Below are 230686 nucleotides of genomic sequence, written 5' to 3' on the forward strand. Positions count from 1 at the left end.
TTTTTTAATCGCTATACTTCTTCGGTTAACACCCAGTTTAGAAAAGATCCCGCGAACTCTGTTATTGACCGTATTCAACGACATGGATGTTCTGTCTGCTATCTCCTGATTTGAATATCCTTCAGACATGTGGTCCAATACCTCAAGTTCTTCCAGTTTGAGGTCCAGCTGTTTCACTGTCTCGATATTTCTTTTGAATGGAGTACCTTCTTTATTTTTCTGAGTATGCTTGCTATAGCCATTGATCTTCCAGACAATGAAAATAACAACTGCAATAGCGATGAATACAACCGAAGTGATGAAAAGATTTGGCATCAATTTCTTGATTAGGATGAAAAAAATCTTCAGTCAGAAATTAAGAAAGTGCTCAGCTATTTGGTATTAAATTACTCTTATTTAGCTGAGCACCGATCCGGTGTACCTATTTGGATTGTTGCTCTCAGAGCAGGTTTTCAGGGTTCAGGCCTTTCAGATCGTCGGCTACAAATTTTCTTCCCTTGCGAACCAGTTCACCATCCAGGTAGACGTCAGGACCGATACAAACGAGGTCCCAGTGGATGTTACTCGAATTTCCATTCGGAGCGATCTCATAATCCTTGCCCAGCGTGAGGTGATTGGAACCATAGATCTTTTCATCAAACAAAATATCATACATTGGGCTTTCAATAACGGGGTTCAATCCAAAGCTGAATTCACCAAATCTCCGCGCTCCTTCGTCTGTATCAAGGATGTCCTTAAGAGCTTCATTATTGGATGAATCATAATCGACCACGACCCCATCTTTGACTTCCAGCTTTACAAATTCAAAGGGTTTGCCCTGATAGACAGAAGGGGCATAGCTGATCACTCCGTTCACTGAATCTAGAACTGGAGAGGTAAAGAGTTCACCATCCGGAATATTTCTCTTTCCAAAACAGGGAACCCAATTCTGCCCCTTCACTGAGAAACTGATATCTGTACCATCACCTTTCAGTCGGATCTCATCGGTAGCCCTGAGTTTTGCCTCTAATGGCTTCATTGCTTCCTCCAGGGCGGCATAATCGACCAGGCAAGCGTCATAGTAAAACTCGGCAAATTTTCGGGTAGGCATTTTGGCATTCATAGCAAAGGCCGCCGAAGGATACCTCATGATGCACCAATTGGTATTGTTGACCCTTTCATCAAAATGAACCGGCTTCAGGAAGTGCTCTGAGTAGGCTTTGTTGGCTTCCTTACTTGCCAGAGAGTTTTCGTAGATATTCTGAGAGGCACGAATACCAATGAAGGCATCCATTTGTTTCATTAATGGTAACTGATCAACTTTTGCCTGATTTTTCCAGAATCCTTCGTTCCCACTCTCGATCAGAATACGCTGCGTTTCGGCATCCTCGATCTTGATAAAAGGATTGGCATCTTTGTTCCTGATCTGCTCAACCAGAGCTCTCAAAAGGTCTATGCCATTCAGGCCGATCAGCTGAACCATTACATTTTGTCCTTTTTGAACTTCGGTGCTGTGTTCCAGGATGAGCTGAGCCAGTTGCTGATCTTGTTCTGATATCATGAGATAGAATATTTGAAGTTAGATATTTTAAGATTTATTCAAACGAAAGGTACTGATCTGAAAATTGAAGTGATAGACTAATAATTAACAAATAACCCTGATCTGGTTTAAAAATTGATTTCAATCACCTGGTCAGTTTATCTATGATCAGCACCTCATCACAAAGTGAAATTTCATCAGGGTCGTTGGAAGCAAGGATGATCAAAGTACCTTTTTTTACCTCACTTTCAATTATTGAGGATACCAGGGCGTGACCTTCTTCATCAAGATTGGAACCGGGTTCATCCAGCATCAGTATCTCAGGGGTATTTACGAGAGCCGCTGCAAGTTTGGCCCGTTGCTGTTGCCCGGTAGAGAGGCTTCCAAAGAGCTGGTCTTTTAAAGGCATTAACTGGCAATGGTTCAGTAAGCTATCCTGATCCTCTTTAAGGGCGACCTTACCTCGAGCTTCTCTCAGAAATTGAAGGTTCTCAGCCACGGTAAGTTCGGCATAAAGGTTTATGTAAGGCGCGGCGTAACCCAACCGGGATTTGACTTCTTTCTGGGAGAGAAATTTCCCGGAATCGCTCCATTCAATATTTCCTGAATTGGGGCGAAGTAAATATGCCAGGCATTTCAGTAAAGTTGACTTACCGCTGCCATTATCTCCGGCTATTCCAAACACACCGTTTCTATGCTCAAAACCGAGCTCCTGAAAGATGACTTTGTTGTTAAATTTCTTAGTAAGGTCCGTAGCTTTAACAGATATCATGTGCCAAAGGTAGTAAGATTATCATTAAGAAGAATATTCAGCATATTTATAAAGTTTTATAACATAGGTGGATTTACTAAATCCTTAATTGTATTGCGACTTGGTAGGCTTTATTTTCAGTTTTAAGTTATATTTAAAGATATGCACGAATCGGTAGAACATATTATTGATAAACTAATGGGGGCGGTGAAAGCCGATAAACCCTATTACGTGCTTAAGGACCTGCTTGCTGCAGGTTTTCCTTCCTTTATTGTTGAGAGGATCCGAATTGAGATCAATGAAAAGATCAAGAATGAATTCGAACTGAAAGAGTCTGATTGGGTAAGTACAGACGAAGTATTGGTTGAAGATGCCTGGTCTGACTTTCAACATGCCCTTTTTGCCAACTCAAGAATTCCCAAAGATAAATTATACAAGATAACCGGTGAGGTGATCACTGATATTGTAAAGGTCTATCTGGAACCTCGTCATCATATGGCTGATTATATTTATAAAGGCGATGATGAACTTTCATACAGTGATTTGGTCGACAGAACTGAAAAACTTACGATCTATAAACACTTTGGGCGGGCAATTCCGCTTTACATGCAAAAACGTGGACTCAAAACACTTGAGAAAAAACGTTGTAAACTGCTTATTCATAATCTGGATGCCAATCTTGTTGCTTCATATACAGCCAAAGAATGGGCTCAGGTATTAGAATTGCTGTTTACCTTATTTGGTGGAAAGATCGATGCGAAACTCATTCAGCTGTTCTTTGAAGACAAAGGATTGTATCTGACGGCAAAAGCCTTTAATGAACTGGATGAGCAGATCACTAAGGAGCGTTTTGTCGAGATACTCTCTTATCCGGATCTTCTGGATGTAAAACTGCAGGAGAAATTCAGGGAACAGTTTCGTGAAGAATTGATCGCTCAGAAAAATCGCTTTGATGAACCTGATGAAGAAGAAATGGAGCAGATCGATGAAAAAGAACAGCGTTTGCTTGATAGCTTTTTCGGGGATTATACCAGTGACGACCCTCAGTTGACCGATCAGGAATCTTTTAACGAGCTATTCAAGACCGAGCAAACAGACAAGTCAATTTTTGAGGAATTTGAAGAAACACCTGATGCCGAGAAGATCTCAAAATCTATTAAAGACGGTAAACAAACCGATGAGATCCAAAAATTCCGCAAAAATCTGGTAACCGTTCTGGATCAGGCTGCTCACTCTTTTAAAAATCTTTCCAGAGAGGAGATTGAGGAAGAGGGAGATAAAGAGGAAGAAGATCAGGCTCAGATTGAAGATGTAAGCGAGGAAGTCGCAGAAGAACAGGATACAAAGTCTGAGGTCAATGATGAACCGGAAGATGAAATTGATGTACTGAAGGAACTATCGGATCCCGATGATTCTGAAGAGAAAAAGACCGATGAAAGTGATGATGCCGAATCCGGGGATGAACCCATGTGGAGGCAATTTTTGAGACCTGATCAAATGGATGTTCTGATGGGAGGAGGCAAACCCGAGTCAGATGAGGAATTGCTGATCGACGAGGAGGCACTTTTTGAAGAAGATCCTGAAGATGACAATGAACAGACAGTTCCGCAGCTCTCTGATTTCCTGCTAGGCCAGGAAAAGCTATTTATCAACAAAGTGTTTGGGGGCAAAAAGAAAAAATATAAATCGGCCCTTAAGTCGATAGTAGAGTTTGATGAGTGGGATAAAGCAGCAGATTTTCTACAGGAAGAGGTATTTGGAAAGAATGATGTGGACATGCTGTCTGACCCGGCTGTAGACTTTACCGATAAACTTCAATCTTATTTTGACGAATATAAAATCAACAAATAAAAATTTATGGCATCCAACCCAAAAGTAGAACGACTCCAAAAATTAAGAGAAGAAGCATTAAAGGGTGGAGGTGAAGCCCGAATAAAAAAACAGCACGATAAGGGGAAACTCACAGCACGTGAGCGTATCGATCTGCTGGTTGATAAAGGATCATTTGAAGAGATCGACAAATTCGTAACCCACCGAAGTACAGCATTCGGGCTGGATAAACAACAGTTTTTAGGAGATGGGGTGGTTACCGGTATGGGTAAGATCCACGGAAAACCTGTATACGTGTTCAGTCAGGATTTTACGGTATTCGGCGGCTCATTGTCAGAAACTCATGCGGAAAAGATCTGTAAGATCATGGACCTGGCCCTGAAAAATGGAGTCCCTATCATTGGCTTAAATGACTCGGGTGGGGCCCGAATTCAGGAGGGAGTATCATCACTTGGTGGCTACGCTGAAGTATTCTGGAGAAATAGTATGGCTTCAGGGGTCATTCCTCAGATATCTGCCGTTATGGGGCCTTGTGCCGGCGGTGCGGTTTACAGTCCGGCACTGACCGACTTCATCTTTATGGTTGAGAATACAAGCTATATGTTTGTTACCGGCCCGAATGTGGTGAAAACGGTAACACATGAAGAAGTAACATCAGAAGAATTGGGTGGTGCCTCAACGCATAGTACCAAGTCGGGCGTTTCTCATTTCTCCAGTCCCAATGATGCCGTATGTATCAATGACATTCGGGAACTCATGAAATATGTTCCTCAGAACTGTGAGGAGAAAGTGCCGATGATCGAGCCTAAAGACCCGGATTCCGGAAAGGCAAAAGCCCTGGACGAGTTGGTGCCGCTGAACCCCAATAAACCTTATGACATTCACGATGTGATCAACGGTGTAATGGATAAGGATACATTTTATGAGGTTCATAAAGATTATGCGGATAATATAGTGGTCGGGTTTGCCCGTCTCGGAGGGCGAAGCGTTGGAGTTGTTGCCAATCAACCCCTTTCCCTGGCAGGAGTTCTGGATATTGATGCCTCTCTGAAAGGTGCCCGTTTTGTTCGTTTTTGTGATGCCTTTAATATTCCTCTGGTTGTATTTGAAGATGTACCCGGATTCTTGCCCGGAACAGATCAGGAGTGGAATGGCATCATCAAGCATGGTGCAAAGCTATTGTATGCCTTCTGTGAGGCGACCGTACCTAAAATGACTGTTATTACCCGTAAGGCTTACGGAGGAGCTTATGATGTGATGAACTCTAAGCATATCCGTGCAGACTACAATGTGGCATGGCCAACAGCTGAGATCGCTGTAATGGGAACCAAGGGGGCAGTTGAGATCATCTTTCGCCGTGAAATTGCTAAAGCCGATGACCCGGAAGCAAAACAAAAGGAATTGGAAGATGAATACAGTGAAAACTTTGCACATCCATATTTAGCTGCTGGGCGCGGCTTCATTGATGACGTGATCTTACCATCAGAGACACGTGAAAAACTGATCAAACAGTTGGAAGTGTGCGAGAATAAAGTAGATACCGTGCCAAAGAAGAAGCACGACAATCTGCCTTTATAATTCAATATTTCAATAATTATTTATACCATGAGGGTAATTCAATTAATGAATTACCCTTTTTTTTTTACTAAGAACCGGATCTGTTCTAAAAATCCCGGATAAGTCCTTTGACGAGCCTTGCAAAGACGTCCTTTTTCTGATCGGCAGCTTCTTTTACCTCGGCATGATCGAGTTTTTGGTCCACCACTCCCGCAGCGGCATTTGTGATTAGCGATATGGCTGCGGCTTTCACACCGAGTCTGCCTGCCTCTGCAAGCTCAGGAGCCGTACTCATACCAACGGCATCTCCACCCATATATCTGAAAGCTCTGATCTCGGCTTTGGATTCATAGCTTGGGCCTTTGGCAAAAAGGTACGTGCCAACCTGGGTATCAATACCCAGGCCGGATGCGATCTCTTTGACCCTCAAAGCACTGCTCTCAAGGTCATAGCTCCAGTTTTTGGCAGAGGGCTCAGAGATCATGAAAAATTGCTTGATGATACTGTCAATGATCATCAAGTCTCCTACCTTAAAGCGTAGGTTGATGCCACCGGCTGCGTTGGAGATAATGAGTTTGTCTATCTCAAATGCTTTTGATAACTGAACAGGAAGCACAGTTTTTAAAAATGGATGTCCTTCGTAATGATGAAATCGTCCTGAAAAGGCTAATACAGAGTGTCCTTCTACAATTCCAGAGATCAGAGCTCCGGAATGCCCAATCACCGTTGAATCGGGGAAAGAGGGGATGTCAGAATAAGGAATGGATATGTGGTCCTCAATATGATCACCAAAGGATCCCAGACCTGATCCAAGAATCACGGCAGAGTCGATCTTATCAGGTAATCCCTTTTTGATAAGGAAATTCTTTATATCGGTGATATACTCAGGCAGGGACATGTGGTTCGATATTTTCGGTTGAGTATCCGGTTTTATCGTCATAGGATGTTAATTTGTACATAGGATGCTTGTCCTCATGATAGGACATTATCACATAACCTTCATCCAGGGCTAATTTTGTCAATTCTTCCCGTCGTTTTTGGCTTACTTTTGGTTCGAAGTCATACTTTGCAGCATATTTTCTATTCACAGCTCCCTTGGTTCCTATTACATCTCCGGCCTGCAGAAATTTTTGCTCACCATCATTAAACAGCAACACCTGATGGTATTCGGTATGCCCACCGATCTTGCGAACCGTTATCTCAGGATAGGGATGATCTTCTTCATTTAGAAAATGAAGATCAGCTTTGGCGTCCAAAAAAGATATGAATTCGGTTTTTTCCTCATCGTAATATTCATCCTTCTCAGTGACTTTCTTCCAGCCTTTTTCAGACACCCAAATTTTGGCCTCAGGAAAGGTCAGTTCCCAATACCCGTTCTCGCGGTGAGCCAGGCCACCAATATGATCGTAATGAAGGTGACTCAATAATATATCTGTGATATCAAATTCAGTCAAACCATGTTGTTCAAGATTCTCTCTCACAGTTTCAGGACCGGTATCTTCTCCAAATTCACCGATACCACAGTCAAACATGTAATTTCTTTCAGGGGTATGGATCAAAAACGGGTTCAGGGATAACTTCAGAGCACCTTTAGCCGGAGGATCATTTCGGTCAATACGCACAAATTTCTTATCAAGTCCTACTGAAAAAGTGCCTTCATACAGAACAGCAGCATAGGTTTTTTTAGATTGAGTCAATTAATCGGTAGTGTGTTTAGAATTAGTGGTGTTGTTGATAAGTGACAGAGTAACATAGAATTAAGTTACAAAGTTGATATGAAGCTACTCATCATGCGTTCAATATCGCGAGTATCTTCATCCAAATAGTTGAGGTTATAGGATATTTCCAATTCAGTTTGAATTACATAAATAAGTGATCCCATGCTGATATTTAGGAATCTTCTGAATTCTTTTTTTGATCGCCTGCCAAATCTCTAAATCCCGATGAGTTTTGACCATTATACCAGTGCTTTGTCACTTTGTAACCTATAAACTCAGTAATTTTCTGTTACTTCTCTTTGTCCTCAAATTTCTCATAGGCTTTGATAATATCTCTCACGAGTTTGTGACGAACCACATCTTCTTCTCCGAGATATACGAAATCAATTCCCTCGATATCCTGCAGGATCTTTTGAATGGAGATCAACCCGGAATGCTGCCGGCGAGGCAGGTCGGTTTGGGTGATGTCACCTGTTATTATGGCCCGGCTGTTAAAACCAATTCGGGTCAGAAACATTTTCATCTGTGTGTTAGTCGCATTTTGTGCCTCATCCAGGATCACAAAGGCATTGTTCAAAGTTCTGCCCCTCATATAGGCAAGGGGAGCGATCTCGATCACGTTTTTTGTAAGGTTTAGTTCCAGACGGTCTCTGTCGATCATATCTTCAAGGGCATCGTACAGGGGCCTTAAGTAAGGATCTATCTTTTCTTTGAGGTCTCCGGGAAGAAATCCAAGGTTCTCACCGGCTTCAACGGCCGGCCTGGCCAGAATGATCTTTCTAACCTTGCGGTTTTTTAAAGCCTGAACAGCCAAAGCCACGGAGGTGTAGGTCTTGCCCGTGCCTGCCGGACCGATAGCAAAAACAATGTCGTTTTTTGTGGATGATTGCACGATCTGCCGCTGTCCCGGCGTTTTGGCTGTTATAGCTTCACCGTTATGGGTGTGAATGATAGTATCACCTGTTTCGTCAAGGTCCCGGTACTTAGGCCGGCTGGCAGTGCTTTCTCCCGATTTCAAATTGACCAGGGTATTGACATCACCTTCAGCTACCTTACTTTTACGGTCAAGCAGTTCGATCATCCCCTCAATGACGGAAGTGGCTGTTTCTATTTCATCAGCCGGACCGGTTAATTTCAGTCTGTTGCCGCGTGCATTGAACTTGGTTTCCGGGAAGGCCTTGTCCAGGGCAATGAGATTGTGATCATGTAATCCGAAGAGTGCCATAGGATCGGCTCCCTGTAATTCGATAACTTTGTCGATAAGTGTTTTGTCGTCTTTTATAGCTGCAAAATTAAGTTAAATGAGAACGTACAAGATAAGGATTTAAGCAGAGAAATGAGATCAGTGGATGAGATTGTCAATAACCCATTTTTCAGGATCATTGAATCTTCTCGGTCAGTTCCTGAACCCGTGCTGTAATGTCTTCTGCACTGAAAACACTACTGCCGGCCACAAGTACATCAGCTCCTGCCTTGGCAACTTTGGAAATATTTCTTGGGTTCACGCCTCCGTCTACCTGGATCAGAAAACTGAGTTCTTTACTGTCTCTGATGGCCGCAAGTTCAGATAATCTCTCATAGCTTGATTCTATAAAACTTTGTCCGCCAAAACCCGGGTTTACACTCATGATCAGTACAAGATCCACGTCCTGAAGGATCGGTTCAATACAGCTGACAGGTGTTGCCGGATTAATTACCACTCCGGCCATCAATCCATATTTCTTTATATTCTGAATTGATCGGTGCAGGTGAGGGCAGGTTTCGTAGTGAACGGATATCAGGTCGGCTCCGGCTTCCACGAAATTCTCAACATAATCATCCGGATTCTCGATCATTAAATGAACATCTATAAAAGCTTCTGGGGCTGCTTTTTTTGCAGCTTTAACGACCCCCGGACCATAGCTGATATTGGGTACAAAATGCCCATCCATAATATCACAATGGATCCATGAGGTCCCGCCTTTTAATGCATCCTGAATATTTTCTCCCAATTTGGTAAAATCTGCTGCAAGAATGGAAGGTGCAAGAATGGGTAGCTCGAAATTCATTTAACTTTATTTATTAGAGTTAGATCGATTGTTATTTAATGAGTCAGGTGGAGTATTAGATGAAGTTCCGGTAGAATCAATTATGACCGCACCGCCTTCACTTTCTTCTTCAACTTCAAAGCGTTCCGAAATCGTTAGATCAAGTGTTTCACCTTCCCTGAGTTCCTGTTGCTTAGGGGTGAAATCAAGAACAGTGTTTGGCAGTACATCACGCGTTGGGCGGAATTGTACTTCCCCTACATTGAGGCCGGCTTCTCTTAGTTTGACCTGTGCTTCTGAAAGCCTGAGCCCAATAATTTCCGGTACGGTTACCATGCGGTCGCCAAGTCCGTCGCTGATCACAAGGTCCACAACGGCTCCTTTTTCAACTGTGGTACCGGCAGGAATGGACTGTCTTAATACCACATTTTTGAAGCGGTTAGATTCGTAGCTGCGGCTGCCGACTTTTAAGCCGTAATTCTGAAGTTGTATTTCTGCATTTCTAAGTGAGAAATCGACAACTTTTGGAACCTCGACCTGGGGTTTAACTTCAGTATTTACAGTGAGGTAAATTTTTCGATTCGGCTTAACGATGATCGAGGCTTCCGGATTTTGATCGATCACATAATCAGCCGGGTAAGCTGCATTTGCCCTGCGTTCGGCTACTTCAAAACGTAATCCGTAACCTGTCAAAAGTGTTTCTGCTTCTTCCAAAGATACCTTTGTTACATCAGGTACGGTAATACCTTCATTGTAATTTGTGTAGGAGGGAAGGACCCACTTATCTGCGATAAATATGGAGGCAGCTATAAAAACTACAAGACCTCCCAAACTGATATAAAAGTACTTATTCGTGAATAGATATTTGATCATGTCCATAAAATACGGGAACTATTGGCGGGTTAAAAGTGCCAGGTTACTGAAAATTGCTCGAGCTGCATCAAATGAGTTTGTGTTTCGATCCGGCTGTTTTTTAACTGTACAGTAAAAAAAGCATCGAAAGCCGATACAACATGATTTACCACGATCAGTTTCAGTATGTTCCCTGCAACGCGGTAGTTATCATTAAATTCTTCAGCACGGTCCCGGCCCTCATAAAAGAGTGAAAAAGGTTGATCAGTTCCATTCCAGAAATAACGGTACATGGCCTCATTTTGAGTAGGAGAGGTGGTCAACTCATTATACCAGTCGAGCCAACCGGGCTGATATTGGTAGTACTTGCTGATGAGTTCGTAGTATTGCTGGGATCCATAATTTGGTAACAAATGGGAAAAGTTACTTCCAATCCGGTCCTTAAAATAAAAGGGTGTAGATGCTTCTACATCATGAAGAATATTTAGCGGGATTTGATCCCAGTCATTTCTTGTATCACTCCAATCAGGTGAGATTCCGGATAGCTGAGCCTGAAGACTCTGCCAGTTGTTGTCAATGCCATGGATCTGTGAGTAATTGACCAACCACTCAGCATATGCTACTACGCTCCAGTTTTGATGAGTGAACCGTTCGTATGCTCGTTCCTGCTTTCGGGCTTTTGCATTTCTATCAAGGTGATAGATCAACCCCACCACCTCAGCAGTGAAATAGACTCCGGCCCGAACCCATTTTTTGTTTGCTGCCTGCCCTGCTCCGGGAAGAACCGCTGAGGCCAAAAATGCAGCACCGGGATTTTGCCTGGGGAGATCAATAACTGAAGCGGAACTGACAAAGGACCTTTTTGTTATCAAAGATTCTGGTTCGGTTTTAGAATCTGATACTGAATCAATGAAGATCTCATTTGTAAAATCGGTTACATACTGAGCTTGACAGACCGAGGTCAGTATTAAGGATGTCAACAGAATGTAAATTGCATTTATTGATCTCATAACAACTCAAAATCAAAGGTTAAACCAAAATGGAATAATAATTCCTGTCCATATGTTACCCGATTAGAACCTGAATTGGTAATGAAATCGTCTGGCAGGGTGAGGCTGAATTGGTCGAGTCCATAAGACCCACTGATGAAGAATTTTAAAGGAAATAAGTAGAAGCCGTTCATCGCAATCCGGAGTTCAGCCCCTAATCCTGACTTGAGTTTGTTACCGGTGTCAAATGGGCTTTTCCAGCCGTTCCCGGTTTCAAAGAAGAAGCGGGCGAAGATCTTATCTATGGTGAATGGTCCTTTTTGGGTATGAATACCTCTCCAAACGGGGGCGAACCAGGAAAGGGAACTAAAAGCGGTGGTATTGCCACCCAATGCAAAGTATGGGTAACTGCGCATGCCCATGAACCCTCCAATATAATCTGTATAAAATGAATCATCGGGATCATTAAAATAATGAAATCCCCTGACCCTGGCTTGAAATGCCTGATCACCGATCGTTTTAAATCCATAACGGAGATGTAACTCCGTCGAGTGGTTCTTCTGTTCATTAAATACCGGGGAAAGTGAACCGTCCTCTATCTCATATTCCTCCAAGAGCTTTGAGGGTTGATACTGATAACGCAAATACCCCTTTAAGCCAAGAGGTGCAATATCTGCATCATTAGAGTACATATAATAGTCGAAGGTATAGGAGGCTGAAAGTGTAGTACCCTTAAAATACTCCGATGAACTTCCGCTCACTTGTTGACGGAGCTCACGAGAGTAAAAGCTCTCCGTTGAGACCCTGTATGGACTGTAAGAAATTCCCAATTCCAGCATACTTCTGCGGTTAAGTTTACTTCTGAAGAATAGCCCGGCTTCCCATATGTTGTAAGCGATGTCAGTATAGGTGGTATCTGGCAAACAGGATGTACAGGGAAATTCCTCTATAGAAAGACCATCTGATACATTTCGTCGCATGTTATATAATTCAATAGATACCGTAGGAGACCAGCTTTTTTCTATAAAGGGAAGTCCCCGGTGTTCTGCGATCAAAAAGGCATCACGATCCAAGCCAAACAGGCGGTCGGGGCGGAAAAATCCACCAATACTTTCAGCCGGCTGAGAGGCGGGTCCTACCATCAATCCTCCAAAAATACTGAGTCGGTCGATCACGTCTCTGGAAGAAAAATAGGTGCCTACTTTTGCATCCCTCAGCAGGTTTTGCCCCAATTTTCCTACGTATCCATTCTTGATCAAAGAGCCGTTATTGCCATATTCTTTTGAATAATTATCGAATCTAAGCACGGGAAAAAAACTAAAGCCGGTGTAGGTACTCTCATACTCCCTGAATTGCCTATTTTGATGGTTACTAAGATCTGAAAGGCTAAAATCAAATGTACCCGTATCAGCAATAGCTATTTCCCGTTCGTTAAAGGGTTTGATATCAGAGTCATCAAAATCATTGAGGTACTGAATGTATGGGTCAGGCATCTGATGTTGTACAGTTTCACCCGCATATGGAAGGTAATATGTACCAGAATGGTCGTGATTCATTAATGTAGCCCGATCCGCTAACTTGATCCGATATCCGTTGTCAGCGTATTCAGAGAAATAAAGGAAGCCATCTTTGGTAACCGCAGGCATGAAGGCACCACCTATCACAGAAGTTAACCTTTGTACATCACTGCCATCCAAAGTACTTCGGTAGATATTGTGAATTCCTTCATAATTTGCTGAATAGTACAGGTACTCACCCTCCGGGCCAACATGCGGGTCACGAAAATCAATGTATTCATTTTCAAGAACAGGTTTGATCTCACGGCTTTGTACATCTACCACATAAATATTTCGGTTACTGAGGTTTGAAGAAGCAAAGTATATTTTTTTATCATCGGCACTCCAGGCAGGGACTGAAACCGTCTGGCCAGCAGTAAAATTTGTTATTTTCATTATCGAATCCGGTGAATCCGGGTATAAAAAGACCAGGTTTTGAGTGCCGGTTTCGTTTTGAACCGCAGCTATGATCCTGCCGTCGTTACTCCAGTTGGGAAACTGAAGTCGCGCGCTGTTTGTCAACCGGTTTGTGTTCCCGGTCTCCAGGTCGAAGATGAAGAGATCTCTATAAAACTCTCCTACCGCATTTCTTTTATTGGTGGAGTAGACAATTTTATCTCCCGAAGGTGCATAAGAAATAGAGCTAACAAGATAAGTTGGCTTATTATCCAATAAACTCAAATGTGAAGTAAGCGTTTCATTATCCAGTTCACTGACCAGGGCAATCTCTTGAGACTTATGACGCCGGTCTTTTATGTATAGTGTGAGTATTCCACTATCCAAGCCTTTATTTGACAGATAGGCAACCTGGCCTTCACTCGGCGAAACCTGTGGGTAGAAATTGAAGAAGCCGTTCCCTTCAACAACGGACGATGGTGATGCCGAAATATTCTCAATGGCTTGTAGGTAGAATGCCTTTTGTTCACGGATCCAGTCATCATATACCTCTTGCCCGGCAATACCGGTTGCTAATTCAATGGCATTGGATATATCATAAACACCCTTTTCGCTCAAAGCCACTGTTATATCCCGAAGAATGTCTTCACCAAACCGATCAGCCAGATAGATAACAAAGGCATAACCCATATTGTATACGGTCTCCCGCTCGAGACTGTTTTTGGATGAAAAGGTTCCCATTTCGGCAAGTGTGAATTGGGTCCCGCTCAATATCCTTGAGCGCAGAATCATATCACGGTGACTGTCCCAGGTATCATAGAATAATCCATTTGTCTGATATTGTGCTGTACCTTCTGCAAACCATGCCGGTACGTTAACTGTGGCAAAGGGAAAGGTTATCAATCCGTTAGGAAAACCATATAATACATCAGGACGACGGACATCCTCATACGATAACCATTGAAAATAAAATGCAGGGATCTTTCGGGATCGTTTCATTCCTTTCTGGATCTGTACGATATGCACAAACTCATGAGCTATTACATTTCTCATCCAGTTGTGCGTACCACGGAGTGGAGTATCTAAAGCCGGTAACCAGATATCGATCTTGTTGTCAAAGAAATAGGCTGCACCATTTGAATAATCTTCACGGTCTTTGAGCACAATGCTGACCTTCTCAGAAGGTTCATGTCGATATAATGAAGTGATGGGGTCATAGACCTCCTCAGCGATCCGGGACACCACTTTAGCAGAACGGCTGTTCCCTTCCTGAAAGTGGATGAGGAAGTGGTCACTTTCAATAGTAAACCACTTAAGATGATTATGTGGATAATCATATAGCTGAACATCTGTTTGAGCCAGGGCGATCTGATGAGGCAGAACCAGTAACAGAGCAGTGAATAATATGTAGATTCTGATTGATCTCAATGAACGATCCCGATCTTGTAGATCTTTGAGTCTGTTTTACCATCAACCCTGGCCTTGACCCGGGCAATATATCCACCGCTTTGCCAGTTCCCGGTGTCGATCTCAATATCTTCCGGAAAACCTCCGGCAGATTGATAAGTGTTCTTAAAAATGATCTGCCCTCCTGCAGTGATGATAGTGATCTCTACGGTTCCACCCGGTGGGGCTATCTGGAAGCGGAGATGTGTGACGTCATCGGCGGGGTTTGGCCAGTTATAGGTTTCAGATTTATTAAGGACACCATATGAATTTTCATCATCAGGTTCACTTTTCTGAACATTGGCATTATGTTTATTGAATCTGAATTCTCCGTATCGGGAATTCCATTCTGTTGTTTGAATATTTCTAAGCTTCCAGGATCGAAGATTACCATCGTGTGAAACAGCAAATAGTTCATCATTATGAATGATCGGGTGAATCGGTTGCAGATCTTGACCCATGGCACCTCCAACATAAAGCGGGAATCCTTCAAGCAGGTTTCCCTCTGAATCATAGGCATACAGATCCAATGAGTTTTGGTTCTGCCCAACAATATAAAAAGTCTTTCTACCGGTCTCGGTGGATCCGGTAATTAAGGGGGTGCCAATAAATTTGATCTGATCAGGTGCAGGAATTGGAGTGTTAGATTCAATACCACCAGACCTGTTCAGTCCAACAAGCTGATTATGTTGTCTGTCGATAAAGTATGTTCCGGCGTTTTCAGACAGGGCAGGCCATTCCATATCCGGTCCCTCAAAAATAGGTGTGATCAGGTTAAGAGCATCCGTATCAAGGAGCGAATAAGAATCGTCCTGCAAAAGGAAATATAACAGCTGATCACCGAGCTGAATTGATCCTACATACTCCCGGTAATTACCGCTTCCAAGCTGAACATTTATATAAGGATCAGATGATAAAGTAAGTATTGAATTTGTGATCTCCGCATAAACACCGCCAACGATCGAGGACCGCTGAAATGGGTCGGGTTGCAGAATTAAGGTACTTCCATTTGTGAGGTCGATCCCGGTATTCGTGTGATCGGCATGGAGTATTTGATCGGATTGAGAACTCAGAAAACCTCTGTTTGCCGGAACTGTGGAAGTCCATGTAGTATCAAAGCTATTGGATTGGCTGTTCCACACAAGAGCTGCCAAATTGATATCAGTATCGCCCAGATCGGGTTTTTCCGCTAAAATGAGGAGATCACCCACATAAGGTTGTTGAACCGGAACGTCCGAAAGTTGGAACACATCCTGTGTCGGGCCGGAGAGGTTCACTGCCAGAACACCGGAAGAAGAGGGGATGATAAGAAAGGTATCAATTTGAGTTTCATAAATAGTAAGTGAGAGAGGAAATGAAGTGTAATACGGATCATTTGAAGTAAAAAAATCCAGATCCGGATCTAACTGTACATTAAGAGCTGAAGTGTAGTGATTATCATAAGGGTCTGCGCCTCTGATGCTAAAAGATGATACGGGCAGGTTATCCGAAAAGTCATACAATTCAAAAAAAGAGGGTGAGCCCGAATTACTGCTATTATCAGGGGTAGTGTCTGGACCGAATCGATTTTCATAAAGTGAGATCTCTGACCCGGTTTCGAGGATCACCCTATAATCATTGCCAGCCCACCAAAAGTCGAAGGCTGTTCCAAAGGAGGCATTGTTATTAAAAGCTCCCGGAATTTCAAAGCCTATGTCCTGGGCTCCATCTGCCTCCTCAAGATCTATACCGCGGTGATCAGGATCTGCATTTACTGAGCCTGAAGCCAGATTCTGACTGATGACCCTTTCATCAATATGCCATATAAGCATACCTCCGTTTAAATAGCGGTCATCCTGTGGGTTATTTGAATCTTGTCCGGTATCTAAACCACCCGGAAGACTGAAATCAAAGTTTGAGGCATCTATGACCACTCCCGCTTCTAATAGTTTATCAAAATCCTCTTGCTGAAAGACGAAATCTTCGTCTTCATTGGTAAAAGTTTGCTGAATAAGGTTTCCCTGAGGGGTTTGAATGGTCAGTGTCAGGCCGTTTCCCAATGGATCCCGGTGTCTGTTCTCCACAAGAAAGTATTCTGATGGGGATAAGGATACTTTGGCTATGCTGTTCACTGAATTGAGTGAAGCCGCCGGTAGTTCAATGGGGGTATTGGAGCTGGGATCTGCTTCAAATGGAGTTTCCCACCCAAGATACGTCTTTTCCCAGGCAGAGGGCTCAGGGGGAAGCAGACCGTTATAGGCAAAAAACCCGGCACCATCCATGAGTCCAAATCGACCAATACCCGGCTCACCGGTTTCAGTATTAAAGAGGTCTGGCAAACCAAGATGGCTGGCTATAGAAGCCACCAGTAGTCCATTGATAGATAGAGGTAATACAAATTCATTATCCTGTATGTCAAGTCCACGCCGACTTTCTGTACGTGGGATGATCATCGAGTTGGTAATGCGCAAGTTACCGTTGTTTACAGGGAAACCATCAAAATTTTGTTGGTCAAGTAATACCCCAAGGTCATTTTTGCGCAGGTAGATGGAAGGAATATCATAAGGAGTGATGTCTAGATTGGTACCGGTGAGTTCAATATCTCTACCGACTCCGGCGTGAAAGATCACAAATGCAGTATTTTCAGGATCAAGACCGGCTCCATCGAAATCAGGGCCATTTTCAACCTGTTGCCATGCATCCTGTGCAAGTACCGCTAATTTTTCATAGGTGAATGTTTCCCCGGTCGGTGAATAATATGACATACTGTTTGGAAGGCGGTACACATCAGGCAACACCCGATAGTTGATGGTGAGTTGACCGTCAGAGGATCGTTCAAAGTAATTCTTTGCAAATTCTAAATGAGCTTCAAAATATGCGCGATCATGGGGAAGAGGTTCGATCCTTACGTCTTCTGCTCTAGTCAGAAAAGGAAGTCCCTCCATTCCATTGCTGCCAAATATTCCGGTACCGGTGGTCAATCGGTCATCATCGGGTTGAAATTCTACCATAATGGCCACAACATTCAATGTACCCGTGGCATCAAGGGGTTGAAGATCAGATAATGAGGGGGAAGAAGCAGATATCGCATGGTTGCGAGCAGCAGGCATAGTTTGTGCCTGAAGTGGGGTGGCATGTTCATAAAAAACAAAAAGCATGCTAAATACTAACATGCTTTTCATGAGATACCTGAATTTATACATAGATTAAAAATCGATGAGTAAACTAAATCGCAAAGTGTTGGCAAGCGGGTGATCAGTTTCAAGCGTTTTGATATAACTGAAATCAACACCTAAAATATTGTACCGGATACCGGCACCAAAGGTGATATATTCTCTGTCACCATTTTGTGGGTCTTCAAAATAATACCCTCCGCGAAGTGCAAACTGATCAGCATACCAGTATTCAAGTCCGGCTCCGATCATAAATTGTTGCAGTAGTCCAACTTCAACAAGATTATTTCCATCAAGTCTCGTATAACTTCCCCATGAATTGAAGAGTGCTTTAATAGGTCCAGATGCCACACTTGTTGTATCGCCACCACTGGTTTCCAGTTCGGTTCTGGCCATCACTTTTGAAATATCGTTGGCAAATGTGATACGGTTGATACCTTCATCATCGAGGTCAAGATCAAATGCCCAGCCAAATCTCAGAACCGTTGGCAGGGGGTCTTTTTGGGCATTGTCCGTGTATTGGATTCCCGGTCCAATATTGGAAAGATTGGTACCTGCGCTGAACCTGGCTTCTCGGCCACCAACTAAAAAGGGATCGGTCTTATAAAGGAGAGCAAGGTCTAAGGCAACGCTGCTGCCGGGATTAACTTTTTGTGCACTGATCGATGTTCCACTGGCCAAACTCGAGTAGATCAGCCTGAGGCTGGTTCCCAGGGCAAGCTTTTCGTTTAGTTTATAACCATAGGACGCACCAAAAGCGATCTCATAACTGTTGAATCTGGAGATCGGTTCAGGCCCTGTCTCGTCAGTTACAACCTGCTCACCCATATTCAGGTAGGTAAGGTGAGTTCCGATGTTTCCAACACCCGGAATATGAAATTTACCAACTACATTATCGTAAAAAAGATCACTGACATTAAAATTGGCAAGCCAATTAGAGTGAGTGATACTCGCTTGATTATAGTCTTCCTGAAAGGCAAGTCCGGCTGGGTTCCAAAAATATGCAGAAGCATTATCAGCTATAGCCACACCGGTGTTTCCCATACCGGCAGCTCTTGAGTCCGGTTCTATTTGAAGAAAAGGAACCGCGGTTATTGCTACCTGTGCTTTCGAAATAGCTGGAATAGATAAAAATATTCCGGCAACAAAGAAGAATAATATTTTTTTCATGATGCTAAATTTTAAAATAAATATAAGTGTTTTTGAGGTAAAGTTATGGATCATCGAATGATCACAAGTTTTTCTATTTTTTCTGTTTTCTGTCTCCCTTCAGGGGTATCAGCTGTAACTCGAAGTACATAAATATAAGTGCCGTTACCCAAACGATCCCGGTCCCGGTCATGCCCATCCCATGAAATACTGGCATAAGAACTGTTGGTAATAATCTGATTTTGCAAGTGTTGTACGGGTCTTCCACTTAAAGTGTAGATCTGTACTGATACATCTAACGGATTACCCGGCTGATTATGTTCAAATGAAAATCGTGTCACATTATTCATAGGGTTCGGGTAGTTAAATACATTTCGGATCTCAAGTCCATTCTGTGCCGCAACTTCAAAGAAGACTTCCTTTTCTGATGGGTTATTGTGAACGTCCCAGGCCCGAACCTTTAGTGTGTAACTGCCATCGGGAAGATCATCCAATGGATATTCAATACGGCCTTTGGTAAAGTCATCAATATCCCCTTCGTAAAAATCATTTAGAACGAACGTTTGTTCCGGTTGTGTATCGATGGTTGCAATGATCTCATGCCCAACACCGGTTCCGGTCGTGTTAATTCCTGACGGATCCTCAAGGTCGATGATCAAATCCGGCGAATCATTGACTAGGCTACCGTTAACGAAGCGGTCATCATTTAGGTAAATATCCATTTCAGGTCCGCGGCCGTCATTAACAGCGTTCTCATTGATCCCGTTGAACCGTAATTTGGTGAATGACCCACCGGCAGTGAAACGTTCATCATTCGCATAGATAACAATTCTTCCCGTGCTGTCAGAAAATGAGATGTCCTTTGGTACAACAAACGTTGAAGTGAATTGCCCGTTTTGAATGCCTGCCTTCCCCTTAAAAAGAATATCATTTTCAACGGTGTACCGACAGTCATCAAGATAACACCGGTCTTCCTGAACCCAGGTACGATCAGAAGGCAGGGGTACAGTGCGTTCAGCATCATATACTGTAATATTAGCCTGACCTGAAAAGTTGGTAATGAGATCACCCGAAAAATCGGTCATTTGACCACTCAATGTTACCGTATCCAACCCTTTGATGGTAATAACGGTATCCTGTCCCGACTCAGTATAATCGTTGATAGATGTGATATGAGTCTTTTGAACAGGTAGCTGAAATTTTGCAGCAGGATCACCCAAAAATATGAATTTCTTACTATTACGGGATGTAATGATAGGCGAACCATTTAGCAATGTATTTTTGGTGTTCATGAAAATATCACCAAACCGAAGAGCAGAATTATTTTGGTCTCGTTCTACCATTTTTTGAGATAGGACCACATTCAATCCAAAGTTATTTCTGGATGAGATTCCGGCCCCTGTATACACGACTCGGGTAGTAGTGAAAGCACTAATGACGCCCCCATTTTCTGAAAACAGTAATTGTTCAGCTCCTGATTGAGCATCGATATCGTCATACCTTCCGAACTGACACGTTGCAGTTACCAATACTGATAGCTTATCGTTATTTGTAAGATTTGGAATACTTTCAGTAACAAAAAGTTGTTCATCTGAGAGTGTCTGCTCATTTCCATGACCGGAATAGTTCATTACCAATGTACCCTGATTGAAAGCATTTATAAACGCCTGTGAGGCACCCGGAATTCTTCGCCCGACACCGGTGATCTCTTCATTATAAGCGAATTGATAGATCTTATTCAGCCGAACGCCCGGTTCATAAATATCCATAAGATTTGCGGTTTCATCAGCATTCAGGACGTGAAGATCCCTATTCAATTCAATATCAGGGAAGTCGTCATCTGCAGCGAAAGTGAATAGGTTTTGCCAGTTTCCACGTGTCTCAGGACTTTCATATGTTCTTATCTTTTGTACTGCAATAGTTGCCTCAGACTGTGTTTGAGCCGGTATCCTGCCAACGCCGACATCTAGCAGGTAACTGGATGGAGTTACTCCACTTCCGTTAACATCCATTTCGCCTTCTACAGTGTCAAGAAATCCAAAGAAGTCGTCAGTTGCATAAGATTCAGTTCTATGCAGCGACTCTTCACTTTGATAGGTCAATACATAATTGGTATGGCCATCTTCGATAATGCCCTTGTAATCAAAAGTTGTATCACCAAAAAGTAAGACGTATTTAGGTGGGGTTTGACCATCTGAAATTGCCTTTTCATAAAGGAATTTCAGGTAATCCCGAATGGCAGAAGGATCATTAACACCACCCGAAAATTCATTTAGGATCTGATTTTGTGTGACCACAACGGATGTCATCCCGTCAACCTGTTCACGGTAATCAGCCAGATCCCTGGCTTGGGACAGGTAGTTTTCGGCAGTGATGATCACATACTCAGGATAAAAGGCAATTCTTTTAAGGTCCTGATTGGGAATAACCGAACCGGGTTCAGGGGTAAATAAATTTGTTTGTGCAATATATTTTCGATCTATGCCTGAGTAGTGTTTGAATCTATGACTATCATTTTGAGTGGATACATTAAGCAGGGTAGGGGATAACGGGTCAGTAACTTCCAGGACAAAAGGAGTTACATTGAAGCCACTTATCTGATATTCAGTGATCTCATTCGATGTGCCATCTTCAGGTGAATAAAATAACAGACGCCCATTCTCGGCACTCAGTGATCTGGTGGCTGTAATTCTAAGCCAGTCAAAAAAACCTGTAGATCCGGTTGCATTGTGATCGTAGGCTGCTTCGAAGTTCAGAATATCGGTGTTAGTGGGTGCCGCAACAGTGGTACTGAACGAAGCTGAAACACCTGCTCTCCATTCACTGCTGGTGTAGGATCCGGATGCCGGTAGAAATAACGACCGGATAGAGGAACCATTCAGGCGAATGTTGAAGGAAGCTGTAGAAGTTGACCGGTTTACAAATTGCCCTGAAATTTCCAGAGAAGCTGTTGATGACAGTCCCGGTAAGGTATCAGAAAAAATTTCCTGAAAAACACCATCGGATGAGGCTGGAAATTGCATGCCCAGCCAGTTTCTGCCAGACTTGATCTGTTCCTCTGCCTTGAAGATCTCTTCCTCGATCCATATAAAGTCCCTGAATGTATCAACGATCCTGTTTGGAGTACCTGTGATCGAGGTCTCGGTTAATCTGAGCCCCTGTTCGTTTCCAATTCCCAGGAAAACATAGTTGTGGTTGCTATAGGGATGTACCGAATGACTATATACCCCATTTTGTCTCAAAGTGGAATTCGGTGAACTTCCATAGAAAATGATCCGATCCTGTTCATCAAAGTTTCCATCAGAATCACCCTGAACTATAATAGGAACCTGAGTCAATTGGGGCCGGGATTCACTGTTCGATTCTGGAAGTGGGTGTCCTTTAGTGGTCCAGATCTGAATAAGATCCGGATCGATGCTAGAAAGGTTTAAACCGAGTTCTTCCAGGTACTCTGAATTGAGCTCATAAAGGCCGGATTCCTGAACCGGGATCTTATACCAAACGCCCGAAGCAAACAGCCCCTCATTCATCAATACTGTGGAGGCGGATTTACTGCTGAAAGAGGTTGAACGACTCTTATAAACCCTGAGTTTTAGGTATTCTGCTATAAGCAGTTCATTGTCGCTGTACCTGGTAACATTAATGCTGATAGGTCTCACAGTTCTGCCGCGGTGAATGCCTCTTTCCGATTGCTCGATAAGGGGAGAATCAGTTCGTTGCAGATTCAGGACCATTGCTCTTTCTTTCCCGATCGATTCCCGTACAGTAACTATGTTTTGTTCGAGTATTTGATAAGGGGAAGAATTAGCTGATATTGGTATCATTAGACCAATAGAGGGGATCAATTCATGCCCCTTATTTACAAACTCATAGTCTGTAAAGGTACTTGTTTCTGCTACTACTTTAAGTTGCCGACCGTTTACGGTTCCGACAAAAAATAAGCAAAGCAAACCACTGAAAATTAGCAGCTTGTTTAGCATATATGATATTAATTACTGGGTGCGTTTGGTAACGCTTAAAGTTTAGTAGCTATTTTCCTATAGAGCGTAGTGCTTCGGATTAATATTAATTGGAGAGGTGTTGAAGTACTCTGCCTGCTCGAATGATGAACCGTAACTGATTTACAATTTAGTTACGTGTTTTATACCCTTGTATTATATATCGGTGAAGTAATAATGTCAATAAAAAAGAGCCCGTATAAAAAACGGGCTCTGTATCATTATTAAAGCATTTCGATGACCATAGACGAGGCACCGCCACCACCGTTGCATATACCAGCACAACCGTATTTACCTTTGGTTCTTCGTAAAGCGTGGATCAATGTTACCAGGATCCTGGCTCCGGAGCATCCAAGTGGATGGCCAATACTTACTGCACCGCCATGAATATTTACTTTTTCAGGGTCTAGCTCTAAGATCTGATTGTTGGCAAGAGCAACTACAGAAAAAGCCTCATTGATCTCAAAAAGGTCGATATCATTTTTGGTAAGTCCTGCCTTTTTCAATGCAATAGGAATGGCATCAGCAGGTGCTGTAGTGAACCATTCAGGTGCTTTGGCAGCACTTGCACTGCTTAAGATCTTAGCCAAAGGCTTTAATCCAAGCTCTTTTGCCTTATCCGCACTCATGACAAGCAATGCCGCAGCCCCATCATTGATAGAGGAAGCATTAGCTGCCGTTACTGTTCCTTCTTTGTCAAATACAGGGCGCAGTTGTGGGATCTTATCAAATCTTACTTTATCAAGTTCTTCATCCTTTTCAACCTCGGTCACATTGCCCTTACGGTCTTTGACCTTCATTTTGATGATCTCATCCTTAAAATAACCTTTTTCAGTGGCCTCAATGGCTCGCTTGTAGGATGTGATGGCATATTCATCCTGTTCCTCACGACTGATGTTACATTCTCTTCCGCAAAGGTCTCCTGCATTTCCCATCAGGTAGTCATTATATACATCCCAGAGCCCGTCCTTAACAATGCCATCTTCAACTTTTGAATGACCGTATTTAGCCCCAAATCGCTCTTTCGGTAAGTAATAAGGAACGTTGCTCATACTTTCCATACCACCGGCAACAATAATGTCGGCCTCACCGAGTCGGATCTGATCAGCGGCGATCATAACTGACTTCATTCCGGAAGCACATACTTTATTTACTGTTGTTGATGGAGTGCGTTCAGATAAACCGGCTTTTAAAGCTGCCTGCCGTGCCGGAGCCTGTCCAACACCTGCTGAAAGAACGTTACCCATTAATACTTCCTGAACATCATCTGTTTTTATTCCGCCTGATTTTACGGCTTCAAGAATGGCAGATGCCCCTAATTCCGGAGCTGAGAAAGAAGAAAGACTTCCTCCAAATCCACCCAATGGTGTTCGTTTTGCTGATACTATTACTACTTCTCGCATGATCTAATAATTTTGATTGTTTGTTCTGAAAGCGCTTTTCCTGGCAATTACAGTATTATCTGTCTTAAAGAATATTCTTATTTAAAATGCCTGATCCAGGTCAGTGATCAGATCTTCTGCATCCTCAATTCCAACAGATATTCTGATCAGAGAATCCTGAAGTCCGGCCTTTTCTCTGACTTCTTTTGGAATAGAACCATGGGTCATGGATGCCGGGTGACTGATGAGTGATTCAACCCCTCCCAAACTTTCAGCCAGTGTGAAAATCTTGGTATTACTCATAAAATTCACTGCAGCTTCAATGGAGTCATCTTTTAAAGTAAAAGATAGCATTGCTCCAAAGTCATCCATCTGCCTGGCAGCAAGTTCATGCTGGGGATGAGAGGATAAACCGGGATAATTTACAGACCCTACCTTAGAGTGAGATTCCAGGTAATAAGCGATCTGCTTGGCATTTTCTACGGATCGTTGAACTCTTACACTAAGCGTTTTAATGCCTCTAAGTGTAAGATAACAGTCCATAGGTCCGGGTACGGCACCGGATGTTTTGGTTTGAAACCTTAAATTTTCCATGATCTTATCATTGGAACTTGCAACGGCCCCGTGGATCACATCTGAGTGGCCGGCCAGATATTTGGTTGCAGAATGCAAGACCGCATCTGCTCCCATCTCCAATGGTCTTTGAAGGTAGGGGGAAGCAAAGGTGTTATCTACAACAGTAAGAATATCATTTTCTTTCGCAAGGTCAGAAAGTGCTTTAATATCCACAACCCGAAGTAATGGGTTTGTTGGGGTTTCGATCCACATCAATTTTGTTTGATCTGTGACAGCTGCTTTCACTTTCTCAAGATCTGTCATATCAACAAAGGTGAAGTTGATACCATAAGGTTCAAATACCTTTGTGAATAGCCTGTATGAACCGCCATAAAGATCGTTAGTGGTAATCACATGATCGCCGGGACGCAGCATTTTCATAAGGGCGTCCATGGCCGCTACTCCACTCGAGAAACAAGCCGCTTCATCAGCCCCTTCAAGGCCTGCTATCATTTTTTCAAGCGCAGTTCTGGTAGGATTCCCAACTCTTGCATAGTCGTATCCCTTGTGCTTGTTAGGAGCTTCCTGTGCATAGGTAGATGTCTGAAAGATAGGAGGCATTACCGCACCGGATGTTTCTTCTGGTTTCTGACCGGCGTGGATGGTCTTGGTATTAAATTTCATATATAATTTAAAGCCGCAGTTCTTTGATTAGTTATTCTTCAGTTTATTCAACGTTGTAAGCTTGCTATTGTATGTACTGTTATTAGGGTCCATCTCACTTAATCTACCATAATAATCAGTGGCAAAATCGATGAGTCTGTCAGCTCTGTTTCTCAACTCATCCTGATCATCTTCAAAAGCTACTTTTGCTATAGATAGATAATTAGCTGCAAGATTATTGTAAAAAACAGCAAGACTTTCCAGGTATTCAGTATTCGAAGTATCTCTTTTGAATGCTTCAATAAGTTGTGTTTCAGCTTCTTCGCCCATACCTATCGCTTCCATTTTGATCTGCTCGGCCAAAGAGGTATCATTTTCTTCATAGGCTTCTTTGAGATCAGCCATGATCTCAGAGGTGATCTCATAAAGCTGAGTACCATAAACATTTCTCAAATTAGCATTGTCAGGATACTCCTCCACGAGTGTTTCTAACATGGAGGCCGCTGCTTCATGGTTAAAATTGGATATATAGGCGTTTACCAGCCCATAAGCGAGATTAATGTCTTCACTCATATCCGTATTGGCCATTTCGTAGTATTCTGCAGCAGTTGCCGGGTTACCTTTTTCCAGATACAGATATCCCAGGTTTTCATATAATTCAGCAGAAGGTTCATTACTGCTGTCTACAGCATTTTCTAAACTTCTTATAGCTGCATCAAGATTACCCAGGTTAAATTCAGCAACAGCCAGGTTTTTGTATGAACTTACAGCATCAGGGCGAATGATGAGAGCATTTAAGAAATGGCTTTTTGCCGTCTGATAAACATTGTCAGCATTATCAGCTTCAAAAATACGCAACCCGGAGTTATGTTCAGTTTTCCAATATTGTTGTCTCAGACTATCAATGGTTGCCAGCTGGGTTTCATTGGCTCCCATTTCAGCTGAGGCACTAAAATCATCAACAATTCGATTATAGTGATCTTTTCTGAGTTCGGGGTTTACTTCTTGAGCTATTTCAGCCGTGATCTCAGCTCTTTTGATGTAGAGATCCGGTTGGCCGGGGTCTTCTTCAAGCCGGCTATCGATCTCAGACAACGCCTGATCGTAATTATTATCAGCCATCAACTGGTCGATGTTTACTTTTGATGATCCGCAAGAAATAAAAAACCCGGCCACAAGTAGTAAGCCTGCAAGCCGGGTAAAATGTGAAATTTTCATAAGGTTGGTTTTAGGTGTATGCAATTACATACCTGCTTTATCCATGGCTTCCTGAGCCTTTTCTTGCATGTCTAAAGTAATATAGACATTAGACAAGCTTCTCCAGGCAGAGGTATTTTCAGGATTGATTTCTACAGTTTTTTCGTACGCTTCCATGGCTTTGGTAAGTTCTTCTTTAGCTGCAGTGTCAAATTTATCTACTTGGTCCAGATCTTCAGCATAGTTACGCTGACTGAATAAAACAGCGGCTTTGTTCTGGTACAGAATACCAAGGGCATTGAAAGCTGTTGCGTCATTAGGACGTAGTTCAGTGGTTCTGGTAAGTTCAGACTCAGCTAGATCGTTGTACTCAGTAACCATCTCAAGGTTCCGTTCGATCTCATTTTCCAGTTCAGTGATCTGGCCTTCAATTTCTTCAGCTTCGGCTCCGGAAGCATCTCGAAGGTTTCTCTGAAGGTCGTAGATCTCTTCATAGATCTCAGTGATCCTGTCGGTGAACTGCTCAGTTTCCTGTAGCATAACTGTTCCGAGTACCAGGTGGTATTGTGGATTTTCAGGGTCTGTAGAAATGAGGTCTTCAAGTACTTCGATCGCTTGGTCACGTTGGCCAACAGTCATATAATTGTCTGCAAGCTTCTGTGTGAGGCTTACTGTGTCAGGATAGATTTCTAAACCTTCTTCAAGATATTCAATAGCCTGTTCAGGTCGCTCAGACTGTGCAAAAAAGACAGCAACACGGTCATAATCACTTGCAGGTGGAGGATCTTTCATTTCCATTGACTGAGCAAGAGCATCAGCAGCTCCGGCAAAATCATTATTCATGTAATGAATTTGAGAGAGTACGTCATAAGACAATGTACTATCCGGGTTCACAATAATGGCGTTCTCTAAGTGGGCGATAGCTATCTGAAGTGGCTCATCAACTGTAGCCATAACGCTGTCGTTAGTCGCATAATCCAATGATGAATTATGTTCGTAACCCCAGGTTGAGAGAATCAGGTCAGTGACTTCAGCAGCTTCTTCAGGTGCTTCTTCCATACCATCAAACAGTTCTCTCGATGTAACCGCATTTTCGCGGAAATCTCTGTAAACAGGCTTTCGGCTGCTTGGTGGCTGAATGGTTTTTGCCTCTTCAGCATTTGCGAGGGCTTTGTAGTAATAACCTAGGCCGTTATCAGGATTTTGAGCGATGAATCTATCAAGACCCGCATAAGCACTATCGAAATTCTGTGTGTAAATATTTAATTGGGCTTGGTCAATGACAGGGTCGGTAGTTTCACAACCTGTAAGTAATCCCACAAAAAGGAAAACAGGAATAAGGTTACGTAATAGCTTTTTCATTTTATTTATAGATTGGATTTGGTTGTAGTCAGAACAAATTTATATGTTGATGAAAATAACCATATGTGTTGCTTTCTGCAATTTATTAGAACACATGGTTTTGTTCATTATTAAAAACAACTTATAAAAAAGGTTTTCATGAAAAAAATACATTCTACGGATAAAGCACCCGCTGCGATCGGCCCATATAGTCAGGCAACCTCACATAACGGCATTCTGTACTGTTCAGGCCAAATTCCTTTGGATCCGGAAACAATGGAAATTGTGGGTGATAATGCAAGAGATCAGGCCGAACAGGTGATGAAAAATCTCGAAGCTGTTCTAAAAGAAGCCGGAATTGATTTTTCTCACGTGTTAAAGTGTACCATTTTTCTGGCAAATATGGATGATTTTACAACGGTAAATGAAGTATATGGAGCACGATTTGAGACAGATCCACCGGCAAGAGAAACAGTTGCTGTAAAAACACTTCCCAAACATGTTTTAGTTGAAGTAGGCTGTATTGCTTACCTGTAAATTGGAAGTTTATTGGCCGGGTAATGTGATCTTATCAGAAAGTTCGACCACATTCCCGGCCTTATCTTTAACACTTATACTAATGGTGTTTTCATTTTCCGGGGTAAAATTCGGGTGGTAATACCTCAATATCTCTTCTTCGTAATCATATTCAGCAATGCCTCTGATTCCATTTACTTCAAAAATGGCAGTTGAGGAGTCTATACCACTTTGACCATCAATAGCATCAACGACTACAAACCATTTTCCATAATCCGTTTCGACCAACCTGGGACCTGATAACCGGGGTTGTTCCTCATCCGCCATAATTTTAAAGTTTCCAAACTCATTTGGATATCCTACCAGGGTTTTACCTCTGAGCCGTGAGTCTATATAGTTCAGATCCTTATCATCCGGGTCGATACGGTAGAATCCATATTTTTTACCCGCTTCAAAATGATCTCCTAAAAAATATTCCATTATGAAACCTTTTTTTAGAGGTGTATTACCGGGTAAAATGGATAACACGATAGAGGTGTCAACATCTACAAAACTGCTCCTGGCGATTGTAACCGTGTCAAAAAAAGTGTTTGATTTGAACCTAAGACGAAAGTCTCGGTCTCCGGAGTCTGATATGTAGGAAGAGTCAGGTCTTAATCTCAGAAATTCCAATACATTTTTATGTTCGGACTCTGGTTGAATCAATCTATGAATTGGGGAGAGTTTCAGGCCATTCAATTCATCAAAATTGAACGTATTTATATGGTTAGGTGAGAACCAGTTTTCATTCCAATACCATTCTTCAGGCGGTAACCAATCTGAGACCTTTGTATCATTTGAATTATTGAATGGAGTAGTGCCATTGACAATGGTTACCTCTGCTGATGATATGTTGCCAAAGTAATCCTTTGCAATAATAGTGTAGGTGGCAGGCTCAGCAGTGGCTGACAATTTCGCTTCTTCACGATCGATCATATAAAAGGGATTATTGTGGCCATCTTTTCCATAGAGCCTTTGGTGGCCACGTTTTTCTGAACCAAAAGGAGCAATTCGATCAAGGAACATCTCCTCCTCCTGTTCAAATTGAAAGGAATTCAGCACCTCATGGAACAGGGTGTCAGCTTCCTGCATCAGTGTGAGTTGATGAACTGCATAAGCATTATAAACATCATTCGCCTGATCAAATACATTAACAGCTAAGCCAACCGCTCCATTAATTTCGATAGTACCGAAATTGTAGCCGTTTTCAATTTTTTGTGATCTTGTCAAATAAGACACCGCTCTGCCGTTTACTTTACTTCCTTTTGTGAGTGGTTCAACGATCAAAGAGCTGAAAACAGGGGGGATGTCATCCTTAATTGGAAAATCAGCACTAAGAGCGTTGATCGGATCATCAAAAGAATCTCTGATCTCAAAATGCAAGTGAGGGGGGCCAATACCGGATGATCCGGTATAACCTATCACATCACCCTGTTTTACGGATATGGCCTCATGTTCAAAATTTGAATCCATCTCGAAAGTGTGATCTTTCATACGAATGGAATCCGCCAATGCCTGAAATTCAGGGTTAAATCTTTGCAGGTGAGCGTAAGTTGTATAAGTGCTGTCAGGGTGTTTCAGGTAAATGGCATTGCCGTAGCCTCTCTCAGTAACTAAGAGTCGGTACAGTATGCCATCTCTGGCAGCAAATACCCGGTACCCCTCCCGTCCCCAGGTTTTAATATCTAGCCCTGCATGAAAATGAGCGGACCTGGTTTCACCAAAAGTGGCACTTAGATAAGTTCCGGAATCGGTTGGCCAGAGGTATTCCTGGGCATGAGCGGGAAGGAAGGTTCCCCACAAGATCGATAGTAAAACAAAGAATGGGACTCTCAAGACTATGCGATATTTACTTTGAGTGATTGTTCTCCATTATTCAATAGTACTTCAAGTTGATCCCCTGAAGAAACTTTTCCTACTCCCTCGGGTGTACCTGTAAAGATCAGGTCACCCGGATGAAGAGTAAATATTTGTGACAAAAAAGTAACCAGGTTTGGTATAGGAAAGATCATTTCTGAGGAGTTACCGTGTTGTTTTACAAAACCGTTTTGAAACAATTTTATATCAAGTTCAGAGAGGTCATGGCCTGGTTCAAGTTCAGTGAAGGAGCTGATGGGCGCAAATTTATCAAAGCCTTTGGCTATGGTCCAGGGTTGCCCTTGTTTTTTTGAAATAGATTGAATGTCCCGAGCTGTAAAATCGATCCCAACCCCAACGCCGCCAATATGTTCATCTACTTTGGCTGGAGAGATATCTTTACCGGATTTATGGATGGCTAAAACAATTTCAGCTTCAAAATGGATATCATTGGATTGCTTCGGTAATTCTATGGTTGAACCGCTAAAACAAATTGTACCCAGGGGTTTTAAAAAAACCAGAGGGATCTTAGGGACCTTATTTCCAAGTTCTTTTGCGTGAGAGGCATAGTTTCTGCCAATACAGTAAATGTTACGTACCGGTATTTCTAAGCCGGGAATGATCGGTTTTTCCATAAAATAAAGATATAAAAAAACCCCTCACATAAAAGATATGTGAGGGGTTTTAATTTCTTTAAATGCAGAGATCAGTTTACAGGCTCTACATTTACGTGCTTACGGCCACCGGAACGTACAGTGAAATTCACAGTACCGGTTTCAGTAGCGAAAAGAGTGTCATCTCCTCCGCGTTTAACATTTAAACCGGGGTGAAATTTTGTGCCACGCTGACGAACGATTATTCCGCCTGCACGAACAAATTCTCCACCGAATTTCTTCACACCAAGTCTTTTGGAGTTTGAATCGCGACCGTTTCTTGTTGAACCTTGACCTTTCTTATGTGCCATAACAGTAAGGGTTTTGTATTAAAATATTATTTAAGTGCTTCAATGAGTTCAGCTTTTCTCAGGCTGGAATATCCGGTCAGACCTCTTTCTTTTGCTAAATCTTTTAATTCAGCAACAGTCATAGACTCGAGATCTGCGGTTTGCTCCTTCTTAGCTTCTGCTTTAGGGGCTTCAGCTTTCTTAGCCGGAGCTTCTTCTTTTTTGGCAGCTTTCTTAGGAGTGGCACCAGAAGCAGTAATGCTATCGATCTTGATCTGAGACATTACCTGACGGTGACCGTTAAGTTTTTGATATCCTTTTCTGCGCTTTTTCTTAAAGACTAAAACTTTATCTGCTTTGACAGTATCCAGAATAGTGGCAGAAATTTCAGCGCCTTGAACAACAGGTGTGCCGATATTCACATTTCCATTATCATCCTTTATCAGCAACACTTTATCAAATGTAAGCTTTTCACCTTCGGCGTTTTGTTTGTCAACAAACAATACGTCGTTTTCTGCTACTTTATATTGGTGCCCGCCGATTTCAACAATAGCGTACATATCTATTTAATTTCTTATTTGCATTTAATTGAGAGCTTGAAAAGATAAGAGTTAGTTCTCAGAAAACAAAGTAAATCTGTCCTGTTTAATTCAAAAAACTGCGTCGGAACTGTTAGGAACAGCGAGGGACGAAATTTTACAGAAATGAAGTGGATCGATCTTATACTGAATCCATATCATTTGAATGCGATTCCGCAAAGGGCAGGTATCAGGCTACTTTTGGTATAGCTCGCTGAAATCCCTGTCTGTTTACATGACCAATGTATTTTCCAATGACCTTAACCTCCTCAAAAACATCCGGTTCAATAATGATATCATCATATTCCGGATTGGCTGGTTCCAATCTCAGGCCGTTGTCATCCCAGTAAATTTTCTTCAGGCTGGTTTCACCATCGTACAGGACGGCACCTATATCTCCATTCTTTACATCAGTATCCATCAGAAGCACAAAATCACCATCATATATTCCCACATCTTTCATGCTAAAGCCGGTCACCCGAAGTGCAAACAGGTCATCAAGATCAGGAAAAAGGGTCTCCAGGGTGATGCTGCCCAGGTTTGCTTCCACGGCTTCCTGTAACGATCCGGCGGCGATCAAACCACGAATTGGGATACCTTCCTGTTCTTCTGTGTCACCCAAAAGACTCTTTTTTTCTGATGGAAGGTCATATTCTTCATCATTTGTTTTTACTAAATAGCCTTTCTTGAGTAGTGCCTGTATATTTTGGGTGACGCTGTTTGGTGAGGCATACCCAAAGTGATCGGCAATCTCCCGGTAAGTGGGCCACACTTCATTTTCTTTTTTATACTCAACTATAAAAGTGAAAAATTCGTGCTGTTTGCGAGTTAAATGTGCGTTGTCCATGATGATAATTTTTCTATGTAAAATATATGTGTAATAAAAGGAGTTTAAGTATGAAGTTCAATAAGGAATGTGTAAAAGATATGTGTAAAGTAATATGGATGGTTCCATTGCTATTTTTTGTGTCGTGCAAAAAGGAGAGTGCGTACTCAAAATTATTGACCAATGATTATCCTGATCTTTATGAACATATCTATGAGCGGAATGCTGATTCTTTATTGAGTTTTGTGGATCATCCTAACGACTACATTAGGACGCAGGCGTGGCGTGGGTTGATAAACACTCCGGTTAATGATGTTGATGCAATGATCACTAAGGTTCAGTACAGTAATACGAAAGAGGCCTGGATGGCATTGAGTCATCAGGACCTAAATGAGGCCCAACTCTCAAGACTTCACGATCTGTGGCTGGAAAGAGCTTCTCTCAGAAAAGGAATCAGCCTGATATTAGGAAAACAGGGTGATCAGAATTCATTGAATTTACTGGTGCAGAATTTCAATGAGATCATTGGAGAGGCCTCCGATTACGAATATGATGCGGCATTAGCGATAGGTCGGTTGATGATAGATCATGAGATCAACCCTGTTACCAAAAAGAGCCTTTTACGTTATGCAGCTGTGCTGGAGGATGAAGACCTTTATAAAGCTTATTTCTATGGACTTTACCGTGCAAACGGAGTGATACAAGATGAAGAATTGCAGGATAATATCTGGAATGCTTACACCTGGGTTGAAAGCCCTGAGATAAGGCAATACGTAGTTCGAATTTCATTTAACAGTGCTCCGGATAAAACTCTTGAAAGACTTCCAATTGCAGATATTTCTGATATGAATGTTCAACTAGCTGTGGAGCTGGCACAGCAGACATCTAAGGCGAGTTGGAACGATAAACTGGAAGAAGTTTATTCCCGCCTGCTTGAACATGATAATCCGGTAGTTAATATAACAGCATTGGAACAGATCTCAGTGCATCCTGAAAAAGAAGATTCATTTGATGAAGTGATCCGTGAAAAGATCATCAATAATTCCGATAAAGAGGAAACAGTGAGACTTTCAGGAATAGAAGCCATGAAGGTACCTGATGGTCTAAAGTCACAGGCTCAAACATTGTCTGAGGGAGATCCCTATCTGCTGATCAAGAAATTCAGGATCAATCAGAAATTTATGGAGCCTGATCAGTATTTGGAGTTAATGAATTCTCAAGCTGACAGTCAAAACCGTTTAGAAGCTCTATTCGCGGCACAATCATTGCAAAGTTGGTGGAATACCCTGGAGAGTAGTGATAAAACGCCGGTGTTTGTTGAAGAATTGAAAAAATTGTTATTCAATCTTCTGGAACGTCAGGATCGATCTATTACATATACCACCGTTTCGTTCATGGAAAATGCAGGAGTCATGAGTGATTCTGATTTTGACAGGTTAAAGGATCTGCTTAATAATTATCAGATGCCGGAAGATATTGAGGTCTTTCAGGCATTTGGCGGGTTCTTTAAGGAACATTATGAGGAGCAAGCCACTTTGGTGATCAATGAGTGGTTAGCCTGGGGAAGCACCGCGTTGAATAATACACTGAACCAACAGGGCTGGGATGTCGACACTGTTTCTGCTTCCAAACCCGAATTCAGAAAACCAGCCTGGGAGCGAATCGGAGACCTTGGGTTTGAGCCTATCTGGGTGCTGGAAACGAATAAAGGTGTTATCAAGATAAAAATGGATGCACTTTCTGCACCGGTCACGATTGCAGGTATGGATAGTTTGATCACTGCAGGAGCTTACAATGATATTCCGTTTCACAGAGTAGTACCCAATTTTGTGATACAGGGTGGAGATATAGAATCTCAGGATGGCTTTGGCGGGCCGGATTATGTGGTCCCAACAGAAGGATCAGAAAAACATTTCTCCAGGGGAGTCGTTGGAATAGCCAGTGCCGGAACTGATACGGAAGGAAGTCAGTTTTTTATAATGCATCAGTGGAGTCCCCATTTAAATGGAAACTACACAGTGATCGGCGAAGTCCTTGAGGGGATGGAAGTTGTAGACCGCATCACGGTAGGAGACAAAGTGATGGATGCCTACTGGCAACGCACAGAAAACTAATGATGGAAATGCTAATGGGGATCAGGTTCGTTCGACTTTGATCCAAACGGTTAAGCATGATCACAATTTTTACACTTTCAAGAACGAAACTATAGTATCAAACCGTTATCTTGGAAGCGTTTCCAACAAACAAATTTAATAAGATAGTATTACCAAGTATGGACACCGTATTAGAGAAAGATTTATCATTTGAGCTTACGAACGATCAAAAAATGATCCGTGATAGCGTTAAGGAATTCGTGGAAAGAAAAGTAGCGCCAACCGTCATGGACCGTGATAATAGCAAAGAGTTTCCACATGAGATCGTTAAAGAATTAGGAGAACTTGGAATGTTGGGGATCTACCATGATGAACAATATGGTGGTGGTGGATTTGATGTTGTAAGTTTTTGTCTTGTATTGGAGGAGATCGCCAGGTGGGACGCATCACTGGCATTGACTGTAGCCTCTCACACGTCTCTGGGAACCGGTCATATTGCTCTTGCCGGTAATCATGAGCAAAAAATGAAGTATATGCCGGAGCTTACTTCCGGAAAAAAACTGGCAGCCTGGTGCCTGACTGAGCCGGGATCAGGGAGTGATGCTTCCGGAATGAAAACCACAGCCATCAAAGAGGGAGATAAGTATATATTAAATGGTTCCAAGATCTTTATCACTCAAGGCTCAGTTGGCGATACCTATGTGGTACTTGCTAAAACAGACCCTAATAAAGGAACCAAAGGAATATCAGCTTTTATTGTAGAAAGAGAATGGGATGGGGTAAAACCAGGATCAGGTATGCATAAACTCGGTATGAACTCATCTGATACCACTGAAGTGGTGTTTGAAAATGTAGAAGTACCGGCAGAGAACCTCCTTGGTGACGAAGGCATGGGATTTGTTGACACCATGAAAGTATTGGATGGCGGACGTGTTGGTATAGCTGCACTTTCTGTTGGGATTGCCCGTGGTGCGTTGGAAGAATCACTGCAATATTCCATGGAGCGCAAGCAATTCGGAACAGCTATAGGAAACTTCCAGTATCTGGAAGGTAAAATGGTAGATATGGCCACTGAGATTGAAGCGGCAAGATTACTGACTTTAAGGGCTGCATGGTTAAAAGATAATGACAAGTCGTTTACTACAGAGGCATCAATGGCCAAGCTTTTTGCTTCTGAGCTTTCTGTCAGAGCTTCACTCGAAGCAGTACAGATCCATGGTGGATATGGTTACACCAAAGAATACCATGTGGAGCGATTCCTGAGAGATTCCAAGCTGATGACCATTGGGGAAGGAACCTCAGAGGTGCAGCGCCTGATCATTGCCAGAGAGTTGAAAAAGTCCCTGGTTTAAAAGAATAACTGTTGTTGGAGACCCTTAAAAGCCTGCACTCCTTCATGAGGAGCAGGCTTTTATTTTTTGTCCGAATGTACTATTTAAATATAAATCGCAATTAAAGTTCAGGGAAAATGAATACCTTCTTTAACTCTAAAGTGATTTATTTTGTTACACTTACATTCCTATTAATAACTATTTCTTGTGATGATCCGGAACAGAGACATTCATCCAAGCTGATCAATAATCCTGAGTACGGGTCCTGGCAAACCATGAATGAAGCTCCGGTTAATTTTGAGATCCTTCAGACATTTGGAACTGAAGTAGAACCTCAGGAAGCCACGCTTTCTCATATTAGTGACGTTTTTACTGATGATTCACTGAATGTGTATATCCTGGATCATGAATCCAATAAATTAGTCTCATTCTTACCGAATGGAAAACTGCGTTGGTCTTCAGGTGGGGAAGGGCGTGGGCCCGGCGATTTTGAAAATGCCCGAACGATGGCATGGGATGGTGAGAATGGGATCTATGTAGGAAACCTATATGGTATGAGAGTGGATAAATTTGACATGCAGGGTAATTTTGTTGAATCATTGAATGTGCCGGGTGCACTTGAAAAAAGTCTGCATGGGAATCATGTCGTGGGTTTTAACAACGATAAGCTTGTTGTTTTAAGTGGGATCGATGCTAAATTTTCTGCAACATTTTCCTCGATTGAAGTGGGTGATTCCTTACACCTCATCGATTCTCACAACATTGACCTGACGGGTAGTGTCGAAGTACCGGTTGGGATGCATCAGTTTTCTTCACCTACAATGATAGATGAGCATTACATTATACCGGATGTGAAGAATTACAGTATTCATGTATATGACAAAGACTTTGAAAAACTAACATTCGTTAACAGAGATGTGCCATGGATAGTACGACCCGGTTTCATGGATGATGGAGATAATAGAATGATGGGCACTTTCTCGGAAATAAATGATGTTCTGAAATTCAATTCAGGTTATTATTTGAGTTCAGCTTACTGGGTTAAAGGAATAGATGACCCCGATAAATTACTTAGTGACTTTGTTAATGGTAAGATTGAGGGGATGGATTACAAAAATACCATAGACATATTCAGCGAAGACTGGGAATTGCTCTATTCAATTGAGGAAGATCGAAACATTAATTCAGAACTCGGCCAACCGGTCCATGTAGATAACGAAGATAATCTTTATGCCTATTCGTTTGACCCGTATCCCCATCTAAAAAAACTCAAAGTTTCGATCAATGAATAACCTGATAAGATTTAATTCATAAAATGATTATTTATCCCTTGTATCATTTTCCGTACTATCCATCAAAATAACTAAAGCCTAAAGCAGTAAACCCATGCCAAAGAATTTATTCAACATCGACGATGCCTATCTCTTTGAATCAGAACTGAATGAAGAAGATCGTCTGATCATGGAAACGGCTCGAGATTATGCTCAATCAAAACTTGAACCCCGCGCATTAAAAGGAAATACAGAAGAATATTTTGATCAGGATATTGCCAAAGAAATGGGAGAAATGGGATTGTTGGGCGTAACGATCCCGGAGGAGTATGGAGGATCGAATGCCAGCTATACTGCATATGGACTCATAGCGCGTGAAGTAGAGCGGGTTGACTCAGGTTATCGGTCTTTTATGAGTGTTCAGTCTTCATTGGTCATGTATCCGATCTCACAATTTGGTACTGAAGAACAAAAGCAAAAGTACCTGCCAAAATTAGCTTCCGGTGAAATGATCGGCTGTTTTGGGTTGACCGAGCCTGATCATGGTTCCGATCCCGGTTCGATGGTAACCACAGCCGTAAAAACGGATGGAGGCTGGAAATTGAATGGCGCTAAGATGTGGATCACAAATTCCCCTATAGCAGATCTAGCCGTAGTTTGGGCGAAAGCCAAGGAAGATCCAAAAGATGAAGGAGTGATCAGAGGATTCCTGGTTGAGAAGGATATGAAAGGATATTCCGCACCTCACACCAAATATAAAATGAGTTTACGTGCATCCGAAACGGGGGAGCTTGTTTTTGATGATGTTTTTGTTCCCGATGAAAATATGTTTCCGGATATAAAAGGTTTAAAAGGGCCGTTTATGTGTCTCAATTCGGCGCGTTACGGAATTGCATGGGGTACAGTCGGAGCGGCTGAATTCTGTTATCAGCGGGCCCGTCAGTATGTATTGGAAAGAAAACAATTTGGAAAACCACTGGCAGCAAATCAACTGATACAAACAAAGCTGGCAAATATGTTGACGGACATCACATCTATGCAGATGCTGGCCTTTCGTTTGGGTAAGCTCAAAGATGAAGGACGTGATCACCCTTCCATGACATCACTTGCCAAGCGGCATAATTGTGGGAAAGCCCTGGAGATATCAAGAATATCACGGGATATGCATGGTGGAAATGGTATTGTAGGGGATTATAGAGTGATCCACCACGTTATGAACCTTGAGTCTGTAAATACCTATGAAGGTACATACGATATTCATGGACTTATCCTTGGCCGTGAAATAACAGGTATTCAAGCTTTCACTCCTAAAGGTAACGATTAATTACAGAGCCTTTGTGGCCGTAATAGTATATAACTTTTAAATGATGAGCCTTAAAGATAAGCTGAATCAAAATACTGCAGCATTGATGGGGAAGATCGGCGATATCGCTGATGATCAATTTAATGTAAAACCGGATGATATATCCTGGTCACCCGGACAGGTCATTGAGCACCTTTATCGTGCAGAATTCGGCGTCCCAAAATTATTTAGTGGGGAAACAAAAACTGATCCGGATCGTGATTCAAAAACGATCATAGAAAAAATGAGGGTTCAGTTTCTGGAATCGGATAGAAAACTGAAAGCCAGGGGAGTGATCCTGCCCGGAAATGAGAAGAAATCAAAGGAAGTACTCAGTTCAGACTTTAGGAATTTAAGGGAAGAGATCACTTTAATGGCAGATGAATACGACGGTGATCAGGTTTGCATATTGTTTGAGCACCCTGTTTATGGATATTTGACCCGAGAGGAGTGGATCCATTTTAATATCTTTCATACAAAACGGCATATGCGACAGATCGACCATATTTTGGCAAGACTTTAGTTGGCAACAATTAACTATTAAAAAAATAATCAGGCTATTTATCAGAATGAGACATACAGTTAAGTATTTCGCAGTTATTTTAATTGTTGCCATTACTACATCAATTACGAGTGCTCAGGAAATTCAAAGAGAGGAAGTCGTTTTTAGAAGTGGTGAAAATGTCCTCAGCGGAACATTAGTACTTCCGGATAGTGAATCGAATGTTCCAGTCATTGTTTTTATGGGGGGAATGTATGAATGGGGGGATCTTCATCCACAAAGGGCCAGTTTTATCGAAGAGAACCTGGAAGCGGTTTTCCCAAAAATTGGGGTAGGTGTCTTTTATTATGATCCAAGAGGTGTTGGAGATTCAGATGGCCGTTGGGGTAGAACAACACTGAATGATTTTGCAGATGATGCTATAGCAGCCATCAATTTTTTGAGTCAGCGAAAAGAAATCGATCCTTCCAGAATTGGAATTGTGGGGCACGGTGAAGATGCATGGGTTGCTCAAATAGTTGGGGCTATGGCTCCTGACCTGGTAAATTTCACGGCCTCACTGGCAGGTCCAACATTCGATCCTACAAGGCAACTGGTGAACGAATATCACAGTGAATACGTGTGCGAGGGTGAAAATGATGAAATTGCCTATGAAAAGGCAGTTCAAAAAGCACAATCTCATCAAAATTGGGTATCCATGATTGCCATTACAAAAAAATGGCGCCACATGAGAATGAAGATAGGTTTTGAACCTGCTGAATACCTGACACGTATCGAAATTCCTGCATTATTCATGTTCGGTGAAAATGATGGACAGGTATACCCTGAATGGGCCATAGATGAGCTTAATACAATATTTACCGATTCACTCCCGTCAAATTTTACGGTGTACGAAATTCCTAATGCCAATCATTTCTTTCACGTTGTACCTCCATGTTTTTCATATGATGATGAGGTCAATATCAGAAAGAATTACTCGTTCCGATTTAGGGAACTTTTTACAGAATGGGTCCTAAATAACATTTAAACAGTATTGGTATTAACCCTCTATTCGGCTTATTTATCCACTCAATTACAGTATTTAATGTTCACATTAAACTAGCGATGCTTTATCTTGTAATGACATTGAATGAACGAAGTCTATGATCTGGGAAAACGCATTACATCTTTGGTGGTTGTTAGCAATACCAGTGGGTATTGCCATATTGTGGTGGAAGACTGCGCGAATCAGAGAACTGCAGAAAAAGTATTTTAGTGAAGAATTGTTCCATTCACTGCGTGAGGGATTCTGGCCATTGGGAGAGAGACTAAAACAAATATCCATGTTTGCAGGCATCTTCTTTTTAATCATAGCCCTGGCAGGACCTAAAATTGGGACCGAAGTCAGGGAGATCAAAAGGCAGGGGATCGATATGCTGGTAGCTTTGGATCTTTCTGCGAGTATGAATGCGGAAGATGTGCGCCCAAGCCGACTTGAAAAGGCTAAATTTGAGATCAACCGTTTGATTGAAAGACTCAGGGGAGACAGGGTTGGGCTGATCGTTTTCACCGGTGAGTCATATCTTCAAAGCCCAATGACAATGGATTACTCAGCCTTACGGTTATTCCTGGATATCGCAGATACAGAACAGATGCCAAGTTCAGCCACGGCTTTTAAACCGGCGCTTGAGACAGCCTTGGAGGCATTTCAATCACTTGAAGAAAATGGCACGGATGCCTCTAAGGTTCTACTGATCATATCTGATGGAGAAGATCACGGGGAATCGTATCAGGAAGCTTTGAGATCTCTGACTAACGAAAATATTTTGGTTTATACGGTTGGAGTGGGCACAGCAGATGGAACTACCATTCCTTTATATGAAGAGGGAACAGGAGATCTGATTGGTTATAAAAGAGATAATGAAGGGCAGGTGGTAACTACAAAACTGCAAAGTCAGATATTGCGAAATATTGCCCAACAGGGAAATGGAGAATATTATTCAATAGAGCGGGGAAATGACGGGATTGACGCATTTTTGGCAAGAATGGATGAACTCGAAAAGGGTGAATTCGCAAGCCAGGAATATGCAGATTACAAAAATCAGTACCAGTGGATGGGTGCACTATCGTTACTGTTGCTGTTTACTTCCATGTTATTGCCATCCTCCAGATCTCATTAAAAGATCAATACAATACTAATTCACATCTATATCTTGCTAAATAATGTCTGAGAAGAAAGAACGATTTGAGAGTATCCAAAATAAGCTGACAGACCAGGGTTTTAATATCCAGGCTCACGACTTTGACCGTCCCTGGGGTGGTTTTTTTGTGATCGATGAACAACAAGCGAATCTCTTTATTGAAACCTATTTTAATGATGTTGAGATGTCGGAAGCCAATATATCAGGTAAACTCAGTCCAAAGATCCTATTGGTAGAACCCGGTAAGAGGTTATCCTGGCAATATCATCACAGAAGAGCAGAAATGTGGCAGGTAGTTGAAGGACCGGTTGGTGTAATACGTAGCCTTACCGACGAACAAAAGCCGGTGAAAATGTATAAGGAGGGAGACCGCATAGAACTTCAACAGGGAGAACGCCACCGCCTGGTGGGGTTGGATGACTGGGGAGTTGTTGCAGAGATCTGGCAGCATATCTATGCCGACCACCCTTCCAACGAAAAAGATATCGTACGTCTTGAAGATGATTTTGGCCGATAGTTTCAGGCAGATCATATAATTCACTTCATAAATTTCCTGCCATAGAATGATCAAATTATTTATTACAGATCTTGATGGGTGTATGGCTCATCCTTTCATTACTCCTGATTGGAATGCAGTCACCCGTATCAAAGATCTGATCCGGAAAAGCAAAGATGATAAGACCATTCCGTCAATGACCATTTGTTCGGGGCGGCCATTCCCTTATGTGGAGGCTGTAGGACAATGGTTGGGTATTGAAACCCCAATGCTTTTTGAAAGTGGTGCAGGTATTTATGACATAAGGATCAATAAAATAACCTGGAACCCACATTTTAATGATGAGGCAAAACAAGCCGTTGAAGAGATCAAAGATTGGTTGGAGAATGTTTTGATAAAAAATTATGAGGGAACATATCCAGAATTTGCAAAATATACCGATGCCGGGCTGGTAAATCCCGATCCTTCAAAGATCGCGATGATGCATCAGGAAGTATTGAACTATATGGATGGGAAATACCCTATGTTCGAGGTTCATGCTACCGACGTTTCAGTCAATATAATCCTAAAAAAAGCCAATAAAGGCCATGGCATCAAGTTGCTCTGTGATCAGCTTGGTTTGGATCTGGATGAGGTAGCATATATTGGAGATAGCAGTGGAGACCTTCCGGGCCTGACTATTGTAGGTCGCTCTTATGCGCCTGTGAATGCAAGATCATTTGTAAAAGAGAAAGTGGATATGGTCACTAAGGAAACAACGGAAGGAGTACTCGAAGCCTATCAGGATATTATAAAAATTAACAGGGGTGAAGGCTAACGTCCCTGAACTTTACTGTATCTCACGGTTTTGAAGTTCTTTCAGTAATTCAAAATAATTTTGAATGAGTCGTTGGTAATCGGGTGAGAACTTTGTGAAATTTGGGTCATTTAATCGATTTCGGATCTGTTTTTCAAGTTCCTCAATTGTTAATTCAGGTGGAGTTGTTTGTTCAAGCCCTTCAGGAAGTTGTCCCTCTCGCTTATCTTCTTCATCTCTTTCCTGAATAGCCTGCTCGGCTTCAAGCATTCTTGATAAGATATTTTGTTGTCTCTCGATCATTAGAGCATCAGTACTGCCACCCCTTAGGTCATTGATCGTATCCTCCATTTCTTCGATCATTCTTTGAAGCTCACTGCCCAATCGGTCACCATCAAACTCACCACTTTGCTGTAATTCCTGCAATTGTTTACGGATCATATTCTGTTGCTCGGCAAGCTGATTCAATCGCTCCATCTGATCTTGTGACAATCGGTCTCCCTGAATGTCATTAATGATCTCCTGCAGTCTTTGATTGAGTTGCTGTTGCTGCTGACCTGATTGTTGCAACTGTTCCATCATCTGTTGCATGGATCCTCCACTTCCGCCTCCCTGACCATTACCGTCAGAGTTTTGCAGCTGTTCCAGCAGATTGGCCAACATGAATGCGATCTCGTTAATACCTCCCAGTGTTTGCCTGGAGGCTACGGAAGCCTGACTTTGATCCCGTTCAGTAAGCTGGGATAATGAACGGGACAGCTGTTGTTCAATTTCCAGTTTCTTTTGGTTGATCCGGTTCGAGAATTGAGGGATCTGTGAGGAAAGTTGAAAAAGGGAATCAGAAAGGGTTGAGAATATGGTTTCAATATTCTGTTGATCGCGGGCATAGTTGACGTAAGCCTGACTGCGGTTTTCTGTTGTAGCAACCAAGGTTGTAAGGTCTTCCTGTTCTAGTGAAAGATTTAATATTGAGTAGAGCACATACTGTAGCCCTGCGATATTGATCTGTTTTTGTTTCTGATTGATCTTATTGATCAGATCACGGGTACTCTCAGACAATTTTTTATACTGTTCGATGCGTTCTTGCTTCTGTTGTTGCTGCTCAGAATCAGAACTATTTGCCTCATCCTGATCTGATTTGTCTGAATTGGACTCTTCTATCTCTCTTTTAAGTGTTTCTGTTAATTCATTCAGTTGCTGCCGGATACTATTTTGATACTCATTTACCTCATTTCTGTTACTTTCAGACGTGTTATCTGACAGGTCATCTACCTGCTTTTTAATATTCTCATGCTCTTTGATAGTTTCCTGTTTTCGTGCCTGTTCAGATGAGCTGTAACTGATACTCTGTTGAGCTTCTTCTTGTCTTGCCAGATCTTCGAAAGCTTTGGCAACTTTATCTAGATCTGATGTTAGTTTAAGTTTTTTGAAAAGTTCTATTGTTCGTTGTAGTCTTTCCTGATATAATTCTTCATTGAATTCGAGATTTTCCATGGCCTGTCGGAGTTGTTCGGGACTCATATTACCCAATTGCTCCTGCATTTTCTCGAGGGCTTCCCGAAATGCAGGGTCATCGATCTCCTCCATTAGTTTTTGCAGTTCTTCATAGGCTTTTTGAGTTTCTTCAGACAACACATTGTCTCGACTCATTTCATCTTTGAGCTGCTCAAATTTTTCATTGAGTTCGTCGATCTGCCGCTCAACTTCCTCTTGTTGTTTTTGAACCTGCTCAAGCTCACTTCTCTCTTCATAACCTGCATTCTCCGGGTTATCCTTAAGCTTCTCTTTAAAACGTTCGTACTGTTCCCTGGTTTGCTGAAAAGATTCGGTGATCTCTTCCAGGTCAGTGGATATATCATCTTCTTTTTCACCCATATCATCCAAATACTCTACCATTGAGGGAACTTCCAGGGTGACCCGCTGTGAGCTGGAGGTTTTGCGGCCGGCAAAGCCATCATTATCCTGTACGTTTATCCAGAAAGTGAGTACGTCCTGCGGTTTAAGGTTCAATTCACTAAGTGACCAAACAAAGGGGGTTATAGCATCCGATTTTGGAAGCTTCAGGTTCAATGAGCCGGTAATAGGTTGTCTCGTGTAAGCCCGTTTCAGTTCAAATTTGAGTTTTGCTGAAGTTAAACTGAAATCATCCGAGGCACGATACAAGAGATCTATGGATTCAGGATTAACCTGTTTCAGGTTAGACTCAGGCTCAATTAGCTCAATCAAAGGATATTCATCCTCAAGAGGGGCAATGACTAACTGGAATTTATTATCATTGGTTAACCCGGTACTGTCTTGGATCTGAAATCGAAGTGTGTCAGGTTTAGCGATATTGAGATTATGTGAGAACGTACTGTCTTTTAGAACTTGTATAGACGCAGTGTCATTTAGTGAGGCTATGTAAAGTGAATTTATACCCTTATTTAGTTTGCCTGAAAGGGTTAATTCTGATCCTTTATACCCTCTGATCTGAGAAGAAGGATACACAAAATTGCTTTTTCCCAGTTTGGTATAGGTGGGAGGCGTAATCTGTCCGGATAGTTCTACAAATCGTGGCCGTAATTGAACATCAATAGAATATAGGTCACTTTCGTATTCGTCCATACTGATGTAATATTGTAGATCATTGTATACCTCGATAGGCATAGAGGTAAAAGTCTGATCAGTTTTTTCCATTGGCCTGTCCCTATAAGCTTCCTCAATGGAAGTTTTAATTTTCAGGGAGACATTTTCAGGAAGTTGTAAGCCCAAAAATTCTACATTCAATCTCAGAGCTTTACCTTGTTCGAGCGTGACGGTGCCCGGAGTTACAACAAACTGATAGGGATTCGGTTTTTTATATGTTTTCCAGAAGTTGGATATGCGTGAGGTTGCGTTATCCAGGTTGATGGCCGTAGCAGACAAGACAATAAATGTACCTAGGCCGATTATAAATGAGGAACGGAATGTCTTATAAAGCTTTGATTCACTTGTATATTCTCGAAGGGCTGAATCCAATGTGTCAGACTCTACCTTACCTAAACTTTGCAGAATGGCTGCGTTTACCAGTTCTCTGTTACCGGTATTTGAATTTTGAAGGTCTAAGGCATCTTTCAACTCCGGGAGGTCGCTTGACCGGCTGAAGTCTCTATAGAAGGTCTCAAAGTTCATGAACTGCTCATTACGGCCTTTGATAAAAGCAACGTAACCTGCCATTAGCATAGCGGTTATCAGAACGGTGCTTTTTGCAGATACCGACAGATATAAAGATTGCTCAAGCAATACAAGTACAGTAAAAACCGTGAATAAGATGATCAGGGAATGCAAAAATTTCTTTTTCTTAAAGAAAGATAAAGAGCGTAGATAGGCAGAAAAGAGTTTCTCCTTTACCTCATCTACACTGTTATATTTGTCATTCCTTTGCATATGGTACTTTTCTGAATCTGATCAAAAATTGAGTTATTGATCAAATATCATTCAGGGTGAAGTTCTCAGTAACCTTAAACCTTCCATTATCCTCTTGGATCCGGATCATTTCCTGTTCGGCATCATGTTCGAGATAGAGATCCCAGTTTTCAGATGCGGCTTGCATTAAAAACTCTTTTTTCTCATTCAACGTTTGAGCAGGATACATATCATAGCCCATAACCCATGGTAAAGGTACATGAACATGAGTCGGTAACAAGTCAGCAACAAAGACAATTGACTTGCCATCATGTGTGATCTTTGGAAGTTGTTGCCCCTTTGTATGCCCGTTGACAATAATAGAACTTAATCCGGGTTCGTATTCGTGACTTCCTTCTACTAAATTGAGCCTGCCTGATTCTTTGATAGGGTTTATATTTTCAGGGAGGAAACTTGCTTTTTCTCGTGCATTAGGATCAATAGCTGTTTGCCAGTGAGATTTAACAACATGATATGTGGCATTCCTGAATGTGTGCTTTAATTCGTTATTTTCATCGAAATAGCTGGTGCCTCCACAATGATCAAAATGCAGGTGTGTAAAAATAATGTCGGTCACGTCATCAAAAGAAAACCCATGTTCTTTGAAAGATGCCTCTAAATTTTTGTCTGACTGATCTAGCTGATAGATATCAGTCATTTTTTCATTGAACTTTGTTCCGGCACCATTATCAATAAGGTAAACTTTATCGGTGTTTTTTGATTTGATAAGAAGGCACCTCATGGTCATCGGAATGCGGTTTTTATCATCTGCGGGGATGCCTCTTTCCCAAAGTGTTTTTGGTACTACGCCAAACATAGCACCACCATCCAGGCGAAAGTCTCCGGTTTCAATAGTATAGAGTTCAAATGGGCCAAAAGTTGTTTTAGACAAGCTCATAAAATATATAGGATTCTTTTTGAACAGAATATAACAATCAGGGCACAGGAATCAGAATACCAGATAGTTAAATGATGGTAGGCTATAGCCATAAAAAAAGCCTCATTTTGTAAAATGAGGCTTTAAAATCAGGGTAATTCGATCTAGAATGATGGAATCACTTCGATCCGATACATAGTATCAAGTAAAGTAATTGATATCATCAGGATAAAGAATGCTACTGCCATCAGAAGCAACATAGCATTGAATTTGACATCCCAATAAAGGTTCATAAAGAATGCAGCAACCAAAAATGCTTTGACCAAAGCGATGGATATCGCAGTGATCACATCAAAGGGAGGAGGGATGGAAATAAATTTCGCTACCAATACCGTGATAATGGTAAGAATTAACAAAGCTGTACCAACGGCCCAAAGTTGACCTGCTGTTGAAACGTGATGTTCGTGATTATGTTCGCTCATAGTTCTGTTGTGTTAAGTAATTTCTATCATTCAATGAGGTATAAGAGCGGGAACAGGAAGATCCAGATGAGGTCAACCAAGTGCCAGTACAAACCTGTGATCTCAACAGGGGTATAGTACTCACTGCTGAATTCCCCTTTTTTGGCACGCAGATAGATCCAGTAGATCAAACCGATCCCAATAATAACGTGAAGGGCGTGAACTCCGGTAAGCATATAGTAAATACTAAAGAAGATCGCTGCCTGAGGGTGGTCTAAACCTTCGTAGGTATAGAATTCACCGGGGAATATCCCCAACTCAAATTTATGAGCATATTCAAAGCCCTTGATCACCATGAAGACCACAGCCAGTGCAATGGTGATAAGCAGATTGATCTTTAATCCTTTCATCTGATCTTTTTGAGCAGAACGGATTGCCATAGCAACCGTTAAGCTACTACCGATCAGAACAACGGTGTTTACCGCTCCCCAGAAGGTGTTGAGCTCTAAAGCTGCCATTTGAAAGAGTTCCGGGTACCATGCTCTATATACGATATAAGCACAGAACAGACCGCCAAAGAATAGGATTTCGTTAACAAGAAACACCCACATACCCAATTTTGCGGTATCAAACTGTTGATCAGAATCAACAAAATGATGTTGCACATGCGCAGGGTGTGAAGTCGAATGATTCGCCATTACTTCCCGAGTTGTGTTTTAATAGTTAAAATTAGTTGTTGAATTGAGTTTCTTCTTTTCACTTAATGATGATCCGTATCTGATTTTGCAAGACCGAGTTGGAATTCTTCCATTGGTCTGTGGTAGTCATATGGACCGTTGATCACAACGGGTGTATGATCAAAATTATGCAGGTCAGGTGGTGAAGTTGACTGCCACTCCAAACCACGGCTACCCCACGGGTTAGAACCGGCTCTTTCTCCACTAAATAGGGATTTAGCAAGATAAAAGGCGATCAACAAGAAGCCTACACCAAGAATATAAGAACCGATGGTTGATGTTTGGTGAAAGATTGTGAACTGATCGATGTAGTTGTAATAACGTCTTGGCATACCTTGCGATCCCATAATAAACTGAGGGAGGAAGGTCATATTAAAGCCAATGAAGATCAACGCTGCACCTATCTTAGCCTGAAATTCGTTGTACATCTTACCGGTCATTTTTGGCCACCAGTAGTGCAGTCCGGCCAATAATGCTATCAGTGTACCTCCCATCATAACATAGTGGAAGTGAGCAACAACGTAGTAGGTATCATGGAGGTGAATATCTGCAGATAATGCTCCAAGCATAATTCCCGTAAATCCTCCTATAGAGAATAGGAACAGGAATACGAACACATAGATCATAGGGGTTTTCATTTCAATAGATCCCTTGTAAAGTGTTGCAACCCAGTTAAGGATCTTAATACCAGTGGGAATACCTACCAGGAAGGTAAGGAATGAGAAAACTGTGGTTGCTACAGCAGACTGTCCGGAAGTGAACATGTGGTGTCCCCAAACGAGGAAACCAATAAAAGCAATGGCTAATGATGAAAGTGCAATAGCCCAATATCCAAAAATATGTTTCTTTGAAAAGGTAGTGATAACCTCCGAAATGATACCAAAGCCGGGTACGATCATTATGTAAACGGCAGGGTGTGAATAAAACCAGAAGAAATGCTGGAACAGAATAGGATCACCTCCCATGGATGGATCAAAGATACCAATACCCAGAAAACGCTCCATGGTAAGAAGCAACAGGGTAATGGCAAGAACAGGCGTTGCAAGAACCTGAATAATACTTGTGGCATACAATGCCCAGATATTCAGTGGCAGTTTGCCCCAGGTGATACCCGGTGCTCTGAGTTTATGAACGGTTGCAATAAAGTTCGTCCCCGTCAAAATGGAAGAGAAACCAAGTATAAAGACTCCTAAGGTCACCCAAATGACGCTAGATGTGGAATCGGTACTATATGGAGTGTAAAAAGTCCAACCGGTATCCAGTCCATTATTGGCAAGCGCAATGAAAGTAAAGATCGCACCAATTATATAGATATATAAACTGGCCAGATTCAATCGTGGAAAGGCTACATCCTTTGCACCAAGCTGCATAGGTAAGACAAAGTTACCAAGTGCCGCAGGAATTGATGGCACTAACACAAAGAATACCATGATGGCTCCGTGTAGTGTAAAGAACTGATTATAAGTATCAGCTTCAATAAAGGTTTGAGCCGGTGTTAGCAGTTCGGTTCTAAGTAGTAAGGCCAAAATTCCTCCAAGAAGGAAGAAAAATGTTACTGACCCAAGATACATGAGCCCGATCTTTTTATGATCAACGGTGGTCATCCAGGACCAAATACCCCTTTCTTCCGTAAAGAAGGTTTTTTTAGGGTTTTCGCTGGGTATGTAACGTTTTACCTTAAGTGTTTTTTTACCACCAGTAGATGCTGGTTTTACTTCAGCTGTAGCCATATTAATCTAAAGTTTTTATGTATTCAATAATATCAGAAATGTCGTCATCGCTTAAGCGACCTTCGTAACTTACCATCTGGTTTTGGTATCCCTGCACAATTTTTGCACCTGGATCAAGAATAGATTCTCTAATGTAATTTTCATCGACCGTAAGGGTAGTACCATCTGTCATGACTTCTTCACGGCCAAATAAACCCTGGAAGGTAGGTCCGATCTTATCAGAACCATCAACAGAGTGACAGGTAACGCAACCTTGCAGGGTAAGCAGGTTTTCACCTCTTTCTACCGGAGTTCCACCACCCCCGGAACTCTGGGATGCCAGCCAGTTTTCGAAATCGTCTTGCGTGTGTACGATTACTTTTGCAAGCATGTCAGAGTGGGACGTACCACAATATTCTGTACAGAAAACCTGGGATTCTCCGGGTTCTTCAGCCTGGAACCACACATAAGTATACCTGTTTGGCAAAACATCTTGTTTTACCCGGTAATCAGGAACAAAAAAGGAATGAAGTACATCCTGAGATTTCATGACTAATTTAACAGGCCTTCCCGCTGGTACATGAACCTCATTACCAACCTGTGCACCATTTTCATAGCTGAAGGTCCAGCCCCATTTGTAGGCAGATACCTGGATCTCATATGCATTGTCAGGAACAGCTTTCAGGTTCAACCATCCTGAATAACCCCATCCAAAGACAATGAAAACAAGGATCAATGGTATTACCGACCATGTGATCTCCAAAGTGTTATTATGTGTGATCAGTGGTGTTTTGTCATCATCAGATTTGCGTTTGTACTTGATTGCAAAATAGATCATTGCAATAGTTACACCGGCAAGAAGTATAAAACTTACAATATGGATGAAACCCATCAATGCATCTGTACTTGCCCCGGTTAAAGGAGATTTTAATTCCGGGAGCATGAAGTCGAATAAACTGCCCATTAGTTAAATTCAGATTTTGAGGTTGTTTTTTTTGCGTTTTTCGCGAAGCCAGAAGAGGCCCAAGAATATACCGAGAAATATCAGTGTAGCCAAGCCGCCAAGCTTCATAATATTGATCGCCACCGGGACATAACTGCCTGAATCGGGATCATATTGATAACAATACATTACGACCTTATCGATCGTGCTTCCAATTTTTCCGTCTGCAGAGTCAAACAATGCATTACGGACGTCAAACTCGTCATAGGAAATACCATATAAATATCTGGTGATCTTCCCTTTAGGACTCAGTAAAATGATCGCTGCACTATGCGCATATTCTCCGGTCTCTTCAATTTCTCTATACTGAAACCCAACGGCTTCAATCACTTTATCGATCTCCGTTTTATTTCCTGTCAGAAAATGCCAGCCACTTTTAGTGGTTGAATCCATTTGAGCCAGGTAATTTTCTTTTGTCTTCCTGGCGAGTTCTGCATTTTCGTTAGGATCAATACTGATCGATATAACAATAAAATCTTTACCGGGTTTCCAAGCCAGGTCTTCAATTACATTAATGGTTCCATCCAGAACCAAACCACAAAGCATGGGACATTCATAGTAAAGAGGATTCAATAAAATCGGTTTACCATCTACTAAAAGATCACCAATCGTCACGCTATCGCCGTTCGAAGTTGCAAACTTAGCATCTAAGGGGATAATATCACCCAAATGTTCGGTTATGCCTAAATTTTGCAGCGCATCCGGTTCTTCACGATTTAGCTGCGCAAAAGCAGTATGTGAATTCAGAAACACTGCTAACAATACAAAAATTGCCGGCAGTGTGGTACGTCTCATAGGTTTTATTTAGTCTATAGCAATTTTACTGATGGCACTGTCTATAGGAATACGGTAGATGCCTTCTTCAAGGTCAACTACACCAAAACTGTTTAACTCTTGTTCTTGTTCGGCTCTTAATTCGGTAAAATCAGAATAGGTTACTCTCAATGATGCTTCTTTTTGTGCCTCAAACAGGCTGAATTGTGAAAAGAAAACCATTGCAACAACAAAAATGATCACAAGAGAGGTCCCAACAGTAGACCAAAATATCAACTTACCATAATTAAGGGTATCACTCATTACTCCATGAGAGACACCGGTAACCAATTCATCATCTTCTGTTGATATATCAACATCTTCAACCGATCCTTCATCATATTCTGCTGAAGCAAGTTCAACACCTTGATCTGTATATTTAGAGGCCCACAGGATAACTTCATCCTCAGATATATCATATTTAGCTGCAATATTCTGAATCACCTTCTGGCTTTCAGATGTAGCTTCCTGAGCAACTTTTGACTTAAATTCTGAACTGTGCTTGTCTGACATCGTTAAAAATGATTATTGGTGATAGGATTTTGAGAGGCAGTCTTCAAGTTTTGGATCGTTTTTCGGGATCATATCATTTTGTTTGAACTGTCGGAAAAACAGACCAAAGAAAATTCCACCCAGACCTATGAAAGCAGTGATATCCATCCAACTAAAGCTGAAACCATGATCATAGAGAGTTGGCATTGCGATCCAATAGATCTCTGCAAAATGTATGATCAGAACCAATGCTGACATTCCTCCTAAAACCATTCTGTTCTTCTTGGCTTCTCTGTTAAGAAGAACCAAAAATGGAACAGCAAAACGGAAGATCAGTGACCCATAGAGTAAGTACTGCCATCCACCTTCCATTCTGTGGTAATACCATAGGGTCTCCTCAGGAAGGTTAGCATAGTAGATCAATAAAAACTGTGAGAATGCGATATAAGCATAGAACACAGTAAATGCGAAGAACCAGGCACCGAGGTCATATATATGTACCTGGCGAATGGTATTGGTCAGTAATCCCTGTTTGTGCAGGAAAAAGACCAACAGGATCATGATCGGCCAGAAAGCCTGAAAATTGATAGCAAAAAAGTAAACACCGAACATGGTAGAGAACCAGTGAGGGTCAAGAGACATCAACCAGTCAAAACCGGCAAAAGCTACAGAAAATGCAAACAGAAGAATACCCGGGGCACTTACTTTTCTCAAAAGGGTGGTCAGACCCCAGTCGTTGGTTTTATCCATTTCGACAGACACTTTATGGAGTTTATAACCAAGAAAGCCCCAAATTGCGAAGTAAATAACCTGACGAATAATAAAGAAAGTGGAATTCAGAAACGGTGATTTACCCGCTACGATCTTATCGTATTCTGCTGTACCATACTCAAGCAATTCAGGGTGACTCCAATGGTATAGATTATGAATACCAAAGAGTATTGGAACAATGAATATTGCCCAGATCCATATGTTGGCAGTAAAGGATTCAGAAATTCTCCTGAAAACAACGCCCCAGCTTGATTTGGTAATATGATGAAGCATCACCATGATCAAAGCCGATAGGGCAATGCCTGAGAAAAATGTGAAACTAACCAGGTATGAAAAGAAGAATTGGTCAGCATCCAGAAAATATCCGATTGCGGTGGCAATTAGTCCAACAGCACCTACGCCAAATAGTACACCTGGAACTTTGCTGTCGGCTGGAAATTGTAAAGAATCTGTTAAAGTAGGCTTATGACTCATTTTAAAAGTGTGTTAAGCAAAGTTCTTAGTTATTAAGATTTTTGATGTACAGAACAATAGATTCGATCTCATGATCAGCCAGATAGCTGTAAGAGGCCATAACTGCTTGTTCGTAGCCAACGGTTTTTTTGGCTTCAGGGTCTACAATTGATTCGCGGATGTATTCTTCATCTTTTGTAACCGTAATGGTTTCACCATCAGCTGTCACTACCTGTGCTTCGCTACCAAACAGGCCGGCCCATGTTGGACCAATTCCGGCTGAACCGTCTTCACTGTGGCAGGTAGCACAAGCATTAGCTGTGATCACTTCCTGTCCAAGGGATACGGATGCTTCCGGTGCTTCCTGTGGTTGTCTGGCTGCTGCAATAGAATCAAGTCTGGCCTGTTCTTCGTTGGCTTCAGCTTGAAGGGCAGCGATATCTATATCAAACTCTTGTAATTCCTGCTCCGTAACGTTTTGGCTGGCTTGAAGGGCTCTTATATATCCCACAATAGCCCATCTGTCTTCAACCGGGATCTGTGTAGCATAAGAAGGCATGGTCCTTACACCATTATAAATAGCAGAATATAATGCACCATCAGAGAGTTCACGAACTCTTTGCTCGTGATAGGAAGGAGCTGGTACGTAACCGTAACCGCCTTCCATGATCACTCCATTTCCTGCTCCGGTTTGACCGTGGCATGGTGTACAAAAGATCTCATAACGTTCTTTCCCTCGATACAGGAAAGATTTTGTCAGATCTACAGGTATATAATTGATGTACTCACCATTTTCGTCAACACCTTCATACAATGCCCTGTCAGTTTTAGCTAAACCTCTTGCAACCGTTCCTTCTACCGGTTGTCTCATAGATCTGCCGTCAGCAAAGAAATTATTTACTTCCTGAGCTTCTTTCCTTGGCTGTTGATCCATATTCATATTTGGATGAATAGGAGGTTTTTCACTGATCTGTCCCTGGCAGGCTGATAAGGAGATACCCAATGCAAAAACACTGGCTACCTTTAATATTCCTTTTACGTTCATTCCTGAAAATGGTATTTGTGTAGATTTTTTATTCATAAACTTCCTCAATATGAGTAGCACCGGCTTCCTGAAAAAGTGATGTGACCTTTTCTGCCTCAAACATGTCATCTTCTGCTTCAATGCAGGCGAAGAAACCGTCATCAGTTGCTTTTTTGAATCGCTCTGAGTTAAAAAGAGGATTGTGCAGTTTGGGAAGTCCATTTAAAAAGAACATTCCGAATACGGCACCAAAAGCAGATAACAGTACGGTTAATTCAAATGTGATAGGCACCCATGCTGGTGCATTGAAAAAAGGTTTACCACTGATGTTAAGTGGATAGTCGATCACAGACATGAAATACATCATGGATATTGCAATAGTGAACCCAAGTACGCCGTGCCCCAGAACGATCCAACCTAATTTGGATTTTTTCAGGTTCATGGCTTTGTCCATTCCATGGATTGGAAAGGGGCTGAAAGTATCGAACTTGCTGTATCCGGAGCTGGCCATTTTCTTGGCAACATCCGTTAATTCCTTGGGATTTTTAAATTCAGCAAGGATTCCGTGTAATTTTTGTTCTTCTGTAGTACTCATATTCTTAAGCCTTCTCTGATTGTGGTTCAGGGACTTCAACTTTAGGGGCAATAAATTCACTGGTGTCCTCATCATAGTTGTGAGGGTCAGCTAATGGTATCACTGCCTTGATCTCAGCCAGTGCTATCATCGGTAAGAAGCGAAGGAACAGCAGGAACATGGTAAAGAATAATCCAAATGTTCCTACGTAAGTCAATACATCCCAAATCGTTGGGCTGAAATAATCCCAGCTTGATGGCAGATAATCATTTGCTAATGATGTTACAGTGATCACAAATCGCTCAAACCACATACCAATGTTTACAACGATCGAGATGAAGAAGGTGAATCCTACACTTCTTCGTAATTTCTTTGACCAGAAGAACTGTGGTGACAATACATTACAGGTCATCATAGCCCAGTACGCCCATGCATAAGGGCCGGTTGCTCTCAATAAGAAAATAGCTTTTTCATATTCAACACCACTGTACCATGCAATAAAGAACTCCATGATATAGGCAAAACCAACCATAGAACCGGTGACAAGGATCACAATATTCATTTTTTCCATGTGATCATCCGTCATGATATCCTTCATGCCATAGATCTTTCGTGCAACGATCATAAGCGTTAATACCATCGCAAACCCTGAAAAGATGGCTCCGGCAACGAAATAGGGAGGGAAAATAGTTGTGTGCCATCCCGGTATCATAGAAACGGCAAAGTCAAAGGATACAATAGTGTGTACAGAAAGTACCAGAGGCGTTGCAAGGCCGGCAAGGATCATGTAAGCTTTTTCATAATTCCACCAGTGGCGGTTAGAACCGGTCCACCCGAGTGAAAAGATACCATAAGCCACTTTTCTTACTTTATTTGTGGCACGGTCACGAATTGTCGCAAGGTCAGGAACCAAACCGACATACCAGAAAAGCAGTGAAACCGTGAAATAAGTGGATACTGCAAACACATCCCATAGGAGAGGGGAGTTGAAGTTTGGCCACATAGCCATCTGGTTAGGAATAGGGAATACCCAGTAAATAACCCAGATACGACCAACGTGTATCGCCGGAAACACACCGGCACACATTACCGCAAAAATGGTCATAGCCTCAGCAAAACGGTTAATAGCCGTACGCCAGTCCTGTCGAAATAGAAATAAAATAGCAGAAATAAGGGTTCCTGCGTGACCAATACCAACCCACCATACAAAGTTGATAATAGCCCAACCCCATCCAACAGGGTTATTAAGTCCCCAGATTCCGGTTCCTTCCCAAATAAGGTAGCCGATGGCAACAACCATTAGCATTAAAAGGGCGTTGGCTCCCAACATGGCCAGATACCATAATTTAGGAGTGGGACGTAAATTTATATCAGTAACCAGTCGTGTAAGGCTTGAAAAGTCATGATCGCCTTTTACAAGAGCGGGTTCCGGTACGTATTGGTATTTACTCATGTTTTGGATGTATTCCTGATTAATATCTTAAGCCAAAGCTGGGTTTGGATTTGTAAGTTTAGCCATATAAGAGGTTCTTGGACGTGTATTCAGCTCTTCCAGCATCTGGAAGTTTCGTTCGTTGCGTTTCATTTGTGCAACGGTGCTGTTATCGTCTGTGAGGTCGCCAAAGTAGATCGCATCAGCAGGGCAAGCCTGTTGACAGGCGGTCTTTACAGTGCCATCAGCCGGTTTAGGTGAACCGGTTTCGATCTTGGCATCGATCTTAGCACGATTAACACGCTGTACACAATAGGTGCATTTTTCCATAACCCCACGGAAACGAACAGTTACTTCCGGGTTCATAGCCATCTGGATGATGTCCGGATCGTCGCCTGTTGTTAAATACTCTTTAGGATAGTTGAAGAAATTAAAGCGGCGTACTTTGTAAGGACAGTTATTAGCACAATAACGGGTACCAATGCAACGATTATACGTCATTTGGTTCATTCCGTCCTCACTGTGCGTTGTTGCTGCAACCGGGCAAACTTGCTCACATGGAGCCAATTCGCAATGCATACATGGTACCGGTTGATGTACCGCTTGTGGTGAATCAGCATCATCACCGACATAATAGCGGTCGTTACGGATCCAATGCATTTCACGACCGCGTTTCACTTCTTTTTTTCCAATGACCGGTATGTTATTCTCACTTTGACAAGCGATCACACACACTCCGCAACCAAAACAAGAGTTCAGGTCAATAGCCATTCCCCATTGTGGTTCGTAGTCAGGATACGTTTGTTCGTCAAATAGTGAGATCGGTCCATCCGTATCGCCATTTTCTTTTGCTTCAGCCATGCCCGGTACAGGGTAAGTATGAACCGATTCAAAAGAGGCAAAGTCCGGATTTTCTTTATATTCTGAAATTGAGGCCTGTCGGTACATATCACGACTTTCTAGGCTGTGATGATCCTGAACACAGGCAATTTCATAGGTATTTCCGGTATTTGTTACGTTAGCTGAGGCATAGAACATTGTTTCTGTGCCTCTGATCGGATATACGTCAACTCCGCCGGCTGTATAATCCATGTAAGAGTTGGCTACGCGGCCAATTCCTTCCCGGCCATAACCGGTTGTAAGTGTAATGGAGTTATCAGCATGACCCGGTTGTATCCAGGCTGCTATCTTAACAGATTTTCCATTTACAGTAATTTCAACAACGTCAGTAATGTCTTTTCCGGCACTTTGTTCACTTACACCTAATTGTTCAGCTGTTGCCGGGCTCATTAGGGCAACGTTATCCCAGGTGATCTTGGTCATTGGATCAGGAAGTTCCTGAAGCCATCCCAGGTTCGCAAAACGCCCATCATATAAGGTAGCATCGGGTCGGATCACGATCTCCATTCCGGATGTAACAGATACATTGGAAGTAGCCTGATCCATTGCAGAAGCAAAACCGGAGTTAATCCTTACATTTGCAGTATTGTAATTATCAGTAGTATCAATACCGTCATGCAAAATGTTGGTCCAGCGGTTGTTAAACCCTGACCTGTAATACCCTTTGAAGGTATTTTGAACCAGATCATAACCTGAAGTCAGTTCACCATTTACTATAGTGTTAAGGAACTCGACTTCGCTGAGACCATTATGTAATGGCTGGATCTGAGGTTGAATAACGGAACGCGCACCACCATAAGAATAGCCATCTCCCCATGCTTCAAGGAAGTGAGCACGATTGACGTGCCATGTGGTCTTTTTGGCAGTTTCGTCAACGTAATCAGATAGATTAACAACTGTTTCTACATTAGATAGAGCGTTTTCAAATTCAAGATCAGAAGGAGCTGTGTGAACGGGGTTCACACCAACCATGACAACTGTATCAACGTTGCCGGCTTTCATTTCAGCTACAACATCAGCAAAAGCTTGGGTATTGTTCTGATCGTCAAAATGTGGAACTTCAAGATAATTTACAGTATTTCCTGCATTTCCAAGAGCCTGATTGATGGCTGCCACAGCAGCTTGTACTTCAGGCTTGTATTGGGAACCTATAGAAAGAGCCGATGAACCTGCATTTGAGGCTAATTCATCCGCAAGTACGGTGATCCACTTGTGATCAGAAAACTGATTAGAATATCCATTGAATGCATTCAGCCCATTAATTCGTGTAGAAAGAGCAGATGCAAGAGCATAAGTAAATGCTTCGATCTCGCTGGCTTTAAGTCTAAGCCTGTGGTCTGCATAAGAACCGGTAAGGGTAAAGGCATCCTCAACCGCATAAATTCGGTTCATTTCGCCATTAGTATCTGTGACCTTACGTCGGGCAGACACCTGTTTGGCGTATTCCACACTGTTTGGATGTGTGGAAGCCATAAAGTCATCATTCAATGAAACAACAACATCAGCATTAGCGTAATTATAATGTGTTCTTAAACGGTTACCGAAAGCAATTCGGTTACCTTCAATGATGTTATCCTCACCAAAAGGCTCATAAGTAACCCAGGTAGAATTACGGAACTTAGATTTAGCCTGTTCCTTTAAACTGTTATAAGTAGGAGAGGAGTTGGCTTCCGAAATAAATGCCACTCTTTGGCCGGTATTGGCGAAATGAGAAGCTGCAAATTCAGCAAAATCTTCTTTTGTTGCCTTACTCCCATTATTTAAAGGAGAATGAGAACGGTCAGGATCATAAAGCCCAAGAATGGCCGCCTGATTAAAAATACTGGTTCCGCCTTTACTTGCAGGGTGAAGGTCATTTCCTTCTAATTTGGTAGGTCTTCCTTCATGGTTTTCAGCAATCAACCCAACAAGGTTGCCTTGCACCGGCATCGCAGTTGCATAATATAAAGGTACTCCCGGTACTACGTCCTCAGGTTGTTTCGAATATGGAAGGATCTTCTGGACCGGACGTCGACAAGCCGCTAAGCCGGCAAGTGCAACTGAAGCTCCCATTACTCTGAGGAATCCGCGACGAGAAACGCCATCAGTTAACTCAGTGGCGTTTTCAGGGAATTCACGCTCAGCAAACTTCTGATATTCCTTATTGTTTGCTAACTCTTTTAAGCTTTTCCAGTAGGTGGTTTGTTTTACTTCTTCGCTCATCTGTTGATCTGTAATTTCTGAATCCTTCACATTATTAATAATGGCAACCCTGGCAGTAGGTCGGAGCATGAATATTCTTTTTGTCTACCAGTTCTTTTCCAATTTCAAGCTGATTTTCAACCTGATAACCCATAGTAGTAACTTCGTCGACAGGGCGGATGTATTTTTCCGGTTCACGGTGACAATCTAAACACCAGCCCATGCTAAGCGGCTCTGATTGATACACAATCTCCATTTTATCAATTCTTCCGTGGCAGCTTTCACAGCCAACCCCCACATTAACGTGCGCTGAGTGATTGAAATAAGCATAATCGGCCAGATTATGAACTCTGACCCATTCAATGGCTTTGCCGGATTGCCAGCTCTCACGAACTAATTCAAGCTTATCGCTATCCGTTTTGATCTGATTGTGACAGTTCATGCAAGTTTGAGTTGCAGGAATGTTTGCCTGCTTTGATTCAAATACACTGGTGTGACAATATTGGCAATCAAGTCCAAGCTGATCCACATGAAGTTTGTGACTGTAGGGAACCGGTTGTTCCGGAGCATATCCTACATCGGTATATTCGGGTGAGAAGAAATACCAAACGCCAAAAATAATTGCGTTGAGTAAGACTATTAAACCAATTAAAATTTTTCGGGGAACTTGATTTGTCCACTTGGGGAAAATCTGCGCCATAAAGATTGCTTATTTTATGTTTAGGTATAGAGCAGTAATGCTCCCATTAAGAAGCCGCGCAAATCTATCAATTTTTTCGTTCTAAATTGAACAAAAAGAGGAAACAGCCTATTATTTAAAACTATTCTAAATAGATTATGCCAAGACTTATATATCACATCCAAAATGTGAGGCTGAAAAGATAGTATACATTTGACAAAAATGCCTCAAAAGGAATTGAAAAACTCTGTATTTAGTTTTGTTTGCCTTAACTTTGCCCTACAACCGAATAGACGTTTATTAGCATGAGTGAAAATGTAAAACTTCCCGAGTCATCTAAAATTTTAGAACAGGTTAGTGCGAAAAAAGCCCTTTTCTTCATTATAGGCTTGAGTATAATAGCGATCCTGTTCTTGTTTTGGCTGATATATTTTAATGAAGGGGCAGAGGCTCCGGTTAGCTGGATCGGTAATTTGTCTGCGGTCAATGCTGCTCTCAATTCTTTAAGTACTGTATTTCTTCTGCTGGCTTTCAGGGAGATAAAGAGACGGGATTTTCAAAAGCATATGAAGTTTAATTTGGCAGCCTTTGTAACCTCTGCATTATTTCTGGTGAGCTATGTGGTTTATCATCATTATGTGGGCGATACAAAATTTCTGGGAGAGGGAATTGTAAGGCCTATCTATTTCTTTATTCTGATAAGCCACATCATACTCTCTGTATTTGTTGTCCCCTTAGTGTTGGCAAGTTTTTATTTTGCTTTCAGTGGTAAATTTAAAACCCACCGCAAAGTATCAAGGTGGACATTCCCGATCTGGTTATATGTATCAGTTACAGGTGTTATTGTTTTCTTTATGTTGAAATTATGGGGATAGGTACAACAACAGGGTCCAACATAGAATATTGAAGGGGACATTTATACTTGATTCTCAATAATCACTTACCCTCCACCCGGAGTAGCTCCACCTGCAATCAGGTAAATCCCCAAAGCGATAAGCACCAACGCAAGTGAAACCTGTAATTTACTGGCTTTGATACGTTGTGCGATAAACCATCCGGAAACCGTTCCTATTAATAAGGGTACCGTCAGGAACAGGGCCAAATACCAATCCACAGCGTTATGCACCATATAGCCAACCGTTGCGAATCCTGAAATAAATATGGATTGAACTTGAGCCAGGGCTACTGATAGCAACATTGGAACCCCAAGCACCACCATCAGTGGTACCGCAAGAACGGGGCCGCCTACTCCCAACAACCCACCGGGTAATCCAACAGCAATTCCTACACCGGCAAGCCACAATAATCCTTTAGAAGACTCGATCTGTAATTTATTATCGGGTTTGAGTTGTTTCTTCTGGCGATAAAGGATCAAAATCCCCGTAAATAAAACAAACAGTCCCAGGAGTATGGCAAATAGGGATTTATCCAACAGAGTGTTTATCTGTGCACCGGTAAAGGCTCCAATAACAGATGCAAGGCTCAATACCCCCGCTGCCTTTCCGGCTACCTTTCCTTTTAATTCACCCGACTTGAGGTAACCAAGACTCCCGACGATCCCGGTTGCAATAAAGGTTGCACTTGCAGTACCCGCCACTGTACTGGGGTCGAGGGGAAGGAGGGCAAATAGTGCGATGGTAACAAAAATACCGCCCGGGCCAATAGTAGTGATGCAAATTCCCCCTACTAATGCAATAAAGAGCAACAAGATAATGATCTCAGTACTCATGGTTGTCATAGCAGAAAACAGCAGGCTTATATATAAGGTCATGTTTTATGTTTTCTAGATTAGTTTACACCAAACTAAATGCTTTGGATCACGAATGTACTAAACATGATCTTTAGCATTAAGTAAGGTTGTTGTATTAACCAATAACCAGAACGATGCTTAAAGAAACATCCCTCCAAAAATTGCTGACATTACACCTTTAGCAGAATTTAAGGCAATGTAAGCTGAGAATAATACCAACGTGAAATTAGCGACATTCAATTTCCATGAATTGGTATTGGCCCCCATTAGTTTTTTGTCGTTCATAGCCCAGAATAAGAGTGCGGCAGTGATAGGTAAACCAAATACCCCATTATAGGCAGGGAACAGGGTGATCATTTCCACAACGCTTAATCCGGTTACTTTTGCTACAAGTGGAGAGAACATTCCAATAAGAATTCCGCCGGCAAAGATCATTTTGAATTGCTTGCTGCTTCCTTCCTTGTGGTCAATGTCGAGAGCTTCAAGTATCATATAAGGCACGGTCCACATAATGGGAACGATGCTGTTGAAGGCAGCGGCTATCACTCCGATCAGGAAGACGATCATCGCCCATCGCCCCAATACGATCTCAAGGGCTTCACCGGGCGCCACAAAGGTGGATAATTCAGTATATCCTGCAGGCCGTAGTACGGCAGCAGATACAATTATAATTGCAACAGTGATCAAACCTCCAACGGTATAGCCCATTGTAAGATCAGTGCGCATGCTTTTAACATGTTTGTCACTATTCCAGCCTTTCCGTTTGACCAGAATTGACTCAAGGAAGAAATTTGGCCACAATGCAGTAGTACCAAGGATGGCTGCACCCAGCAACATCGCTCCCGTGTCAGGTATTGAGGGGATAAAGCCCTTTGCAACTTCAACCATATCCGGACCACTTGCGCCTGCAACAACCAGATATAGGATGAGCAGAAGAAACATCATACCGGTCATGACCTTTTCAACATATCCATAGTGGAGGGTTCCAACAATGATAGCTACAATTCCTGTAACAACGGCCAGAGGTTGCCATGCAATAGCTCCGCCAGTTAATACTTCAAAACTCATTCCAACTGCGGCTGTCAGTGCAAGGGTCCAGGCAATACAGCCCAGAGACAGAAATAAGGCAAGGATCAGTGCACCATTCTTACCTAGTTTTTTTCGGATGAAGGTCATAAGTGTATCCCCATAAATACCAAGTCGTGCACTCATGTCCTGTGCCATAAAACCAAGCATAACAGCTCCTATAACAGCCCATATCAGAATGTAGCCATATTCAACTCCTGCCTGACTGGCAATGAAGATGGAACCGCTGCCGAAATAGCTGGCAACCATAATGAATGACAATCCATATTTATCAAAGAAATTTGCAAAAAACTCTTTCATATAGTCGGTCTAATTGTTTGATGTATTTGTAGGTATTATTAAATGGCTTTTATAAGATGGCAGGCGTTAATAGACTGTGATGCGATCGCACTAACTGAATAGACTAAATCAATAATATTATGAAGATTGGGCAGAAGTTCTTCTAATGCCAATACTAAGCCGCGTCAATGGTAAGCAATTCACTTGTAAGTTCGAAATAAGAATCCTTGATCAGCTCTATCGGAAATGATTTTTAACAAAATAGATGCGTTCCAGGAGATTCACTAAATCTTTATAAAGGAAGGATAAGTTTGGCAGCAAAACTATGAGGAAAGATGAATATTGAACTGATACGAAAATATAACGTACCGGGGCCGAGGTATACCTCTTATCCAACGGTTCCGTACTGGGATGAAAAGAGCTTTACCCCTAAAGAGTGGGAATCTACACTTCTACGATCATTTGACAAATGGAAACACGAGGGGATCTCGCTTTATATTCACCTGCCTTTCTGTGAAAGTCTATGCACATTCTGTGGTTGTCATAAAAAGATCACAAAACGACATGAGGTAGAAGACCCATACATCAAGACCGTTCTTAAGGAGTGGCAATTATATCAGGATCTGTTGCAGGAAAAACCTGTTATAAAAGAGATCCATTTAGGAGGGGGTACACCTACCTTTTTTAGTGAAGGGAATCTTAAACGGTTGATACATGGCTTGCTTGATGGTGCAGATCTGAAAAGTGACCATGAATTCAGTTTTGAAGGCCATCCAAATAACACAACTAAAGAACATTTGCAGACACTGTATGATCTTGGCTTCAGGCGTGTCTCATACGGTGTACAAGACTACGACACAAAGGTTCAGCTGGCCATTAATCGAATTCAGCCATTTGAGAATGTAGAAAGAGTGCATAATTGGTCTAAGGAGATCGGATTTACGTCAGTTAATCATGATCTCGTATTTGGGTTGCCACATCAGTCCTTGAAGGGTATTGAAGAAACTATAAATAAGACTAATGAACTTAGGCCGGATAGGATCGCATTTTACAGCTATGCTCATGTACCGTGGATAAAAGGAAATGGGCAGCGGGGATTCAATGAAAATGACCTGCCAAAAGATGATGAAAAAAGGGCATTGTATGAATTGGGTAAACAAATGTTCTATGAAAATGGGTATGTAGAGATCGGAATGGATCATTTCGCTCTAAAAACTGACAACCTATATAAAGCCATGCAGGATGGTACGCTTCATAGGAATTTCATGGGTTATACAGCCGGAGCCACGAAGGTAATGATCGGTTTGGGAATGTCTGCTATCAGTGACAGTTGGTACAGTTTTGCTCAAAATGAAAAAAAGTTGAGTGAATATGAAAAGAGAGTGGAGATGGGAGAGATCCCGGTGTTTCGGGGTCACATCCTGAATGAGGAAGATCTTCAGATCCGTGAACAGATCCTGAATGTAATGTGTGACTTTGAAACCGAATTCAAAGGTGAACATGATCAGTTTGAAGTAATTAAAACCAGACTGGGAGAATTGGAAGAAGATGGTTTAGTGACCATTGACGAAAACCATGTATTTGTAACTGAAAAAGGAATTCCGTTTGTTAGAAATATTTGCATGGCTTTTGACCTGAAAATGGATCTCGAGCAACCAAAAGAACGAATGTTCTCTAAAACAGTTTAATATTGTAAATTTTATGGCTACGAAAGTATTGTCATGGTATTTTAAATAAATATGTGTAATTTCAGACAAAGATGTCTTAAATAGGATTATGTTATTATCAAAGTCTTGCGTTTACGGTCTAAGAGCTTCATTGTATTTAGCTTCAAAAAAAAATAACGAGTTTCACTCACTCAAAGAGATCAGTGAAGAGTTGGAAATCTCCTTTCATTTTTTGACGAAGATCTTGCAACAGCTAACCGCTGAGGGATATATAGAATCCTATAAAGGCCCAAATGGAGGAGTCAGGTTGTCAGGGAATGGTCAAATGGCAACCTTGTACGATCTTGTTATAGCGATCGATGGTCCGGGATTGTTTTCTCAATGTGCTTTGGGTTTACCCGGGTGTGGATTACAGGAACCTTGTCCCTTACACGATAGCTGGGTTGGAGCCAGAGGTAAGATCGAAGAGATGCTACAGAGGATGACATTGAAAGAGATCGCTGAAGAAGGAAAGGAAAAGCACTTTAGATTGACAGCTGAGGGAGAGTTTTCCTGGCAGTAAAAATTTTATAGGCATCATATTCAAAAAAATTTAACTTTAATTAAGACAAAATACTCTTAAAACATAATATCATGAAAAGTTTATCACAAAAACCGGTTGGTGAAATTGTAGCCGAAGATTATAGAACAGCGCAGGTACTCAGGTCTTTTGGACTTGATTTTTGTTGCGGTGGCGGAAAAACGTTAGAGAAGGCGTGTACTTCCAAAAAGATCGAGATCAACAAAGTTGTAAATGAATTGGAATCACTTAAGACAACAGGAGGATCAGAGCATAACTATAATGAGTGGTCCCTCGACTTTCTGGCCGACTATATCGTAAATAATCACCACAGCTTTGTACGTAAAATGTTACCTGAACTCGCTTTTTATGCAGAAAAAGTATCCCGCGTTCATGGCGACAGAGATCCGGAATTAAATGAGATCCGGGAGTTGGTCTATGTATTAAGGCAAGAAATGTTAGCACATCTGCAAAAAGAGGAAGAAGAACTATTTCCGCAGATCAAAGAATTGGTTCGCGAAAACAAAACAGGATCAGTAAAAGAAGTTATTGTAGAAGCTCTTGAAGATGAACACGACAGTGCCGGTGAGATCATGGCAAAGATCGAAGCGTTGACCAATGGATTCAACCCTCCTTCAAATGCCTGTTCGTCTTACAGGGTACTTTTCCAAAACCTTCAAGGTTTCCAGGATGATCTCCACAAGCATGTTCATTTAGAGAATAATATCCTGTTCCCAAAAGCTCTGGATCTTGAAAAAAGACTGAATTAAGCCTACGATCGAGACCGGTCACTATAGCTTGGTTTTGGAGTAAGTGACCGGCTTTTATAACCCGATCTACTTCATCATGCCTTCATATTTAAAGGATATCATAAATTGGGTTATGGCGTATCATGATCCGCAAATATACCTATGATTATATGCAAAATTCACTTCATACATTTTCAATTCCCGTAATGGGAACCGGACATTCCATTGACTCACCAATACGAGTTGCCCCATATGGTATCAACTCCGTTATTTCAATAGTTGATGACCTGCTTGTTGAGCGTATCCGAAAACATTACTCAAAATTATTTAACCTCCCATATACAAATATTCCGCGCAATGCTGAGGATGGAAGAGCCAAACGTATCACGGCTTATCTCGATATGGTACAGGACCTGGTTCAGCAGAAATTTGAGGAAATTAAAGCTCAGCCCTTTTTTGAGGAAAACGAAAAGGCAAAGTATTTCGAAATGCTTCCTACATCCTCAGAACTTAGAAACATGTATCTGAACCTGATCGGTTCGCCAAATACAGAAAACGCGGATGACCTTTCTCTTAGGTTAACTGAAAGCATGAAAGCCGGCTCAATTGATGTAAATATTATGGCTAAGGTGGATGGATTCAGTTATACGAACAATGGACAGCCCATGACATCCGAATACAGTGATGGGAGTGCTGCGCTTAGAGGATTTGCGAACAGCAAGGTTTCATCAAGCCTGATACTATCAGCTGGATTTAACCCAAGGTTATATAATTATCTGGCTGAATTTGAAGACTTTTACAGGGATATAAAGGGAAACATCAAGAAAAAGATCATACTCAAGGTCAGTGACTTTCGGTCAGCTTTGATCCAGGGTAAGTATCTTGCAAAAAAAGGACTTGAAGTATTTGAGTACAGGATCGAATCAGGTTTGAATTGCGGTGGGCATGCCTTTGCATCCGACGGCTATTTGCTTCCGGCGTTGTTGAAAGAATTCAAGGATAAAAGAGACATGCTCAGTTCGGCTATTCAGCCACTGATCAAAAACTTTTATGAAGAAAATCGAGAAGGAGGCTTTGATCCTTCCTGGGATCTGAATGAGCCGCGCCTGACGGTTCAAGGAGGGATAGGCACCAATGGCGAGGCAAATCGCCTGCTGCAAGATTTCGAGATGGATGCTACGGGATGGGGAAGTCCCTTTCTGATGGTTCCGGAAGCTACCACAGTAGATGAGTCCACCATGAAGTTGCTTATGGATGCCAAAGAAGAAGATCTATACCTCAGTGGGGTGTCTCCATTGGGTGTACCGTTCAATAATGTTCGAAATACCGGCTCAGAAAAGTGGCATAAAGAGCGCATTGAAAAGGGAAAACCGGGATCGCCATGTCCAAAAGGATTTCTGGAATCGAATACTGAGTTTACTGAGAATCCGATCTGTACGGCATCCACGCATTATCAGCTATTGAAGATCAATCAGATCAATGAAAGTGAGGTTTCAGAAGAGCAGAAAGAAAAAGCCAGAAATAAAGTGCTAGATAAAGCCTGTTTGTGTGATCATCTGGGAAATGGAGCGTTAATTAGCCTGGGCATTTTGAAAGAACACCGGGCTCCACAAGCTATCTGTCCCGGACCAAATATTGCCTGGTTCGATCGTCAGTATTCTTTGAGAGAAATGACAGACCATATCTATGGGAGAACCAACATAGTTCCTGCAGAAAGACCCCATATGTTTGCAAAAGAAATGATCATGTATGTGGATTATCTGGAGGAACTTATTGAACAGTGCGAAGATCCGGCTGCGGACATGAAAAGCCTGACCCGGTTTAAGAACAACCTTGAAAAGGGGATGGAATATTGTGAGGAAATTGGCAGTTCTGGATCATATGAAGGAGAAAACCTGAACTCAATTCTTACAACTGTTGAAGGACAAAAAGCCCGGCTCTTTGCCATCTTTGAAAAATTTGAGGAAAAAGTAATGGTTGCGGAGTGAATCTTCATCCATCCTTAATGTAATTAGGGTAGGTTTTTTGAGGAATTACAACCATACAAATAATCAAAATGAATTCGCTGGCGAAAGATTCAAAGATCTGGCAATGGGCAATATTCAGTTTTATTCTTGCCGGCTTAACAGGGTTTTTATATAGACTCGGGTTTGTTACCACTTTGCCATTTGATCTAAATCTGGAAAATATCAGGCATGCCCATTCACACCTGATGTTCTTTGGATGGGCTTCCTTGTTACCACTGTATCTTATCAAGATACGGATGGTGCCCGGATATCATGCTGCAATTGGTGTTAAACTGATGAAAAGTGCACTTTGGAGTGTACTGATCTTCGGTGTGTTATCTTATCCATTCTTTATGATCTGGGGGTATCGTTCTGTGCCTGTAAATGGAATATTTTTACCATTTTCAACCATTCTTTCAGGTTTGGTTATGGTTGGCTGGTATGTTTTCATAGCCGGTTATCTGATGACCCGATTTCGAAAGAGTGATCATACCCCTAATGTATGGTTTGAAGGGGCTTTAGTGATGCTTTTTATTAGTTCATTGGGGGCATGGGGTGTGGGTGCTGTGGAAATGTTCAACTTTGGCGGACCGTTACTGGGTAAAGCGCTAACCCATTTCTTTTTGGCCACATTTGTTGAAGGATGGGTGGTTCTGGTACTGCTTGGGTTGATATCAGAATCGTTAGGCATGCAGGATAACGATTATGTGATTTCTCCGACTATTCTGGTAGGGCTGATTGCATGTGGGGCGCCACTGACCTTCCCGTACGGAATTTCAGAATCAATGATGGATCTGAATTTGTCAGTTACCGCACGAATTGGTGGAGTACTTATTGCAGAAGGAGTTCTGCTTTACCTTTATTCGGTTCTACAAAGAAAGGATAGCATCAGTAAGATCTGGATATGGCCGCTTGCCTTACTCGCATTGAAGTCTTTAATGCAGATCATAGCCGCTGTTATGCCTGCAGATCTATGGTTATCAGAACATGGTATTCGAATCCTTTACCTTCATGTACTACTATTAGGAGGCTTTTCATTAGGCATAACAGCCTATATGGCCCAGGAAGTGGGGCTCAAGCCAATGTACTTTTATGGGATCCTGGTCTCAGTATTTATACTATTGTTTAGTCTGCTTTGGATGACGAGTCTTTGGCCTCTCTTTTTAAGTGGTGTGTGGATCTACACAGCTATGACGGTTGTTGCAATATTACCTGTAATTGCTATGTTATGGTATTGGTTTGGCCTTAGAAAGGCTGTCCAGGAATTATAGTGTGCACAAAAGTTATTTTCGTATATGCCTTTGACCACCCGCTTATTTATCAAGTCAGGTTTAATTTATTTCCTGATCTCATTGGGTTTGGGAGTTTTGATCCAAATTGATTCATTTCAATATTCCGGTATGAGCCCAATGTTCTGGCATGCCCTTATGGTCGGATGGATCACGCAGATCATTATTGGGGTATCAACCTGGATGTTTCCCGGTCGGATCAAGGAAGAAAGTTTCCGAAATCAAAAATGGGAATGGATCGCTTTTATTGGATTGAATACCGGTTTGCCGATTAGATTTTTAGCAGAACCAATGAGCTCAGCCTTTGATGTTTCTTTTTGGAGCTATCTACTCATTATATCATCCATTTTACAATTTATTGGGATCCTAAGTTATGTGATAGGTATCTGGCCAAGGGTGCAATCTAAACAACAGCGTCGGCAGAAGCGCGCAAAAGCCTCAGCATGAGATGCCTCTAGTAAGCCGAATACTTATAAAAGCCTCTTTTATTTACCTGACGGTTGGCCTGCTAATAGGAGTGTTGATGCTTATCAACAAGGCGATCTTTATCTCTCCTGTGTTTTGGTTTCTGATTCCGGCGCATATCGAGATCATGATCTTCGGTTGGATCATACAGTTTACACTCGGCGTGGCCTATTGGATACTCCCTCGATATCTCGAGGATAAAGGCAGAGGGTCAAAACGATTAGCCTACATGATCCCGATCCTTTTGAATATAGGGATCGTGATCATGGTCTCATCAGATCTGTTAAACTGGAACGGGATGAAGATAACGGGAAGATCATTTGAGCTAATAGCGGTTCTGACCTTCGTTATTCTGCATTGGAAAAGGGTGGTTACTTACAATAAGTAAGTACAACTGAGTTAAGAATCATTGGGTGTTATCCAAATCAACACGAAGGTTGACATTAAAAATAATTCATAATGTGTGCCAAATTCAGATACAAAAAAATCCCGTTTGATATTTTATCCGTGTGGATTACAAAATGACAAACAGGATTGTAAAACCGTCATAGATCGAAAGTGATAGTCTTTATAGTCGGTCTATGGCTTTTTTAAGCATATCCCGAACGTTAGTAGCCACTTCACCCAGTTCGTCATTTTCGATGGCTTGCATAGATGCCACCGGATCAACAGCAGAAACTTCCACCTTACCGTCTTCATGTTCCTGAACGATCACATTACACGGTAACATGAGTCCTATATGACCTTCTGCCTGAAGGGCCTTGTAGGCGTTAGGTGGATTACAGGCTCCCAAAATCCGGTATTTTCGGAAATCTACATCCAGCTTTTTCTTGAGAGTTTCTTTGATATCGATCTCTGTCAACACGCCAAAACCCTCTTCTTTGAGTGCAGCTGTTGTTTTTTCAATAGCCTCATCAAAGCCAAGATCTACAGTTTTACTAAAATGGTACGACATAATTTATCCTCATTTAAATGAATTCAATATTCTTACAAATTACAATCAGTGAGATATGATCACACTTTGTGGGCGTATGAAGAGTACATCCAAACAAGTTTCTCCTGCTCAGTGATATAATCACTCATCATAGCATTTGTGCCTTCATCTTCGGCCTCATCGGACAGATCAAGGATCTCACGCTGTAAGGAAATTAACGCTTTAAAAGAATCAAGAATTTCATCTACGGCTTTTTCTCCCTTAATGACTTTGTCGCTTTCTTTGATCAATGATTTTGAAACATACTCAGAATACCGGTGTTCCGGTGTGAAGCCCAGGGTCAGTATTCTTTCAGCAACGTCATCAATTTTAACGAAAAGATCGTTGTACAGCTCTTCAAATTTTAAATGGAGCTCAAAGAAGCTCTTACCTTTGATGTTCCAGTGATAGCCTCTTGTGTTCTGATAAAAAACGGTATAACTGGCTAAAAGTACACCAAGTTTTTCTGCCAGTTTTTTTGATTTGTCTTTATCAAGCCCAATGTTGTTTAAGTTACTCATAATGTTCTCTCTATATTTAATTTAATGCCGCTACGGCAATAGTTGGTTCAAGTTTAACCTCAGTTTTAATTGAACGCGTAATGAGGCAGGCTTCTTCCGCCTTTTGTAATATTCTTAATGCTTTGTCCTTTTGGTTTTCATCTTGTATTACCAATTTTGGACTCAAAACGATCTCTGTGATGGCAAACTTCCCTGTTTCATTACTCATGAGTCCTGTAGCCGGAACAGTGAGTTCTTCGAATTTTAGTTTTGAATATTCTGCAATGGCTGTAAAGGTGGTCATGAAGCAACTACTTACAGAGGCTACGAATAAATGCTCCGGACTCCATATACCCTCTACACCACCCGGAAATTCTGGAGGTGTTGCAACCTCGATCCTATCATCAAGCTTGTCGGAACTCAATATTCCTATGCGACCTTCTTTCCATTTCAGGTCAACATCATAATTATGTTTTTCGAGTTTACTCATACCTGCTCCAGTTTCTGTTCAATGATCCGTTGTAATTGTGGCATCTGAACCACGCCGGCTTGTTGCCATAGCAACTCTCCTTTTTTGAAAAGGATCAAATTAGGAATTCCCCGCACCTGATATTTGATTGCAACATCAGGATTTCGCTCTGTATCAATTTTTATAATGTTCAGTTTATCACCCATTGCACTTTTTAATTGCTGCAGGATTGGGGTCATCATTTTGCAGGGGGCACACCAATCGGCATAAAAATCTACCAACACTGGTGTTTCGTCATTTATAATTTCGCTGAATGATTTTGGTTTTGCTTCAGTGCTTGCCATGGTCTTTATTTAACCTCAGTAAATTTAATTTCTTTATCATGTTCAGATCCGTTTTCAGAGATATCGGTTTGTGGAACTCCACACGACTGTGACACCATACAACCTGTATTGGTCACAGCCTGAAAGATGAAAAAACCGCTGAATAAACCTGTTACGGCATCCTGATACCATATAGCCATAATGCCTAAAAATATCCCGATGGATAGGGCAACCCACCGCATAGTATGCCAATTAGAAAACATGGTTTCTTTGTTTATCGAACTCATAGTTATAGATAGTCTTTTATTATGAAGGTTATATTAACCCTTATGAGATACAAACTCAGTGACATTTATCACACTTGAACACCCAACACTCTGGATCGAATAGCCAACGATTAACTGAGTGGGTTATGATGGGTTGGTGAGGGTGATTCGGTTTCTTCCAAGTTCCACGAGCCCCTCACTTTCCATTTGTTTGAGCAGGCGTGAAATGACTTCCCTGGCCGTACCAAGCTCCTGACTTAATTGTTCATGTGTGATCTTAATGTCTCTGCTGCCTGACACCTGGGCTTTTTTTTCAAGAAACTGCAGTAACCTCTCATCCATCTTCTTGAAAGCGATGGCATTGACGACCTCAAGTAATTCCTCGAATCGTTTGTGATAGATCTGGAAGATGTAATTAAGCCATTTGGGATCTTTGCTCATCAATTCCCGAACTTTACCGATCTGAATGAAGACCACCTCGGTATCTTCTTCGGCTACAGCTTTAACTTTGCTGGTATCATTATACAAGGCCGCCAAAAAAGACATCACGCAGGTTTCACCTGGCTGCAAATAATACATGACCATTTCACGGAAATCATCATCTGATTGCATCACTTTTAAACTCCCATTCAATACAATTGGAATAGAATGAATGTGAGTATCTTCACTAACTATTACCTCGCCGGCTTTGAATTTTTTGGTGATCCCATAATTTTTTAGGGATGAACGATCTGGTAGAATTTGAGTCATGGTTTTGTCTGATTTTTAAATAAACCTACACAAAGTTTGGTTATCAATCCTGCCTAAAATATGGAAATGACTCTTAATTAAATCAGTTCTAAATACCTGGTGATTAGGTGTTTATTTGAAAAATTCACAAATACTTCACATAAAAAGGACAATTTTGTCTTATTAATAAAAGATAAAAATGTCTTTTAATTTTAAATCAGGTCAAATCATCATGAAGTTATCTAAAATAATGATCGCACTAAGTTTGTCACTCGCATTTATGCTAAGCGGTTGCGGAGGCAGCGGAGATGGGGGCGGTCAACAGCAAACACAAGCTGAAAAACAACAGAACGAAAGCGGGTTATCTGATTTCGAGATGGAACATGGAATTGGTCCGGTTACTGAGACGATCTCTTTAGGGGATGAAGTAGATATGGAGCTGGCACAAAAAGGGAAAGAGCTTTTTGAACTTAAGTGTTCAGCCTGCCATAGGGTAAACGAAAGGTATATCGGTCCTGCCATGAATGATGTATTGGAACGTCGTTCACCCACCTATGTCATGAATATGATCCTGAATCCGGATGGCATGACAAAGAATCACCCGGAAGCCAAGAAACTGCTTCAGGAATACATGAGCCCAATGCCGAATCAGGGATTATCACAGGAAGAGGCAAGAGCTATTGTAGAGTTTTTTGCATCTGATCTTGAGTAAAGAATTTTAAAAACCAACCCACCAATAAAAAAACAGGAATACTATGAAAGAACGAACGCACAGTCATCGTTTTTGGATGCTACCTGCTGTAGTACTGTTAAGCGTTACGCTTTTCGGTTGTAATGGCAGTAACGGTAATTTCAGCTCCAACTCTGATGCTGCACAAAAAGTATATGTAGCTCCGGGCGAGCTCGATGAATTCTACGGATTTATGTCCGGAGGATATAACGGCCAGCTTGGAGTCTATGGACTACCATCAGGGCGCCACATTTTTACCGTGCCGGTCTTTTCACAGGCAGCCGTCAACGGATACGGTTACAGTGAAGAATCCAAGGCAATGCTTAACACTTCCCATGGATTTGTACCCTGGGGAGATGCTCACCACCCTGAATTATCTCAGACTAACGGTGAGACTGATGGGCGCTGGATCTTTATCAACGAGAATAATACTCCACGTGTAGCTCGTATCGGTCTGGATGAATTCAAGACCCAGGAGATCATTGAGATCCCTAACTCAGCCGGTAACCATGCATCTGCATTTGTAACTCCTAACACTGAATATGTGTCAGCTGCTACACGTTTCAGTATCCCAATGGATGAAAACATGCAGGGAATGGATGTATCAATTGATTCTTACAAGGATACCTTCAAAGGAACGCTCTCTTTCATTAAAGTTTCTGAAGAAGGAAAAATGAATATCGATTTCCAGATCCTGATGCCGGGATTTGATTATGATCTGTCACACGCCGGAAAAGGTCCATCTGACGGTTGGGCTTTCTTTACCAGCTATAACAGCGAGCAGGCTCATACCTTGCTGGAGATCAATGCTTCAAAAAACGATAAGGATTTTATAGCCGCTATAAACTGGAGAAAAGCAGCTGAGTATGTGAAAGAGGGTAAAGGTAAAATGATGCCCGGGAAGCATGTACGTAATTACATTGATCATGAAGAAGGGGGTATCGCCAAATCTGAGACTATCGATGAAGTACGCGTTTTAGATCCACGTGAACTGGAAGGCATTGTGTACTTCCTGCCAACTCCTAAATCTCCACACGGAGTGGATGTTGACCCAACAGGTCAGTACATCATTGCCGGTGGAAAACTTTCAACCGTTATTCCGGTTCACTCTTTTGACAAGATGATCAACGCTATTGAAAGCGAAGATTATGAGGGTGAGGTAATGGGTATTCCGGTACTGAAGTATGATTCAATTCTTCATGGTGAAGTTCAAGATCCTGGCCTGGGACCTCTGCATACCGAGTTTGACGGTAAGGGGTATGCTTATACCACCGCGTTCATTTCTTCCGAAGTTGTGAAGTGGGATATCGAAAATACACAGGTAGTGGATCGTATTGACACCTACTATTCACCGGGTCACCTTATGATCCCTGGTGGGGACAGTCAAAAGCCGGATGGTAAATATTTGGTTGCTCTTAACAAGATCACCAAAGACCGTTATCTGCCAACAGGTCCAGAGATGTTCCACTCAGCTCAGCTGATCGATATTTCCGGAGATAAGATGCAGCTACTGCTTGACTTCCCAACGGAAGGTGAGCCTCACTATGCTCAGGGTATTGCAGCTGAGAAAGTGATGGAACGTCAGAAACGCTTCTACAAGCTTGAAGACAACACTCACCCATATCGTGCAACCAGTGAAGCCCAAACCAAGATCGAGCGCAACGGAAATGAAGTTCATGTTTACATGACCACGATCCGTAGTCACTTTGCACCTGATAACATTGAGGGTATCAAAGTGGGCGATAAAGTGTACTTCCATGTCACTAACCTTGAGCAGGATTGGGATGTACCGCACGGTTTTGCGATCAAAGGGGCAAACAATGCTGAATTGTTGATCATGCCGGGTGAAACATTGACACTAACCTGGGAGCCCAAAGAAGTAGGTGTATTCCCATTCTATTGCACAGATTTCTGTTCAGCCCTTCACCAGGAAATGCAGGGTTATGTGAGAGTATCTCCTGAAAACTCTGATATAGATTTTAAATACGGAACTGGTCAATGATGATTTGACCTCCATCATGGTTGGGGAGCTGATACCTCCCCAGCCTTTTCAAAAATATTATTTTATAAACGAGGTAACCATGAAGACATCACACAAAATTTGGATGGCGGTAGCTGCACTCTTATTGATCGGAGTATACCTCGTTCCCATTTGGAGCATAGGTATGGAAGCTCCTCAATACCCGGAAGGGATCGGGATGAATATCATGGTCGACAACATTGAAGGTAAGCAACCCAATGACCTGAAGAACATTAATGGGTTGAACCACTACATAGGCATGAAACCTATTGAACCCGCTTCGATCCCTGAATTAATGGTCATGCCCTACATCTTTGGGTTTTTGATCATAACAGGTTTGATCATAGCAGCCACCGGTAAACGTAAACTAATCTTATTCTGGCTGGGCATCTTCATTCTATTGGCCATAGCAGGTATGGTTGATTTTTATTTGTGGGGATATGATTACGGACATAATCTAAATCCGGATGCCCCTATAAAAGTCCCGGGCATGACCTATCAACCACCGTTGCTGGGTAGTAAGCAATTGCTGAATATCAATGCAACCTCACTGCCACATATCGGTTTTTATTTTGCATTACTTTCAATGAGTATAGCAGGATTGGTTTGGTGGAAAAGTGGTGAGAAATGAACCAGATCCAGAAGAATTTATATTAAATAAATGGAGGTCGGTTATGAGGTTAAATAAACATATCAGGTACGCATTCTACGCAGTGGGATTGCTGTTATTTGTGTCAGCCTGTAGTCAGGAACCGGCTGAAATTCATTATGCAAGTGATGAATGCGCTCACTGTAAGATGATGATCACTGATGATCAATTTGCCTCTCAACTGGTGACAGACAAAGGTAAAGCCCTGAAATTTGATGCTATTGAATGTATGGCCGTCTACCACCGTGAAAACGAAGAGGAATTGAAAGGTGCCAGACTTTGGGTCAGTAACTATAATGATCCGGGCACCTGGCTGGATGCTATTGAAGCTCAATACGTAAAGAGCGAAGTGATCAAAAGTCCTATGGGTGAATCATTGTTAGCCCTGCCGACTAAAGAGGTCGCTGAAGAACATATAAGTGAAAGACCGGGGCGATTACTGCTCTGGAGTGAGGTTTCCCAAACCAAGATGAAAATGGGCATGGGAATGCGAAAGTAGCATTCCGATACAACAGTAAATGGAGGTCAAAAATTGAAAGGTTTAAAACAAATAACCCTGGCAGGAGTATTTCTGCTCATCGGGTCTGTGGTTTCTGCACAAACGGTTACGGTTTCTCCCGGTGGCAAAGTTAAGACCATTGCTGAGGGTCTGGAGTTAGTACAGCCGAACGACACCCTTATCATAGATCAGGGAATCTACCGGGAACACAACCTGATGGTGGATAAACCGGTAACTATCATTGGTGAAGGTCGCCCGGTACTGGATGGCGAAAAGAAAGGGTTTATCCTGGTCATAACCGCAGATGATGTAACTGTGAAAGGCCTGGAAGTTCGGAATACGAGTACCAGTTTTATGGAAGATTATGCCGGCATTCTCATAGAAAAAACCCGGAATACGGTGATTGAAGACAACCGACTCATCGATAATTTCTTTGGGATCTATCTGGCTGAAACCGATAAAGCAGTGATACGGAATAACTATCTTTCAGCTTCGGGAGAACGGGAGACCTCTTCAGGAAATGGCATTCACCTGTGGTACAGTAAAGACACAAAAATTGAAGACAACTACGTCCGGGGTCACCGTGACGGGCTGTATTTTGAATTTGTTGATGGGGCAAACATTTCCAATAATCTAAGTGAAGAAAATATCCGGTATGGCATTCACTTCATGTATTCTGACAACTGCAGTTATGTGGAAAATACCTTCAGGGATAATGGAGGAGGGGTAGCGGTGATGTATACCTCGAATGTTGAGATCATCGGTAATCGGTTTGAGGATAACTGGGGTTCTTCTGCTTATGGTATGCTATTGAAAGAGATCAACCGCAGCAGGATCGAAGACAATCATTTTGAAAATAACTCAGTAGGGCTTTATATAGAGGCCACCAGCCGAAATGAAGTTAAAGGAAACACCTTTCGTCAAAATGGCTGGGCGGTTAAACTGATGGCAAATTCCACTGACAATATTTTCAGTGAGAATAACTTCATTGCCAATTCCTTTGAAGTATCTACCAACAGCCGCCGGAATTTTAATGAGTTTACAGGGAATTACTGGAGTCAATATGAAGGCTACGACCTGGACCGGGATGGAGTTGGCGATGTGCCGCATCACCCGGTGCGATTGTTTACCATTTTGGTTGAAAAACAGCCGCAGTCCTTACTGCTACTCAGAAGTCTGCTGATCGATATCCTCGATGCCGCAGAAAAAGTAATGCCGGCTCTTACTCCGGAAACCCTCATTGACATCAAGCCACAAATGGATCAGCTACCATGATTGAATTAAAAGGATTAAAAAAGAACTTTGGTCGGTTAACCGTTCTGGATGACCTTGATCTGGAAATTCCTTCAGGTCAAGCCACCGGCATTGTGGGCCCTAACGGTTCAGGAAAAACAACCACTATCAAGAGCATACTGGGGCTGGTCAAACCTACAGAAGGTGAGATAAGGATCAACGGCGAGCTGGTAAATAACCGGTGGGAATACCGGGATAAGATCGGTTATATGCCACAAGTGGCCCGGTATCCTGAAAACATGACTGTAGAAGAGTTATTCAGGTTCATTAAAAATATCAGGGGTGGCCAAACTTCTTCTGAAGAAGAATTGATCAGACACTTTGGTTTGGAATCGGAACTCAAAAAACGCATGCGAACACTTTCCGGGGGTAACCGACAGAAAGTTGGGGCCGTGTTATCCATGATGTTCGATCCGGATATCCTCATCTTTGATGAGCCCACAGCAGGACTGGATCCGCGCTCAAGCGTACAGTTCAAGAAAAAAGTGAGAGAACTCAAGGATCAGGGTAAGACCATCATGCTGACCACGCACATTATGAGTGAGATCGAGGAGCTGGCTGATCACCTGATCTTTATTGTGGAGGGCAAGATCAAATACCACGGACCGATGGATGAACTACTGAATGAACATAAAGAACAGCGCTTAGAAGGAGCTGTTGCCAAAATGATGGAGGAGGAAGCCGCATGAAAGCTCTAACTATTTTAAACTACCAGTGGAAAGACCTGATCCGTGGAAAATGGATCTTTGGATATGCACTGATCTACTTACTGATCACGGATGCACTCATTCGATTTGGCGGAGCCGGTCCAAAAGCCTTACTCAGTATTTCTAATGTGATGCTGCTTTTGATCCCACTCGTTGGAATGATCTATGGTGCGTTATACCTATATCAATCCCGTGAATTTACTGAACTGCTGTTGGCTCAACCTTTGGACCGAAAAATCCTTTTTTGGGGATTGTATGGTGGTTTAGCGGTACCTCTATCGGCTGCATTTATTCTGGGCACCTTATTGCCGATGCTTTATAACGGCATGTTCTTTGGTGAACAGATCGCTTCCATTCTACTGTTACTGGGCTTAGGATTGATCCTGACACTCTTATTTACCGGGATCGGATTTTGGCTGGGACTTGTCTTCTTTGAAGACCGCATCAAGGGTCTTGGTTTTGCCCTGGTTGGCTGGTTATTTCTGGCCGTTCTGTATGACGGACTGGTACTTCTGACCATTTTTGTACTGGGCGATTATCCCATCGAAAAACCGATGCTGGCCTTGACCATGCTGAACCCGATCGATCTGGCACGAATTACCGTGTTATTAGAGTTTGATATCTCTGCTTTGATGGGTTACACCGGTGCTGTGTTCAACCGTTTTTTCGGTACTTTCTATGGGATGATCACAGCTGTTGCAAGTATGCTTATCTGGCTTGTCCTTCCGCTTTATGGGGCAACCAAAAGATTCCGTAAAATGGATTTTTGATAGCCATTTAGTTAGATCGTTACAGGAGATCCGCCTTATGGATAAGCCTGTTCAGGTTAGTGAACAATTTGGATTTATGGCATGGAGAGATGCAACCAAACTGTAATTAACTAATTTTTTAACCGCAGAGGACACAGAGGACTTGCTGAGTCCGCAAGGTTTAATAGTTTGTTGGCAAAAATGGAGCGACATTGCAGCATCCTTAGGGTGTGCGTGCATTGTGACTCGAACGCTGCGAGGTCTTGGGGACGCTCGCAGGTTCTTATATTAGTTCTTTATCTTACATTCAAAATGGTTGGACCTCTAAAGCTCCAATCCCAAAAAATAAAACCCCTCTCCGCTTTTACACGAAGAGAGGTTTCCTCTTAACCAACCAACCATCGATCAATTCGTTAGAATTGATAACTTAGGGATATCATTAAATTTCGTCCGGCTTCGGGAATGTTTCCTATGCTGGTGTGGGTGTGATAGTAGTGATCCAGTATGTTATTCAGGCTTACTATGCTTGTCAGGTCACCGTCCATCCATCTGCGTTCAAATGTGAGATTGAATATTCCGTAGGCACCGGTTTGGTCCTCAATAGAAGAGATCTCTGCAATTCTGTTTTGTTCCGCAGCCCATTCAAGATCAGCCATGAACATGTTTCTACCCCGGTGAAAGTGTAATGTGGTATTTCCCTTCAGGGGTGGTATGAGGGGTAACGGCTCATCAAGTGTTTGATTGTGGGCATAGAGATAGGAGAGTCTGTTTTCCAGGGTGATCATCATCCCCAGATCGTTAAAGCTTCGGAATTCTCCCCCTGTAATGACGGCATCTCCCACATTGGCATATTGCTTGAAGCGGAAATCATTACTGCCGGAATCGGTTCCTAACACACCATCTATATAATTGAAATACTGTTTGTGAAACAGGGTGAATGAAAGGGAATGTCCGGTTGTCTCCCAGGTAGCGTTTAGGTCCGTATTGATGCTGCGCTCGGTTTTCAGCCAGGGGTTACCATCATAGAAAAACCCATCGGTGTAGTTATAGATGTAATGACCGAATAATTCCATGTGGTTCCCCATGCGCTCGGAGTAAACCAGGCTTCCGGAAAGACTCCAGTTATTGTTGAGCATCCAGAGCAGACTGCCTGATCCAGAGAGCAAGAATTTGGAACGTGTACCGGGCGCTTCTCCATAAAGTCCCTGAAAGAAGGAGGCATGAGATTCACTGTCCGTTCTGAGTGTCTTATATCGGATGCTCTCCTCGATCTTCATCAATACATTGTCCGACAGTTGAATACGGTGTCTGAAACCCAGGCTTGCGTTGTTGGTCTTAACTTCATCAAGGTTGTAAATGAGCATATCCTGAATGGATGGATCAAGGCTTTCCATAAGCATGTCACCGAAAGCATCAGACATGTAAGCGTCCATAAACCAATCGAATTGATGGTCGAAAAAGGTGGCTGCTCCATTCAATTTGGCACCATAGGTAGTAGTGGTGCCATACATGGGCATGTACATGCCTCTCATGACCTGTCGGTTTGCCACATCCCGGCCATAATCATCCATCCAGTGCCGGACACCGTTGGCGTACACCTGCGCAGTGTTGAATTGAAAATCATTACTGGTTGGAGCAAAATTGAAGCGGATCTGCCCGATGTCTGCCAAAGCTTTTGTGGCATCCATAAGCAGGGCAGGGTAGCCGATCTCATAGGCTTTATCCATGATATAACCGGCCTCCAGAGAATGCTGGGAAGGGAATGTATGGCGGTAGTTGACGTTCAGGTTTAATTTTTCGTACTGCGTGTTTTGTATGGTTTGATCGTTTCCGGCACGGAAATCATCGGCTTTTTTATAACTGCCTGAAAAACGCACGGCATTACGTCCTGAGGCATCTGAAGTGTTACCACTTAAGCTGACAGTTCTGTACTGATCGGGGGCACGGTATGAGGTGCTTAAATTAAAAGAGGTGGGGGCACTTTCTGCCTTTTGTGTGACCAGATTTACCGTGCTGACACCCGTTCCGTTTTGAGCCACACCACTTCCACTTTTATCGATCTGAAGCTTTGAGAGGTTATTGGTCTCCACATAGGATGTGATGGGGTCCATTTTATCGACACAGGCTTTGAATACCTGCATCCCGTCAATTACCAGGTTCATACGCTGATCACTTTGTCCCCGTACGGCCGGCTCCCATCCAAAAGCACCACGCTTGTTGGTGGAAACGCCATCAATATTATCGAGGAATTGATCCATGCCCTGATCCGCTGTCCGGTTATGGTAGGCGTGTACATTTTGTTCGCCTTCTTCATTGGCCAGAACCAGTAACTCGGTTTGATCCCTGAATACTTCAGGTTTTAGGTAGATCACCTCCATTCCCCACTGCAGATGGATACTTTTTGGGGCAAACCCAACGGCCGTGATCGTGAGGTGTGAGTATTTACCAAGATCGACAGTGAACATACCGTTGATATCCGTGACTGTGATCACGGAATTAGGACCGTCTTTTATGTGAGCTTGAACAATGGGTTCTTTGGTTGTCATATCCTCCACTTTCACGGATATCTGTTGAGCCATAAGTGTTTCCACTCCGGTGAACAACAGGCCAAGCATTAGGATTAAATGTTTCATGACCTCAGGATTTATAATGAAAATGAATAGCTGCCGGTCTTTTTTTTCCGGCAGCCTATCAATTAAACAGATGTTATTTGGCTATAACTGAATACTCGAATACCATTTCCGGCAGAGTATCATTTTCTACAACAAGCTCAACCGTGGTTGTCCACAGGCCGCTCATGCTGTAGTTGATGTCGCCCTCATAAAAACCATTACCAGTAGCCACAGGTGGTGTAAATGGTGTTGAATGTCCGGTTCCACCACCCATGTCCATGTATGGGTAAACGATCAGTTCCGCATCAGATACAGCCGGAAAGTTCATCATGGTTTCGCGAGTGTGTACCAAAAAGGTCAGGTCGTTATTACCACTCATTGGGCGTTGTGGCTCGAACCAGGTGACGAAGTATTTTTTTCCGTTGCCATCCTCTGTATTCATGATCTTCCATGAGGAGTTTACATCAACAGGCATTTCTCCTGAAATGTCTGAACCGGATTGGGTGGTGAATTGAAAATTGATGGTCCAGCTCCCCATATCTCCACTTGGCATGATGAACACCGCGAGGTTACTAAGGTAAGAGTCATCGATCGCGTCTATTTCGGGTTGATCGAAAGGCGTGGAGTGAGACATGGTTGCCATGTCCATGATCGGGGAAATGGTAAAACTTTGAGGCGTGATGGTATCATCACCCTGCTTGATCTTCCAGAAGAGCTGATTGGCTCCGATCTCAAGTTCATTTGTAGCCTCGAGAAATACCGTGTAGCCATCCACTGTGACTGAGTTTATGGGGATCAGATCCAGTTCGGGATCGTTGTTCTCGGAAGAATCACAGGAAACAGTAAAGACCAATAGTGCTGCTACGGCCATTAATCGGCCTAACATAGTTTGAATATTCATGATATAGAATGTTTAGTTTAATTGGGTAATTAAAAGAATAGGGTGAGTTGCTCTGATAGGGATCAGGACAACAGTTCACCTATGTAAATAAGAGGGGGGAATTAAACTAAACGCGGGGAGGCCGAAGCAGGTCTTTATACACCCCATTCAATGCTTGTTCAGCATGCAGGATGTATTCGATCTCTAGTTCACGGGGGTAAGCTTGAACGAAATCGGTTGTACAGGTGGCATTCACTTTGGATGAAAAGATCAGTGCCTGAGTGGTATCTGTACTATTATTGTGAGGAAGATCATAGAAACAAAATTCACCGTGAGTGTCTTCACCATGATGATCTTCGGTTGTAGCAGAGGTATTGTGGTGACAGGTACAAATGGTTTCACCTTCATCGATCTCACAACTGCAGAAAGTGATCTCACAATAGGTACCAGGCTCTTGTGAATGATTATGATCTAAGATGAGCCCGAAGCCTAACCACCCCACAATATTCCAAAGCAGCACCAAGAGGGTGGCGTAGCCGGTAATTTTGTGGTATGTACTATTCAGACTCATAACTCTTTAAATTACTCCATCAATATGAAGAAATGTTGAACCTAAAGATAATTGAATTTTACTAAATCCTGATGCCTTGTTACAACAATTAATTAATTTGGGTTGGGGTTGTAGCGGTATGAACTGGAAACCAAATCAGTTTGCAGACGCACGGGCCTGTATGATCTCATTTCTAAAACTGGCATGGCAGCTGACACATCCCTGCTGTATGATCTGATATTTATCCAATACGCTTTCCATATTACGTTCGGCAGCGGCTTCTTTTAGTGAATCAGCGGTATCATGAACCAACTTATCGTACTGTCCAAATGCCGGCATACGTTCTCCCAGGGTTTTCTTGACCAATGCTCTGGTTTCATCGGATAATGGGGGATGTTCGTTGATGGCCGCCGCTCCCTGTTCAATCAGCTTAAAATTCTCGGTATAGATACCTTCGTTGATGATCTGCATGTCAGCATAAATAAGCCGCATGATGGTTTGAAGATCCAGTGAATCATCTTGTGTCGGTTCATCAAAGGTCAAACCAGTGAGTATTGATCCTGAAATTAAAAGCAATAAAAGTACAGTGATTCGATTCTTCATAATTTTAGGTTTAGTGAAAAGTTTATTTATTTGGTTTTTTTACGGTCATTTTCAGACTCATGAATATCAATAGCCAGACTAAGGTTCTGAAAGTCATGGTACCAAGACTATCCGTGGCAACACCTGAACCTATCAGGTAACCAACGGATATTGTGATCAGCACGGTCAGGTTTATCAGGAAAACAGTAAGTGCTGCCATTTCACCCTTTTGACTGTTTCTCCAAATAAAATATCCTGCTATCAAATAACAAATTCCCATGATATGGTTGAAGATCAGGAGCGGCATAAAAACCACATACCCGGGATCCGCTCCCAGGTACAGGATGCGGGAACTGGCAATCAGAGTAAGAACTCCAAAGATCGCTGCAATGACTGAGGCTGTTTTTTGAATCATGACATCATTTTAGATTTATTTATCAAAGATCAATTTACCGCTAAGATAAAGCAGGGTGGTTTCGGTAAGTTTGATCTTATATTGAGTTTCAGAGATCTTTAATCGGGCATTGTGCAGAGATAACTGTGCACTCCTTAATTCCACACCGGTTATCAAACCCCTTTGGAATGAATCCTTGGCCCGTTCGTAATTTCTTTCATAGGTCCTGAGATTATCCATTTCAACAGACAGTTGTTGTTTATGAAATTGATATTGCTCCCAGGTATTGTCGAAGGTAGCCTGAAGCTGCAGTTTCGTCTGATCTGATAGGATCTGAGCCTGTCTGACATCCGCTTTTGCATTCTGAACTGCCGTTTTGGTTCGTCCTCCGCTAAAAATGGGAATGCTTAAGGTTAAGCCACCGGTAACCCCAAGTTGTTCCTGCGTTTCGAACTGTCCATCCGTGGCCGTTTGGTAAGCATAACCATACTGGGCGCTTGCTTTAAGTGTCGGATACAGATTGCCTTTTATAAGACTCTCTTCAAGTTCAGCCTGTTTTATTCTCTCCTCTCGCACACTTAAAAGGGTATTGTTCTGTTCAAGTGAGCGGGATAGTTTTTCGTAGTTGGTTTCAAACGTAATGGACAGGTCTTCTTCCAAAGGTTTTTGAGAGGATTCATTCCACCCTATCTCTGTATGAAGATCCCTGTATGCCGTACGGAAGTTCAGCTGCAATTCCCGGAATTCAGTACTGTCTGTTTTCAGATCTGCCAAAGCCTGCAGGTATTGCTGCTCATTGACCTGTCCAAATTCTTTTCTGTTCTCTACGATCTTGAACCGATCAGAACTTTGCTCTAAGGCTTCTGATTTCAATTTGATAGCTTTTTGGAGTGATGCAACATGAATATATTTCTGAGTCACATTCAAAACGGTTTGCTCCATTTTAGCCTTATGATCAAGACCTGACACCACCTGACCGGTTTTTAGCATTTTGTAGCGATAATGACCTTTCATGCCGTCAAATATGACGAATTCTGTACCAATCCCTGCTTGCAGCTGAGTGGAGTATACACCATCGTATTCAATGGAAGACGGTGGCTGGGAACCTGACTGCGGGTTGAGTAAATTCTGAAAAAAGGAGCCGGGTGTCAGTTCAACATCATTATAGGCCCAGTTCATGCTGCTGATGATACCTAATGTGGGTAGCTGTCCGGCATTCCCACGAGTCGCAGAGTTGGCGGCCTTTTTAGCTTCGATCTCACTTATCAAAATATTGTGATTATGCAATAAGGCTGCATCAAGGGCTTCGCTTAAAGTGAAGACTTCCTGTGCGTGTGTAACCTGCGTAAGCAGAGAGATCAGGATAAGAATTAAGACACGTTTCATAATTTACTGCGTTTTTGGTGTTCCATAAGCTGAACAGCGGGTTCAATGTTTTCCTGGGTTGCTTCATTATCGCCTGTCAATTTCAGGAGTTTGAGTTTGAGCTCATTCCAGATCACCAGAAAGGCAGGGGCAAGGGTCAGAGAAATGAATAACCCGAAGATCAAACCATAAGCAATCGAAATGGCCGGCGGTCGTAAGAAAGCCGAAGCTAATCCCCCAACAAAGATCATGGGAACCAAACCGGCAACTGTACTTAAACTGGTCAACAGAATGGGTCTGAAACGGGATTTAACAGCATCTTTCAGGGCGTCTTCAAAACTCATTTCAGCTTTGAGATTATCATTGAAAGCCGTAATGAGTACAAGCAGGTTGTTGATCAGAATACCTATCAAAGCGATCATTCCGATCAGAGAAAAGATGTTCATGGTTGCTCCGTGGATCAGGTGTCCAATAACCACCCCAATAAAGGCAAATGGCAGTGATAGAAGCACTAAGAAGGTCTGACTAAACGACTGAAAGTTGATAACGATCAGCGCCAGCATGAACACTAAAATAAAGGGAGCCACGGTTTTCATGGCTTCTGTTACCCGGGCTGATTCTCGGTTCTGTCCTTCGATCGAAAATGTGATATCAGGAAATTCTTCGCTTAAATCTGAAATGATGTTTGTCTCAATATCAGATAAAATGTTTGGTGCAGAGAGGGAGGGATCAGCCAGATCCGCATCTACTCTGATAGTACGATTACCGTTGATGCGACTGATCTGCATCAGCTCATCGGTAGGATAAATGGTAGCCACTTCGTTCAAGGGAAAGGCACCGGCAGGAGTGCGGATCTTCATGGTTTTAAGGGCCTCAAAATTTGATCGTTCTTCATCGGGGAACCGAAGCCAGACCCTGACATCATCACTGCCACGCTGCAGGTTTTGAACCTCCATACCGAAAAAGGCCGTTCTGACCTGCATCATCAGATCTTGTAAGGTCAGCCCAAGTTGCTCTCCTGCTTTGGTCAGTTCCAGATGTAGTTCAGGGTTCCCACGCTGATCGGTATCGGCCACATCAAGCAGGTCATCACGCTGCTCAAGCATCGATTTTAGTTTGGTTGATGCTTCCTGAATGTGAGCCAGACTTCGCCCGGATACGGAAATATCGACCGGCAACCCACCAAAGCGGTGTTCAGCGGTAGATCCCATATAACGAATGTATTTGGCTTCAGGGATCACTCCCACTTCGTCACGGAACATATTGTTGATCTGATAAGCAGGAATTCCGCGTTCTTCTCCGCCAAGCATCACTACCCGAAGCATGCCTTGATGTGAGTTTGGTCCCAACACCAGTTCTACATTTCGTATAACATCTTTACCGTCTGTGCGGTCAGAACTGAGGCGTTCACCTACAGTTAATATGCTTTGTTCGATCTGTTCTAGCTTATCTTTGACAGCACCTTCGGGGGTTCCGGGTTCAAGTTCCATAGTAACAAGCTGAATGTCATCATCCAGATAAGGAAAAAAGGTTACAGGGAGCACACCGGTTCTCAACAAAAGAATAGATCCGAACATCAGCAGAATAAAAGCCCCCACATTCAACCATTTGTATCGGTGGGAAATGAGATCTGTAAAAGGCATGAACCATTTATCCCTGAAAGTAATAAGGCTCTGTGTGAAAAGGATCTCAAACCGGGTCTGGGTATTGTCTTTAGTTAATACTTTAGAGCGGGTCATTTTTGCGGGCAGAAATAAAAAAGTGATGATCAACGCTGCCAACAGAGCACTGGTTACCACAAATGAAACTTCTGAGAAAAAGGCTCCGGGTTTTCCGGGTAAGAAGAAGAATATGCTGAAGGCAACTGCGGTGGTTAACAGTGAGATCGTCATGGGAGCGGCTACTTCTGCAGCACCGTCTCTGGCGGCTGCAATAGGGTGTTTGTGGAATTCCGAATAGTGCCGATACACATTTTCAGCTACTACCACTCCGGTATCAACAAGCATCCCAAGAACCAATATAAACCCAAAGATCGACACCACGTTTATAGTGAGGTCGTAACCAAGCAGGGCGAAAATGAAGGAACCCAGCAGGGATAGCGGAATGGTTAGTGAAACCCAGAACGCGATGCGTTTATCCAGAAAGAGGGTGAGGATCACTAACACGAGGATAAGTCCGGCCATGCCGTTTTCCCAGAGTGCGGCGGCTCGTTCGTTCACGAATTCCGATATATCTTCGATGATGACCAGCTCAACCCCATCGTGCGTTTGGTTGAAGGTTTGCATGTAGGCTTTTGCCTGTTCAGCAACATCAATAAGATTTTCGTCATTGGTTGTAACCACCTGAATGACGACCGCCTGCTTTCCATTCAGGTACCGTTCATAGGCCCGGTCGTTGAATTGTTCTTTAACGGTGGCAACGTCTTTTAGAAGCACACGTTGCCCGGCTATACCGGATCGAATAGGAATCTCCCCAATTTCGAGTGCAGTACTTGTTTTGTTCCTGGTTCTGATTTGCCAGTTCGCTTCATCAAGCTGCAGTTCACCTCCCGTCAAATCAATGTTGTGTGCTTTTACGGATGTCGCTATTTGCTGAAAGGTGAGTCCAAAACGATCCATTTGCTGATCATCCAGCTCGATAACGATCTCCTCTTCTGAAAAGCCGAATAAGTTAACGTTTGAAAACCCTTTGTTGATCATGAATTCATCCCTGATCCGTTCGGCATAATCCTTTTTCAACTGAAGTGGAATATCACCGGTCAAGGCAAAAGTAATGGTCGGGTTCAGCATTTCCTGTTTAAAAATAACCGGCCGATCCATCTCTGCGGGGAAATCACTTATCTGATTGACAGCATTTTCCACGTCTGTCATAACCTCGTCAATATCCGCCCATTCGAAGATCTCAACGGTGATCCTCCCACTATTCTCTTTGGAAAGCGATGTGAAACGATCCGTTCCTGAAATTCCCCTAAGGTTTTCTTCGATCCTTGAAATGGCCCGCTCTTCAATTTCCTGTGGAGAGGCTCCGCGATAAATGATATCTATATAGATCTCCTTGGGAGTTTCAGCAGGGTTTAGGGTATACCTAACCTGACTAAAACTAATGAAACCGACCAGTAATGTGAGCAGCAGGCCAAGATTGACCATGGCCGGATATCGAACAAAAAAGTTAATGAGTTTCTTCATGTTGTGGCCTTATTGTAAGATGAGTCCGGCATAGGCAATTTCAGCATCAGCCACTATTTGGTCACCGTTCTCCAGGCCTGTGACCCTGATGTAATCTTTTTCAACATCCAGCACCTGTATCGGTTTTAAACTGATATTGTCTCCGTTTGCAATGTAAACCTGACCGGTTCTGATCAGTGCTGATTTTGGTATCCTTGCTGCCTGAATTTCCTCATCTGATTCGAATGCTCCCTCGAGATAAAGACCTTCTCTCAGGTTCTCTCCACTTACCTTTAGGTACACGGATATCATTTGTGAAGTAGGATCCAAAGTTGGATTCACTCGGTCAACCCGCGCGTTCCATGAGTTCCTTTGGTCCTGATCCCGAACTGTGATCTCAGAACCAATATTAGCCAGTGCGATCTGGTCCCTTTCCATTGAAACCTGAAGGATGTAGGAAGTGGGGTCCACTAATGTACCCAGCTGGAATTGAGGTCCAACGGTTTGACCGGGTTCCGCATTTGCTGCTGAAAGAATACCACTGAAAGGTGCGGAGATGGTAAATTTCTGTAAACGAGATTCGGCACTTTTGACCTGATAATATGCATCATAAATACCCCGCGAGCTCAGGAATTGTTGAAGCTGAGGATCATCCGTTTCAGGCATTTCAGGAAAGGGCTGGTCCGGATGAATATCTGTATACCAGGTATTGATCTGCTCAAACGATTCGGGGAAATCCATTTTTATGTCCGGAAGCGTTCGCGACAGTAATGTCCTAAAATTGCTTTTTGATGACCGAAGCTGAAACTGAATGTCTTCACTGTCAAGTTGCAACATCGTCTCACCTTTTTTGAATGAGACTCCCTCCTTAAAGGGTTTGTCGTGAGGCAGGATCTTGCCCTGAACTTCCGGAAAGATCATTAGTCTGTTTTCCGCTCTTAGTCGACCGCTAACGGTTACAGTATTTGAGTGAGTTTCTAATTCAATGGTCATGAATTCAATATTCTCAAGATCGGTTGACCGGTTTCCAGGATTTTGTAATGTCGTGGCAGTTTTATTCTCATCAGTATTACAAGCTGTTAAAGCGATCAATATCAGGGTAAAGGCGTACGAAAGTTTCATATAGTGAGATTTATGGGGAATTCGCTAAACACAGTTTAAGGGTATTGATCACATGATTCAACCAAATGGTTGATATAAAAATATGACTGTTAAGTTTTTTGCAAACTCAATTAAAACAAATGGTAAGATTGAGGATGCAGTCTTTCGAAAGAAGGTCGAAAGGAAAGGTTAAATAAATAATTCAACCAAATGGTTAAATTTTGTGCGGGACTTTTGTATGTTTAGCCATCGAAATAAAAATTTTAGAAATTGAGTTGATGGAAGACAAACCGACAGATCAATCATCCACAGAACTAAAAATATTTGAAGCAGCAAGAGAGGTCTTTCAGGCAAAGGGACTGGAAGGGGCTCGAATGCAAGAGATAGCGGATAAAGCCGAGATCAATAAATCCATGCTTCATTATTATTACCGTTCTAAAGCCAAGTTATTTGAAAAGGTGTATCATCTATCCATCATAAAGGTCATTCCAAAGATCGCTGAACTCTTAAATGAAGATCTGCCCCTGGAACAAAAGCTTAGAAGCTTTGTCGATAAATACCTCGAGATTGTTAAGGCGAACCCGGATATCCCACTGTTTGTATTGCATGAGATGAATAAGGATCCAAACCGACTTAGGAATTTTATGATCAATCAGATCGGGGAAAAGGTTCATCCATTTTTGCAACAGATCAGGGAAGAACGGAAAAAAGGCAATACGGTAGATCTGCCTGCTGATCAGATCATGGTGAATATTATGTCATTGATGATCTTTCCTTTCATAGGCCGGCCGGTATTCAAGGCCATATTGGATAAAGATGATGAAGAATATGAGGCGTTTATTGATGAAAGGCATCGTTTACTGCCAGATTATGTAGTGAATATTGTAATGAAAAAACCATCCTGAATGTCAGAGTTCACAACATATTCATATTGATATGGTATTTAAAAATGTATTATCAATTAAAGTGGAGGAAGAGTCATGGGAGCATTAGATGGTAAAGTTGCAATTATTACGGGTGCAGCGAAAGGTATAGGAGAATCAACTGCACTTTTGTTCGCTGAAGAGGGAGCAAAAGTGACCGTTTCCGATGTTGATGTGGAGAATGGCAAAAAGGTAGTTGAGGCGATCAAAGAGAATGGAGGAGAAGCTATCTTTGTGAGATCGGATGCCTCAAAGGCAGAAGATCATGAAGCTCTGGTCAAGAAAACAGTGGAAGCTTTTGGAAAGCTGGATATTGCCGTTAACAATGCCGGTATTGGAGGGCCCCTTGCTAAAACTGCTGAATATCCGCTGGATGGGTGGGAAAAAGTTATAAGCCTTAACCTGAGTGGCGTTTTTTACGGTACCAGGTATCAGATTGCAGAGATGCTTAAGAATGGGAGTGGCAGTATTGTAAATATTGCCTCTATTTTAGGGCAGGTAGGCACTTCTAACTCTCCGGCCTATGTAGCTGCTAAACATGGAGTGGTAGGACTAACTAAAACCGCGGCTCTTGAGTATGCAACGGATGGTATTAGAGTCAATTCGGTTGGACCCGGTTACATCAAGACACCTTTGTTAAGTGTATTGGATGAGGAAACTCTGGAATATGTAAAGAGTTTGCATCCTATGGGTCGACTTGGAGAAGCTAATGAAGTGGCTGAATTAATACTTTGGTTGGCATCCGACAGATCTTCATTCGTAACCGGTAATTATTATGCTGTGGATGGTGGTTATCTGGCTAGATAATGAATGAATCGTATATTGACTTAGTAAAAGCTCTTCATTTAAATGAGGAGCCTTTTTTATCAGCTTGTCACCGGGTAATAATCACGGTACTTCATTTTGTGCCAAAGGGCCAGTAAAATTCCCCAGAATATCACGGCAATGGCCTGATGCAGAACACCAAGGGAGATAGGCACACTATAGATCACAGTGAATATCCCAATCAAATATTGGAATACGATCAGTGCAAAGAGTGACGTACCCAACGTCATCAGGTCAGTTGTATCTTTGGTCTTGTACATTTTCCACCAAAATGCCGCTACTGCACCTAGTAGAATAGTGCCATTAAGCCGATGTATCCATTGTACGGTACCTGGGTTTTCGACCAGATTCCTTAGGAAGGGATCGAACATGGAAAAAGTGGGAGGGAGCCATTCACCTCCCATTTTTGGGAAACTGTTGTACATATAGCCTGCATCGAGTCCTGCAGTAAATGCTCCATAAATGATCTGTATCCATAGGAGAACCCCAATAGAGTACATCCATTTTTTGAAGGGGATAGTTTCTGCTTCTCCTTTTTTAAGGCTACTGTGGTATTTAACATCCAGGGCAAGCCAAAGGCAATAGGCAAACAGTATGAGTGCAAGTGAAAAATGAATAGCCAGCCTATAGTGACTTACATATGGAACATCCACTAAACCGCTTTTAACCATGATCCAACCCATGGCACCCTGTGAGGCTCCGAGTAGCAGCAGTACCCAAAGGCGTTTCAGCAGCCGCTTGTCAAAATATCCTTTCACCCAGAACCAGATAAAGGGCACGATGAACACGATCCCAAGTACACGGCCTATCAATCGATGAAAATATTCCCAAAAGAAGATGGTCTTGAATTCGTCGAGCGACATGCCCGCATTGATCTTCTGATACTGAGGAAATTCCTTGTATCGTTCAAAGGCATTATCCCATTCCACTTCATTCATCGGGGGAATGGATCCCATAATGAGGTTCCAGTCACTCATGGAAAGGCCGGAATCGGTCAACCGTGTGATACCGCCGATCACTACCATCAGGGTGATCAGGGTCACGCCCGACCACAGCCAGATATACACAGGGCGCTTATATTCGTTTGTCATGTCGTTTTGTTGTTTAAATAATTTATTCGTCTTCTCCATAGATGAGATCCAGAAACTCCTGCCGTTCAATATTTCCAAAGTAATCCTTCACATCGATCTTTTTGATGGATGCAGCGATGTCTTCAGGTTCATACCGAACATCCTGCAGCATATCCTCGATCTCATGAACTGATTCCTTGCCAAAGAAATCTCCGTAGATCTTCATATTCTTGATATGGCCTTTTTGAACATCCAGCCGAAGGTCGATCTCCCCAACAGGGAATCTTTTGGATCGTTGAATATTGAATTTTGGGGATTTTCCATAGTTCCAGTCCCAATTGCCGTATTTTTCTTCTTTCAATTCATGAACCGATTTCCATTCTTTTTCGGTCAGTTTATAGGTTTCAAAATTTTCCCGGTCCTGATAGAGTCCATCAAGTATGTGCTGTCTGAAATCAGCGAGACTCATTTCCTTTTCATCAATAAATTCGATGATGTTGGAAACCCGGCTACGCACTGATTTATGTCCCTTGGATTGTATCTTACTCATCTTAACGTTTAAGGCATTAGCTACCTCGCCAAGGTCGCTGTTGAAAAGAAGTGTTCCGTGGGAAAACATACGCTTACCGGTAGAGAACTGTGCGTTTCCGGAGATCTTTTTATCCTCAGCCAATATGTCATTTCGTCCGCTCATCTTAGCGGGCACACCCATTTCTTTCAGGATCCGGATCACCGGTTCGTTAAATTTCAGGAAGTTATTCAGGTTCTCTTGCTTATACTTAGTGATAAAGCTGAAGTTCAGGTTACCCAGATCATGGTAAACGGCTCCACCGCCACTCATTCTGCGTACAACATGTATATCGTTATTTCTTACATATTCATCGTTGATCTCCTCAAGGGTATTTTGATTTCGACCAATGATGATGGAGGGTTCATTTACATAAAAGAGCAGATAATCATCTGATTCACCAAAGTTTCTTAATGCATATTCTTCCAGTGCCAGGTTGATCTGAGGTTTGGTGATACCCTCGTTATCAATAAATATCATTATCTGTAGAAATTTTTGAATTTTTGGTTTTGAAGGTCATCTCCTTGAAGTAGGAGATCATGAAGTATCAAATGAATAATTGTCCGGATTATCTGGATCCCCACCTTTGCGAAATTGACCATTTACTGGTGTATTAACATCTTTAAAAAATCATCCATTCAAACCATCAACACCTGCAACCTTCAGTGTGTGGGTAAGTATAACTCCATAAATTACATGCATTAAAAGGCCGGCAAATATAAATTTTCCGGGGACCCAGGTGTTAGAATAAAAGATCCCAAACGATTCGCCGGCTGCAGCAGAGACGAATGGAGAGACAACCAATCCTGCAAAAATAGAGATCATTATTCCAAATATGAGGCCCTGTATAAGCCAATTTCCGGGAATCCTCTTTTGCAGATACACTACCCAAACAAGAGCCATCAACACACCGCCAATATTAAAGGCAAGATTCCCAAAAACAATGTGATAGGCATCGGTTCCATGTATTTCGTTAAAACTTGCAGTAAGTATGTGGCCTACATCAATAACCGGAAGCCCGATCCCGCTCTGCAGAAATGCAACCATAGCCATTGCAAATGTTGCGATGAATCCACAAATGACGGTACGGAAAAAGGTAGAAGCACTCATATCAGAATCCCTGTTTATGTTGGAATTTTTAATGGCTTCAAAGTTACGAATTTTAGCGGTCACACTCTTTACAATTTAGGGTGGAACCAACCTTGCTTTTTCGGCCTTGTTCAGTGGTAACCCATGGCCTGAGTTGCCAGGGGGGATTATGCCGTACATGTTGTGTGTGTCCACATTTAAGATCAGCAACCCAATCCCCTTGCTCATCTTTGTGAAAACCAACGATCGGTTGTTTCATTTTTGCCTTTGGCTAAATGGTCATGGAACAGGATGAAGTGGATTCTGCGGATAGTTGCAGATACAATTTAAATCCAAGATCATCCGCCTTATCTGTGTCATCCGCGTTAAATTCCTTTATTATCTATAAGCTGTTCAATATCCAGCGATTGAATGGCACTGATGGCTGCTTCCATGGCTCCTTCAGCGCACAAACCACTCATGGAAGCATGCATAAATCCATCCTTGGCAGCTTCTAAACAAGCCTGCCTGATCTTTTCAGCTATTTTAAGTTCAGTATTCATATTCAGTGGCGATATTTCAAATTTCTGATCATTTGATCAAGTATAAGGTCATCCAGACAAAGGAAAATGTAAAGGCACAATTTTAATTTTTTGCAGATACTGCTTTTACCAGAGAATGTTAGGGTTTGAAAAAATCTTTCAGAGAAATTCTACCGATGCTGAGTTAAAAAGCTTAACTTTGGATGTTTACTAAGCGCGCAACCATTTTTTGTGTAACTAAAACTCACTCAGTCATCAAAAAATTTAATCCTGGTCCGGTTACTGCTGTTGCCCATTCAAACATTGCACTGGTCAAATATTGGGGCAAAAGGTCGGTGGAGTTTAATCTTCCGGCGGTGGGTTCTATTTCATTGACTCTGGATGCCCTTTACACCAAAACCACACTGCAGTTCGGGGATATGTTAAAAGAAGATCAGTTGATTTTAAATGATCAGGAAGCAACTGAATCCGCCCTGAAACGGGTATCAGAATTTCTGGATGTTGCTGCAGGTACTCATGACCGGCCAAAAGCGAAAGTTATTAGCAAAAATAACTTTCCGACCGGTGCCGGATTAGCCTCATCAGCCTCAGGTTTTGCAGCACTTGCTTTAGCTGCCAGTCAAGGACTTGGGCAATCACATTCTGATGAAGCCTTATCAAGACTGGCACGAATGGGGTCAGGTTCGGCCGCCCGCTCGATCTATGGCGGGTTCAGTGAAATGAAGCTCGGTACAAAAGATGATGGTAGTGAAGATTTTGCTATTTCCCTGCATAGTGAAAGGTATTGGGATGTTCGGCTACTTATTGCCGTTACTTCTGATGAAAAGAAAGAGCTTGGTTCAACGGAAGGCATGATGCGTACGGCTGATACGGCACCGTATTATGATAGTTGGGTATCTTCTCATCCCAAAGACCTGGTTGATATTAAAAAGGCTATTGCTGAGAAGGATTTTGAGAAAACGGGAGAACTGACCGAGCATAGCTGCTTTAAAATGCATGGTTTAGCTATGGCTGCAAAACCTCCTATACTTTATTGGAATGCTGCGACCACAGAAACGATTCATAGAGTGTGGATTTTACGAAAAAATGGTATTCCGGCTTATGTAACCATAGACGCCGGACCTCAGGTGAAGATTTTGTGTTTGCCTGGATCTGTTGAGGCTGTGAAAGATGCCCTATCAGATATTGACGGCGTAAGATCTGTAATTGAAGCTAAACCGGGGCCTGGTGCGTACATCATGGAAACGGTGAATGAAACGATCATATGATGGACCAAACCACTATTACCGTAAAATCTCCTGGAAAGCTGATCCTCTTGGGTGAGTATGCCGTATTGGAAAAAGCTCCTGCGCTTGTTGCTGCAGTCAACAGGCATTGTAAGGTTCGCATTGAATCACTTTATAACAGTACGTTTCAGGTTCGTACCCCAAATCTGAATATTCCTGAGATACAGTTTATTCTGGATCAGGATGGGGATGCCCATTTCAGAACCAATGTTGATTCCAAAACTCAGGAACAGCTTCATTTCGTACTCGCGATCCTAAAGTATGTTAGTCAGAGATCAGGGAAAATTCCCGGAGCTTCTATCAGCATTGATACGACTTCATTTTACCATAGAGTCACTGGAAATAAATTTGGGCTGGGGTCCAGTGCAGCTTTAACGGTTTCACTGTTATCCGGATTAATGGAATACATTGGTAAAAATATCTCGGATGAGGATCTGTATCGTGAAGCTTTTCTTGCCCATCGCTTTGCTCAGGGTAAAATGGGAAGTGGGGTAGATATTGCCGCAAGTGCAACGGGTGGCATCATCAGCTATACCATGCCTGAAAATGCAAATAAGCTCAATGGAAATATTCAAAGGATAGGTCGCCCGGACAACCTATATATGGAATGCATATGGGCCGGATACGCGGTTTCCACGCGGAATTTTGTTCGGAATGTTCATACCTATAAAAATGAACATCCAAAGGATTATGATAAACTGCTTGGCACCATGGGTATGCTTTCAAAGGAAGGGGTAAAAGCTTTTGCAGGGAATGATACCGATGCATTTCTGAATATTATATCTGATTTCTTTGAGTGTGAGCGCGAATTGGGCTTGAGAAGTGGTACTGAGATCGTTTCTGATGTCCATGAGGAGATCAACTCCATTGTGAAAGCCCAGGGGGGAACTTATAAACCATCAGGAGCCGGCGGGGGCGATATAGGAATTGCCTTCTGTAACGATCCCGATTGCATTGAAAAGATCAGGCTTGCGATTAAAGACAGTATGTTTGATCTGATGAATCTTGAAGTTCAACCCAGAGGGGTTCAGATCTCAGCCCGAAAGGAAATTGGGTGATAGATCCTTCCCTGTATGGATCTGAGATCATGATATTATAACCCAATGCTTTATATAAGAACCGTATCTGTAAATAGTCTTTTTTGATGAGTAATAACGATAAATCCCGCATCCCTAAGTTTTATAAATACAGTGTGGAGAACCGGCTGGATATTCTCCGTGAAAAAGAAATATTGAGTCAGGAAGACTACATTGCTCTTCGTGAACAAATGCATCTGCTTTCACAGGATGATGCCGACAAGATGATCGAGAACGTGATCGGTGTGTTTGGCCTTCCAATGGGATTGGGGCTTAACTTCCTGATCAATGAAAAGCCCTATATCGTGCCAATGGTTGTTGAGGAACCATCAATATTAGCGGCGGTAAGTTCGGCTGCCAAGGTAGTGCGTAATGCCGGTGGATTCGAAGTTGAATCGGATGACCCGATCCTGATAGGCCAGATACAGCTGGTGGATGTTCGGCACCCTATGAAAGTGCGGCATACCATTCTGCAGGAAAAGCAAGAGATCTTGAACCTGGCAAACAGTCTCCATCCCAATATGGTGAAACGTGGAGGGGGAGCTATCGATCTCGAGGTGATGATCCATCAGCAGGACCGGCATCCCGGAAGTATGGTGGTTGTGCATTTATTAGTGGATACACGAGATGCAATGGGTGCAAACCTGGTGAACAGTATGTGTGAAGGGGTGGCACCACTCATTGAGAAACTGTCGGGTTCGAAGGTGTACCTGAGAATTCTGTCTAACCTGACCGACCGTGCTATGGTTCGGGCGAAATGTGTGATCCCGACGAAATATCTCGACTTCAATGATTCTTCAGGTAAGGAAGTACGGGATGGGATCATAAGGGCGGCTGAATTTGCGGCTATTGATCCATATCGGGCTTCAACCCATAATAAGGGGATCATGAATGGTATTGATCCGCTTGCCATAGCCACCGGTAACGACTGGCGGGCCATAGAGGCTGCAGCACATGCCTATGCCTCAAGAAGCGGACGATATACCTCATTGACAAACTGGTTCAAGAATGAACAGGGTGATCTGGTGGGTACCATCGATATCCCTTTGAAGGTTGGAACCGTTGGCGGATCACTCAAATCAAATAAAGCGGTTGGCATTGCTCATCGGATCCTTGGGATCGAGTCGGCTACCGAGCTGGCAGAAGTAATGGGAGCGGTTGGGTTGGCTCAAAACTTTTCGGCACTTCGTTCACTTGGAACAGAAGGAATTCAGCGTGGACACATGACCCTACATGCACGCAGTGTGGCAAGTACAGCCGGTGCTCCGGCTGAGCTATTTGAGGAAGTTCTTGAACGATTAGTGGAAAGTGGCGAGATCAAAGTCTGGAAAGCCAAAGAGATCATTGAAGATCTCCAAAAAGAGAAAAAGATCGGAAGCGTATCAGTTCCTGTACTGGATGAAGATGAAGAGATGTCGTTTGGTTACGGTAAGATCATCCTGACAGGCGAGCACTCCGTGGTCCATGGCACTCATGCAGTTGCTGCCCCCATCACCCTGAAGATGAAAGCCAAGGTCTGGGATCATGACAAAGGAGTCAGGCTTCTGATCCCAAGATGGGGTGTGGAGCAGACCATTGAATTCGGAGCCGACCACAAGTACTCCATTTTTAAGTCACTTGAAATGATCCTCGATCACCTCGATCTAAGGGATAAAGGCATGAATATTGAGGTATTTCCCGAAGTACCTAGAGCGATGGGCATGGGAGGGTCTGCAGCTTTGGCTGTTGCGATCATACGTGCCCTGAATAAGCACTTTGAACTGGGTTTGGGTGATGATGATGTAAGAAGATTGTCCTTTGAATCAGAAGACATCGTACACGGCGGAGCTTCCGGAATCGATAATACCGTATCGACCTACGGTAACCTGATCGCTTTTCAGAAAGGTACTCCACCCGATATGCAGACGATCACTCTAAACGAATCCATTCCAATTGTTATCGGATTGAGCGGGGTTGAAAGCATGACCTCAAAGATGGTGAAGCAGGTGCGTGAGCAGGCTGAAAAATATCCTAAATGGTACAAGCAGATATTCAATCAAATGGATGAGCTGGCCATTGCATCTAAAGCAGCCATTGAGTCCCGTGACCTTGATGAACTTGGGATGATCATGAATATGAATCACGGTTTCCTGAATATTTTAGGGGTTTCCTGTCCTGAGGTAGAAGAACTGGTTGAGATAGCCCGACAGAATGGAGCACTGGGTGCGAAACTAACCGGCGGTGGTGGAGGTGGAGCTATGATCGCCCTTTGTGATTCCGAAAAAAGTCAGAAGAAGATTCAAAAGGAAATGCATCAGGCCGGATATGATGCACTGGTCACAGAAATAAAAAGTAACAACTAAGTCTGATTATAATTTTACTGAATCAGGATATGACCATGCTTCATTAACGCTGCCTGATCCAAATAGCTTCATATTAAGTACACATAAGAACGGCAAATTCGATTATATGGAAAGGTATATTCTTCCGCGAATGAATCAAGAATTTGCACAAACCTATGAGTACATCAATAAAACACACATATTCGGAAACAACGGCTTTAAAAAATAAAACAGAGATCATGGCTCCGGCCGGTGATTGGGCTTCATTCAGAGCAGCCATTCAGGGTGGAGCCGGTTCGGTTTATTTTGGGATCGAACAGCTTAATATGAGGGCTCGTGCCAGTAATAATTTCACGATGGATGACCTTCCAGAGATCGCTCAACTGGCGATTAAAGAAGGTATTCGTACCTATCTAACACTTAATACTGTTCTGTACGATCACGACCTGCCATTGATGAAGCGCATTATTGATGCTGTGAAAGAACATGGAATTACTGCAATCATTGCTGCTGATCAGGCTGCTATTTCTTATGCGGCAAAACAGGGAGTGGAAGTGCATATATCGACTCAAGCCAATATTTCAAATATTGAGATGGTGGAATTTTACAGCCACTTTGCAGATGTCATGGTTCTTGCGAGGGAGCTCAGTCTGGGACAAATGAAGAGGATCGTGGAAGGCGTTAAGGAGAGAAATATTACGGGGCCTTCCGGAGATCCAGTTCAGATCGAGGTGTTTGCACATGGTGCCCTATGTATGGCGGTTTCGGGAAAATGCTATCTGAGCCTGCATACCTATAATTCATCAGCAAACAGGGGAGCTTGTAAACAAAATTGTCGGCACGCCTACCGGGTTACCAATGATGAAGGGGAAGAACTGGTGGTTGAAAATGAATATATCATGTCGCCCAAAGATCTGTGCACGATCGATTTTATGGATCAGTTATTGGATACCGGCGTGGAAGTCCTGAAAATTGAAGGACGCGGCCGTTCGCCCGAGTATGTCAAAACCGTGACCCGTTGCTACAGGGAAGCCGCCGAAGCCGTAGCAAATGGTACTTTCTCAAAAGAAAAAGTAGACGGCTGGAAAAAAGACCTGGAAAAGGTATACAACCGGGGTTTCTGGGACGGATATTATCTGGGAAGGAGACTTGGAGAGTGGAGTGAGGTCCACGGTTCAGCAGCAACCAAGGAAAAACGATTTATCGGGAAAGTGCTCCATTACTATCCGAAAGCTGAGGTGGCGCATGTGCGCATCAAGACCGGAAGACTGAATAAAGATGATAAGCTGCTTATCATAGGCAATAAGACCGGAGTGGCTGAGCCGAGTATCCATTCTATCTGGATGGAAGATATCCCTGTCGAAGTAGTTGAAAAAGGCAACGATTGCACCATCAAAATAGATTGCGTTGTTGAAGACGGAGATAAGATCTATGTGTGGGAGGACAAGCAATAATGCGGATCACATTATACAGAGATCGATGTATAGGATGTAACTATTGCGTGGAGGCCTGGCCCGAACGGTGGCAAATGTCAAAGCGGGATGGGAAGTGTGTACTCATCGGAGGGAAGCAAAAGGGAAAAGTCTTTTCAGTTGATGTTGGTGAATTTGAACGGGAACTGAATGAGCGGGCGGAAAAAGTCTGCCCGGTGGATGCTATTAGGGTTAGTAAATAGTTACTCTTTTCAGACTAAATTTGAATTTCGCTCATACGATTAGCCTCATACCCAACTTACTATTTGGGTGTGCCTGTGCGGACCTCCGGATCCAAATGTAGGCGAAAGCATAAGAAGTCCAAATGGTTATTTAGCTCTTTATTAAAATTGACCTTACTTCCTTACGATAGGTCTTTCCAATGGGGAGGTTTAAATTTCCGACTTTGACCCGATGAGATTCAAATTCCTGTAAATAATCTATGTTGATGCTATAAGATCGGTGAATACGAAGGAAATTTGAGGATACATATTGCTCCATCAATTCACTCAGAGTATGATCAACCAAAATAGTTTCTCCCTCAAGTGTTAATTCTGCATAGTTTCCTGATGCTTCAATATATCGAATATGAGAAGGATCAATCCTGATCAGCTTGGTTCCGCTTTTCAATAGAAGAAAAGATGATGAATCACCCTTTTTGGGGAGAGTTGATGAAGGCTGTAGTTTCTGTTCCATCGCCCGCATCACCGCTTTATAGAATTTAGGAAATTCGATGGGTTTCAGCAGGTAACCGGCCGCCTCGTGATCGTAGCTTTCCACTGCATATTCGTCATAAGCGGTCGTGAAAATGACAGTTGGAGGATCTTTCAGTGTTTTCAACAACGACATTCCATCCATATCTGGCATGTTGATATCCAGGAAAAGAATGTCGATCTGATTTTCCCTTAGAAAAGAAGCGGCTTTGAGGGGAGAGGTAAACGTTTCAACCAACTCGAGTTGTTCGATCTTGGCAGCATTATGCTCGATCACGTGATGCGCCCGCGGTTCATCGTCTATGGAAATGGCTTTCAGGATCATCGGATGGGTAGTTTTAGAATAATAGTGTGTTCTTCTGAAGCAGTTCGGATATCCAGGTCAAATTCATCCTCATAATAGAGTTTCAGTAGTTTTTTGGTTTGGGCTGTCCCGATGCCCGAGGTCCCGGTATCTTGATTTGAAGGATGGTTGCTGTTACGAACTTCCAGAATCACAAACTCATCGGTCACTTCCAGCTTGATGCTCACAAACGAGGCCTTTTCATAGCTGATGCCATGCTTGAAGGCATTTTCCACAAAATTGATGAGGATCATCGGGGCCACCTGAGCATAATTTAATCGCCCTTTAACCTCCATGCTGATCTCTACAGAGTCTTGGTTGATCCTTAGTTTCTGCAGCTCCACATATTTTTCAATGTACTCCCATTCTTCTTTTAAGGGTACCAGTTCTTTAGTACTGTGCTGCAGTGAGTAACGCATCATCCCCGTCAAGTTTTGGATGCCCTCAGCCAGAGGTTCATTTTTGGTTTCCAGAGCCATAGAGTAAAGGTTATTCAGCGTGTTGAAAAAGAAATGAGGCCTAAGCTGTGACCTGATTAAAGCTAACTCTGATTGCATGTGATCGGCTTGTTCTAACTCCTGATATCTATAAAGGAATTGAACGGTAGTTTGCGCAAGAAATGCCATGATCACGATCAGAAAATAAAAGGCAAAGGGGGAGTCCGATATTGAGCTAAATGTTCCAAACCTGAAAACACTCGCTATGGGTTGATCGCCCGAATCAGAATTAAGGAAGACAGTAGCAAATACCACGATTGCCATATGAAGGATAGAAAAGGCCAACCAGCCGGAACCAAGTGCAAGTAATTTCTTTTTTAATGATTGGTGATATCTTTTGAAAAACAGATAATAGGCTATAAACCATCCCAAAATATAGAGTCCATAGACGATAATATGTCTAATCATCTGACTGGTTGAAGCAGACTCAGCTATGTTTCTTTTTACATCAATCAATTTCCCATTTGAAGAGGTAGAATCTTCAGGAGAAGGTTCATCTTGTTTTTCAATGTGGTCAGTATATGTTTCATTTATCCACTTTTCTGTCAATGGTGGGAAATTTAAGGTATTTGAGAAGCCCCGCAGTGTTATAGTTTCAGAAGCAGTTGAGTCTGGGGGAGAAATGGAGGAAATGGTGTACCCTTCAACTATCATAAAATTGATCAGTTCATAACTTCTTACGCCAATAACAACGATCACAGTGACAGCTACTATATGAACGAATAACTCAACAGCCCTTGGTATCTTTGAGTTCATAAAAGGATTTTGTTAGCCATCATGGATTCTGAGTACTAATTTGATTCAGCAGGTTACTTAATATTTCGTCCTCATCATCCCGAAGGTAGTCATTTATGAGGATATCCGGCATCACACCACGCAGTTCTTCACTGCCGTTGACGCGCACTATATATCCTTTGGAGATAGTAACGGTTATACCTGTGTTTGGCAATGTATATGGAAATATGGAGGCGTACAGCGTTGGGTATTCTCCGGTTTCTTCCCCTACAATCGTTCCAAAGCCATAATCCTGTATTTGAGCTGCCGCCACGGCTGATTGCGAGTGTGATTGGCGGTTAACCAAAACATATACTTTTCCATTGAATTGTTTGTCTTTGGCTTGAGGCTCATAGAGGTCAAATTCATAGTCATAAATCGTACCATTTTTGTGGCCCAGTACGGTTCTCCAATAATCGTTTGTGATATCACTATTTGCCTTGGCATACTCTTTAAGGATGCGGCTTGTCTTGAGAGTAAAACTGGAAACCCATTTGAAAGGTTTATCAGCAAAGTATGAGACCAGATAATCACTGAAAGAGTCGTTGCCACCTTTATTATTTCGAAGGTCTATGATCAGATTATCAAGTTCAGTTGCATTGATCTCTACAAAGGCAGAATCAATGAATCGCTGATACCTGGCTTCATCACCACTGAAACTTCCCGGATTCAGGTAGGCAGCCTCATCATAAAAAAGAAGCTCCATGCGGGCATTCAATACTTCATCCCGTTTCATTTCAAAATCCTCGATCAGATTGATGGCATCAAGTGTGGCAGTTTTGGTTATTCCGTCAATACTAACCACTACCTCAAACTGATCCTCTTGCCCGAATACCTGCCAGTAATAACGAGGGAAGGAGTAGATCTCAATTTTTGCTCGTTTAAAGTAGGGGCGTTCAGCAGATATCTGTGGATAAATTCTTTGAAGAATTTGATCTATCGGCTTACCGTTAATGCTAATGAGTTCTGATCCGATTGGTATGTTTTTATTACCTGACCAATTTTTACGAACCAATGGCTTTTCATCCTGAAAGGCGATCTCCAGGGGTAATAAGGTGCCGCCAGATAGTGCATACTCCATATAAGGTCCAATTGGGAAATCGATGTTGGTATGGCCAATATCTAATGATGAGACCAGCCGTTGATACATATTGATCGTTTCGAGTCGACTCAAACTATCAGCAGTGAGGGATGATGTTATTTCATCATAGGTGGCGTTGAATTCCTGTTCAGAAGTATAGGCAAACATATTGTATTGACCGTCTTCTATTGCTCTCCTTAAAGTTTCAAGATCTTCAAGCACCTCTTTCTGAGAAAAGGCAGGACCCAGCTGAGCGAAAGAGTAAAGCGGAAGCAATAATATAGTGAGGGTCAGGAAAAAGGATCTCATGATGTTTGAATAGGTATAATTAATAGATCAGATCAAATATAGTAACGTATGACATCTCGAACCCACTTAGTGTGTGAACGGTGGTTTTGGTCATGTGAAAGGACGAGAATTACGTCTAAAGGTTGCAAACGGTTGTTCAAATGCTCTGGCAGTCCATTTAAAGGATTAATTTTTTGAGGTTGTGAAAGCAGGCTATCATTGCCCCATTCAATTACGAAAGTGTAACGACAATCATATAATCAACGTTAATGAAAACCCAACAAATCATTGTGCTTCTTTGCATCCTTTCAGGTTGTTCCCTTTCACAAATGGTGCCGAATTATAATCTGGTAACCTACTCCGGTGACTTACAAGTAGAACAATTTGATTCCACTGTAACCGACGAGAACAGGTTCAATCATAACAATAAGATCTTTACGGTTGGGGCTTCCTTCACATATTCATACCAGTATTACGATAAGGATGGTCAGTCAAGGAACTTCCGGTATCTGGAAGAGGGATGGGAGTTTACCGAACCCAAAGAAAGTGACAGGAATGAAGTCACTCTTGGAGTAATGTCGGGACTAAAGCCTATGATCGATTGGATACCTGATTACAACCAAACCCTGATTAGTTATCAGCCATCCAATAAAGATAATTTTGAGATGACCGGACTCATTGAAAATGAGGCCAACATCTGGATGCATCCACCTCGGGACGGGCTGTTCCGCATTCTACAACTAAGTCCCTATCCGTCGGTGATGTACCCAATGGAGACAGGCAAAGAGTGGGAGTGGTCTTTTCAGGTCGGCAGTCACTATGGGGACGAGCGCTGGGCCACCTGGAATGGCAACATAACGATCAACACAAGCTATGAAATCACCGGTAAACAAGTGATGGAGACCCAATGGGGTGAGCTGGAGACCTGGACTATCAATGCCGAAGCGGTTAGTGAGCTGGGGTCAACTTCTATGGAGGCTGTATTCAACGATAGTCTGGGTTTTCTGAAAATGAACTTCATCAACATCGATGGCTCAGAAATGACATTCAAACTAGAGGAAGTGGACTAATGAAGAAGTACAAATCACTATTTATTATCACATGTATTCTTGTCACTAACTACACTGCAAATGGGCAAGATCTGCTAAGGTTGGCACAAGAAGAAATCGATAAGTATGAACGAGTGAGTTACAAGCAGACGGCCTTTTATCCGAATCCGGTTGGAAGAATTGATACGGTAAACGTAACGGCGAATTTCCAAAAAAGTAAAAGCAGTCTGGTGGAATACGATTTCATCATTCAGAAGCATTTTTTTAACAGTGATGTCATTCATATTGACGGTAGATTCCGCTCGGTAAGACACAAAGATGAAACCGTGGTGCTTTACCCGGAGAACGAACCGGCAGAATTGAAACACATGATCGAGATCCTTCCTGATTTTGAATATTCTCCCATTACCTTATTAAGTCGGTCAGATTGGGAGTTTGTCAGGGATACGCTAATAGGTGGGCAAGAGCTCAAAGAATATCTTCGAGTAGTAACGGATGAGATCAGAAATGGCAACACGATCTACACCGAAGAGCATATCTTTTTAAACCCCGATTCAAAACTTCTGGAAAAATGGGAGCGGCATAATTTCTATAATGGGAACCTGCAAAAAGTAGTGTACATCTATTCAGATTATAACCTGACTTCATCAGGCGATCCGCTCGGCTATGAATTTCCTTCAGAATACCGTTCCGATTTATACGGAAAGACCAATCGTAGCAAGATAGTTGAAGTAGGTCAGCAAGCCCCGGTCTTTTCCGCACGCAATCTTCAGGGCAGTTCAATTGATCTGGAAGACTATCGTGGTAAAAAGGTGCTTTTAAACTTTTCCAGTATTGGATGCCCACATAGTCAGGATGCCTTGCGATATATGGATGAGGAAGGTTTTCAGCTTGCCGGAAATATTACGCCATTATTTCTATCTGTTTGGGATCGGAAGGAAGATGTAGTCGAATATTTTAAACAGATAAATGCCCCGCTCTCGGTTATTCTGGATGCGGAAAAGATCAGTGAGATGTATGGCGTTTCAGGTACCCCAACTTTTTTCCTTATCGATGAAAAAGGGAATATTGAAAAGGTGACCGTTGGTTTCGATAAGGAGTTTTTGAATAGCTTGAAAGCCGGTTCATAATCAGAATATGTAATAAATGAAGTTTTTAAACTGGATCAAAGGATTAGGTATTGCGGCTTTAGTAGTTTTAGTTGGCTTCGAAAATGCCATGGCTCAGGACAAGCTATCTAAGGAAGAACTGGTTGAGATCATTGCAGCAAGTGTCAATCAACAAAATATCGATGAGTTAAAACCCCACTTATCTGATGGTTTCCAAATTTCGGGAAGGGTTCCGCCGATTTCATTCAAAATACTGGAGCAGTTGGTGAGCCAGCTGAATGAACAGGTTGAGGAATATTCCTGGAATAACACAGCGTCAAATTCAGATGGTACGCAAACTCATTTGTATCATTTCAGCTATAGCGGTTTGGGGGAGCGTGAAGTTACTTTCAGCATGAATAAAGACGGCAAGATCACTAAGCTTGAATTGGTTAAGATGAGTGTCAAGACGATGGAAGGGCCTTCAAAAGTGAGTCAGCCGATAGATAAGATCATTGAGGTCCCCTTTAAGGTGAAAGAAAACCTGATGCTTGTTGAGGCCATTATTAATGGTGAAAGCAAAAATTTTATCTTTGATTCCGGTTCACCCCGCCTCATACTTAATCAGGTACACTATGGAGAGGAGGTATCATCAGAAGAAACAAAATACAGCTCTTTGGAAGGCGTGCATGGTAACATTAACAGCCTGGATATTCTAACCATCTCAGATTTTGATTTCAATGGCATTCAGATGAACGACCAAAAGGTACTGGCGGCAGATCTGTCCCATTTAGAAGCCATTTTGGAAATACCGATCGCAGGGTTGATCGGCTATGAGGTCTTTGAAGGCTACGATCTTTTGTTCAATTATTCTACCCAAACGCTGCGACTCATTCAGCCGGGCCAAACCCAAACATTTATTATGGCTATGAGTGCGCAACTGTCAATGTCGTCCATTCCCTTTGAGCTCAGGCAGCATATACCACTTTTTGAAGCTTCGGTATCGGGGCAAACAATGTCCTTTGGGTTAGACAGTGGGGCCTCCACGAACCTGCTTTCTGAAGACCGGTATGAAGAGTTGAGTGGTTCATTATCAAGTATCAGAGAAACGGACCTGACCGGTGCGGATGGGAGGAAAGAAATAGTAATGAAAGGAACATTGGATAAACTAACAATCGCGGAGGTTGACTTCGATACAACGCCAACGGCCTTCAAAGATATCTCAAACCTCAAGCAAGCTTATGGCAAAGAGCTGGATGGACTGGCGGGATATGAAATTTTAAGCCGACAGGTAACCATGGTCTCATATTCACAGCATAAGATATATCTCTTTCGATGACGTGTGAAGTGAATGTGAGTCCGCTATTATAATCTAAACATTTATGAAAATCTGCCGTAACAGCCCACTTGAAACTAAAATGAACAACTACATGAATACTTCAAGAATATTACTGCTCGCCTTTACGGCACTTATTACCGGATGCTCTCAGGTCCAGTCACCGGATGACTTCTTAAATTCTGCCAGAGACCTGTTATCAGCATCAGCAGGGTTTGATTACACTGCTTTGGCCATTACACCGAATCCTATGGGAGGAGTGGACACGATGATCTTTAATAAGTCATTTAAACCATCAGAAAAAAGCCTGCTCGGATATGATTACGTGATTGAGTGGAGGAGTGATTTTGCGAACAAGGACCAGGTTTATATAAACAACATTTACAGAGATGTGGATCATCAGAATAAACTCGTTAAATTTTATCCTGCTGAAGATTCCTTAAATGAGAAGGGGAATATCCTGAATTCGTTGCCTGTACGGTTTTCTCAAGTAAGTTTCTTAAGTCAGACGGACTGGGTATTTATAAAAGATACTCTCATTAATGACCGCCCACTTAAAAATTACCTGAGAATTGAGAATGACAGGGTTAATAAAAACGGGGACACCGTTTTAACGGAACAGCATATTTTTATAAATGCTTCCACAAAGTTAATTGAACGATTCGAGCGAAGGAATCACTTAAATGGCCAACTTCGGCAACGGTTAGTCTACGAATATAAAGACTTCGTGCAACGAAATGACTCCCCGGAGTTGACATACGAGTACCCGTCAGAGTATCAATCAGCACCTCTGGGTGTTTCTCCCTACAAAGATCTGTTACCGATTGGGCAAAAAGCTCCTGAATTTGTTACACGAGATGAGCAGAACAACCTGCTCAGGCTTTCCGATTATCGTGGTAAAAAAGTGCTGTTAAATTTCTCCATTATAAACTGCGGATACTGCATGCAATCCCTTGAGCATTTCAATAGGGAGGATTATCAAATCTCAGATGCCGTGGTTCCGATCTACATTAACCCGCTAGACTCCCAAAGTGATATAACTTCATTTGATAAGGAACTCAACATTCCGTTTCCGGTTGCTTATTCTAACCCGGCAGAAATTGCCGAACTTTACGGCGTGCTATCCTATCCCTTATTCTATCTGATTGATGAAGAGGGTATTATAGAAAAAGTAATTACTGGATATGATTCCGCTTTTCAGGAGAGCATAAAAAGTTAGATATATGAAATACAGCCTACTCATTATAAGCGTCCTTTTACTGTGCTCGTGTAAAATAAAAAGCCAAAAGACACCGATTACTTTTGAGGATCTGAAATCCCTTGAAACCCCTTCCTTCTTTGCGGTCTCTCCGGATGGAGATAAAATGGCGTATGCCATTGGAGATTCATTGTACGTAAAAATACTCAGTGATCCTTCCAGGATCAGAACGATCTCCGGTGGAATGACTGAAGAAGCGACCTATGCCAATACCTTCCTGGCCTGGTCAAACGATAGTCACCGCTTTGTGTACAGAAGGAATGCGGATGAGATCGTAGTCAGTACATTTGACGGGTCAGAACAGTTCTCCATTGCCGGCGCAGAGGGACAGACAAAGTTAGTAACCCTGCAAAACTTCTATATGGAGGGCCCAAAATGGTCGCCGGATGACCGCTTCATTACCTTTCCGGCTCAGCCTCATGCCATTCAAAGTACAGCTCAGCTTTGGTTTTACGATACGGAGCGGGAAACCCTGAACCCCAAAACTGTTGAGAACCATATGATCGTGAGCCACGACTGGATCGATGAGGATCACCTGGTCTATGGAATGGGGGGTTTTTCGGGAGATAACGGTGCCATCAAGCTGATGGAAATCTCAACCGGTATTATCACGGTCATCGCTTATGCGGATGAAAGTATATTCAATGAAGTCCGATACACACCTGAGACCGGAATGTTATTTGCCAACTCATCAAGCTTTACGCCTTACCTCTTCAAAAGGGATCAGTCAGGCACATTCAGGGATTATGAAAACGAATTACCAAGGGCCTATTACACCGCCTGGTCGACGGATGGCACCTGGCTGTTTGGGCAGCATAAAGTGGGAATGGATTACCTTCCGTTTAAGGCTCACATTGATTCCTCCTCTTATAAAAAAATCAATTCTGAGATGGGCACGATATTGCCAAAGCAAGTTCTAAGTCATGCCGGTAAGGACTATGTGTACTACACCCGAGAATCAGGAACTTTGCCTAAAAGTATTTTCCGGGCTGAGATCAGTGAAAATGGGGATAGCCTGATGAAAGAAGAGTTTTTGCATAACAGCACTGAGGCCTTTGCAGGCAAACTTCTACCTGAGGCTGAGATCGTAAGCTGGGATCAGTATTCTGTTTCATTGAATGCTCAGTTATTTCTTCCGGCTCAGATAAGTGGGAAAACTCCACTGATTCTCATTCCCTATGCCAATGCGTATCTGAACCGATTTCCAAATATGGACTACTTTCTTGAAGAAGGCATCTTACTATTGACCTCTCAGGGTTATGCAGTAGCATTGCCTAACAACAGCGGGGGGACCAACCAAAGGCGTCATGATAAGGAGTATGGACCTCGGGAGCTGAGAGATGCCCTTGGTTTTCTGGATGCGGTGGGAAATCACCCTCGGGTAGATACTTCAAATGTTGCCTTAATCGGGCATAGCCATGGAGCCACAATGGTGAGCTATTTTATATCACATTCCGATCGGTTTGATGTAGCCGTTGGGATCAACGGGGCCTATGACTGGATCAGGCAAGCCAATGAATTCCCGGGAAGGATTTACGGATTCCCATATGGCATGGGGGGAATGCCGGATGAACTGCCAGAAAAATATGACTCGTATTCACCAATGGAGAATATTGATCAGATCTTTACTCCTATGCTGTTAGTGGCCGGTGAAAATGACGGACAAATACCGCCTGTTCATGCTGAGGAATTCCACAAAAAGTTAGAAGATGCAGGTAAAAAATCAGAACTTCTTTATTTCGAGGATGAAGGGCATTTGATCGAGAAGGAAGAAAATAAACAGGTGTTTTGGGATAAAGTAATCGAATTTATAGGGACTCACCCCTGAACTAATGCGAATATACATACATGAATTCAATATCTTTGGACTTTGAGATGAGTATAAATCAATTTTATCTTCTCATTTTTTTATTACTAAATCCATCGATGTGCTTTGGTCAGGTTGATCCATTAGAGAAGGGTTTCAAATCTTATTCGATTGAGACAGAAGACGATACGATTCAGTTTTATATTTACAACCCGTATGATATAGATAAACAACACCTATTTATTCATGTGGAGGGCTCTTATCCCGCCCCATTATGGATAGAAACAAATCCCTGTTGTGTAACTCTGGATCCATTCACGTATGATTTGATGCCTGAAGAGTATGCCTACATAGTTATCTCAAAGCATGGATTTCCTTTTAGTGACACGGAAGACTTTGAAGTACCGGATGATTACTGGAAGAAGAATACGTTAGATTTCAGAGTAGAACGGGTCAATAGGGTTATAAAATACATCCAGAAAGAACTTTTTACGCCTGAGAGAATCGTGTTGGTAGGTACCTCTCAGGGAACGGATGTGGCTGCAAAACTGGCGACCATCAATCAGGATGTAACCCATCTTGGGTTTTGGGTAGGAGGTGGGCTTCCTCAACTGATGGAGTTCATTATGTTTGAAAGAAAAAAAGCTATTGCAGGTGAAATTACAGAAATGGAAGCCTCCAGAAGAATAGATTCTTTGTTGACTCAATTTGAAATAATGTTTGATGATCCTTCACCTGATCAGAAATGGGATGGAAACAGTTATCTTAGTTATGTGAGCTTTTCTGAGCCTCCCATTCAAAATTTATTAAAACTTGATATCCCAATATATGTTGCGGTAGGTACCATGGATGAAAATGTAGCTGTTGAAAACTCTTATATCATCCCGGTAGAATTTATCAGGCATCGAAAGAAAAACCTCACTTTTCGTCAATTACCCAATTATGACCATAATTTTTTCGAGATTACAGAAAGTGGTTCAAAAATTGACAGGTTCGATGAGGTTACTAAAGATTTTATAAAATGGCTGGTAGAAGACTGATGAACGCTTTCATTAGAACTTGTCATAATACGTACTCGCATCAATGAATTTTTCAAATAGATAAAAGATCATGTTAAATAAATCACTTTTTATAATAATTATATTGCTACTGCCACAGATACTTTTAGCTCAAGAAGATCGGGTAGTTCAGCAGTTTGAATCAATTATCGAAGCATACCATGAGGTCTATGGATTTTCCGGAACCGTGAAGGTGGTACTGGATGATAATGAGATCTGGCAGGATAGTTACGGGCTGGCCAACCGAAGTTTCGAGATCCCAAATACGCCAGCCACCCGGAACTCTATAAATTCCATATCTAAGACGTTCACGGCAGCATTGATCCTGAAGATGGCTGAAAAAGCTCAGCTAAAATTGGATGTTCCGATATCGACCTGGCTTCCCACATTGAGTGCTGATTGGGCTGATTCAGTTACCATTCATCACCTGTTGACTCACTCATCAGGTTTGCCGCGAGAGGCAGGCATGATGGCATCGGATGAGCTTAATTTTTATCAGCAATCCCAGTTGGTCGATGAGTTAGACCTTATGTTTAGTCCGGGGGAGAGGTATCAGTACTCCAATGCCGGTGTGATTTTACTGGGAGCTATCATCGAGGAAGTAAGCGGCAAGGAATATGCAATATTGATGAATGAGGAAATAATAAAGCCTCTGGGTTTGAGTGATACGGGAGTGTATGAGGGCAATGCGGTGGTGAAAAAACAGGCGGTGCCTTATAAGATCGGTCCCTTAGGTGTTGAGGAAGCTCAGCGCACAAAGATCATTGGTGAAAGTGCAGGTGGAGGCCTGTATTCAACATTGAATGATCTCTATCAATTTACGGTCGCTTTAGAGAATGAAGAGATCCTTTCAGCCGAATCCCAGGACCTGCTTTTTGAAAAACATATGGTGCTTTCAGAGGGTGAAGCTGAAGGTTATGCCTGGTCACTGAAACAGTTTGGCCCCGATCAGATCAGGATGGCAGCCGGCAGTGGGTATGGGACTAAAAGTGTGATCATCCGTGAACCGAAAACGGGACTCTTTATTGGGATCCTGTCGAATTGGGGAAATACACCAATACTGGATATTCTTAGAGATATATATCTGACAGTAAAAGGACAAACCATCGAACCTCCAACAGCAGAAAACCTGGCTGATCCCTTAAACTACTCCTCTCATTTAGGTACCTACGTTTTTGATCCTGAAAAAATGAGCACTTATCTCCAAAAAGAGAACAACAAGATCGTTGTGAGGGAGATCGATGGCAAATTATTCATGGATGATGAGCTTCTTGCCAATAAAGAAAACGGAGAACTTGGTCTGACTTACACCGACGAGGTGCGGATATATTTTGAGGATGGTCTGATGATCCTCGAAATAAATAACAATCGGCTGACAGGAAAGTTAAAAAGAAATTAGTTGATACTATCGGGAAAAGGTGAGCGTAAAACCCGACAAGCTGTTCTTATAATCCAATACATTTTGCTTCATACCTAAATTTAAACCGACCTTAAATAAAGGGTTTTTCAGGTTTATTTAAGGGTACCACCCTGAAGGACCTTACTTCTTTTCAGCCCAAAAACGAGCTTCGCTCATTCGCCTCAAAAGTTATGTGACCAATGTCACAGAGTCATAAACCCCGGCTAATTCAAACATATTTGTAAGTGTAATAAATACAATGAATAAGAAGGGTTATAAATACACAATATAACATTCAATAAAATTATTGAATGAAGTTTGCAGAGTGTGTATTCTTTATCTCATTAAAATTTGATAATCAATGAAAACACGCGAGTTCAAAAAGAAATTATATAAGCAATTGGCGGTGGTCACCAAGGCACTGTCTAACCCTACACGATTGGAGATACTGGATCTGATCGCGCAAGGACCGGTACCCGTAGAGTACATTGCCGAACATATTGATCAACCGGTAGCCAATGCTTCACAACACCTTCAGGTTTTGAAGAAGTCAGGCTTGGTTGAAACCGAAAGAAAGGGAAAATATAACTACTACCGGATGGCCGGAAAGCAAGTGTACGATGTATGGAATTCTCTAAGGGCTATTGGATTCTCAAGAAATTCGGAGATCGAAGATCTGTTGAATGATTACCGAAGTAAGAAGAAAGGTCTGAAAACTATTTCGAGAGATGAACTTCTCAAAAAAATGGAAGATGATGAAGTATTTCTCATTGATGTACGTCCGGCTGAAGAATTTAAGCTTGGGCATATCAGGGATGCCGTTTCCCTTCCGAAAGTTGAATTAGGGGAGCGTTTGCAGGAGTTGCCTGATGACAAGGAGATCGTTGCTTATTGCAGGGGACCGTTGTGCCTGATGGCTGACGAAGCCGTTCGCATATTGAAGGAAAAAGGATTTAATGCTGTAAGGCTGGATGAGGGATTCCCTGAATGGAAAGCGATCGATCTGCCTGTTGATTGAACGAAATAGAAATTATTAAACAAAAAGAGCTAAATATGGATAAAGCAAAATGTTTGGTGAGGTTATACCTGGGGTTTCGGTAATACACTTCCTTCAGATCATAAACCCGGCTGATACTTTACATAAAAAAGCCGACTTATAATATTTCATAAACAACTAAAAAATAATCACTAAGATGAATTACAAAAATTCATATGTACCAAAGGTATATCTGATCACAGCTATGCTTCTGATGCCCTTTCAATTATTTTCACAGGACAGAGAGCATGATGGTCAGGTCTTGTCACTTTCATTGCAGGAAGCGATGGAATTAGCCGTTGATCAAAACTTTAGCCTTGAACAGGCAGGCTACGATGTGGACAAAACCAAAGCTCAATTCCGGCAAACCAACGCCGTGTTTCTGCCACAGGTTTCGTTCGAGTACAACGCTATTTCAACCGATGACCCATTAAATGTATTTGGGTTTAAATTAAAACAGGAAGTGGTCTCTCAGCAGGACTTCAATCCTGTACTCTTGAATGATCCGGATGCCTATGAAAACTATAGTGCCAAATTTGAAGTTCGTCAGCCACTGATCAACCCTGACATGTTCCTTCAGAGAAGTGCGATGAAAAGTCAGCTTAACTCAATGAATGAGCAGCTGGAAGGCACAAAGAATTATGTACGGTATCAGGTTCGTCAGCAATACTACAATCTGATATTACATCTCGAACAGATCGAGGTACTTGAAGCGGCCCTTAAAACAGCCGTTGAGCACCGAAGACAGGCACAAAACTATTTTGAGGAAGGCCTGATCAGCAAGGAAGATTATCTGGCTGCCAAAGTTTATGAGCTGGATATGGAGAGCCGCATGCTTCAAACTAAAAATGCACTTGATAAGGTACAGGAAGAAATGGCTTTGCTGATTGGCCTAGAAGGGAATATAACAGTTCAACCAACCGACGAACTGAATTATGATTTACAGGCAGAAGCCGCTGTTGGAACTAGCGATTTTAAAGTGAATAATGCTCAAACGCGAGCTATTGAATACAAAGTTCAGGCCGCTAAAAAGATGGTCAAAGCATCGGAATTCAGCTTCATCCCAAAGATCAATCTGTTTGGAAGCTATGAATTCAATGATAACGAATTTGCGGGATTCGACGCATCCTCATATATGATCGGAGCAAATTTAAGATGGGATATTTTCTCCGGCTTCAGCAAAGTAGGCAAAGTAATGGAAGCCAAAGCAGATTACCGAAAAGCCCAAAGCATGCAGGAAAGTCACAGGTTGGATCAGGAAAACAAGGTTCGTCAGGCTATGCGATCGATCGATCACGCCACCAAGCAGATCTCATTAACTGAACAAGCCATACAGCAATCCACAGAAGATGTGAAGATCCGAACCAACCGATATGTGGAAGGTATGGAAAGAACCACCGATCTGCTGGAAGCAGAAACTAAATTAGCAGAAGCCAAACTGAAAAATGTGATGGCCCTGTATCAGTACAACATGAGCATTGCTGCCCTTGAAATGCTGCTCGAAAATGATCTTAAAAATTAACCGACTAACACGAACTACAATGAATTATTTATTAAAAGACCGTATGAAAACTCTTTCGGCTCTGCTGGTACTTACACTTCTGATAACAGCAGCCACCGGATGCAGTTCAGAAACTGAAACTATTGAAAATACTCGATCTGAAAATGTAAAGGTTGAAACAGCCACCAACACCTTGTCTGTTTCCACACAATCATTCCCCGGAATGGTGGAAAGTGACAATCAGGCCAACCTAAGTACGATCGTAATGGGAACGGTAACGGAAGTCCCGGTTGAGGTGGGTGAACGCGTGAAGAAAGGTGATGTGCTGATCCGGATCAAAGACGATCAGATCCTGGCACAGAAATCACAGCTTGAAGCCAACATGGTTCAGGCCAAAGCCAATCTGGATAACACCGAAAAGAACTATAACAGGATCAAAAATCTGTATGCTGAGGAAAGTGCCACATCCAAAGAATTGGATGATATCTCAACCATGTATGAGATCGCCAAAGCCAATATGGATGCACTGAATGCACGCATGAATGAAGTGAACGAAATGCTGGCATACACCACTATCCGCGCTCCATTTGACGGCATTGTGGCCCGTAAGTTTGTGGCAGAAGGTGACATGGCCGCACCGGGACATCCATTAGTGGCCGTTGCAGATCCGGGTCAGATCAAGATCACCGCAAACGTACCTGAGCAGTGGATCGGTAAGATCTCTGAGGGTGATGCCGTGAATGTAAGTATTGAATCAGCCGGAATTTATAATGCTTCAGCAACTCTGATCGCCGTAAGTGAAGCCGGTGATCCAATGAGTCGACAATATGCCGTGGAAGCAAAACTTAAGGATGCTGAGCTGTCATCAAAATTGAAAACTGGCATGTTTGCACAAATAGGCATGAATTTAGGTTCAAACGAGGCACTTTTCATTCCTAAAACGGCACTTGTAACAAGAGGGCAGCTGACCGGGGTTTATACCTTGACAGACGATAATAAAGCTGTGCTCAGATGGGTACGCCTGGGACAAAGTTCAGGAGATAGAGTTGAGGTTCTATCCGGTTTAACGGCGGGTGAGCAATATGTAACTGAAACGAATGAAAATCTTCGACAGGGTTTGACACTGAACGTTCAGTAGATCGATCTGCACATCACACGATCAAGAATTTTAAGAATATAGAATAAAATGAATACCGGATTAGCAGGTAAAATTGCACAGGGTTTTATTGATTCGAAGCTGACGCTGCTTCTGATGATCGCCTTTTTAGCAATTGGAGTATATGGAGTTTGGCTGACACCAAGCGAAGAAGAACCGCAAATTGATGTACCCATGGCCGATATCTATGTTGGTTACCCGGGGGCATCGCCGCAGGAAGTTGAAAATAAGATCGCCATTCCTTTAGAGAAGGTGTTATCCAATATTTCCGGAGTTGAATATGTGTATTCAACCTCCATGCCGGAAATGGCCATGGTATCCGCCCGGTTTTTTGTAGGGCAGGATGTGGAAGAAAGTCTGGTAAGGCTTTACAACGAGATCATGAAGTTCATGGACAAGAAACCGGAAGCAGTGACCATGCCCATGATCAAAACCAGGTCCATTAATGATGTACCGATCGTAACCCTGACACTTTGGAGCGAAACCCAGGATGACTATCAGCTTCGAAGAGTAGCTCAGGTGCTGGATAATGAGATCAAATCCATTACGGATGTTGCCGAGACCAAGATACATGGAGGCCGTTCACGAACTATTGAAGTGGTATTGGATAAAGAAAAAATGGCCGCTTTGTCTGTTGACCCTCTGAGAATTGCACAAACCGTTCAGGTGGCGAACCGGGAATTCAGATCCGGTTCCTTTACAGCGGGTGACGAAGAATTTTTGGTACAAACCGGAAGTTTCCTGGAAACCGCTGAAGATGTGGCTAATCTTGTGATCGATGTACAGGCCGGTGATCCCATTTTACTCAGGGATGTAGCCGAGGTCAAAGACGGACCGGGTGAACCCGCAAGTTATGTGTCGTACTCTCCGGGACCGGTTGCCGCTGAAGAAAAAGGAATTTCAGCCGGCGGAGCTTTTCCTGCCGTGACCATCTCTGTAGCCAAACGACAGGGAGCAGATGCCATGACCATTGCCACTGACATCGACCGCATGGTTGAGGAACTTCAGGGTACGGTGGTTACCTCTGATATTCATGTGGAGAGCACCCGTAACTACGGAAAAACAGCCACGGAGAAAGTAAACACGCTGATGATCCACTTATTGGTGGCGGTATTATCCGTTTCTTTTGTGGTTTTTCTTGCGATGGGTTGGAGAGGAGCATTGGTGGTATTTATCTCAGTACCTATCACCTTTGCCCTTACGTTATTTTTCTACTACATGTACGACTATACCCTGAATCGGATCACCTTATTTGCCTTGGTATTCGTGACGGGTATAGTGGTGGATAATTCCATTATTGTGGCCGAGAACATGCACAGGCACTTTAAGATGAGAAATCTGCCATTCAAGCAAGCAGCCATTTATGCCATCAATGAGGTGGGTAATCCAACGATATTGGCTACCTTCACTGTAATAGCGGCTGTGATCCCCATGGCTTTTGTTTCAGGATTAATGGGGCCTTACATGAGTCCGATCGCTATTGGTGCCACCGTGGCTATGATCCTGTCACTGATCATTTCATTGATAGTAACTCCATGGCTGGGTTATCGTCTATTGAAGGCATCCAGGGTGCAGGCGATCGACAGTTCTGGAAAACGCTACAAACTGGAAGATACGGTCATCTACAAAGTGTATGACAAGACCATGCGTCCACTCATGGAAAGCTCAGCCAAACGCTGGGGATTCCTGATCGGAACCACGATCGTATTGTTCGGAACATTGGTATTGTTCTACACCCGTTCGGTGGAAGTTAAGATGCTACCGTTTGATAATAAGAATGAGATACAGCTGATCATTGATATGCCGGAAGGGGCAACTCTGGAGCGAACTGAAGCTGTGGCTCAGGAAGTCGGCCTGGCGCTGCTGGATGTACCAGAGGTGTATGACTATCAAGTGTATTCAGGAACCAATGCCCCCATTAACTTTAACGGATTGGTAAGAAGTTACGACCTACGCCAAAATGCCAACGTAGCTGATATTCAGGTCAACCTGGTGGATAAGAGTCTTCGGTCAGACCAGAGCCATGATATTGCCAAAAGAATGCGCCCAATGGTGCAAAATGTTGGAAAGAAATATGGCGCCAATGTAAAGGTGGTAGAAGTTCCGCCTGGTCCTCCCGTAATGTCTACTCTGGTGGCTGAGGTGTACGGGCCGGATCTGGAAATGCAGCGTGAGATCGGAGAAGATATCAAAGCCATATTTTCTGAAACTCCCGGTATTGTGGATGCCGACTGGATGGTGGAAGCCGATCAAACCAAGTATTATTTCAATGTAGATCGTCAAAAAGCGGGCATGAGTGGCGTAATGCCAAATCAGGTTACTGAAGCTTTGGGTATGATCCTTGGTCAGCATCCGGTAAGCACCTTGTACGATGAAAATGAATCAACACCTGTGCCGATCACCCTGAAACTGGATGAAAGTGACCGGTCAGGTATTCAGAAACTCGGTGGACTGAATGTTCAGTCTCAAACCGGAGCCATGATCCCGATCACTGATCTGGTGGTGGAAGAAGAAAGAACGCTCGAAAAGAGTATTCACCGTAAGAATCAGCGCCGTGTGGTGTACGTGACGGCAGAAGTAGCCGGTGAGATCGAAAGTCCCGTTTATGCCATCCTAGATGCCGGCGATGAGATCGATGGATTGAATGTACCGGAAGGTTATACCCTTGCACAACAATTCTCAGGTCAGCCTTTTAACAGTGAGAACCTGACGGTTAAGTGGGACGGAGAATGGCAGATCACGCTTGAAGTATTCCGTGATCTGGGTATCGCCTTCGGAGTGGTGTTGCTCATTATCTATATCCTGATCGTAGGCTGGTTCCAGGATTTTGGAGTCCCGATCATTATGATGATCGCGATACCATTGTCTCTGATCGGAATACTGCTTGGCCATTGGTTCACGGGAGCCTTCTTTACGGCCACATCGATGATCGGACTGATCGCCCTCGCGGGTATCATGGTAAGGAACTCAGTACTGCTGATCGACTTTATTCAGATCAGTTTGAGACAGGGTAATAGCCTGCAGGATGCGGTTGTGGAAGCCGGTGCAGTGCGAACCATGCCTATTTTGTTAACAGCCGGAACTGTAGTGATCGGTGCGATCGTGATCTTGTTTGATCCGATCTTTCAGGGATTAGCCATTTCATTGATGGGTGGAGCCATTGCGTCTACAGCACTGACATTGGTTACCGTTCCCCTCATCTACTTTATGGTAAAAAGCAGACTGAGCCGTGAAGAGATCATCAGGTAACATCAGGGCCTGAAGTACAGGTTGTGGAATAAGGAGTCATGTGGTAATTGACTCCTTCACCCAAACCTGATCATTAAACATTACTTTAAAAAGAACTGTCATGAAATTACTAATCATACTTAGCATCGCAGAATACGCGAATGAAGTCAGAGAATTGATGGTACGCAATAACGTACCGGTTTACAGTGAAACCGAGATGTATGGCTTCAGAACGGAACGACATCAACCCGATATCAGAAGCTGGTTCTCACAGGGAGATCAGGGGATCTACTCAACTCTTTTCTTTTCCTTTCAGGATGAGAAAACCGTAAAAACCATTCTCAAGGAGGTCGAAAAATACAACAAAGATCACGATCACAATGGTGATAACCCCCTGCATGCCTATCAGGTAGCCGTAGAAGATTTCGCCTGATCGGTAAGATCTAAATACCAATCAACAATCTCCGAAGGCTAAGCCTTCCGGAGATAAGTAAAAGGAGGCTTATCCTCCGCTTGTGTGCCAATAATTAGAACACTGCATTGCCTTTAAAGTTGTGCATCGGAACTGCTATCTTTACTGTCAATTAAAACAGTCACGCCAACTACAAAGTAGCTTATATGCCCGATTTTGATGTAGCCGTTTTTGGAGCCGGAATCGCCGGAACAGCCATCGTCAATGAAATGAGGAAACGGGGTCAGTCTGTGCTCATGATCGACCCCAATGTCTCAGAAGACGCTCCCGGACCACCCGGCGCTTTGGTCAATCCGGCAACCGGAAGAAGGGCCAAACTGACCTGGCAGGCTGAAAAATGCTATGATGCCTTAAAAGAACAGATCGAGGATATTTGTGCAGTGACCGGCAGGAAAGACCTGATCGCAGAAACCGGGGTGATACGTCCGGCTATCAGTGAAAAGCTGGCCGAAAACTTCAGGGATGCTCTAACAAAATACGAATGGCCGGAAGGATGGATCGAATGGCTGGAAGAGGACATAATCCGTGAGATGAATCCGCATGTGGCTAAGAATCATGGTGGCATTCATGTGAAAAGTGGGTACACGGTTTTTGTCGATAATTATCAGAATGCCTACCGTACCTATCTCAGATTGAAAGGGGTTGAGTGCAGATATGAAGCTGCGCAATACAAACGTGATCCGGAAAAAGATCAGTTCATCTTACAATTTGAATCTGGTGAGCAGGTAACAGCCGGTAAGGTGGTCATGGCGATTGGATATAAGATCCGGGAAAATGCCGACTGGTCTTTTTTACCGCTGAATTTTGTAAAAGGACAGATCGTACATTTTGAGGCAGAAGAACCGCTGGATTGGGATCATGCGATATCGGCGAGGGGATACAGCATCCGAAGAGGGGAACGAGAGCTTACCGTCGGTTCCACCTATGAACATAATTTTGAGAACCTGGATATCAGTGATAAAAGTTATGATCAAATACTCAAAAAGCTTGATCTGATGCTACCCAAACTGACCGGTAAGGTCAGGAAGGTTGCGCAGATGGCCGGAGTTCGGGTTACCACTCAAAACCGCTTGCCTGTGATAGGGGAACATCCGGAAATAGCAAATCTGTTTGTGTACACCGGTATGAATTCTAAGGGATTCCTGTTTTCTCATTACGTGGGTGAACTGCTGGCGGATCTCATCTTGAATGGAAATGAGGTGCCTGATGAATTAAGTGTACAAAGGTTCATTGAGTAGAATCTCAGAGGTTCATTTCTTAAGAATGCTGCTATCCAATACATCACGCTCATCAAATACAAAATAGTTGCTTAAGCGGATGCCAAGATAAACGGATAGAACGGTTCCCGAGAAAATAGCTAGCATGATCATGATCTGATATTTGATGGCAATGAGGGGAGAGCTGCCACTCAGGATCTGACCGGTCATCATACCCGGAAGGGAGACTAAGCCAATGGTTGCCATAGAAGCGAGAGTAGGGTTGGCTGATTTTTTGAGGGCATCCCTGAAAAAGGGAAATACTGCTTCACTCCGTGTAGCTCCGCAGCACAGATAAAAGCGATAGCGTTCTTTATGCTCATTAAGACTGTGATAAAAAGCATTGATCCCGATCACATTACTTCTGAGACAATTTCCCAATACCATACCGGTGATCGGTATCGTGTATTGGGCAGATAAAAATGTAGGCAACTGGATCACGGCCTCCAGGAAGAACATATCGATGACAATAATGCCGAAAAAGGTTGCCAGGAAAATGGGGATCACCAATGACCGTTTACGATTCAGTTCACTTCGGTCGATGGTGGCAAAATCAGCTACCAAAACCATAACCATGATCCAGGCTGCGTTCAGCCAGGCATTATCCAGTTCGAACAAATATTCCAGGTAGTAACCAACAAACAATAATTGCAGGGTCATGCGAACCGTCGCAATGCCGAGCTTTTTGTTCAATCCCGTCTTATATCGCCAAAGGATCCACGCAGGAATGATAAGAATGAAAAAGCCAATACCAAGTTGCCACCAGCTAAGCTCTATGATATCCATGTTTCGGAAATTAAGTCAGATTTTTTAATTCGAAGACCCGTTCGCATTTATCTACCCACCAGGGATCATGTGAGGTGGATATGACCGTTCGTTCATTATTCAAAAGTAACTTAGCTACTTTCCGTTTTGATTCCAGATCAAGGGCTGAAGTCGGTTCATCCAAAAGGATCACCTTTCGGTTCAAAAGCAGGCAACAGGCCAGTCCTACCCGCTGCCGTTGACCCGTTGAGAGTTCACTGAAAATGCTGTCAAGAATGCCGGCTTCCAACCCTAGTGCTTCCAGGGTGTCTATGATCTTAGGCTTCGCTGGTTTGTTTCGACTGTTCGATTGAAATTCAAAGATGAAATCCATGAGCTCAGCGGTTTTACCCGTACCAAGATTCAGGTCCTGCGGCAACCAAACTACCTCCTTTCTCATTGAACGGACAATATCCTCAGTATACTCAGATCCTTTGTAGGAAATGCTTCCGCTGTCCGGTGTTTCAAATCCAAGGAGTAACCTGAAAAGTGTGGTTTTACCTGAACCGGATTCCCCCTTAATGACCACCTTTTCGCCCTGACCGATGAGGAGGCTAAGCCCATCAAAAAGATGTTCGGTTTCATAGCTGAAACTGATTTCTGAAAGTTTGAACAGAGTACCTGAATTCATAACTGACTGTGGTTGAGGAAAGGTAGAGTATAAGAATTTTACTGAATGATTAAAGTGATCGTCCTAATTGAACATTTCGATCGGCCCTAGCCAACAAATAATCAGAATATTGATTAGTTTAACATTAAACAAATAAAGCAAGCATCATTATGGAATTAGGTATTTACACCTTTGTCGAAAACACACCGATAGAAGGAACAGAGAAACGGATCACCCCTTCAGAACGCCTTAAAAACCTGCTTGAGGAAATTGAACTGGCGGATGAACTGGGCCTTGATGTGTATGCGATCGGGGAGCATCACAGGGAGGAGTATGTTTCTTCCTCTCCCTCTACTTTGTTGGCAGCTGCAGCAGCTCGAACCAAAAAGATCAAATTAAGCTCAGCCGTAACGGTATTGGGTTCCGAAGATCCTGTAAGAGTGTATCAACAGTTCTCGACCATCGATCAGCTATCCAGGGGGCGTGCTGAGATCATGGTTGGAAGAGGTTCATTTGTGGAATCCTTTCCACTGTTTGGTTACGACCTGAAAGATTATGAGGAACTGTTCCTGGAAAAGCTTCAATTATTAATGAAGCTGAGAGAAAACGAGGTGATCAGTTGGGAAGGTAAGCACCGTCCTTCGATCAACAAACGTGGCGTATATCCGCAGCCTTATCAGGATAAACTGCCGGTGTGGAGAGCTGTGGGAGGAACCCCAAAATCAGCCTATGAAGCCGGTGCTATGGGGATGCCAATGGCAATCGCGATCATCGGTGGGATGCCAAAACAATTCAGGCAAATGGTGGATATACATAAACAAGGGGCAGCCGATCACGATCAGCCTGAACAGCGGGTGAGTATCAACTCTCATGGTTTTATCGCAGAGACTACTCAGGAAGCTGCCGATACAGCATTCCCTGCCTTCAAGACCACTATGGATAAGATCGGAAAGGAGAGAGGCTGGCCTCCAATGTCACGCCAGCAGTTTGATGCATCGATCTCACTGGAGGGAGCCAATGTAGTTGGAAGTCCACAGGATATCATTGATAAGATCATATATCAGCATGAGATCTTTGGTCACGACCGCTTTTTACTTCAGATGAGTGTGGGAAGCGTTCCTCATGAAAAACTTCTGAAGTCCATTGAGTTATTGGCAACAAAAGTTGCACCCGTTATCAGAGAGAAACTGAAGAATTCAGGGAAATAAATTAATTCCCTGAAATTAATCTAATATTCACAATCAACGTGTATCATGCACTCAAAGATGATTTAAGCAGGCTTATTTAAGACAAAATACTCTTAAATCTTTAAAACAAACCAAAACATTGATCCTATGAAAAGCGCAATCACAAAATTCTCGATACTGACAGCACTGCTGATGTTTGGCATGACTTCTTTCTTGTCTGCACAAACAGAGGAGTACAAAATTGATGGTATGACCTTCGGAATGCCGGAAGCAAAAGTTTATACTGAAGATTATAACGGTTCACCGGTTGTAGGTGAATATATAACCCAAGCCCCAAACCTGGCCCCGCTTGATTATGAAGGCAACAAACATCACAAAGTACGATTGGATATAATCGTGCAAGAAGTGGAAGTAGCCAGTGGAGTAAGGTATCAAGCCTGGACATTCGGAGGCAGCGTTCCGGGTCCGGTTATTCACGTTCGTGAAGGAGACCGTATCACTTTTACCATGAAAAACCGATCAGACGAAATGGTGGAAATAAATGAACCCATGAGTCAGCTTAGAGTGAATGGCCAGCGTTCGATCGGGCCTTCTGATCTTTCTGCAGTTAGTAATGATGGAGACTGGACAAGTACTTCACCATTTATGAAGCAAATGAAAGAGAATAATTACCAGAAAAATAAAGCGGGTATCATGCCAATGCCTCACTCCATGGATTTTCATGCAGGTACCGTTGCTAAGGATGATAAATGGAGGTCAGTTGGACCAGGAGAAACTATTACTTTTGACTGGGTAGCAAATTACCCGGGCACATACATCTACCACTGTGGTACGCCAAGTGTACTTATGCACACTGCCATGGGGCAGCACGGTGTGGTGGTTGTATCACCTAAGGACGGATATACGGACGATTATGAAGTGGACCGAGAGTATGTGATCGTACAAAGTGAGTACTATCTGACCAAAGGAGATGGAGACCTGTATCAATTTGATTTTGATGCGGCTTACAACAATAATCCATCTCACGTTGTCTTTAATGGTCACCAAACCATTCTTCACGATCAACCACTGAAAGCCAATGCAGGTGAACGTGTTCGATTTCACGTTAGCAACAATGGACCGAGCGGAACTTCCAGCTTCCACGTGATCGGTGGTATATTTGACAGAGTATGGTTAGAGGGCCACCCCACCAATGAAATGCGCGGTATGCAAACGGTATTGCTTGGTGCCTCAGGTTCAGCCACCATGGATATGATCGTACCTGAAGAAGGAAAATATATCCTGATAGACCATGAGTTTGTGGATGCTGAAAAAGGTGCTACCGGTACCCTGAAAGCCGGTCCCCGCAAGAAGTAACGAACTGAATATGGATATCGCAGATAAGGCAGATATCCACTGATCTGAAAGTCTGAATAAAAATTAAACTTTAGGGGCGAATCGAATTCGCCCCGAAGGTTTAAATAGAAACTGAAGTAATGATGAGATCCCAAACGAACATACTGACCTTTGTCATTTTCACGATCGTTGTGATAATGCACTTTATGTCTGAGATTGCGTATTCACAAACGGCAAGAGTATTTGTTCCGGCAGGATCCTTTCATTCTGTATTACCTGAAGTGGAAGGTGAACCAATTGAAGTTGATTCCTTTTACTTGGATGAGACGGCTGTGACCAATGAGCAATATGTTGAATTTCTGAGGGCAAATCCCGAATGGAGACGATCCGAGATCCCACCAATTTTTGCTTATGACAGCTATTTGAGAAACTGGATCTCTGATCTTGATCCTGACTATGAAGTTCTTGGTGAAAATCGTCCGGTCACACGGGTTTCCTGGTATGCAGCAAATGCGTACTGCTCAGAGCAGGGGGGAAGACTTCCGATGTTGAATGAGTGGGAGTATTCAGCACAGCTTTTAGGAATTGAAAACGAAGCCGAGTTGAATCGGTTCAGCAGTAAACTGATCAGCTGGTATTCCGGTATTGATGCCAATAATCTACCGGAGGTTGGTTCCACAGGTATAGAAACTATCACAGGTGTTAAGGATCAATTTGGTCTGGTGATGGAGTGGGTGGCAGATTTTAAACCCATCATAGCAGACGAGATCTCTCTGGATTGTGGTACGGTAGGTCGAATGCAAACCCTTAATAGCATATATAGCTACGCGGCTTCTATAAGATACATCACAAGAATGAGTTTTAATCCAAAGATCACAACGGGCATGGTTGGTTTCAGATGCGCTTATGATGAACCGGACCGTTCTGAAAAAACCAAAGATGAGGTAACATCATTATGAGGGCGGTATTAATCTATCTGTTCATGTTTGCAATACTTGGAATTGTGGAAGTTAAAGCACAGGACATGAATCACCAACACGAGCATAAACAAGAAACAATAAAGGCGGGCGAGGTCCAATCCGGACATTCACTGTATCACCTGGATAATGAATTCATCACCCATAGGAATGAAAAGGTACAACTCTCTGATTTTGCGGGTGAACCTGTGATCGTGGTCATGTTCTATGGCAACTGTACCCAGGTTTGCCCGATATTGATCCAGGATAGCTGGAGGCTTTATAGTTCGCTGAGTGAGTCATCCAGAGCAACCGTAAATGTATTGGCTGTTTCATTTGATACAGAGAATGATTCTCCGGAGGTTTTAGCTGATTATGCTAAGGATGAACAGCTGGATATCTCAGGATGGCATTTTGTGACCGGCAAGGAAACGGATATCAGAATGCTGGCCATGATGTTGGGAGTGAAATATCAAAAAGACAGAAGTGGTAATTTTGCCCATTCGAACCTGATAACTGTGCTTGATGCTGAAGGAAATGTAGCAAAAAGAGTGGAAGGTTTGAACCAACCCATGGATGAAGTAGCCTTGTTGATCGAGTCTGTATCGAAGAAATCTGATGAAACTAAATAATGATCATAAATACACCGTAGGGGCAATTCATGAATTGCCCCTACGGTGAAATTCTAACTGGTCTGAAAAAGTATAGGAAATGAAATCTTGTATCATTACAGTTATTTTCATTGTATTTGGGATGCCCCTGTCATTACATGCGCTTCCATCAGATACCCTGACTGTTCGAGTATTGGGAACCGCAGAGGATGCCCGGTTTGAACCAATGGTAATTCGATCTCAACCAGGAGATGTCATAAGGTTTGAGGTAGTGGAAGGTCTACATACTGTTACGGCCTATCATCCCAAAAACCGGCGGCCACAAAGGATTCCCAAAAATGCCGAAACATTTGATTCAGGAGTGTTAACTGCAGGGGATGTTTGGTTCTTAAATCCGGAGGTTGAGGGAGTCTATGATTATTTTTGTCTTCCGCATGAACGAATGGGACACGCCGGTAGGATTATAATAGGAGATATAAATGAGATTCCAAATTATCCCGCTGGAAGAATGCCCGGATCTGTAATTAAAAAGCTGAATAGTGAAACCGAAGAGTTATTACCGTAGCATATATTTATAAATTTAGCATACGGTAAAATGTAAATCATCCCTCAAGTAAATCCTCCAAAAATTTTTTCAGTATAACTGTACTGTTATACTCTTGATCTTTGGAAGCAAAGATCATTGTAACGGTATCATGTTCTTTGATGATATCAAGCATTTCATTAACCGCTTCCGAACCAAATAATTCCCTTCGATAGCGCTCCTTGAACTCTTCCCATTTATCGGGATCATGGTCAAACCATTTACGCAAGTCATGGCTGGGAGCGATTGATTTCATCCACTGGTCTAATGCAGCCTGTTCTTTGGAAACACCGCGTGGCCAGAGCTTTCGGTGAGAATTCGGTAGCCATCATTTTCAGATGGGTCATTGTAAACACGTTTAGTCTTGAGCATCTGTTTCAGCAAGCAACTGTTGGTATTCGGAGGTTTTGTCCGGATTATCCCAATTTTCATATAATGTGATGAGATTTTTAGTGGCAAGTTTTGTTCTTTCATGGGATTCGCCAAGATTCTCAACTAGAATTTTATGTCCTTCAATTAACCAAGGTTCAGCTTTTTTAAATACTTTCATGTCTGTTAGGCATCGGCCAAGCCTGCTTTTTATTAAACCAACCATCCAGTGATCTTCCCCAACAGCGGATTTTTGAATCTCTAAAGATTTACGAAGTAACGGTTCGGCTTTTTCAGGTTTGCTTGTATTGAGGTAAACATGAGCAATACCCAAAAGCGGATAGGTGAGCAGGGGATGGTTATCGTCAAAGTTATGCAGCATGATATCCCTTGATTTTTCGAGATGCTCCATGGCTTCTTCAAACCTTTTCTGCCTTATATATACGAGGCCTAAATTGTTCAATTGAATTCCAACCTCTGAGTGATTTTCTCCAAGTCTTGCTTTTTGTATTGTCAGTGCTTCCTGGTAGAATTGTTCAGATGCCTCAAAATTTCCTTTACGCTGCATTAGAATACCCAGTGTGTTCAAAGTTTTGGAGACATTGGGATGAAATGAATCTAGAGAATTCCGTTGTATTGCTAAAGCCTCTTCTAACTGTTGTTCTGCTACACTATAATCTTCCCGATCCAAATTTATATTTCCCATATTGTACAAACTTTTAGCAATGTCAGGATGATCGTTATCATATAAAGACCGCTTTATATTAAGCGCTTTTTGATGATGGAATAATGAAATCTCGAGTTTACCTAAGAGCCCTGAAATTCTACCAAGGTTCGTTAAACTTCCCGCTACTTTAGGATGATTATTCCCGAATACATCCATATACATTTCCAGAGATTCCCGGTAGTAATTTTCAGCTTCTCTATACTCACCCTGACTTTCCAGAAAGTTGCCTAGATTATTTAAACTTTGAGCAACAGCTTCATGTGTATCCCCAAAAATATTTCGGTTCATTTCAAGTGCATCCAGGTATAAAAGTTCTGCTTCCTCGAATTTTCGCAATTCTTTTAAAACAATAGCCAGTGAAACCATGGTATTGGCTACTGATTCATGCTCCTGTTGCTGTTCATGAATTACTTGCAGCATCTCCAGCGCATCCCGCAGGTATTTTTCCGCTTCATTATAACGGCCTTTTTCCCATAACAGGACTCCTATATTGTGAAGACTTTCACTTATTTCAGGGTGTGGTGGCTCGAATTGCACGCGGCGAATTTCATATGCTTGTTTAAGTAATGATTGCGCTTGCTCATATTGCCCAAGATTCATATAAACCAAGCCGGAAACATCAAGCATTTGGGCTTGTAACTCAGGTTGGTTTTTAAGCTCATTAGCTTGTTTAATCCCTCGCTCTAAAAGTAAACGAGCAGTTACGGTATCACCAAGTGATTCTGCCGGATTACTAGCTTCAAACAAACTCAACAAGAAATCGGTAACCTGTTTTGCTTTTTTAGTTTCCTGCTCAGCTGTTATCAAGGCTGCCTGTGTACGCTGTGAGTGCCATGTAATAGTTGTTGTATAACCTATGAGCAACAGTATAATAATGGATGATGCAGCTACTCCTATACTGTGGCGACGAACAAATTTACCTGTCCGGTACCAAATAGAGTCTGGATGGGAATTGACTGGTTGTCCCTTTAGATAATTTCTAATATCAATTGCCAATTGTTCAGCCGACTCGTATCGACGTTCCGGTTCTTTGCGGAGAGCTTTTAAAACAATGGTATCGAGGTCGCCTTTTAAGGTTTTATGAAGGTTATCAGCTTTTGTATTTCTGGCCTGACTTACCTTTTTAAGAATGCCAGCGGTCTGCTTTGGTGAAGTCAGGATTTTGGTAATAGCAGTACTGGGACGGGTTGGTTTTTGTTCACAAATGATCTGTTCAATCTCACTGGGGGACTTGCCAGAGACTGTATATGGCCGGCAACCTGACAAAAGTTCAAACAAAACCATACCTAACTGGTAAATATCAGATGCAGTTGTAATTGGGTTATTGAGAATTTGTTCAGGGCTCGCATAAGCCGGTGTTAGTGGAAGTAAACCTGTTCGAGTATGAGGTGGACTTGTGGTCAGTATGTCGTCCTGATTAAGTGCTTTTGCAATTCCAAAATCAAGCAGTTTTACGGTTCCGCTTTCGGTTACTAAGATATTGGAAGGCTTGAGATCTCGGTGTACTATCAATTTTTGGTGAGCCGATTGTACCGCGTCACATACATCGAGAAATAGTTTCAAACGCTGATCAATCGTAAGTTTTTGGGTATCGCAGTATCTGTCAATGGGCTGTCCTTCAATATATTCCATAGCAAACCATGGCTGACCGTCTTCCATCACACCACCGTCCAGCAGCTTTGCAATGTTTTTATGATTCAGAGTCGCCAAAATTTGCCTTTCTGCCAAGAAGCGATGTTTTTGGTTTCCTGTGGTAAAACCGGTTCGTAGTAATTTCAGTGCTACTATTTGTTCAAACTGACCGTCTGTTCGTTTCGCAAGATATACATTGCCCATTCCACCATAACCAATGGATTCGATAACTTGAAACGGGCCGATTTGCTCTCTGCTTTTATCAAAGATGAATTGTTCAAAAAATACTTCATTCAGCAATTTTCCCGGTGGTTGGTCAAGTTTCCCAGCTGCTTTATGTTCATTAAGCAAGGATAAGACTTCCTGTCTTAATTGTTGGTCATCCCCGCAAGCTTCTTGTAAGTATTTTTGGCGTTTAGCACCTTCAAGTTTAAGTGCTTCATTAAAAATACTTTTTAGATCTTGCCAGCGGTTGGTGTCCATAAGTAGTATTTCTTATTAATTATTCAATAAATGTCGGAAAATGAAAGGTTGGAAGAAGGATTTACGTCACCCGTATTATTCAAAGTTTATATTTTCCTTTCCTTAAGGTTAACTCCCGGGTTAACCAGGCTTTTGCCATGTTCCAATCGCGGCTTACAGTAGCTGTGGAGATATTGAGGGCTTTTGCAGTTTCATCAAGTGTCAAACCGCCGAAAAATCTGCATTCCACCACTTGAACCTGCCTTTCATCTATTTTAGCGAGTTGTTCCAATGCTTGATGAATGGAAAGTACATCCTCAAGATTTACTTCCTTAGCGAGCTCTTTAGTACCAAGCGTAACACGGTGCCAGTCACCACCACGTTTGTCAGCTTTCTTTTTGACCGCATAATCAACCAGAATATTTCTCATAACTTTTGAAGCCATTCCATAAAAATGCCCTTTGTTTTTCCACTCAACACGATTGAAATTAACAAGCTTTAAATAGGCTTCGTGTACCAGATCTGTGGTGTTTAGGGTATGCCCTGCTTGTTCTCCAAGCAGACGGTTGTGGGCCATTTCACGCATTTTATCATACACAAATGGCATTAGTTCATCTAGGACATTCCCATCCCCGCATGAATGAGCTTTTAGTAAATCGGTAATTTTAACATTATCCATATTCCGACCTCTCTATAGACCCAGTATTTATAGATATAAATCAGTCTACCTAATATTAAACCAGTGACTTAGAAAAAATTTTTAATTTTTTGATAGAGTCGACCGCTTTTTTCGGCTTTATAGAATGAGTAGGTACCTCATTTGTGCTAATACGTATATAAAAAAATAAAAGTAATGCACATATGCCACTGAATGTGCTGAGTGGCTTTCTAAATAATTAACGTGAAATGGAGAATAAGTATGAATTCAAAGATCATTCTCGCATGTATACTTTTGACTATAACAGGGTTAATAGTGACAGGAAGTGTTATGGATTCCGTAGTGAATCCCACCCCCACTTTTGCTGTTGATAATAGCAAAGAAGTATCGGCTGGGGTTGATATATCGGATAGGTTAGTAGAAGGACAGTTATCTGGGTTTGACTGTGCCGTGGTAGGTGAATACTGCCCAACAACACATCGGGGAGCCGATTATACTGTTGGAGTTTTTAATAAAGAAGAGGGGGGCTTCTACTTTATTGTCAATATCCCTCAAAATTTTTTACAGCAATATTTTCGCAATACAGTTGAAGTGAATGGCAATTCTTACAACCCATATGATCACGCTGTAGAACCCGAGACAATTCAAGTGATTGAAAGTGGTGAGCGAAGGTTAGTCTATGAATCAGGATATTTCATTGATGAAAATGGTAACAGGGCTACCTTTCAGGATGGGGTTTTTAAAAATGGAAAGTGGATAGTGACCGAATAAATTGGGTGAGGGTGTTTTAAACAAACAACAATTCAAGATAAATTTAAGAGGTACAAATCATGCTAGGACGTATTGTCTCATTCATTTACGGAATTATAGCCTATATCATATTTCTTGGGTCATTTCTGTATGCAATTGGATTTATTGGTGAAATAATGGTTCCAAAAGGAATAAACTCGGGTTCTCAGTCCCAAAACCTCATCAGTGCACTTTTGATAAATTTGGGTTTACTTTCTCTGTTTGCGATTCAGCATTCAGTAATGGCGCGGAAGGGATTCAAAAAATGGTGGACAAAAATTATCCCCGTTCAAGTTGAACGGAGCACCTATGTGTTAATAAGCAGCCTGATACTGATCTTACTGTTCTGGCAATGGCGTCCTATGCCGGAGGTTATTTGGAATGTGGAGGATGGCATCTGGAAAATGTTCATAATGGGACTATTCTGGGTGGGGTGGGGAATTGTATTGCTTTCTACTTTCCTGATTAACCATTTCAATCTTTTCGGATTGAGACAAGTATATCTGTACCTGAAAGATGAGGAAATTACGCCGGTCAAGTTTCAGGAGCCCTGGCTTTATAAATATCTGCGCCATCCGCTTATGCTTGGATTCATCATAGCTTTTTGGGCGACTCCTTATATGACCCTTGGCCATCTTGTATTTGCAATTGCTACAACGGGTTATATTTTTATAGGCATATGGTTTGAGGAGCGGGACTTGATTCGAAGTCACGGGGAGAAGTATAAAGCCTACCGCGAGCGGGTCAGGATGCTCTTGCCATTTCCCAGGAAGAGTTAGACTATAAAAAGAGATTACCATGGAAGACCTTAAGCTGATTGCAAAACAACTCCGTAAACCGGATGGAGAACTTGCCGGTCAAGTTGCTGATATGATGAGTTTGGGGAATCGCCCGCTGTACGATCTCGCCCTCCAAGCTATGGAGATCGAAGAGAATGATGTGATTCTCGAAATTGGTTTCGGAGGCGGTGAGCATTTTAAAGATTTTCTTAACAGAGTTGAAAATGTTCAAATTCGCGGTATCGATTATTCAGAGGATATGGTTAAAAGAGCGAGTACTAATAATGGCAATTTTATTGAATCCGGTCAGCTTAAATTATTCCTGGGAAATAGCAATAACCTTCCTTTCAAGGATGAAGTATTTGATAAGGTTTTTTGCAACATGGTGGTCTATTTTTGGGAAGATCCAGCAGACCACCTGAAAGAGATCAGTCGAGTACTGAAATCGGGAGGTAAATTCTATACAGGAATGAGATCCAGGGATAGTATGCTTAAGCTTCCTTTTACGAAATATGGATTTAATCTTTATACGGAGACTGCATGGAGATCGATACTGGAAGAAAATGGACTTTCAGTACAGGACTCAACGCATAAAACCGACCCTGCTCTTGAAGAAAAAGATGCAGTAATACAATTGGAATCGATATTCATTAAATCAGAGAAATCAAGCGAATAAAATAGGTCAGAGTATTAAAATGTCAGATCCAAAGACCATCAAAAAAGCATTTGAGAGGAACCGGAAAGCAGTAGAGTTAAGACCGGAATTAGGACGGAAAACTGTAACTACCAAGGTTCGACTGGTGGAAGGAACTACTTGTGAAGTGGTGCATCCGGAATGGACTTTTAAAGCAGATATTGGAAAAACAGAGGGTGGAAATGATAAAGGGCCCGGTCCGGGAATTCTTCAGCGTGGAGCTTTGGGAGCCTGTCTTGCCATTGGCTATGTACAGCAAGCAGCGGTTATGGAGATTCCGATTGAGCATATTGAGGTGACGGTGGAGGCGGATAATGATTACAGCGGAAGATTTGGAATTGAAGACCGGCCACCGGGAAGCCAGCAATTAAAATACAACGTCTTTATTGAAAGTCCGGCCGGGGAAGATGAGATCAAAAAAGTAATTGAAGAGGCTAACCGGCTCAGTCCGGTATTGGACGATTTCAAAAGGGCAATTCCTGTTACGAAAGAGATAACTATTGTGACTGACAAAACCGCAGACTGAATTTGAATACAAAACAAATAGCCAAAGTAATATGGAACCGAGATTACAGCGACGTGTGCAACGTTACGGATGGGATAAAGCTGCAGAATTTTATGAAGACTCCTGGAAGGATCAATTAAAACCGGCGCAAGACAAGCTTATGGAAATGGCTAATTTACAGCCGGGTGAGAGGGTACTAGAAACGGCCTGCGGCACCGGACTGGTGTCGTTCCGTATTGGGGAAGTTGTGAAACCGGATGGAGAGTTGATAGCTACTGATATTTCCGAGGGAATGATAGAGATAGCAGAATCCGAAGCAGATAAAAAAGACATCCGGAATATAAATTTTCGCAGAATGGATGCCGAAGAACTTGAACTGGAAGATGATTCTTATGACGCAGCGATTTGTTCTTTGGGATTGATGTATGTACCTGATCCTGTGAAGTCACTGAAGGAAATGAATAGAGTTCTTAAACCCAGGGAAAGAGCAGTGGTTGCTATTTGGGGAGAACGTAAAAAATGCGGATGGGCGGATATTTTTCCGATCATAGATAAAAGGGTGGCTTCTGATGTTTGTCCTTTGTTTTTTCAGCAGGGAACAGGTAATATATTGGAGCATTCTTTTAATAAAGCCGGTTTTGAGGATATACGGACAGTACGTTTTTCCGCTACCCTTCATTTTCCTGATCCCGAGGTAGCTATTATGGCTGCTTTTGCCGGCGGACCTGTTGCACTGGCTTACAAAAAGTTTGATGAACAAACCCGGGAAGAAGCGCATCAGGAATATCTTGATTCAATTGCTGCTTACCGTAATGGAATGGGATATCAAATTCCCGGAGAGTTTGTGGTAGCTAAAGGAATTAAGCCTAATTAGTTTACAAACGGGGTTCGACTTTTTAAACCTCAAGTTTTTTTCTTCTCAGCTTAAGATCCTGAGAAGCCTTGGCATACCCACCATTAGAACCGTCCACAAAGTGAATGTGATTACTCTGATAATTCCTCACGTAACAGGTCACCATAGCTGCAAATGAAGGATGCACACCATAGGCCAATTGTCCTTTTTGAAACATATCTTCCAGGAATTCGGTCATTTGCATTCGCTGGGCCACAGTGCCGGAAGCCACAAAACGGAGTCCGTCTCCAAATTTCTTATAATCTGCCTGCCGAACGAGATCGGGTTTGTAATCTCCCCAATTGGTTTGGGAGGTCTTTTTTTTGAACCGCATCAAGTAAACCCCGGTAATGAGTTCGAATACCATTTTTAGGAAGTAAAGGGTTTTTCTGAGAAGAGTGGGGGGCTGGGTCCGGAGTTTCCACTCCACACCAAGCAAAGTAGGATTTGTGGTCATGGTCAATGCTTCTTCTCGAACAGGGTGATATTCCTCTTCCATTCCATAGATCTCTTCTATCTTGCCAAAACAGGCTTCATAGATCCTGACCTGTTCATTATCTGTCCCAATAGCCTGTATCAGATATGCGGCCACTTCATCCTTATCACTGGCAACTTGATTCCATCGACATTCCAGTCCCGACAGATCAGCTTCAACAGGTCTAACCCCCTCAAGCCGATCCATTTCTTTGACGAGATCCTCAGCATAGGTAACTCCACTGCCCCAGAATATGGTTTGATCTATGAATTCGGATAATTTGAGTCGTGCCAAACCGACATCGTGTCCGTGATCCCTGAGCTCTTTCATGGATACAATACCAACTGACATCTCGAGATCATAAGCAGTTCTAACGGCTTCTTTACAGAATGCCAGTATGCCTTTTACTTCTTCAATTCTATGATCTGGCAAAACCAGCATAGAACCGTCTCCACCAAAAAGATAGGGTAAGAGGTCATTATCGGAATAGAAGTTATTCAGAGCCGCAATGATGGATGCTCCGGCCATGTTGACTTCCTTATACTTTCCCAGTCGTATGGCATCAGTTGACCCCCGAACATCAGCAATTGCAAGGTACCATTCATCTGGCAGCGGGGTATATAACTCCGGTCTGGCCACATCTTTGAAGGAAGTGACCACATTTAGTGAGTCATAAAACTCTCGGCTTTGCATACTTTCAACATTTGGTCTTTTTACCGGTGGTGCCGAAAATAGATAATTTTATCAAACCTATGGTGAATATTGGAAAGGAATAATGAACAAATAAAAAAGCCCGTCAGGGTAACTGACGGGCTTAAGTAAGTATTATCTGTTGGGAAACTTAGTTGCCGGTAGCATTTAATTGAATGGCTTCTTCGAAGGTGAATTGTTCACCATCTTCTAATTCTATGCCTTCAACAAGCGAATCTGCATAAGCTTCTGAAGTTGGTTCAAACAATACATTATACATTCCTTCGCTCAGACCTACTAAACGGAAAGATCCTTCATCATCAGGTTGTGTGCCAACAGTGTCCTCACCCATGATTGCGTATACAAAAGGTTCAGCTTCAAGGGGAAGAACGGTTCCTGAGATACTTGCTTGTTCCTGCAGGTTAACGGTTCTGAGAACAGGTTTTAAAATGTAGCCGCCGTTTCCGGTTTTCACAATAGATTGTGAGGCATCGAAATCGATAACGAGATCATAAACCTGACCCGCTTCAACATCTGCCTGAACGTTTAATTTATATCCTGATTGCTGAGCACTGGGCGTTTTCAGAGGAATAGTTTCCCCATCTACTACCACATTGTTATCATCACCAAGCAGCAGACGGACCTGATTGTATCTTCCGGTCTCAAGTTCAGCCTCTCCAAGTTCAAGAACGGCACCATTTTGATAATCTAACAGATTGACAACCATCGAATCACTCATAATGGCTTCCCAACCAGAATCTGTGGAATCGTCGGCATTTCCGTCTTTGTTGACCAGAACTTGAAGAACTTCTATGTTGACCTGCTCGTAATTCGCAGGGGCGTCAGTCAACGATACCTTTAATGTACCTGTACCGTCATCTTGTTGATTTGTACTGCAGGCAGCAAATACAAATACAGACAACAGAAGTGTAAGTGCTGGTAAAATTTTTGATCTCTTGAATAAACTACTCATTTCTATATCATTTGTTTGCGGTTCATCTACTTAAACAAAGGAATGAACCGGATGTTCCAATCAAAGTTGAATTATAATTTGATGGTTAAAGGATCATCCTGCACCACCTGAGGCCCCTCCACCGGCTGAGCCTGCTGTAGCCCCTCCACTAAAACTACCTCCTGTAGCTGAGGCTGATGCCGTTGCTGCAAGATTTGAAAATGAGCCGGCTATTTCAGCAGGCGATGATGTGGTGCCGGGCAGGATCACGATCCAATACAACGAGGTTGCCGCACCCGGATGTTGCTCAAATATCGGTTCGATCTGTTGCTTGCCCAAACCTAAAGCGATGGAAAAAATGAAATGCCGGCCCAGGTGTTCTTCACTGATCGTATGTTCTTTAGCATTTTTCAGAGCATTTTGATAGGCTTTCCAACGTTTATAAGTCTCTTCTCCCTTAGGGGTTCTTCGTATGATAACCAGCGAAAGGACCATCATGATAAAGGTGCCGGCAAGAGCAATCGCCATCAGGGGATGAATGAAGAAGATCCCGGCCATTGCAACCCCTTCGATCACAAATTGAACGCCCAGATTCCAGTACATGCCCTTGTAACTTTCCTTATCGATCCACTCTTTGGATTCACAATATTCCTTTAATTTTTTCTTCCAGGCATAGAACCATTTAGAAGCTTCAGATTTCTGAAAATTAAAGATCTCATCAAATTTATTTCCCTCTGAGGAGATCCTTGTATTCACAAAATTCAGCAGACTTAACTCAAATTCTGAGAGTTCATTTTCTCTCGGTTTTGAATCTTTGGTGTGAACCGTATAGTAGTTCTCTTTTGATGAAAAGAACCCTTCTTCTTCCGGTTCATTTTCCTTGAGTTCAAAATAGCCCATTCTTGCAAGGTCGAGCAGGGTTGTGATCACATGTCCGGTGGTCACGGTTCGATTCATCAGTAACCAACCAATGGCGGCCGGTTTTTCACGTCCGGGAAGCATGATACTCTCCGAAACGGAAATGTGCATTTTATGGCGCAACCCATATTTACGGTAGATGAGAATAAAGGCGATCAAACTGAGACCCGCCAGAATAATGGAGTATTCAATTGCAGCATTTTTCCGGCGCTGTTCATCTTCAGCTGCGAGACGTAATTCCTCACGATAGGCTGTTTCTTCGTTTTCTGCCTGTTCAAGGGTGAATGTGGGATCTGAGATCTGGATCAGATTTTCATCAAATACTGAAGTGGGAAATATAGTGCGAACGACCACAGCCTGATCCCGACCTATGTTTTGTCCCGAAAATTGAAATCCGTTATCAAACGGGGTGCCATCCATACTCCATGCCGGTTCACGCACCCAATAGTGCAGATCAGAAAGAGAGACCAATTCGGGTAACTGAACCAAAATTTCCATTTGGTCTGTGGATTTCTCCCGTCCGGCAGCAGCATAGGTCCAATAGAATTCACTCCAATCGGGGCCTATTATCACGGCATCTACAAGGGTGTAGGTAATGCTGTAGGTGCGGGTTACATCATCTGCACGATAATGCCATACGATATTGTATGCCTCGTCCGATTCTTCCACCAAAAAGGTTCCGGGTTCCTCGGTATTCAGATTAATATATGGCTCCCCTTTTTCCGACACGGAAATATCACGAATAGCGGAGTATCCTGATTTTGGCAGTCGATAATTTGCCCAGGTATAGCTGCCATCATAAACATAGGTTCGATGTTCAGTGATGGTTATGGTACCATCCGCATTGACCTGAACATCTACGTGAATTTCAGGGATGGAATATTCTTTTGCTGAAATATCAGATAGAGGAAGAAAAACGCCCATCAGTAAAAACAGACAGGCGTAGTGGCTGAATGATCTCATAGTTATTTCTGAATTAATTTTATGCCCTAATGCACATAACTACGGAAATTTTATGAGATTTGTTACGAAATAAGTAGGGATGGATGGGTTAACCGAAATTCCAGGTAACACCACGTCCGATCTCAGGATCCGGGAAATTCCAGTCCACGGCTCCCTGATCACAGGCATACATACAGGTGCCACATTCGATACAATCCTCAACCTGAAAATGCACCTGATCGTTATCATCCATGGTATAACAATTAGCCGGGCATACCCAGGTAGTACATTTGTGAGGGCAGGTTGAATTACATATATCTGTATCAACCACAATATGCGGCTTGATCTCAGATTTTGACTGATTACGGTAGCTTACAAGTCCGAGTCGTTCGGTTAATTTAAGATTTTTCATAACGTTGCTCTTTATGAAATGTGAAAAGGCAAAAGTGAAAGGTTTTTGCCTTTTCAGAATTCGAAATTTTTGGTATTTATTTGTGAATTAAAAATCCAAGGGGGTACTATGATTAAACTGAATCACAAAAATTTAAATGTTTATAAAAAAAGTATTGAGTTAGTAAGTGAGGTCTATCGGTTAATTGAAGGTTTTCCAAAGACTGAAACTTTTGGTTTATCAAGTCAAATGAGACGAGCCACTGTTTCGATTCCTTCTAACCTATCAGAAGGTGCCTCTAGAAAATCTGAAAAAGAACGAAAACGATTCTATCGAATTTCCAGATCTTCACTGGTAGAATTAGATACTCAACTCGAAATTTCAATTAATTTAGAATATCTAAATAACAATAAATCAAAGAAAGTGGAAAAATTGGCAAATGAAGTCTTCGCTATGCTATCAAATATGCTGTAAATTTTTCACATTTCACTGTTGCCTTTTCACTTACAATGATTTTCCGGCTTTAAAACCTAATTTTGCAAGTTCCCAAAATGAAGCATGCCGTTTAACAGCGCCCTTCAGCATATCTTTAGATTTCGGTGTCGGTTCATTTTTGATGGTAAAGAACTGTCGGCCGAAATCGCACAGAAGGTTTGGCACTTTCTGCTGCATGGTTTCAGTATGAAGGAGGTGAACGGCGTCCTGGAATCCGTTAATGTCTTTCATGACATAACTCTGATCCATTGCTGAACGATATTCTTTCAGCGTGGTAGAGCTGAAATCCCCTTTCTCTTTGGCTTTAACGATCGTTTCAGCTGCCAGAATTCCGGATCTCATGGCATAATCCATTCCCTGAATGGCTTTGCCGGCATTCATGAGTAGGTTCGCTGATTCACCGGCCAGCAGTATGCCATCTTTGTATAATTCCTTTGGCATAACGCGGCTGTCTCCGGATGACACCACGTGAGCCGAGTACTCCACAACTTCTCCATCCTTGATAATATCAGCAATGGCAGGGTGTGTTTTGAAATGGTTGAGCACATCATGCGGACTTTTTTTCTTTTCCCGCATATCCTTGATCCCCAGAACCAGACCAAGTGAAATGGTGTCACGGTTAGTGTATAGAAAACCACCACCTTCAATTCCATCAGTGGCTGCTCCTACAAATTCATTGCTCATGCCACTGAGCCCATTCAACTGAAATTTCTGTTCCAGTACTTCCTGATCAAAACGGATGATCTCTTTGATACCGGTAAGCATGTGGTCGGCAGGTACATATTTGTCCTGAAGACCCACCTGACGGGTAAGGAGGTTATTCACTCCCTCAGCTATGATCACAGAATCAGCGTGAAATTCGTCCTCGCCGGTTCGAATGCCTACGGCCTTGTCATTTTCCATGATCACTTCGTCTACCTTGATGTTGGTGGCGATGAAGGAATCCATAGCATAATCGGAGGCATCGATGGCTTCCTGAACCTTGCCCGAAAGCCAGTTGTCGAATTTGGATCTAAGCACTACTACTCCGGTATATGGAGTTTCGTTGAAGTGAGAAGACTTAAAATCTATGGTAAAAGCTGATTGTTCGTCCATGAGTGTCAATCGCCGATGATTGATGAAACGCTCCCATCCGCCATCTTCTTCTTCCCAGTAGTTTGGGACGAGTTTTGCAAGGTCGCTACCCCATAAAACGCCACCGGATACATTTTTGGAACCGGCGAATTCTCCCCGTTCAATGAGCAGGAATTTCATGTTATTTCGGGCGAGGGTCATAGCTGCTGCTAATCCCGCTACACCACCACCAATTACGATACAATCAAACTTTTCGTCCATAGGGAAATTTATAAATGTTGAATTTTAAATGTTAATTGAAGTTCTACCCATTTAACATCTAGTACTTAACATTAAACTTTAGTTTTTGATTTTTCTAAGCTCTTCGATGAATGGAGGGAGTACTTTATACAAGTCTCCGACAATTCCATAGTCCGCGATCTCAAAGATCGGGGCATCAGGGTCTTTGTTGATAGCAACGATAACCTTAGAGTTGGTCATACCGGCTACGTGCTGAATAGCACCTGAGATCCCAACAGCAATATAAAGCTGAGGAGAAACCACTTTCCCGGTCTGTCCGATCTGAAGACTCGGATCGTATACACCTGCTTCGGTCAATGCTCTTGAAGCACCGATCCCGGCATTAAGTAACTCTGCCAGTTCTGAGATCAGTTTTTGTCCTTCCTCATCTTTGACACCGCGGCCTGCTGCCACAATGGCTTCTGCTTCGTTCAGGTCGATGGTGTCACCGGAAGCGGAAATGATCTCCTTAAGGGTGGATATCAGTTCTCCATCGTTCATACTGAAATCAACCGTCACGGTTTCAGCAGTGGTTTCATTTTCAACCAGGTCGTAGGAACCGGAACGAACCGATACCAATACAGTGTCTCCCCTGGCTTCAGTGCTTGCAATGATCTTGGCGGCCATCACAGGTCGTTTGGCCTTTATACCTCCGTCTATCAGTTCAAAAGAAGATACATCCGGAAGTACAGCTGCATTTTGATTGGCTGCCAGGGCCCCTAGAATATCTTTGGTTCCTTCAGTGGAGGCAAAGGCAAACACAGCAGGATTTGCAGCTTCCATAACTTTTGCAAGTGCTTTAAGAAGAGGGGTGTTCATGTGATTTTTGAAGATCGGATCCTCAACTACATACACTTTAGACGCTCCGTACTTCTGAATTCCCTCAACAAATGATGATGCATTGGCATCCACAACAACTGCTTCAACTGAATGACCTGCCTGATCAGCAAGTTGTTTGCAGTGTGAAAGTACCTCTAGTGATGAACGTTTGATCTTGCCATCTGCAATGGCGATGTGGGTAAGTATAGTGCTCATTCGTTTTCTCGTGTATTTAAAAGTTTTTGGGCTAATTCTAAATGTTAAGTGCTAAATGTTAAATGGGACCCATATAACATTAAAAAAAAAGCATTTAACATTATATCATATCACGTTTGCTTCGGTATCAAGTAGTTGTGCAACTTCGCGAGCGATCTCTTCAGGTTCGCCTTCATATTTTTTACCGGCTTCCCGTTCAGGTTTTTCTTCATAACCAAGAACTTTGGTATTCGCTGATAATTCGTCTTCACTCAGTCCGAGAGATGACAATTCCACCTGTTCCATTGGCTTACGCTTAGAGGCCATAATACCTTTTAGGTTTGGAATACGCGGTTCATTCATATCATTAGAGCAGGTAACCGCACATGGTGTTGGCAGTTCGATCATTTCCTGACCGGTATCTCCCTGACGTTTCACGATCAGTTTACCGTCTTCGGCTTCCAGTCCAACAGCGTTCGTTGTATAGGGGAGATTCAACAATTCGGCAAGCATGCTGCCGGTTAATCCTGCGTCCGTATCCTGAGATTGTTTTCCAAGTGAAAGAACATCGTACTCTTTGTCTTCAAAGAATTTTGCTAGCACCCGTGCGTAAGATCCGGAATCATAAGCTTCATCACCGGATGTCACTATATGGGTAGCTTTATCGGCTCCCATAGCCAGTGCCTTTCTGATGGTTTCAGACGCTTTGGATGCACCAATGCAAACAACTTCTACTTCACCGCCATGTTTTTCCTTTAAAACGAGGGCTTCTTCAACGGCAGAAGCATCATAGGCATTCAATACCATCCGGTCTGCATCCTGTATTAGTTGTCCGTCTTTGATCTGTAACGGTGCGTACACGTCGGGCACCATTTTTATACATACGTAAAATTTCATTCTATTCTGATTTCAGCTTGAAAATTTCAGTTATGGAACCGCTTTTTTGGGCGCCCAATATACAAAACCAAGATACAAATATCTTAGTTCTGAAGGCTTTCATATTCACTTAAGTGACCCTGATCGGTTTGTCGTAAAATGTTGTAGGCTTCCAATCGAACATCACGAGGTGCGGATTGAAAGATACCGGCAATTTCCCGGGCCTTTGCATCAAAAAAGATATCATATAGCCAGTTACTTGTGGATCGCCGTTTGGCAGTCTGAATATTCCTTAGGGTTGTTAAAATTTGTTGTCTTGCCTGATCCGGTGTGTCTATAAAACGATCTAACCCAAGTCGGTGATAACTGTAATAAGCCCTTCTCAGATCATTATAGCTACCGGAAGTCAGATCACTGACCAGGGTGTTTCTGTTTCGCTGATTATTAGAGTTGCGACTCCAGCCGGCTGCATTAGTGGTTTGGGCCAGGTTCAAAATATTCTGGGCTTGTACGAAATACTCAGATCCACCCAATTCTGAAAATGTATCGAAGTCATAACCAAGAATTATATAGCTGTAAAAATCCAGAAAACCGGTTAGGTCATCAAATTGCAGCTCATCGTGGATCATAGTTCGGCCTTCGGGATAGCTGAATTGCCAACCGTTATCACTAAGAAGTAAAGTGGATGTCTTGTTAGTAGTGTTATAAATAGGGCGTTGAACCTGAATGACTGTTTCGGCACTGAAGAGGTAGTTTGAGGTGCCGCTAACGATCACGATCTGCATCAGGCATTCAATGCGTTCGTGTTCCTGAAAATCTGTATCGGTCCAACTGTACTCGTTTAAATAGTTTTCAATATCCGCTTTGAGTCTGTTTAGATATTGAAATGAAGAGCCTTCCAACCGGTCTGTGTTGATCTCTACAGTACAATTCAGCTCCTGGGATCTTGCTTCAAATGTTAGAAAGTTGAAAAATATTCCACAAAAAAGGACCGTCTTTATTACATTATTCAAAAAGAGAGAGGTATTCATAACAAAGTATTTATTGGTACTCAATGATACGAATACAACATATACTATATAAAATAACTTTCGGGATAATTTTTGTACTGTTTTCGGGTCCTTTACATGCTCAACTCATCATGGGAGCAAAAGGATTGGGAATGGGCCAGGCCGCTATGGCCATTGACCAATACGAATGGGCGATCTTTGCTAATCCCGCTATGATGAACCATGAGAATAAAACCATAGGGTTTTATGGATTGAGAAACTACGGGTTTTCAGAACTCACTGATATGGCTGCCGTAACAACTCTTCCCACAAAACTGGGTGTAGTTGGTTTTGGGTTCCATAGATATGGAGACAACATATTCAATGAAATGAGAGTCCGTATAGGATATAAAAATGAGTGGCAAATGCTCCACTTTTCTGTTGTAGGAAATTATAATCACATATCCTTTGGCGGTACATATGGATCGGGAAGTGCCATAGGCGTGGATGTTGGTATTGCAGCAGAATTAACGAAGTCCCTTTGGATCGGGGCTCGCTCAACAAATGTAAACAAACCTAAGTACCAGGGTATTTCCGAGGAACTTCCAAGAGACATTATCATTGGAATTACCTACAGTTTCAATGAAATAGCATTGTTTGCCTTTGATGTCGCTAAAGATGTACGGTTTCCGGTTTCATACCGGGGTGGGCTTGAGGTGAATATATTTGAGGGGTTATATGGCAGAGTCGGGGTTACTACTGAGCCCATCAGTTATTCCGGAGGGTTTGGATATGGTCAGGAAATCTGGGAGATAAACTTTGCCGTACAAAAACATGAATTATTGGGTTTCAGTCCCGGGCTCGATCTAGCTCTCAAATTTTAAAAATGAAATATCGGTTAGTGATCATATCTGCCACTTTGGTGGTATTTATCGGGTTACTCCCGTTATCCGCTTATGGGCAAGATTCTACCAGTGTAGAGCAACACCTGGAGAAAGCCTTTGAAGAGCTGGATCCCGAGGAAACCGGACTCACCGGAGAGCAACTGACTCAGTTCCTTGAAGATCTGTCTGCGGATCCTGTTAATATCAATAGGGGAAAGCTGGATGACCTGCTTCAAATACCCGGAATAAACTTAAAGATAGCTCGTGCAATTTTAGATTACAGGGCTTTAAAGCCATTTGAGAGCAAAGATGAATTGCTTGAGGTATCCGGTATTGGCCCGGCTACTTATAGTAGAATTCAACCTTATGTCTCGATAGGACGTTCAGGTGAACGGTTTCGGGATATGTACATGAGACCTGAATATTGGTTGGCAAATAGTAAGGCAGAAGTTTTTTCAAGGTATCAGCTAGATCTGCAGGAAAGTGAGGGATATATCAGATCCGATAGTTTAGGTGGGTATACCGGTTCCCCAATGAAATATTATCAGCGTATCCGAATGAGTACAAACCACTTATCTATGAATCTGACCCAGGAGAAAGATGCCGGGGAGCCATTGAATGGAATCACCGGTTTTGACTTTATCTCCGGTCACGTTGCTCTTATGGATAATGGCAAACTAAATGCATTGGTTGTGGGTGATTACAGTCTCAGTTTTGGCCAGGGATTAGTGCTTTGGAGTGGGGGTGCTTTTGGAAAAGGGAGAGAAGTAGTTGGGACGGTCTCAAAGAATGAAAGAGGGATCAAACCATATTCATCAGCCCAGGAAACAGATTTTTTCAGGGGTGTGGCAGCATCTTATGGTGATAGAATTGCCTTGACTGGTTTTTATTCTGAACGACCCAGAACGGCTTCAGTGACAGGTGTAGATACCACACGGTTTCCATCATCCTCAGGATTTCACAGGACCAATAATGAGATAAGCCGAAAAAATAATATCTATCAAATGACAACAGGTGGCAGGATCAGGGTAGATTCTCCTATAGGGTTGGTAGGGATCACCGGCTATTATAATCGGTTCAGCAGTTACATAACTAAGGGTACACTATTAAGCAGTGCCTATGACTTCGAAGGCAGAGAACATTCCGTGGTTGGTATCGATTACAGGGCGCTGATCCGTAATAGTTTTATATTTGGTGAAGTAGCCCGAAGTGAAAATGGAGGATTTGGAGGTATTGCCGGATTGGAAACACCTGTAGGTAAAAATACGGATCTGGCTCTCGCATACAGGCATTATCAGAAAGATTTTCAGTCGTTTTTGGCAAGTAGATTTGGGGAACAGTCATCCGGGCCTAAAAATGAAGAGGGCTTTTATGTCGGACTCAGACATATTCTAAACCATAAAGTTATTTTGAGTGGATATTTTGATCAGTATCAATTTATGGCGCCAAGGTTTGGGACCACGCAGCCAACCGGTGGGTTCGATGTCTTGTTGCTTAGTGAAATCAATTTCAACTCAAGCATGAATGTGTACTTTTTGATACGGTCTGAAACCAGAGATGATGATTACGTGATCTTGAATGAGATGGGGAATGAGCAGATCCAATTGGGTGAAGAGACACGGTCCAGTATCAGAACAAATTTTGAGTATCAGGTAAGTCCGGAAGTACGTCTAAGGTCCAGAGTGGAACTGGTTCGAAATAAAGAAGCTGGCGGAGAATGGGAAACAGGATTTCTGATCTATCAGGACCTGAGAATCCTTCCGGTCTCCAAAGTGCGTATTGATGGAAGAGTGACTTTGTTTGATACTGACAGCTTCAGTACCCGGGTTTATCAGTTCGAAAGTGACCTCCTGTATGTGATGTCTAATACGGTGCTGTATGATCAGGGGCAAAGGGCCTATGTTACTTTAAAGTACGAGGCCACTTCATTTCTGGATATCTGGTTCAAATATGGGGTCACAATTTTTGAGGATCGCCATTTAATCAGCAGTGGATTGAATGAGATAGAGGGGAATATACGGAACTCAATCGGAGTTCAAGTTCGGCTACAATTCTGAAAAATTAATCCAAATCGGGTTTCTTCTTCCGAAAATTTATTGCATAAAGCATCAATAAAGCGAAAATAATGACGTTTTGAAATAGCAAAAAAGGAGGGCTTACTTCAAGGTAACCGATTTGGCAATTTAGATCGGATCCCAGAATGGTATTGATGAGTGATAGAATCAAAATGGGTGTTATTAGTACAAAGCCTAAAATAACTCCAAGATTTGCCCGACTGCCAGTTAAAATAGAAACCGCAATAAGTATCTCCGTTAGAATCAAAATCCATTTAATCAGTAAATAGGAGTTTGATTCTGCTAGAATAAATGTAAAATCCTCTTCTGAGATCAATCTATTGATGGATGAAATGAGGAAGTAAAAGGCTAAAACGATCTTTACATATTTCATAGTGTAAGCTCATACTTAATAATTTGATAAAAGCCATCTACATACGATAGAGCGTAAAGATATTTGCCATATACATCAATTTTTTTTGCCATTTCAGGAAGCTCAATACTCTTGATGTAATTCCCCGTTTTTTTGTCAAATATTTGTAATTCCGTCGTATTGTCTGACTTTTCAAACTCATCAGCAATTTTACCTGTAATGGTTTTTACAGCCATCATAAACGGTTTGATCTCAAACTTTTTCCCTGAAAATAAAACATAGACATAGTAATCGTCTGTAGCGATGCTTAGAGTTCCTTCAGGGGAGATTGTATGATCAGGTGCTGAATACCCGTTATCGTATTCGACTGTAGGTAATATGAAGGATCTGGGTGTTTTTAGAGTATCGACCTTGCCGTTGGAAGAAATTGAAAGTACAAGGGTGGAATAATTAAATCCAATATAGGCGTTGTCGGTCCCGGAGAACATAGGGCCCTGATCAACCATTGGATTTCGTGAGATCGGTAACAGACTACCATAATAATCTGTATCAATTTTCAACAAAATATCATCAGTGATTTCATATTTTTTGAAATGGCGAATTTCAGTCAGTGTTTGCATATCATAGAATTTTCTGACTATAGCTAGTGAATCATTAAGGATAATGGCAGAGCTGATTGAGCGATCGTTATATCTGATATCCGTTATATAAGTCAGGTTGTGGTCATATACTATTCCTTTTCGTTGGCTTTTATCCCACAATAAAATTAAATCATTATTGATTCTTGAGAAACGTTTTGCTCCAGTCTGCGATAGTTCGCCGGGGCCTCTGCCGGCAGGGTGTGAAGCGATCATGCTCTTACTCTTTAAGTCATGCATGTTTAATACCGCCTCCTTGTTGCTTAACTCAACGGTAAGAATGGTGTCTTCATTTAGTACAAAAATGACAGAAGGACTGTAAATATTATCTTGATAAACCAGTGTTTTCTTAAGTTCCTGTCCCTTAGCTGTATGTATAAACAAACATAGTAATAGCAGTAAAAGTGATCTTATAGCACGCAATTTTATAAAAAGCTTTCGGGTTTTATTTACTTTTGGTTTTACTATGTAGTTAATGGCTCTTTGAATATCATATGGACATTGATGCTTTTTCAATGCCTGTAGGTAGGCATCCAATATTATTTTAGACCCCATGTGTTTCTTCATGATATTGTACCCAATTTGTAACCCTTGTTTTTAGCTGCATAGTAAAGTCTGTTTACTATGTGTATCTCTCTTCTATTTAAGAGGGGAAAAAGAGCATTTTGTTACAATTTTAAAAAATAGCTTCAATAAAATGGTAAACAGACTTTGTTCGACTTTATCGACTAGAATTCTGAAACAAGTTTTTTGCTGTCAATTTTGAAGAAATATTATTCATAGGAATAATATGGGTGTTAGAGGGGAATGTTAATAATTCCATTGGCTTACAAATCAGGCTATCATTTTAACCCAATAATAAAAGGAAACACGAGCTAACGCATTTCCTTTTTAAAAGTCACTTAAAGTGGGATCTGATCACATGGAAGCTTGCTCATTATCTTCCGGGATCCAATCTTCAACCACATCCTCATTATCATTTAACCAGTTTCTGGCAACCGTCTCAACGTTCTCTTCTGAAGTTTCAATGGCTACCATAAGGTCGGCAAGTTCAGCATCAGTCAAGTACATGTTAGACAGGAACTGAGCCAGTTCAGGTTTGTCTTCTTCGAGGTTTTGGCGACCCATAATGTGAATTTGTCCGGTGCCCCAGAGTTCCTTATCAGGATCCTGTTTAAGAAATTTGAGATCAAATCGTCCAAATTTCCAATGGGGTTTCCATCCGGTTACAACGATCCATTCTTCATCATTATAGGCGCTTTGAAGGGCTGAGGTCATAGCCGGACCGCTGGATTGTACCAGTTCCAGGTCAAGGTTGTATTCCTCGATCACGTTTTTGGTAGTGCTCATGATACCGGCTCCGGCATCAATACCTGTGATCTCACCATTGAAGCGATCCGCAACTCCATTCAATTGAGAGATACTATCGATCTCAACATAAGTTGGTACAACAAGGCCACTTTGGGTACTCTCGTAAACGGTTCCTAGATCTGTTATCTGGTCCTTGAACTGTTCGTAATAATCGGCATGAAGAACAGGTAACCACGTTTCCATGAAGGCGTCAGAATCTCCCTGAGCGACGGCAGTGTAGGCAGGTCCCACACCGGCAGACGTGATCTCTACCTCGTAGCCCATTTTGTCCTCCAGAATAGCCTTGGCAAGATTTGTGTAAGCTATACCTTCAGCCCAATTGACATATACCAGGTCGGCTGTTTTTTGATTGTCTTGATCTTGTGTGCATCCGCTTAAAAAACTGATGGCCAGAATAAAGACACCAAGCTTTGAAAGCAGATTCAAAAATTTATTGTTAGCTTTCATAATTATCTTGTTTTGTTTGATTTATGATTTAAAATTGGTCGATTAAAAAAACTGTTTTGTTTCAATTTGTTGATGTTCCCAATGACTGTGTCACACGGTCAAGGAATACAGCAAGTATTACAATGGCAAGGCCTCCCTCAAAGCCTAAGCCGATGTCGAGGCGTTGCAGGCCTTCAACAACAGGCTGTCCCAATCCACCGGCCCCGATCAATGCCGCGATGACCACCATTGACAATGCCAGCATGATGGTTTGATTTACGCCGGCCAGAATAGTGGGCATGGCAACCGGAAGTTCAACTTTAAAAAGCATTTGTTTGTTATCAGACCCAAAGGCCAATGCTGCCTCCCGGATCTCTTCCGGTACTTGTCGAATACCAAGGTTTGTCAGCCTTACTGCAGGAGGCATGGCAAATATCAGAGTTGCAATAATACCGGGGACTTCTCCCAGTCCAAAAAACAAGACGGCGGGAATCAGGTAAACAAATGCCGGCATGGTCTGCATGAAATCCAGAATTGGCCTGATAACATTTTCAACCGTTTTACTTTTTGAGGCCCAGATTCCTAAGGGTACACCGATCATCAAGGCGATGAAAACGGCTGTGATGATAAGTGCCAGGGTTTCCATGGTGCCATCCCACATATTCATGCTCTCCACCAATACCAGGCCTAAAACGGTGAAGATACCAACACCTTTACCGGAAACGTACCATGCAAGTGCTGCCAGCAGAATGATCATTATTGCGGGGTGGGGGAACAACAGGATGTTCTCAATACCAGTTAAAAAGGTCTTGACGGTGACAGTGATCACATCAAAGAACCCACCCAGATTATCAGTGAGCCAGTTAATTAGGAATTCAAAAAACTCTCCTACGGGAATATCGATCATAACTAAGTATTGGAAATTTTGAATTTCTCGTTATCTGTTTCTGATTCGCCAGAATCATTTTCATTAAGTTCGGCCAGAATAGTTGCCCGGTCAACGATACCGAGTAGCTTGCTGTCTTCATCAACCACAGCAATGGGGTATTTGGATTGAAGAGATTTGGTCAGAAGTGCATTTATCGGGGTATCGGGACCTGCAACCTCAATATCTTTATTAAGGATCTCATTAAGGTCCCGACTTTCTCTTTCTTTTAAATCTATGGCGTCATCAATAGAGACCAACCCTTTGAGATGTCGGTTTTCATTGACCACATAAGTTGTGGATACCCCAACTTTTTCCATATTACGTATTGCCACCGAGGGGCCGTCTTTTGGTATTTGCACGGTAGGGGCTTTCCTCATGATGGCCTGTGCGGTGATCACCTTGGTGCGGTCCACATTTTGGACAAATGCTTTCACATAGTCATTGGCAGGATTTGTCAGAATTTCTTCCGGGGTTCCAACCTGAACCACATAGCCGTCTTTCATAATGGCGATACGGTCACCGATCTTAAGGGCTTCGTCCAGATCGTGAGTGATAAACACCACTGTTTTATGGACTTCAGCTTGTAATTCAAGGAGTTCATCTTGCATATCGGCTCGTATAAGTGGATCCAGGGCACTGAAAGCCTCATCCATGAGAAGTATCTCAGGATCATTTGCAAGGGCACGGGCTAAACCGACACGTTGTTGCATTCCCCCGCTAAGCTCATCCGGTTTCTGTTCTTCATATCCTTTAAGCCCAACGATATCAAGTGCCTCATAGGCTTTTTCTTTTCTTTCATCCTTATCCATTCCACTAATTTCTAGTCCATACTCAACATTGTCAGCTACAGTACGGTGTGGAAAAAGCCCAAAATTTTGAAAGACCATGGACATCTGTTTGCGTCTAAGCTCGAGCAAACGCTCCTTATCCATTTTTGTGATGTCCTCATCACCGATCATTATGGTGCCACGAGTAGGTTCTATAAGACGATTGAGACAGCGTAATACGGTTGATTTTCCACTTCCCGAAAGTCCCATAATAACGAACATTTCTTTTTCTTGGACTTCGAAACTGGCATCGTTGATCCCTACAGTATTACCTGTTTGATCCAATATCTCATCTTTTGATTTACCATTTTCGATAAGTGGAAGTGCTTTTTCAGGATTCTTCCCAAAAATTTTAAATAAGTTTTTAACTGTAATTGCGGCCATATCAGATGTTGTGTTGAAATTTCATTTGCAACTTCTTTTGGCGTTTTAAGACTATCATTTATATCGAGAAAGTCTTTAAAAGAAGGGTCCGTTTTGTCACGGACCCTGAATGTATTTAGAAGTAGTACCCAATATTTATATTGAAGCGGGTATTCCAGCGGGCATCATTTAAACCCTGACCAAGTCCCTGGCCAAAGCTTTCTGTTAACCAGGGGTGGTTGCTACCTCGGGCAATATCAAAATAAGTATATACATTTCCGGCAGACAGGAGAAAACCGATCACATTTTGATGAGCATCATTGAAGCCGTCAATATGTTTTTGAAAGTAGGTGTAATCGTTATAAAAATTTAAATTGGTGATGGGCCCCCAATCTACATCATAACTGTAACTCAGTCCCGCAGAATACATGCTCATTTCTGTAGCAACAGGATATGGTGAGCCATAGGCACCCATTTGCACGGCATCAATTGACTGCCCGGTATCATTCTGAGCATCCATACCAAAATTGGTGTACTGTCCCTTGAAATTCCAGTTACCATAATTAATATCAGTATGGGCAGCGACAGCGTAACGACTACTGTTTTCGTTCAGTGCTTGATTCCAGATCTGTCCAACTTCACCGCTAAAACCAAGTTGCACATTACCATTGGTGATCTCAAATGTTCTGGTAGTTCGTATATTCAGCTGATTTCTTTCATAATTAGACTGATTACCGGTAGGTACAATGTCATAGGAGTAGCGACCGGAACCTCCGAATCCAAATGATCCTGATCCTCCTGCAGGGCCAGCGGGCTCAGGCTGAAAAAAGTAGGCAGCCATGATATCCCATTTTTCAGCTGTGTGAGTAAATTTGATACCCATGTCGTGATCATCCTCAAGGCCTACGTAATAAGGTCCCTGAAACCACCAGTTATGTGAATTGTACTGAAGATTCCCAAAGGGTACCTGAGTGACACCGATCTGAATATTATTCTTTTCATCAAAATCGTATCCTAACCAACCCTGTTTTACAAAATGAGTGTTGAAGGTAGGGTAGAACCGGTATTCAAAATTCAGTTTAACCCCATTTTTCTCAGCATTTACGTTGATCCTCCAGGTATCCCAGGTAAACTGGCCGTCATTATTATCTATGGTGTCGTCTTCATAATCGGTCAAAATAACGTTATAGCGAAGGGCTCCGCCAATGCTTAATGAAGTTTCATCATCCTGTGCAAATATATAGGCAGGGATCAGTAAGAATAGTGAGGTAATGAAGAGTGTAAGTTTTTTCATTTTTTCTGTGACTTTGAATGTTACAGTTAATGTTAATTAAACCTGAAAACTCTCCTTGATAGCTAATGGAGGAGAACACCGTGAAATGCAGCGTTTATTTCACTTTGAATTATGTGTTTTTAAATATTCTCGTACATTCTACTTGCTTCGAAATATAATGAAGTAGAGTAGGCTTATAAAATTTGTCTCTATCTTAACTAATTAGAAAAATATACTTATGCAGATGTTTAAGTATAACAGAAACATGTTAAATCGTTCTATGAATTACTTATTCAGCTATCTAATAAAAATTACACCCATTAAGTTCAGAATGATCATGGTTATTCTATTGACATTACCAATACTGGGGTTAGGTGAAGTCTATGGGCAGGAATTATTTACCCGACAGGATACGCTTAGGGGCAGTGTTACAGAAGAAAGAGCGTGGTGGGACTTGAACTATTATCACCTTGAGGTGCAGGTTAATATTTCAGATAGTACCATTACAGGAAAGAACTTGATCCGGTATACTGTTCTTGATCAGGGGAAAACCATGCAGATCGATCTGCAGGCGCCACTTGAAATAACGGGTATAGAGCAAGATGGGAATAGGTTGGATTTCACCAGGAAGGGGAGTGCTTTTTTTGTGAAATTGAATACTGTGCAAAAAGCAGGGGAGGTAAAAGAGGTATTGGTAAAGTATGCAGGTAAACCTATAGTAGCGGATAACCCGCCCTGGGATGGTGGTTTTACGTGGACTAAGGACAGTAATGGGAAGCCATTTGTTGCTACCTCCAATCAGGGCATTGGGTCGAGTGTGTGGTGGCCAAATAAGGACCACCCATATGATGAACCGGATAGCATGAGGATCAGTATCACGACTCCTGGCGACCTCATGGATGTATCAAATGGCAGGTTGGAAAGTGTCGATGAACATAGAAACGGAACTAAAACCTGGAATTGGTTTGTGAGTAACCCGATCAACAACTACGGGGTTAATATCAACATCGGGGATTACGTGCACTTTGGTGAAATCTATGACGGTGAAAAGGGCAAACTCACTCTGGATTACTACGTACTGCGAGAGAATGAAGAAAAGGCCCGGGAACAGTTCAAACAGGTTAAACCCATGATGGAGGCTTTCGAATATTGGTTTGGACCCTATCCCTTTTATGAAGATGGATATAAACTGGTGGAAGCACCGTATCTGGGAATGGAACACCAGAGTTCAGTAACCTATGGCAATGGATATGAGAATGGGTACCGGGGAAGAGATCTGAGTGGTTCAGGATGGGGATTGAAATTTGATTTCATCATTATTCACGAAACCGGTCACGAGTGGTTCGCTAATAATATTACCTATGCAGATGTAGCTGATATGTGGATTCATGAAGGCTTCACCAATTATTCCGAGAGCCTGTATCTGGATTATCATTTCGGAACTCAGGCTGCCAATGAATATGTACAGGGCTTGAGATTAGGTATCCTGAATGACCGACCGCTGATGGGGACACATGGGGTTTATCATCGTGGTTCAGGAGATATGTACAATAAAGGCGGAAATCTATTGCATACTCTTCGCCAGGTTGCTGATGACGATTCCCTTTGGAGAGCAACACTGCGAGGGTTGAATCGGGAGTTTTACCATCAAACTGTACATTCCAAACAAGTTGAAAGATTCATCAGTGAGAGTTTTGGAAGGGACCTTACGAGAGTTTTTGATCAATACCTGCGTGACACTCGAATACCAACTTTGGAGTATGCGTTTCGTGATGGAAGACTGACATTCCGATGGGGAAATACGGTAGAAGGCTTTGACCTGCCGATTGATGTCGAAATAAACGGATTGGAAACCCGGATCTTCCCGACTACTTCATGGAAGTGGGTTGATGTTGAATCTGCTGATAGAAACAGTCTAACAGTTGATCCCAACTATTATGTTGGCAGCTTTAATTTGTTAGGTAAATAGAGAAATGTGACGTCCGTCTAATTCCAGTTTACTGAAACCGAATGTTTCTTTTATCCACCTGAATGTTTCCGGATGATAGAAGAATACATGAGTTTCATCACTTTTATAGTACCAGGCATGAAAATCAGTGTCTTCTGTATAAAGATCCGTTTTTAGGAATAAAGCACCACCGTCATTCAGCATATTCCTAAGCCGTTCGAATTCCATGTGCGGATCGTGGAAATGCTCGATCACCTCACAACTTACGATATAGTCGAATTTTTGATCAAAAACGGATCTGTTATCATCAAAAAACGGATCATAAGTAATAATATCATAACCTTCATCGGTCAGCATTTTTGTGATCACCGGACCGGTACCTGCTCCGAAATCGAGTCCTTTGTGGTGAGGGCTAAAAGATTCCAGCACTTTATCTACCAAAGGAGATACAAACTCCTGATAGCGTGGGTCTTCCACATCATTATCATGACTTTCATATCTGTGTACTTCTTCTTTTGGGGTGGGAAAGTTCTTTTCATCCATCAAAACCGCTTCACAATTCGGACAGTGATGATAAGATCGGTCTTCCTTCTCGTAATAGTAGAACGATCTCAGTTTTGCAGAACAAAGCGTGCACTTCATACCTGATTTTTTATTTTAAAGGTATGATTTAAAACTAAGAGTTGTGAATCATTACTGTTCGGGGTACCAGTTTTTGAGACGAACATCTATATCTTTTCCTTCCCAATCCACCACTTCTTTGAAGCGTTCGATATCCTGTCCTCTATGATGGTAGGGGTAAATTACCCTGGGTTCAAAATCCAGAACTCCACTTGCAGCCTGGTAGATGTCCATGGTATAAGGGAGATTCATGCAGACGAAGGCTATGTCAATATTTTCAAGCTGGCGCATTTCAGGGATATCTTCTGTATCACCGGAAATATATATTCTTTTTTCACCCATGGTAACTACATAGCCATTTCCCCAACCTTTAGTGTGGCGGGCACCATCATTTGGCAGATTATACATTGGAACTGCCATAACCTCGATCCCATTTTCAGTATGGGACTCACCGTTGGCAAGTACAATGATTTGCCCTGAATATTCTTCAGGCATTTGATCGGCCACAACTTGAGGAACTATGAACGTTGTACTTTTAGTATCCAGAGAAGCAAGGGTTTCTGGACTCAGATGGTCACCATGTGGGTGAGTGATCAGGATCCATTCAGGAGCCGGCTTTCCTTCATATAGATCTGCGGAACCCCATGGGTCTATGTACACATTCATATCATTCCATTCAAAGATCACGCTACCGTGAAGTATTGGATGAACCTTCAAGTCTCCATTGGTTGTGGTAAAAGTGTCAGGCTCATTATTGAGCTGAGCAAAAGCTGATGAAGAGGTAAGCAGTAAGAAAAAGGTTAGAATTACAGCAACAGATCTAAGCATTGTAGGATATTTTATTGGGTTTGATTAAGTAACCGAATCGTAATTTGAAACATTCATTTTCTGAAGCTATAAAATATACTCAGATCCTCATTGGATTAATAAGAATGCCTGACTTTACATTCTCTGTGTTTCCACTATATTAGAGATATAATTAGTTGTTTTATCACCACAAAGGAGAAATTATGAGACATCATACAGGGAGATATTTTCCGGCATGTATAGCTTTGGTCATGGTAATTATGACTGCTTGTGGAAATGTGACAGAAAAGCAAGATAAGAAGGAGATCAGGATGGTATATGCTGATTGGTCGGAGGGGGTAGCTATGACTCATCTGGCAGCTGAATTACTGGAATCAGAGTTAGGGTATGTAGTTGAAACCAAGATGACTGATATCGAGTCTGTTTTTCGTGAGATCGAAAGTGGTCAATATGATCTCTTTGTGGATGCCTGGTTACCTGAAACTCACGGAACGTATATGGAAACTTATGGGGCTGAGCTTGAAAAGATTGGTGTAAATGTTGAGACTGTAAGAACGGGATTAATGGTACCGGAATACGTCGAGGCCCGGTCTGTAAGTGAGCTGGATGAAGAAGTGGATCAGATCATCGGTATTGGAAGTGGTGCAGGTATCATGGAGGCTGCAAGGAATGCTTTAGACAGTTACGAACTTTCAGCCGAATTGATAGAGGGAAGCGAACAGGCCATGACAGATACATTAGGTCAGGCAATAAAAAGAAGATTACCAATTGTAGTTACAGGTTGGACACCTCATTGGATCGCAAATCGGTATGAACTTAGGTTTCTTGAAGATCCTGAAAATATATTCGGTGAAGCTGAACAGATACATACCCTTGGCAGGAACGGTTTCTCAAAAGAATATCCAAGAGCCGCTACATTCTTTGATCGATTTAAGCTTACAAATCAACAGCTGGAGACCCTGATGGATGAGTTACAAACTTTTCCTAATAATGAACGAAGGGCGGTGCAAAACTGGATACGAGACAATGAATTTGTCGTAAACCAATGGGTCAAAGAATTACAACCGGTTCGTGAAAAGGTCATGTAAGAGCAAAAATTAGATGAAATTCTACCTGTGTGATTATTTGTGAAACAGTTAGGTTCTTTAGCTTATTCTGAAGTAACAGGATCAGTAATGCGAAGCCAATCAAAGGTTTTGTTGAATGCCTCTTCACGAACCTTCGGCTGAGATAAGTAAATGTCATGTATGGCATCGTCAATAGCTAACAGGGAAACATCCGGGCCTAGTTTTACGCCGTATTTACGAATATGCTTAACATCCAATACCATATCAGAACGTTTTAGTATATCTCTCCACTTATCAGGCCTTGAGGATCTTTCGGCATGAAGTATGAGGATGGGAACATCAATACTTGAGTGTTTCCGGATCTTTTTCTGTGCTCGATTTACAGCATATATCCATTTAAAATAGGCCGGGAATCCACTCATGGGTTTCCATTCTTTGTTGTAATCCCATTCTCCATACTTTGATCTTGATATACTTGCGCCGTATAAATGAGAAAAAGGTTTTTTTCGTGCAGCAAAAGGAAAAATGGCAGAAACCGGTCCTGCAAGTGGAAGAAGGAACAGCCGCTGAAAAAGATTGACGTTGAAATCCAGAAAGGGAGAGTTTAGAATGAGCCGGTCAAAATTTTGCCGATATTTTCCAATGTTTAGATAGACTGAGGCAATAAGACCACCCGTAGAATGGCCTAATAATATGATCTTGTGTTCAATTTGTTTCTGAATGAACTCAACTGATCGATTGATTTCCTCAAAATATTCTGTGATAGATCTGCAGTAGTTCGGGTGCTGATGTGATAGCAATGATCTGCCGTATTTTCTGAGATCCAGGGCGTAGAAATTATACCCGTTCTGATTGAATTGTTCGGCAACATGAGTTTGAAAAAAATAATCGTTGAAGCCGTGAAGATATAATACCGGTTTGTTTCCCGGTGTATTATTCGGTGACTCGATAAGTGTGGCAATAACGCGTCCTTCATAATCATCCTCGAGTTCAAGGGTAGTGGTATTGAAATCAGTAATAGTCATAAGATCTCTTTAACACGTCCTATTTGTCCATCTTCCAGTCTGACCTTGATGCCGTGTGGATGAGTGGTACTGTTGGTCAAAATATCCCGGACAATGCCATAAGTGATCTTACCTGAACGCTGATCCTTTTTTAATACAATGCCTACCCTTAATCCCTGTTTGACCTGTATTCTCTCAGTTCCCTGTGCCATTATTGATTGTATTTTTTATTCATATAGTTAACGGAAGACCGAATAAGCTCTTCCAATATATCGATATCAATATCACTTAGTCGTTTAATATATAAACATGATTTTCCGGTTTTATGTTTACCAAGCTGTTCCATCAATGTGTCATACTGCTTAAATCCGGCCATGATTTACAGAGAGATCTGTTGTTTTCGGTTCGAATACCCGGTAATGAACCAATCGCCTTCTCGACCGCTTTCATATTTATAGTGATAGCTTCCAAAGCCAACGATGCTGTCGCCCCACATAAAACCATTATTTCCGGTAATATCTGCCATCAGATCATGGATCCTGGTGCAGTCCTCTTTACGCTGAGGGTCTTCAATGGCGTTTAGATACGCAGTAACACTTTGATCACTCTTTTTGGTTTTCAGTTCAGCCATCACATCTTTTTAAAATTATTACGTTGTCCAGGTTTGGGATTTTAGTTGTTACATACTATATACTCAAGCATGAATAATCCACTAAAAAAATACTTTGGTCCAAGTACCTTAGTTGCTGCTGCATTTATTGGCCCCGGAACCGTAACCGTATGTACCCTGGCTGGAGTGAGGTCGGGTTATATGTTACTGTGGGCCCTTGTTTTTTCGATCATTGCGACCATAACCCTTCAGGAAATGACAGGTCGTCTTGGTATTGTTACCCGCAAAGGTTTCGGTGAAGCGATTCGGGAACAGCTCGGTCATCCAATATTAAGGGTCATGGGGATCCTGTTGGTGATGAGTGCTATTGTTATTGGTAATATTGCCTATGAAGGAGGGAATATTTCAGGTGCAGTTTTAGGATGGGAAGAATTTTTTATAGGATTGGATCTTACGATCAATGGTTTGCAACTCAGGCTGACTTCTTTATTGATCGGAGCGGTAGCATTCATTCTGTTGTTCTCTGGAAATTTTAAACGCATAGTGAATGTGATGACCATACTGGTTGGCATCATGAGTATCGTTTTTGTGACCACGGCTATCGTCATTAGTCCGGATATCTCGGCAATTCTAAAAGGTATGTTCATCCCCCAGGCTTCTGCTGACGAATTCCTGACGGTCATTGCGTTGATTGGCACTACAGTTGTTCCATATAATTTATTTTTGCATGCTTCAACAGTTCAGGAACGTTATTCAGGTTATACTGAGCTTTCAGACATGCGCAAAGAAAATGCGGTTGGAATAATCTTAGGAGGTTTGATCTCCATTTGTGTTGTGATAACAAGTGCAGCAGCAGCAAATGGCAGTTTAGAGGAAGTTAACAGTGCGGCTGACATGGCCCGGCAACTTGAACCATTACTGGGCAGTTGGGCTAAAACCTTTATGGGAATTGGATTGTTTGCAGCAGGGATCACGTCTGCCGTCACAGCACCGCTTGCAGCAGCTTATGCCACTAAAGGACTTTTAGGTTGGAAGGGTGATTTAAAGGATACCAAATTTCGATTTATCTGGATACTGGTACTTTTTACCGGTGTTGTATTTTCAGCTATCAGCTACGATCCTGTGAAATTGATCGAATTTGCACAGGTGGCAAATGGGATAACCCTGCCGGTTATTGCAATATTTTTATTGTATATCATGAATAAACCGCTGCTTTTGGGAAGCAGCCGTAATAGCCTGCGACAGAATGTACTGGGAGTAGTTGTAATTCTGGTTACTTTACTTGTAGGTTTCAGAAGCTTGAATTCTGTTCTTAATATTTTGTGATCATGATTACGAAGTTAGATCTTAATTGCGACCTCGGTGAATTCTATGGTATGTATGATGAGAAGCGTGACTCCGCCATTATGCCATACATCACAAGTTGTAATATTGCCTGTGGTTTTCATTCCGGTGACCCGGTTGCGATATCAAAAACCATCCGACTTGCGAAAAAGAACCATGTGGCAATAGGAGCCCATCCATCCTATCCTGACCTTCAGGGATTTGGCCGCAGAGTGATGAACCTGACAATGGATGAATTGGAAGCCTGTGTTCTTTATCAGATATCTGCGTTAAAGGGTATGGTGGAGGCTTTGGGATCAGAGTTACATCATGTAAAACCGCATGGAGCTCTCTATAATTTCGCTTCCACGGATGAGGAAACAGCTGTTGGTGTTGTAAAGGCAGTGGTTCAGGTAAAAAAAGATATGATATTATATGCGCCGGAAGGTTCAGTTCTTAAAGAAGTAGCTGAAAACGCGGGGTTGAAGGTTAAGAACGAGGTCTTTGCAGATCGAAGTTATGAGGATGATCTTTCCCTAAGGTCAAGAAAATTGGAAGGGGCCGTTTTGACTGATTCTGATCTGGTCTTAAAGCAACTTAAAGGTTTTCTTGAGGGCAATGTGACTACCTATGATGGCCTGGAGTTGCCAATATCAGCCGATACACTTTGTTTACATAGTGATACGGATGGTGCTACAGAACTGGCTAAGGACATTCACGATTTTTTGAAAGACCATGGGATCGAGATCACTGCAGATTGATAACACCAACTGGAAAATCAGTACCCTGGGGGAAAGTGCGCTTGTCTTTGAACCTGTATCAAATGATCCAGAGCTTTCCATAATCCATAGAGTTTGCAGCCTTTTAGAAAGATCAGGTCTGGATGGACTTACAGATGTTTTTCCCACCTATAAATGTGTTGCATTACTATTTGAAGAACCGGTTTATAATACGGATGTAATTATAGCTCAGCTTAAAGACCTCTTCGATAATGCCGGTAATTACGAACCGAGACATAAGACCATTCACGTACCGGTTTGTTATGAGCTTGGGCTGGATTGGGAGGAAGTTGAATCATATACCGGATTACAACAGGAGGAGATCATTCGTTTACATACCGAACAAAGTTATACGGTAGCCATGATGGGTTTTATTCCGGGATTTCTTTACCTGGAGGGTTTGAATCAAAAAATCAGGTGTCCCAGAAAGAGCGAGCCGAGGACCAAAGTACCCGAGGGGGCTGTTGGAATAGGCGGTGATCAAACAGGGATCTATTCGCTCGAAAGTCCCGGTGGCTGGCAGATCCTTGGCAGAACACCATTGACATTCTTTAATCGCAAAAAAGATCCGCCTGTGACGGTTGATCTGGGAGATAAGGTCATATTTGATCCAATAAGTAAAGAGGAGTTCAAAAGTATGGTAAAGGGTACAGACTCATGATCACTACTCTCAAAGTAATTGATCCGGGTTTATTAACTACTATACAGGATGTTCCCGGAAGAAAAGGATTGCGAAAGTTCGGGATTCCGGTCTGTGGTGCTATGGACACTCACTGTGCTGAGTTGGCTAACTGGCTGGTTGACAACAGAACTGAAAGTCCATTATTTGAAATAATGTTTGGGAACTGTGAATTCGAGTTTTTACAAGAAACAGTAATAGGTATAACCGGCGGTGAGACTAAAGTATCGATCGGTGACCGTTCAGTTCAGCAAAATCAAAGGGTTAAAGTACGCAAGGGGGAACGCCTCAAAATTGGAAGGGTAACCAAAGGGGTACGTATTTATCTTGCAATTTCAGGAACATGGAAGTTGGATAAAAGTTTCGGCAGTTTTTCGACGTATCGCACAGCAGGATTGGGTGAACCTGAAGGAAGGGAACTTAAAAGAGGTGACAGAATAGAAGTGAATGTTTCCGGAGTAAATAATTCGCAAAAAGCGGTGCCTGAAAAACTGATACCGCACTTCAGTCAGCATCAGAAGATCAGGGTAATGGCCGGACCTGAATGGAACCTGATCAGCAAAGAAGAGCAAAGGTTTATACTCAAAAACAGGTTTGGGATCTCAAGCTCAAGTAATCGTATGGGCATCCGGTTACAAAACAAAAAAACTCTGAAAATTAAAGACTCAAATTTTAGCTCGGCTCCGGTGGTTCCGGGAATAATTCAGTTACCACCCGGAGGACAGCCGATCATATTAATGAATGATGCACAATCTGTAGGGGGTTATCCCAGACTTTTAAAGGTTGCGGATGCCGATCTATGGAGGTTAGGACAAGTGTGGCAGGGAAACGAAATAAGTTTTAGTTTAATTGAAAGGAGAGATGCCCTTGAGTTGTTTGATTATTATAGAGAATTAAGAGCATCCCATCTTACATAAACTTATTTAATCATCGGATCCCGTGAGCGATACAACGTGCTGCCGGTGAACCAACAGACTATTTATTATGAAAAGACAGATACTATCATTTTGTACAGTAATGGGATATTTGCTCATTGCATCACTATCTGCGGCTGCGCAATCAAATAACTCTGAACCAGCTCCACTTCATCGCTTGGCACCCGAACAGGATCAGATCTGTACCTTTGAGCCGACTTTCAGAGATGTGTTTTTCTATCGAGGTGTGGAAGATTTTCGTAAAAAGGGAGACTCTCGTGCAAAGACAGCCTCAATTCAGGTTGATTATGTCGGAAGCTGGCCTCAGCAAGCCCGAACTGCGTTTGAATATGCTATGACGATCTGGGAATCTCACATAGATTCTGAAATACCGATTAAAATTGAGGCAAACTGGACAGCTTTAGAGGGTAATACCCTTGGCAGTGCAGGTCCAACACTTATATATCCTATCAATGATGTTTGGTACCCTATTGCACAGGCAAGTGCAATTGAGGGTGAGGACCTCTTATCTGGGAATCAGTTTGGGGTAGAGTATGATATAGTAGTCAATATGAACTCATCGTTCGGCTCCTGGTATTATGAAACGGATGCGAATCCACCCGGCGGATCGATCGATTTTGTGACCGTGGTGATACATGAGATCGGACATGGTCTTGGATTTACAGGCTCTATGAGTGGTGATCCTGATACACAAGTTGCACAGTGGGGGCTGGGTGATCCGGTACTTCCATTTGTGTATGATACTTTTATTGAAGATGGATTCAGTCAGTCTGTGATCGATGAAAATGTATATCCTAATCCATCCAATGCTTTGTATAATGCTGTCACCGGAAACAATGGCGGTTTGTTTTTTATTGGTGAACAGGCTAACGAAGCTTATGAAAACCTACCGGTGCCAATATATGCTCCACAGACCTGGCAGGGTGGTTCCAGTTACTCTCACCTTGACCTTGATACTTTTACAAATACTGAGAATGCCCTGATGCGCCCTCAGATCGATAACGCCTTTGCCATTCACTCACCTGGTCCCATTATGTGTGGGATCTTTGCGGATGCCGGTTGGCCACTTGGTGGGGGTTGTTTTGCACTTCTGGGAGCAACCTCGATTGTTGAAGTAGATGATTCTGAGATAGACTTTGGGGTTACCAATGTGAATGAGCGGCTTGATACCACCATTGTGATCACTAATAATATCAATTCAGAAAATGCGCTGGTGGGCCGGGTTGAGTTATCATCAGGTACCGGATCCTACTCGCTGAACAGCAGTACGATCTTTTTGAATATTGAACCGGGTCAGAGTCAGGAGATCCTGGTGAGATATCGCCCACGGTTTGCTCAGAACAATTCGGGTGAGATCCGCATTTCCCATAATGGTGTAAACATTCCCAGTCCAATTCTTATCCCACTTAATGGCGATGCCCTGGAAGAGAACAGGCCCGTGGAACTGGAGCAGAATTATCCCAACCCATTTAATGCTTCCACTAATATACCCTATAAACTGCCTCAGAACTCCTATGTTAAACTTGAAGTCTTTGATATGCTTGGCAAATTAGTTGAAACCATTGTTGATGAGAATCAAAGTCGGGGACGTTACATACAGCGTGTACAGGCCGATGATTGGGCGAGTGGTGTATACATTTACCGCATAATTGTTGAAGGCAGAGTGGAAACAGGTAAATTAATGTTGGTAAAATAGTTAACAGAATGCTATTGTTGGGCATCATTAAATGCCGGTTATTCCTTGAATATTTCAGATCTGAAATACAGACTACTTCTTGCAATATTGGTTGGCGCATTGTTCAGCACCGGGGTTATACTGTTATGGTATGCGAACGATAAGGAGCAGCGTAGATCAAGAGCGAATGCGGTAAATGATACCGGTCAGCTTATCACCCAACAATTCCAGAACCGGGTGCTAGAGTCCATTGAGACCTTGCAAAATCTTAAAAGCCGGATAGAGGTTACGGATGGAGGTTACTTCGATCATTGGGAGTTTGATGCTTCTATGACCATAGAACAGGATCCTGCTTTTCTCCTGGTAGAGTGGATCGACAGGGATATGATCATCCAGCGGATCGAGCCGGAAAAAGGAAATGAAAATGCGGTCGGCCTGGATATTTCCGAGTTGGATTACCGGCGCTCAGACTGGCAATCTGCAAGGGATGACTCGTTGATCAATCTCACGCATTGGCTGGAGCTGGTTCAGGGGCCAAATGCTTTCCTGGTGGATGCACCGGTCTACTATCAGGGGGAATTCAGGGGGACAATTACAGCAGCTCTCAATTTCAAAGAGCGCTTTGATGCTATCATGCAGAGTCTTGACCAATACCATGTACAGCTTCAGGATGAATTCGGCAAGACATTCTATCAGTTTGGTGATGAAAACTATGTTGAGAATGGATCCTATAAGGAGGTCATCAATTTTGCTCCCGAGCAGATCAATTCCGGTAGTTGGAAGATTACGGTCACGTCCAGTTATTCTTCATTATCTGACAACGCCCAAAATGGATTGATTCTTAATTTAATTCTTGGATTGATCCTCAGCCTTATCACTGGTTTTCTGGTATTTTATGTATTAACGGCTAATTCTGCGCGTATCAATGCCAAATCGGCCAACCAAAAGATCAGGGCGCTGATCGAAAATTCACCAATGGCCATATACTCCATCAATCGTGAAGGGGTCATTACTGATTTTTGGAATGATGCAGCTGAAAAGTTACTGGGGTGGAAAAGGGAGGAGGTTATCGGCCGTTTCTTGCCGCATGTTTCTAAAGATACCAAAGCTGAGTTCGATAAATTAATGGCACAACGTGAAAAAGAAGGCAATCTGGTTAATAAGGAAGTAGTTCGAAGCCGAAAAGATGGAAGTGATGTACATCTGAGTCTCAATATTGGACAAATGGTTTCTGACTCCCATTCAGATAAACAAATGCTGGTAATTTTAGAGGATAGAACACAGGTAAGAGAATATCAGAAAAAGCTTGAGAGTTCTATTGCTGAGAAGGAAGTTCTCTTATCAGAAGTTCATCACAGGGTAAAGAACAATCTTGCGATCATAACGGGTCTAATAGAATTACAAAAAGCGGGTATAGAGGATGAGGGCCTGAATATTATTCTAAAAGAAACACAAAACAGGATCTATTCGATTGCTTCTGTTCACGAATTGTTATACAACACTGACAGCTTCATTGAGGTATCATTTGAAGAGTACGGCGAGAAACTTATCGAACGCATTAGGGAAATGTTCACGTCATCAAGTCAAAAGGTTGAGATCATTCACGAGTTTGAGACCAAAGATATAAATATCAATCAGGCCATTCCTCTGGGACTCTTATTAAATGAACTTATTACTAATTCTTTTAAACATGCTTTTGGCGGAAGAGATAAAGGAACTATTTATATTGGTGTACATGAAAAAAACGGTATCATTGACTTAGAGTACCGGGACAATGGGGTCGGATTTGATATTAAAAAATTTGAGGAGTCAAACACACTTGGTGTAACACTCATCAAAACTTTGATCACACAGCTGGATGCTGAACTTGAAATTGATGCTACTGATAAATTTCAACTAAAGCTGCGTTTCAGGAAAAATGAAAAGGGTGCTCACTCAAGTTTGTAGACTGCCGCAGATCAATAGCTACAACTGAGTGCAAATGGATCCGGCTGTGTGGGGTATTTCATTACAAAGAAAGAAATACCTGACCTATAGAGCTAAATCTATTATTTGGTTAAGCTATAGAAGCAACGTTAACTAGTATATAATACGTTTTATAGAAAACCCAAGAAGTGTAACAAGAGAACCGTTTGTCCAAGCTACCCATTACTGTTGAAAAATGGATCCGTTACTTTGGGTTTTCTTTTAAAACAGGTTAGCCCTCGTCCATAGATAAAAAAAAGCTCCATAAGAAAATCTTACAGAGCTTAGTACCCGAGAGAGAAATATCATATTGTTATGAGCTTATCTAAAAAGATTGAAAATACGTGTATATAACACCAATAGAGTAAAGAAAAGCAGCTACAAAATAGCGTCAAATTACATTATTTGTTTTATCCTTGTTTCACCAATGTTCTGCCTCAAAGAATAGGAAAACATAGTGCTGAGAATTTGTAGGAAGTCTTTAATATATTTAAGTCACATAATAACAAAAACGTAAGGGGATAATATGAAAGTTGGCTTATATGTATTAATTGGGGTTATTGTATTTTCGGGCTGTCAAGAAACTGAAACTGAATATGAAGTTGAGACAAGAAATGAGCTATCCTCAATCATTAGAGTAATAGATAATACTCACAAGAATATTTATGAGAGTAGAGACCAAGTTGGCCGATTATCCCTAATGAGCTCTAATGAATTTTACAACCAGCAATCTCTTAGGTTTCAAAATCTAAGTGAAGATTTAGCGGCAGCACCTAATGCAGAAAAATTTGACACTTTAAGGCAGTATTTAGATGATATAATTAGTCTTTCAAATGAATATGTGTATTCTAAAAAAGGTTTATTCCAGAATACACTTGATTTAAATAACTCATATAAAAGTTATCAAGATAATCTTTCTGATTTAACAGAAAATACGATCGAACTTGATGATGATTTAACGAATTCATACATCAGGAATAGGTTAAATCAAAACTACCTTGCTATGATTGAAGATTCTTCAAACTTCTACTCTGATAAGGAATCAGTTAAAGATGAAATAGAGCAGTATCAATCTACAGAAAACAAACTGACATCTACTGCGAGTGAATTAAACGATGTTCTAAGAGGATTTTCATTTAGAGATACACTCAGCTTTCATAAGAATCATGTGTTTAAAGACTCGTTAATTAGTGAGATTTGGACCCGATTATCTAATACTGATCTTCAACCCAATCAAGATATGAAAACCACATTTAATACGATTTTGGTTGATTAGGTTAACCTAAATAAACTGTCAGATTTCATCGTGACTACTTCAATATTAACCGCACTAAAAGGGAGATTAGTTAGTATCTACTTTAGTTACTACCGTACCAATTTTCCGAAATTTGTAGATTGCTTTTGCTTTCGCACAAAATCTACTGTCAGCACTAATTAGCTGGTTGCAGTAGGCACCATAACCAATATGGCTACCGTCGCTCAGAATACCGTGAATGGCTCTTTCTTTATTTTGTCCCTTGTCTGGTCTAAACCCTAATCTATTTAAAAGATTGTGGCAGGCGACGATGCCCAAATATTCTGAAATGGTTTCCCCATCTTTTGATTCAAAACCAAAATATTGTTCTGGTGTTGTTTCTACATTAGTATCTTTTATCAGCTCCCAAATTTCCTCGATTGAATTATCAGAATCTTCAAATTGGGTAATGTGAGTGGTACCGAGTGCTTCTCTTTGAGTTGCTAAATCATCTACATCCCCTAAAAACTCAGTAAAGGAATCATTTAGAAGTGGTTTTAGAGCTGATAATATTTCTTTCAATTCTGATTTTAAATGGCTGTCTTTTGGGATCAAATCAAAAATTTGCTTCTCCAATCTTTCAGGCCAATTCTCAATAGATTCGAAATTGTCTGCCCCAGCTGTATTAATGATTAAATCAGTCCAGAGTGATTTATCAATCGAAGTGTTACTGTTATTTTCTAAGTAGTCCTCATACCTTTCTTTTGGTGACGAATAATCCTCAAAAAACACTTTACCAGTTTGTTGAAAGTTTACATCATGCTCTATTCGAATTAGCTTTGCTTCTAATTCTTCTAAAACCTCTAAGAATTCTGATTTGTTGCCTCTCTTGATTTCATTAAAATGTTCGTGTGAGTAGATCCATTCGTAATTACTTATATCGTTCTCAATAGAGATAACTCCGTCATATAAGTCACTTATGATATTTTGGTCTAAATAAACTTTCATCAGGTGAAATCGCTGTGTTTGTTTTACCGATGTTTTATCTAGAGTAAAAAAAGAAAAAGCTAAGTAATTGCAAAACAAATGTTTAATGCAATACTTAGCTTTTTTGTACCCGAGAGAGGACTTGAACCTCCACGCCCGTAAGGGCATACGCACCTGAAGCGCACGCGTCTACCAATTCCGCCACTCGGGCATCAGAATGCAGAAACCAAAGTTAAGAAGATTTTAGGGCTAAATCATCATATAAATTAAGCTGTATCAAAGATTTTTTAGCAGTGATACAAGTTGCTCCCATGAAGCATTTCGGGCCATTACATTAGGGTCGTCTGTTGAGGCTTCAGGATCATCGCCACGGCGCATGAAAGCATGTCCGGCTCCTTCATAGATCTCGTATTCATAGGTCTTTCCAAATTGATCCATAGCTTGTTCAGAACCTTCTATGGTTGAGTTTACCCGTTCGTCATTTCCACCATAAAAACCATAGACAGGAACCTCAATGCTTTGGTAGGATTCAGCTTCTGAAGGTCCGGTTCCGTAAAATACGAATGCAGCATCTATCATATCACCGGCATTAGTAGCAAACCGGAAGGATTGAGATCCGCCCCAACAGAAACCTGCCACAGCTATCTGTCCATTTCCGGCCGAAATGGATTTAGCGTATTCAAGAACATTCATGAGATCGGCAGTGACATGATCGGGATTCAAGTCATAGATAGCCTGTCGGGCAGCATCAGAGTTTTTGAAGTCGTTCGTTTTTTCGATACCCTCAACGGTATTTGATATAAGATCCGGAGCAATGGCAATAAAACCTTTTTCTGCCAGCTGGTCAGTAAAGCTTCTTGCCCAATCGTTAAGCCCACGATTTTCATGGATCACTATCACAACAGGAGCCGATTCAGATGACTCAGGATAGGCCACAAAATTGTGAAGGGTTCTGTCATTGGACTCAATAGTCACCCATTCGTGATGACGTGACGAGTTTTCCAGCTGATCGACTGCATAGCTTTGAGAAAAGGCTGATGAGGCAGTTAATGCTATGAAAAGAAAGGAAACTAGGTATCTCATTGGATTGAATTTGATTGATGTGTTAAATAATAAACCCCAAAATACATTGATTCATTTCCACTTCAGTTGTTACAAGTAAGAACAAAATTGTTGATCCAAACCCAATGAGCCATTTAAACGGATTAATTAACCTAAGAAACATTCCAAACTGTCACGCAACTTTAATATCTTCCATGCTCAGTAAATCTTGACCGAAACAGATCTGAATGAGCACGATTGATCACGAGAAATACGAGGCTGTGATCGGCCTTGAAGTTCATGCACAGTTACTTACCGAAAGTAAGGCCTTTGCACCGGTTAAACCGGAATATGGCGCAGCGCCAAATACGCAGGTTACCCCTTTGTGCCTTGGGCACCCGGGTACACTCCCGGTGGTAAATGAAAACCTGGTGCGCTATATCATAAAGATGGGGCTTGCCACCAACTGTGATGTAGCTGAAAAGTCCATCTTTGCCAGGAAAAATTATTTCTACCCCGATCTTCCCAAGGGATATCAGATTTCCCAGTTTGATACACCGATCTGCTTTGGTGGTTTTGTTGATATCCAGTTAGAAGAATATGACAAACGTATTGGTATTACCCGTATCCATATGGAAGAGGATGCCGGGAAATCAATTCATGATCAGGATCCATATAATACCCTGGTTGACCTGAACCGTGCCGGCACACCACTGATCGAGATCGTTTCAGAACCGGATCTGCGTACTCCGCAGGAAGCCTATGCATATTTGTCCAAGATCAAACAGATCGTCCAGTATCTGGAGATCTGTGATGGAAATATGGAAGAGGGTAGCCTTCGTTGCGACGCTAATGTGTCTGTGCGTCCCAGGGGACAAAAAGAGTTTGGGACACGAACTGAACTCAAGAATATGAACTCGTTCCGTAATGTGGAGCGTGCCATCCAATATGAGATCTACCGACAGATCGAGCTGATAGAGGATGGAGGAGAAGTGGTTCAGCAGACACGGCTTTGGGATACCTCAAAAATGCAGAGTCGTCCCATGCGTTCCAAAGAAGAGGCACATGATTATCGTTATTTTCCTGAACCGGACCTTCCTCCCATACGAGTCACAGAACAAATGCTCGATGAGATTAGAGAGGATCTGCCGGAACTTGCGGATGTTCGTCGTAAGCGGTTTATTGAAGACTACGAAATGAGCATGGATGATGCTGTTACTATTACTGACAGCAGGTATCTGGCTGATTATTATGAAGACGTTGTGGAATTTTTGGGTAATCCAAAATCAGCATCAAATATTGTTCTCAGTGAAGTACTTAGGGTATTGAACGAAAGAAGTATTGATATCAGGGAATTTCCCATCTCAGCAGAAAGGATATCAAAACTGGTGATGCTTAAAGAAGACGATAAGATAAACTCATCAGCTATGCAGGATATCTTCAATGAAATGTTAAGCAAAGACATTGATCCGGAAGTGCTTGCAAAAGAGATGAACCTCATACAGGTTTCTGATTCAGGATTTCTTGAGCCTATCGTAGATGAGATCATTGAAAACAACCCGGATGAAGTACAGCGCTTTAAGGAAGGAAAAAAACAACTTATCGGATTTTTTATTGGTCAGGCTATGAAAGCCTCTCAGGGTAAAGCAAATCCGAAACTGGTTAAAGATCTAATCAATAAAAAGCTAAACGACTGATAACCCAGTCTCTCTACTCTTATGAAAAAAATTACGCTATTAGCTGCATCTACTGTATTGCTACTCACTGTTGCGTGTTCTAACACATCTGAAAATCAAAAAACTGTGGTAACAGGGTCTATCACGGTTGCAGATACTATTGACAGCAGCGGAGATTTCTCAGGCATCGGTGTGACCATCGTAAAGAGGGATTCATCCAATGCCCCCATCGATACTTTGTTTCGTGCTATCACAGATGGATCCGGTAAGTTTGAAGGAGTAGCTACTTTTCCGGGTAAAAACTATTATCCACTTATTATCAGCCGAAATGATGCCGATATTGCTTCTTTTAACGTGATCCTTGCGGAAAATGATTCGCTCAGGATCAATGCTCAGCTTCCTGATATCCGGGAAACGTTAACTCTGGATTCAAGAGAGCATGAAGCTATGAATACACTGAACCGGGTAGACCGGAATTTTCAGCGAGTGAGTGCCTTTATACTCGGTGGGGCTGTTCCTGATTCTCAGATCGTTGATGAGACCAGGAAGTGGTCAGAATTATACTGGCAGGTTTTTGAGGGTCATGAAAATACAATGGCGTCTTATCTGGCTGCCGAACAATCTGCTGAATTATTGAGCAATTGGGATCCTGAAGCAATGCTGGCTCGGATCGATGAGGCTTTACCCGCTGATTATATGTTTTCTGTTGCCCTGAAACTGGGGAAACCATATATCGCACAAAATGAGGGATTTGATGCTGCATCCGGTTATCTGGATTCACTTATTCAGATCTCAGAGAATGAAGAAGTGACTGAATTCATAAAGAGAGATAAAATTCAGATGTACTTTGACAGTTCGCGGATCGGAGAAGCAAAAGATCTGTTGGATGGTTACGAACAGGATTACTCCAACAGCCCATCTTCAAAGAAATGGATCCGGCGCATCAGATATGACCTTAATTATCTTGCTCCTGGCGTAACGGCTCCAGATTTTTCCTTTATTACCATGGAAGGTGATACAGTAAACAATCAGCGACTGAAAGGAAGTACCTATATTATTGAGATCTCGCCACTTGCAAATTTTGAATATCAGAATGACTATGACCGGACGATGGTCATCAGTGAGATCTACAAGAATTACGGACTGCAAATATATACCATACCCCTGGATCAAAGTGAAGTGACGGTCAATGCTTTTTTTGAAGAACGACGTAAAGCTTGGCCGGTCGCAAAACTTGGGTCTTTTGATGTTCAGAATGTTATTCAGAAATTTAATGTGGTTCAGGTTCCAACCCGAATTCTAATTGATGAGAATGGGGTAGTGATCCGGAAATATGAGAGAAACGAATTTTCTGATGTCATACAGGGCTTGAATCGTGCATTCAGTGAATCTAACTCACCTAGTTAATTTTTAAAACACTCACATCATGCGAAGACTACTTATTGCCGGTAACTGGAAGATGAATTGCGGACCATACGATGCCGCTGAATTGTTGGAAGGTCTGAAAGAAAAGAAATCAGAGATCGATGAAAATGTGGATGTGTTGGTTTGTCCTCCCTTCGTTTCCATTGGAATGGCAGTGAAGTACTTATACGATACTGATATTCAGGTGGGAGCGCAGAACCTGCACTTTGAGGAAAACGGAGCTTACACCGGAGAGATCAGTGGCAGTATGCTGGCCGAAAGTGGATGCAATTATGTGATCATTGGTCATTCTGAGCGACGCCAATATTTCGGAGAAACAGATGCCACGGTCAATAAACGAGTTCACAAAGCCATTGAGCACAAATTAGCTCCCATTGTTTGTGTAGGTGAAAGCCTGGATCAGCGAAAATCTGACGAGCACTTTGGACTTGTTAAGAATCAGGTGGTTGCAGCTCTACACAATGTATCAGAAAAGGATGTACTGGATGTTGTGATCGCTTATGAACCTATCTGGGCCATTGGAACCGGTGAGACTGCCACTCCGGAACAGGCACAGGAAATGCACGAGCATATACGTACGGTCCTCGCAGAACTTTATGATAAAGATACAGCAGAGCAGATCAACATTCTTTACGGTGGAAGTATGAAACCCGGTAATGCCAATGAGTTGTTAAGCCTGCAGGATGTTGATGGAGGACTTATCGGTGGTGCTTCCCTGGATGCCGACAGTTTCTCTGAGATCATAACCATAGCTGAAGACCTGGCCTGAGCCATGAAATATAACGTACTTCTGATCGGCAGCGGTGGGCGCGAACATGCGCTGGCCTATGCCATTTCTGAATCTCCCCAATTAAATAAATTATTCATTGCTCCCGGGAATCCGGGTACTGCTCAAACCGGTGAAAATGTGACCCTTGATGTATCCGATCAGGCTGCAGTATGGACATTCATTCAGAATAATGAGATCGATATTACGGTCGTTGGTCCAGAGCAACCCCTGGTGGATGGAATGGCTAATTTTCTGGAAGCTAAAGGTCATGCGGTTTTTGGTCCCAAACTTCAGGCTGCTATGCTTGAGGGAAGTAAGGAATTTGCCAAGGAATTCATGGAGCGGCACAATATCCCGACGGCCGGTTATCGTGTATTCGATCAGGAAAATTTTGACAAGGCTGCTGAATACATCAAAGAACAGGGAAAATATCCTGTGGTTCTAAAAGCAGACGGTCTTGCAGGTGGGAAAGGTGTTTTTATTCCTGAAACGGAAGAAGAAGCCCTTGAGGTACTGGAAGAACTCAAAAGCAGTGATTCACTCAAAAAGGCAGCCAGTCGGTTGGTGATCGAGGAATTCATGGTGGGTGAGGAGGCTTCCGTATTCGCCATTTCTGACGGCACATCATGGAAGGTGATTGGAAATGCCCAGGATCATAAGCGAATTGGTGAAGGTGATACCGGCCTGAATACAGGTGGCATGGGAGCCTATTCTCCGGCACCTGTGGTTACCGAAGAGATTCTGAAACGCGTTGAGAATGAGATCATCGAGCCTACCATAGCCGGAATGAAAGAGGAAGGTAATCCTTATTCAGGTATTCTTTATTGTGGTTTGATGATCACGCAGGAAGGGCCAAAAGTAGTGGAATACAATTGCCGTTTTGGGGATCCTGAATGCCAGGTTATTCTTCCCAGAATGCGATCTGACTTGCTGGATATTATCATAGCAACTACCCAAGAAAAGCTGGGTGAAACAGATATTCAATTTGATGATGAGGTGAGATGTTGTGTGGTGCTTGCCTCAGGGGGATATCCTGAATCCTATGAAAAAGGCAAAGAAATTACCGGATTGGATGAGGTGGAAAATGCCATCGTCTTTCATGCCGGAACCAAAGAAGAGGGTGGCAAGCTCTACACCAACGGGGGACGAGTATTGAACATCGTTGGTTCGGGTGCTGATCTCGAAACAGCTATTAAAAATACTTACGAAGAGGTCAAAAAAGTGCACTTTGATAAAGCGTACTATCGCTCCGATATAGGTGCCAAAGGGTTGAAGTACTGAATATTGAATACTGAATATCGAATAACGAACACTGAAGCTACACTTTTTAAAAAGGTATTCGATAGATATTCAGATGTTATAAAACCATTTCGAAATTCAGTATTCCCTGTTCGATATTCGATATTCATTTTAGCATTATTACTGAGCACAAATTATGCCTTCGCTCAGTCATTCCAAATGATCTATTCTGATCTGGATAATGCTGCCTCCCTATCCGTAACCCAAAATGCTATCTACATCGTTGAGCAAGGCAAAGATCGATTGTTGAAATTGGATCATACAGGTAAAGTACTGGATACGATTGGTGGAAGGGGAAGCGGAGACTATGAATTCAGTAAACCTGTGGATGTGGATGCCACCAACGGACTCAAGATCTTCATCACAGATCAAAATAACCGCAGGATCCAGGTGTTTGACCGGCGCGGACAATTTCTCAGCAGTATTAGTGAACATGCTACATTTGTGAATTCGCGGAGGTATCAGCCTGATCAGATATCAGTGAGCAGTTTAGGTGAAATTTATTTCTGGGACAAAGAATCCAGGTTGATCCGCCGTTATGATATGGATTACAATTATGAAGATGAACTTCGCATCAGTTCTGATATCAGAACGGTGGATGATCTTCAGGTTACATCAACAGAGATCCTTATTTTGGAGAGGGCATCTGATACTGTTCACAGGCTTTCGCCCAACGGTGGTTATTCCGGATTCTATCCGATCAAGGGTATTGAAGCATTTTATGTTAATGAAAAAGGCTTGTGGCAGGCATTTGAAGATCGAGTTTTATTAGAACATGAAAACGCTGAATTACAAGAATTCGATTTTGGAAAAATAGTGCGACCAATAGATATGCATGTTCAATCCGGCTCAATTTTTATTTTGACGAGGAGCGACTTATATAAGATCGAAAGTGGATCAAGATGATCACCCCTGATCACATATTTGATGAACAATCAAGCTTTGAACAAAAAGCCTTACGGGTTTTTAAATATCAGAGAACAAATAACCCGGTTTATAAACGCTTCTTTAATGCTTTGGGTATCAAAGAACCTGCTTTTGCAAGTGACATCCCATTGCTACCGATACAAGCCTTCAAGGATGCGGATGTCGTCACTGCTTTAGATCATTCAAAATTTAAAATTCAAAATTTAAAATTTTTCCAAAGTAGTGGAACGACGGGAATGGTAAGAAGCCGGCATTACATTCAGGATCCGGAGCTGTATCAGCGATCCATCATTCAAGGAATGCAGCAATTCTATGATCTGGAGGAGTATGTGATCTGGGCATACACACCGGGGTATAACTCTAACCCCAATTCCTCTTTGATCTGGATGCTAAATACTTTGATCAATAGGGATGAATCCGGTTTGAGTAAGTTTCTGGAATTGGGAGAACCACTGAATGAATCAGAACTCCGGGAGGTCCAAAGATCCGGAAAGAAATTGATGCTCTTCGGAGCCGCTTTCGGTCTGCTGGATATGCTTGAGAAATACCTCATTCAGTTACCGGAGGATAGTGTGATCCTTGAGACGGGCGGGATGAAAACCCACCGGCGGGAGATCACCAAGGAGCAATTACACAAGCAATTAGCTGAGGGGTTTGGACTTTCTGAATCTCAGATCCATTCCGAGTATGGCATGACAGAGTTACTCTCACAGGCTTATGCTCAAGGCAGTCTATGGTTTAAAAGTGTGCCATGGATGAAGGTTAGTATCCGCGATCCTAAAGCTCTTTTGAAGGAAGTACCATTGGGTGAAGAGGGACTGATCGGAGTGATCGATTTGGCGAATCTGTATTCCTGCTCCTTTATTTTGACCGGGGATAAAGGCATTCAAAAGGAAGACGGAGCATTTCAGGTGTTGGGACGGTGGAACCCACAGAATTTACGAGGTTGTAACTTTTTGATCGAAAAGGATTGAGTTGGATAAAAAAACATATCGACCATATGATAGGGGCCACAAAAAAATGGCTCGATCCTGAAAACTTAGATCTGCAGGATGTGGTCAGTAAAACCGTTTCTGAAGATTTATTCAGTATACAGGATATAAGACACCAGCTGGCCGTACTGCAAGGAAATATAGAAAACGGAGATATTCAGGAATGGGTAAAAAGAGCCGGTTTAAGTGATCAGCAGAATGCAAAAGGTAAAAAGGTACTCAGCCTGCATGCCGGTAATTTACCCCTCGTAGGATTTCAAACAGCGTTGGGAGTGATCCTCTCAGGAGCTGATTATTATGGAAAAATATCCCGCAAAGATCCTTATTTGCTATCGTCTTTTTTGGAGGAAATTCAACGTTCTGATCCTGATCAGAAGATCAGCTATTCAACGGATCTGAATAGTTTTGAGGACCTGAGAGCAGACAAGGTCATATTTGCTGGTTCTGAAGAATCGGTTTCGGATGTAAAGGCTGAGATCCAAAGACTTAAAGCCGCAAAACCTGATTCAAATTATATCATCCGGACGGCCAAGTTCTCAATGGCTTATCTGAGTGAATGGAATGTGGACGTCAGGCAAGACCTGACTGAGGCCATGCTAAGGTATGGAGGAAAAGGATGTCGCTCGGTGGCGGTGATCGTAGCTCCCTTTGGTTTGAATGAGGTAAGAGAGGAACTGAAGCAGGCGATAAGATCCTTTTGGAATCAAAATCCACAACTCCAAAAACCTGCAGGCGATCTCAAGTATCAGTTTGCCTATAACGAGGGCATACAGCGAGATCAGCTTTGGCTGAATGATTTCCTGATACAGGAAACGGAAGAACTTCCGGACACAGACTTTACGGTCAATTGGGTGAATGGGGGTAAGGATACAGTTAGAGACCTGAGAATCTCGTTTGGTCAAATGGTACAGACGGTATACACATGTGGGGAAGATATTCAGGGATTGGATACGGAGCCATTAGGGATGGCTCAAAGCCCACCACTATATTGGAAACCGGATGGGGTGGATGTGATTCTTAAATTAATGATGATAAATAAATAACAGATTTTACTAATCTACCAAGACCGAATTTTTTGAGATGGTAAGGTTAATTCAGTTTCTACACCATCAACTACTGCAGTTAACCATAACCGAAAATCATCCTTATGGTTGTATTCAAACACTATTTCTCCTGAATTTTTACTGGTACTGTGAATTTTTTGCATTGGGAGAAATGGTTCACGTTCAGGAATGAAAGATGAATAAGAAAGTTCGGCAGGATCCCAATAGACATTTAGTGTGCTATACCAACAATTACCAGTCCAATCAATAGTGACCTCTTTTGCATTTCTATCAAATTTAAAGGTGAGCCCATCTGGAACAAAGAACTTTTTATTGTTGATAGTTTGTATACACCCATTTTTTGAAAAATCAATAGGGACGTATTCACTTTTTCCAACTTTTGGAGTTGATTCGTTATACAGCTTAAAGTGAAGTTTATTTATATCGTTAGTATCAAGATTTGATAATAGAATGGAGTTAGTTCTATCATGTTCTTCATGTAATGATAAATGATTGCCGCCTATATATTCATATTCATTATCATTTAATTTTTTTGCAATTTCTACATAATCACTTCTCATGTAATTATTTTTCCAACTAAGATTATATTCATCACCAGATATATGCTCTAAATTAAAATCAAAAAGCAATTGATTTATACTCACAGAATCAGGTTGTGAGAAAAGAGTATCTCCATCTAGAATATGATACATTTGAACTTTAAATTCAGTATTTAAATATGGCAAGTAGTCAATATGAAGTGAGAAAACTCCCCAATTTTCCATTTGTGATCTTGAAACATCTTTATATCTTTGAAATTGTTTTTCAGTGCCCATTTCTATTATTGCTCCATCAAAAGGATAACCGAGGTCAGGTTGCCAAAAAAGTTTTGACATTTCTTGAATCAGTATACCTTATTATTTGGAATGATTTAACAGGACGTACTCGATAATCAGGGCTGTTAGGATCATTTCCTCCTGGACTAAAAGTGGGGAGCTCTTTGCAACTAATTGCACAGATAATAACTATTATTATTTTTAGAATATGTTTTAAGTGCATTAAAAGTCTATTCTGTATGTTAAATGTAATGTTGGGTGATCATTAATTAACAAAGAGCTTAAATTTAATTTTGGAAAATTTCTTGAATCACCTGGATATCCGTCTTTTGGTTTTAAAAAACTATGAACTGTAGAAATTATATATATACTAGCAATTCCTAAGGAATAGGCTGTAATTTTTTTATTTAATCTATCCATATCATCTAAAGTGGACAAAGCCTCTTGTTTATAATTCAAAGCTTCAGAGAGTGAACTTGCTGCAAGGTATTTCGAATTAAATTCATCAAATAAGTCCTGTTTGTTGTTATAATTTTTATTTGATAGAAGAAGTGCAGAAGTAGCACCAATCAGTGTGGTATAGGTCAGAGATGCATGAATGTATTGACCATTTAAAAGGTAGCCCACACCAGGAATAAGGCGTTGGAAATGTTTATTTTTATGAGGGTTTTCGTTATAACGATTTATCTGAGTAACATTAAAGCTATTCACTGTTATCTTTTTATTCAAAGAGCCATATTCAGGATGCTCTATGCGTAACTGATGAGTTCCGGGTATCAGTAATGCACTGGTAGTGTGTTGCCCAACACGTCTTCCATCAATGTATATAATGGATTTCTCATCAGTTGAAATAAACAAGTTAGTTTGATTGACAATGGTTTGGTAGGAACTCTTTGGTTGCTTTGGAAATGCATTGAAGATTCGCCTTACCGTTGTTTCGCCAACTTTAGCATTGAATGTAAAATTTTGATCATTTATTGTTTCCCAAACTACAGATACATGATGCATTCCTGAATCTACTTGTATACTATCACCTCTATTTATTAGATGAGGATTTTTAAAATCTTTATCCAGAACCACATAATACTGTTCAAGATCTGCGATTACTTTTAACCAGGAACTAGATGAGTCTTGCTCTTGTGCAATGACGTTTTCTGCCATAAAGATTTGGAAAATAAGTAATGGTAAGAATGTGAGAAGATATACCCGAAATGAAAAAATCATTCTTAAAAAATAGATGCTTATGTTTCGAGTAGAATAGTAAATTCAAGCCAAACTATAAACTGAAAATTTAATAGCATCAGGTTAAAGGTATAATCTTAAATCAAAATTAATAACCTAAAACTAGATGATATCAAATAATATATCGTAAAAAAATAGGTATAAATAGTATGATGCAAGGATGCAATGAAACCCGTTAAATGAGCCTTTTTAGATACTGTTCCCACGGATAAATCCGTGGGTTATGGTTTAATGTTATTCGTTTTAGTCACTCTGATTTCACAATGTTGTCAGATAGGTTAAAGTATTTTTTAAAATGCCAAAATGTTTCAGTCAGGACTATTGTAATTAAATCATCCGGAAAAACCATTTCAATGGTTTCAATAATGGCTTATCTTTGGGGTTCGCAATAGAAGAAACTTTCAAATATTCATCAATGCATTCCTACAAGCCGGAAAAGATCGAGTCCAAATGGCAAAAGTACTGGCTCGAGAAAAAGACCTTCAAAACCCCAACTGATACTACCAAGCCAAAGTATTATGTATTAGATATGTTTCCGTATCCCAGTGGGGCAGGATTGCATGTTGGGCACCCGGAAGGTTACACAGCAACGGATATCATCTCTCGCTACAAGCGGATGAATGGGTTCAACGTATTGCACCCGATCGGATGGGATGCCTTTGGGTTGCCGGCCGAACAGTATGCGGTTAAAACCGGTACCCATCCCCGGATCACCACTGAAAAGAATATCAATAAATTCCGCGAGCAGCTTCAGGCGATCGGCTTCAGTTATGACTGGGATCGTGAGGTGAATACCACTGATCCGGATTACTACAAATGGACGCAATGGATCTTTCTTCAGCTTTACAAAAAGGGGCTGGCTTATGAAGATGAGGTAGCTGTGAACTGGTGTCCCGAGCTGGGAACCGTTTTGGCGAATGAGGAAGTCATTGATGGAAAAAGTGAGGTCGGCGGTCACCCCGTAGTTCGAAAGCCAATGCGACAATGGGTGCTGAAGATCACTAAGTATGCCGAAGAACTTCTGGAAGGGTTGGAAGACCTGGACTGGTCGGAATCCCTGAAAGACATGCAGCGTAACTGGATCGGGAAATCCATAGGTGCAGAGGTAGATTTTGAAGTGGATGGATATAACGAAGAACTCCGTGTCTTCACAACCCGCCCGGATACCATCTTCGGAGCCACTTATATGGTATTGGCCCCGGAACACCATCTGGTAGATAAGATCACCACGGAAGAGCAGAAAGAAGCGATCGAGAATTATAAGGAAGAAGCTGCCAAGAAGTCTGATCTGGAGCGACAGGAATTAAATAAGGATAAGACCGGAGCCTTTACAGGAGCCTATGCGGTCAATCCGGCCAATGGGAAAAAGATCCCGATCTGGATAGCGGATTATGTGTTAGCCAGTTATGGAACCGGAGCCATCATGGCGGTACCGGGTCAGGATGAGCGTGATTGGGAATTTGCTGAGAAATTTGATCTGGAGATCGTTCGTACGGTTGAGACCCCTAAAGATTTTGAAGGAAAAGCTTATACCGGTGAAGGCCCGGCTATCAATAGTGATTTTCTTAATGGACTGGAGATAGAAGCCGCCAAGAAGAAGATCATCGCCTGGCTGGAAGAGAAGGGAGCGGGTAAGAAATCCGTGAATTATAAACTGCGAGACTGGCTGTTCTCACGTCAGCGTTATTGGGGTGAGCCGTTTCCGATCATTCATGTGGATGGAGATCATAAGGCATTGCCGGAATCAGAGCTGCCCGTCACCCTTCCCGAAGTGGATAAATATCAGCCGACCGGTGATGGGGAGCCACCATTGGCAAATGCCAAAGACTGGGTCAACACTACTGATCCCGAAACCGGAAAGCCGGCTAAGCGCGAAACCAATACCATGCCACAGTGGGCGGGATCCTGCTGGTATTACCTGCGCTACATCAGCCCGGAATTTGATGGGGGGCCTGTGGATCCTGACTATGAAAAATATTGGATGCCGGTCGACCTATACGTTGGTGGAGCCGAGCATGCGGTGCTTCACCTATTGTACGCCCGATTCTGGCATAAGGTGTTGTATGATATTGGTGTGGTCTCAACCAAGGAACCCTTTCAAAAACTGGTGAATCAGGGGATGATTCTGGGTGAAATGGAATTCACCGGTCCGGATGGTGAAAAGCTTTCAGATGATCAGGTCGAGAAAAAAGGAGAAGGCTTTGTCCTGAAAGGCACTGACACTAAGGTGGAAGCACGGGCTCATAAGATGTCCAAGAGTCGTGGAAACGTCATCAATCCCGATCATATCATAGAACAGTATGGAGCCGACTCATTGCGTCTCTACGAGATGTTTATGGGACCACTGGAGCAGGTGAAGCCATGGAGCACCAAGGGTGTGGAAGGGGTGAACCGATTCCTGAACCGGGTGTGGAGATTACTGGTAGATGAAGAAACCGGTGAGATCTCAGATAAGGTAAAAGAAATGGAAGCGACCAAAGAGCACCTGAAACCACTTCATGAAGCCATCAAAAAAGTAAGCGAGGATATAGAAAACTTGCGGCTAAATACAGCCATTTCGGCCTTGATGATCTTTGTAAATGAAGCCAATAACTGGAAGGAAATTCCGGAATCCGTAGCCAAAGAATTCATACAGATCCTGAATCCGTTTGCACCTCATATAACCGAAGAACTTTGGACCATGTTGGGGGAGGAGGAAACCATTGCTTATTCAGAATGGCCGGAATTCAATGAAGAATACCTTAAGGATGATACCGTAACCTATCCGGTACAGGTGAATGGGAAGGTCCGGGCAGATATTGAGGTAGATGCCGATAAAGCAAAAGATAAAGATTACGTACTTGGACTTGCCAAAGATGAGGAGAATGTAGCCAAATACCTTGAAGATGGGAACCTGGTGAAGGAGATCTTTGTACCGGGACGTATCGTGAATCTGGTGGTCAAATAATAACTCACAAAGGTGGGATGATGAGATTCAAAACACAGAGTCTGGTCTTACTGGCTCTTTTTTTCCTGAGCTGTGAAAGTGTAAGTGATCCACAGAGTGCTATAAACGAACTGGATACCACTTCTTACTATGCGGTTCAGGAAACGGAACTCATCTTTGATGTGCTTTCATATTATCCAAATGAAACACAGTTTTCTTTGGCTATCATCGATAGTTCAGGCACCCATTATTATGGTGCAAAGAGATCAAGTGATAGTCTCATTACGATAGAAAATAAAGGAAGTATTTTTGAGATCGGTTCAATTACTAAAGTTTTTACATCATCAGTTCTCGCCCATGAAGTCGTGTTAAATGGTTTGGATCCGGATGGATCTGTAAGTTCGGTTCTTGATTTTGAACTGAAGGATGACATCAATTTCACTTATAAGCAGTTAGCAAATCACACGTCTGGTTTGCCCAGAGTTCCGGGCGGATTTATCTGGAATGCTATTTTCAGTGCAGATAATCCCTACAAGAATTTTGATGAAGATAAGCTTAAGACCTATCTGTCTAAGGAAGTTGAGCTGGAGTACACATCCGGATCAGACCATTCTTACTCGAACCTGGGGGCAGGTTTTTTAGGTTATGTGTTGGAACGGGCTACGGGCCAAACTTACGAGGAACTACTCAGTGAACATATATTTATGCCACTGAATATGTCTAATTCCACCACCGAAAGGCAAAATATTTCTAACAATTTAGTAAAAGGGGTTGATCGCAGGGGTGATGAGGCTACAAATTGGGACCTGGGGTCACTCGTTGCAGCAGGTGGTATCTATTCATCGACTGAAGACCTTGTCAAGTACGCAAAGGCTCAAATCGATTCAACGAGTGAAGTCTATAATTATCAGAAGGAACCGACCTATACCATTAGTGAAGATCAGAAAATTGCACTCGGATGGTTTGTTATCAGAAGGGAAGATGGCAGTGATATTTTCTGGCATAATGGTGGAACCGGAGGATATCGTTCTTCAATGGCTTTAAATCCAGTTAATGGAACAGCAGTAATAGTTCTGTCCAATATTTCAGCAGGACATTCCAAAGCTTCCCTGATCGATAGGTTGAGTTTTGATCTACTTAGATTGGCTGATGGTCTCTCACCTATGGAACGGGATAGCAATTCAGACTCATAATCCTCAGTTCCTTTTTAAATAAAATTTTGTCAAAGGGAGCCGGAGGTTCAGGTATGCATTACAAACCATCAGTTTTAAACGAGTTTTAGTAAAAGAGTTATACTTTTTTTGCTATGTAGAATCCGTAGCTGATGTAATTTTTGTATTTCTTGTACATTTCGATCTCTGCTTTTTCAAGTTCAACAAGACCCCTGGCTGATTCAGAATGGCTATGTCTTTCCAGAAATGAATCAAATCTTGATTCCATTGGATCATAGTAGTTGTCAAGCCAGCATGACTCCGGCAATGCGAAATATCCAACAGGAGAGTAGCCGTTTTCTTCAAGCAAATTGATCTTAGAGGAAGCTGTGTCAATCTCAGGATATTCGTTACTCCAGTGCTTTTCAATTTCTTCAGGTCGGATGTCAGTGATCCAGGTAATTTCGCTTACCGCCAGATAACCACCGGGTTTCAGAAATTTTTTCCACTGTTTTATGCCATTCTCAAATCCCATTAAATAAATAGAACCCTCTGCCCATATCACATCAAATTCTCCTTCCTGAAAGGGCAGTTTCTTCATGTCAGCTTTAAGGGTTTTAATTTTATGATCTACCCCAAGTTCTTTTGAATGGCTTTCCAGTTTTTCAAGGAAATCAGGAAACAGATCTACCGCAATTAAATTTCCATTCAGGTTTTGAGCCAGAGTAAGAGTTTGAGCTCCTGTACCACAACCGATATCAGCTATTTGGAGTGTATTATCATTCATTAAGGGTATAAAGCTTAGAGCTTTCATGGTCTCATTGGAACTTCCCGGCCCTTGCCGTTCAGCGCCTTTATGGAAGTCTATCAGTAGTTCAAGCTCTTCTTCGGTCATACAATTAGGCGTGATTCAGGTTATGGTGATATATAATAAAAAAGCCTGTCCGAAAATTTCGAACAGGCTTTAAAATTTAGAGTATTTGTCAATATTTCCTATCGATCCTCAACGGGTACCCAATCAAGGTGTTTTTCACCAACATAGAGGGCACGTGGACGGATGAGGCGGTTATTGGCAGCCTGTTCCATAAAGTGACCGGTCCAACCTGAAACCCGACTCATGGTAAATATACAAGTATAAAGATCAGGCTGAATTCCTATGGAGTAGTATACCGTTGCCGAAAAGAAATCCACATTAGGATCAATATTTTTTTCGCTTTTCATAGTGTTCAGCATATCCATCGACCACTCATATAATTCCTCATGACCGGTCTCTTCAGACAGATCCTTTGACATTGTTTGAAGTAATCTGGCGCGTGGATCAAAGGTCTTATATACACGGTGCCCAAATCCTGAGATCTTCTCTTTATTAGCTAGTTTCTTTTTAGTGAACTCAACAGCATCGGCAGTATCCGGATCTTTATCGAGCTCAAGTAGTGTGTTCATTACGGCTGTATTGGCTCCTCCATGAAGGGGACCTTTGAGCGCTCCGATCGCTCCGGTTACTGCGGAATACATGTCAGATTGTGTGGCGCAGATAGTTCGGCAGGTGAAAGTTGAAGCATTCATACCATGCTCGGCGTGCAGGATCAGGCAGAGATCCATGGTTTTTTCAGCTTGCTCACCCGGTTTCTCTCCATTAAGCATGTACAGAAAGTTAAAGGCTGTACTTCCCTCATTAAGTGGGGCAACCACTTCTTTTCCGTGGCGAACACGGTCGAAGGCCGCTATGATGCTTGGGATCTTGGCTGTAATGGCAATGGCCTGACCTTCAAAAAGAGTAGGATCGTATTTTCCTTTGGTATCGTCGAAGTCAGCCAGCATAGATACAGCTGTTCTGAGAACGGCCATAGGTTCAGCATCCTTATCAGTGGTATTTATATAATCCAGTATTGGTTGCGGAAGCTCACGGTTCTCTATCAATAATTTCTTGAGGCTCTCGAGTTCTTTAGCATTCGGAAGGCGATCATTCCATAGAAGGAAGCAGACTTCCTCAAAGGTTGCATTTTCAGCCAGTGTATCAATAAGATACCCGGAATAGATCAATTCACCTTTTTGTCCATCGATGAAGCTTTTAGTCGTAGAAAATGCTACGATACCATCTAGTCCTCTGTTAATATGCGGATATTCTTGCTCGTCAAAGCCTGTATGAATGCCTTCTGACATTGTTACTCCAAATTTTATTGTTAAAGATGTAGTACTCGATAAGAGCCAACTTAACGCTGTTAACGAATTTCACTTCCACAACGTTTTAAGCCGGTACGAATTTTTCCTGTTCTCTTTTTGAGAAGGGCATCGAATATAGTAAAACCGACGCACAATTTTAAGTCAAAAAGTTTTAAACTATTGTAATGATACAGGTTTATTTGAAGAATATATGAAGTGCCGCCTGATATCAGATTAAAGCGCTACTTCCGTTTCGCTTCATTCCAATAGAGATCCATTTCTTCAAGGGTGGCATCTTTTAAAGCTTTGTCATCCTGCTTCAATTTTTCTTCTATATACCTAAACCGATGCTCAAACTTGTTATTGGTTTTTCGAAGACTATCTTCTGCATTCAAATCAAAGTATCTGCTTACATTCACCAATGAAAATAGTACGTCACCAAATTCATTAGAAAGCTCATCCTGATCACCAGCTTCCAAAGCCTGACGAAATTCCTGAAGTTCTTCATCCAGTTTTTCCCAGGCCAGTTTCCATTCCGGCCAATCAAACCCAACATTTGCAGCTTTCTCCTGCATTCTTTGGGCTCTTATAAGAGCAGGTAGGTGAGCGGGTAAACCATCTAAGGTAGATTTCTTACCTTCTTTCAGCTTGATGTTTTCCCAGTTCTCTGATACTTGTTCCTCACCGTCAACTTTGGTATCTCCAAAAACATGAGGATGGCGGCGGATGAGCTTTTCCATCAGGGTGTGGATCACATCTCCAATGTCAAAAGTATCAGTCTCGCTGGCCATTTTGGAGTGGAACACTACGTGAAGCAAGAGATCCCCGATCTCTTTTTTAAACTCATCGAAGTCATTGTCATCAAGTGCTTCTATGGCCTCATAGGCTTCCTCAATAAGATTATCCTTAATAGATTCATGGGTTTGTTTGCGATCCCATGGACATTCTTTTCTGAGAATAGAAACAAGTTCAACTAGGTCTTCAAACTTCCGGCTGGGCTGCATAGTAATTAAAAATTCAAGATGAAAAATTCAAAATGGAAGGTACTAATCTTTCATTTTGAATTTTGAATCTTTAATTTTTTTTAGGTTTTTTTCTTCTTTTTCTGAGCTGCCGGGAAGAGGATATTATTAAGGATCAAACGGTAACCGGGGCTGTTTGGATGTAAAGCAAGATCTGTGGGAGGGTCGTTTACGCGATGCGTATAGTCTTCAGGATCGTGACCGGCATAGAAAGTGAAGGTGCCGTTACCGTAATTTCCATGCAGGTACTTGACTTGTTCACGCCCGGGGGCTTCCCCAAGAATCACAACGGATGATTTCACCTTGTCTTTTTGAAAGGCAGTGGTTTGGCCGTAAAATCCTCTTACACTGCTCACATGATTTTGTGTTAGCATGGTCGGAACGGGATCCCATTTAGCTGAAAACTCAAAGAGTGTAAAAAAATCGAGAGACTGATCGACTCTGTTTATTGAGACAGGAACATCGATATCCGCGTGTTCGTATTCGGATGGATTCGTTTTTAGCTGGAAATTTTCGAAGGCAAGGGATTTACTGAAATCCAGTTTTTGCTGAGCTTCCGGATCCACCGGGTCTCCATCAAATTGTTCAGGAGCAATATCGATTCCTTCTGCTGCAAGAGCAATATCAAAGGTATCCGTTCCTGAACACATGGCAAATAGAAATCCTCCATTTCCCACATAGCGCTTGATAGTTCGTGCAACTTCTTTTTTTTGTTCACTGACCGATGAGAACCCAAGCTTTGAGGCCATAGCTTCCATTTCCTTTACTTGCGCTATATACCATGGCATGCTTTTATAGGTTGCCCAGAATTTTCCATACTGTCCGGTAAAATCTTCGTGGTGCAGGTGTAACCAATCATATTCATCCAGTTTTCCTTCCAAAACCTCTACGTCCCAGATCTTGTCATATTCAACTTCAGCATAGGTCAACGCAAGGGTAACGGCATCATCCCAGGGCAGGGCCTGATCGGGAGTATATACTGCGATCTTCGGTGCCTTTTCCAAAGGGACCACAGCTGTGTTGCTGCTGTTACTTTCTACTTCAGTTATGAGGCGATTAACTTCAGCCGGGCTCAACGTTTCAAATGAAACATTACGAAGGCGACTTTTACGAATGATGTCATTTTCAGCCGGTACCAAAAAACTTCCACCGCGATAATTCAGCAACCATTGTGCATTGTACCCATCAACTATGTGATTGAAAACCACTCCGTAAGCTTTGAGGTGGTTGCTCTGTGATGCGTCCATTGTAATTAGTACCTGTTGCTGAGCCTGAACGGTCATGAAAGGGACAACGCAAAAAAGTAATATTGAGAGTAACTTGATCTTCATGGTTGTTCAGGAATTTTTTTTATTGGAAATTTTGGTGAGCCGATCACGGGCATAGGGTGCATAAAAACCATTGGGGTAGGTCAGGATCAGCTCCTCATATATTTCATCAGCATTTTGAGTGACATTATCAGAACTTGCTCTTATTTGTTCAGCCAGGACAGCTTTTTCCCATAACAGTTTTTCCTTTATGGGAGAGTCATTGCCAGTGGATAAAAATTTATAAAGGGTCTCATATTTTTCCACTGCTTTAACATGTTCTGATTGTACATAGAAGAGGATAGCGTCATCTTTTAAAGTCAGGAATCCCGGATCATTGATGATCTGAGAAAATACTTCTGCACCTTTTTTGGTCTGTCCGTTGTTTTTTAAAAATACGGCCTCAGAAAAAGCACTTAGATTCGAGCCTGTGCTATCTATAGAAAGTCCATCTTGCAGCCACAGGCGTAACTCAATGGCATCATTGGCATAATACGATGTGTTATTTCTACCCAATGATTTCAATTGTATGGTGGCAAACTCAAAATCACCTGCATAAAAGTCAGTTAATGCCAGAAAGTAGCGCGTTTTTTCAGCTATCTCTCCGATCTCAGCCATTTTATTAGATCGTGTGAGTTGTATCCTGGCTTGTGGAAATTCCCGTTTACTGATGTGAATTCTACCTTTCAGATAGGGAATTTCAGGTCTTTGAGTGTTACCTGAGGTTGATATGAGCTTTTCCAGTGAATTTTCAGCCGTATTCAGGTTAAAGACATGATCTAAAGCGAGTTCAGCCTTCCTTAGATGAACATAACTCATTCTGCTGTAACTGTTTGTTTCTGATTCAATGGAGTCCAACATGTCCATAGATAGGTTATATAGACTATCGCTGTTCATTTGCAGGTCAAGGCTGAAATCATCCAGGTATTTTGCCCATTTGGAATAAGTTACAGACAACTCTTCAAGGCTTCGCCATCTCAATTCACCAAAGGAGTTTTCTGTATAAAACTTAAAGGCATCGATGGCGAGCTCAAACTCATTATTGTCAACAAGCTGGCGCCCCAGGTTGAATACTGAATAGTTATAGGTATTTGATCGATTTTCATATTCTTTTGCAGCAGCTAATGCTCTTCTATAGAGGTTGTTTTCCTGAAGCAACCAGATCTGAAGTTCATAATAGGTTTTATATATAGGGTTTGTCACAGATATATCTGAGAGTCGGTCATTCAGTTCTACAATGGTAATATCATAGAGTATTGGGTCATTATACCTCAACAGACTGCGCTGAATAAAGGTTATCTGATTTGGAGAATCCTCCAAAAGAGCCAGCCATTCATTTATGGCAAGTTCATATTCACCGGCCTGCATGTATGCATTGGCTATATCACCGAAAAATAAGCGATCGTTCTGAAATTGTATTCTGGCACTTTTATAGACGTCCACAGCCTCTAGGTATTCCCTGCGGTCGACCATTTTTCTTGCAGTATTGATATATAACTGAAACTGATTCTGGTTATTTGAGATGTTTGACGTCCAGATCTCAAGAGCTTTTTCCTCGTTTCCCATATAATGATTGAGCTCACCGATCTTTACTTTCACTTGTGAATCAAAATTAGGCTTTCCTACAAATTTCTGAGCGATCAATAAGCCCCGTTCATATTCTTTGACCTGAATCAGGCAGTCTATCAGGTGTTCTGCATATACGTAGATCTCAGGATCAGAGGTGTGAAGTTCTTCAAGGATCGGCAGGGCTTCAGAATACTGCTGCTGTTGGATAAGCCGCACAGCCAGTTGGTAATCGCTACGATTCTGAGCCTGTAAGTTCAATGAAAACAGTATGAATATCAGGGAAAATATATAGTAACGGTAAAGTTTCATCTACTGATCGTAAAGTTTATGGTCAGGTAAAAATTGCTTCATTTCTCTGTAAAAACGGTTCAGAGGAAATCCTACAACATTATAGTAGTCACCTTCGATCTTTTCTACAAAAAGGGCTCCAAGATCATCCTGAATTCCATATGCTCCGGCTTTATCCATAGGACTACCCCCTTTAACATACGCTATAATGTCGGACTCATCCAACGAGCTGAACGTCACTTTGGTCTTCTCATGAAATGTAAAACGGTTTGTGATCCTGCCACCTTCATCAGTTTTTACGAATCCCACTCCTGTATAGACAACATGAGTCGTTCCGCTAAGGTTCTTTAACATCTGTATTGCATCCTGCGAGTCCAGAGGTTTACCAAGGATGTTGTGATTGTGAACTACGATGGTGTCTGAGCCAATTACAAACGAATTTTTTTGGTTTTTAGCCACATCCAAGGCTTTTTTTTGAGCGAGCTCTTCTACAAGAAGAATAGGATCCGTTAGATCGGTTTCTTCAGAAACATCACTTGGTTTCACCTGAAACTTTAGACCGATCATTTCCAATAGTATTTTCCTTCTGGGACTTTGAGAGGCAAGAATGACCTGCATTTGCTGGTTTTGTGCTTTTGGGTTTATCAGATTATTAAATAACTTGGTCGGGCATTTACTCAAGTAATTTGAATTAATTTAAGCAAAAGAACATGGCAAAACGAAAAGCTAAAAAAACAGACGATCAACCGATGTTTTTTTCTGCCTACAACTACAAATTGATAGGTTTTGCAATACTGTTAATAGTAGGCGGGTTTACGGCTATGTACTTAGAGAATGAGGTTAATGGCTTTATTTCCTTGTTCATTTCCCCGATCGTGATCATGGCAGGTTTTATTTTAGTTATCTTCGCGATCATGAAACATGACAGAGACGAAAATTCGGCTTCAAGCAGCAGTTGATCTTGTGTTAGACCGATGGGTAAATATCTTTTTTTCCCTCTCAATAATCGTTGTATTCATTGTTTTTAGTGGGGCAGCCACTCATAAACTGATATTGATAGGGCTATCTCTTTCTTTTCTACTCACATTTACGGCTTTTCTGATCAACTGGCTCACGATAGATGGAGCTGTGTCAGCGACCATATTTGGAACAATTGCCTATGGGCTCGGTGGATCTTTGGGGGCCGGATTAGTACTCGCATTTTTTATATCAGGTTCTATACTCTCTAAAGATCAGGTCTCGGAGGAGGGGTTTTTGGAGAAGAAATTTCGAAGAGATGGTAAACAGGTTTGGGCCAATGGTTTTTGGTTTTGTTTGAGTTTGGTGATCTGGTTTTTAACAGATCAGTCAGAATACTTGGTGGCGGCTTCCGCTTCCTTAGCAGCAACAACATCTGATACATGGGCTACTGAGATCGGTTACCGTAGATTTCGGTCCAAAACACGCCTCATAACAACTTGGAAAAAAGTTGAACCGGGAACCGATGGAGGTATCAGCTTTTACGGTACTTTTGGCGGTCTGATAGGAGCAATATTCATAGGGGCTATGTATTGGATGCTTAGTGACGAAGGAAAATTGGCTGAGGTAGCAATTATATCTTCTCTCGGATTTTTAGGTTGTCTTGTGGATTCTTACATTGGCGCCCGCTATCAATATCAACAAATTGAACTTTTTGGATTCCGGTTATTTGGGATCGAAAAGTTTTATATAAGCAATAACATTGTAAACTGGATCTCAGCCGGGATCGCAGCGATCATAAGTTTCTTTATAATCTTAATTACTGGCATATGAAATGGTATAAAAAGTTACACTGGCAAATCATTATCGGTTTGGTTCTTGGATTGATCTGGGGACTGGTGGCAAATCTTGTCGGATTGAATGAATTCACACAAGAGTTTATAAAACCAATTGGCACCATATTTATAAAATTACTGGTATTGATTGCTGTACCGTTGGTGTTGGTATCATTGGTAACCGGTATCACTAGCCTGAATGACACAGCCAAATTATCTCGGATGGGACTTAAGACCGTGTTAATTTATGCTATTACAACAGTCTTTGCGATCAGCATCGGACTAGCCACAGTAAATATAATGAAGCCGGGAAAATCACTGCCGGTAGAAACCCGTGAGCAGTTACAAAGTACTTACAGCGAGTCGCTGGAAGGTAAAGATGAGGTTGCCATGGAGGTCATGGAACGTGGTCCGCTTGATTTCTTTGTGGATATTGTACCGGAGAACTTTTTTAGTGCTGCATCAGACAACTCCAATATGCTGCAGGTTGTATTTGTAGCGATTTTATTGGGTATTGGTATTATTCAGATAGGTGGCAAAAAAGCTGAAACACTTACCAGCTTTTTTGATGCCTTCAATGATGTGATCATCAGGATTGTGGAACTCATTATGCTTACAGCACCATACGGTGTATTCGCGCTTATGGCTTCATTGTTAATTGACCTTGCAGGAGATGATCTCGGTAAGGCATTAGAATTACTGTATGCCCTGGGTTGGTATTGCCTTGCTGTTATAATTGGTTTGACCATTCATGTGTTCGTTGTATATGCCAGTCTTTTCAAGGCAACGAGTAATATGAAATTGAGTACCTTCTTCAGAGCAATTCAACCTGCAATGTTGTTAGGATTTAGTACCAGCTCAAGTGCAGCTACTCTTCCTGTAACCATGGAGCGTGTAGAAAAGAACCTTGGAGTGGAAGATGAGGTAGCGAGTTTTGTTCTTCCGATAGGCGCCACGGTGAATATGGATGGAACCAGCCTGTATCAGGCAGTAGCAGCTGTATTCATTGCACAGGCACTTGGTATGGATCTTACACTTGTACAACAGCTAACAATTGTATTGACAGCCACAGCAGCTTCTATTGGTGCTGCTGGTGTACCGGGTGCCGGAATAATTATGTTGGTGATCGTACTCGAATCGGTTCAGGTTCCGACCGCCGGAATCGCTCTGATCTTAGGGGTAGACAGGATACTGGATATGTTCAGGACCATGGTCAACATTACCGGAGATGCAGCAGTATCGGTTGCTGTGGCCTCAACAGAGGGGCTTTTAGGTGAGGCTCACCTTGATGATTAGAATCTGAAAATTCAGCAAATTTTACATGAGTTTATGCCTGAAAATATGTTAATTACATAGACATTTTATAAAGTAACCACAGTGCCTATGGCCGCAAAGTTACTATCTGAACACTTAATAAAAACCTTACATATCGCCCTTTTTATACTGTTCTCCCTTCTGGGGGGGCAGGTTGAAGCCCAGTCTGTTCTTTTGCCGGGCGATGTGGCTGTGGTATCTGTGAATGCATCCAATAACTCAGTAGACCTGATCCCACTCATAGATATCGAGGAAGGTACTGTGATCAATCTCTCAGCCGGGAAATGGGATCCCTCTGAAGGTTTACTGACAGGAACCGAAGCAACTCTCTATTTCAAAAGGTCTGTTCAGGCCGGCTCAAATATCCATGTTGATGGGAAGAACAGTGAAATTTTTGATTTCAGCGGCCGATTGCCTTTCGTACGTTCTCAAAATCAATTTTACGTGTTTCAGAAAGAAGATAATATCTATCGTTTCATTTATGGGGTAAGATTTGGGGCCAATAATATGGATTTGGCAACACTGGCTACTGAAATACCACCTGTACTCAGTGAAACTGAAAATACATTTGTACAATTGGGAGAGAGTCAGAATCATCAGTATTACATCAGAAATGGTGCAAGCGGTACGCAAAACATGCTTTTAGGATTTCTGGGTGATTCAATGAACTGGAATAGCAGTGATTCCCCATTTTCACCCTTTGGTACTTCATTTAATGTGCTTACACCACCTGTAGTAATGTTCGAGACTACTTCCTCATCATTCAGTGAAGGAGACACTTTGGCTGCACTCCAGGTAACCATTTATGAACACGATGGCTCACGTGTTGCTGTTGATGTAGAATTTGAAGCTTCACAAAGCTCCGCTGATTCTCTGGATTTTTCTGAATTAAACACAAAGACTCTCAATTTCACTGGTTTAGTTGGTACATACACTACAGAGATACCCCTGATGATTTCTGAGGATGAAAGTTTTGAAGGACGTGAAGGAGCGATCTTTTATTTAAAGAATCTGACCGGTGGTACTTTGGGAGATTTTATTTCTCATAGCGTCGCGATTGAGGATGGTAAGGTTCCAAACCTGGTGATAACTGATGTTGCAAATGGTGGGGATCAAGGTAGTTTTATAGAGATCAGTAATCTTGAGGACTCAGATGTTTCTCTAAAAAACTGGGTGCTCTCAACTGATAATTCAGATCTGAGTATCGACAGTTCTGTTGTACTTGGACCCTACAAAAAGATCAGGTTATTTGACGGAGAACACGAGAAGGATAATAATGCCATTGTTCAAACCTTTAATTTGAAGGGTTTAAACAAACAATTACTGAATGGTGATGGGGGATTGTTGAGCCTGAAGAATTATAAAGATAGGATCGTACACCAGGTTGGTTATAGAAGTTCCAGACCACAGCAAAACAACGCTTTAGCAGTAGAAAGATCAAAAAGTAGATCTGAAAATGAGAATGCAGTGATTGCTCCCGGAAACGATAATATAAGTTCGGTTCAAAATGCCAGCAAGGGATGGACGATTACTGAGTTCAGTTCTGAAGCAGCTTCAGTATTCTCAAACCAAAAAAAACTCTATACCTGGGACGAACAAACGAAAACTTTCAGACCCATAAAAAGTTTTGATGGCAAAAATACTGATCTGACTGTTCTTGGTTTTTTTGAAGCAGAGGAACTGGATAGTTTGAAGGAGAACAGTATGACAACAAAGCTCAGAGCCAGTGAAAATGATAAAAACCTGAAAGTTCTGAGTTTAAGTGCGACTGATCTTAATAAGAATGGTTCAATTGAAGGAAAAGAGGGATTAAACCTGGTTAAAAACTCATTCGATACGGATCTTGTAGCAGGCGCACTGATAAATTTGGTACGTGAAAAACTTGATTCCAATAACTCACCTGAAGTTTTTCGAATGAACAGAGATTCTGAAGGCTCACTCATTTTTGAAGCCTTGATAGAATCTGATATTCTGACCTCAGGTTCATTTTTCTGGATCAGGTTGGAAGATGAGATGGAATCAGCCACAATCGAACTCGATGCTGATGAACTTTTAACAGCTAGCAGGGATTTAGGAAAAGAAAATTCACAACTTATTTCTGATGATACAGGTGTGGTTGAAATAATTTTAAAATCCGGCTCCAGGCAACAACAAGTCGAACTTTACATAGATCCGGACAATAAGATCAGTAATCAGACCGACCTCAATGCCTATACTGATTTTTTACCTGAGGAGCATTTACCCTTAATATTTTCTGCTAAACAGAATGACAAATTCTTTAAGACTGTCTCAATACCTCAGAATACTGAGCAGATAGTGTCATTACCGTTGAATTTTGGTAGCTCCGTTAATGATTCTTATACTTTGTCTATAGATAAATGGGATAATATTCCTTCAGATTGGAATTTAAAATTGGTTGATACATATACCGACAAAGAATATAGCCTACGAGTTGATTTTTCTATTAGCTTCGATCAGTCATTCAATAACAATGATGAAAAACAAAACTCAGAACGGTTTGAGATCCGAATAGTACCGGAAGCAGCTAAACAGCAGGCAAAAGAAGTATATTCAGATGTCCCTAAGGAAATAGAACTGAATCAGAATTATCCTAATCCTTTTAATCCGGTTACGACTATCTCATTCTATCTGCCTGAATCCCAAGACGTAAAACTTTCTATCTTTAATATTGTAGGGCAGCCGGTTTCGGTTTTATTTGAAGGTAGGTTATCATCCGGCCGGCAGCAATTTGAGTGGGATGCCACGGATAGACCAAGTGGCATGTATATTTACCAGTTAGAAGTAGGTGATAAAGTTATGACTCGAAAAATGACATTAGTAAAATAATGAACATATTTGGAGTTATAACAGTTACTTTGAATAACTATAACAATCAATAAACAATAGAGGTTACTACTTAATATATATCATGCATTTTAAAACAATTCAAGGTGTGGAAGTACCGGAGATCGGATTAGGAACACATCGATTAATTGGCAGAGAGGGTGAGAATACGATCAAGTTGGCTCTCAATCTTGGCTATAGGCACATTGATACAGCTCAAAGCTATAAAAATGAAAGAGAAGTTGGTGAAGCGATCAAGAGATCGCATGTTGATCGGGATGAGATCTTTCTCACAACCAAGATCTGGCATACGCATCTTGATAAAAAAGATGTACTGAAAGTAGCCGAAAATTCTTTGAAAGAATTGGATACGCCCTATGTTGACCTGTTATTGGTTCATTGGCCAAATCCGGAAGTGGATATTGAAAAAACGATGGAAGCCTTTCTTTCGCTACGAGATCAGGGTAAGGCTTTAAATATAGGTGTGGCTAATTATCCTCTACCTAAACTCAAAGAATTAAATGAAGAACTGGCAGCACCGATCTTCTGTAATCAGGTGGAATATCATCCATTCCTGGGTCAGTTAGACCTACTTGACTATGCTGCTGAAGAAGACCTGCTTTTTACAGCCTACTCACCGTTGGCACAAGGCAAAGTTATGGAAGAACCGCTTCTTAAGGAATTAGGTGAAAAGTACGGAAAGTCACCAGCTCAGATCGCATTGAGATGGCTTATAGAACAAGAACAAGTGGTAGCTATTCCTAAGGCCTCTTCAGAAGAGCATCTTAAGGAAAATATCGATATATACGATTTTGCTCTCGAGGATGATGACTTTTATGCGATCGATGATCTGGAAAAAACTACCAGGTTGGTTGATCCTGATTTTGCTCCCGAGTGGGATAAATAATCATTCAACTGCAAGTGGCTAATGCCAGGATTTGTCCATCCTGGTTTTTCAGTTGGTGCCGGTAATTCTGATGCTCTTCAATTTTACGTTCTGAAGTGATCATATCTCCGGCACGGCTTTCATGCAAAAACATAATATCTATGTTTTTGATGAGGTAGGCCTTATCATCATTATAGGTTTCCATAAGCCACTCTACGAATCTGGCGTTGTTCACATGGTCGTTCATATCCAGATCTGACTTTCGAACCACAAACTTTTTTATAACATCACTTTCTTCGAATGCTTTGATACGGTTTGATTTCACAGGCATTACGTGGTCTATATCCGATAACCTGAGATCTAGTACATCTTTTGGCATTCTGGTTGGTTTACGGGTCTTTAGGTTGATCATCATCCAATAACTAAGGCAGACCCCGATCTCATTACCCTCTTCATCGAGTATACGGTAATTCCTGTATGCCCTTAAGGCGTCACCGGCAGCCGGCCAGGTTTCGATCTTGACCTTTTCCCGCCAGTTGGGATAGCGGTCGATCTGAATATCCATTCGGTGCAGTACCCAGGTAAGGTTTTGTTCATGAAGCTGAGTGATATCAAAATTCAGTTTTAGAGCATGATTCCCGGCTACTTCCTGAAATAATGAACAAAGGGAGGGAAGGGTGATTTGTCCTCCGGAACCAACTTCACTTGCCCTGACAATGAATGTTTCGCTATGCTTGGTAGTATCGTTAGTCATGAGTGTGTAAGTGAATTTTATAATCACCCAAAACATAAACGAAAAATAGCATACATGTGTCGGTGATTAAGTAGCAGCATATAAAATCCGGTTTGACCAGATCTTAATATCATCCAAAATCACATATATAGATGGAAGAACTAACAAAGTCACTATTGTTGAGAAGGTTAATCCACCAACAATAGCTCTTGCCATTGGAAAATAGGGCGGTCCTTCCCCACCTATTTGGGTGGTTCCAAAGCAAAGGGGAACCAGACCCAGTACGGTGGTTGCTGCAGTCATTAGAATAGGCCGCATGCGGTCTCGCCCTCCCTGAATGACGGCTTCCTTTCTAGATAATCCTTCACTGCGCAAGTGATTTATGTGATCGATGAGAACGATCCCGTTATTGACAACAATTCCCATAAGGATCAGTATTCCAATAAAGGCCATGAGATCAAAAGTGGTTCCGGTAATAAAGAAAAACCAAAAGATCCCGATTACCCCATAAAAGATGCATGATATGACACTGGTAGGATAAATAAGGGATTCAAAAAGTGATGCCATGATCAGGTAAATCAGGAAAAAGGCAATGCCAATATTAAATAACATAGTGTTCATGGCGTCGATATCATTTCCAAAGCTTCTTCCATAGCTCCATCCGTATCCTGCAGGGTAGACAATCTGATCCATTACCTGAGATATTTTTTCACGAGCTTCGTCTGAAGTAATATCTTCTAGGTTTATGGCAATACCCAGTGAGGTGCGGCGGTTTTCACGAAAAATACGTCCGGCTCCGGCACTCTCTTCAAAATCTGCAAGGGAAGCAAGTTTAACGGATTGATTTTCACCAATACTTATAGGTAGATTTTTGAGGTCATCGATGGTTTGCCGGTTTACATCCTGAAAAGCCAGAACCACATCGATCTCGCTTTCCTCACCACGAATACGCTGTATTGTTTGTCCGCGCATAGCTCCGGAAACCATATTGGCAACAGCAGATGAAGTGAGCCCAAAATTCCGTGCACGACCATGATTAACGGTGAGGCGGATCTCATCACTTCCGGCTTCCGCTTCAGATCTTACATCTGCAAAGCCTTCGATCTGACCAAGCCGCCATTCAACCTGTTCGGCCAAGTCTTCAAGAACCTCCATCGATTCTCCCTGAACAAAAACCCTAACTTGTTCGGCATTATTACGGCTGATGTATTCAAAGGCAGGCTGACCGATAGCAATTTTAGGCAGCTCTTTTTGGATCTCTTCTTTTATCTGTGTAACTGATTTCCCTGCTTCTTCGTCAGCAACCAGGTTGATGGTAGATTGAGCATACTCCGGTTGGTAGTATGTATAAACTGACTCTATCTCAAAGTTGTCCTGGTTCTCATAGAGGTAGTCTTCTATACGATCTACCGATTCTTTTACACGCTGTAGGGTATAACTGGCGTTGAGGTTGTACTGAAGGTTGAGCTGCCTTTCTTCAACCCGTGGAAACATATCCACATTCATAAATGCCATCGGAATACCGCCGCTCAAAAACAACAAAACTATGAAGAGAACAGAGATCTTACGCCGTTCCAATAACCATCCAAGTAAGGCGGAGTATCTTACGGAAAGCTTATCAATGATAGTTTTCTTTTTTGATTTTTCTGGTGGATGAATTTTTGAGGCGAGAAGGGGAATTACCGTCAGGGAAATAATTAAAGAAGCAACTAATGCGATGATAATAGCCATTCCGATGTAATACATGTGTTGTGATATAAAACTTTCATTCACCACATTCGGAAGAAAAACAATTATGGAAGTTAGCGTACCGGCTGTAACAGCTATTGAAACCTCCTTGGCTCCAAAAATAGCTGATTTTCGGGCATTATTTCCTTTACGCTGATATCGGTGTATGTTCTCCGTTACTACTACGGCGTTATCCACCAGCATACCTATGGCGAGCATCAATCCCATCATAGACAGGATATTCAGTGATATATCGAGAAAGTAGAAAAACCCAAGCGTTACGATAAGTGAAAAAGGTACTGCCGTTGCAACAATAAGAGTAGTACTTATTTGCCTGAGGAAAATGTAGAGCACGAATACTGAGAGGAACGCACCGATCATGCCGGAATTAAATAGCTCCCTAAGAGAACTCAGGATTCCATCCGCCTGATTAAACATCTCGTAAATCTCTATTCCTTGCATTTCAGGAAGTTCATTCACCTTGTCAATTTCAGCTAAAACCTCATCAACCACCTCTACGGTATTGGCTGTAGATTCCTTGGTGATATCAAGTCCGATTGCATATTTTCGATCCAGATGCCGGGCATAATTTCGATCCGGTGATGTATACTTGACCGTAGCAATATCTTTCACCCGGATGTTATTATCAGCAATGATCAGGTTTTCGATATCCTCTACGCCGTTAAGATTACCAACCGGACGGACCATATACCGAAGTCCTGAATCAGTGATTTTACCTGCTGAGATCGAAAAATTTGCCTGACTTAGAGTACTGCTCAGTCTATTTAGGTTGATGTTGTATTGGGTAAGTCTGTCCGGGTCAAGTTCGATACGGATTTCCTTTTTTTCTACCCCATACAGCGTAACCTGACCAACCCCTGGAATACGCTCGATACGCTGTTTCAGGTTACGATTCAGTAACTCATAGGCATTAGAAAGATCCCTATTACTGGAAATTCGTAACTGAAGGGTTGGCGCATCTCCGTCCTGAAATTTGTTTATTTGATAGTATTCGAAATCGTCGGGAAGTTGATTTCTTATGCTTTCAATTTTTTCTTTGATCTCGATAGCTTTAAGGTCAATGTCGTTACCCTGTTTAAAGGTGACAATAACACCGGCATTATCTTCTCCTGAATTAGAATTAATTTGCTCGACCCCGCTAATAGTTGCTAACACTTCTTCAATAGGCCGGGCGATATTTTCATTAACTTCTGCTGGTGTAGAATTAGGGTAGGGAAGTTGAACAAAAGCCCCGGGAAAGGTGATGTTTGGCATGAATTCAAGAGGCACCAGTCGGGTGGCGATCAAACCAACAACCAAAAGACTCACAAAAACCATGAGTGTGGTTACCGGGCGTCGTAAGGATAGATCGGTAATATGCATGGCAGTTTGTTAGGCCGTTTCGGTTTCAGGTTGAGGAGTATAATCCTTACGATCAAGGATATCGTACATTACCGGAATAACCACAAGGGTGAGCAAAGTAGAAAACAACAGACCGCCTATTACAGTGATCCCCATTGGGGCTCGCAGCTCAGCACCGTCACCAAAGCCAATTGCCAGGGGAAGCAAGCCTAGGGTGGTGGTCATAGTTGTCATCAGAATAGGACGTAAACGAGATTTACCTCCTTCTTTGATGGCTTCCAATTTCTCAACACCTTTCATGCGCATCTGGTTGATAAGGTCGATAAGTACTATCGCGTTATTCACTACAATACCGGCTAGTAGTATCAGCCCAATAAATACAACTACACTTATGGTGGTGCCAGTAACATACAGCCCCAATATAGCGCCAACCAATGCCAGCGGTATGGTAAATAGAATGATGAAAGGGTGAAGTAGCGACTCAAATTGAGAAGCCATAACCAGGTACACAAGGAATATGGCCAATGAAAGTGCAAAAATAAGCGACTGAAAGGAATCAGCCATTTCTTCATTCTGTCCGCCTATTTCGGCAAGGATTCCGGCCGGTAAAGTGGTTTCAGAAAGAGCCTGTTCCACTTCTTCGGCTGCTTCACCTAGATCCCCATAATTCAGGTTTGCAGATACAATAGCTACACGTTGCTGAGAAACTCGACGGATTTCACCGGGTCCATTGGTGATCTGTATATTGGCAATCGCACTAAGGGGGATAGGTCGATCGCTTTCCGGATTAACAATGAGTCTCTGAATTTCATCGATGGATGTGCGGTCGGCCTCGCGAGCACGAACTAGTACATCAATTTTGCGATCTCTCCAGGAATAGCGGGTAGCTACATCGCCCCGGACGTTACTTACAATACGGTCAGCTACTTCGTGCACCTGAAGACCAAGGGCAGCAGCCTTGTCTCGATCAAATAATATCTGGATTTCAGGACTTCCGGTTTCCATTGTGCTTTTCACATCAGCAAACCTGTCGTTTGACGAAAGATTACGGGCAATGGCATCACCTGCCAGTTTAAGCTTATCCAGGTCAAATCCGGAAATTTCGATCTCAATTGGAGTTTTAAAAGAGAAAAGGGAAGGCCGGGAAAATTTATACTGTAAACCGGGAATTTGTTGAAGTGAGGAGCGCATCTGATCCATAGCCATTTCTTCATCCATTGATGACGAACCGGAAGCAAGGGTAACACTGAGTTCACCCCAGTTTTCACCACCTTGTTCAGGGTTAGCATCCATTTGGTTACCGGTTCCAGCTACAGCAAAGGTGGTTCTTACATTATCCAGATTCTTGGAACTGTTTTGAACCGAACGCAGTGCTTTATCTGTTTCTTCAATAGGAGTTCCGGGAGGCAATTTGAATTCCACAGCAAATTCACCTTGTGAAAGCTGAGGAATAAGTTCAATACCGATCTGTGGAACCAGAGCGAGTGACCCGATAAAAGACAAAAAAGCAACAAAAAGCACTATAAATTTATGATCTAAAGACCAGCGCAGGAAGCTAGCATATACTTTCTCCGTAGCCTGATAGGATTTATCAAATATCCACACAAAAGGTGAAAACAGAGCCTTTGTGATTTCACTGATCCAGCGAAAAATGAATTTTATACCCCTGATGAAAGCGGTAGGTGCCGTATAGAACAAAAACATTCGTATAGTTCGAAGTCCACGCCCAGCCTTGGTTTTAGGTTCTTTTAGATCCAAAGTCTGAGTTTCGGTTCTCTTTCCTCCGATAGATGAAAGCATAGGGATCAACGTTATGGCAACAATCAGTGAAGCCAATAGCGAGAATGTCACTGTCAATGCCTGATCACGGAAAAGTTGTCCGGCAATGCCCTGAACAAATACTAGTGGAAAGAATACGGCGATTGTAGTGAGGGTGGAGGCAATTACGGCCATTCCTACTTCACTGGCACCTTCGCGAGCTGATTCCACGATCCCTTTCCCCATCTCCCGGTGCCGTGCAATATTCTCCAATACCACGATGGAGTTATCTACAAGCATTCCGATACCAAGAGCTATGCCACCTAACGACATTATATTAAGGGAAATATCATTTCCATACATTAGGTTGAATGTGGCAATAATAGACACCGGAATAGAAACAGAGATAATGACGGTGGTCCAGAAATTTCTCAGGAATAAATAAAGCACAAGAACTGCCAGGATTCCGCCAATGATCCCGGCATTTTTCACTTCATTTACTGCAGATGAAATGAACACAGATTGATCATAAACTTTTTCAAGTTTCATATTTGAAGGTAGAGCATCCCGGATGCTCGACAAGCGGCTGCTGACGGCCTCGGCCACAGCAACGGTATTGGCATCACCTTCTTTGTAAATAGCAATTTCTACTGCTTCAGCTCCATTCAATCGGGTGATCGCCTCTCGCTCTTTGTATGCCTGTGTGACATCAGCCACATCTTTGAGGTAAATGGTATTATCCTGATTACGGGCAACAACCACATTGCGAATTTGCTCAACAGATTTAAATTCATTCAGCGTACGGACCAGATACTGTTGGGTTCCTTCTTCAAGACGTCCCCCGGAAAGGTTCACATTCTCCGCACTCAGAATCTGTGTTACGTTTTCAATTGGGATGTTCAAATAGGCGAGTCGCTGCTGATCAATGTTTACCTGTATCTCTTCTTCAAGCCCACCGCTAATTTTTACAGAAGCCACTCCGAGTGATGATTCTAAATTTTTCTTCAGCTGTTCATCCGCTAATACGCGCAGACCTTTAAGCGGGGATATAGCATCCGGACTTTCCAGGTCCTGATAGGTGGCATAATCCACATTTGCTTCATCATCTGAAGCTTGATCATTAATTTCTTCATTGTAATAGAGGGCGTAACGCATGATAGGATCCAAGGTGGGATCAAAGCGTAGTGTAACCGGTTTTTCAGCATCTAATGGAAGCTGAACTGCATCCAGTTTAGCCATAACGTCCAGGTTCGCAATGTTCATATCGGTTCCCCATGCAAATTCCAGTACTACATCGGATTGCCCGGCGCGGGAAATTGAACGCACTTGTTGTACGCCTTTAACCACTCCAACCGCTTCTTCAACAGGTTTGGTGATCAGGTTCTCAACTTCAACAGGAGCTGCCCCTTCAAATTCGGTTCGGATGGTTAGCGTTGGATAGCTGAGCTCGGGGAGCAGGTTTACATTTAGCCGTGAAAGGGAAACCATTCCGAACAAAAGAATCCCAACTGTAAACATGGAAATGGTAACTTTCCGGCGTATAGAAAGGTCAATTATTTTCATAGGATTGCCTGTTTACAGGTTGGAGATAACGTTTACTTTGGTGCTATCCTGAAGACTGCCTTGTCCAATAGTGACCACAATTTCGCCGTCTTCCAAACCTTCGACCACTTCTATATTAACCCCGTTTGTGTACCCGGTTTTAATGGCTTTTTTAAAGGCCAGTGAATCTTTGATTACATAGACACTCTGCGCAAGATCTTCAGAGATAACGGCTGATTTAGGAATCATTCGAGTATTTTCGCGGGTATCATAAACGATTTTGACACGGCCAAACATACCTGGGCGAAGCATACTTTTGGTTTCTTTTACATACACGGTCACCTTAAAAGTTCCGGTTTCGGAATCTACAACTGGGCTGATCCGTTCTACATGCCCGGTAAAGGTCTGATTGGGAAGCGCATCTACTTTAAGTTCAGCGCGCTGATCTTTTTTGATCTTGGCCATCTCATGCTCGGGAATATGTAAGACTGCCTGCAGTGGACTAAAATCGGTAACGCGATACACCTGCTGATCAGTGCCGATCATATTTCCAACTTTCACATATCTCTCAGAGATAACACCGCCAATCGGAGATTTAATGGATGTATGTTCAAGGTTTAGTCGAGCAAGTTCATAAGCTGCTTTTTGAGACTCATATTCGAATTGCGAGTTTTGATAGGCTTCTGCAGCAATCAGGTTCTTTTCGTATAGTTCTTTATTTCGGTCAAAGTCATTTTTAAGCCGGTCTAAGGTTGCTTTGGCCCGGGCCACTTCGATACGATACTGATCGTCCTCAATTTTAGCGATGACCTGTCCCGCTTTAACCTCATCACCTTCCTCAACATATATTTCCTGAATAATTCCACGAACTTTGGCTACCACCGTAGCTTCTTGTTCAGCTTCAAGGGTGGCAGTATTGGCGTAGTAAGCTGATATGTTACCTCTACTCACATTACTGACTTTTACCGGTATTACAAGTTTTTCTTCATTGTCATTTTGATCACTTTCGCTTCCACTATCACAAGCTATTGTTAATACGAGCGTTATGATTAATAGGAATAGCAGGGAAAGGTTGCTTGGTTTTTTCATCTGAGTACTTTGAATCGTTTTGAAATTATGTCCGATGTAGCTCGTTACGGTAGATTGGTCTGTTTGTTACGATGACAAAGATGCTACATGTGAAATACTCAGTGTTGGTTCACCAAGATTAGGATCTTGAGTGAAATAAAAAAGCCACAGGTAGAATCCCTGTGGCTTATGCAGTTTAGTAGTATTTGGAAGTTAGTCTAAAAAATTGGCTCCTATCTCTGGAATAAGTACTTCCGTATCTGTAATGCCCTCAAGGATCTCCTTAAACTGATCAGGATCACTATCGATCGGTGGCCATGTGCCATAATGCATTGGAACGGCAATTTCACATCCTATGAGCTCCACAGCGTAAGCGGCTTCTTCAGGACCCATCGTAAAATGATCTCCGGTCGGAGCAAGCACAACATGTGGCCTGTATAATTCACCATAAAGTTCAAGATCGGAAAATATATTAGTATCCCCCATATGATAAACACAGATATCATTTTCAAATGAGATCACTAATCCACCAGGGTCACCGGCATATTTCCCTTTATAAGAAGAACTGTGATTGGCTGAAACAAGAGTTACTGAAAAGTCATCGAAATGAACTGTTCCACCTTTATTGAATCCCACAGCCTGGTCTTCAGATAATCCCTCTTCCTGTAGAATTCCCATGAGTTCAACAATTCCAACTACTTTAGCCCCGGTATTTTTTGCGATCTCCACGGTATCACCAACATGATCCTCGTGCCCATGAGTCAGCAAAATATAATCTGCTTTATCAACCTTCTTAAACTCTTCAGGTGTGGATGGGTTATCTTTGAGAAATGGATCGATATATATGATCTTACCACTTTGGCTTTCCAGTTTAAATGCTGAGTGACCAAACCAGTGAGCTTTAATCTGAGTATTCATAAACTCCTTATTTTTAATTTGTTTGTTGACTTCATTCATATAATTAAATGAAAATCATGCTAAAATGATTCGTAAAGTTGAAAATAAAAAATGAAGTTAGTTTGATATCCAATCAGTACTACATGGAAAAAATAAAAGGGACAATTCAAGGATGAGTATCATTGACAACATAAAAAGGATCTTCAGCCATAACATGGATGATGCCGGGTACCTGAAATGGGGGGATGTAAAAGAATCTTCAAAATTACATGACCTTGATGAGGCATCACACAACAAAATTCAACTGATATATAAACACAGTACCCGTTGCGCCACCAGCTATTTTGCATTAAAAAATCTACAGAGTATGCCTAAAGAAAGTCTGGAATTTATTGACATATATATAGTGGATGTTATAAGCCAAAGGGCAATTTCCAGACACATTTCGCAGCACTATAAAGTTAAACATGAATCACCTCAGGTCATTTTAGTTAAAGATGGTCAAGTGTTGTGGAACGGGGCTCATGGTGAGGTTAGAACAGAGGTTATATTTAAAGTTATCGATCAGGCATAAATAAATTCTTATAAATAAAAATCATAAGAAACTTCAATAAATATGTGTTTGACCTTTGAGAATTGTATATTTTTATTTTGTTAAGACAAGAGCATAATAAATGCTTATGTATGATGTAGTTAACGCTTATTAATTTGGAGTGCCGATGGAGGGTAATGATCAAAATGGGGTAACCGCCAGTAATGTTTATCAACCGCTTACCATGGATTATATCCTGGGAGAACAGGGGATAACCAGCTTAAAGTTTCTGGGGTTATTGGGATTATGGATCGCATTGATCGCTGTCAGTATCTCTTCAGTATTTGTTGTTGAAAATTATTTTGGCTTTTCAGATATCCTGAATCAGGATAAGATTGGACAGGTTTTTTTGATCCAAATACCTATGCTAATTGGCATGTTGTTAATGTTTTGGGTTGGATTTGAATGGGGTTTCATTCCTGTATTTGTATCCACCTTTGTTCTTGCTTTTACTGCTTCCATGACTTGGTATTGGTCTCTTTTGTATTCATTTTCCTTTACGCTCGGTCTTTCCATTTTTGCACTTTCATACTACTGCGTATCCTTCGATCTAAGCCTCAGGGATCTAAAGAGTTTTACTTTTTACATCGTAGTTTCATTATTTGCGGCCCTTGCTTGTTCATTAGGAGCTTTTGTTTGGAGCCGGTTTTACAATCTTCCACTGTTTGAAACCCTTATTATTTGGAAAAGCTGGTGGGTAAGCCTCTTCCTGCAATCGGTTGTTATAGGTGCGCCTCTACTTTATCTGTTTACACCGGCTGTATACCGATTCAGGCAAAAGAAATTTAATGTTCCAGATAAGTCAGAAGTGTCTCTGACCTGGATCTATTCTACAATTACTACGATCGTTCTGGTGCTGGCAATGTTTATCATTTCCGCGAAACTGCTTGGATCTCAATCGATAGAGAATGAAATAGCTAACTCAGGAATCCCTGTCAGCTCTGATATCTATTCAAGTGTTATCAGCGTTAACGAATCATTTGAGATCGTTACGTGGATATCGATCTCACTTGTGTTTTTTATCGGGATCGGAAGTATATATCTGGTGGGCAGCTGGAATAAGAATTTACAGTCGGAAGTTGATGCTCAAACTCAGGAACTCCGTGAGAATGAAGTGAAACTTAATGCCGCTCTCGATGAAAGGGATCAACTGTTAAATGAAATTCATAACCGGGTCAGGACCAACCTGACCATGGTTTTGGCGGTGCTGGAACTTCAGCTTAAGAGTGATACCTACAAAACTAACGAGCAGATCCTCAAAGATTCACATTCTCTTATACGGTCTCTGACTATTGTTCATGAGTCGATGTCTCAAACCAAGAGTGCCAGTCAGGTAGACCTTAAGAACTACGCGATCAAATTGAGTAATCGAATTGAACAGTCATTGAGGAAAGACAAAAAGGATATTCAGTTCACAGTCAATGCTCAGGAGGGTATAACACTTGATATGGATCGTGCGATACCATTCTCACTGATCACAAATGAATTGGTGATGAATGCCTGTAATCATGGTTTTAAATCCGGTGAAAAGGGCAGTGTTGTAATAGAGATCAGCAGTGATAAGGAAGAGATCACACTCAAAGTATCCAATAATGGAGCCGGTTTGCCTTCAAACTTTGAAAATAAAGCATCCAGTGGTATTGGTATGAGAATTATCCGTGCGTTCAGTAAACAATTGAATGCTGAACTGGATTACTTTTCAACCAATATTACTACCTTTATTTTAAAGATCCCGATTGAAAATTAGTTATATGAAAAGCTTACTGATCTGGCTTTTATCTACACTCATCGGAGCAGCAATAGGATACGGAATTAGCTGGTTGACCGGGATCAATCTTTATCTTTGTACTGGGGTAGGTATCATTATTGGGAATTCAGCCGGAGTAACTGCAAATATTCACCGGGGTAAGGAAACGATTGCTTTTGATTCAGATTTAAACATAAAAGCAAAGGATTCAGATTTAGTGCCAACTGAAAATGAGATCAAAAGTTAGACAGATATAACTAGTCGAAAAACGCCTTGATATTTTTTTCAAAATCAGGTTCTATTATACCCTGCTCCGTTATAAAACCGGTTATATATTTATTGGGAGTAATATCAAAAGCCGGATTATAGGCATTCGTTTTTTTGGGTGTTATGGGAGTGTTTCCAAATTGGGTGACTTCTTCCTCTTCCCGTTCTTCAATTTGGATCTCATCACCGGATGCTGTATCAAGGTCAAAAGTTGATAGCGGTAAGGCAACATAAAAGGGTATGTTGTTTTCTTTTGCTAATACAGCCAGGGAGTAGGTCCCTATTTTATTTGCTGTGTCTCCATTGGTCGCAACTCTGTCTGCACCGACCATAACCATATCAACCTGTCCCGTATTCATTAAAGCTCCCGCAGCTGAGTCCGTGATCAGCTTGAAGGGGATCTCGGTTTTTTTAAGCTCCCAGGAAGTTAGCCTTGCACCTTGTAACAGTGGGCGGGTTTCATCAACCCAAACCTGAATCTCTTTATCAGCCTCATGTGCATGTAATATTACGGAAAAGGCGGTCCCATAAGCTCCTGTAGCTAATGCTCCCGTATTGCAGTGTGTTAAGATACGGGTTCCTTTTTTCACTAGATTTGCCCCATTTTCACCAATTTTTTTACAGGTTCGTTTATCCTCAGCGTGAATGGTTTTGGCCGTCTCCAGAATGATTTCTTTTATCCTATCAAGATCCTCATCCTTATTTGCAAAGATAGTTTGTTTGATCCGGTCCATTGCCCAGGTCAGATTAACAGCTGTTGGACGGGAGGATTCCAGATATTCGATCCATCGGTCCAGTTCAACACTGAAACTATTGAAATTTCTGGAATCAAGATCTCTAACTCCTAAATACAAACCATATGCTGCTGCGATCCCGATGGCAGGCGCTCCGCGGATCTTTAACTTTTTTATGGCTTCCCAAACCTGACCTATAGTATTCACATCTGAATAGATCTCACGTAATGGAAGCTGAGTTTGATCCAGTATTACAAGATGATCTTCTTGCCAGGAAATAGATTCGTATGCAGGTTTCATGAAATAGTGTTGGGTATTTTTTTGTTAAACTCCTGTTAAGAAAGCCAACTTCAGCACCCTTAACAAGTTTAATTTCATGTTGATACAGGTTTAGTAGCCTGCTGCATATCCGTCACCACGTGGATCTACCCCGCTGGAAAATGAACCATCCGGTTCAACGAAGATATTATGCGCACGACCAATTCCGGGCATTGGGAATATGGAGTGCCCTTTTTTCTCGAGCAATTTTTGGGTATCCGGGCTTAAACCATAATCATCAATAAAGAGCATGTCAGGTAGCCATTGATGGTGAAATCGTGGGAATGTCGTTGCCTGTTGGGCTCTCATTCCAAAAAGTGCCCGGTTCAGGAAACTCTGTAATGTAGCAGTGATAATTCGGGGACCACCGGCAGCACCGATCACCATGTCAACGTTACCATTTTTGCTGATAATAGCAGGTGACATGCTACTAAGCATTCGCTTTCCTGGTTCAATGGCATTAGCTTCAGCACCTATCAAACCATAGGCATTAGGTTCACCGGGCTGAGCTGAAAAATCATCCATCTCGTTGTTAAGAAGGAATCCGGCTCCACTAACCGATACATGACTTCCGAAGGAACCATTCAGGGTGGTGGTAACGGCAACGGCATTGCCTTCACTGTCAATAACAGAAAAATGAGTTGTCTCGTCAGATTCGTCATAACCTACTATCTTTCCATGGGAAAGTGAGGAAGACGATGTGACGGTATCCTGAGTGAAACCAGTCATCCTCCTGGTGTTGTATTCTTCACTCATAAGCCATTCCATTGGTATCTCTACAAAATCAGGATCACCTAGGTAGTAAGAACGATCCGCAAACGCTCTGCGCATAGCCTCACTTATCAGATGTACATAATCTGCCGAATTATGCCCCATTTCCTCAAGTGGATAATCATTGATCATTTCCAGGATCTGTGCGATCGCAATACTTCCACTGCTTGGCGGGGGCATGATATGCAGTGTATAGTCCCTGAATTCAACTTCAACAGGCTCTCTCCACTTGCTTTCATAATTATAGAGGTCGCTATAGGTAATTAAACCTTTATAGCGTTCCATCTCATTGACTATAGCATCGGCTACCGGTCCTGCGTAGAATCCTTCACGTCCAAATCTGGCCACTCTTTCAAGTGTATTTGCGAGGTCTTCCTGAACGAAAAGATCGCCTTCTTTAAATAATGTAGAATCTCCTGTGGTAAAGTATTTAGCTGATGCCTGATATTTTCTAAAGGTATCCCGCCGGTTGTTAAGAGCTTCTGCATGAGAAAAGGAAAGAGGATACCCTTCCCGGGCTAACTTGATCGCAGGTTGAAGAACCATGTCGAGTGGCATTTTGCCGTACCTTTCCAATGCTTTTATCATTCCGTCAACGGTTCCGGGGACTCCAACGGCTAAAATACCTTCCCAGCTAAGGGCCGACTTGAATTCACCATTTCTGACGTACATATTGCGGGTAGCTTGTTCCGGGGCTTTTTCCCTGAAATCCAGTGAAGCCGTCTCACCGTTAGCCAAATGGATCACCATAAAACCGCCACCGCCAATGTTGCCTGCCCTGGGTAAAGTTACCGCCAGGGCAAATTGAACCGCTACTGTCGCATCAACTGCATTTCCTCCTTGCTCAAGTATCTCATTTCCTATCTCGGAGGCATATTTATCGGCCGAAACGACCATGCCATTATTATAGGTCTTTGATTCAAATACCTGACCCGAAACGGAAGAGGTTAATAGGATGAGTGCAAATAAAAAGGAGGTAAAGCGTCTGATGTTCATATATAGATGATTTTTTTTATTTGAGGCTAAAATAGCAGATGTATACACCTTTTTCAGAACGAAAGTGTACACATTTTATTAAAAATAAATCAGGCTCGTGGATGAAATTCTTTATGAACCTGGTGAAGAAATGAACGATCTACGTGAGTGTAGATCTCAGTAGTAAGAATTGATGAATGACCTAGCATTTCCTGAACCGCTCTTAGATCAGCTCCACCTTCCAACAAATGAGTGGCAAAAGAATGCCGAAAAATATGAGGATACACATTCTTTTGGATCTCGGCCTTTTCGGCTGCTTTTTGAACGATGTTCCAGATACTCATTCTGGATAGGGCACTACCCCTTACACTAAGGAAAACCTTATTTTTGGCCTTATGAGCCTTTTCAGGATTAAAGAATTGGGGGCGTACATGTTCAGTGTAATGTGAGATGGCATCCTGAGCTATTTCGCCAACTGGTACCAGCCGTTCTTTATTTCCTTTTCCGATCACTCTGATGAACCCGATCTCAAATATCAGCCGATCCTGTTCAAGGCCTGTAAGTTCGCTGACCCGCATACCGGTACCATAAAGTGTTTCCAGGATCGCTTTATCGCGAATACCGGTAGGTTTGGTCAGGTCGGGACTTTGAAGTATGGCATCTATTTCATCACGATCAAGAACTTCAGGTAATTTGGAAGCTTTCTTAGGCAATTCAACCAATTCAGCCGGATTAGCCTTCGTAATGCCTTCAACAACAGCAAATTCATGAAATCCTCTGATACTGGAAATATTACGGGCTAATGAACTTGCAGAAAGTAATTCTTCATCAACCAAAAAATTGAGGAAGTCTTCAATATGACCAAGTGTCACACCGGAGAGATCGTTGATCTTTTTTTCGGTGGTCAGATAAAGAAAATAGCGTTCCAGGTCATTTTTATAGGAAACCACAGAATTCTGGCTCAAACCCTTTTCAAGTTTGACGAACTGCAAATACAGATCGAGTTCCTGATCAAAAGCCAAAACTATTCTTCTTTGGGTTCTTCATTCTGAACCGATTCAGTCGGAGTATCCAAAGAGGCCTTACTTTTTATATCACCTTGTTGTTTATTACTGTCTTCGGGGTATTCTACCCGGCTGTGATAAACGCCTACCAGGATATTCAGGAATGTTTCTTTGATAACCTGTAAATGCCTGAATGTTAAGGGGCAGTGGCTTAACTGACCTTCAGATACCCTGTCATCAACCATACGATTAACAAGGTTCTCCAGCTTACTGTAAGTTGGATTTTTCATGGCTCGGGAGGCAGCCTCAATGCCATCAGCGAGTAGCAGTATTCCGGTTTCCTTGGTTGATGGAAGGGGACCTTCATAACGGAACTGGTCTTCCTGAAGCATACTCTTAAGGCTTTCATCTTCTTTGGCCTTTTCATAAAAATATCTGATCACAGAAGTACCGTGATGTGTTTTTATAAAGTCTATGATGTTGCCAGGAAGGTCATGTTCCTCAGCCATTTTTACACCTTCACTCACATGTGCCTTAATAACCATGGCACTCATCTGTGGTTTTAGCTTGTCATGCTCATTAGAGCCTTTAGTTTGATTTTCGACAAAGTAATCGGGCTTCACCATTTTACCTATATCATGATAAAGAGAACCTACACGACAGAGAAGGGAATTGGCACCGATCGCAGATGCAGCAGCTTCAGCTAAATTGGCAACCTGCAAACTATGATGAAAAGTGCCCGGTGCTTTATTCATGAGATCTTTCAGTAATGGCTGATTTGTATCACCTAACTCAATAAGAGTGAAATCAGTTGTCACCCCAAATATCTTTTCAAAGATGAGAATGATGGGGTAGGTAAACAAAATGAAAACAGAACTGATGGCGATATACATCAGATCTGACAGGAACATGTCCCATCCGCTTAATGCAGCAATATTGAATGATCCAATAACGATAACGTATGTAACGAAAACGATACCCGGTGTTGTAAAGAAAAACTGAGATCGATCCTTTATATCACGAACGGAAAATACACCTAAGCTACAGGCTGTAAAAGTTGCAACGATATATTCAAAGCTGTTGCCATTTATCAGTCCTAATAAACTCGCCAGCATGATAGAGGAAACTAATCCAACTCTGGAGTCAAAGATGATCGTAAGCACAATGGGTGCAATGGCTACAGGTATGATATATGGGTCGGCTATATCCAGATAGTTAATTAGGCCGGCTGCAAATGATACGAGACCAAGAGTCAGGAATACCAAAAAGAACAGAGCGTTATTTGAGGTAATGTTCCGGCGGTATAGATAGATGTACATAAAAAAGACGAGTGTCACTGCAATAATAATGACCAACTGGCCTGCAAAGCGAACCCACTTTTCAATATTAGTGGCATTCTCAGATCTGGCTTCAGCGAGGCTTCTCAGGATATTGGCTCGTTCCGTATTTACAAGATCGCCACGACGAATTATAACCTGCCCCTGGGTAACGGCACCTTTGGTTTCTGATATTTCTGACAGGGCTTCTTGTAGTCGTGCCTGAGTATCTTCCTGACTAAATTTAAGGTTAGGGCGGATCACTTTATTATATATCTCCATAGCCAGCCGTGCCTGATCTTCACTGAACATACGGTTTAACCTGAACTGAACGAATTCATTGGCTTCTCTCAGGTCTCTTATCCGTGCAAGGTCTATGGATTGTTCCGTACTTTCGATAGGGTCTCTTATGGTGATCTTACCGGTGTTGAGAGTACTTTTATTGCGGTCAATGATACCCTGGTCGATCAATTGATCGATCAATAACTCAAGTTGTTGTTTTACGGATACGCCAATAAACTGTGACGGGGGCAGATCAGAAGACTGAATTTCATGATAACTTTCCAATAAGACCTGCCATGAATCACCGGTGAGGTCAAGGTTTGATTCTGCAAGGGTCTCTGAAAAATCAGAGCTATCAGCATCAGCCGCAGTAGGTGTAGATTCTTTTGATACCTGCCATTCGTGATAAGCATCCAGAACTGGTTGCATTTGGCGGTAAACGGAATCCAGTCTGCTTTGAATTGATATCGGTGTGTTTGAGTCGACCCGGAAAATGGGTGCTGTACTTTCTCTGATCTCAGCCCGTTCTTGCTCAAGCTCTGATTCCGTCTTTTGAATTGAAAAGGTAAAGGGAGCTGTCAGGTCTGCATTTCTCCAGGGCTGATTCACCGTGTAGTTAAGCCCGGAGTTAACGGGATTTTTTGGTAGCGAAAAGGCACTCAAAATAATAAAAAACAGGACGATGAGTGCCCTTAAATAAGGGTTTCTCTTCAGGGAGTACTTTTCCTGTTCTTTCTTCTTCTTCTCACCAATAAGAGGAGCCAGTTCCTTTCGTTTCTGGCTTAAACCAAGTTTTTCAAGTAAGCTCATTAAGCAGCTTGTTTTATAATTCAATCAAAGGTTAACAACCAAAGTCTAATTTACAAATCTTTTTGCAGTAAACAGTTATCAGTGTTAGGTAATCAGTATCGGTACTATTTATAAATAGCATTTGATAGTTGAGTAAAATACCGGCATGTTTGCTAACTGCTAACTGCTAACTGCTAACTGCTAACTGCTAACTGCTAACTGAATTCATAAAACATGTCGTTTAGGACAAAAAAAAGTCTGGGCCAACACTTCCTCACTGACAATAATGTCATATTCAAGATCTTAAAATCGGTGGATGCTGAGGATGGTGATCGGGTCATTGAGATCGGCCCCGGAACGGGGGCACTTACCAAGTGGATGGCAAAAAGCATTTCAGATCTGCATGTCATTGAACTTGATAAAAGGGCGGTTGAGGTACTTCAGAAAGAAATTGATGACATAACGATTCATCAGCAGGATGTGCTAAAAGTGAACTGGAACGAGATCGTAGATGCGAATAAGAAAAACGTAGTAGTAGGTAATTTACCTTATTATATAACTTCCCCAATATTATTTGATCTGCTTGAGAACAGAAAACATTTTTCTGAGGCTGTACTGATGATGCAAAAAGAGGTGGCTGAACGCCTGGTTGCAGAACCATCATCAAAAGAATATGGGATCATGAGTGTTCAGACTCAGTTATTCTGTACGCCTGAGATATTATTCGATGTAGCCCCGGAATCTTTCAGCCCGCCCCCCAGGGTCAACAGTTCTGTGATCAAATTGAAATTTGATAAACCGGACCTCCCATTTTCTGATGATACATTGAAATCTGTTGTAAGAACAGCATTCAATCAGCGAAGAAAAAAACTCAGCAATTCACTGAAACCTATTTTGGGAGATAACCTGCCGGATGGTTTTAATTATGACGACCGGGCAGATCATTGGTCACCTGAAACCTATGCAAAGTTGTCAGAGCATTTGGAACAGACTGACAGGCTTTCCTGACTCCTTTCACTTTATACTTCGAAAAAAGTCAATTCAGCCTCATTAGGCATCTATTCAGTTCATCGATTTGGTTTGGTACGGAAGTTGCAATAAGTATTGCGAAACAAACAAAGGGCGTAGCCCAAAAAATTTAAACCAAAACCAAAACTAACAGGAGTCATAAAAATGGCTAAGATTCAACCTTTAGGCGACCGCGTGTTGGTACAGGCTGAGCCTGCTGAAGAAAAAACCAGCTCCGGAATTATCATTCCAGATACGGCTAAAGAAAAACCGCAACAAGGTACAGTGATAGCGGTTGGTGCCGGTAAAGTAGAAAACGGCAATAAGATCGAGATGAGCGTGAAAAAAGGAGATAAAGTTCTCTATGGAAAATATGCAGGTACTGAAGTTACTCTCGATGGAGAGGAATACCTGATCATGCGCGAATCTGACATCATGGGTATTGTATCATAAACCCAGCTTTTCTAAGAAATTAAATCATAAACAAAAAAATATAGATAATTATGTCTGCTAAGTTAGTTCATTATGACGTCGAAGCGCGCGATGCCCTCAAGAAAGGGGTCGATAAGCTGGCCAATGCGGTAAAAGTTACCTTAGGCCCACGTGGACGCAATGTTGTTATTGAAAAATCATTCGGTTCACCTACTGTAACTAAAGATGGTGTAACGGTAGCAAAAGAAATTGAACTGTCTGATAAGCTCCAGAATATGGGTGCCCAGATGGTGAAAGAAGTTGCTTCCAAAACAAGCGATAACGCCGGTGATGGTACTACCACTGCTACTGTACTTGCACAGGCCATTCTAAGCGAAGGGCTTAAGAATGTGACTGCGGGTGCCAATCCAATGGACCTGAAATCAGGTATTGAAAAGGCTGTCAATGCGATCATTGATGAGTTGAAATCAATGAGCCGAGATATAGACGATCGTAAAGAGATCGCACAGATCGGTACCATTTCAGCAAATAATGATGAAACCATTGGTAACCTGATCGCGGATGCGATGGAAAAAGTTGGAAAAGACGGTGTGATCACTGTTGAAGAAGCTAAAGGAACTGAGACTTACCTTGAAACTGTGGAAGGTATGCAGTTCGACCGTGGTTACCTTTCTCCTTACTTCGTAACCGATTCTGAGAAGATGGTTACAGAAATGGAAGATCCTTATATCCTGATCTTCGATAAAAAGATCTCAAATATGAAGGACCTGCTTCCAATTCTTGAGAAAGTGGTTCAAAGCGGAAACCCTCTACTGATCATCGCTGAAGATATTGAAGGCGAAGCGCTTGCTACATTGGTTGTTAACAAACTACGTGGTTCACTGAAGATCGCTGCCGTTAAAGCTCCTGGCTTTGGCGACAGAAGAAAAGCCATGTTGGAAGACATCGGAATTTTGACCGGTGGTACTGTGATCTCTGAAGAGCGTGGATACAAGCTTGAAAATGCTACTCTTGATTTCTTGGGTCGTGCTTCCCGCGTAACTATCGACAAAGACAACACAACTATTGTTGATGGTAACGGTGAAGACAAAGATATCCAAGCTCGGGTAAATCAGATCAAATCTCAGATCGAGAATACTACTTCTGATTACGATCGTGAGAAGCTTCAGGAACGCCTTGCCAAATTAAGTGGCGGTGTAGCAGTTCTTTACATTGGTGCTGCTTCTGAAGTTGAAATGAAAGAAAAGAAAGCCCGCGTTGAAGATGCACTGCATGCAACACGTGCTGCCGTTGAAGAAGGTATTGTTCCCGGTGGTGGAGTTGCCCTGCTTCGTTCATCAGCAGCCCTTGACAAGGTCAAAGGTTTAAATGATGATGAGAATGTAGGTGTCCAGATCATACGCAAAGCAATTCAGGCTCCACTTCGCACTATTGCTAACAACGCAGGTGTTGAAGGAGCCATTGTGGTACAGAAAGTACTTGAAGGTAAAGGTGCTTTTGGATACAACGCACGTACTGAAGTGTATGAAGACCTAATTAAAGCCGGTGTTATCGATCCTACCAAAGTAACCAGAACAGCCCTGCAAAACGCTGCTTCTGTTTCCGGATTGATGTTAACCACTGAAGCTGTCATCTCTGACAAGCCAAGCAAAGGCGGAGACGATGATGACAACGGTGGCGGAATGCCAGGCGGAATGGGCGGCGGAATGCCAGGAATGGGAGGCATGGGCGGAATGATGTAATTCATCCCTCATAAATCTCAGACAAGATTTAAACCCCGCACATTAAATTGTGTGGGGTTTTTGTTTTTATGAGATAGGTGCGAACCCCTCCCGCTTGGGACAATATGTTTGTAAAAGAGGACTTGGCCTTGGGGTTATCGCTCCATCGGAGCGTTATGTTTTGGGATTCGACTTCATAGCTTGAAATAGAAATATACAGCACCTTATGCTAGGGGACTTTTGTGGGATTAGATATCTTATAAAGATATTGCTCCTACGGGCAGATCTGGTTCTGAAATAATACCTTTTAAACTACACCTGAATTTTACTATAATTCACAGACCCTCAAACAATTTCACACTCTATTTTTATGAGACCATTTGCACGAAATATAATTGCACTTATAACCGGTCTTGTTTTTGGTGGTTTAGTGAATATGGGAATCATTATGATAAGCGGTTCCATCATTCCGCCACCTGAAGGTGTGGATAATACCACAATGGAAGGATTGAAAGAATCAATGCACCTTTTTCAGCCAAGGCACTTTATCATGCCATTTTTAGCACACGCATTGGGAACCCTGGTGGGGGCTCTGCTTACAGCCCTTATCGTAACTAAAGATAAAATGAAGTGGGCACTTCCGGTAGGAGTGTTCTTTTTGTTAGGAGGCGTTGCAAATGTTGTGATGTTACCTTCACCGGCCTGGTTCAATGTGCTGGACCTTATAGTCGCATATTTGCCAATGGCTTATCTTGGTGCCACTTTAGCCGTTAAATTTCAAAATAAAAGTGTATGAAGATCAAAGGAGAATTCGAGGTTAAATTGAATCCTATTGAAGGTTATGCGAAAGGAGCTGGTGGCATTAACATGCAAAGAATGTCGCTCGATAAAACATTTCACGGGACTCTGGATGCCAGCAGCAAAGGAGAGATGCTAAGTGCCCGCACACCGGTAGATGGTTCTGCCGGCTATGTAGCCATTGAACAGGTAACAGGAGAACTGGCCGGGAAAAAGGGGAGTTTTGTGTTGCAGCACTTTGGTATAATGGATAAGGGTAAAGACCGACTGATATTGGAAGTGATCCCTGATTCGGGAACGGATGAACTGGAAGGATTAAGTGGTCAGATGAAGATCGATATCAGGGATGGGAAGCACTTTTATGAATTTGATTTTGAACTGAATTAGTTCATCTCAAAATATAATACTTATTATTAGTTTTACGATCTTAGAGGCGCTCCGGTCTGATCAGTATTGCTTCAGGGAATGTGGCACCCCAGCCTCTCACAGTCTTCTTTCCGGTGATAACAAAATCAGTTTTGATTTCAACTGAGTTACTGTCATCTGTGAATAACCCAGAGAAGTTTGATCTATCTCCCGGTATTCCATAGGTTGTATCTTCAGTTTCAAATAATAGGCCAACACCATCCACAGCAGGTTGCCCGCCCCAAATGAAGGTACCGGTGTAATCCTCATATACATCAAGGTTCGCATCGCCGGGGCTCGTACATGCACCTGTAAAGAAGATGATCGACAGTGTCAGTATCAGCTTAGCTTTGCTTTTCATGATGTTGGCTTATTGATTTTTAAACGGTTAAGGCATCCTCAACCAATCTGTTTTGTTCGGCTTCATGTATTTTCTTTTGTCCGGCAGCAGGAGAAGCAGAAGCCTGACGTCCTACATAACGCATTTTTTGACCATCCTGCAACAGCTCCATGAATCGTGGGGCAACAAAGGTCCAGGCTCCCATATTCTTAGGTTCTTCCTGGCACCAAACAATATCCTTGATAGATGTGAAGTCTTTTAGCTGTTCCTCGATCTCATCATCAGCAAACGGATAAAATTGTTCAAGCCTTGCTATGGCAACGTTATTGATTTCATTTTCTTGTCTGTATTTCAATAGGTCATAATAAACCTTGCCGGAACAGATCACCAACCGTTTGAGATCCTTTGGATCCGTAAAGTCTTTATCAATGATGAACGGTTGAAATTTGCCATCAGCGAGTTCATCCCGGCTTGAGGTAGCCATAGGATGTCTAAGCAAACTTTTTGGCGTCATCAAAATGGCCGGGCGTTTAACTTCAGACAGGGCCTGCCGGCGCAACATATGATAATACTGTGCCGGAGTGGTCAGGTTCATTACCTGCATATTATCTTCCGCACAAAGTTGTAAATATCTTTCCAGTCTGGCTGAAGAGTGCTCAGGTCCCTGTCCTTCATAACCGTGTGGAAGATTCATAACCAGGTTAGATCGTTGGCCCCATTTCGCTTCACTGGAGCTTACAAACTGATCGATGATCACTTGGGCGCCGTTAGCAAAATCACCGAACTGTGCTTCCCAGATCACCAATGCATCCAGTTTTTCAGCACTGTAACCGAATTCATACCCCAAAGCGGCGAACTCGCTAAGTAAACTGTTGTAGACATGGAACTTTGCCTGATCTTCGGAAAGGTTATTAAGTGGTACAAATTTCTGACTTGTTTCAGTGCCATGTAACACAGAGTGCCTATGAGAGAAAGTGCCTCGTTCCACATCCTGACCGGTCAAGCGAATAGTGGTACCAGTCTTAAGCAGTGATCCAAATGCCAGTAACTCAGCAAAACCCCAATCAATTTTCTTTTCATTATTGTTTACGATCTCAGCACGTTTTGCCAGCTGCTTAAGCAGTTTAGGGTTGGCATCGAAATCTTTTGGTACGGTATTTAGTTTAACTGCAATTTCCTTGAGCTCGTCTGCCGAATAGGTAGTGTCAGGATATGCCTTCCACTTATCCTGTGGGGTTTCTGTACGATCGATCAGATTGTCTGTTACTTCAAGGTTTGGAGCTTTTTTAGCGTCTTCAAATGCTTCCTGAAGCAACTGATCGAATTCATCAAAGATCTGCTGGGTTTCTTCTTTGGTCAATTCGCCATTTTTAACTAAATGCTCGGTATATACATCACGCACAGGAGAATGGTCGTTGATCTCTTTGTACATACCCGGCTGTGTAAATGCAGGTTCATCGCCTTCGTTGTGACCGTGTTTACGGTAACCGATCAGGTCAATGACGACATCTTTTCCGAATTTTTGACGGTAATCAAGTGCCATTTGAATAGCGTGAACAGCAGCTTCCGGTGTATCCCCGTTTACATGGAAGATAGGTGCAAGAACTGTTTTGGCGATATCCGAAGCATATTCTGTGGAGCGACCATCCTTAGGCAGGGTGGTAAAACCGATCTGATTATTTATAATAATATGAACAGTTCCACCTGTTTTATAGCCTTCCAACTGCGACATATTCAGGGTTTCTGTAACCACACCCTGCCCTGCAAAAGCAGCATCACCATGCATGAGTACAGGTACAACACGCTTTTGTGGGTCCTCTTTGTCATGATGGTCCTGCATGGCACGAACAGCACCTTCAACAACCGGATTAACGGCTTCAAGGTGTGATGGGTTTGGCATCAGCTGAAGTTCGATCTCTGAACCATTGGCCGTTTTGTGAATACCTTTGGCACCCAGGTGGTATTTAACATCACCGGACCCCTGAATTGAATCTGGGTCAATGTTGCCTTCAAACTCAGCAAATACTTTGTGGTATGGCTTGTTCATGATATTTACCAGCATGTTCAAGCGCCCTCGGTGAGCCATGCCCATGAAGAATTTCTCAATTCCGTGTTCACCAGCTTTTTCAAGCAAAAAGTGTATCATCGGAATAAAAGTATCAGCTCCTTCTAGTGAAAAACGCTTGTGACCGATATATTTCTTATGCAGAAACTCCTCAAAGGCCATAGCCTGATTGAGTTTATGTAATATCTCTCGCTTATCATCTTTTGTAAGCTGTGCGTTGTTACCGGTAGACTCCATGGCCTCACGCAACCACTTTCGCTCTTCCAGGTCAAGAATATGCATGTATTCGACACCAATATTTCCACAATAGGTATCGCGGAGCAGATTCAGTATCTCACGAAGGGTAGCACGTTCTTTTCCTCCCAGACCGCCACAGTAGAATTCACGGTCGAGATCCCAAAGGGATAAACCGTAGTACTCTAGGTCAAGTTCAGGATTCTTACCGGGCTCTTTACCAAGTGGATCCAGATCTGCAAGCACGTGCCCACGCATACGATACATATTGATAAGGCGGTATACACCAACCACGCGTTGATCATGCTCAAGTGTATTCTGCCCTTGAGCAAATGGGCCGCTGTAGTTGTCTTCACCATATGGAAGAGGCTCGTAAGGGATATCCAGGTCAGAAAAGATCTGATCGTAAAAGTCTTCCTGCCCACTTAACAGATCGTCGATCTTCTTCAGGAACATACCTGATTCAGCTCCCTGTATGATGCGGTGATCGTAAGTGGAAGTAACGGTCATCACTTTACTGACACCCAGCTGATTCAGGATCTCCTTAGACATCGCCCGATATTCAGCTGGATAATCAATAGCTCCGGTGGCAATGATGGCTCCCTGAGTTTTCATCAATCGTGGTACGGATGAAACAGTGCCAATAGTTCCCGGGTTGGTAATACTGATGGTCGTTCCCTGGAAATCCTCGATCTGAAGATTACCATTTCGGGCTTTTTCAATTAGCTCAGCATAAGCATGCAGAAACTCCTTGAAATTCATCTTATCCACACCCTTGATGTTAGGTACTACAAGGTTACGGGAACCGTCTTTGCTTTTAAGGTCAACCGCCACACCAAGATTCACAGAATCAGGGATAACCCGATAGTGATTATCATCCATGAACAAGTATGAGCTATTCAGATTCGGGAATTCTTTAAGTGCGCGTATGATGGCCCATGCAATAAAGTGAGTAAATGAGGCTTTCGGTTCATTACGCTGTAATAAATGCCTGTTGATGATCGCACGATCTTCAACCATCATCTTTACCGGAAGAGTGCGAAGTGAAGTAGCTGTGGGTACCTCAAGTGACTCATCCATATTCTCAACGATCTTGGTTGCAACACCTTTGATCTTTTCAAGTTGAGCGTTTTTTGGGGCCTTGGTTTCTTTCTTTTGATCCTGCTTTTGAGAAGGTTCTTTTTTTTGCTGGACCGGTGAGGGCTGAGCCTGAGCAGGAGTTGGCTGAAGATCTTCCGGTTCAGTCTCATCAACCGGTTTGCCTTCCAACTCATCAAAATAACGTTTCCAGTGTGCAGGAACCGAGGATGGGTCGTTTTGGTATTGGTCGTATAATTCTTCTACAAGTGCGGAATTAGGGCCGAAGACGGCTTCAAGTGATTTCAATGGTCTATTTAACCTCGTGCGGTATTTTGACAGCGATTTGTTGTGCTAATGAAAATTCCTTTAAAATGGTTCAAAAACAACCGTTTTTGTGATGAATTCAATAGCCTCAAAATTAAGGATTACAATTTTAAAAAACGATAATTTCTGTAATACTCTTAATTGATTTTAAAGAATTATTTGAAAGAAATATTTTTCGGGCAAGTAGCTTTAATGAAACGCTTTAGCTAAATTTTTTAAAGAAAAAGTCAGATCACTCTTAGCCTATAGAGAAACTGATTTATCATAGTGAAATAATTTGGGTGAGTTAGAAAAACGCTATTAGTATTTGGATATATCGGGATTGAAGCTATTTACTGGCTGAAACTGAAATATTGATTTAGCGTAAAAGAGCGTTCCGTTATTTAATATTAACATTTAAACTCATGAGTAAAATAAAAATAAGTGCGCTGCTTATCTTAGCGCTGTTGATGGTTTCGCAATTGGGGTTAGCGCAAACCAAAACATTAAAAGTAAAGCATCCCATGCTTTCAGATCAAAATGACAATGTATGGGGTAAATTGAACAGAGTAACTTTTAAACCAAAACTCCAGAAAACCAATCAACCAGCTATATTAAATGAAACTGAGATATACAGTTGGTCAGGAGAAGGCTGGATGTCTAGTGGGAAAGTAAATTATCAGTATCAAGACGATTTACTCATAAGAGTACTGGGTTCAGTATATGATGGGCAGAACTATACTTTAAGTGAGCGTACATCTTACAGTTACTTAGATGGTTATTTGTCTCAAGAGATCTACGAAGAATTCAGTATGGTGACGAATCAATTGGAAAATGTTGAGCGTATCGGTTATGGTTACGAAGAAATGACAGCAGGAAAAGCCCTTACCGGAATTCTATATGCTGAATGGATAAACGGTTGGGTGGTATATGGCAAGGATGAATTCACCTATACAAATGATGTGATATCCGGTGGGACATACTTTATTACAGATAATTTCAATTTCATTGAGGATGAAAAATTTACTGTAACCCATCTAAATGATACAACTATGATCACTTATTCCCAGAAAGTTGGTGATGAATGGGAGTTTACGACTCGAGAAATTTATCCAGGTTATTCACCTCAGGAATTATTCAATTTCTATTTAAATCTGGATCTTTCTTTCAACGACCTGATCTTTTCATATACCTTATTAAGCCTGCAACTACCGGATGTTACTATTCAGGAATATTTTGAAGGAAGCTGGGAAAATACTGAAAGGATAATTAGTGAGAAATTTTATGATTTAGGAAATGATTTTCTGACCAAGCTTTACAAGAATTTTGATTTATGGACCGGTGTGGAATGGATGACTGAGCAAAGGATTGAAGGTCACTTTGGAACCGATGCAGTTATTGATTCTTCATTTGTTAAATATAATTTTGAACCGCCCACTCTTCAGACCTTTATGAGAGAAACCTTTCTTTATGACAGCTTCGGATACTTAGTAGTTATTATCAGTGAGGTTGATAGCGGAGCAGGGCTGGAAGAATATATGAAAACCGAGTTCAGGTGGATAGAAGGTGTTCCAACCAGTAATGAGGATGTTCACGGAATATCAAAGTATTTTAAATTAGCACCGGCTTATCCAAATCCTTTTAACCCAGGTACAAATATTCAGTATACCCTGGAAAGATCCGGAGAAGTTTCAATCCGTGTATATGATATGTTAGGAAAAGAAGTCGCTACACTAATGGATGGCCCTCAATTAGCAGGGTCTCATACTCTTAGGTTTGAAGCACGAAACTTATCAAGTGGAATTTACTTCGTAAGGATGGTTTCGGGTGAGTTTATTGAGACCAGAAGTATGACTTTGGTTAAATGAAATAGAGTTTTGTGAACCTTTAAAAAAAGCCTCTGATAGAGGCTTTTTTTGTGTTTAGACTTTGAGTTAATCTTTGAATGTCTATAAAAACCCTACATAATTACACGTCTTGTTGTAACCTGTATTCATCTAGTTGAATATCGTTTTATAACGTTGGAAACCGCATCCTAAATCCTTACAATTCAATGTACTTGTGATCACTGTATAACAGGATAGAAGGGAGAATTTTAGGGTGATGAATTTTGATCATCAGTTAAATGAATTATTCAAATTAAAAGGAGAAATGTCATGAGAAAACAAAAAGGAAACCTTAGGGTAATAGGGTTGATACTGATCATTGGTTTGATTGCTTTTCCGGTGGTAGGTCAGCAAAACGGGCTTAAAAGCACAGACTATGAGAAGTCTCAACATTATATTGAAATGCGTGATGGTGTGAGGCTATTTACTACGGTTTATGCCCCCAAAGATAAAACTCATGAGTACCCAATTTTAATGACCCGCACCCCCTACAGTTGTGCTCCTTATGCGGAAGATGCCATTCCTGATAACATCATACGAAATCCTGATCTGCAGGCGGCTGGATTTATTATTGTTTGCCAGGATGTGAGGGGAAGGTGGATGTCAGAAGGACAGTACACCACTATGACACCGAATAGGACTGATGAAGATCTGGTGGATGAAAGTTCAGATACCTACGATACTATAGATTGGCTCATCAATAACATACCGAATAATAACGGAAAGGTAGGACAATGGGGAATTTCTTATCCCGGATTTTATACAACGGCTGCTTTACCTGATGCTCATCCCGCTTTATCAGCTTCATCACCCCAGGCACCGATAGCTGATTTCTTCTTTGATGATTTTCACCATCACGGTGCATATACATTAGGCTACTGGTATGTTACAAATTTGTTTGGCATACAGCATGAGGGGCCAACAGATACCGCTTGGTATGATTTTCCCCAAGTTTTTACGAACGATATGTATCTATTGTATTCGGATCTGACCCCTTTAAGCAGATCAGTAAAATACTATGATGAAAATAATTTTTTCTGGAAGGAATTATCTGAGCATCCAAATTACGATGAATTCTGGCAAAGCCGTAACATCCTTCCTCATCTTACAGATATTGATCATCCCGTCATGACCGTAGGTGGCTGGTTTGATGCTGAAGACCTTTATGGTCCATTGAATACCTACAGGTCAATAGAGGAGAAGAATCCGGATACCAAAAATATTCTGGTTATGGGGCCCTGGAGTCATGGGCAGTGGTCCAGTCCCAATCCCCATCAAAGCGTTGGTGAGATCTATTTTGGTGAGGGAATCTCTGAATTCTACCGGAAGGAGATCGAGTATCCGTTCTTTATGAAATACCTGAAGGATTCAGATCATACAGAATTGCCAGAGGCCTATATGTATGATACAGGAAAAGGTGAGTGGGCTGTATTCGCAGAATGGCCTCCTAAAAATGCACAGAAAACTACCTGGTATTTCAATGGGGATGGCTCATTGGGAAACAAAACGGTCTCTACGTCTGAATCATATACTGAGTATGTGAGTGATCCTGAGCATCCTGTTCCATACACAGAAAAAGATGAATTGGTGTTCATTCCTCGAGCTTATATGACGTCAGATCAGCGATTTGCGGCAAGAAGGCCGGATGTGATAACATTTGAGACGGGTGTGCTTAAAGAGGATGTAACTCTTGCCGGTGATATGCTGGCAAACCTGTATGTATCAACCACCGGAACGGCATCTGATTTCTTTGTGAAACTGATCGATATCTACCCGCCATCTGTAGAAGAAGGTGAGCATACACCGGATGGGGTTGAACTTGATAATTATCATCAACTTGTACGAAGTGAGGCAATTCGCGGCCGTTTCAGGAACAGTTATGAGAAACCGGAGCCATTTGAACCAAACAAGGTGACTTATGTTGACCTTCCGCTACAGGATGTCTTTCACACCTTTAAAAAAGGACATAAGATCCAGGTTCAGATCCAGAGTTCCTGGTTTCCTCTATTTGACCTAAACCCTCAGAATTATGTGCCAAATATCTTTGAGGCATCAGAAAGTGACTTTATCAAGGCAACGCAAAGGATCTATCATGCCACTGAATACCCTAGCAGTATCGAGGTCAAGATTCTTGAATAATCGATCGATTATAATATTTTAGAGAATGCATTATGTAAACATTTAAAATCTTCAGAAATCGGACCTTACCGTAAATATTACCTTATTGCTACCTTGAGTGTATTGTTATTTGCAGGTTGTGCAACCAGTATGCCGGTTTCTGAAGTGCTTGTATTTTCTGAAGAACAGCCTAATGAATCAGCCTCATTTAGCGATAAGATCGAGAGTACATTAGGTACCAGTGTATCCTATATCCTGCCATCGAATAACTTAAAAAATGACTCACTTGATACGATCAAGAATGAATATCTATACGCCACTCCTATGCCTTCATTTTCAGTGTCTTATTCTGATAAGATCTCACTTGGAAGCACGGTGCCTCTGTTTGCATTTTGGCAGGTAGATGGAACCGTTAAGTTGTTCGATGATTACTTTGTAACTATTAGTAAGAAAATTTATTTAAGGAATACAGAAATAATTCTACAGAAAAAAATAAAAGATCAGGAAAGTGGTGGAATTAGCCTGGGAGTTTTTTTCAGAAATGATGCCATTCAGTTAACAGAAAGCGAGGATATTATATTTGGCCAAACATTCTATGTTCCCTGGTATGGAGTCAGGTCTGTTTTCCAAACACCTGTAGTGATTGGTAATGAGTTATTTTTGCGTGGTTTTATTAATGCCGGGTACAGCGGTGAGTACAATAGTGCGATAGCCTCATTTGGTTTTTCAATTGGGATTAATTCAGGTGCTTATAAAAAAAGAAAAATGCCACCTTCCATACAGTTCCGGTAAATATCGAAAAAGATCTAATAGTTAATTCATTAAATACATCAGATCATCGATTAATTAGCTTTAATTCACAGTGTTCAAGCCCTATATTCACTCTTTCCAAAATCATCTCCAAAACTAACTGATTCACAGAATGAGCGAGACCACTGAGAACAACAAGACCGGCGCCGAAAATGTAAACTGGGATCTCTCTGATCTTTATACTTCTAATGACGACCCAAGGCTGACTGAGGATAAAGAATCTATACTGAAAGAAGCTGATGAATTTTCAAATAAATATCGGGGCAGGATCGCTGAACTTTCGGCTGATGAGTTCAGAAACATGTTGGATACCTATGAGAATATTCTGGATACTTCCGGAAAGATAGGCTCATTCGCA

200 protein-coding genes, 1 tRNA gene and 1 pseudogene (2 of these 202 cut by a window edge) are annotated in these 230686 nt (G+C 42.1%); 95 read left to right on the plus strand and 107 right to left on the minus strand.

All coding sequences use genetic code 11. The annotated features are described in order from the left end of the window. From AC13FX_RS09565 to AC13FX_RS09575, 3 genes are all read right to left on the minus strand, one after another. Positions 1-315, minus strand: partial view of a response regulator transcription factor gene (locus AC13FX_RS09565; RefSeq protein ID WP_482880327.1) — the 5' portion only. 27 nt of this gene lie to the left of the window's left edge; 315 of the gene's 342 nt are visible here — the first part of the coding sequence; it begins with the start codon at positions 313-315; the stop codon falls past the left edge of the window. A gap of 124 nt (positions 316-439) precedes the next feature. Then, entirely contained in the window at positions 440-1540 is a 1101-nt protein-coding gene (locus tag AC13FX_RS09570) for an aminopeptidase (protein WP_482880328.1), read from the minus strand. A 124-nt stretch (positions 1541-1664) separates the two neighbouring features. Continuing rightward, entirely contained in the window at positions 1665-2291 is a 627-nt protein-coding gene (locus AC13FX_RS09575; protein ID WP_482880329.1) for an ABC transporter ATP-binding protein, read from the minus strand. 141 nt (positions 2292-2432) lie between these two features. Here AC13FX_RS09575 and AC13FX_RS09580 point away from each other — a divergent pair, with 141 nt between their 5' ends. Together AC13FX_RS09580 and AC13FX_RS09585 are read left to right on the plus strand one after the other, a co-directional pair. Continuing rightward, positions 2433-4121: a hypothetical protein gene (locus tag AC13FX_RS09580; protein ID WP_482880330.1), complete on the plus strand. Its 1689-nt coding sequence runs from the start codon at positions 2433-2435 to the stop codon at positions 4119-4121. A gap of 6 nt (positions 4122-4127) precedes the next feature. Next, positions 4128-5678, plus strand: a complete 1551-nt coding sequence (locus AC13FX_RS09585; RefSeq protein WP_482880331.1) for an acyl-CoA carboxylase subunit beta — start codon at positions 4128-4130, stop codon at positions 5676-5678. Positions 5679-5763: 85 nt separating this feature from the next. Here AC13FX_RS09585 and AC13FX_RS09590 read toward each other — a convergent pair whose 3' ends face one another. From AC13FX_RS09590 to AC13FX_RS09660, 15 genes and pseudogenes are all read right to left on the minus strand, one after another. Further along, a complete protein-coding gene (locus tag AC13FX_RS09590) occupies positions 5764-6555 on the minus strand; it encodes a purine-nucleoside phosphorylase (protein WP_482880332.1) in 792 nt (263 codons plus the stop codon). Beyond that, on the minus strand, positions 6542-7354 hold the full coding sequence (locus AC13FX_RS09595) for an MBL fold metallo-hydrolase (protein ID WP_482880333.1): 813 nt from the start codon (positions 7352-7354) through the stop codon (positions 6542-6544). The genes AC13FX_RS09590 and AC13FX_RS09595 overlap by 14 nt, the downstream gene beginning before the upstream one ends. A 65-nt stretch (positions 7355-7419) precedes the next feature. Further along, positions 7420-7575: pseudogene (locus AC13FX_RS09600) on the minus strand (four helix bundle protein); the annotation flags it as partial. An 89-nt stretch (positions 7576-7664) separates the two neighbouring features. After that, positions 7665-8600 carry a PhoH family protein gene (locus tag AC13FX_RS09605; protein WP_482880334.1) on the minus strand — a complete coding sequence of 312 codons (936 nt, stop codon included), beginning with the start codon at positions 8598-8600 and terminating at the stop codon, positions 7665-7667. 154 nt (positions 8601-8754) lie between these two features. Further along, the gene (rpe, locus tag AC13FX_RS09610) at positions 8755-9423 is read right to left on the minus strand and encodes a ribulose-phosphate 3-epimerase (protein WP_482880335.1); all 669 of its coding nucleotides are present in this window, start codon (positions 9421-9423) and stop codon (positions 8755-8757) included. Positions 9424-9429: 6 nt separating this feature from the next. Further along, entirely contained in the window at positions 9430-10275 is an 846-nt protein-coding gene (locus AC13FX_RS09615) for a PASTA domain-containing protein (protein ID WP_482880336.1), read from the minus strand. 29 nt (positions 10276-10304) lie between these two features. Further along, a complete protein-coding gene (locus tag AC13FX_RS09620) occupies positions 10305-11264 on the minus strand; it encodes a DUF5683 domain-containing protein (protein ID WP_482880337.1) in 960 nt (319 codons plus the stop codon). After that, complete coding sequence (locus AC13FX_RS09625) at positions 11261-14623, minus strand: TolB family protein (RefSeq protein WP_482880338.1); 3363 nt, start codon at positions 14621-14623, stop codon at positions 11261-11263. The genes AC13FX_RS09620 and AC13FX_RS09625 overlap by 4 nt, the downstream gene beginning before the upstream one ends. Beyond that, positions 14620-17823 carry a T9SS-dependent M6-like inactivated metalloprotease gene (locus tag AC13FX_RS09630; protein ID WP_482880339.1) on the minus strand — a complete coding sequence of 1068 codons (3204 nt, stop codon included), beginning with the start codon at positions 17821-17823 and terminating at the stop codon, positions 14620-14622. The genes AC13FX_RS09625 and AC13FX_RS09630 overlap by 4 nt, the downstream gene beginning before the upstream one ends. A 3-nt stretch (positions 17824-17826) precedes the next feature. Further along, positions 17827-18963 carry a type IX secretion system outer membrane channel protein PorV gene (gene porV, locus AC13FX_RS09635; protein ID WP_482880340.1) on the minus strand — a complete coding sequence of 379 codons (1137 nt, stop codon included), beginning with the start codon at positions 18961-18963 and terminating at the stop codon, positions 17827-17829. Positions 18964-19013: 50 nt separating this feature from the next. Beyond that, positions 19014-22922, minus strand: a complete 3909-nt coding sequence (gene porU / locus AC13FX_RS09640) for a type IX secretion system sortase PorU (protein ID WP_482880341.1) — start codon at positions 22920-22922, stop codon at positions 19014-19016. A 242-nt stretch (positions 22923-23164) separates the two neighbouring features. After that, complete coding sequence (locus tag AC13FX_RS09645; RefSeq protein ID WP_482880342.1) at positions 23165-24343, minus strand: acetyl-CoA C-acyltransferase; 1179 nt, start codon at positions 24341-24343, stop codon at positions 23165-23167. 81 nt (positions 24344-24424) lie between these two features. Continuing rightward, positions 24425-25561 carry a cystathionine gamma-synthase gene (locus AC13FX_RS09650; protein ID WP_482880343.1) on the minus strand — a complete coding sequence of 379 codons (1137 nt, stop codon included), beginning with the start codon at positions 25559-25561 and terminating at the stop codon, positions 24425-24427. A 27-nt stretch (positions 25562-25588) separates the two neighbouring features. Next, entirely contained in the window at positions 25589-26758 is a 1170-nt protein-coding gene (locus AC13FX_RS09655; RefSeq protein ID WP_482880344.1) for a tetratricopeptide repeat protein, read from the minus strand. Positions 26759-26782: 24 nt separating this feature from the next. Further along, positions 26783-28099, minus strand: coding sequence for a tetratricopeptide repeat protein (locus tag AC13FX_RS09660; RefSeq protein ID WP_482880345.1), 1317 nt, complete (start codon positions 28097-28099; stop codon positions 26783-26785). Positions 28100-28237: 138 nt separating this feature from the next. Between AC13FX_RS09660 and AC13FX_RS09665 the strand changes: the two genes are divergently transcribed. After that, positions 28238-28615 carry a RidA family protein gene (locus AC13FX_RS09665; protein ID WP_482880346.1) on the plus strand — a complete coding sequence of 126 codons (378 nt, stop codon included), beginning with the start codon at positions 28238-28240 and terminating at the stop codon, positions 28613-28615. 9 nt (positions 28616-28624) lie between these two features. Here the strand turns inward: AC13FX_RS09665 and AC13FX_RS09670 are convergent, their stop codons facing one another. The 5 genes from AC13FX_RS09670 to lexA form a co-directional block, all read right to left on the minus strand. Beyond that, positions 28625-30469, minus strand: a complete 1845-nt coding sequence (locus AC13FX_RS09670) for a M23 family metallopeptidase (RefSeq protein ID WP_482880347.1) — start codon at positions 30467-30469, stop codon at positions 28625-28627. A 2-nt stretch (positions 30470-30471) separates the two neighbouring features. Beyond that, positions 30472-31125: a fumarylacetoacetate hydrolase family protein gene (locus AC13FX_RS09675; RefSeq protein WP_482880348.1), complete on the minus strand. Its 654-nt coding sequence runs from the start codon at positions 31123-31125 to the stop codon at positions 30472-30474. Between the two features lie 71 nt (positions 31126-31196). Continuing rightward, entirely contained in the window at positions 31197-31454 is a 258-nt protein-coding gene (gene rpmA / locus AC13FX_RS09680) for a 50S ribosomal protein L27 (protein WP_482880349.1), read from the minus strand. 26 nt (positions 31455-31480) lie between these two features. Continuing rightward, positions 31481-31993, minus strand: coding sequence for a 50S ribosomal protein L21 (gene rplU, locus AC13FX_RS09685; RefSeq protein WP_482880350.1), 513 nt, complete (start codon positions 31991-31993; stop codon positions 31481-31483). Between the two features lie 208 nt (positions 31994-32201). Next, a complete protein-coding gene (gene lexA / locus AC13FX_RS09690) occupies positions 32202-32858 on the minus strand; it encodes a transcriptional repressor LexA (RefSeq protein WP_482880351.1) in 657 nt (218 codons plus the stop codon). Between the two features lie 50 nt (positions 32859-32908). On the opposite strand from lexA, the gene AC13FX_RS09695 reads away from it, so the two are divergent. The 9 genes from AC13FX_RS09695 to AC13FX_RS09735 all read left to right on the plus strand — a co-directional run bounded on the left by AC13FX_RS09695 (position 32909) and on the right by AC13FX_RS09735 (position 42869). Further along, on the plus strand, positions 32909-34951 hold the full coding sequence (locus tag AC13FX_RS09695; RefSeq protein ID WP_482880353.1) for a peptidylprolyl isomerase: 2043 nt from the start codon (positions 32909-32911) through the stop codon (positions 34949-34951). 158 nt (positions 34952-35109) lie between these two features. Then, on the plus strand, positions 35110-36282 hold the full coding sequence (locus tag AC13FX_RS09700; RefSeq protein ID WP_482880354.1) for an acyl-CoA dehydrogenase family protein: 1173 nt from the start codon (positions 35110-35112) through the stop codon (positions 36280-36282). A gap of 116 nt (positions 36283-36398) precedes the next feature. Beyond that, the gene (locus tag AC13FX_RS09705) at positions 36399-37553 is read left to right on the plus strand and encodes a hypothetical protein (protein WP_482880355.1); all 1155 of its coding nucleotides are present in this window, start codon (positions 36399-36401) and stop codon (positions 37551-37553) included. 94 nt (positions 37554-37647) lie between these two features. After that, the gene (locus tag AC13FX_RS09710) at positions 37648-38856 is read left to right on the plus strand and encodes an acyl-CoA dehydrogenase (protein ID WP_482880356.1); all 1209 of its coding nucleotides are present in this window, start codon (positions 37648-37650) and stop codon (positions 38854-38856) included. Positions 38857-38896: 40 nt separating this feature from the next. Beyond that, entirely contained in the window at positions 38897-39397 is a 501-nt protein-coding gene (locus AC13FX_RS09715; protein ID WP_482880357.1) for a DinB family protein, read from the plus strand. A gap of 46 nt (positions 39398-39443) precedes the next feature. Beyond that, the gene (locus tag AC13FX_RS09720; protein ID WP_482880358.1) at positions 39444-40403 is read left to right on the plus strand and encodes an alpha/beta hydrolase family protein; all 960 of its coding nucleotides are present in this window, start codon (positions 39444-39446) and stop codon (positions 40401-40403) included. A gap of 115 nt (positions 40404-40518) precedes the next feature. After that, the gene (locus AC13FX_RS09725; RefSeq protein ID WP_482880359.1) at positions 40519-41535 is read left to right on the plus strand and encodes a vWA domain-containing protein; all 1017 of its coding nucleotides are present in this window, start codon (positions 40519-40521) and stop codon (positions 41533-41535) included. 40 nt (positions 41536-41575) lie between these two features. Further along, a complete protein-coding gene (locus tag AC13FX_RS09730; protein ID WP_482881664.1) occupies positions 41576-42073 on the plus strand; it encodes a cupin domain-containing protein in 498 nt (165 codons plus the stop codon). A gap of 46 nt (positions 42074-42119) precedes the next feature. Then, positions 42120-42869, plus strand: a complete 750-nt coding sequence (locus AC13FX_RS09735) for an HAD family hydrolase (protein WP_482880360.1) — start codon at positions 42120-42122, stop codon at positions 42867-42869. A 12-nt stretch (positions 42870-42881) separates the two neighbouring features. Here the strand turns inward: AC13FX_RS09735 and AC13FX_RS09740 are convergent, their stop codons facing one another. The 14 genes from AC13FX_RS09740 to AC13FX_RS09805 all read right to left on the minus strand — a co-directional run bounded on the left by AC13FX_RS09740 (position 42882) and on the right by AC13FX_RS09805 (position 60398). Continuing rightward, on the minus strand, positions 42882-46253 hold the full coding sequence (locus tag AC13FX_RS09740) for a coiled-coil domain-containing protein (protein WP_482880361.1): 3372 nt from the start codon (positions 46251-46253) through the stop codon (positions 42882-42884). Positions 46254-46293: 40 nt separating this feature from the next. Continuing rightward, positions 46294-47169 (minus strand): MBL fold metallo-hydrolase, encoded by an 876-nt coding sequence (locus tag AC13FX_RS09745; RefSeq protein ID WP_482880363.1) that lies wholly within the window; start codon positions 47167-47169, stop codon positions 46294-46296. A 143-nt stretch (positions 47170-47312) separates the two neighbouring features. Further along, positions 47313-47630, minus strand: a complete 318-nt coding sequence (locus AC13FX_RS09750; protein WP_482880364.1) for a cytochrome C oxidase subunit IV family protein — start codon at positions 47628-47630, stop codon at positions 47313-47315. 26 nt (positions 47631-47656) lie between these two features. Continuing rightward, complete coding sequence (locus tag AC13FX_RS09755) at positions 47657-48307, minus strand: cytochrome c oxidase subunit 3 family protein (RefSeq protein ID WP_482880365.1); 651 nt, start codon at positions 48305-48307, stop codon at positions 47657-47659. 62 nt (positions 48308-48369) lie between these two features. Then, positions 48370-50076 (minus strand): cytochrome c oxidase subunit I, encoded by a 1707-nt coding sequence (gene ctaD, locus AC13FX_RS09760; RefSeq protein WP_482880366.1) that lies wholly within the window; start codon positions 50074-50076, stop codon positions 48370-48372. 1 nt (position 50077) lies between these two features. Further along, positions 50078-51019 carry a cytochrome c oxidase subunit II gene (gene coxB / locus AC13FX_RS09765; RefSeq protein WP_482880367.1) on the minus strand — a complete coding sequence of 314 codons (942 nt, stop codon included), beginning with the start codon at positions 51017-51019 and terminating at the stop codon, positions 50078-50080. 9 nt (positions 51020-51028) lie between these two features. After that, positions 51029-51853, minus strand: a complete 825-nt coding sequence (locus AC13FX_RS09770) for an SCO family protein (RefSeq protein ID WP_482880368.1) — start codon at positions 51851-51853, stop codon at positions 51029-51031. Positions 51854-51862: 9 nt separating this feature from the next. Next, positions 51863-52384 (minus strand): hypothetical protein, encoded by a 522-nt coding sequence (locus AC13FX_RS09775; RefSeq protein ID WP_482880369.1) that lies wholly within the window; start codon positions 52382-52384, stop codon positions 51863-51865. 12 nt (positions 52385-52396) lie between these two features. Continuing rightward, on the minus strand, positions 52397-53608 hold the full coding sequence (locus AC13FX_RS09780; RefSeq protein WP_482880370.1) for a hypothetical protein: 1212 nt from the start codon (positions 53606-53608) through the stop codon (positions 52397-52399). A gap of 25 nt (positions 53609-53633) precedes the next feature. Next, a complete protein-coding gene (locus tag AC13FX_RS09785) occupies positions 53634-54668 on the minus strand; it encodes a c-type cytochrome (RefSeq protein WP_482880371.1) in 1035 nt (344 codons plus the stop codon). Beyond that, positions 54661-55206: a DUF3341 domain-containing protein gene (locus AC13FX_RS09790; RefSeq protein WP_482880372.1), complete on the minus strand. Its 546-nt coding sequence runs from the start codon at positions 55204-55206 to the stop codon at positions 54661-54663. The genes AC13FX_RS09785 and AC13FX_RS09790 overlap by 8 nt, the downstream gene beginning before the upstream one ends. 4 nt (positions 55207-55210) lie before the next feature. Continuing rightward, complete coding sequence (gene nrfD / locus AC13FX_RS09795; RefSeq protein ID WP_482880373.1) at positions 55211-56638, minus strand: NrfD/PsrC family molybdoenzyme membrane anchor subunit; 1428 nt, start codon at positions 56636-56638, stop codon at positions 55211-55213. Positions 56639-56665: 27 nt separating this feature from the next. Continuing rightward, the gene (locus tag AC13FX_RS09800) at positions 56666-59788 is read right to left on the minus strand and encodes a TAT-variant-translocated molybdopterin oxidoreductase (protein WP_482880374.1); all 3123 of its coding nucleotides are present in this window, start codon (positions 59786-59788) and stop codon (positions 56666-56668) included. Beyond that, positions 59754-60398, minus strand: coding sequence for a cytochrome c3 family protein (locus AC13FX_RS09805; RefSeq protein WP_482880375.1), 645 nt, complete (start codon positions 60396-60398; stop codon positions 59754-59756). Before AC13FX_RS09805 ends, AC13FX_RS09800 begins: the two co-directional genes overlap by 35 nt. A gap of 284 nt (positions 60399-60682) precedes the next feature. On the opposite strand from AC13FX_RS09805, the gene AC13FX_RS09810 reads away from it, so the two are divergent. Beyond that, positions 60683-61252, plus strand: coding sequence for a DUF420 domain-containing protein (locus tag AC13FX_RS09810; protein ID WP_482880376.1), 570 nt, complete (start codon positions 60683-60685; stop codon positions 61250-61252). A gap of 65 nt (positions 61253-61317) precedes the next feature. Here AC13FX_RS09810 and AC13FX_RS09815 read toward each other — a convergent pair whose 3' ends face one another. Both AC13FX_RS09815 and AC13FX_RS09820 read right to left on the minus strand, forming a co-directional pair. Next, positions 61318-62148: a sulfite exporter TauE/SafE family protein gene (locus tag AC13FX_RS09815; RefSeq protein ID WP_482880377.1), complete on the minus strand. Its 831-nt coding sequence runs from the start codon at positions 62146-62148 to the stop codon at positions 61318-61320. Positions 62149-62265: 117 nt separating this feature from the next. After that, positions 62266-63513 carry an Nramp family divalent metal transporter gene (locus tag AC13FX_RS09820; RefSeq protein WP_482880378.1) on the minus strand — a complete coding sequence of 416 codons (1248 nt, stop codon included), beginning with the start codon at positions 63511-63513 and terminating at the stop codon, positions 62266-62268. 314 nt (positions 63514-63827) lie between these two features. Here AC13FX_RS09820 and hemN point away from each other — a divergent pair, with 314 nt between their 5' ends. From hemN to AC13FX_RS09855, 7 genes are all read left to right on the plus strand, one after another. Further along, a complete protein-coding gene (gene hemN / locus AC13FX_RS09825) occupies positions 63828-65180 on the plus strand; it encodes an oxygen-independent coproporphyrinogen III oxidase (protein WP_482880379.1) in 1353 nt (450 codons plus the stop codon). A gap of 88 nt (positions 65181-65268) precedes the next feature. Continuing rightward, positions 65269-65721 (plus strand): RrF2 family transcriptional regulator, encoded by a 453-nt coding sequence (locus tag AC13FX_RS09830; protein ID WP_482880380.1) that lies wholly within the window; start codon positions 65269-65271, stop codon positions 65719-65721. Positions 65722-65792: 71 nt separating this feature from the next. Then, positions 65793-66488, plus strand: coding sequence for an iron-sulfur cluster repair di-iron protein (ric, locus tag AC13FX_RS09835; RefSeq protein ID WP_482880381.1), 696 nt, complete (start codon positions 65793-65795; stop codon positions 66486-66488). Between the two features lie 122 nt (positions 66489-66610). Then, positions 66611-68455 carry a hypothetical protein gene (locus tag AC13FX_RS09840; protein ID WP_482880382.1) on the plus strand — a complete coding sequence of 615 codons (1845 nt, stop codon included), beginning with the start codon at positions 66611-66613 and terminating at the stop codon, positions 68453-68455. 68 nt (positions 68456-68523) lie between these two features. Further along, the gene (locus AC13FX_RS09845) at positions 68524-69744 is read left to right on the plus strand and encodes a hypothetical protein (protein ID WP_482880383.1); all 1221 of its coding nucleotides are present in this window, start codon (positions 68524-68526) and stop codon (positions 69742-69744) included. A gap of 30 nt (positions 69745-69774) precedes the next feature. Then, the gene (locus tag AC13FX_RS09850) at positions 69775-70209 is read left to right on the plus strand and encodes a hypothetical protein (RefSeq protein ID WP_482880384.1); all 435 of its coding nucleotides are present in this window, start codon (positions 69775-69777) and stop codon (positions 70207-70209) included. A gap of 1 nt (position 70210) precedes the next feature. Beyond that, positions 70211-70615: a cbb3-type cytochrome c oxidase subunit I gene (locus tag AC13FX_RS09855; RefSeq protein ID WP_482880385.1), complete on the plus strand. Its 405-nt coding sequence runs from the start codon at positions 70211-70213 to the stop codon at positions 70613-70615. A gap of 180 nt (positions 70616-70795) precedes the next feature. Here AC13FX_RS09855 and AC13FX_RS09860 read toward each other — a convergent pair whose 3' ends face one another. The 6 genes from AC13FX_RS09860 to AC13FX_RS09885 all read right to left on the minus strand — a co-directional run bounded on the left by AC13FX_RS09860 (position 70796) and on the right by AC13FX_RS09885 (position 73508). Beyond that, positions 70796-71182, minus strand: a complete 387-nt coding sequence (locus AC13FX_RS09860; protein ID WP_482880386.1) for a DUF302 domain-containing protein — start codon at positions 71180-71182, stop codon at positions 70796-70798. Positions 71183-71241: 59 nt separating this feature from the next. After that, complete coding sequence (locus AC13FX_RS09865; protein WP_482880387.1) at positions 71242-71721, minus strand: Dps family protein; 480 nt, start codon at positions 71719-71721, stop codon at positions 71242-71244. A gap of 16 nt (positions 71722-71737) precedes the next feature. Further along, the gene (locus AC13FX_RS09870; RefSeq protein ID WP_482880388.1) at positions 71738-72190 is read right to left on the minus strand and encodes an OsmC family protein; all 453 of its coding nucleotides are present in this window, start codon (positions 72188-72190) and stop codon (positions 71738-71740) included. Then, positions 72187-72513: a thioredoxin gene (gene trxA / locus AC13FX_RS09875; protein ID WP_482880389.1), complete on the minus strand. Its 327-nt coding sequence runs from the start codon at positions 72511-72513 to the stop codon at positions 72187-72189. Before trxA ends, AC13FX_RS09870 begins: the two co-directional genes overlap by 4 nt. 5 nt (positions 72514-72518) lie before the next feature. Further along, complete coding sequence (locus AC13FX_RS09880; RefSeq protein WP_482880390.1) at positions 72519-72779, minus strand: hypothetical protein; 261 nt, start codon at positions 72777-72779, stop codon at positions 72519-72521. Between the two features lie 123 nt (positions 72780-72902). Further along, positions 72903-73508 carry a Crp/Fnr family transcriptional regulator gene (locus tag AC13FX_RS09885; protein WP_482880391.1) on the minus strand — a complete coding sequence of 202 codons (606 nt, stop codon included), beginning with the start codon at positions 73506-73508 and terminating at the stop codon, positions 72903-72905. A 211-nt stretch (positions 73509-73719) separates the two neighbouring features. Here AC13FX_RS09885 and AC13FX_RS09890 point away from each other — a divergent pair, with 211 nt between their 5' ends. From AC13FX_RS09890 to AC13FX_RS09920, 7 genes are all read left to right on the plus strand, one after another. Next, positions 73720-74199, plus strand: a complete 480-nt coding sequence (locus AC13FX_RS09890; RefSeq protein ID WP_482880392.1) for a c-type cytochrome — start codon at positions 73720-73722, stop codon at positions 74197-74199. A gap of 43 nt (positions 74200-74242) precedes the next feature. Further along, positions 74243-76219: a Sec-dependent nitrous-oxide reductase gene (nosZ, locus tag AC13FX_RS09895; protein WP_482880393.1), complete on the plus strand. Its 1977-nt coding sequence runs from the start codon at positions 74243-74245 to the stop codon at positions 76217-76219. Between the two features lie 79 nt (positions 76220-76298). After that, positions 76299-76868 (plus strand): hypothetical protein, encoded by a 570-nt coding sequence (locus AC13FX_RS09900; protein ID WP_482880394.1) that lies wholly within the window; start codon positions 76299-76301, stop codon positions 76866-76868. Positions 76869-76911: 43 nt separating this feature from the next. Next, positions 76912-77385, plus strand: coding sequence for a nitrous oxide reductase accessory protein NosL (locus AC13FX_RS09905; RefSeq protein ID WP_482880395.1), 474 nt, complete (start codon positions 76912-76914; stop codon positions 77383-77385). A 33-nt stretch (positions 77386-77418) separates the two neighbouring features. Beyond that, positions 77419-78660 (plus strand): nitrous oxide reductase family maturation protein NosD, encoded by a 1242-nt coding sequence (locus AC13FX_RS09910; RefSeq protein WP_482880396.1) that lies wholly within the window; start codon positions 77419-77421, stop codon positions 78658-78660. After that, on the plus strand, positions 78657-79367 hold the full coding sequence (locus tag AC13FX_RS09915; protein ID WP_482880397.1) for an ABC transporter ATP-binding protein: 711 nt from the start codon (positions 78657-78659) through the stop codon (positions 79365-79367). Before AC13FX_RS09910 ends, AC13FX_RS09915 begins: the two co-directional genes overlap by 4 nt. Continuing rightward, positions 79364-80155, plus strand: coding sequence for an ABC transporter permease subunit (locus AC13FX_RS09920; protein ID WP_482880398.1), 792 nt, complete (start codon positions 79364-79366; stop codon positions 80153-80155). Before AC13FX_RS09915 ends, AC13FX_RS09920 begins: the two co-directional genes overlap by 4 nt. A 392-nt stretch (positions 80156-80547) precedes the next feature. Here the strand turns inward: AC13FX_RS09920 and AC13FX_RS09925 are convergent, their stop codons facing one another. The 8 genes from AC13FX_RS09925 to AC13FX_RS09960 all read right to left on the minus strand — a co-directional run bounded on the left by AC13FX_RS09925 (position 80548) and on the right by AC13FX_RS09960 (position 90803). Further along, positions 80548-82767, minus strand: a complete 2220-nt coding sequence (locus AC13FX_RS09925) for a TonB-dependent receptor (RefSeq protein ID WP_482880399.1) — start codon at positions 82765-82767, stop codon at positions 80548-80550. A gap of 73 nt (positions 82768-82840) precedes the next feature. Continuing rightward, on the minus strand, positions 82841-83647 hold the full coding sequence (locus AC13FX_RS09930) for a FixH family protein (RefSeq protein WP_482880400.1): 807 nt from the start codon (positions 83645-83647) through the stop codon (positions 82841-82843). A gap of 106 nt (positions 83648-83753) precedes the next feature. Then, positions 83754-84197: a hypothetical protein gene (locus AC13FX_RS09935; RefSeq protein ID WP_482880401.1), complete on the minus strand. Its 444-nt coding sequence runs from the start codon at positions 84195-84197 to the stop codon at positions 83754-83756. Positions 84198-84332: 135 nt separating this feature from the next. Continuing rightward, a complete protein-coding gene (locus AC13FX_RS09940) occupies positions 84333-84779 on the minus strand; it encodes a hypothetical protein (protein ID WP_482880402.1) in 447 nt (148 codons plus the stop codon). Between the two features lie 22 nt (positions 84780-84801). Next, entirely contained in the window at positions 84802-85173 is a 372-nt protein-coding gene (locus AC13FX_RS09945; protein ID WP_482880403.1) for a hypothetical protein, read from the minus strand. Between the two features lie 15 nt (positions 85174-85188). Further along, complete coding sequence (locus AC13FX_RS09950) at positions 85189-86538, minus strand: TolC family protein (RefSeq protein ID WP_482880404.1); 1350 nt, start codon at positions 86536-86538, stop codon at positions 85189-85191. Beyond that, positions 86535-89702 (minus strand): efflux RND transporter permease subunit, encoded by a 3168-nt coding sequence (locus AC13FX_RS09955; protein WP_482880405.1) that lies wholly within the window; start codon positions 89700-89702, stop codon positions 86535-86537. The genes AC13FX_RS09950 and AC13FX_RS09955 overlap by 4 nt, the downstream gene beginning before the upstream one ends. A 9-nt stretch (positions 89703-89711) precedes the next feature. Next, positions 89712-90803, minus strand: a complete 1092-nt coding sequence (locus AC13FX_RS09960) for an efflux RND transporter periplasmic adaptor subunit (protein ID WP_482880406.1) — start codon at positions 90801-90803, stop codon at positions 89712-89714. Between the two features lie 257 nt (positions 90804-91060). Between AC13FX_RS09960 and AC13FX_RS09965 the strand changes: the two genes are divergently transcribed. Both AC13FX_RS09965 and AC13FX_RS09970 read left to right on the plus strand, forming a co-directional pair. Further along, positions 91061-91687 carry a TetR/AcrR family transcriptional regulator gene (locus tag AC13FX_RS09965; protein WP_482880407.1) on the plus strand — a complete coding sequence of 209 codons (627 nt, stop codon included), beginning with the start codon at positions 91061-91063 and terminating at the stop codon, positions 91685-91687. 75 nt (positions 91688-91762) lie between these two features. Then, complete coding sequence (locus tag AC13FX_RS09970; protein WP_482880408.1) at positions 91763-92512, plus strand: SDR family NAD(P)-dependent oxidoreductase; 750 nt, start codon at positions 91763-91765, stop codon at positions 92510-92512. Between the two features lie 59 nt (positions 92513-92571). Here the strand turns inward: AC13FX_RS09970 and AC13FX_RS09975 are convergent, their stop codons facing one another. The 5 genes from AC13FX_RS09975 to AC13FX_RS09995 form a co-directional block, all read right to left on the minus strand. Next, the gene (locus AC13FX_RS09975; protein WP_482880409.1) at positions 92572-93621 is read right to left on the minus strand and encodes a COX15/CtaA family protein; all 1050 of its coding nucleotides are present in this window, start codon (positions 93619-93621) and stop codon (positions 92572-92574) included. A gap of 22 nt (positions 93622-93643) precedes the next feature. After that, complete coding sequence (lplA, locus tag AC13FX_RS09980; protein ID WP_482880410.1) at positions 93644-94648, minus strand: lipoate--protein ligase; 1005 nt, start codon at positions 94646-94648, stop codon at positions 93644-93646. Positions 94649-94798: 150 nt separating this feature from the next. Beyond that, complete coding sequence (locus AC13FX_RS09985; protein WP_482880411.1) at positions 94799-95341, minus strand: hypothetical protein; 543 nt, start codon at positions 95339-95341, stop codon at positions 94799-94801. After that, complete coding sequence (locus AC13FX_RS09990; protein ID WP_482880412.1) at positions 95331-95516, minus strand: DUF3565 domain-containing protein; 186 nt, start codon at positions 95514-95516, stop codon at positions 95331-95333. The genes AC13FX_RS09985 and AC13FX_RS09990 overlap by 11 nt, the downstream gene beginning before the upstream one ends. Before the next feature lie 106 nt (positions 95517-95622). Then, a complete protein-coding gene (locus tag AC13FX_RS09995; RefSeq protein ID WP_482880413.1) occupies positions 95623-95799 on the minus strand; it encodes an acetyltransferase in 177 nt (58 codons plus the stop codon). A 182-nt stretch (positions 95800-95981) separates the two neighbouring features. Between AC13FX_RS09995 and mvaD the strand changes: the two genes are divergently transcribed. From mvaD to AC13FX_RS10020, 5 genes are all read left to right on the plus strand, one after another. Then, on the plus strand, positions 95982-97046 hold the full coding sequence (mvaD, locus tag AC13FX_RS10000; protein WP_482880414.1) for a diphosphomevalonate decarboxylase: 1065 nt from the start codon (positions 95982-95984) through the stop codon (positions 97044-97046). Continuing rightward, on the plus strand, positions 97043-98122 hold the full coding sequence (locus tag AC13FX_RS10005; protein WP_482880415.1) for a mevalonate kinase family protein: 1080 nt from the start codon (positions 97043-97045) through the stop codon (positions 98120-98122). Before mvaD ends, AC13FX_RS10005 begins: the two co-directional genes overlap by 4 nt. Positions 98123-98208: 86 nt before the next feature. Further along, entirely contained in the window at positions 98209-100482 is a 2274-nt protein-coding gene (locus tag AC13FX_RS10010) for a hydroxymethylglutaryl-CoA reductase, degradative (RefSeq protein WP_482880416.1), read from the plus strand. Between the two features lie 155 nt (positions 100483-100637). Next, positions 100638-101915, plus strand: coding sequence for a peptidase U32 family protein (locus tag AC13FX_RS10015; RefSeq protein WP_482880417.1), 1278 nt, complete (start codon positions 100638-100640; stop codon positions 101913-101915). Then, entirely contained in the window at positions 101915-102136 is a 222-nt protein-coding gene (locus AC13FX_RS10020) for a ferredoxin (protein ID WP_482880418.1), read from the plus strand. The genes AC13FX_RS10015 and AC13FX_RS10020 overlap by 1 nt, the downstream gene beginning before the upstream one ends. A 130-nt stretch (positions 102137-102266) precedes the next feature. Here the strand turns inward: AC13FX_RS10020 and AC13FX_RS10025 are convergent, their stop codons facing one another. Genes AC13FX_RS10025 through AC13FX_RS10035 form a run of 3 tightly spaced genes read right to left on the minus strand, consistent with a single transcriptional unit; the run spans position 102267 to position 105650 of the window. Next, positions 102267-102971 (minus strand): LytR/AlgR family response regulator transcription factor, encoded by a 705-nt coding sequence (locus AC13FX_RS10025; protein ID WP_482880419.1) that lies wholly within the window; start codon positions 102969-102971, stop codon positions 102267-102269. Continuing rightward, positions 102968-104242 (minus strand): sensor histidine kinase, encoded by a 1275-nt coding sequence (locus AC13FX_RS10030; protein ID WP_482880420.1) that lies wholly within the window; start codon positions 104240-104242, stop codon positions 102968-102970. The genes AC13FX_RS10025 and AC13FX_RS10030 overlap by 4 nt, the downstream gene beginning before the upstream one ends. 19 nt (positions 104243-104261) lie before the next feature. Continuing rightward, positions 104262-105650 (minus strand): S41 family peptidase, encoded by a 1389-nt coding sequence (locus AC13FX_RS10035; RefSeq protein ID WP_482880421.1) that lies wholly within the window; start codon positions 105648-105650, stop codon positions 104262-104264. 248 nt (positions 105651-105898) lie between these two features. On the opposite strand from AC13FX_RS10035, the gene AC13FX_RS10040 reads away from it, so the two are divergent. From AC13FX_RS10040 to AC13FX_RS10100, 13 genes are all read left to right on the plus strand, one after another. After that, positions 105899-106699 (plus strand): hypothetical protein, encoded by an 801-nt coding sequence (locus AC13FX_RS10040; protein ID WP_482880423.1) that lies wholly within the window; start codon positions 105899-105901, stop codon positions 106697-106699. After that, positions 106699-107808, plus strand: coding sequence for a TlpA family protein disulfide reductase (locus AC13FX_RS10045; protein WP_482880424.1), 1110 nt, complete (start codon positions 106699-106701; stop codon positions 107806-107808). The genes AC13FX_RS10040 and AC13FX_RS10045 overlap by 1 nt, the downstream gene beginning before the upstream one ends. Before the next feature lie 16 nt (positions 107809-107824). Next, entirely contained in the window at positions 107825-109105 is a 1281-nt protein-coding gene (locus AC13FX_RS10050; protein WP_482880425.1) for an aspartyl protease family protein, read from the plus strand. 43 nt (positions 109106-109148) lie between these two features. Further along, positions 109149-110321: a peroxiredoxin family protein gene (locus AC13FX_RS10055; RefSeq protein ID WP_482880426.1), complete on the plus strand. Its 1173-nt coding sequence runs from the start codon at positions 109149-109151 to the stop codon at positions 110319-110321. 4 nt (positions 110322-110325) lie between these two features. Then, positions 110326-112188, plus strand: a complete 1863-nt coding sequence (locus tag AC13FX_RS10060) for a prolyl oligopeptidase family serine peptidase (protein WP_482880427.1) — start codon at positions 110326-110328, stop codon at positions 112186-112188. A gap of 308 nt (positions 112189-112496) precedes the next feature. Continuing rightward, the gene (locus AC13FX_RS10065) at positions 112497-113207 is read left to right on the plus strand and encodes a hypothetical protein (RefSeq protein WP_482880428.1); all 711 of its coding nucleotides are present in this window, start codon (positions 112497-112499) and stop codon (positions 113205-113207) included. 70 nt (positions 113208-113277) lie between these two features. After that, positions 113278-114624, plus strand: a complete 1347-nt coding sequence (locus AC13FX_RS10070) for a serine hydrolase domain-containing protein (RefSeq protein ID WP_482880430.1) — start codon at positions 113278-113280, stop codon at positions 114622-114624. A gap of 361 nt (positions 114625-114985) precedes the next feature. After that, positions 114986-115642, plus strand: coding sequence for an ArsR/SmtB family transcription factor (locus tag AC13FX_RS10075; RefSeq protein ID WP_482880431.1), 657 nt, complete (start codon positions 114986-114988; stop codon positions 115640-115642). Between the two features lie 175 nt (positions 115643-115817). Beyond that, a complete protein-coding gene (locus AC13FX_RS10080; RefSeq protein WP_482880432.1) occupies positions 115818-117182 on the plus strand; it encodes a TolC family protein in 1365 nt (454 codons plus the stop codon). A 19-nt stretch (positions 117183-117201) separates the two neighbouring features. Beyond that, a complete protein-coding gene (locus AC13FX_RS10085; protein WP_482880434.1) occupies positions 117202-118299 on the plus strand; it encodes an efflux RND transporter periplasmic adaptor subunit in 1098 nt (365 codons plus the stop codon). A 48-nt stretch (positions 118300-118347) separates the two neighbouring features. Further along, the gene (locus tag AC13FX_RS10090; RefSeq protein ID WP_482880435.1) at positions 118348-121566 is read left to right on the plus strand and encodes an efflux RND transporter permease subunit; all 3219 of its coding nucleotides are present in this window, start codon (positions 118348-118350) and stop codon (positions 121564-121566) included. Positions 121567-121666: 100 nt separating this feature from the next. Next, positions 121667-121978 carry a hypothetical protein gene (locus AC13FX_RS10095; protein WP_482880436.1) on the plus strand — a complete coding sequence of 104 codons (312 nt, stop codon included), beginning with the start codon at positions 121667-121669 and terminating at the stop codon, positions 121976-121978. A 185-nt stretch (positions 121979-122163) separates the two neighbouring features. Then, a complete protein-coding gene (locus AC13FX_RS10100) occupies positions 122164-123255 on the plus strand; it encodes an NAD(P)/FAD-dependent oxidoreductase (protein ID WP_482880437.1) in 1092 nt (363 codons plus the stop codon). Positions 123256-123267: 12 nt separating this feature from the next. On the opposite strand, the gene AC13FX_RS10105 is transcribed toward AC13FX_RS10100, so the two are convergent. Together AC13FX_RS10105 and AC13FX_RS10110 are read right to left on the minus strand one after the other, a co-directional pair. Beyond that, positions 123268-124059 (minus strand): ABC transporter permease, encoded by a 792-nt coding sequence (locus AC13FX_RS10105; RefSeq protein WP_482880439.1) that lies wholly within the window; start codon positions 124057-124059, stop codon positions 123268-123270. A gap of 10 nt (positions 124060-124069) precedes the next feature. Next, positions 124070-124708, minus strand: a complete 639-nt coding sequence (locus AC13FX_RS10110) for an ABC transporter ATP-binding protein (RefSeq protein ID WP_482880441.1) — start codon at positions 124706-124708, stop codon at positions 124070-124072. 149 nt (positions 124709-124857) lie between these two features. On the opposite strand from AC13FX_RS10110, the gene AC13FX_RS10115 reads away from it, so the two are divergent. The 5 genes from AC13FX_RS10115 (at position 124858) to AC13FX_RS10135 (ending at position 129341) form a co-directional block, all read left to right on the plus strand. Further along, positions 124858-125895, plus strand: a complete 1038-nt coding sequence (locus tag AC13FX_RS10115; protein WP_482880442.1) for an LLM class flavin-dependent oxidoreductase — start codon at positions 124858-124860, stop codon at positions 125893-125895. A gap of 126 nt (positions 125896-126021) precedes the next feature. Next, entirely contained in the window at positions 126022-127230 is a 1209-nt protein-coding gene (locus tag AC13FX_RS10120) for a multicopper oxidase domain-containing protein (RefSeq protein ID WP_482880443.1), read from the plus strand. Between the two features lie 185 nt (positions 127231-127415). After that, positions 127416-128168, plus strand: a complete 753-nt coding sequence (locus AC13FX_RS10125; RefSeq protein WP_482880444.1) for a formylglycine-generating enzyme family protein — start codon at positions 127416-127418, stop codon at positions 128166-128168. Next, positions 128165-128797 (plus strand): SCO family protein, encoded by a 633-nt coding sequence (locus tag AC13FX_RS10130; RefSeq protein WP_482880445.1) that lies wholly within the window; start codon positions 128165-128167, stop codon positions 128795-128797. The genes AC13FX_RS10125 and AC13FX_RS10130 overlap by 4 nt, the downstream gene beginning before the upstream one ends. 79 nt (positions 128798-128876) lie before the next feature. Continuing rightward, positions 128877-129341, plus strand: coding sequence for a cupredoxin domain-containing protein (locus AC13FX_RS10135; protein ID WP_482880446.1), 465 nt, complete (start codon positions 128877-128879; stop codon positions 129339-129341). Positions 129342-129378: 37 nt separating this feature from the next. Here AC13FX_RS10135 and AC13FX_RS10140 read toward each other — a convergent pair whose 3' ends face one another. From AC13FX_RS10140 to AC13FX_RS10150, 3 genes are all read right to left on the minus strand, one after another. After that, positions 129379-129615 (minus strand): DUF488 domain-containing protein, encoded by a 237-nt coding sequence (locus AC13FX_RS10140; protein ID WP_482880447.1) that lies wholly within the window; start codon positions 129613-129615, stop codon positions 129379-129381. A gap of 102 nt (positions 129616-129717) precedes the next feature. Further along, on the minus strand, positions 129718-132570 hold the full coding sequence (locus AC13FX_RS10145; RefSeq protein ID WP_482880449.1) for a tetratricopeptide repeat protein: 2853 nt from the start codon (positions 132568-132570) through the stop codon (positions 129718-129720). A 79-nt stretch (positions 132571-132649) separates the two neighbouring features. Then, a complete protein-coding gene (locus AC13FX_RS10150) occupies positions 132650-133228 on the minus strand; it encodes a sigma-70 family RNA polymerase sigma factor (RefSeq protein WP_482880450.1) in 579 nt (192 codons plus the stop codon). A gap of 240 nt (positions 133229-133468) precedes the next feature. Here AC13FX_RS10150 and AC13FX_RS10155 point away from each other — a divergent pair, with 240 nt between their 5' ends. Genes AC13FX_RS10155 through AC13FX_RS10175 form a run of 5 tightly spaced genes read left to right on the plus strand, consistent with a single transcriptional unit; the run spans position 133469 to position 136848 of the window. After that, positions 133469-133978 (plus strand): hypothetical protein, encoded by a 510-nt coding sequence (locus AC13FX_RS10155; protein WP_482880451.1) that lies wholly within the window; start codon positions 133469-133471, stop codon positions 133976-133978. A 59-nt stretch (positions 133979-134037) separates the two neighbouring features. Further along, the gene (gene mddA / locus AC13FX_RS10160) at positions 134038-134775 is read left to right on the plus strand and encodes a methanethiol S-methyltransferase (protein WP_482880452.1); all 738 of its coding nucleotides are present in this window, start codon (positions 134038-134040) and stop codon (positions 134773-134775) included. A gap of 19 nt (positions 134776-134794) precedes the next feature. Beyond that, positions 134795-135451 (plus strand): class I SAM-dependent methyltransferase, encoded by a 657-nt coding sequence (locus AC13FX_RS10165; RefSeq protein WP_482880454.1) that lies wholly within the window; start codon positions 134795-134797, stop codon positions 135449-135451. A gap of 19 nt (positions 135452-135470) precedes the next feature. Next, entirely contained in the window at positions 135471-135995 is a 525-nt protein-coding gene (locus AC13FX_RS10170; RefSeq protein WP_482880455.1) for an OsmC family protein, read from the plus strand. Between the two features lie 31 nt (positions 135996-136026). After that, the gene (locus AC13FX_RS10175; RefSeq protein ID WP_482880457.1) at positions 136027-136848 is read left to right on the plus strand and encodes a class I SAM-dependent methyltransferase; all 822 of its coding nucleotides are present in this window, start codon (positions 136027-136029) and stop codon (positions 136846-136848) included. 22 nt (positions 136849-136870) lie between these two features. Here AC13FX_RS10175 and AC13FX_RS10180 read toward each other — a convergent pair whose 3' ends face one another. The 4 genes from AC13FX_RS10180 to AC13FX_RS10195 form a co-directional block, all read right to left on the minus strand. After that, on the minus strand, positions 136871-138034 hold the full coding sequence (locus AC13FX_RS10180) for a DUF3095 family protein (RefSeq protein ID WP_482880458.1): 1164 nt from the start codon (positions 138032-138034) through the stop codon (positions 136871-136873). Between the two features lie 148 nt (positions 138035-138182). After that, complete coding sequence (locus AC13FX_RS10185; protein ID WP_482880459.1) at positions 138183-139004, minus strand: DUF4382 domain-containing protein; 822 nt, start codon at positions 139002-139004, stop codon at positions 138183-138185. 93 nt (positions 139005-139097) lie between these two features. Next, the gene (locus tag AC13FX_RS10190; RefSeq protein WP_482880461.1) at positions 139098-140864 is read right to left on the minus strand and encodes a DUF2207 family protein; all 1767 of its coding nucleotides are present in this window, start codon (positions 140862-140864) and stop codon (positions 139098-139100) included. 88 nt (positions 140865-140952) lie between these two features. Further along, positions 140953-141255 (minus strand): ferredoxin family protein, encoded by a 303-nt coding sequence (locus AC13FX_RS10195; RefSeq protein WP_482880463.1) that lies wholly within the window; start codon positions 141253-141255, stop codon positions 140953-140955. 108 nt (positions 141256-141363) lie between these two features. Here AC13FX_RS10195 and AC13FX_RS10200 point away from each other — a divergent pair, with 108 nt between their 5' ends. Continuing rightward, the gene (locus tag AC13FX_RS10200; RefSeq protein WP_482880464.1) at positions 141364-141708 is read left to right on the plus strand and encodes a four helix bundle protein; all 345 of its coding nucleotides are present in this window, start codon (positions 141364-141366) and stop codon (positions 141706-141708) included. Between the two features lie 30 nt (positions 141709-141738). Here AC13FX_RS10200 and AC13FX_RS10205 read toward each other — a convergent pair whose 3' ends face one another. The 4 genes from AC13FX_RS10205 to porD all read right to left on the minus strand — a co-directional run bounded on the left by AC13FX_RS10205 (position 141739) and on the right by porD (position 146003). After that, a complete protein-coding gene (locus AC13FX_RS10205) occupies positions 141739-143064 on the minus strand; it encodes an FAD-dependent oxidoreductase (RefSeq protein WP_482880465.1) in 1326 nt (441 codons plus the stop codon). Positions 143065-143142: 78 nt separating this feature from the next. Continuing rightward, positions 143143-144117: an electron transfer flavoprotein subunit alpha/FixB family protein gene (locus AC13FX_RS10210; RefSeq protein WP_482880467.1), complete on the minus strand. Its 975-nt coding sequence runs from the start codon at positions 144115-144117 to the stop codon at positions 143143-143145. A gap of 105 nt (positions 144118-144222) precedes the next feature. Beyond that, positions 144223-144993, minus strand: coding sequence for an electron transfer flavoprotein subunit beta/FixA family protein (locus AC13FX_RS10215; protein WP_482880468.1), 771 nt, complete (start codon positions 144991-144993; stop codon positions 144223-144225). Positions 144994-145076: 83 nt separating this feature from the next. Next, positions 145077-146003, minus strand: a complete 927-nt coding sequence (porD, locus tag AC13FX_RS10220) for a type IX secretion system protein PorD (RefSeq protein WP_482880469.1) — start codon at positions 146001-146003, stop codon at positions 145077-145079. 110 nt (positions 146004-146113) lie between these two features. Between porD and AC13FX_RS10225 the strand changes: the two genes are divergently transcribed. Then, positions 146114-146845 carry a hypothetical protein gene (locus tag AC13FX_RS10225; protein WP_482880470.1) on the plus strand — a complete coding sequence of 244 codons (732 nt, stop codon included), beginning with the start codon at positions 146114-146116 and terminating at the stop codon, positions 146843-146845. A 2-nt stretch (positions 146846-146847) separates the two neighbouring features. Then, complete coding sequence (locus AC13FX_RS10230; protein WP_482880471.1) at positions 146848-148902, plus strand: ComEA family DNA-binding protein; 2055 nt, start codon at positions 146848-146850, stop codon at positions 148900-148902. 387 nt (positions 148903-149289) lie between these two features. On the opposite strand, the gene AC13FX_RS10235 is transcribed toward AC13FX_RS10230, so the two are convergent. From AC13FX_RS10235 to AC13FX_RS10255, 5 genes are all read right to left on the minus strand, one after another. Then, positions 149290-150465 (minus strand): hypothetical protein, encoded by a 1176-nt coding sequence (locus AC13FX_RS10235; protein WP_482880472.1) that lies wholly within the window; start codon positions 150463-150465, stop codon positions 149290-149292. 363 nt (positions 150466-150828) lie between these two features. Beyond that, complete coding sequence (locus AC13FX_RS10240; protein WP_482880473.1) at positions 150829-151728, minus strand: glycine betaine ABC transporter substrate-binding protein; 900 nt, start codon at positions 151726-151728, stop codon at positions 150829-150831. A 61-nt stretch (positions 151729-151789) separates the two neighbouring features. Next, positions 151790-152614 (minus strand): ABC transporter permease, encoded by an 825-nt coding sequence (locus AC13FX_RS10245; RefSeq protein WP_482880474.1) that lies wholly within the window; start codon positions 152612-152614, stop codon positions 151790-151792. Between the two features lie 2 nt (positions 152615-152616). Further along, a complete protein-coding gene (locus AC13FX_RS10250; protein WP_482880475.1) occupies positions 152617-153846 on the minus strand; it encodes a quaternary amine ABC transporter ATP-binding protein in 1230 nt (409 codons plus the stop codon). Between the two features lie 115 nt (positions 153847-153961). Then, positions 153962-155119 (minus strand): hypothetical protein, encoded by a 1158-nt coding sequence (locus AC13FX_RS10255; protein WP_482880477.1) that lies wholly within the window; start codon positions 155117-155119, stop codon positions 153962-153964. 316 nt (positions 155120-155435) lie between these two features. On the opposite strand from AC13FX_RS10255, the gene AC13FX_RS10260 reads away from it, so the two are divergent. After that, entirely contained in the window at positions 155436-157067 is a 1632-nt protein-coding gene (locus AC13FX_RS10260; protein ID WP_482881665.1) for a M1 family metallopeptidase, read from the plus strand. On the opposite strand, the gene AC13FX_RS10265 is transcribed toward AC13FX_RS10260, so the two are convergent. Both AC13FX_RS10265 and AC13FX_RS10270 read right to left on the minus strand, forming a co-directional pair. Further along, the gene (locus tag AC13FX_RS10265; protein WP_482880478.1) at positions 157056-157688 is read right to left on the minus strand and encodes a class I SAM-dependent methyltransferase; all 633 of its coding nucleotides are present in this window, start codon (positions 157686-157688) and stop codon (positions 157056-157058) included. The two genes, AC13FX_RS10260 and AC13FX_RS10265, sit on opposite strands and share 12 nt — an antisense overlap. Before the next feature lie 51 nt (positions 157689-157739). After that, positions 157740-158495, minus strand: a complete 756-nt coding sequence (locus tag AC13FX_RS10270; protein ID WP_482880480.1) for an MBL fold metallo-hydrolase — start codon at positions 158493-158495, stop codon at positions 157740-157742. 182 nt (positions 158496-158677) lie between these two features. On the opposite strand from AC13FX_RS10270, the gene AC13FX_RS10275 reads away from it, so the two are divergent. Further along, on the plus strand, positions 158678-159562 hold the full coding sequence (locus tag AC13FX_RS10275) for a glycine betaine ABC transporter substrate-binding protein (RefSeq protein WP_482880482.1): 885 nt from the start codon (positions 158678-158680) through the stop codon (positions 159560-159562). A 62-nt stretch (positions 159563-159624) separates the two neighbouring features. On the opposite strand, the gene AC13FX_RS10280 is transcribed toward AC13FX_RS10275, so the two are convergent. The 4 genes from AC13FX_RS10280 to AC13FX_RS10295 are packed head-to-tail and all read right to left on the minus strand — an operon-like array spanning position 159625 to position 161176. Next, the gene (locus AC13FX_RS10280) at positions 159625-160566 is read right to left on the minus strand and encodes an alpha/beta hydrolase (protein ID WP_482880483.1); all 942 of its coding nucleotides are present in this window, start codon (positions 160564-160566) and stop codon (positions 159625-159627) included. Further along, a complete protein-coding gene (locus AC13FX_RS10285; RefSeq protein WP_482880485.1) occupies positions 160563-160757 on the minus strand; it encodes a YwbE family protein in 195 nt (64 codons plus the stop codon). The genes AC13FX_RS10280 and AC13FX_RS10285 overlap by 4 nt, the downstream gene beginning before the upstream one ends. Further along, a complete protein-coding gene (locus AC13FX_RS10290; RefSeq protein ID WP_482880486.1) occupies positions 160757-160921 on the minus strand; it encodes a DUF1801 domain-containing protein in 165 nt (54 codons plus the stop codon). Before AC13FX_RS10290 ends, AC13FX_RS10285 begins: the two co-directional genes overlap by 1 nt. Positions 160922-160924: 3 nt before the next feature. Beyond that, positions 160925-161176 carry a hypothetical protein gene (locus AC13FX_RS10295; RefSeq protein ID WP_482880488.1) on the minus strand — a complete coding sequence of 84 codons (252 nt, stop codon included), beginning with the start codon at positions 161174-161176 and terminating at the stop codon, positions 160925-160927. A gap of 69 nt (positions 161177-161245) precedes the next feature. Here AC13FX_RS10295 and AC13FX_RS10300 point away from each other — a divergent pair, with 69 nt between their 5' ends. From AC13FX_RS10300 to AC13FX_RS10330, 7 genes are all read left to right on the plus strand, one after another. Then, positions 161246-162481, plus strand: coding sequence for an Nramp family divalent metal transporter (locus AC13FX_RS10300; protein ID WP_482880490.1), 1236 nt, complete (start codon positions 161246-161248; stop codon positions 162479-162481). 2 nt (positions 162482-162483) lie between these two features. Beyond that, complete coding sequence (locus AC13FX_RS10305; RefSeq protein WP_482880491.1) at positions 162484-163239, plus strand: 5-oxoprolinase subunit PxpA; 756 nt, start codon at positions 162484-162486, stop codon at positions 163237-163239. Continuing rightward, entirely contained in the window at positions 163214-163918 is a 705-nt protein-coding gene (gene pxpB, locus AC13FX_RS10310) for a 5-oxoprolinase subunit PxpB (RefSeq protein ID WP_482880492.1), read from the plus strand. The genes AC13FX_RS10305 and pxpB overlap by 26 nt, the downstream gene beginning before the upstream one ends. After that, positions 163915-164853: a 5-oxoprolinase subunit C family protein gene (locus AC13FX_RS10315; protein ID WP_482880494.1), complete on the plus strand. Its 939-nt coding sequence runs from the start codon at positions 163915-163917 to the stop codon at positions 164851-164853. The genes pxpB and AC13FX_RS10315 overlap by 4 nt, the downstream gene beginning before the upstream one ends. A gap of 67 nt (positions 164854-164920) precedes the next feature. Next, on the plus strand, positions 164921-166567 hold the full coding sequence (locus tag AC13FX_RS10320) for a T9SS type A sorting domain-containing protein (protein ID WP_482880496.1): 1647 nt from the start codon (positions 164921-164923) through the stop codon (positions 166565-166567). A gap of 45 nt (positions 166568-166612) precedes the next feature. Next, positions 166613-168493, plus strand: coding sequence for a histidine kinase dimerization/phosphoacceptor domain -containing protein (locus tag AC13FX_RS10325; RefSeq protein ID WP_482880498.1), 1881 nt, complete (start codon positions 166613-166615; stop codon positions 168491-168493). Positions 168494-169037: 544 nt separating this feature from the next. Next, positions 169038-169787: a hypothetical protein gene (locus AC13FX_RS10330; RefSeq protein WP_482880499.1), complete on the plus strand. Its 750-nt coding sequence runs from the start codon at positions 169038-169040 to the stop codon at positions 169785-169787. A gap of 66 nt (positions 169788-169853) precedes the next feature. Here AC13FX_RS10330 and AC13FX_RS10335 read toward each other — a convergent pair whose 3' ends face one another. From AC13FX_RS10335 to AC13FX_RS10345, 3 genes are all read right to left on the minus strand, one after another. Then, complete coding sequence (locus tag AC13FX_RS10335; RefSeq protein ID WP_482880500.1) at positions 169854-170753, minus strand: hypothetical protein; 900 nt, start codon at positions 170751-170753, stop codon at positions 169854-169856. A 106-nt stretch (positions 170754-170859) separates the two neighbouring features. Further along, a tRNA-Leu gene (locus AC13FX_RS10340) sits at positions 170860-170943 on the minus strand. A 65-nt stretch (positions 170944-171008) separates the two neighbouring features. After that, the gene (locus tag AC13FX_RS10345) at positions 171009-171815 is read right to left on the minus strand and encodes a dienelactone hydrolase family protein (protein ID WP_482880501.1); all 807 of its coding nucleotides are present in this window, start codon (positions 171813-171815) and stop codon (positions 171009-171011) included. Between the two features lie 206 nt (positions 171816-172021). On the opposite strand from AC13FX_RS10345, the gene gatB reads away from it, so the two are divergent. From gatB to AC13FX_RS10380, 7 genes are all read left to right on the plus strand, one after another. Beyond that, complete coding sequence (gene gatB, locus AC13FX_RS10350) at positions 172022-173470, plus strand: Asp-tRNA(Asn)/Glu-tRNA(Gln) amidotransferase subunit GatB (RefSeq protein WP_482880502.1); 1449 nt, start codon at positions 172022-172024, stop codon at positions 173468-173470. Positions 173471-173491: 21 nt separating this feature from the next. Then, positions 173492-174856 carry a TlpA family protein disulfide reductase gene (locus AC13FX_RS10355; protein WP_482880503.1) on the plus strand — a complete coding sequence of 455 codons (1365 nt, stop codon included), beginning with the start codon at positions 173492-173494 and terminating at the stop codon, positions 174854-174856. Positions 174857-174875: 19 nt separating this feature from the next. Next, a complete protein-coding gene (gene tpiA, locus AC13FX_RS10360; protein WP_482880504.1) occupies positions 174876-175643 on the plus strand; it encodes a triose-phosphate isomerase in 768 nt (255 codons plus the stop codon). A 3-nt stretch (positions 175644-175646) separates the two neighbouring features. After that, positions 175647-176924, plus strand: a complete 1278-nt coding sequence (gene purD, locus AC13FX_RS10365; RefSeq protein ID WP_482880505.1) for a phosphoribosylamine--glycine ligase — start codon at positions 175647-175649, stop codon at positions 176922-176924. Between the two features lie 177 nt (positions 176925-177101). Beyond that, positions 177102-177848 (plus strand): NHL repeat-containing protein, encoded by a 747-nt coding sequence (locus AC13FX_RS10370; RefSeq protein WP_482880506.1) that lies wholly within the window; start codon positions 177102-177104, stop codon positions 177846-177848. After that, the gene (locus tag AC13FX_RS10375; RefSeq protein ID WP_482880507.1) at positions 177845-178843 is read left to right on the plus strand and encodes a LuxE/PaaK family acyltransferase; all 999 of its coding nucleotides are present in this window, start codon (positions 177845-177847) and stop codon (positions 178841-178843) included. The genes AC13FX_RS10370 and AC13FX_RS10375 overlap by 4 nt, the downstream gene beginning before the upstream one ends. After that, the gene (locus AC13FX_RS10380; RefSeq protein WP_482880508.1) at positions 178840-179904 is read left to right on the plus strand and encodes an acyl-CoA reductase; all 1065 of its coding nucleotides are present in this window, start codon (positions 178840-178842) and stop codon (positions 179902-179904) included. Before AC13FX_RS10375 ends, AC13FX_RS10380 begins: the two co-directional genes overlap by 4 nt. A gap of 14 nt (positions 179905-179918) precedes the next feature. On the opposite strand, the gene AC13FX_RS10385 is transcribed toward AC13FX_RS10380, so the two are convergent. Together AC13FX_RS10385 and AC13FX_RS10390 are read right to left on the minus strand one after the other, a co-directional pair. After that, positions 179919-180800 (minus strand): hypothetical protein, encoded by an 882-nt coding sequence (locus AC13FX_RS10385; protein WP_482880510.1) that lies wholly within the window; start codon positions 180798-180800, stop codon positions 179919-179921. A 162-nt stretch (positions 180801-180962) separates the two neighbouring features. Then, entirely contained in the window at positions 180963-181901 is a 939-nt protein-coding gene (locus AC13FX_RS10390) for a PEGA domain-containing protein (RefSeq protein ID WP_482880512.1), read from the minus strand. Between the two features lie 496 nt (positions 181902-182397). Here AC13FX_RS10390 and leuS point away from each other — a divergent pair, with 496 nt between their 5' ends. Both leuS and AC13FX_RS10400 read left to right on the plus strand, forming a co-directional pair. Continuing rightward, the gene (gene leuS, locus AC13FX_RS10395; RefSeq protein ID WP_482880513.1) at positions 182398-184929 is read left to right on the plus strand and encodes a leucine--tRNA ligase; all 2532 of its coding nucleotides are present in this window, start codon (positions 182398-182400) and stop codon (positions 184927-184929) included. A 17-nt stretch (positions 184930-184946) separates the two neighbouring features. Next, on the plus strand, positions 184947-186101 hold the full coding sequence (locus tag AC13FX_RS10400) for a serine hydrolase domain-containing protein (RefSeq protein ID WP_482880515.1): 1155 nt from the start codon (positions 184947-184949) through the stop codon (positions 186099-186101). Between the two features lie 97 nt (positions 186102-186198). Here AC13FX_RS10400 and AC13FX_RS10405 read toward each other — a convergent pair whose 3' ends face one another. The 6 genes from AC13FX_RS10405 to AC13FX_RS10430 all read right to left on the minus strand — a co-directional run bounded on the left by AC13FX_RS10405 (position 186199) and on the right by AC13FX_RS10430 (position 193026). After that, complete coding sequence (locus AC13FX_RS10405; RefSeq protein WP_482880516.1) at positions 186199-186954, minus strand: class I SAM-dependent methyltransferase; 756 nt, start codon at positions 186952-186954, stop codon at positions 186199-186201. Between the two features lie 98 nt (positions 186955-187052). Continuing rightward, positions 187053-188222, minus strand: a complete 1170-nt coding sequence (locus AC13FX_RS10410; protein WP_482880517.1) for a citrate/2-methylcitrate synthase — start codon at positions 188220-188222, stop codon at positions 187053-187055. Between the two features lie 242 nt (positions 188223-188464). Next, positions 188465-189226 carry a nucleoside triphosphate pyrophosphohydrolase gene (gene mazG / locus AC13FX_RS10415; protein ID WP_482880518.1) on the minus strand — a complete coding sequence of 254 codons (762 nt, stop codon included), beginning with the start codon at positions 189224-189226 and terminating at the stop codon, positions 188465-188467. Positions 189227-189306: 80 nt separating this feature from the next. Then, positions 189307-190575, minus strand: coding sequence for an asparagine synthetase B (locus AC13FX_RS10420; RefSeq protein ID WP_482880520.1), 1269 nt, complete (start codon positions 190573-190575; stop codon positions 189307-189309). Between the two features lie 6 nt (positions 190576-190581). Continuing rightward, positions 190582-192429: a tetratricopeptide repeat protein gene (locus AC13FX_RS10425; RefSeq protein ID WP_482880521.1), complete on the minus strand. Its 1848-nt coding sequence runs from the start codon at positions 192427-192429 to the stop codon at positions 190582-190584. After that, complete coding sequence (locus AC13FX_RS10430) at positions 192430-193026, minus strand: Maf family protein (RefSeq protein WP_482881667.1); 597 nt, start codon at positions 193024-193026, stop codon at positions 192430-192432. 92 nt (positions 193027-193118) lie between these two features. On the opposite strand from AC13FX_RS10430, the gene AC13FX_RS10435 reads away from it, so the two are divergent. The 5 genes from AC13FX_RS10435 (at position 193119) to AC13FX_RS10455 (ending at position 199266) form a co-directional block, all read left to right on the plus strand. Beyond that, positions 193119-193367: a hypothetical protein gene (locus tag AC13FX_RS10435; RefSeq protein WP_482880522.1), complete on the plus strand. Its 249-nt coding sequence runs from the start codon at positions 193119-193121 to the stop codon at positions 193365-193367. Further along, positions 193330-194199, plus strand: coding sequence for a DUF92 domain-containing protein (locus AC13FX_RS10440; protein ID WP_482880524.1), 870 nt, complete (start codon positions 193330-193332; stop codon positions 194197-194199). The genes AC13FX_RS10435 and AC13FX_RS10440 overlap by 38 nt, the downstream gene beginning before the upstream one ends. Next, a complete protein-coding gene (locus AC13FX_RS10445) occupies positions 194196-195497 on the plus strand; it encodes a dicarboxylate/amino acid:cation symporter (RefSeq protein WP_482880525.1) in 1302 nt (433 codons plus the stop codon). Before AC13FX_RS10440 ends, AC13FX_RS10445 begins: the two co-directional genes overlap by 4 nt. 87 nt (positions 195498-195584) lie before the next feature. Then, positions 195585-198362 (plus strand): T9SS type A sorting domain-containing protein, encoded by a 2778-nt coding sequence (locus AC13FX_RS10450; RefSeq protein WP_482880526.1) that lies wholly within the window; start codon positions 195585-195587, stop codon positions 198360-198362. Between the two features lie 82 nt (positions 198363-198444). Next, a complete protein-coding gene (locus tag AC13FX_RS10455) occupies positions 198445-199266 on the plus strand; it encodes an aldo/keto reductase (protein WP_482880527.1) in 822 nt (273 codons plus the stop codon). 4 nt (positions 199267-199270) lie between these two features. Here the strand turns inward: AC13FX_RS10455 and AC13FX_RS10460 are convergent, their stop codons facing one another. From AC13FX_RS10460 to AC13FX_RS10480, 5 genes are all read right to left on the minus strand, one after another. Further along, positions 199271-199999 carry an acyl-[acyl-carrier-protein] thioesterase gene (locus AC13FX_RS10460; RefSeq protein WP_482880529.1) on the minus strand — a complete coding sequence of 243 codons (729 nt, stop codon included), beginning with the start codon at positions 199997-199999 and terminating at the stop codon, positions 199271-199273. A 66-nt stretch (positions 200000-200065) separates the two neighbouring features. Then, positions 200066-203089 (minus strand): efflux RND transporter permease subunit, encoded by a 3024-nt coding sequence (locus AC13FX_RS10465; RefSeq protein WP_482880530.1) that lies wholly within the window; start codon positions 203087-203089, stop codon positions 200066-200068. 9 nt (positions 203090-203098) lie between these two features. Continuing rightward, positions 203099-206389, minus strand: coding sequence for an efflux RND transporter permease subunit (locus tag AC13FX_RS10470; protein ID WP_482880531.1), 3291 nt, complete (start codon positions 206387-206389; stop codon positions 203099-203101). A gap of 12 nt (positions 206390-206401) precedes the next feature. Next, a complete protein-coding gene (locus AC13FX_RS10475; protein WP_482880532.1) occupies positions 206402-207457 on the minus strand; it encodes an efflux RND transporter periplasmic adaptor subunit in 1056 nt (351 codons plus the stop codon). Between the two features lie 192 nt (positions 207458-207649). After that, positions 207650-208354 carry a metal-dependent hydrolase gene (locus AC13FX_RS10480; protein ID WP_482880534.1) on the minus strand — a complete coding sequence of 235 codons (705 nt, stop codon included), beginning with the start codon at positions 208352-208354 and terminating at the stop codon, positions 207650-207652. A gap of 151 nt (positions 208355-208505) precedes the next feature. On the opposite strand from AC13FX_RS10480, the gene ytxJ reads away from it, so the two are divergent. The 3 genes from ytxJ to AC13FX_RS10495 all read left to right on the plus strand — a co-directional run bounded on the left by ytxJ (position 208506) and on the right by AC13FX_RS10495 (position 210919). Further along, entirely contained in the window at positions 208506-208907 is a 402-nt protein-coding gene (gene ytxJ, locus AC13FX_RS10485) for a bacillithiol system redox-active protein YtxJ (protein ID WP_482880535.1), read from the plus strand. A 145-nt stretch (positions 208908-209052) separates the two neighbouring features. Then, on the plus strand, positions 209053-210672 hold the full coding sequence (locus tag AC13FX_RS10490; RefSeq protein ID WP_482880536.1) for a sensor histidine kinase: 1620 nt from the start codon (positions 209053-209055) through the stop codon (positions 210670-210672). A 4-nt stretch (positions 210673-210676) separates the two neighbouring features. Further along, on the plus strand, positions 210677-210919 hold the full coding sequence (locus tag AC13FX_RS10495) for a hypothetical protein (RefSeq protein WP_482880538.1): 243 nt from the start codon (positions 210677-210679) through the stop codon (positions 210917-210919). A 10-nt stretch (positions 210920-210929) separates the two neighbouring features. Here AC13FX_RS10495 and mtnA read toward each other — a convergent pair whose 3' ends face one another. The 4 genes from mtnA to AC13FX_RS10515 all read right to left on the minus strand — a co-directional run bounded on the left by mtnA (position 210930) and on the right by AC13FX_RS10515 (position 217149). Continuing rightward, positions 210930-211973 (minus strand): S-methyl-5-thioribose-1-phosphate isomerase, encoded by a 1044-nt coding sequence (mtnA, locus tag AC13FX_RS10500; protein WP_482880539.1) that lies wholly within the window; start codon positions 211971-211973, stop codon positions 210930-210932. A 90-nt stretch (positions 211974-212063) separates the two neighbouring features. Beyond that, on the minus strand, positions 212064-213758 hold the full coding sequence (gene ggt / locus AC13FX_RS10505) for a gamma-glutamyltransferase (protein ID WP_482880540.1): 1695 nt from the start codon (positions 213756-213758) through the stop codon (positions 212064-212066). A gap of 89 nt (positions 213759-213847) precedes the next feature. Further along, positions 213848-214759: a site-specific tyrosine recombinase XerD gene (gene xerD / locus AC13FX_RS10510; protein ID WP_482880541.1), complete on the minus strand. Its 912-nt coding sequence runs from the start codon at positions 214757-214759 to the stop codon at positions 213848-213850. A gap of 2 nt (positions 214760-214761) precedes the next feature. Then, entirely contained in the window at positions 214762-217149 is a 2388-nt protein-coding gene (locus AC13FX_RS10515; RefSeq protein WP_482880542.1) for an HD family phosphohydrolase, read from the minus strand. A gap of 213 nt (positions 217150-217362) precedes the next feature. Between AC13FX_RS10515 and rsmA the strand changes: the two genes are divergently transcribed. The 5 genes from rsmA (at position 217363) to AC13FX_RS10540 (ending at position 221474) form a co-directional block, all read left to right on the plus strand. Beyond that, a complete protein-coding gene (gene rsmA / locus AC13FX_RS10520) occupies positions 217363-218136 on the plus strand; it encodes a 16S rRNA (adenine(1518)-N(6)/adenine(1519)-N(6))-dimethyltransferase RsmA (protein WP_482880544.1) in 774 nt (257 codons plus the stop codon). Positions 218137-218301: 165 nt separating this feature from the next. After that, positions 218302-218589: a co-chaperone GroES gene (gene groES, locus AC13FX_RS10525; protein WP_367731425.1), complete on the plus strand. Its 288-nt coding sequence runs from the start codon at positions 218302-218304 to the stop codon at positions 218587-218589. Positions 218590-218639: 50 nt separating this feature from the next. Beyond that, entirely contained in the window at positions 218640-220310 is a 1671-nt protein-coding gene (groL, locus tag AC13FX_RS10530) for a chaperonin GroEL (RefSeq protein WP_482880546.1), read from the plus strand. Between the two features lie 349 nt (positions 220311-220659). Then, positions 220660-221085, plus strand: coding sequence for a hypothetical protein (locus tag AC13FX_RS10535; RefSeq protein ID WP_482880548.1), 426 nt, complete (start codon positions 220660-220662; stop codon positions 221083-221085). Next, positions 221082-221474, plus strand: coding sequence for a DUF3224 domain-containing protein (locus AC13FX_RS10540; protein WP_482880550.1), 393 nt, complete (start codon positions 221082-221084; stop codon positions 221472-221474). Before AC13FX_RS10535 ends, AC13FX_RS10540 begins: the two co-directional genes overlap by 4 nt. A 40-nt stretch (positions 221475-221514) precedes the next feature. Here the strand turns inward: AC13FX_RS10540 and AC13FX_RS10545 are convergent, their stop codons facing one another. Together AC13FX_RS10545 and AC13FX_RS10550 are read right to left on the minus strand one after the other, a co-directional pair. After that, positions 221515-221853 (minus strand): hypothetical protein, encoded by a 339-nt coding sequence (locus AC13FX_RS10545; protein WP_482880551.1) that lies wholly within the window; start codon positions 221851-221853, stop codon positions 221515-221517. Between the two features lie 19 nt (positions 221854-221872). Next, the gene (locus AC13FX_RS10550; RefSeq protein WP_482880552.1) at positions 221873-225517 is read right to left on the minus strand and encodes a multifunctional oxoglutarate decarboxylase/oxoglutarate dehydrogenase thiamine pyrophosphate-binding subunit/dihydrolipoyllysine-residue succinyltransferase subunit; all 3645 of its coding nucleotides are present in this window, start codon (positions 225515-225517) and stop codon (positions 221873-221875) included. 422 nt (positions 225518-225939) lie between these two features. Here AC13FX_RS10550 and AC13FX_RS10555 point away from each other — a divergent pair, with 422 nt between their 5' ends. The 4 genes from AC13FX_RS10555 to AC13FX_RS10570 form a co-directional block, all read left to right on the plus strand. After that, positions 225940-227382 (plus strand): T9SS type A sorting domain-containing protein, encoded by a 1443-nt coding sequence (locus AC13FX_RS10555; protein WP_482880554.1) that lies wholly within the window; start codon positions 225940-225942, stop codon positions 227380-227382. Between the two features lie 288 nt (positions 227383-227670). After that, complete coding sequence (locus AC13FX_RS10560; RefSeq protein ID WP_482880556.1) at positions 227671-229539, plus strand: CocE/NonD family hydrolase; 1869 nt, start codon at positions 227671-227673, stop codon at positions 229537-229539. A 93-nt stretch (positions 229540-229632) separates the two neighbouring features. Continuing rightward, positions 229633-230310 carry a hypothetical protein gene (locus AC13FX_RS10565; protein ID WP_482880557.1) on the plus strand — a complete coding sequence of 226 codons (678 nt, stop codon included), beginning with the start codon at positions 229633-229635 and terminating at the stop codon, positions 230308-230310. Between the two features lie 130 nt (positions 230311-230440). Next, positions 230441-230686, plus strand: partial view of a M3 family oligoendopeptidase gene (locus tag AC13FX_RS10570; RefSeq protein WP_482880559.1) — the beginning only. 1551 nt of this gene lie beyond the right edge of the window; the window shows 246 of its 1797 coding nt (coding positions 1-246); the start codon lies at positions 230441-230443; its stop codon lies off the right edge, out of view.

The sequence above is a fragment of the Gracilimonas sp. B-17 genome (genome assembly GCF_056857935.1).

What these genes read in the sequence shown, in the direction of transcription:
- AC13FX_RS10215 (WP_482880468.1), bottom strand. Translation starts at nt 144,993, where the DNA reads ATGAAATTTTACGTATGTATAAAAATGGTGCCCGACGTGTACGCACCG.
- AC13FX_RS09605 (WP_482880334.1), bottom strand. Translation starts at nt 8,600, where the DNA reads ATGGCACTCTTCGGATTACATGATCACAATCTCATTGCCCTGGACAAG.
- AC13FX_RS10280 (WP_482880483.1), bottom strand. Translation starts at nt 160,566, where the DNA reads ATGACTATTACTGATTTCAATACCACTACCCTTGAACTCGAGGATGAT.
- porV (WP_482880340.1), bottom strand. Translation starts at nt 18,963, where the DNA reads ATGAAAAAAATATTATTCTTCTTTGTTGCCGGAATATTTTTATCTATT.
- AC13FX_RS10455 (WP_482880527.1), top strand. Translation starts at nt 198,445, where the DNA reads ATGCATTTTAAAACAATTCAAGGTGTGGAAGTACCGGAGATCGGATTA.
- AC13FX_RS10035 (WP_482880421.1), bottom strand. Translation starts at nt 105,650, where the DNA reads ATGAGATCCTTTTTCCTGACCCTCACTATATTATTGCTTCCGCTTTAC.
- AC13FX_RS10090 (WP_482880435.1), top strand. Translation starts at nt 118,348, where the DNA reads ATGAATACCGGATTAGCAGGTAAAATTGCACAGGGTTTTATTGATTCG.
- mddA (WP_482880452.1), top strand. Translation starts at nt 134,038, where the DNA reads ATGCTAGGACGTATTGTCTCATTCATTTACGGAATTATAGCCTATATC.
- AC13FX_RS09840 (WP_482880382.1), top strand. Translation starts at nt 66,611, where the DNA reads ATGATCCGCAAATATACCTATGATTATATGCAAAATTCACTTCATACA.
- AC13FX_RS09710 (WP_482880356.1), top strand. Translation starts at nt 37,648, where the DNA reads ATGCCAAAGAATTTATTCAACATCGACGATGCCTATCTCTTTGAATCA.
- AC13FX_RS09630 (WP_482880339.1), bottom strand. Translation starts at nt 17,823, where the DNA reads ATGTATAAATTCAGGTATCTCATGAAAAGCATGTTAGTATTTAGCATG.
- AC13FX_RS09735 (WP_482880360.1), top strand. Translation starts at nt 42,120, where the DNA reads ATGATCAAATTATTTATTACAGATCTTGATGGGTGTATGGCTCATCCT.
- AC13FX_RS10005 (WP_482880415.1), top strand. Translation starts at nt 97,043, where the DNA reads ATGATGGACCAAACCACTATTACCGTAAAATCTCCTGGAAAGCTGATC.
- lexA (WP_482880351.1), bottom strand. Translation starts at nt 32,858, where the DNA reads ATGGACAACGCACATTTAACTCGCAAACAGCACGAATTTTTCACTTTT.
- AC13FX_RS09780 (WP_482880370.1), bottom strand. Translation starts at nt 53,608, where the DNA reads ATGAGTCATAAGCCTACTTTAACAGATTCTTTACAATTTCCAGCCGAC.
- AC13FX_RS10435 (WP_482880522.1), top strand. Translation starts at nt 193,119, where the DNA reads ATGGCAAAACGAAAAGCTAAAAAAACAGACGATCAACCGATGTTTTTT.
- AC13FX_RS10185 (WP_482880459.1), bottom strand. Translation starts at nt 139,004, where the DNA reads ATGAGTAGTTTATTCAAGAGATCAAAAATTTTACCAGCACTTACACTT.
- AC13FX_RS10055 (WP_482880426.1), top strand. Translation starts at nt 109,149, where the DNA reads ATGAAAATCTGCCGTAACAGCCCACTTGAAACTAAAATGAACAACTAC.
- AC13FX_RS09700 (WP_482880354.1), top strand. Translation starts at nt 35,110, where the DNA reads ATGGACACCGTATTAGAGAAAGATTTATCATTTGAGCTTACGAACGAT.
- AC13FX_RS10545 (WP_482880551.1), bottom strand. Translation starts at nt 221,853, where the DNA reads ATGAAAAGCAAAGCTAAGCTGATACTGACACTGTCGATCATCTTCTTT.
- AC13FX_RS10240 (WP_482880473.1), bottom strand. Translation starts at nt 151,728, where the DNA reads ATGAAAGCTAACAATAAATTTTTGAATCTGCTTTCAAAGCTTGGTGTC.
- AC13FX_RS10010 (WP_482880416.1), top strand. Translation starts at nt 98,209, where the DNA reads ATGAGTAATAACGATAAATCCCGCATCCCTAAGTTTTATAAATACAGT.
- AC13FX_RS09925 (WP_482880399.1), bottom strand. Translation starts at nt 82,767, where the DNA reads ATGAAACATTTAATCCTAATGCTTGGCCTGTTGTTCACCGGAGTGGAA.
- AC13FX_RS09905 (WP_482880395.1), top strand. Translation starts at nt 76,912, where the DNA reads ATGAGGTTAAATAAACATATCAGGTACGCATTCTACGCAGTGGGATTG.
- AC13FX_RS10355 (WP_482880503.1), top strand. Translation starts at nt 173,492, where the DNA reads ATGAAAAAAATTACGCTATTAGCTGCATCTACTGTATTGCTACTCACT.
- AC13FX_RS09855 (WP_482880385.1), top strand. Translation starts at nt 70,211, where the DNA reads ATGCCTCTAGTAAGCCGAATACTTATAAAAGCCTCTTTTATTTACCTG.
- AC13FX_RS09695 (WP_482880353.1), top strand. Translation starts at nt 32,909, where the DNA reads ATGAAGTTCAATAAGGAATGTGTAAAAGATATGTGTAAAGTAATATGG.
- AC13FX_RS09990 (WP_482880412.1), bottom strand. Translation starts at nt 95,516, where the DNA reads ATGAAACAACCGATCGTTGGTTTTCACAAAGATGAGCAAGGGGATTGG.
- AC13FX_RS10290 (WP_482880486.1), bottom strand. Translation starts at nt 160,921, where the DNA reads ATGGCCGGATTTAAGCAGTATGACACATTGATGGAACAGCTTGGTAAA.
- AC13FX_RS09865 (WP_482880387.1), bottom strand. Translation starts at nt 71,721, where the DNA reads ATGAGTAACTTAAACAACATTGGGCTTGATAAAGACAAATCAAAAAAA.
- AC13FX_RS09975 (WP_482880409.1), bottom strand. Translation starts at nt 93,621, where the DNA reads ATGACAAACGAATATAAGCGCCCTGTGTATATCTGGCTGTGGTCGGGC.
- AC13FX_RS10470 (WP_482880531.1), bottom strand. Translation starts at nt 206,389, where the DNA reads ATGAAAATAATTGACCTTTCTATACGCCGGAAAGTTACCATTTCCATG.
- AC13FX_RS09675 (WP_482880348.1), bottom strand. Translation starts at nt 31,125, where the DNA reads ATGGAAAAACCGATCATTCCCGGCTTAGAAATACCGGTACGTAACATT.
- AC13FX_RS09575 (WP_482880329.1), bottom strand. Translation starts at nt 2,291, where the DNA reads ATGATATCTGTTAAAGCTACGGACCTTACTAAGAAATTTAACAACAAA.
- AC13FX_RS10305 (WP_482880491.1), top strand. Translation starts at nt 162,484, where the DNA reads ATGATTACGAAGTTAGATCTTAATTGCGACCTCGGTGAATTCTATGGT.
- AC13FX_RS10125 (WP_482880444.1), top strand. Translation starts at nt 127,416, where the DNA reads ATGTCTGAGATTGCGTATTCACAAACGGCAAGAGTATTTGTTCCGGCA.
- AC13FX_RS10265 (WP_482880478.1), bottom strand. Translation starts at nt 157,688, where the DNA reads ATGAAGTGCACGCTTTGTTCTGCAAAACTGAGATCGTTCTACTATTAC.
- AC13FX_RS09800 (WP_482880374.1), bottom strand. Translation starts at nt 59,788, where the DNA reads ATGCTCCGACCTACTGCCAGGGTTGCCATTATTAATAATGTGAAGGAT.
- groL (WP_482880546.1), top strand. Translation starts at nt 218,640, where the DNA reads ATGTCTGCTAAGTTAGTTCATTATGACGTCGAAGCGCGCGATGCCCTC.
- AC13FX_RS10020 (WP_482880418.1), top strand. Translation starts at nt 101,915, where the DNA reads ATGCGGATCACATTATACAGAGATCGATGTATAGGATGTAACTATTGC.
- AC13FX_RS09785 (WP_482880371.1), bottom strand. Translation starts at nt 54,668, where the DNA reads ATGAATAAAAAATCTACACAAATACCATTTTCAGGAATGAACGTAAAA.
- AC13FX_RS10450 (WP_482880526.1), top strand. Translation starts at nt 195,585, where the DNA reads ATGGCCGCAAAGTTACTATCTGAACACTTAATAAAAACCTTACATATC.
- AC13FX_RS10460 (WP_482880529.1), bottom strand. Translation starts at nt 199,999, where the DNA reads ATGACTAACGATACTACCAAGCATAGCGAAACATTCATTGTCAGGGCA.
- AC13FX_RS09935 (WP_482880401.1), bottom strand. Translation starts at nt 84,197, where the DNA reads ATGAGTCTGAATAGTACATACCACAAAATTACCGGCTACGCCACCCTC.
- AC13FX_RS09845 (WP_482880383.1), top strand. Translation starts at nt 68,524, where the DNA reads ATGAATTCGCTGGCGAAAGATTCAAAGATCTGGCAATGGGCAATATTC.
- coxB (WP_482880367.1), bottom strand. Translation starts at nt 51,019, where the DNA reads ATGGGCAGTTTATTCGACTTCATGCTCCCGGAATTAAAATCTCCTTTA.
- AC13FX_RS10440 (WP_482880524.1), top strand. Translation starts at nt 193,330, where the DNA reads ATGACAGAGACGAAAATTCGGCTTCAAGCAGCAGTTGATCTTGTGTTA.
- AC13FX_RS09750 (WP_482880364.1), bottom strand. Translation starts at nt 47,630, where the DNA reads ATGAGCGAACATAATCACGAACATCACGTTTCAACAGCAGGTCAACTT.
- AC13FX_RS10285 (WP_482880485.1), bottom strand. Translation starts at nt 160,757, where the DNA reads ATGGCACAGGGAACTGAGAGAATACAGGTCAAACAGGGATTAAGGGTA.
- AC13FX_RS09660 (WP_482880345.1), bottom strand. Translation starts at nt 28,099, where the DNA reads ATGAAAAAGCTATTACGTAACCTTATTCCTGTTTTCCTTTTTGTGGGA.
- AC13FX_RS10045 (WP_482880424.1), top strand. Translation starts at nt 106,699, where the DNA reads ATGAAGAAGTACAAATCACTATTTATTATCACATGTATTCTTGTCACT.
- AC13FX_RS09890 (WP_482880392.1), top strand. Translation starts at nt 73,720, where the DNA reads ATGAAGTTATCTAAAATAATGATCGCACTAAGTTTGTCACTCGCATTT.
- AC13FX_RS10155 (WP_482880451.1), top strand. Translation starts at nt 133,469, where the DNA reads ATGAATTCAAAGATCATTCTCGCATGTATACTTTTGACTATAACAGGG.
- AC13FX_RS09770 (WP_482880368.1), bottom strand. Translation starts at nt 51,853, where the DNA reads ATGAGACGTACCACACTGCCGGCAATTTTTGTATTGTTAGCAGTGTTT.
- leuS (WP_482880513.1), top strand. Translation starts at nt 182,398, where the DNA reads ATGCATTCCTACAAGCCGGAAAAGATCGAGTCCAAATGGCAAAAGTAC.
- AC13FX_RS10410 (WP_482880517.1), bottom strand. Translation starts at nt 188,222, where the DNA reads ATGTCAGAAGGCATTCATACAGGCTTTGACGAGCAAGAATATCCGCAT.
- AC13FX_RS10210 (WP_482880467.1), bottom strand. Translation starts at nt 144,117, where the DNA reads ATGAGCACTATACTTACCCACATCGCCATTGCAGATGGCAAGATCAAA.
- AC13FX_RS09720 (WP_482880358.1), top strand. Translation starts at nt 39,444, where the DNA reads ATGAGACATACAGTTAAGTATTTCGCAGTTATTTTAATTGTTGCCATT.
- AC13FX_RS09725 (WP_482880359.1), top strand. Translation starts at nt 40,519, where the DNA reads ATGATCTGGGAAAACGCATTACATCTTTGGTGGTTGTTAGCAATACCA.
- AC13FX_RS09775 (WP_482880369.1), bottom strand. Translation starts at nt 52,384, where the DNA reads ATGTCAGACAAGCACAGTTCAGAATTTAAGTCAAAAGTTGCTCAGGAA.
- AC13FX_RS10070 (WP_482880430.1), top strand. Translation starts at nt 113,278, where the DNA reads ATGTTAAATAAATCACTTTTTATAATAATTATATTGCTACTGCCACAG.
- AC13FX_RS09995 (WP_482880413.1), bottom strand. Translation starts at nt 95,799, where the DNA reads ATGAATACTGAACTTAAAATAGCTGAAAAGATCAGGCAGGCTTGTTTA.
- AC13FX_RS09650 (WP_482880343.1), bottom strand. Translation starts at nt 25,561, where the DNA reads ATGAAATTTAATACCAAGACCATCCACGCCGGTCAGAAACCAGAAGAA.
- AC13FX_RS10560 (WP_482880556.1), top strand. Translation starts at nt 227,671, where the DNA reads ATGAGAAAACAAAAAGGAAACCTTAGGGTAATAGGGTTGATACTGATC.
- AC13FX_RS09960 (WP_482880406.1), bottom strand. Translation starts at nt 90,803, where the DNA reads ATGAAACTTTCGTACGCCTTTACCCTGATATTGATCGCTTTAACAGCT.
- AC13FX_RS10175 (WP_482880457.1), top strand. Translation starts at nt 136,027, where the DNA reads ATGGAACCGAGATTACAGCGACGTGTGCAACGTTACGGATGGGATAAA.
- AC13FX_RS09820 (WP_482880378.1), bottom strand. Translation starts at nt 63,513, where the DNA reads ATGAAAGAGTTTTTTGCAAATTTCTTTGATAAATATGGATTGTCATTC.
- AC13FX_RS10490 (WP_482880536.1), top strand. Translation starts at nt 209,053, where the DNA reads ATGGAGGGTAATGATCAAAATGGGGTAACCGCCAGTAATGTTTATCAA.
- AC13FX_RS10480 (WP_482880534.1), bottom strand. Translation starts at nt 208,354, where the DNA reads ATGAATACTCAGATTAAAGCTCACTGGTTTGGTCACTCAGCATTTAAA.
- ggt (WP_482880540.1), bottom strand. Translation starts at nt 213,758, where the DNA reads ATGAACATCAGACGCTTTACCTCCTTTTTATTTGCACTCATCCTATTA.
- AC13FX_RS10330 (WP_482880499.1), top strand. Translation starts at nt 169,038, where the DNA reads ATGAAAGTTGGCTTATATGTATTAATTGGGGTTATTGTATTTTCGGGC.
- AC13FX_RS10400 (WP_482880515.1), top strand. Translation starts at nt 184,947, where the DNA reads ATGATGAGATTCAAAACACAGAGTCTGGTCTTACTGGCTCTTTTTTTC.
- AC13FX_RS09590 (WP_482880332.1), bottom strand. Translation starts at nt 6,555, where the DNA reads ATGTCCCTGCCTGAGTATATCACCGATATAAAGAATTTCCTTATCAAA.
- AC13FX_RS10315 (WP_482880494.1), top strand. Translation starts at nt 163,915, where the DNA reads ATGATCACTACTCTCAAAGTAATTGATCCGGGTTTATTAACTACTATA.
- pxpB (WP_482880492.1), top strand. Translation starts at nt 163,214, where the DNA reads ATGGGATCGAGATCACTGCAGATTGATAACACCAACTGGAAAATCAGT.
- AC13FX_RS10190 (WP_482880461.1), bottom strand. Translation starts at nt 140,864, where the DNA reads ATGAGATCATTCAGCCACTACGCCTGTCTGTTTTTACTGATGGGCGTT.
- AC13FX_RS09915 (WP_482880397.1), top strand. Translation starts at nt 78,657, where the DNA reads ATGATTGAATTAAAAGGATTAAAAAAGAACTTTGGTCGGTTAACCGTT.
- AC13FX_RS09955 (WP_482880405.1), bottom strand. Translation starts at nt 89,702, where the DNA reads ATGAAGAAACTCATTAACTTTTTTGTTCGATATCCGGCCATGGTCAAT.
- AC13FX_RS10370 (WP_482880506.1), top strand. Translation starts at nt 177,102, where the DNA reads ATGATCTATTCTGATCTGGATAATGCTGCCTCCCTATCCGTAACCCAA.
- rpe (WP_482880335.1), bottom strand. Translation starts at nt 9,423, where the DNA reads ATGAATTTCGAGCTACCCATTCTTGCACCTTCCATTCTTGCAGCAGAT.
- AC13FX_RS10085 (WP_482880434.1), top strand. Translation starts at nt 117,202, where the DNA reads ATGAATTATTTATTAAAAGACCGTATGAAAACTCTTTCGGCTCTGCTG.
- AC13FX_RS10540 (WP_482880550.1), top strand. Translation starts at nt 221,082, where the DNA reads ATGAAGATCAAAGGAGAATTCGAGGTTAAATTGAATCCTATTGAAGGT.
- AC13FX_RS10140 (WP_482880447.1), bottom strand. Translation starts at nt 129,615, where the DNA reads ATGAAATCAATCGCTCCCAGCCATGACTTGCGTAAATGGTTTGACCAT.
- AC13FX_RS09885 (WP_482880391.1), bottom strand. Translation starts at nt 73,508, where the DNA reads ATGACTCAAATTCTACCAGATCGTTCATCCCTAAAAAATTATGGGATC.
- AC13FX_RS09945 (WP_482880403.1), bottom strand. Translation starts at nt 85,173, where the DNA reads ATGATTCAAAAAACAGCCTCAGTCATTGCAGCGATCTTTGGAGTTCTT.
- AC13FX_RS10255 (WP_482880477.1), bottom strand. Translation starts at nt 155,119, where the DNA reads ATGAAAAAACTTACACTCTTCATTACCTCACTATTCTTACTGATCCCT.
- mtnA (WP_482880539.1), bottom strand. Translation starts at nt 211,973, where the DNA reads ATGAAACCTGCATACGAATCTATTTCCTGGCAAGAAGATCATCTTGTA.
- AC13FX_RS10060 (WP_482880427.1), top strand. Translation starts at nt 110,326, where the DNA reads ATGAAATACAGCCTACTCATTATAAGCGTCCTTTTACTGTGCTCGTGT.
- AC13FX_RS10030 (WP_482880420.1), bottom strand. Translation starts at nt 104,242, where the DNA reads ATGAACTCAAAGATACCAAGGGCTGTTGAGTTATTCGTTCATATAGTA.
- AC13FX_RS09900 (WP_482880394.1), top strand. Translation starts at nt 76,299, where the DNA reads ATGAAGACATCACACAAAATTTGGATGGCGGTAGCTGCACTCTTATTG.
- AC13FX_RS10100 (WP_482880437.1), top strand. Translation starts at nt 122,164, where the DNA reads ATGCCCGATTTTGATGTAGCCGTTTTTGGAGCCGGAATCGCCGGAACA.
- AC13FX_RS10420 (WP_482880520.1), bottom strand. Translation starts at nt 190,575, where the DNA reads ATGAAGATCAAGTTACTCTCAATATTACTTTTTTGCGTTGTCCCTTTC.
- porU (WP_482880341.1), bottom strand. Translation starts at nt 22,922, where the DNA reads ATGCTAAACAAGCTGCTAATTTTCAGTGGTTTGCTTTGCTTATTTTTT.
- AC13FX_RS10405 (WP_482880516.1), bottom strand. Translation starts at nt 186,954, where the DNA reads ATGACCGAAGAAGAGCTTGAACTACTGATAGACTTCCATAAAGGCGCT.
- AC13FX_RS09790 (WP_482880372.1), bottom strand. Translation starts at nt 55,206, where the DNA reads ATGAGTACTACAGAAGAACAAAAATTACACGGAATCCTTGCTGAATTT.
- AC13FX_RS10245 (WP_482880474.1), bottom strand. Translation starts at nt 152,614, where the DNA reads ATGATCGATATTCCCGTAGGAGAGTTTTTTGAATTCCTAATTAACTGG.
- AC13FX_RS10095 (WP_482880436.1), top strand. Translation starts at nt 121,667, where the DNA reads ATGAAATTACTAATCATACTTAGCATCGCAGAATACGCGAATGAAGTC.
- tpiA (WP_482880504.1), top strand. Translation starts at nt 174,876, where the DNA reads ATGCGAAGACTACTTATTGCCGGTAACTGGAAGATGAATTGCGGACCA.
- AC13FX_RS09665 (WP_482880346.1), top strand. Translation starts at nt 28,238, where the DNA reads ATGAAAAAAATACATTCTACGGATAAAGCACCCGCTGCGATCGGCCCA.
- AC13FX_RS09655 (WP_482880344.1), bottom strand. Translation starts at nt 26,758, where the DNA reads ATGAAAATTTCACATTTTACCCGGCTTGCAGGCTTACTACTTGTGGCC.
- AC13FX_RS10230 (WP_482880471.1), top strand. Translation starts at nt 146,848, where the DNA reads ATGAAATATCGGTTAGTGATCATATCTGCCACTTTGGTGGTATTTATC.
- AC13FX_RS09880 (WP_482880390.1), bottom strand. Translation starts at nt 72,779, where the DNA reads ATGAGTTCGATAAACAAAGAAACCATGTTTTCTAATTGGCATACTATG.
- AC13FX_RS10165 (WP_482880454.1), top strand. Translation starts at nt 134,795, where the DNA reads ATGGAAGACCTTAAGCTGATTGCAAAACAACTCCGTAAACCGGATGGA.
- AC13FX_RS10390 (WP_482880512.1), bottom strand. Translation starts at nt 181,901, where the DNA reads ATGGCAGAAAACGTCATTGCACAAGAGCAAGACTCATCTAGTTCCTGG.
- AC13FX_RS10295 (WP_482880488.1), bottom strand. Translation starts at nt 161,176, where the DNA reads ATGGCTGAACTGAAAACCAAAAAGAGTGATCAAAGTGTTACTGCGTAT.
- AC13FX_RS09870 (WP_482880388.1), bottom strand. Translation starts at nt 72,190, where the DNA reads ATGAGTAAACTCGAAAAACATAATTATGATGTTGACCTGAAATGGAAA.
- AC13FX_RS09645 (WP_482880342.1), bottom strand. Translation starts at nt 24,343, where the DNA reads ATGCGAGAAGTAGTAATAGTATCAGCAAAACGAACACCATTGGGTGGA.
- AC13FX_RS10515 (WP_482880542.1), bottom strand. Translation starts at nt 217,149, where the DNA reads ATGAGCTTACTTGAAAAACTTGGTTTAAGCCAGAAACGAAAGGAACTG.
- AC13FX_RS09810 (WP_482880376.1), top strand. Translation starts at nt 60,683, where the DNA reads ATGAGTGAAAATGTAAAACTTCCCGAGTCATCTAAAATTTTAGAACAG.
- AC13FX_RS10235 (WP_482880472.1), bottom strand. Translation starts at nt 150,465, where the DNA reads ATGGGGTCTAAAATAATATTGGATGCCTACCTACAGGCATTGAAAAAG.
- AC13FX_RS09965 (WP_482880407.1), top strand. Translation starts at nt 91,061, where the DNA reads ATGGAAGACAAACCGACAGATCAATCATCCACAGAACTAAAAATATTT.
- AC13FX_RS09830 (WP_482880380.1), top strand. Translation starts at nt 65,269, where the DNA reads ATGTTATTATCAAAGTCTTGCGTTTACGGTCTAAGAGCTTCATTGTAT.
- AC13FX_RS10065 (WP_482880428.1), top strand. Translation starts at nt 112,497, where the DNA reads ATGCCTGAAGAGTATGCCTACATAGTTATCTCAAAGCATGGATTTCCT.
- AC13FX_RS10555 (WP_482880554.1), top strand. Translation starts at nt 225,940, where the DNA reads ATGAGTAAAATAAAAATAAGTGCGCTGCTTATCTTAGCGCTGTTGATG.
- AC13FX_RS10275 (WP_482880482.1), top strand. Translation starts at nt 158,678, where the DNA reads ATGAGACATCATACAGGGAGATATTTTCCGGCATGTATAGCTTTGGTC.
- AC13FX_RS10375 (WP_482880507.1), top strand. Translation starts at nt 177,845, where the DNA reads ATGATCACCCCTGATCACATATTTGATGAACAATCAAGCTTTGAACAA.
- AC13FX_RS10205 (WP_482880465.1), bottom strand. Translation starts at nt 143,064, where the DNA reads ATGGACGAAAAGTTTGATTGTATCGTAATTGGTGGTGGTGTAGCGGGA.
- AC13FX_RS10335 (WP_482880500.1), bottom strand. Translation starts at nt 170,753, where the DNA reads ATGAAAGTTTATTTAGACCAAAATATCATAAGTGACTTATATGACGGA.
- AC13FX_RS10195 (WP_482880463.1), bottom strand. Translation starts at nt 141,255, where the DNA reads ATGAAAAATCTTAAATTAACCGAACGACTCGGACTTGTAAGCTACCGT.
- nosZ (WP_482880393.1), top strand. Translation starts at nt 74,243, where the DNA reads ATGAAAGAACGAACGCACAGTCATCGTTTTTGGATGCTACCTGCTGTA.
- AC13FX_RS10200 (WP_482880464.1), top strand. Translation starts at nt 141,364, where the DNA reads ATGATTAAACTGAATCACAAAAATTTAAATGTTTATAAAAAAAGTATT.
- AC13FX_RS09580 (WP_482880330.1), top strand. Translation starts at nt 2,433, where the DNA reads ATGCACGAATCGGTAGAACATATTATTGATAAACTAATGGGGGCGGTG.
- AC13FX_RS10465 (WP_482880530.1), bottom strand. Translation starts at nt 203,089, where the DNA reads ATGCATATTACCGATCTATCCTTACGACGCCCGGTAACCACACTCATG.
- nrfD (WP_482880373.1), bottom strand. Translation starts at nt 56,638, where the DNA reads ATGAGTAAATACCAATACGTACCGGAACCCGCTCTTGTAAAAGGCGAT.
- AC13FX_RS10075 (WP_482880431.1), top strand. Translation starts at nt 114,986, where the DNA reads ATGAAAACACGCGAGTTCAAAAAGAAATTATATAAGCAATTGGCGGTG.
- AC13FX_RS09705 (WP_482880355.1), top strand. Translation starts at nt 36,399, where the DNA reads ATGAATACCTTCTTTAACTCTAAAGTGATTTATTTTGTTACACTTACA.
- AC13FX_RS10115 (WP_482880442.1), top strand. Translation starts at nt 124,858, where the DNA reads ATGGAATTAGGTATTTACACCTTTGTCGAAAACACACCGATAGAAGGA.
- AC13FX_RS10080 (WP_482880432.1), top strand. Translation starts at nt 115,818, where the DNA reads ATGAATTACAAAAATTCATATGTACCAAAGGTATATCTGATCACAGCT.
- AC13FX_RS10475 (WP_482880532.1), bottom strand. Translation starts at nt 207,457, where the DNA reads ATGAAAAAACCAAGCAACCTTTCCCTGCTATTCCTATTAATCATAACG.
- AC13FX_RS10535 (WP_482880548.1), top strand. Translation starts at nt 220,660, where the DNA reads ATGAGACCATTTGCACGAAATATAATTGCACTTATAACCGGTCTTGTT.
- AC13FX_RS10345 (WP_482880501.1), bottom strand. Translation starts at nt 171,815, where the DNA reads ATGAGATACCTAGTTTCCTTTCTTTTCATAGCATTAACTGCCTCATCA.
- AC13FX_RS10385 (WP_482880510.1), bottom strand. Translation starts at nt 180,800, where the DNA reads ATGTCAAAACTTTTTTGGCAACCTGACCTCGGTTATCCTTTTGATGGA.
- porD (WP_482880469.1), bottom strand. Translation starts at nt 146,003, where the DNA reads ATGAATACCTCTCTCTTTTTGAATAATGTAATAAAGACGGTCCTTTTT.
- AC13FX_RS10050 (WP_482880425.1), top strand. Translation starts at nt 107,825, where the DNA reads ATGAAGTTTTTAAACTGGATCAAAGGATTAGGTATTGCGGCTTTAGTA.
- AC13FX_RS10110 (WP_482880441.1), bottom strand. Translation starts at nt 124,708, where the DNA reads ATGAATTCAGGTACTCTGTTCAAACTTTCAGAAATCAGTTTCAGCTAT.
- rplU (WP_482880350.1), bottom strand. Translation starts at nt 31,993, where the DNA reads ATGTACGCTATTGTTGAAATCGGCGGGCACCAATATAAAGTAGCAGAA.
- lplA (WP_482880410.1), bottom strand. Translation starts at nt 94,648, where the DNA reads ATGATATTTATTGATAACGAGGGTATCACCAAACCTCAGATCAACCTG.
- AC13FX_RS10180 (WP_482880458.1), bottom strand. Translation starts at nt 138,034, where the DNA reads ATGCAAAGCCGAGAGTTTTATGACTCACTAAATGTGGTCACTTCCTTC.
- AC13FX_RS09950 (WP_482880404.1), bottom strand. Translation starts at nt 86,538, where the DNA reads ATGAAACGTGTCTTAATTCTTATCCTGATCTCTCTGCTTACGCAGGTT.
- AC13FX_RS09805 (WP_482880375.1), bottom strand. Translation starts at nt 60,398, where the DNA reads ATGGCGCAGATTTTCCCCAAGTGGACAAATCAAGTTCCCCGAAAAATT.
- purD (WP_482880505.1), top strand. Translation starts at nt 175,647, where the DNA reads ATGAAATATAACGTACTTCTGATCGGCAGCGGTGGGCGCGAACATGCG.
- AC13FX_RS10145 (WP_482880449.1), bottom strand. Translation starts at nt 132,570, where the DNA reads ATGGACACCAACCGCTGGCAAGATCTAAAAAGTATTTTTAATGAAGCA.
- AC13FX_RS10170 (WP_482880455.1), top strand. Translation starts at nt 135,471, where the DNA reads ATGTCAGATCCAAAGACCATCAAAAAAGCATTTGAGAGGAACCGGAAA.
- ytxJ (WP_482880535.1), top strand. Translation starts at nt 208,506, where the DNA reads ATGAGTATCATTGACAACATAAAAAGGATCTTCAGCCATAACATGGAT.
- AC13FX_RS10425 (WP_482880521.1), bottom strand. Translation starts at nt 192,429, where the DNA reads ATGAAACTTTACCGTTACTATATATTTTCCCTGATATTCATACTGTTT.
- groES (WP_367731425.1), top strand. Translation starts at nt 218,302, where the DNA reads ATGGCTAAGATTCAACCTTTAGGCGACCGCGTGTTGGTACAGGCTGAG.
- AC13FX_RS10135 (WP_482880446.1), top strand. Translation starts at nt 128,877, where the DNA reads ATGAAATCTTGTATCATTACAGTTATTTTCATTGTATTTGGGATGCCC.
- hemN (WP_482880379.1), top strand. Translation starts at nt 63,828, where the DNA reads ATGAATATTGAACTGATACGAAAATATAACGTACCGGGGCCGAGGTAT.
- AC13FX_RS10260 (WP_482881665.1), top strand. Translation starts at nt 155,436, where the DNA reads ATGGTTATTCTATTGACATTACCAATACTGGGGTTAGGTGAAGTCTAT.
- AC13FX_RS10225 (WP_482880470.1), top strand. Translation starts at nt 146,114, where the DNA reads ATGGGAGCAAAAGGATTGGGAATGGGCCAGGCCGCTATGGCCATTGAC.
- AC13FX_RS10105 (WP_482880439.1), bottom strand. Translation starts at nt 124,059, where the DNA reads ATGGATATCATAGAGCTTAGCTGGTGGCAACTTGGTATTGGCTTTTTC.
- AC13FX_RS09715 (WP_482880357.1), top strand. Translation starts at nt 38,897, where the DNA reads ATGATGAGCCTTAAAGATAAGCTGAATCAAAATACTGCAGCATTGATG.
- AC13FX_RS10250 (WP_482880475.1), bottom strand. Translation starts at nt 153,846, where the DNA reads ATGGCCGCAATTACAGTTAAAAACTTATTTAAAATTTTTGGGAAGAAT.
- trxA (WP_482880389.1), bottom strand. Translation starts at nt 72,513, where the DNA reads ATGGCAAGCACTGAAGCAAAACCAAAATCATTCAGCGAAATTATAAAT.
- AC13FX_RS09815 (WP_482880377.1), bottom strand. Translation starts at nt 62,148, where the DNA reads ATGACCTTATATATAAGCCTGCTGTTTTCTGCTATGACAACCATGAGT.
- AC13FX_RS09745 (WP_482880363.1), bottom strand. Translation starts at nt 47,169, where the DNA reads ATGAGCTTGTCTAAAACAACTTTTGGCCCATTTGAACTCTATACTATT.
- AC13FX_RS10015 (WP_482880417.1), top strand. Translation starts at nt 100,638, where the DNA reads ATGAGTACATCAATAAAACACACATATTCGGAAACAACGGCTTTAAAA.
- AC13FX_RS09570 (WP_482880328.1), bottom strand. Translation starts at nt 1,540, where the DNA reads ATGATATCAGAACAAGATCAGCAACTGGCTCAGCTCATCCTGGAACAC.
- ctaD (WP_482880366.1), bottom strand. Translation starts at nt 50,076, where the DNA reads ATGGCTACAGCTGAAGTAAAACCAGCATCTACTGGTGGTAAAAAAACA.
- AC13FX_RS10300 (WP_482880490.1), top strand. Translation starts at nt 161,246, where the DNA reads ATGAATAATCCACTAAAAAAATACTTTGGTCCAAGTACCTTAGTTGCT.
- AC13FX_RS10120 (WP_482880443.1), top strand. Translation starts at nt 126,022, where the DNA reads ATGAAAAGCGCAATCACAAAATTCTCGATACTGACAGCACTGCTGATG.
- AC13FX_RS10040 (WP_482880423.1), top strand. Translation starts at nt 105,899, where the DNA reads ATGAAAACCCAACAAATCATTGTGCTTCTTTGCATCCTTTCAGGTTGT.
- AC13FX_RS10445 (WP_482880525.1), top strand. Translation starts at nt 194,196, where the DNA reads ATGAAATGGTATAAAAAGTTACACTGGCAAATCATTATCGGTTTGGTT.
- AC13FX_RS09740 (WP_482880361.1), bottom strand. Translation starts at nt 46,253, where the DNA reads ATGCAAAGGAATGACAAATATAACAGTGTAGATGAGGTAAAGGAGAAA.
- AC13FX_RS09585 (WP_482880331.1), top strand. Translation starts at nt 4,128, where the DNA reads ATGGCATCCAACCCAAAAGTAGAACGACTCCAAAAATTAAGAGAAGAA.
- AC13FX_RS09755 (WP_482880365.1), bottom strand. Translation starts at nt 48,307, where the DNA reads ATGGCGAATCATTCGACTTCACACCCTGCGCATGTGCAACATCATTTT.
- AC13FX_RS10130 (WP_482880445.1), top strand. Translation starts at nt 128,165, where the DNA reads ATGAGGGCGGTATTAATCTATCTGTTCATGTTTGCAATACTTGGAATT.
- AC13FX_RS09620 (WP_482880337.1), bottom strand. Translation starts at nt 11,264, where the DNA reads ATGAGATCAATAAATGCAATTTACATTCTGTTGACATCCTTAATACTG.
- AC13FX_RS10320 (WP_482880496.1), top strand. Translation starts at nt 164,921, where the DNA reads ATGAAAAGACAGATACTATCATTTTGTACAGTAATGGGATATTTGCTC.
- AC13FX_RS10430 (WP_482881667.1), bottom strand. Translation starts at nt 193,026, where the DNA reads ATGCAGGTCATTCTTGCCTCTCAAAGTCCCAGAAGGAAAATACTATTG.
- AC13FX_RS10270 (WP_482880480.1), bottom strand. Translation starts at nt 158,495, where the DNA reads ATGCTTAGATCTGTTGCTGTAATTCTAACCTTTTTCTTACTGCTTACC.
- AC13FX_RS10495 (WP_482880538.1), top strand. Translation starts at nt 210,677, where the DNA reads ATGAAAAGCTTACTGATCTGGCTTTTATCTACACTCATCGGAGCAGCA.
- AC13FX_RS09615 (WP_482880336.1), bottom strand. Translation starts at nt 10,275, where the DNA reads ATGATCAAATATCTATTCACGAATAAGTACTTTTATATCAGTTTGGGA.
- AC13FX_RS10150 (WP_482880450.1), bottom strand. Translation starts at nt 133,228, where the DNA reads ATGGATAATGTTAAAATTACCGATTTACTAAAAGCTCATTCATGCGGG.
- rpmA (WP_482880349.1), bottom strand. Translation starts at nt 31,454, where the DNA reads ATGGCACATAAGAAAGGTCAAGGTTCAACAAGAAACGGTCGCGATTCA.
- AC13FX_RS09930 (WP_482880400.1), bottom strand. Translation starts at nt 83,647, where the DNA reads ATGAATATTCAAACTATGTTAGGCCGATTAATGGCCGTAGCAGCACTA.
- mvaD (WP_482880414.1), top strand. Translation starts at nt 95,982, where the DNA reads ATGTTTACTAAGCGCGCAACCATTTTTTGTGTAACTAAAACTCACTCA.
- AC13FX_RS09860 (WP_482880386.1), bottom strand. Translation starts at nt 71,182, where the DNA reads ATGTCGTACCATTTTAGTAAAACTGTAGATCTTGGCTTTGATGAGGCT.
- AC13FX_RS10025 (WP_482880419.1), bottom strand. Translation starts at nt 102,971, where the DNA reads ATGATCCTGAAAGCCATTTCCATAGACGATGAACCGCGGGCGCATCAC.
- mazG (WP_482880518.1), bottom strand. Translation starts at nt 189,226, where the DNA reads ATGCAGCCCAGCCGGAAGTTTGAAGACCTAGTTGAACTTGTTTCTATT.
- gatB (WP_482880502.1), top strand. Translation starts at nt 172,022, where the DNA reads ATGAGCACGATTGATCACGAGAAATACGAGGCTGTGATCGGCCTTGAA.
- AC13FX_RS09940 (WP_482880402.1), bottom strand. Translation starts at nt 84,779, where the DNA reads ATGAAGAATCGAATCACTGTACTTTTATTGCTTTTAATTTCAGGATCA.
- AC13FX_RS09920 (WP_482880398.1), top strand. Translation starts at nt 79,364, where the DNA reads ATGAAAGCTCTAACTATTTTAAACTACCAGTGGAAAGACCTGATCCGT.
- AC13FX_RS09970 (WP_482880408.1), top strand. Translation starts at nt 91,763, where the DNA reads ATGGGAGCATTAGATGGTAAAGTTGCAATTATTACGGGTGCAGCGAAA.
- rsmA (WP_482880544.1), top strand. Translation starts at nt 217,363, where the DNA reads ATGTCGTTTAGGACAAAAAAAAGTCTGGGCCAACACTTCCTCACTGAC.
- ric (WP_482880381.1), top strand. Translation starts at nt 65,793, where the DNA reads ATGAAAAGTTTATCACAAAAACCGGTTGGTGAAATTGTAGCCGAAGAT.